We start from the raw sequence: 190,257 nt of genomic DNA on the forward strand, positions 1-190,257 counted from the left end.
CAGCGTGTCCACCCGCTCTTCAAAAACGCAGGCCGCATCACCGTATCTGTATTTTAATAATGAAAAATCCGTTCCGTCAAGCATTCTAAGGCCGAAAACAAGCTCCTGCGCCGCCGCATGAACACCTTCGGTTCTGTCGGTCTCTGCGAAGGCCTCAGGATTTGCGATATATTCGTGCAGGTCTCTGGTCTTTCCGCTGAGCACCCTGCCGCCCTCGAAGTTTTTAAGCGACCAAGCCGAGGCACCAAGCCCGTCGTAGTCCTTAAGCCGCCAGTAGGCCATGTTGTGCCTGCTCTCGTGCCCTGCCTTTGCAAAATTGGATATCTCATATTTGTGATATCCCGCCGCCTGCAAAGCCTTCTTAACGTCTAAGAAAGCCGAATCGCCGCAAGGTTCGGTGTTTTTCAGATATTCCGTGTCGAAACTGTATGAATAGGCCGAAACATGTTCCGGCGCAAGGGAAATCATCTCTTCCAGAGTTTTCATCTGCACGGAGTTGTCAACTGATGGTATGTCGAAAATCATGTCCAGATTCAGCGCCGTATCGGGACACATGCTTCTGATAAGCTCCGCCGCACCGAATATCTCCGCCCTGCCGTGCACCCTGCCCAGCAGTTTCAGAACCTTTTCATCGGTGCTCTGACATCCCATCGAAATCCTTGAGAACCCGAACTCACGCACAACGGACAGAAAATCCGGTGTTACGCTTTCGGGATTTGCCTCTATGGTTGATTCCTCAAAACTGAATGGGATCTTTGCCGAGAGCTTCTCCAGAAAGGCGGAGAGCAGAACGGGGGAAACCGACGACGGCGTTCCCCCTCCGATATATAACGTATCATATTCAGCAGACTGCCTCGCCGAAAGGTCTTTCAGCAGGGCATCAAAGTATTTTTCAGTCAGCCCGTAGGCATCCGGTTCCGAGTAGAATCCGCAGTAGCCGCATTTGCTCTTGCAGAAGGGCAGGTGGATATACAGCCCGCTCACTTACCGATGGCCGCCCTGATGTCGATTATGGTTTTAAGTATCTCTTTCAGCTTATCCGGAGTCACCATATTGGGGCCGTCTGAAAGCGCCTCTTCGGGGTTTTCATGTGTCTCGAAAAAGAAACCGTCAACGCCCACAGCCGCCGCAGCCTGCGCCAGATAAGGCACATAGCCCCTGTCGCCGCCACTCTTTCCGCCCAGTCCGCCGGGTTTCTGAACCGCATGGGTAACGTCCATGACAACGGGAAATCCGAACTGCGTCATGTCCACAAGGTTTCTGTAGTCAACCACAAGGTTGCCGTAGCCCAGCATTGTGCCACGCTCGGTGAGTATCACCTGATCGTTGCCGCTGTCGGTGACTTTTTTGCAGGGGTGTCCCATGTCGTTTCCGGGGAGGAACTGAGCCTTTTTAATGTTCACTATCTTTCCGGTCTTCGCCGCCGCAACCAGAAGATCGGTCTGGCGGCAGAGGAACGCAGGTATCTGGAGGATATCGGCAACTTCCGCAACGGGCGCCGCCTGATATGCCTCGTGGATGTCTGTCAGGATGGGAAGTCCTGTCTCGGCCTTCACCTTCGCAAGCATCTTAAGTCCTTCTTCAAGTCCGGGGCCTCTGTAGCTTGTGACAGAGGTTCTGTTAGCCTTGTCAAAGGATGCCTTAAAAATATATTTTATACCCAGCTCGTCAGTTATCTTCTGAACTTTGCCCGCAATTCGCAGCAGCATGTCCTGATCTTCGATAACGCAGGGGCCGGATATAAGGAACAGTCCGTTTTTTATTTCACTGTAAAGGTTTGTCATCTTCTTCCTTTTTCTCTTTTTCTTCTTTTATTTTCTTGTATCGATCCTCGATACTGCAGCTTTCGCTATATGCGCCTCAACCTGCGCCGGGTTTAAGCCTGAAAACAAAAACCGCCAGAGCGATGAACACTGCCAGCCCTATAAAATCTTCCATCATTTCTCCTGTTCGGCAAATCCCTCATAGGGTGTGCCGTCAACAATATATCTGTAGATAATCCGCTCGTTCTTTTCCGGTTTATAGGTTCCGTTGACGCAGATATCGAACTTCTCAGCCGGATTTTCCAGAAGCAGGTCAATGCTTCCGTCCGGTCTGTTCAGCATCTTTCCGTCTCTTAAGATACCCGCAAGGGGATAAATGTCAACGGGGTTGGTGTTGAACACCTTTTTGATCGCTCCGCTTATCTCTATTTCAAAAGAGCTGAGTCTGCCGCCGGGAAACGCAAAGGTTCCTTCAAAACAGACGTCGTCTATGCCGTCTTTCTGGGGCTTGTTTCTATCGCCCAGATTGTCGCCGCCCGCTTTAAGGGTTTTGGCGAATATAAAGGGTTTAACTGCGGATTTTTTGCCGCTGTCGGAATATTCGGTTATCAGGAAATAGGGTTTAAGCGTGTCATACTGCTCGCCTGCACCGGAGAACACATGGAACCCGTTGGATTTAGCCTCCTGAACAGTGCCCAGAGCAAAGGCCTTTCCGGCCTTGAGCATGTCATAGACCTCGAACTCGGCCTTATACGGTTCTTCGGATGTCACCGCCTGCCCTGCATAGCTTCCTCTGCCCAGCCTCAGTTTTTTATCCAGCCCCATGTCCGCATCAAAGAGGAACACAGAGAGACTGCCCGACTGATTTTTGGGAATGTGGGTGAGCACCAGCTTGACCTCTGCCGTCGTCACATCGTCCAGCCCCAGTCTGTTCATGTCTGGACTTACATATATAACAGCGTTGTTGTTGGGGTTCGAAGAGACCACCAGCGAAGGGGTGTCCGCCTGAGTGTAAACACCGCTGTTGGGAGATATCATGGTTCTGATGTCCGCAACATCCTTTGTTATCATAACCTTGCGGGTCACAGGCGTATACTTTCCGAGTTCGGCTGAGAAGGTTCCGCCGCCGCCCGTTCCGCTCCATTTGCCCTGTATTTTTCCGTTCTTCACCTGTCCGGTGAAAACCTGCTGACATTTGAAATCTATTCCGGTGTTGGAACAGTCAAGGGTCAGGTTAAGCAGACCGTTCTTCATTATCTTTCCGGTGAGGGGGTATCCGGCAGTGCCCTTGGATGTCTTTATGTATGCCGTGCCGAAATAGCTTTCGGTGACGCTGTCCAGCTTCCAGAGCTGAGTGCGCCTGTCGCCGTCGGATGATGAAAGCACCGCCTCCACCAGACCGCTGCCGAACGATGCCGCTTTCGATGCTTCGTCCTGCTCCATATAGAAATTGGCAGACAGCTCAACGTCCTTTATTCCGTCCAGAAGCAGAGTCTTGCTGAAACTGCCGTCTGCAGAAGTTATCATGCTGTCGCCGGTTTCAAGGATCATCACCCTCGCACCCTGAAGCGCTCCGGCTTTCCTGTCGAAAACCTTTCCGCTGACCTTTATGCTGGCGGGATAGTCCGTGGTGAAATCCAGTTTTTTTGTCTGGGTCTCAAGCCCTTCGGCGGATGCCTGAAGGTGGATTGATTTTGTCATGTATATCTTGGGGTTGTTCACTATGAACCTGTTTATAGCCTCGTTGACAGGATTCGCAACGTCCATGATGGCAAAGCCGTCGTCCGCCTGCATCCAGACCACAAAGGTTCTGTTGATGAATACCAGATAGAAGTCCGCATCGTTTATGTAGCCTGAGCGGGGATAGATGAAAAACAGTCCCCTCTCGCCGAACCGCACCATCTGGGAACGGTTCTTGGGTGCGTCGTTGGTAAGCTGTTTAAAGAGTTTTTCCGCATCGACAAAGTTGTTGAACGAATATACCGCAACGTTGGTTCTGTATTGCTTTTTGCGGATAATGTCCATCAGCTTGTCGGATTTGCCTGAGTAATACGAATAGGTTGCGCTGTAGGCAGTATGGTTTTTGCCCGGAGTGGAGCGCACACCCGTGGCCAGCCAGAGTTCAGACCCGCCCGGCAGTTCGTCCGCCTTGGGGAAAAATCCCCTGATGTCCCCATCGCTTATTCCGGCGGCGAAGCAGACGGCGGATGTCATTAACAGCATGACAAATAAAATATATCTCACCTTTTTCTCCCCAAAAAAATATAAGAGAATCCACCCCGCCCCTCCTTTAGAAAAGGAGGGAGTTAAAGCTCCCTTTGGCTAGTGGGACTGAGGGGGATTTACATTCATTTTTTACAAAAGTTATGAGACTGCTGCGGACAAAGCCCTCGCAGTGACGTCTATTCACAGTCACCCTGAGCAACGGCGAAGGGTCTCATAAAAAAGAGATTCTTCGGCAAAAGCCTCAGAATGACGTCAACAAGCTCCCGTCAGTTTAAATTGAACATGACGGTCTTTATCTCCGTCATCTCCTCAACGGCAAACTTGGGGCCTTCCCTGCCTGTGCCGGAAAGCTTCAGACCGCCGTAGGGCATCTGATCGACCCTGAAAGTGGGCATATCGTTTATCATAACGCCGCCCACCTCGAACCTGTCGATGGCTTTGAAGGCGTTGTGGATGTTATTCGTGAAAATTCCCGCCTGAAGTCCGAACTGGGAATCGTTAACCCGCTCAATGACCTCGTCCAGCGTTTTGTATTTCATCAGACAGACCACAGGCGCAAACAGTTCCTCACGCACAACGGTCATTTTTTCGTTGGTCTCCTCAAGAACGGTGGCCTCAAGCAGTGTGCCTTTGCGTCCGCCGCCCACTGTCAGCTTTGCGCCCTGAGCAACGGCATCCTTAACCCACTGTTCGGCTCTGGCGGCCTCTTTTTCGTCTATCATAGGTCCTACGAGGGTCTTTTCGTCCTTCGGGTCGCCGCATCTGCTGGATTTCACAGCATCTATGAACAGCGTGCGGAACTCATCGTATCTGCTCTCGTGGACATATATTCTCTGGATGGAGATGCACACCTGACCGCTGTTTGCAAAAGCTCCCGTGACGCATTTCGGCACGGCATAGCGAACGTCCGCATCCTCGTGGATCACCGCCGCAGAGTTTGAACCCAGTTCCAGAGTGACCTTCTTGATGCCAGCCTTGGCTTTGATATCAAGCCCCACTGCGGGTGAACCGGTGAAGGTTATCATGGCTATCTTGTCCGATTCCACCATAACGTTGCCCACAACTGAACCCGAACCCACCACCAGGTTGATTCCGTTTGCGGGAAGTCCCGCCTCCAGAAGCAGTTCCACCAGTTTATGAGCTGTCAGGGGTGTTGACGATGCGGGTTTGAGAACAATGGGACAGCCCGCCGCAATTGCTGGGCCGACCTTGTGCGCAACCAGGTTCAGAGGAAAGTTGAAGGGTGTAATTGCGCCGATAACACCGATGGGGTAGCGTTTATAGTAGCCGAAACGGTTCGTTCCGGATTCGGATGCATCATAGGGAACAAGCTCGCCGCTGAGTCTGCGTGCTTCGTCTGCGGCAAATTTGAAGTTCTCGACAGTTCGGCTGGCCTCTCCTCTGGAGAAAACAAGCCCCTTGCCCGCCTCGGCGGTGATAAGTGCGGCTATCTCCTCTTTGTCCCGTTCGATAAGCGCCGCAACGTTGTCAAGTATCTTGCCCCGTCTGGCGGCTGAAAGGTGCTTCATTGTGTCTCTGGCTTCAAATGCAGAATCTATGGCCTCACGGGTGAGGTCGGCTGATGCCGTGCAGATGGTTTCCACATGGGTGCCGTCATAGGGACTCTGAACGTCCATATATTTTCCGGTGTCCACCCAATGTCCGCCGATGAAGAGCTTTTTCATATGAGCCTCCGTGAACCAATGTTATTTTATAATATTAAATAATATACAATCTTTAGACCACGGAGGCAAACATAATCTATTCGTGTCTGAGAGCCTCGATGGGGTCGAGCCGTGCCGCTTTCAATGCTGGGAAATATCCGAAGATGATGCCCACCGCAACGGAAAAAAGGAACGAAAGCAGAACCACTCCGCCGTCAAAAACGTAAGGGACGTTTATCACACTGGAAATGCCGAAAGAGGCCGCAATGGCTATTATTATTCCGATTATGCCGCCCAGAGACGACAGAACCACCGCCTCCACCAGAAACTGGAGCAGAACCTCCCGCTCCATGGCTCCTATTGCAAGCCTGATGCCTATCTCTCTGGTTCGTTCGGTGACGGACACCAGCATTATGTTCATGATGCCTATGCCGCCCACAAGAAGACTCACCGCCGCAACAGCACCCAGAAGAGCCGTCAGCACCTTTGTTGTGCTGGTGAGCATCTTGGTTATCTCCTTCATGTCCATTACGTTGAAGTTGTTGTCCTCGTTGAACGCAAGATGTCTGCGCTCCCGCATGAGGGACTCTATCTCGGTGATGGCGTCGTCTGTGGATACACCGTCTTTCACCGATATCTGAATCATATTAACATCTTTGCTTCCTGTCAGCCTGCGTTGAACGGTTTTGAGCGGCATTATGACGATATCGTCCTGATCGCTGCCCATGCTGGACTGACCTTTTGCCTCCATAACGCCGATTATGGAGCAGGTGAAGTTCTTAACCCTCATGGACTGCCCAACCGGATCCTGTCCGCCGAAAAGGTTTTTGCTCACAGTTGCACCGACCACACAAACCGAACGGCCGCCGGAAAGCTCCGCATCCTCGAACATACGGCCGTTTGAGATGCTTCTGTTTCTGATGGTGAAAAATTCGTTGTCGGTTCCGGTTATGTTCGTCTGCCAGTTTGAGTTTCCGTTAACCACCGTTTCAGATGTTGAAGCTGTGGGGGTCACAGCCGCAACAGAATCTATCTCTTTGTGGATGGCCTTCGCATCGGCAATGCTGAAAGCAGGGGCCACAGTTCTGTCGGGTCCGCCCATCCTCTTTCCGGTGGTGAGTATCAGCATGTTGTTTCCCATGCTGGCTATCTGGTTCGTAACCTGCGCCGTGGTTCCGTTGCCCACAGTGACAAGGGTGATAACCGCCGCAACGCCTATAACTATACCGAGCACCGTAAGGAACGAACGCAGTACGTTTCTGCGTATCTCCCTGAGTGCAAGAAGAATTGTATTAAAAAGCATTATCCGCATGTCACACCACCAGTCCGTCTTTAAAATGGATGCACCGTTTGGCGTATGCCGCCATTTCCGGCTCGTGGGTCACCATTACGATTGTTATGCCCTGTTCGCTGTTCAGCCTTGTCAGAAGCTCCATGATCTCCACACTGCGGGCGGAGTCAAGGTTTCCGGTGGGTTCGTCTGCAAACAGAACCGAAGGGCTGGTGACTATCGCCCTTGCTATCGCCACCCTCTGCTGCTGACCGCCTGAAAGCTCGTTGGGGTTGTGCTTCTCCCAGCCGTTCAGCCCCACCATACCCAAAGCTCTCGCCGCCTCCTTCTTCCTTTCGGAGGCCGAAACCCCTCTGTAAAGGAGCGGAAGTTCCACGTTCTCTATTGCGCTGGTGCGGCTAAGCAGGTTGAATCCCTGAAAAACGAAGCCTATGTAATTACGGCGCAGTCTCGCCAGCTGATCTCTGTCCAGTCCGCCCACCTCCACACCGCCGAAACGGTACGATCCGCCTGAGGGTGTGTCCAGACATCCCAGAATGTTCATACAGGTGGATTTGCCGGAGCCGCTCGGCCCCATGACCGCAACAAAATCACCCGATTCGATGGTTATGTCGATGCCACGTAGAGCGTGCATCTCCGACTGCCCCATCCCGTATATCTTTGTCACGCCCTTAAGCTCTATGAGCGGCGTGTTTCCCGTTTCCATCACTTACCCTTTGCGTTTACTGTGCCGATGACCAGTTCGTCACCCGCTTTTATATCCCCCTGAATAAGCTCTCTGCCGTTTCCGTTGCTCTCTCCTGTGGCAACCTCAACAGGCTGGGGCATTCCGTTCACCAGTTTGTAGACTGTCTGCGCTCCCTCTTTTTTCTGTCGGGGAGCGGTTTTTGCCGCTCTGAGGGGACGGGGCATCAGCTTGCTGACGAAAGAACCGCCGGAAGCATCCATTGCGGGGGGCGCATATCTGAACGCTTCGTTGGGGATTATCACTGCGTTCTTCTGCTCTTTGACTATTATGTCGGATGTGGCGGTCATTCCGGGGCGAAGGAGCATATTGCTGTTGTCCACCCTGATGACGGTTGCATAGGTGACCACGTTGTCAACGGTCTCAGAGCCGTATCTGGCCTGAGTTATGTCACCTTTGAAGACCTTGTCGGGATATGCGTCCACAGTGAACTCCGCACGCATCCCCTCTTTCACCTGACCTATGTCCGCCTCATCAACGTTCACTATAAGCTCCATCTCTTTCAGATCCTCCGCAAGGGTGAAGAGCACCGGAGCCTGATATGAAGCCGCAACGGTCTGACCGGGTTCAACGCTTCTGGTGAGCACAACCCCGTTCACAGGCGACAGAATCTTGGCCTTTGAAAGGTCTGTCTTTGCGGATTTCAGGTTCGCTTCGGCCTGTGCGGACTGAGCCTGCGCCGAAGCTGTGTTTGCCACCGCACGGTCATAGTCGGCCTGTGCCGCATCCATATCCGATTTTGAAGGGGACTTCCCCTGAGTTATGTCATACAGATTTTTAAGTCTGTTCAGTTTTGCCAGTGTCTCCCTTTCGGTGGCCTGCGACTGAAGAACGGTTGCCTGAGCAGCCTTAACGGCCGCCGCATACTGGGTCAGCTGACTCTCCAGCTTCTCCGTGTCCAGTTCCGCAAGGATCTGACCTTTGGTCACTTTGCTGTTGTAGTCCGCATAAACGGCCTTAACCGTTCCCGAAAGCTCACTGCCCACCTCAACCTGATTTGTGGGCTGAAGGGTTCCCGTTGCGGATATCTTTACGGTGAAATCACCCTGCTCCGCCTTAACCGTTTTATACTGCGGAATGTCGTTCTTTCCGCTCACACAGGTCTTTATGCCCAGTGCGATGACTATCACTGCGATAACGCCCAGCCAGATGAATTTTTTCCGGCCGCCGCCGCTTCTTTTTCCGCCTATTTTTCCCGCAATCTCAGCGGTGTTTACTTTGCTCATTCGCTCTTCTCCCCTGTTTCGATTGATTCCCAGCCGCCGCCGAGTGCTTTATATAAACTGACAAGGTTTGTACCCGCCGAACCTTTGCTTGTCTGGAGCTGATTGTTGTAGCTGATGTATGACTGTTCTGCGGATTTCACATCCGTATATTCCGCCAGTCCCGCCTGATATTTCTGCCTTGCAAGCAGATAGGCCGCCTCGGCGGATTCTGCCGCCTTTGCAAGCTGCAGAGCCTTGGAATACTGCTCCGAATAGCCTTTAAGGGCGTTTTCAGTCTCTTCCAGAGCGTTCAGCACAGCCGACTCATATGCCGCCAGATACTGCTTTCTGGTTTCGTCCTGAACCTTTATGTTGTTCTTTATTGCGCCGAAATCGAACAGTTTCCATGTCAGACTCGGGCCAATTGATGCGCTGGCACTCTCCTGCTTGAAGAGACTGCCGAAATCGGACGAGGAAAGCCCCAATGTACCCGAAAGGGTCAGTTTGGGATATCTGTCCGCCTCCGCAACTCCCACTCTGGCCGTCTGAGCCGCCAGTTCCCTTTCCGCCTGACGGATGTCCGGTCTGCGGCGGAGCATGTCCGCAGGGATCCCCGCTGCGGCTGAAACCGGCACAACAGGAACCACACCGCTCTGGCCGAGCATACTGTCCAGACTGCCCGGCGTCTGACCCGTCAGCACAGCAAGTCTGTTCATATACTGGGCTATGGAAAGCCGCTGATCGTGAAGGTTCGTTTTCGCATATTCAAGGGTATACTGAGCCGTGCGCACATCGGTTTCGTCCCCGGTACCCGCCCGATATTTCTTTTTCGCAATCTCATAAAGTTCAGTCTTTATGGCGATATCCTTTTCATAGTAGCTCAGGTTGCTCTGTGCGGCACGCAGAGAGATATAATTTTTCGCCGTTTCCGCAGTCAGAGAGACCAGAACGTCGTGCAGAGCCTCCTTTGAAGCCTCCGCATCGGCCGAGGCAGCCTCGATGCCCTTTCTCACTCCGCCGAACAGGTCAATCTCCCACGAGGCATCAAACCCTGCTGAATAGCTGTCCTGAGTCTGATCAACGGAAGTGTCGCCATAGTAGGTTCCCTTTGCTGATGCCGATGCCGAAAGGCTCGGTTTGCCCTCGGCCTCGGTCATTCCCAGTTTTGCACGGGATGCCGCAAGGGATGCGTAGGCCTTCTTAAGGTCGAGGTTGCCGTCAACGGTCATACCCACAAGTCTGTTCAGTGTGTCGTCGTTAAAGACCTTCCACCACTCTTTGATTATCTGCGGGTTGTCCGCCTCCGCTTTAACAGGGTTGTTCAGCGCAGTGTGCCAGCCGGCAGGAAGCTTGGCTTCCGGCCTGACATAATCACGCCCCACGGATGCACACCCGAAAACAGAAAGAACAACAGACAGATACAAAAAAATCTTTGTCAGTTTCATTGATTTAAGTCCCAATAATTTATCATTTGTTAGGTCTATGACAGTATATAGTACATTTTGTTTCGTTTGAACTGTGTTTTTCCTGTGGAATCAGCGAATAGGCAAATTGTAATAAAGCATCCGCCCGTAATTTTTGTAAAAAATTCTCAAAAACAGTTTCTATTAACTTTATTTTGTGGTACTTTACCTGCTTATAAACACCGTTTGTTTCCAGTGCTCAAAATCGCTGAAACCCTCCACAGGCAGGGTGTTCAGATTTTGAGAAGTCGTTTTATTTTAACTCAACAGAACAGACCCTGACAGGCAGAGGCTTTCACGCTTGTGAAGGCAAAGTTATATATGAGGTAGTTATGCAAGTCATAGCATGTATCAAACAAGTACCTGACACTACGCAGGTTCAGATCGACCCGAAGACGAACACTCTGGTGAGGGACGGTATACCCTTTATCGTCAACCCCTACGACACCCATGCACTGGAGGAATGTCTGAGACTCAAGGACAGATACGGATTTAAAGTCACCGCTGTTTCCATGGGACCGCCCAATGCGGAAGCGGCTCTGCGCAAAGCTCTGTCTTTGGGTGCGGACAGAGCGGTTCTTCTTTCGGACAGGGTTTTCGGAGGTGCGGACACGCTGGCAACCAGCAACGTTCTCACTGCCGCAATCCGCAAACTGGCCGAAGAGGAGGATGTTGCCATTGTTTTCTGCGGAAAGCAGACCATCGACGGCGACACGGCGCAGGTGGGTCCCGGAATCGCAACCCGTATGGAGCTGGAACAGCTCACACTTGTTGACAGGATTCTGGAGCTTGACACAGATTCGAAAAAACTGGTTGTCCGCAGAAAGCTTGAAGGCAGATACGAGACCGTGCAGACGGTTCTGCCCGCCATGATAACTGTTGTGCGGGAGATAAACCGCCCCAGATATCCCACAGTTCCCATGCGTCTGCGCTCCAAAAATGCTCAGGTTGAGGTATGGAATAACGAAGTGCTTCAGCTGGATGTCAACAAAATAGGTCTGAAAGGCTCACCTACATGGGTAAGCAAGATATTTTCGCCCCAGCGTGACAAAGGCGAAATGATCGGCGCAGGCATCAGCGATCCCAAAGACGTGGCTTCGCTGCTTCTGGACAAAATGATTGCCAAAGATATTATTACGGTCTGATAAGAGGGATTAACCAAAATGGCTGAAAAGATTAAAAAACCGAGAGGAAAGGCGAGGCTTAAGCCCGACACCTGCATATCCTGCGGTGCAAGGTGCGAAAGCGCCTGCCCCGTTGACGCCATCAGCATGGACGGCGAAGGCTCACCGTTAATAAATGACGAGAAATGTATCGGCTGCGACAAATGTGTTAAGGTCTGTCCCGCCGAAGCACTCTATATCTTCCTGACCGACGAGCAGAAAACACAGCTTGAGGCATGGGAAAAACAGAAGGCCAGAGGCTCGGCGGAAGAGGAGCTTTCCGATGAGGACAGAGCACTCAAAGACTATCTGGCTAAGTTCAGAGATGTCTGGGTGTTCATCGAGCAGACGGAAGGTGTCGCCGCTGAGGTTTCATGGGAGCTTCTGGGCGAGGGAAGAAAACTGGCCGACAAGCTCGGCGTTGAACTCTGCGCAGTGGTTATGGGCGACGGTGTCGATCACATAGCCGACGAAGCAGGCCGATACGGCGCGGAAAAGATATATCTGGCAGATATGCCGGTGTTTAAGAACTACAGAACCCAGAGCTACCACAAAGCTATGTGCTGGCTCATAGAAAAATACAAACCCGAAGTTATCCTGATGGGTGCAACCGGAATGGGGCGTGACCTCGCCGGAGCAGTGGCCACTGAGGTTGCAACGGGACTCACCGCAGACTGCACAGGGCTTGACATCGACGACAAGCGCAACCTGATGCAGACCCGCCCCGCTTTCGGCGGAAACATCATGGCAACCATCATGTGCGACAAATACCGTCCCCAGATGGCAACCGTCCGCCCCAGAGTCATGGGCATGCCCAAAAAAGCTGACACTTCCAAAGCGGTTATCATCAAAGAACAGCCCCCCGTTGCCGAGGAGGACATCCTCAGCAAGGTTTTAAGCATCATTTCCGATAAAAAGGCCGACGACGTGGACATCTCAGGTTCTGAGATTCTGGTTTCCGGCGGCAGAGGGATGATGGCTCCCCAGAACTTCAAGATACTTCAGGAGCTTGCAGACGAACTGGGCGGAACCGTTTCCGCTTCACGCTCGGCTGTGGACGCAGGCTGGATGGCACATTCCAGACAGGTGGGTCAGACAGGCAAGACCGTCCGCCCCAAAATATACGTTGCCTGCGGAATCTCCGGCGCAATTCAGCACCTTGTGGGAATGCAGGATTCCGATGTCATCATCGCCATTAACAAGGACAAGGATGCGCCCATTTTTGAAGTGGCCACCTACGGAATCGTGGGCGACCTTTTCGAGATAGTTCCCGCTCTCACAGAGGAGATCAGAAGAAGAAGGGCTGAAAAAGGTGGAAGAAATGGTTAATATCCCTTTTACTATATTGTTTGCAGTTTCAATGCTGGCGTTTGCCTTCAGCGTTTACAAAAAAGTTGCGCTGATAAGACAGGGCAGACCCACCGAAAGAACCGACAGAGGCGGACTGAGAACAGCCGCAATGCTTATAAACGCAGTATTTCAGAAGAGCGTTATCAGGGGCAGCTTCGGCTTTAACCACGCTCTGCTTTTCTGGTCGTTCCTTGTGCTTCTGGTTGCCAACGGCGAGTTTATCGTCAACGGCGTATTCCCCAGAGTTTCACTGGACAGACTGCCCGAAGCCTTTCACCACTGGCTCCTTCTGGCGTTCGACATTGTTTCTGTGCTCGTGCTCATAGCCGTTGTTGCGGCCATTCTGCGCAAGCTGTTCCACCCGCTCTATAAAGAATCACGCACCGCCGAGGCGTTCATAATCCTCGGGGTTATCGGTGCTCTTATGCTCGCATACATGGGTATAGTGGCCTTTCAGGTCATGATAGGCTGGGTTCCCTGGCAGTATGCCCCCTTCTCGGCTCTTTTCTCCGTGGTTTATGCAGGCCGCACGACACCTGTCGAGGTGCATCAGCTCGCCGTTTTCTTCTGGTGGGCGCATGCGGTACTTCTGCTGGGCTTCATAAACTTCCTGCCCTACAGCAAGCACATGCACATACTCACGGCTATTCCCAACGTTTACTTCAAACTGCTGGACAAACCCGCAGTTCCTCAGCGTGAGAACTTTGAGGAAGTGACCAATCTGGGCGCTGAATCATTCAAAGACCTTACATGGAAAGACCTTCTGGACAGCCTTACCTGCACCGAGTGCGGAAGATGTCAGGTGAACTGCCCCGCAACACTCACGGGCAAACCCCTGAACCCCAGAACGCTCATCCATAAGATAAAAGAAAATATGAACGAAAACGAGGCGGCTCTGGTGGGCGAAGGGGAACATCAGATATCCAAGGACGCAGTATGGTCATGCGTGACCTGCGGAGCCTGCATGGAGGTCTGCCCAGTTTTCATCGAGCATGCACCCAAGATAGTCAAAATGCGCAGAAACATGGTGCAGATGAACTCCGATTTCCCCGAAGAACTGCTGAACCTGTTCGAAAACATGGAACAGAGAAGCAACCCCTGGGGTATCGCTCCTTCCGAGCGCACGAAGGTTTTCACCAGCATAAAGGCTCAGGACTTCAACCCCGAAGAGACGGAATATCTCTTCTTTGTGGGCTGTGCGGGAGCGTTCGACTCACGCAGCAAACAGATATCCCTCGCCGTTGCCATGCTTATGGACGAGGCGAAGGTCACATGGGGAACTCTGGGCAAGGACGAACTCTGCTGCGGCGACAGCGTGCGCAGACTGGGCAACGAATACCTTTTTGAGCAGATGGCTCTTAAAAACGTTGAGATGTTCAAGGCCAGAGGGGTCAAAAAGATCGTGACACAGTGCCCCCACTGCTTCACAACCCTTAAGAACGACTACAAACAGTACGGACTTGAAATAGAGGTTATCCACCACACAGAACTGCTGGACACACTTGTGCGTGACGGAAAACTGAAGGTCAACGACAACCACAAGAAAACCGTAATAACCTACCACGACTCATGCTATCTGGGCAGACACAACGGAATCTACGAACAGCCCAGAAACATCATAAAGGCCATCACGGGCAAAGAACCTGTGGAGATGGAACGCTCCAAAGACACGGCATTCTGCTGCGGAGCGGGCGGCGGCCGTATGTGGATGGAGGAGAATCTGGGTACACGCATCAACGTGAACAGAGCTCAGCAGGCCATCGACACCAACGCAGGCACACTCTGCACCGCATGCCCCTACTGCATGACGATGATGTCCGACGGAATGAAGGATCTGAACACCAAGAGCATATATGTTAAAGATATAGCGGAAGTGCTGGCGGAATCGGTACTTCTGTAGGAAAAAATAAAGGGCACTTTCGGGTGCCCTTTTTTTATGTCATCATTCTGAATGGAATGAAGAATCTCTAGCCCTCACAGCCGCATCCGCAGCCGCAGCCGCCTTTGGCCGCTTTCTGTTTCAGCAGTATTTTGACCTCATGAACTGACGGCAGAGGTTTGCCCTCGTGAACCACAACCTCATCGACCACCACTCCGGGAGTGGTTTTGATATAGTTTGATATCTCTATCATATCGTTCACATATTCAACTTCGGCATGTATCCCCAGTTCATCAACGGCCTGAAGAACCGTCTGGTGCATCTTTTCGCAGTTTGAACATCCGGGGCCTAATACTTTTATTTTCATGAAACACCTCACAGGGTTTAACATAAACCTTTATCCGAAAAAAGAAAGACGGAAATAACAGAAGAATCTCTGCTTCCTCAGGTTATTGACAAAGTCTAAGCGTTATGAGATTGCCACGTCACTTTATTCGGCAACCATATTAAATGTGGACTCATACAGCCTGCGGCTGGCGTTCCTCGCAATGACGTAAATATTTGTCACTGCGAGCGTAGCGCGGCAGTCTCATCAAAGTGATGTGCCTGAAACTTTAGAATCTCTGATTCCTCAGATCATCTCTTTCAGTTTGCCTATTATCCCCTCCGGCCTCAGCACCATCAGCATCTCACCGTTTGGCTGTCCGGGGTCGGGCTTGACGATGCACTCCGTATATTTGCTGTTGTCAAGGATATGGTCGGAACACTCTACCCTGTCCAGAGGTATCTGCGGAATTTCGCCCAGAGCATCGGCTATCAGGCCGAAAAGCTGATCGCCCCTGAACCTGAGCACAATTATCTGACTGTCGTTGTCCACCTCTTTTTCGGGAAGACCAAGAATACTGCGGATATCCACCACCAGAAGCGGCAGGTCTTTGTATATCCGTCTGCCTTTCACAAACCTGTGGCTGCCGGGCACTGTGGTAAGCCCTTCGGGATTTATGGCCTCCACAACGTTTTCGGTCTTTATCCCAAGCCATTTGGTTCCGATAAAGAACGTTGCGACCTCAATGCAGTCTTTGCTGTCAGCCGTACCTTTTACCCGCACGCTGTCGCTTCTACGGCGCACAGGATGTGCGGATTCGGTATTAACCTTTGCCAGCGGTGTGAACATGAGCGCAATTACATCGTTTATGTAGCCGTCTCCCTGCTTATATTCCCTGTAGCCGCTGCTGGCATGACCGCCCACGGCATAGTAATATCCGTTGTGTTCCACAACCTTCGAAGTTCCCTGTCCGTTCTTCATATTAAAGAACTCCCTGTCGATGCTCAGGGTATCGCCGGCTTTCATCTCCGGATCGGTGGAGCTTATCACAACCCCTTTCCTGTCGGCGAATACACCGAACACGCCCTCTTCGACCTCGCCCCGCTCGTTTCTGGGCAGAGCATCCTGAAGCATGGCCAAAAACTGCGGCTCACTGTCGAAAACCACACCTATTCCGCCAATAACGCTTTTGCCCTGCCTGAAAGATGTGATGGAGGCTCCGTAGATATAAGTGTGTCTGTTGTCGTAAAGCTCGCTCGGCTCAAACTTCGAAACGCAGTACTGACTGCTCTCCTTAAGAGCCAGCGTCCCCCGAACATACTCTTTGCTGAGAACGGTACCCACCATATGCTCCTCGGTGGGGTTTGAAACGGCGATGATGCGCCCGAAGGAATCGTATACGAAAAGGTTGGTGTATACGGTGTAAAGTCCGTTTATGTACTGGAGGATTCCGGTTATCTTTTCCCTGTCCTCCTCCTCTATCTTCTGCTTGTCCAGAATCCGCTTGAAAGCGGATGTCAGCGCCCACCAGCGGCAGTCGTTCGCCCGCTCGTAGAGGTTTCTGTCCATGATGTCCACAGCCAGAGCCGCCCAGAACCAGACGTTGCTGAGAATTGAATCTATGACCGTCCTGTGCAGGTTGCCGATGGACTGCTCAAATATCTTTTTTGTCTTTGCGCCCGTGCCGGAGATGCTCCAGAGGAGCACTTTAGATGCGGGGTCGCTCTCCTTAACGTTGCCGTTCCAGACCGTTCGCTCAAGGTCGCTCTGTATCTTTTCAGCCTGAACGGGGATGCTCCTCAGTTCGCCCGAAAAGAGTCTGGGGTCGCTCATGACCGCTTCCAGAATTTTTTCGTTAATGCTCTTTTTGGCCGCACTCTCCTCGGATATCTCGAATGCACTCTCAATGGGTATCATGACGTGGCCATACCAGCCGAGGCCGAAGAACCCCTGATAGCCCTTTGTGGGTGAGGTTTTTGCGATGTATTTCTTTCCGGCGAATTTTATCATGCCGTAGTCTTTGTTCAGCACCATATCCATCTTAGCGCCGATGGGAACGTGGTGTCTGTCGGAACTGGCGATGACCATGCCGTCGGCATCCAGAATCAGCTTCACAGACCAGTCGTCTTTTGAGGTCATGTTGCGGAAGATACCCTCCATCTCGTTCGTAAAACGGAAACAGAGGCAGAGCACGCCCAGAACGTCCTCCTTCTCCTCGTTGCTTCTGGTCACCCTGTAGGCATAGATAAGGGATCTTTCATTCTGCGGCAGGAGGTCGCAATATCTGTAGACCTCCAGATACTCACCCTCAACGTTCACGGCATCTTTTATAAGGGGATCGGCGGTTTTTGTAACCCTTCCGGACTGATCCAGCTGAACCAGAACGCTGCCTTCGGTGTCCAGAAGGATGATGTTGTAGTAAACAGAATATTTTGCGACGTATTCCCTGAACCGCTCAATGAGAGCCAGCTTCATCTCCTCACGAAGCTGAGTGCGGTTCAGCGTGTCGCAGACCTCGCCGCCCTGTCCGCTTTTGCAGAGTTCGTCCAGTTCGGCGTTTTTTATTATAAAATCACGGATGTCGTCGTCCGTTGCAAGAAAGCCTATGTCGGCTGTCCTTTCGAACAGGTTGCGGATAAGGATATCCACAGCCACCTGCGCCTTTGCGCCTATCTCCTGAACGGTTTTGCGGATGTTCTCCAGCGCAAGCTGACAGAGGAGCTTGTTCGTCAGGTCGAGAAATCCCTTACGGGTTCCGGTCATATCGGTTCCCGTTCCCACCATCTGCCCCAGAATGGTCAGCAGATCCCACTGGGCGCCAAGCCGCAGCAGTTCCTCTCTGTATTCGTCCACACTGTCCATGTGGTTGATTACACCTAAAAGCGATTTCGGTATCTCAATATCTTTATAAGTGACCATTTCTTCGGCAGACATACTGTCACCCCCATCAGGTTAAATTTAGCTAAAACCGTGCCACATCATAAAAACAAATAGCATCATTAGATTATCTGAAACTTGTTAAACAAATTTAAATGGTCTGTAAGTAAAAATTAAAGATAGCTTAAATTGAAACTGCACGAAGGCGGGATTTTTTATACTGAAAACAGATTTTTCGCCAAAATAAAAAAGAGTTAGGAAATGGTGTTATTTTTCACAAAATTTCGGTGTTTAGTCCCATAGCGAAATTTGAATATTTTGTGTAATTGGAATTTTCAATAACAGAAAAGCGCAACGAATGAATAATGAATTTAAAAACGGTCAAAAAAGAATCGACCGACTAAAAAATAATCACCTGCGGGATGCAAGAATCACATTTCTGATGAAGGTAAGTTTCTCGTAAACCTCATTAGACAACACGAACGGGTAGGCATCCGCCTTTCCGACACTGCGGTTGAGGGAGTTCATAATTATAGTGAGTTCGACCCACTTTCCGATGACATCCCTGAAATTACCATTTTCAATATCAACATTAACAACACCGAAAGAAACGGCTGTTTCCAGTGTGTCCATCATGTGCAGATAGTGCGCCCACGTCTCCGCCCAGTCTTCCAGAGGGTGCATGGACGAATATGCGCTGATGTGGTGTTCAACCCAGTCCTCTGCGGGTCCGTTGGCGTAATACTCTTTAAGTGCGGCATCGTAGTCTCTTCTGTGGTCGCCGAAAAGCACATCGAAAGGTCTCTCCCACTTTGTCCCCTGAATAAGGGTCATCCAGAAATAGTGCCCCAGTTCATGGCGGAAATGCCCCAGAGTTGTACGGTATCTCTCGTTCATCTCCTCCTGCATGGAGGCTCGGTATTCCGGATCCGCCTCGGCGGCGTTCACCGTTATAACCCCGCTGCTGTGCCCTGTGTACACTATCTCCTCGAAAACGTTCGGGTTTGACCGCCTGTCCTCCAGAAAATCGAAACACAGCCCCGAAACAGGGTTCTCCGTCCTTGTCTGATAGGGCAGTCTGTTGCGGTGCATATTAAAGACCATGCGTCTTTTAGCCTCTTCCAGAGTGCGCCATCTTTTCACATTTCTGGGTATGGACTGATCAGGAATAATTCGTGTCAGGCGGCAGGATACACACTGCTCCTCGGGGTCGTTCTCACGCACAAGGATATTGCACCCCAGAGTGTCGGGGGAACGATGTTTGCAGAATCTGTAATGGCGGGTGTTCATGCCCATTGTGGCCGAAAGGAGACCGTTGCCCTTTGTTTTCAGGGTAAACATCTCCGAACCCACAATGTCTATTCCGACCAGTTTTCCGCAGTTGAAACAGATGGTGTTCTCAAAAAAGATCTCCGCTCCGCAGGAGCAGTAAAAACGTTTCATCAGTTTATTGCCGCGTTAAACCATGTATCTGAAATTGCGTTGTCGATATCATAAAGGGCTATCTGTACCTTATCCATAAAATCGTGCAGGTGCGCTATGTCTCCCTGTTTCGCTGTGAAGCTGTTCAGAAGTGTTATCACCGCCTGGGCTTTTTCCGCTACGGGAGCGCAGTTCGGAAGGCGGTTTGCGAGGATGGAGATGCTCTCTGCGCAGTATGCCACTGCTCTGGGGAACATAGCATCTTTGAGAAGAAAGTCAATAACGTCCTTGCTGGCCACCTGTCTGCGGACTGCCTGACGGTACATCTGATAAGCGTTCATCGCTTTCAGCAGGTTCATCCAGACTATCCCTTCAGTTCCTTTCAGCTTGTTTCCGCTTAGGATAAGTGAGCCGGCATCAAGAATACGGGTGGTGGTGTCCGCACGCTCCAGCAGTCTGCCCATCTGGAGAAAGGTATATGTGTGGTTTCGGGAGAGTCCGCTGGTGAGCATCCCCTCCAGCCTCTGTCCGCCCCTGATTATCTGGGTGAGAAGCTGATAGCGTCTGCTTCTGGTGGACACATAATCCTTCTCTTTTTTCGCCAGCAGATACAGTTCGTTCACAACCTCCCAGGCTTCCGTGGGCAGAATGTCCCTTGCGGTTCTGGTGTTCTCTCTGGCAAATGCCAGAGAACAGTAAAGGGAGAAGGGGTTGCGTTCGTCGCTTATCAGATAGCTCATTACGCTGTTTTCCGATCTGTCCTCATAAAGCTCGGCAAAAGATTCCTCGGCATCCATGATGGTTATCATGTTGTACCAAACGATATCCGTGCCTTTTGGCATATCCAGCATCAGGTTGGCGTAAACGTTTGCCAGTTTCGCCATATCCTCTGCCCTTTCCATATATCTTGCGAGCCAGTAGACTCTGTTTGCAACTCTTGACAGCATCTTACACCTCCTCCGGATCGATTATCCAAGTGTCCTTACTGCCGCCGCCCTGTGATGAGTTAACCACCAGAGAGCCTTCACGCAGGGCAACACGGGTCAGCCCGCCCGCCGTGCAGTATGAGCTTTCGCCCTGAAGGATGAAGGGGCGCAGATCCACATGGCGTCCGGCAAGGTTGCCGTCGTCGGTGAGGGTCGGTGTCACCGAAAGCGCCAGAGTGGGCTGTGCTATATAATTTCTGGGATTTTCCAGTATAAGTTCCCTGAACTGTTCTATCTGTTCCTGTTTTGCATGGGGGCCTACGAGCATTCCGTAGCCGCCGGATTCGTTGGCGGGTTTCACCACCAGCTTTTCCAGATTCGCCAGAACGTATTCCCGCTGGTCGGCCTCACGGCACAGATAGGTCTCAACGTTCGGTATCAAAGGTTTTTCACCCAGATAAAACTCTATCATCGCAGGCACATAGGCATAGACAACCTTGTCGTCGGCAACCCCCGTTCCCGGTGCGTTGGCTATCCCTACGTTGCCCTTTTTCCATGCACGCATAAGCCCCGGAACGCCCAGTGCCGAATCAGGCCTGAACACCTCTGGGTCGATGAAATCATCGTCTATCCTGCGGTATATGACATCCACCTTCGTCAGCCCCTCTATGGTCTTCATGTAAACCATGTCGTCGGAATCCACGAACAGGTCTGCACCCTCAACAAGCTCCGCACCCATCTGCTGGGCGAGGAAAGCATGCTCGAAGTAGGCCGAGTTGAACACTCCAGGAGTGAGAACAACTATCTCCGGTTCCTTGTCGCATTTGGGGGCTATTGAGGTCAGCATGTCGAACAGCTTCGCAGGGTAGTCGTCCACGGGTATGATGTTGATATCCTTGAACAGTTCCGGAAATACCCGCTTGGTTATCTTGCGGTTCTCCAGCATGTAGGAAACGCCGGAGGGTACACGCAGGTTGTCCTCCAGAACATACAGCGTTCCGTCGCCGTCACGCACTATGTCGCTTCCGCAGATGTTCGCCCATGCTCCGTGGGCAGGGGTCATGCCGATGCACTCCTTACGGAAGTTTTTGGATGTGGTAATGACATCCGCAGGTACGATTCCGCTCTTTATTATGTCCTGATTGTTGTAAAGATCGTTTATGAACAGGTTCAGAACCTTAAGCCTCTGCTTAAGCCCCTCTTCCGCCCTTTTCCATTCCATTCCGCAGATAACTCTGGGGATAATGTCGAACGGCCACGCACGGTCGATGTTCGTTCCGTCGCTGTAGACTGTGAACGTTATCCCAAGCTCGACTATTGCGGCATCGGCGGTCTTTTTTCTCCGGTAGATATCCTGCGTTGAAAGCGTTTGCAGGTGGCGGAAGACATCGCGGCTCGCCTCTCTGGGTTTACCCTTCGATTCGAAAAGCTCGTCGTAAAATCTCCCGGGGTCGTAATCGTTCCAATTAATGGACATATCGTGCCTCCAGACATTTACAGAGATATTCTTTTAATCTCAGTGAAAATTTATGTCAACTGACTGTGTTTCTGAATTATTGTACACCAGCCGGATTAAACTTGTTGAGTTAAATGCATAATGTGCTAATTTAATTTTTTGGAGGAAGTATGGCACAGTCAAAATCCTACCGTCTGCTGGACAGCGGACAGGGCAGAAAACTTGAGGACGTCGGCGGTTTCATCATCGACAGACCCTGCGGTCAGGCAGTCTGGGAAAAAACCCTTAAAGACGGCAGATGGCAGGAGGTTCACGCCATATTCTCCAGAGAGGGCGGCAGCAGCTGGTCATACAGAAAAAACATGCCCGCTGAATGGATAATCGACCTTGACGGGCTTAAATTCCACATCTCACCCACCGATTTCGGACATCTGGGCGTGTTCCCCGAACACCGCTACTCTTGGGGCTGGGTGCGTGAACGCATAGTAAATGCCAACCGCCCCCTGAAAGTCCTGAACCTCTTCTCCTATTCCGGTGCGGCAACAATAGCTGCCGCAAAAGAGGGGGCGGAGGTGACCCATGTTGACGCATCACAGAAGATAAACGATCTGGCCAAGCGCAACCTGAAACTGAACGGACTTGAAAGCTCAAAAGTGCGCTTTATCACTGACGACGTAATCAAATATCTCAGACGTGAAGAGAAGCGTGGAACGAAATACGACGGGGTGATACTCGACCCGCCCAGCTTCGGCAGGGGAAGCAGGGGCGAGGTGTTCAAGATCGACACCCACCTTCCTGAAATTCTGAAACTCATAAAAAAAATACTGCATCAGAACGCATCCTTTGTGGTTCTGACATGCCATACACCCGGCTATACACCAATGACGCTGAAAAATCTGCTGGTGCAGATGATGGCGGGAACAAAAGGCGAAATTGAGACATCGGAGCTGACTCTCGACAGGGGAGAAACCGAAATTCCGGTTCCCGCTGGATTCTTCGCCGCATGGAAGAGACAGGGACTTTGATGGAAATACTCTTTGCCGACAACCATGTGATAGCCGCAACAAAACCCGCAGGCATACCCACACAGCCATCTGACGGTCACAGGGACAGCTTTGAGGAAAGTGTCAAACTGTGGCTGAAAGAGCGTGACGGCAAGACGGGCAACGTCTTCCTCCATGCCCTGCACAGGCTGGACACGCCGGTCAGCGGTGCGGTTCTGTTCGCAAAGACCGACAAGGCACTCTCCAGACTAAATGCGTCCATGCGTGACAAAAAGCATAAAAAGGTCTATATGGCCGTTGTTGAAGGTGTTTTTAAGAATACTTCGGGCACTCTGAAGCATTACCACTCACATATGAGGTTCATGGCGAAAGTTACCGACAAGCCACACGAAGGCTCGAAAGAGGCTGTTTTAACCTATGAAGTGAAGGCTGTGGACGGCGGCAGGTCTCTTGTGGAAATTACGCTGGATACCGGAAGGTATCATCAGATACGAAGTCAGTTCGCCCATATCGGGCATCCCATATTCGGCGATGAGAAATACGGAAGCAAAAACAGGATGGACAGCGGAGCAATCGCCCTGCACCATTACAGAATGGGGTTCGTGCATCCGGTTTCAAAGGAATTTGTCACCGTGGTGTCCCCTTTGCCGGACGTTTTCCCTTTCAGCCGTTTTTCTGATCTTTAAGATGCTCTTTTATCTCGTCCATGTGCTCAGCAACGTATGCGTTTGCGGGTTCGTGTCCGCATTTGCGGCATTTCAGGTCATAAGCCGAGTTCGGGTATCCGCAGGCGGGGCAGGCATATCTCTGGCGCATCTCTGCCACCCAAGCATGAACACCGACCTCTGAAATCCGTTTAAAATCCTTCCGGATGTCTTTTCTGTCCGGTTTTGCCTTCTGAAAGGTCACAAGAAGCTCGCAGGTTGAGTTCTCATCGCACTCGCCGCAGCTCTGATATCCTTTTTCAGACGCGCATTTAATCAGCCCGCAGTCGCCGCAGTATGACGAAACCCTGCCGGAACGGCATCCGTCACACTTAAGATTTTCAACGGCAGTGCCGTAGGTTTCCGCAAGCTGCGCCAGCGTTTTTATATCGTTGCGCTGAGTGGCTATATACAGCGCACATCCGCCGCAGTAAAGTCCGCAAACCGCCGCAAGTACAGGCGTTCCTTTGTCACTCATTTCCGTTTCCCCTTATCAAGTTCTGCAAGATGCTTTTCAAGCCTTTCGACTACCTCTTTATGCAAACAAACCTGTCCTTCAAGAATACATTTTTCGCTTCTGCCGATAATCAGCAGGAGCTTTTCCGCATCTGTCAATTCTTCAAGTTCTTCCCTGGTTAGCATATACCGCCTCACTCTCCATATTATACAGCAAATTATGCACACGGACAGAATTAATCAGCGTAATTATTACACAGCAAACTGTTTCATAGACCTGCGCAGGCGTTGGTAATCTGGAATATACCTTCCCACAAGAGCCCAGAATTGCGCTCCGTGGTTATGATGGGCAAGGTGGGCAAGTTCGTGAACTACAACGTATTCGATGCATTCAGGAGGAAGCTTCGCCAGATAGATATTGAACGACAGACCGCCCTTCGACGAACAGCTGCCCCAGCGGCTTCTTGCCTTGCGAAACGTTACGCTTTTCTGTTTTAAACCCATGGCAGCAGACCATTTTTCCACCAGAGGCGGCACAATTTTCTTCGCCTCCTTCCGATAGAATCCGTCCAGCTTTTCAAGCAGTATCTCATCACGCATCATCTGCGGGTTATACTCAAAGACACATTTTCCGGCCTGAAATCCGATTTTTACGGAGCCTATTCCCATTTTTTCATTGAAGATCCACTGATTTTCATACTGCACCCCCAGATAATGCATATTCTGAAGGGGGTCAAAAACGGCATTCGTCCGTTTTTCAGCCAATTTTGCCTGAATCCAGCCGGATTTTGACAGAATTATGCCCCTTGCCTCATTAATGGACATTCGTGCAGAACGAAGCATGACTTTTCCGTCATTATTTATACGGATATATACACGCTTCAGGCCGTGTTTTATCTCGTGGGTAAAGAGAATTTCCCCGTGGGGAGTGTTTACGGAAAGCTCTTTGAACTCAGCGGCTGTTGTTGATGATCTTGGCAAGAGTCTCACAGGATTCCTTAACGGATTCGTCCATTTTTTTCATAAAATCAACGCTTGCGGGCTGTATTCCGCAGATAACTATCTCTGCGCCCGTTTCCTCACGGATAAGCTTTGTGATGAGCGGCAGAGGTACTTTATGGGTGCTCATGGCTTTTATGGACAGAGTATCTTCATATACTATCTGAACGGTTCCCGCCGGAAGCCCCATGTCCGCCGCATCGAAAAAAACGGCCTTTACGGGTTTCACTTCCAGTGCTTTGTCGTATGCGTTTTCTGGTTTTTCGCCAGCATCGAATTTTTCTATTCTGTCCCGACCTTCAATCAGCGTCACTATATACGAGCCGGCAAAATCGTCACCTCTGAGGCTGTTGCCCAGACCGACATAGAGGGTGAGACCTTTTGCGGAAGGGAGTATCTCCCTGATGGTATCAGACAAAATCCACCTCCAGAACGTGTGTTGAGCAGGAGATGCAGGGGTCATATGCCCGCACCATCATCTCGAAAAGAAGGGTCGCCTCCTCCTGAGTTTTGTCGCAGACCATAGAAGCCAGCTGACGCATATCAAGCTCTATGTTCGCAAGATTCTGCCCCGTGGGGATAACACAATCGGCGGAGAGTATCGTTCCCCTCTCGTCCACCTCGTAGCAGTGGTACAGAAGTCCTCTGGGAACTTCAACAGCCCCGACGCCACGTCCGGCCTTAACCTTGATGACCTCGTTCTCATTCAGCCCCACAATCACCGCTTCTGACTTGTCCGTTCCTTTTTCAAGGAGCCTGTCGATGATATGGATTGAATCCTCAACAAAGTGGAAGCACTCGACGATCTGCGCCGCAGTGTTCAGATAGGGATTTGAGCATACAGGCTTCATTTTAAGCTCGTCTGCGGCATATTTTGCCAGCGGATGGAGCTTTTCATAGTTAATGTTGAATCTTGCCAGTGCGCCCACCATATAGGAGTCGCCCGTCAGCCTTGCGTGTTTGGCTGTGGAGTGGGGCACAAGATATTCATTGGTGATGGACTTATATTCGGATTTATCTTTCAGAACGCCCCTGCTTGAGGACACTTTTCCGCTTAAAAGGGCGTATTCGCTGTCGTTTTTCAGTGCAACGTACTCGGTTTCACGGTGAAATTCGGGAAAAACAAAGGTTTTTGCCAGTTCCAGCGTGGGCAGAAGATCCTGCTTCATGGCGGAAAACTGTTTACGCATCTCAAGCAGATCTGCCTCAGACGGTATCTTTGTGAACCCGCCGACGGTGGACGATATGGGATGGACGTGCCTACCCACAAGCACCGCACAGGCATCGTTACAGCATTTTTTCATCCTCAACGCTCTGCGGACTGCATCGCCGTGGGTTGCTGTGAGTGCCAGAGCACTCTTTTTCCCGAGCATATCGGGTGCGGCAAGCATGTATATATGAAGAATGTGACTGTCGAGATTTTCAAGATGGAGCAGGAGTTTGCGAAGCTGAAGAGTCTGCTCGGAGGGTGTGAACCCTATGGCATCCTCGGCCGCCTGAATACTGGCCAGACTGTGACCGCACGAGCATATTCCGCAGATCCGGCAGGTTATGTGCTGGAGTTCGAAAATACTTCTGCCCCGCACCATGGCCTCGAAAAAGCGTGGAGCTTCAACTATCTGCAGTTCACACTTATTCAGTACCCCGTTCTTCATATCCACAACGATGTGGCCGTGCCCTTCCACACGGGTGAGAAACTCAACGTTCACAGAGAGGTTCTTACTCATCGGCGGCTCCTGCGGCGGCGTTGTACATATCTATGGATTTCAGCAGTGCGTCAGGGTCGAGGTCATATTTTTTCATAACGTCCCTCGCACCGTGTATGTTCGGGTTGCTGAGCAGTCCTCTGCATCCGTAGCATCTGTTTCCGTTGTTCAGACACCAGCTGTTGCAGCCCGCCCTTGTGATCGGCCCCATGCAGTTTATGCCCTTTTCATACATGCATTCGTTCTCGTTGAAACGGCACTCAACGCACACAGCATGGTCAGGAATGATGTATTCCAGCCCTGCCAGTGCACTTTTCAGCACCTTGAGAAACTCCGGCGGATATATGGGACAGCCAGGCACTATATAGTCCACCTCAACGATGTCCCCGACAGCCCTTGTGGGCATGGACGGATAATCTTTGAACCTGTCGCCGTAAACTATTCTGCCGTTCTCCTCCATGGGAGTCTTGTTCTTTATTCCGTTTATGCCGCCGTTGACTGCGCATGCGCCGTATGACATCAGCATTTTTGATCTGCGGCGGATCTCTCTGACCTTCTCCTCCGCCTCTTCGTTGGTGACACTGCCCTCTATGATGGCCAGATCGTATTCACCGTCCCATTTTTCGCTCATTATCTCACGAAACTCAACCACCTCTATGTGGCCGAGCAGATCCAGAAGCTCCTCGCCGAGGTTTGCAACCTGAAGCTGACAGCCCTCGCAACAGGCCAGATCAAAAAACGCAACTTTGGGGGTCTGTTTCATATGGCCCCCTCAAGGTCTTTCACCTTGTCATAAGGGAACACGGGACCGTCCATACAGCAGTAATACTGGTGTATCTGACAGTGACCGCATCTGCCCATTCCGCATTTCATATGCCGTTCCAGAGAAACATATATCCTGTTGTCCGGCATACCTTTTTTCAGCAGTTCCTGAATGACGTATATATACATTTCCGGAGGACCGCACACCACCGCAAAAGTATTGTCAGGGTTAAAATTAACCCCCGGAATAAGTGTCGTTATAAGTCCTATATTACCCTTCCAATCGGGGTCGGCCTTGTCCACCGTGCAGCAGAAATTCACGTCCATCCGCTCCGCCCAGTCGGCAACCTCGTTTCCGAAAAGCATGTTCTGAGGGGATTTGCATCCCAGCAGAATATCGACCTTGCCGAAATCCCGCCGCTCGTCCAGAACGTAGTTTATAACGGAACGCATGGGGGCTATGCCAAGCCCGCCCGCAATGAATATCGTATCCCGCCCCTTAAGCAGGTTAACGGGGAATCCGACACCAAACGGCCCTCTTATGCCCACTTCGTCGCCCACTTTCAGGTTGTGCAGAACCGAGGTCATACGCCCCACCTTGCGGATGCAAAGCTCGAAAGTGTCCTGATTTGTGGGAGAGGAGCACACTGATATGGGTGCTTCGCCCGCTCCGAATATGGAAACCTCAACAAACTGACCGGGGTCGTGGTCGAGGCTCTCGCCATTTTTCAGGCGTATTTCGTAAAGCTTTTCGGTGGCGGTCATAGGGGTTATCTTAACCACCTCCGCCTTGTTTATCTCGTAACCCGATTTTTTCAAGGGTATTCTCATATCTCACCCCACGATTTTTTCAGGTTGGAGATTGTCTCTTTAAGGTTTATGGATGCCATGCACTGGCGGCTGCATCTGCCGCAGCCTGTGCAGAAGAATTTTCCGTATCGCTGTACCGGATATTTGAATTTCCGGAAGAATCTGTGCCTTGTGCGCTGCGCACGCTTGGCACGGAAGTTTTCGCCCCCCGCTATGATGGCGAAGGTCTCGTTCTGGCAGGAATCCCACACCCGAACCCTGCGCCCCTTGGAAAGGTTAAGTTCCGGCTCATCCTTAACATCGAAGCAGTAGCAGGTGGGGCACACGTTGGTGCAGTTGCCGCAGGATAGGCATTTTTCCGCCGTTCTGTCCCAGACATGGCTGTCAAATCCCCACTCAAAAATGGACGGAATCTCCGCCAGACTCACATCGGTCTCGTTTTTGAACAGCTTTTTCTTGTCGGAGCGTATCTTTTTAAGGATCTTCTCAGCTTCTGCGTCGGCCAGACTGAAACCGTCGAAAAGTCCTATCATCCCTTTGCCGGCAAAGGTGTTTATGCTGAAATAGTAATAATCGCCGATGTCGGTCATGAACAGGTCATAGCCTCCGGTGGGCATGTGGGTCTGCATCAGCCCGCAGGATGCGTACTGGTCGCATTTGCGCAGGCACTCATAGCCAATCAGCAGAATTTTATCGTGCCGTGCCTGATAGTGGTAGTCCTTAGGTCTGTCCATGAAAACGTGATTCAGACACTGGATTCCGGCTATGTCGCAGGAGTGGACGCCGATTATCACCATCGGTTCCATCTCAACGAATGCCTGCATGTCCTGACCGTTTGTGGTGTCGTATTCCAGAAGGGTCTCGTGCTGCGGCAGAAAATATTTTTTAGGCGGCAGAATGGTAGGGATATGGTTCAGACAGATATCTTCGGCTTCTGTGATATAGTTGAACGCAAAACTTTTTTCACCCCTGCGCACAGGGGCGGCCACCTTATATGAACTCATCAGGCTTTCAACAAAGCCGTTAAAGTGCTCTTTTTTCAACAGAACGTCTTTCATTAAAATCAGCCTCAAACAATGTTACACCACATTATACACCAGCGTGACATTAAAGGAAACCGCTGAAATGACCATTTTTCTTAATTATCAGAACACAAAAAAAGAGCCGAAACGGGGATGAGTCCGCCTCAGCTCTTTTTTGCTTTTATAAGGAGGTTGTCGTATCCGGCTGCGGCTTCTTCCCTCTTTTCCTGTGCCGTTCTCCCCTTCGGCCGCCGCCTGCGATACTCTTTAACCCCGCCGCATCTCTGCGTCAGGGGGCTATTCTTGCTTATCAGGCGTTAAGCGCCTGTTCGAGATCAGCTATTATGTCGTTCACATCCTCAAGACCTATGGACAGACGGATGAAATCGTCCGTAACACCGGTTGTCAGCCTCTGCTCGGGTGTGAGCTGGCTGTGGGTGGTGCTTGCGGGGTGGATTATCAGTGAGCGTGCGTCGCCGATGTTCGCAAGGTTCGAGAAGAGCTTAACGTTGTTTATCAGTTTGCCGCCCGCTTCCAGACCGCCCTTAACTCCGAAACCGATGATGGCTCCGAATCCTCTGGGCAGATATTCCTTTGCTCTGGCGTTGTCCTTGTGGCTTGCAAGTCCGGGGTAGTTAACCCATGCCACTTTGGGGTGGCTTTCAAGATACTGAGCTACTTTCAGTGCATTTTCGCTGTGCTTCTGAATGCGGAGTGTAAGGGTTTCAAGCCCCAGAATGATCTGGTGAGAGTTAAAGGGGCTGATGCAAGAACCGAGGTCACGAAGAAGCTGAACACGGGCTTTGATTGCATAGGCTATGCCCTTTACCACTGCTCCGTCGTGGTTTCCGAACGCCGCCCAGTAGCTGAGTCCATGGTAGCTGGGGTCGGGATCGGTCAGTTCGGGGAACTTGCCGTTTGCCCAGTTGAAATCGCCCTTCTCAACGATTGCGCCGCCGATGGAGGTTCCGTTTCCGCTGATGAACTTTGTGAGCGAGAACACGATGATGTCCGCTCCGTGGCCGAACGCATCGAACAGATAGGGAGCAACTGTGTTGTCCACTATCAGAGGAACGTTGATGCTGTGCGCCAGTTCCGCAATTTTGTCTATGTTGTCAACATTGTTTTTGGGGTTGCCGATTGATTCTGTGTAGAAGGCTCTGGTGTTCTCGTCCGCCGCTTTGATGAAGTTTTCAGGATCGGATGAATCCACGAAGCGCACTTCGATTCCCAGTCTTTTCAGGGTGTATTTAAAGAGATTATATGTTCCGCCGTAAAGGTTTGTCGTACTTACAATGTTCTGTCCGGCCTGTGCAATGTTCAGGATTGAGTAGGTTATCGCCGCCTGACCGGAGGAGAGAACCAGTGCCGCTGTTCCGCCTGTGAGAGCGGCCAGACGTGCCTCAAGCACTGCTGTTGTGGGGTTTGTTATTCTGGTGTAAATGTTTCCGAACTCTTTCAGTCCGAAAAGGTTTGCGGCGTGTTCGTTGGATTTGAACACATAGCTTGTGGTCTGGTAGAGGGGAACCGCTCTGGAACCATCCTCGCCGGGGGTGTATCCGAAATGAAGAAGCTGCGTATCGATCTGGCTCATATAAAACTCCTTAAAAAATCATAGATCATATGATAAATTATATAAAAAATTTTTAAATGACGTAGTTCAGTCCGTTTCCGCCATTTCTGCAGGATTCTGCAAGTTCCGCCAGTGTTGTGTTGTGGAGGTAGTCATATATTACTGCACGGAGGCCGTGCATGTATTCCTTGAGCATGCACTCGCCAGCGGAGACCTTTTCACAGTCTATCATAATGAGTTCGCCGTCGATGGCTTTGAAGATATCATAAACCCTTATTTCTGCAGGAAGTGACTTCAGAGAGAAACCTCCGTCGACGCCCCTTTTGGATTCCACTATCTCAGCACTTTTAAGGTCGTTGAGTATCAGCTCCAGAAAGCGCACGGGTATTCCGTGGATTTCCGCTATTTTGGCGGCTCGCACAGGTCCTTTGCCGTAGCTGCCTGCCAGTTCAACCGATGCTATAAGTGCGTAGTAGCATTTTGCCGTAATCTTCATTCATCACCTTTATCATGATAATAGTGATGTTTTATCCGATGTCAAGGGTGAATTTTGAGATAATGATATTATTTTTTCAGAGCGTTTTCTGTGTTTGAGGGTTCCGAAGCTGATGCTGAGTTCATAAGTGACTTTGCTATATCGCTTATCTGAACGGCATCTGAGTGTTTTGCGGCGGATTTGTTGTTGAGACCGACGGACAGAGCGGCATTGTAAAAGGTTTTTTTATATACGGCAGTGTCTGTAAGGCTGACTGCGGTTATCCCCTTCACTTTTCGCCCTCTCAATGGAACTTATGCCTATAATATCGGCATTTTGAGGGTTTTGATTACATAAATATGGATTTCGGGCTGTGTCCGTGGCAGTCGCATGCAGTTGTAAGGCAGGAATGTTTATTTCAGCCGACGAAATATGATGGGATTGCCGCACCTGCTTACGCAGGTTCGCAATGACGCTTTTCCCACATCACAGTAAAGACCAAACGTCATCCTGAGGCAAAGCCGAAGGATCTCGTATTGAGACTCTTCACTACGTTCAGAGTGACTAAAACAGAAACCTATTTCTGTTTAGATGCTAGCAGAACAAGGATGATGCGATGAGAGGGCTGCGAGCATACTCAAATGTATGTGAGCAGTTCCGAAGAGCATCAGACGCCGTAATGCGACGCATATAAACAGAAATCAGCGGGAAGTTCCGGCAATAACAAGCACAAACGGCTTCTTAACCTTCTCCGGAATTGCCGCCGCAATCTCCTTTGCCGTACCTCTGTAGGTTATTTCATCGGGCATACCCAGATTGAACGACATGCTCATGGGGCGGCTGATGAATGAAACCTCTTCGATAAGCTGATTTGCGTGGTAGGGTCTTTCGAAAACCACAACCGTGTCTTTGTTGTTCATCACCCTGTCCATGAATTTCTTACGCAGAACAACGTCCTTGGGCGGGAAGCCTGCGAAGTAGAATCTTTCCGAGAAGTATCCGGAAACGGACAGAGCCGCTGTTATTGATGAAGGGCCTGGAACGGAGATAACATTGAAACCCGCTTCCCATGCCTTGTTTACAAAATCATATCCGGGATCGGCAACACAGGGCGTACCGGAATCGCTCATCAGCAGCACGTTTTCGTGCCCCATGGCTATTTCCAGCAGAAAATCCTTGTCCCTGTCCAGAGAGTGTTCGTTCAGAAGCATCTGCTCCCTGTCACGAAAACCTGACGCCGCGAGCATTCTGCCCAGATTTTTTTTATCCTCGCCTATGACGAGGGTACATTTTTCAACCACTTCGAAAAGGTACGCAGGCGAACCTGAGTAGTCGCCGCTGATGCTGGTTCCAGCTATGTAAAGTGTTTTCATGCTTTTATCACTTCCAGACCATTCAGATAGGGTCTGAGGACTTCGGGAACTGTAATGGAACCGTCCTCGTTCTGATAGTTTTCGAGTACGGCGACAAGGGTTCTGCCCACTGCGAGGCCTGAACCGTTTATTGTATGGGCAAATTCAACCTTTTTGCCGTCCTTTCTGCGCAGGCGTATGGACGCACGGCGTGCCTGATAGTCGGTGAAGGTTGAACAGGATGATATCTCTCTGTAGGTGCTGACCGAAGGCAGCCATACCTCTATGTCGAAGGTTTTTGCGGATGAAAATCCTATGTCGCCGGAACAGAGCGTCATGACCCTGTAGGGGAGTTTCAGCAGGCGCAGGATGTTCTCTGCGGAATCGAGCAGTTCAGCCAGTTCAGCTTCGGAATCCTCCGGAGCGGTTATCTTCACCAGTTCCACCTTGTTGAACTGGTGCTGACGGATAAGCCCTCTGACATCCTTTCCGTGTGAACCTGCTTCCCTGCGGAAGCATGCGGAATAGGAGCAGTGGCGGATGGGCAGTTCGTTTTCGGAGAGAATTTCGCCGGAATACAGGTTTGTGACGGAAACTTCTGCCGTGGGAATGAGATACAAACCGTCACGCTCGCATTTGAAAAGCTCCTCTTCAAACTTCGGCAGCTGACCTGTGCCCCTCATTGAATCGGCGTTCACCAGATAGGGTGCGAGCACCTCTCTGTAGCCCCTCTCTGTGTGGGTGTCCAGCATGAAGTTGATGAGCGCTCTTTCCAGTTTTGCGCCCATGCCCATGTATGCGGTGAATCTTGATTTAGCTATCTTGGTTCCACGCTCGAAATCCAGCATTTTCAGGTTTTCGGCTATGTCCCAGTGTGCTTTGGGCTCAAAGGATAACTGCCTGGGTTCGCCCCATGTCCTGAAAATAACGTTCTCGGTTTCGTCTTTGCCAACAGGCACTTCATCTTTAACGAGGTTGGGAAGGTTGAGGAGCATCTCCTCCATCTTCGCCTGAATTTCACCCAGTGTCCTGTCGTTTGCGTCTATTTCGTCACCCGCAAGGCGCATCTTCTCCTGAATGGCGGATATGTCGCCGCCCTCCTTTCTGATTCTGCCTATCTCCTTGCTCACGGTGTTGCGTTCGTTCTTCAGTTCGTCGTTCTTTGCCTGAAGTTTTTTGCGTTCCGAATCCAGCGCCAAAAGAGCATCGAAATCGAACTGCGCCCCCCTGTCCGCCGTTTTTTTGCGGGCTGTTTCCAGATTCGCTATGATATATTTAACGTCAAGCATCTACTTCGCTCCTTTCTTGTCCAGCCTCTTCTGCACCCTGTCAAGCAGTGCCACAAGCTGTTTCGCCACATCTTTGGCATATTTTGTTTCGGGATTTTCTTTCATCAGCTGGTTAAAATATCTGAGGGCATCGTTCTCTTTTCCCTCAATGTCCGCATAGTATTTTCCGTAGTCATACAGTGCGTCTTCGTATGATTCTGTGTCCTTATATCTCTCGATGATGAAATCCAGTCGCTTAAGCCCCGCCTGAGGTTCTTTAATGCGGATGTAGAACTCGGCCACCATAAGCTCCCTTTTTGCGAGCATGTTGCGCAGTTCCACTATTTTTTTGGTCAGATCATGTTCTTTCGCAAAGGCAGGATCCTTCTCACGCAGGGTTGTAAAGCTTCTGAGAGCACCTTCCGCCGCTCCCATATCCCTGTCCACCTTATCCATCAGAGCATAGTGGGACAGTCCCATTCTGAGCATGGCCAGATTGGCATCTTCCGACGAGCCGTATATATCAAGATATTGCTGATACGCAGGAATAGCTTCCGGATATTTTTTACTGAGGAAATATGAGTCGGCAAGGAAAAGCTGAGCTTTCGATGCTATATCGGGTGTCTGCGCCTCCATTATGGAGTTTTCAAACAGCGGGATAGCTTCGTCATAGTTCTTTTTCTGGAAGAGCGCCAGACCCTTCTGCATGCTCTCTTCGGCGTTAAGCCTTACTTCGGGCTTAGCGCATGAGACGATTGAGGCCGCAGCCAGCAGTATCACTAAAAGTTTTTTCATCCGTATCACCATGTATTATCAGTTATTTCACAATATATATCGGGATATGCTATCTTCTTTATTCTGCATCTGTAGGGGCCGTAGCCTCTGTCGGCCAGACCGCCTATTATGAACGCTTTTCCATCAATTTCCGGAGCCTGAAAGGTCGCTCTGCCCTGCAGGATGAACTCCGACTCCTCGCTCTCGCCTTCGACGTAGCAGATTATGTCGTTTTTCTTCAGCGATTTCAAGCGGGTATTGGTGTTCTCCTTCTGGAGTTTCTGCAATACCTTTATGCGCCTGTTGACCTCACGCTTGCCCACGGGCTGCCCCATGGTGTATGCGGCTGTTCCCTTCTCCCTGTAATAGGGGAAGAAGCCCGCAAAGTCGGGTCTGTGTTTTTTCAGAAAAGCGATAAGCTCGTCAAAGTCAGCCTCGGTCTCACCGGGAAAGCCCACGATCATCGTTGTGCGCAGGAAGCTCTCGGGGTCTTTTTTGCGGATGGCAGTGAAGACCTCGTCGATAATCTCAGGCGTTGATCTGCGTTTCATAGCTTTCAGCATTTTTGCTGAATAATGCTGAACGGGTATATCAAAATAGCTGAGTATCTTTTTTGACGAACAGATGGTGTCTATCAGTTCATCATCCACGCCGTCGGGATTCATGTACATAATCCTGACAGTGAAATCGCCCTCAATGTTCTCTATTTTTTTAAGAAGAGGGACTATCTCTTTGCGGCCGTAGATGTCTGTGCCGTATTTTGTGTTGTCCTGAGATATGATGATTATCTCTTTAACACCCTGAGCGACGAGGTTTTCGGCCTCGGCAATGATATCTTCGGAAGGGCGGCTGACAAGCTGTCCTCTGATGCCGGGGATTGCGCAGTATGAGCACTTGTTGTTGCATCCTTCGGATATCTTGAGATATGCGAAATAGGGCGTGTTTGCGATGAGCCTTGATGTGCCGTAGTTTTTAGGGCGCTCGCCTGTTCCGTTCAGAAAGCCGATGACCTTGTCCAGCTCACCTACTCCGGTGAAATAGTCTATCTCCGGCATCTCCTTCAGAAGCTCCAGCTTATAGCGTTCGCTCATGCACCCTGTAACGATGAGCTTCGCATCCTTCTGCTTGCGCCTGCTCATCTCCAGAATGTTTTCAATTGCCTCCGCCACAGCAGGTTCGATGAACCCGCAGGTGTTGACCACTATTGCGTCTGAATCCTCCGGAACATGGGTTATTTCGTAACCTTCGTCCTTTATGGAACCCATCAGGTATTCAAGATCCACCTGATTTTTTGAACAGCCGAGGCTGATGAATGATATTTTCTTATTTTTGTCCTTCAAAAAACACCTTTATGTTATCACAGTCGGTCTTTATCTGAGCCTTCAGCTCGTCCACCGACCCGAATTTTCTGTCGCTGCGCATGAACTGAACCAGTTCAGCTTCAATATATTTTCCGTAAAGGTTGCCGCTGAACCCGAAAAGATTCACCTCAACCCGTTTTTTAAGTCCCGAACCCACTGTCGGGCGTTCGCCGATATAGAGTGCGCCTTCGTATGACGCATTGTCAACGTGAACTCTGGCGGCGTATATTCCGTTCATGGGGATAAGTTCGTTCTCAGGTTCGATGTTGGCCGTGGGAAAGCCTATTCCGGTGGCTATTCCGTCCCCTTTGACAACTTTTCCGCCTATGCGGTAGCATCTGCCCAGAAGCGTTGCCGCACTGCGCACATCGCCCTCCAGAAGGTATCTTCTGATGTTTGTGCTGGATGCAGTTATGCCGTTCACGACGACCTTCGGAACCTGAATTGCGGTGTAGCCCAGTCTGGAGCTCATCTGCACCAGAAAATCGAACGAACCCGCCCGGCCTCTGCCGAAGCGGTAGTCATAGCCGACCACTATAAAGCTGGCACGCATCTTTTTTACCAGAAACTCGCTGACGAATATCTCAGGGTTTATTCCCGCAAGATGCTCGTCAAACTTTATCAGAAAAAGCACGTCGGCTCCGAGCTCTTCAAACTCCCGGATCTTCATATCCAGAGTGGAGAGCAGGCTGACATCCGCACCGAAAAACTTCAGGGGATGGGGTTCGAAGGTTACAAAACCGCTGCGCAGACCTTTCTCTCTGGCCAGCCGCACCGAGCGGCTTATCAGCTCTCTGTGCCCCGCATGTACACCGTCGAAGTTGCCGAGGCTCACAACCATATTCCTGTCTGACTGAAAGGAAGATATATCCCTTATTATTTCCATTTATGTAATATGCCAGACACGGTAATTAAATCAATCGGAATTTAATTAATTTCATAATATCAGATGATTTAGATTAAAAAGGCGTAAAAAAAGCGGCTTCGGGAGCCGCCTTTTGGTCTATTCGTCCGCTTTAGGCGTGTTTTCCGTGTTCTCTGCGGGCAATGGAACTGGTCTTGCCGCTATTCTGTCTGCGGCAAAGGATTCCGTCATGTGGTTTGCGATGCTGAAGATAACGTCTCTGATCACCGAATCGAGCACGAGGGACTTGGAGATGCTCCATCCGCCGCCGCCAACCGCTCCGTTGACACCGCCTGCGCCGAATCCCCATGATGATTTAGAACTGTCGGCCTGAAATGATTTCGAATCCACCACTTCCGCCGTCATAGGGTTCAGTATGCTGAGATCGAACGCCATCTGCGCCTGCTCCTTGGTCTTGCTGACCAGAGCTATCACAGGAATATATCCGCCAGCCAGTGCACCGCCTGAGCGTGTTACGTCTATTGAGGTTATTGAGCCGTCAACAAACAGGTCTATCTTGGGGATCTTGATCTCCTGACCTGTGACAGACGCTATCTTTTTCAGTTTTTCAATCTGCTCAGTGTCCACAATATTGAAGCATTTTGTCTCTTTCAGAGCGTTTGAGAGCATGTTGCGGACACCGCCGCCAACGTTCTGCACGCCGCCGGAACCGGAGAACACTTTCGCAAGTTCACTTATTCCGCCCTTCATGTTAGCTCCGGCATTTGTGCCGTTCTGACAGGAGGCCGCTGTGCATGAGATGTCGTTGATAACAACGTTCAGCATCGGGTGCTGTGCGTCTGCGGGGGCGCACTTGGGTACGGGAACCTCTATCTTAGTTACGACCGTGTCTGCTGCAAACACCGGAACAGCTATAAGAAAACAGGATAAAACAATAATCAGTTTATTCATAAAAACCTCATTTCGGGTCATTAGCTGATTATTAGCATATCGGCGGACAGGTGTAAATTTGATTTAACTGCGGCAGGTAATTGTGACAAGTTGAGGGAAGATGGGATTCTTCGTTTCGCTCACTATCATAGAGTGACAGGAACTTCTTTACCTTTTAGAACCGAGCAGTTCAAGGCGGAGGATAAAAAATATTTTGAGCGTACAAATAAGTACGTGATAAATATTTTTTACTCCGACAACGAAGAAATGCGAAGTGTTATAAAAGGTAAAAAAAGGGGAGCCGAAGCTCCCCTTTTTCTTAGTTCTTGGATTTATCCACGATCTTGCTTTTGCCAAGCCAGCTCATCATGCCTCTCAGCTTGCCGCCGACCTCTTCGATCTGGTGCTCTGCGCCCATTCTGGTGAGTGCGTGGAAAGTGGGGCAGTTTGCTTTGTTCTCAAGCATCCACTCTTTCGCAAACTGGCCGGACTGGATTTCATAGAGAACCTCTTTCATGCGCTCCTTAACATCGGGAGTGATGATTCTGGGGCCTCTTGTCAGGTCACCGTACTGAGCGGTGTTGCTGATTGAATAGCGCATGTTGCTGATTCCGCCTTCATAGATAAGGTCGACGATCAGTTTTACTTCGTGCAGACACTCGAAGTATGCCATTTCGGGAGCATAGCCTGCTTCCACCAGTGTTTCGAATCCGTACTGGATAAGCTGAGCCAGTGAGCCGCAAAGAACTGCCTGCTCGCCGAAAAGGTCTGTTTCTGTCTCTTCTTTGAAAGATGTTTCAAGAACGCCCGCTCTTGCTCCGCCGATTGCGTTTGCATAAGACAGTGCAACCTCACGGCTGTCGCCTGTGAAGTCCTGATGGATGGCGATGAGACAGGGAACGCCTGCGCCTTTCTGATATTCCGCACGAACGAGGTGACCGGGGCCTTTGGGGGCTACCATTACCACGTTAACGTTTGCGGGGGGTACGATCTGGTTGAAAAGGATGTTGAAACCGTGTGCGAACGCAAGGTAGTTACCCTCTTCCAGACCGGGAAGGATGTCGTTTTTGTAGATGTCGCCCTGAATTTCATCGGGAGCGAGAACCATTATGAAGTCAGCCCATTTGCATGCATCCTTCACTTCCATAACCTTAAGGCCTGCGCCCTCTGCTTTTGCCCATGAGGGGCTGCCTTTGCGAAGTGCAACGCATACGTCAACGCCGCTGTCCTTCATGTTGTTCGTGTGACCGTAGCCCTGGCTTCCGTAGCCGATTACAGCTACTTTTTTCGATTTGATCAGCTCAAGGTTCGTGTCTTTTTCGTAGTAAGCCTTCATTATATTGTTTCCTCCGGAAATTATTTCAAAAAATGCAAATCGCCCTTAATCCCCCTTTATTAAAGGGGGAAAAAGGGAAGAAAATCTTATTGAACAGCCCAACACCCAAGCAGTTTAAAGGATGCCGAAGCCAAAAATCACTTCATCTCGCTGGTCATCTTGCTGCCGCGTCCGATGGCTATTGCTCCGGTGCGGACAACTTCGATGATGCCGTAGGGTTCCATCACGCTCAGAAAAGCCAGAATCTTGTCGTTTGCGCCTGTAAGCTCAATAACGACTGATTCATTGGTGATGTCAACCGTTTTGCCCCGGAAGGTGTTCACGATGTTGAACACGTCGGGTCTTGTTCTCTGGGTGGCATGCACTTTAACGAGAACCATCTCCCTTTCGATGTGCTCCATCTCTGAAACGTTTCTGACACGGATAACGTTCACCAGCTTTCTCAGCTGTTTTATGATCTGCTCCACCACTCTGTCGTCGCCAAAGGTGACTATGGTCATGATGGAGATGGATTCGTCCATGGTTCTGTTAACGGACAGGGACTCAATGTTGTATCCTCTGCCGCTGAAAAGCCCCGAAATACGGGAAAGAACGCCGAATTTGTTCTCAACAAGAACTGAAATAGTATGTCTCATCGTATCCCTCCCTTACTTCTTCATCAACAGCATTTCGCTTACGGACGCACCGGCGGGTATCATGGGGAACACGTTCTCGTTCCTGTCCACGGTGAAATCCATAAAGACGGGTCTGTCTTTAACTTTGAGGGATTCTCTGATTGCCGCTTCGACATCCTCTTTTCTGTCGATGCGCATGCCCACTGCGCCGAAAGCTTCGGCCAGTTTAACGAAGTCGGGCTGACATTCGAGGTTGCAGTGGCTGAATCTGTCGTTGAAGAACATGTTCTGCCACTGGCGGATCATGCCGAGGTATCTGTTGTTCAGGATGGCAACTTTGACCGCTACCTTGTTCTGAACTGCTGTGGTCAGCTCCTGAATGTTCATCAGGATTGAGCCGTCGCCTGCGATGTCGAAAACCTCTTTGTCGGGGCAGCCAAGCTTTGCGCCGATTGCGGCGGGGAAGCCGTAGCCCATTGTGCCAAGACCGCCGGAGGAGATGAACTGATGGGGACGCTTGAACTTGTAGAACTGTCCCGCCCACATCTGGTTCTGACCGACCTCTGTACAGATGATGGCATCGCCTTCGGTAACTTTATAAATTGATTCAACGACATACTGGGGCTTGATGACATCCGCCGTGCGGTCGTAGTCGAAGGGGTGTTCCTTGTCCCATGCACGGATGACCTCACGCCATTCTTTTCTGGCGGCAAGGTTCTTGTCCCAGTTGAATTTGTCTATTTCGCCCAGAGCCTGTTTCAGAACGGCCTTGCAGTCGCCCACGATGGGCACTTCGATCTGCACGTTCTTACTGATGCTCGCAGGGTCAACGTCGATATGAGCTATTTTCGCATTGGGCGCAAAACCGTCCAGACGGCCTGTTGAGCGGTCGGAGAAGCGTGTGCCTATTGCGAGGATGAAGTCGGGGTCGGAAACAGCCATGTTGGATGCATAGTTTCCGTGCATTCCCAGCCAGCCGATGAAGTTGTCATGGGTTCCGGGGAAACCGCCCAGACCGAGGAAAGAGGACACAACGGGAACGTTAGTGATCTCGCTGAACTTGACCAGTTCCTCGCTGGCTTCGGAGAGAACCACGCCGCCGCCCATGTAGATAACGGGTTTTTTGGCTGATTCCAGCATTCTAAGCATCTTTTTGATCTGGCCGAGGTGACCTTTTACCGTGGGGTTGTAACCTGTCAGACTGACCTTTTCAGGCCATTCGAACTTGGTTTTTGCCGCCATGATATCTTTAGGCAGGTCGATTACAACGGGACCGGGTCTGCCCGTTCTTGCTATGTGAAAGGCTTCCTTTATGACCCCTGCCGTCTCGTTGACGTCAGTCAGCATGTAGCTGTGTTTAACGATGGGTCTTGTTATGCCTATGATATCCGCTTCCTGAAATGCATCACCGCCGATGAGGCTTGTTGCCACCTGACCTGTGAACACTACCATGGGGATGGAGTCCATATGAGCGTTAGCGATACCTGTTACGAGGTTCGTTGCGCCGGGACCTGATGTTCCGAAGCAAACGCCGACCTTGCCTGTTGCTCTGGCATAGCCTTCCGCTGCGTGGATGCCGCCCTGTTCGCGTCTGGGGAGAATGTGGGTGATGTCTGAATCATAAATGGTGTCGTAGACGCCGAGCAGAACGCCGCCCGGATAACCGAAGATGAGATCGACACCTTCTCTCTTCAGTGATTCGATGAGAATCTGAGCACCTGTCATCATAATGTAACTCCGTAGAAGATATTTGACTGCCGACTTGTGCAAACAGAGGGTCAAATCCCCCTGCCCACCTACTCCGGTACGGCAGCCTTTTTATATCCAAAAGAAACGCCTTCCCCTTCGTCACGGACGTCGGAATCGGCACCGGAATTGTGCTCCGGCATATTTCTTTTAAATGTCGCTGTAAAGGAAAAGATAATGTAAATCCGAAACTTCGCTGTCATCCTGAGCTTATGCGAAGGATCTTTTAATGAGATTCTTCGGCTGATGCCTCAGAATGACGGGAGCTCCAGGCCTCCTTTGGGAACTTCGCTGTCATCCTGAGCATATGCGAAGGATCTTCTAATGAGATTCTTCGGCTGAAGCCTCAGAATGACGGCTAGCTTATTGTCATCCAAAGAAAGGGGATTTTCTTATCTTCCCTATAAATTGTGTAACATCGGTAAAAACAATAACCGAAGAATGAGATTGCTTCAGGCTGGAGCCTTCGCAAAGACAAAACCACATCACAGCGAGGAAGCCCCCGGGCTGACGCAGCAGTCTCATACGGTATCGTTTTTACAGGTCTTCGACCCTGCAGATTGCTCCCTGAGCCGCATTGGAAACCCTTGAAGCGTATTTTGCAAGATAGCCTTTGGTTATCTTAGGTGCGGGTTTGACCCACGCAGCCCTGCGCTTTTCAAGCTCCTCAGCGGGAACATCAAGATTAATCGTACGGCCGGGAATGTCAATAACTATTTTGTCGCCGTCACAGATGAGGCCGATATCGCCGCCCTCCGCCGCTTCGGGGGATATGTGACCTATGCAGGGGCCTCTTGTGCCGCCGGAAAAACGTCCGTCGGTGATGAGAGCAACCTTGTTCAGTCCCTGTCCCATTATCTCCGCTGTGGGAGCCAGCATCTCACGCATGCCGGGGCCGCCTTTGGGGCCTTCATAGCGGATGACGACCACCTGTCCGTTAACGATCTGACGGTTTTTGATGGCGTCCATAGCCGCTTCCTCGCTGTCGAAGCATACGGCTGTGCCTGTGAACTGAAGCATGTCGGCGTTTACAGCGGATTGTTTAACAACCGCTCCGCCCTGAGCTATGTTTCCACGCAGAACGGCGATGCCGCCCTCTTTGTGGTAGGGGTTGTCGAGAGGTCTGACTATGTCGTCGTCATATACGATAGCTGAGTTCGCTATCTCTTTGATTGTTCTTCCGCACACCGTTGGGTTGTCAAACAGCCTGTCACGCAGTCTGTACTGGAATGCGGGGATACCGCCCGCAGCGTCAACGTCCTCCATAAAGAACTCACCGCCGGGGTTTATGCTTGTGATGTGGGGAGTATTTTTGCTGTATTCGTCAAACAGATCAAGGGTGAAGGGAACCTTCGCCTCATATGCAATGGCGGGAAGATGCAGAGCGGTGTTTGTTGAGCCGCCGAGCGCCATGTCCAGCATCACTGCGTTTCTGAATGCGTTCTCGTTAAGGATGTCACGGGCTTTGATGTCCTTTTCCACCAGTTCGCAGATGGCAACGCCGGAATCGAAAGCTATGCGGCGTTTTTTACCTGAACCGGCAAGCGCCATTCCGCATCCGGGAAGGGACATTCCCATGGCTTCCGTAAGGCAGGCCATGGTGTTCGCCGTGAACAGACCCTGACATGCGCCCTGTCCGGGGCATGCGCACTGTTCGATGTTCTTCATTTCGTCTTCGCTTATCTCGCCCGTGCGGCATTTTGCCATGTTCTCAAAGGTGTCTTTGATGAACGAGCGTTTCTGCATGCGGTAGCTTCCCGTGGCCATGGGGCCGGCGGTAACCACTATTGAGGGGATGTTCAGGCGTGCAGCCGCCATGAGCATTCCGGGGGTTATCTTGTCGCAGTTGGTGAGAAACACCACACCGTCAAGTGCGTGGGCTTCCACAACGCATTCTATCATATCGGCGATGGCATCTCTGGAGGGCAGGGAATAGTGCATGCCTATGTGTCCCATTGCTATCCCGTCGCAGATGCCGGGCACGCAGAAGATGGACGAGTGTCCGCCGCCTGTGTGAACGCCTTTTTCAATGTATCTTTCAAGGTCTCTCATGCCCACGTGTCCGGGGATGAGATCGGTGAAACTGGAACAGATACCTATGTGCGCTCTGCCCATGCTGCTTTCAGGCATACCCGTGCCGTACATCAGTGCTCTGGCGGGTGCCCTGTCTATGCCGACTTTTGTTCTGTCGCTACGCATACCTTTCACCTCGGTTCTGAATACGCCGCTGAAAAAGTTCAGGGCGGCTTAAAAAATTTAAGTCATATAATCTAGCATACAGCAAACCGTATATCAAATACTAATTTCCTCTTTTTTTGCTTTTTAATAATATTGTCACGGCTGTTAGTGCATGCTATAAAGAGATATCAACGGGGGAAATATGACATTTGAAAATTATTTTGATATGGCAGTAAAAACATTCAGATCCATGGCGGTGGGAATTTTCCTTTATCCGCTGTTTGTTGCGCTTACAGAATCATTTGATTTAAATCTCCACTACTTCCTTGCCAGACCCACTGTGGAAACAATGGGCATCGTTTTCATCGTCATTTCAGTGGTATTTTTCCCGCTGTCAAACGCTCTTCTGCCCCTTTTAAGCAGAAAATGCGGACACTCCTGCGACCTCGGAAAAAAACTTATGATCGCTTCCGTCATAACGGCGGGAATGGCTGAAACCATAGCCCTGTTCGGACTCGTCATATATATAGTGTCTGCCGACGTCCGCTTTTTCTATCTGTTCTTTGTGCTCAGTCTGGTACATCTTTTCATGCACAGACCCAAGATGGAGTTCTGGCAGAGACACCTCGACATCATGAGCAGAGATTAACTTCTTTTAAAATTTGTCTTTTTTTGTTAAAATACAGTATGGCATATAGAAGCTACATTAAAAAAGTCCCCGGATTCACTTTTCTGGGACCAACTCTTATATTTGCCGGAATGCTGACCGCTTCGGACACGGGACTGACCTATGCCCTGAATCCGGACATGGTGCTTGACGGCTTAAGCAGAAACCTTGCCGTGTTCTATTTCATAGTCACGGCCTTTTTCAGCTTCCTTCTGATGCATGCCGGATATCTTCTTTACAGCGGAATGGTTTACAGCAGATACTATGCCAGTATCGTCTTATATTCGTGCCTGACTGCGCTCATGGCCAGAGTATTTCTGCTGGGTTTTCAGCCCGCTCCCTGGAAAATATTCATCGAGGGTGCGTTCCTCATTGCCGCCCTCTTATACATAGGCCAGAGACAGTTCAGACTCCGCTTCGACTACAAGCGGAGCGTTGTCGGGGTCACCGTCTTTTTCATATGGGTGATGACCTTCATGACCGCAGGATATTTCTATAAGCGTGTGAAGGACATGAACAGCACTCCGCCCATAAATACCGTCACACTTGAGGCGGCTCCCGTCAGCACAGAGGTGACACCGCTCCCCTTCGGCTACGGGCTTAAAATTCCCCCGAACTTCCATCTCTCGTCCATAGAGAACGATTCCGGAACCCTGTATGTAACTTTCCATAATCCTGATTACGGATACATCATATTAAGCAACTTCTCATCAATGACCCCCGTTTTCAAGCGCATGCGAGTGCTTGGCTACAAAAACGAAATGGATTTCATAAGCCGGTTTTTCACAGAATCGGTGGGGCTTCTCCAGCTTTATGTCCGCAGAAACATGACCAGCCTGCACGTTCGGGAGTTTGACAAGGTTGAGGTGGGCGATATGTCCATTTTTATGGAAAAGTCCAACGGCGACAACTCAATAGCTCACATCTTCAAAGGAAGCGAGCTGCTGGGCGAGGTGAGCATCCTGTCCATCTCCATGAACGACACGGGAATGTATAACGAGATTTTTTCAACAATAATAAGCGACGAACCGGAAAAAGATGCCCACAAACTGTTCGAAAACGGACTGAAACTTCAGCAGGAAGGCAAAATAGAGGAAGCAAAACGCCTCTTTGCATGGGCAATGGTAATAAATCCGGACGATCCGGAGTACAGATACGTTCTGGCAGAGACCTTCGCCATGACGGGCTATGTTTCAAGCGCAAAGAAACAGCTTGAGGCATGCCTTAAACTGTCCAGAGGACACCAGCGGGCACTCAAGCTTGCGGGCGCTCTCAGCAAACTCAAATAGAGGGCAACATCATGCCTGTAACAACCCTCAAAACCCTGACTCCCCACAACGAACATGAACTTAGAAAACTTCTGGAGCATGTATACGGAATTGAGCCTAACTGGATCAGAATACAGCTTGATGAGGAGCATCTGGCCACAATCGAGATCGAAACCGAAATGGACATCGACTCACGCATCGCAGTGGTCATAAACGACGGCGGAATGAAGGCCGAGTTTTCGCTCTTTCCCGCCATAAACAAAGGCAAGACACTGGACAACGACGCCATCGAAAACTATCTGATAAAAGAGAAAAGACTCTATAAGGAACTTCTGAACTGGGACAGCATTAAACACGCAATCCAGTACTATCTGGCAGGGTTCATCGTTGAAAAGGTTCTGGCCGCAGAGGGCATGCCCGCCGAAAACGGTCAGGATGCATGGATGAAGCTCCACTTCGATCTGGACGACAGACGCCCGAGAGAGCTTGAGGACGGCAGCGTTGACTTTAAGGATATTAACCACATTGTCACCGTTGAGGAGAATCAGCTTCTAATCTCTTTCCATCCTGAAACAGCCGGAAGAGAGGGGACGAAGGTCACGGGAGAAAAAATTCCGGCGGTGAAGGGTAAAAAACTCGTAATCCACAAAGGCCGAGGCGTCTATTTTGATGAAGAGCGTCAGGGATATGCCGCAAAGGACGGCGGATATGTGATATTCGAGAGCAACAGACTGAGCGTTAACCCTATCTACTCGGTCTACGGCGACGTGGACTACTCGGTGGGCAATATAAAATTTGACGGAACCGTATCCGTCTCAGGCGACGTTTTAAGCGGTTTCAGCATTGAAGCCAAAAATATCATCGTCTGGGGAATAGTGCGGGACGCTATGCTCATCGCAAAGGACGACATAACTGTGAAAACAGGTATAAAATCCACCGGCAAGTGCGTTCTGAAAGCCGGAAGACACGTCACCGCAGGTTTTATCGAAAACTCAGTTGTCGAAGCCGGACAGACCATAAATATCAAAAGCTACTGCCTTAACTCAAAACTCTACAGCGAGGGCGAAATAATCGCCACATCCGGCGACGGAATTGTCAGCGGCGGTGAGATAAGGGCTTTTGCCGGAATACATGTAAGAAAACTGGGACTTGATCAGGGGCCGCAGTTCAAAGTATGTGTCGGTGTCAAGCACAACCTTGAGGACAAGCTGGAAGGTTCCATGGCCGAAAAGGACAAACTGGAACAGACCATAAAGGCCGCAGACGAAAAGATACGCAAGCTGGCAAAAATGAATCCGGATATCACAAAGAATCCGAAGCTGAAAGCAATAATCGCATCCAGAAGTCTTCTGGTCAAAAAGTTTCAGACCATGGACGAAAGGGTGGATCAGATTATAAAATCCTCCATGCACCCTATGCCGTTCATCCGTGTGGACGACACGGTGCACGACGGGGTGATCCTTGTTTTCTACGGCACTGAGAAGAACATAACCCAGTCCGAAGGAAAGGGTAAATTTGTTTTCGACAAGGCATCCGGAAAAATAAACAAGCTGAAGGCGGACGCTCCGCTTGAAAATCTGGTTTCAGAAGTTAAGCTGAATTAAGTGAAAAGATACATCGATAGACTTAAAAGCAGACTGCAGGGCGACGGAGCGGCGGGGGTTTTCCGCAATATGCTCATTCTGGCCACGGGAACCACAGCATCCAAGGCTATCGGGTTTCTGGCATCGCTTGTGGTCACAAGGCTGTTCACCCCAGAGGACTTCGGCGCAATGTCGCTCTTCATAGCCTTCACATCGCTGATTGCTCCCCTTGCAACTCTCTGTTATTCATACGCAATCCCCCTGCCCAAAAGCCGCTGTCTGGCGGCGAACATCATTGTTATGAATTTTGCAATAACTGCGTTCATGACCATGGTAACGGGTCTTGTTTTCATATTCGCAGGAGATATAATCTTTAAAGCCGCCAACGCCGACGGTCTTCAGCCTTATATCTGGCTGATACTGATGACGCAGTTCTTCGGCGGGATATACGAGACTCTGAGCAGTTTCGCCACCCGTGAGCGTGCTTTCAAACCCATCGCCAAAACAAAGATGATCCAGTCGTTCTTCGGTGCGTTGGCAAAGATAGTCTCCGGATTCTCCCATTTCGGGGTTACGGGACTTCTGATAGGTCAGGCATATTCTCAGGCGGGCGGAAGTTTTATATATTTCAAAGCCTTCCGGGAATCGCTTTCTAAATCAATCCGCAGCATAAACCTTAAAAGGGTGCTGAAAACCGCCCTGCTCTACCGTGATTTCCCCATGTACCGTCTGCCTTCGCAGTTTCTTCTGACCTTTTCCATCCAGATCCCCCTGCTTATGACGGGCAAACTGTTCGGAATGGGCACTGTGGGTCAGCTTGGCCTTGCAACATCCGTTCTGTCGCTTCCGGTGATACTCTTCGGGGTGTCCGCCGGACAGGCATATTACGCCGAAGCCGCAAGGATAGGCGCCCACAACCCAAAGGAGCTTTACAGCCTTTCGAAAAAAGTAGCCGGAAAACTTTTTCTGGTGAGCCTGCTCCCCTTCGCCGTGCTCCAGCTGGCGGGTGAACCGCTCTTTGTTCTGGTGTTCGGCAAGGCATGGCACCAGTCGGGAACTTTTGCCTCAATGCTCTCCGTTTCACTCCTCGCCCAGTTCGTTGTTGTGCCCATTGTCAACGTACTGACAGTTCTGGGCAAACAGAAGATGTTCCTCATGTTCAACATAATGCGCACGCTGACCATTGTGGGGCTTTTCTCCGCCTGCGGATATCTGAAACTCACAGCCAACGAATCCATTCTGGCTTACAGCATCCTGCTGGCGGCAAACTATGGGGTAATGTCGCTGGTTATTTTCAGAATAATAAGGAGCAGGTTTTAAGATGGGCCAGATGCTGAAACACACGGGAGTGGTTATTCATGTTGACGAGCAGAAAAACGCCACCGTGGAGGTTATGCGAGAACACGCCTGCACAGGCTGCGGAGAGAAATCCGCCTGCACCATGTCCGACGGAAACAACGTCCGGATAACATTCAAAAACGCCCGTGACCTTTCGAAGGGCGACCACGTGGAAATAGCCATCGATACCGGAAATTTCATGCGCTCACTGCTGACAGTATACGCCGCCCCGCTGGCTCTGATGCTCATTGCCGGGGTCACTGCGGATTCGGTTCAGAACAATCAGCTTATAACAGCCGCCGCAACCCTTACCGCTCCGGCCGTATATTTTCTACTTCTGCGCCTGCGAAACAGAGGCAGAGCCGTTCAGACCTACCGGAAGATAAACTAATAAGCCTTCACAACCTCTTTCCTGGCATGCAGATTTTTCGGCATTTCCGAGCCGATGTCAGCGGCATTGCCCCTGTATGACGGGTCGAGCATTATGCATGACATATTGTCGTAGCGGTACTGCCTGACATTGGGCATCCGCACCGAATCAACCCGCATGGAGACCACTACAGGCTCGCTGCCGGAAACCATCAGCACTGCATTATCCCTTGAAAAAAGGCATTCTTTGCTGAAATTCATTACGCCCTTTGCGGAGCAGTCCGGATAATAGTTGGCCTGTTTTTTGTCTCTGTACCTTTCATATTCGAATCTGGACGGAAAAACAGTGATATCAAACGGCGATGAGCCGTCCGCCTCTATCTGAACGTGATCCAGCTTTTTCAGTTCCATCATAAAGGCTTTGTTGCCGCCCGTCTGTGTGGTCTGGTTAAATACGTTTATGAGCGTCGGCTGAAACACCTGTCCGCCGTTCAGCCCGCAGGCCATGACGTACATGTGCTCCGGAACCACCACCAGATAGGGTCGAAGCCCTATGGTGTTCAGCATGGAAGCCAGCAGAATGGACAGATCCTCGCAGTCGCCCCCCTTCGCAAGGGTTTCATAGGGAGCAAGGATGTTCTCAACCCCGTCAGGTTCACCCACATATGGAACCTTCCCCCTGATATGCTCGAATATATTCTGCACCTGACAGTACACGTCGCCGTAGCACCCTGCGGTTATGCTTGCGGTGAGTTCCGCCAGTGCAGGGTCGTTATGCAGAACCTTTGAGCTGTATCTGTAAAATGGTGACTGTTCCGCCAGAGGGTTAAGCACCGAGCCGATGGTAACTTTCTCAGCTTCCTTTTCCGGCAGGGGTTCCGTCTGAGCGGTAATCTGTACGGGTTCCTCCACAGGCTGAACCATCTGCGTTTTCGGAGAGGCCTGAACTGACAGCCGCAGAATGTCATCAAAAAAGTAGACCCCCGCACCGATAAGCAGAACAATCAGAAGTGCAAATATTCTGAATTTCATAAGGGAGTATAACAGGAGATTTTGAAGATGAAAAAGAAAAAAAGCGGGGCAAACACCCCGCACGGATTATTTGGTTATCTTCTGTTTCCAGACGTAGCCCCACTGGTGGCATTTCGCACAGTAATCTCTGAAATCACCGTGCATACTGTGACACTTGGTACATGTGAGCGTAGGAAAATGATTTGTATGAGGATTAGCCTTGTATCCGCTGTTTTTGGTCTTTTCCTTCATCTCTGTAAAAGAACCGTGACATTTGATGCATTTGTCGCCCATTGTGTCCGCTTCATCATCGTCATATGCCTGATGGCAATCACGGCATGTCAGCCCTGCATTTTTATGTGAGTTGCCCAGCGATCCCTTCTTATAGAGACTTTGAAACTTCTCCGAACCGTATTCGGCTGAAATATAAAGCTCCTTCGTACCGCTTATTCTGATGTTGCTGTCCTTGTCGGCTGTATGGCAGGACTTGCAGGTATCCGCATCCTGATTGTCCGCCAGATGCTGTGCATGCACTTTGATGCTAAGTGCCCGGGATTTCTGTCCGTGGCATGTGAAACAGTCATCAAATTTCATCTTTTTAGCATGATCTTTCGGGAGAATATTTGCAGGACTTTCGTGACATTCAGCGCACTTGAAAGAGATTTTAGCCGCCGATGCCGAAAAAGGCGCAAGGATAGCCGCAAATATAATAATAAGAATGTATCCGTAAATTTTTTTCATTGTTTTCACCTTATTAAAAAGGCGGGCGCAGGAAAACGCCCGCCGCCTACAGGAACCTTCAATTGCTATCAGAAGGCGTATACGAATTTGAACCAGTATTTATCGCCTTCAGGTCTGTTCTCGACCATCGTCTCTTTCTGATACTTCACATGGAAGCTCATGTTTTTGTAGTCGTATTTAATTGTCGGACCGACGGCAAGAACCTGTCCGTCGTTGTTTTCGACTGTCTTGCCGTATTGTTTGTCATCGGTCACCTGTTTGTAGTAGTAACCGCCGAGACCTACCGTCCACGGACCGATATGTTTTCCGGTGAAATAGTCGAAGTGGAATTCCTGACCTGATCTGTAATCCGTGTCATTGTTCTCCGTGTTTATGTCGTACATGAACTTTGAAGACACTTCATAACCGCTGTCGGAAACGTATGATATGCCGTATGCAGGTTCGAACGTATAATAGTTCCTGCCGATGTTGGCTATGTCATTTTTATCATACGCACCTGTGGGAGTGATGATATCCAGCGCAACAGCCTGATGCAGGTTTTTTGAATGCCATGAGAGGTTCACGCCGAAGTCGATATCGCCCACTCCGAAAGCATTGTCGCTTCCGCCCGGTGTTTTGGCATCCATATAGACCACGGGAATAAGTGTCTGAACGCCGATATTACCGCCGAAAAGCTGTTTTTTGGTCACATAGACAAACCTGTGCACATCGGCAACCACTTTCAGTTTGAAATCCACAGGCAGCTTATCCCCGTCTTTATCACGCAGACTGTCCGCAGTGTAATAGTTAAGGTAGTTCAGGTAATAGAATCCTGACGGGGGGATAGCTCCCGCCATTGTATCTTCGGCACCGTTGGGATACGCACCGCCTCCGCCTTCAGTGGCATGCGCCGCCATAGCTGAGAACGCAAATACCGACGCAAGAAGAGCTGTTATAAGTTTTCTGCATTTCATATCAGCACTCCTTATTTAACTGTTTTAATGTATTTCGCAGCGTCGGCACCTGCAATCCTGCCGGATGTTGCAGCAAATGAGAAAGCAGAACCGGATGCCCACAGGGTGTATGTGTCACCGTAAAGCCCGCCCACGTCGCATCCTGCAACATAAAGACCGTTGATGGGTTCGTCTTTGTCATTGATGGCCTGCATTTTCTCGTTAACACGGGCTCCGCCCAGAGATACGAAGAAATAGGGGTAAACTTTTATAGCATAGAAGTTTCCTGTTTTAACGGGAGTCATCTTTCTGGTGTCTCTGTCAAACTCAGGGTCAACGTTATTAACTATATAGGAGTTATAGTTTTTCACTGTTGTAGCAAGTGTTTTGGGGTCAACACCCATCTGTTTTGCCAGATCTTCGATGCTGGAAGCTATGGCAACGTCTTTATTGCCTTTCGCTTTCTCGCCCTTCATCTCGTCCACAAGGTTGGGAAGTTTTGTGCCGAGGGGGATAAGAACGCCGAGTCCATTGTCGATACCCTGTTCGGCTATGTATTTAACTGTGGCATCATCAAACACAGTCCAGATTGCGTGGTCTCTTTCACGTTCGATGGCGTTGCCTGCCATTGCGAAGCTGTAAACAACGTCTTCATCAACGAAGCGTTTGCCATACTTGTTTACCCAGAGAGAGGGCTGCCATGTCATAGCGAACATGGGGCCAAGGGGTCTTTTTGTTCCGGGGTGGAGCATAAGTCCCCAGCCTTCGCTGTCTGCGCCTGCCGCAAGAGCCATGTTGATGCCGTCGCCTGTCTTATCAAGGGGAGCAGTGGCGAACACTGAATCAGCATTGAATCTTGTATGTTTAGCAATCATCTCTTTGCTGTTGGGGAAACCGCCTGTAGCAAGGATCACTGCTTTGGCGTAGACAAGAACTCTGTCGCCTTTATCGTTTGTACCTTCAACACCGGAAACTTTTCCGTCCTTCATGATGAGGTTTTTTCCGGGAGTTGAGTAGAGAATTTTAACGCCGAGTTCGTTGGCTTTGCCCACCATTGTAGCAATGAGTGATGCGCCGTGGTGGATGCCGTTCTTATCTTTCACAAGGTGCCATACGGGAGCTTCGGTGGGGGATATTTTGATAGGATCAAATTCCACACCCTGCTCTTTCAGCCAGTTGATTGTGTTTTTCCCTTCGTTAAGATAGAGGTGAACCAGTTTGGAATCTGCCCTGTAGTGGTTGAACTCCATGGAGTGTTTGAATGCCTCCATAGGTGTAAGGGTTACAGATTTTTTGCGGAGTTCGTCAGTCTCCACAGCAAAAAGACCTTCGGCAAGGTTTGAACTGCCGCCCGCCATGTCCTGTTTCTCTAGAACAATGACCTTCGCACCGGAGTACGCTGCCGAAACCGCAGCGGAAAGACCGGATGAACCGGCACCCACAACCACCACGTCGGCTTCATAAACTTTGTCTTTGGCGTATGCCGTGGCGGCTGCCAAAGCGGAAACGGCAACTGCCGTTAACAGAATAAATTGCTTAATAAATCTCTGCATTGCAATCCTCCTTTAAGATTACACGGGTTCGTGACCCATACCCGCATAATATTTGAGGATCGTTATGCAATCTATCAGGCTGATTACCTTTTATACCGGAAGATTTCACTTAACGGATGTCTGACTTCCCTGATACATAAAAGAGTGTATAACCTATGGTCTTACGGTAGATTTCCCTATGTTCTCAGGAGATGATATCCTGATAATGCGCCCACTTGATGGCGAACTGTGTGAGTTCTGCGGAACTTTTCAGCCCCAGCTTGTGTTTCATGCTCTCCCTGAATGCATCAATGGTCTTCACGCTCAGGTTCAGATTTTCGGCTATCTGCTTCGACGCAAATCCGTTGCCTATGAGCTGAAACACCTGAAACTCTCTGTCGCTCAACGTTTCAACCACATCTCTGTCATGGCAGTTCTTCAGATTCATTGCCTTGTTCAGAACATGCTCAGTCATCCTGTCGCTGAAATATATCTTGCCTTTGATTATCTTTCTCATGGCATCGATTATTGCCGTGGGCTTCTCGCTTTTCATGATATATCCCGACGCTCCCGCGCGGACGCATCTTTCGGCAAAAACAAGCTCCTCCCGCATGGAGAGAACCAGAATGTGGACGTTCGGATAGCGGGCCTTTATGCTCTTTATGAGATCAAGTCCATCGGATGATGCCAGCGAAAGATCCACGATAGCTATATCCGGTTCAATATTGAACAGCATGTTCAGCGCAACCGGAGCATCATCCGCAGATCCGCATATTTCCATATCCTCTTCCTGATTTATGAGTTTTGCAAGCCCTTCTCTCACAATGGCATGATCATCAACCAGAAAGACCTTGTACTTTTTTTCACTGCTCATCAGATTCCTCACCATGCGGCACCTTCATGGTGGCTATCACCGAAGTCCCGCCGCTTATATTGTTTATGATATCTATATCCGCCCCGATTATGGACGCCCGGTATTTCATTATACGAAGACCCTGCCCGTTCAGACTTTTCCTGCAGTCCGCCATTCCGACTCCGTTGTCGCTGATTTCGAGCCTGAGCTGATCAAAATTTTTGGTTATAAAGATGTTTATCTGCGAACAGCCGCTGTGCTTCACAGCATTCGTCATTGCCTCATGGGCGATGAAATAGAGGTGGTTGCAAACTTCATAATCCGCAATTATGACCGGTTTTCTGCATACATAGCCGCACTTTATTCCGTAGATTTTCTCAACGCCCGATGCCATGTTCTCCAGTGCGGACATCAGTCCCTGTTCATCCTCACTCACAGGGCATAAACCGTTTATCACGCTGCGCATCATGTTCAGAGCTTTCTTGGTGTATTCCACTATATCCGATGCAGATGAAGATTCTGAGGGCAGTTTATGCTTCAGCTCCTGCTGAAGCGCAGTGGCAAGAAACGAAATCCCCGTGAGCACCTGTCCAAGCCCATCGTGCAGATCGTTGCCTATCTTCTTGCGTTCATTGCTCAGCATCTCCAGAATCTGCCGTTCAAGCATCTTCTGTTCGGTGATATCTCTGATGACCTGCACCAGCCCTACGAAATCACCCTTCTCACTGAGCACAGGGTGGGTGAGAATATGGAACACCATCCCAGCCGCGCGCACTTCGCCCGACTGAGGCTCTTTTGACATCATGGGATGCCCCACAGGACAGCCCCTGCAGAAGCCCTTTTCTTTATGGCATATTTCGTAGCAGTATTTTCCGGCTATATTTTCAACAGGTATCCCCGAAAGCTTTGAAGCCACCCTGTTGGCCCATATCACTCTCATATCGGTATCGTAATATATTATGCAGTCGGACATAACGTCCAGAATCAGTGCCTTTTCCTGCTCAGATTTCTTGAGTGCTTCATCAGCGTTCACCCTGTCCGTGATGTTGAGAATTATTCCCCTCGCCTGTGCAAAATTTCCGTCGGCATCATAAACCGCCCTTCCGTAAAGCAGAACCGTTATAACGTCCCCGTTCTTCTTCTTCATCTTCCATGTGATGTTTTTGACAATTCCCGTTCTCTTAAAAACGGGAAAAATGGATTCGTGGATATCGACACCCTCTGCCAGCAGATCGTGAAAGCGCATGGAGAGAAACTCCTCTCGGGAGTAACCGAGAAACTCCTCAAATCCCTTGTTAACACCTATCATTCTGCTGTCGGGATCAAGTACTATCTCCCCCAGTGGCACGTCATCCAACATCAGCATCTTTCTCCGTTCATCGTTCAGCAGCTCATTGTATGCCGCTTTGACCATGGATATCTCCTGCCTTAATCCCTCAATAATCTCCGCATCGGTCATGGTGTATCTCCTATAGAACGGTAATAAAAACTAAAAAATCATGTTTATTTCCACTATAGTATACTTTAGGAGGGATTATTTTCAATAGCGCCGCCGATTGGCGCAAAAACGATGAAACCCATTTTAATGTTCATTACCAATCATTAAAAAAACCATAGGGAATTAATCGCCGAACAATAGGGGAATTTACCTATTCGACAGAGCTATAACGGCAATCCTCACCAAGACCGCCAAGACAGAAAAGAGCGGACGATGCCGCACCGAGAAGCCCGGAAACCAGAAATACTGAAGAGACTCCCCAGAGAGTGTAACAGAGTGAGCTGACAAGCGGTCCGGCGGCAAACCCTGCATTCATGCTTGCATTGAACCTGCCGAGGGTAACGCCGAGAACGGCACGTTCCGTTCTGCTGATAAGCAGAACCGAGCAGGCAGGCTGTGACACTGCGCTGAAGAAACCTCCCGCAAGGGAGAGTACAAACAAGCCCTGATATGAAGGGACAAGCGGAAAAAGCATCAGAATGAACGAACTTGCGGCTCCTCCCACAATAACCAGCGTCTCCTTGCGGAAGCTGTCCGCCATAGAACCCGTGAACGGCAGCATAAAGGCCGTCACTGCGGAAGCCGCACAGAGTATGGCTCCCGTCTGGGACACGGATGCACCTATGCCGCTCAGATACACAGGCAGAAACGCCGCCGCAGACGCTATCCCCCACCCCCGGCAGAAAATGTATGCCAAGAGGACAGAATGTCTGCGGCCGCTTTTTTGAGGTGTCTGCTTGAAACAGAATTTTGGAACTGAACTATGAAGCCCTGAAAAGAGGAAAAAGAGGAAAAGTGCTGTCAGACAGCAAAAGGAAACCAATATGTAAACACCGCTCATGCCCCAGTGCTCGGCTATCAGCCCTCCGGCAAGAGGAGCTGTTGCAAGAGCAGCGTAAAATGCAAGATCGAAACGTCCGAAGAGTTTACCGTCTGTATTCTCCCCGATACCGTTGAGAAGATACACCATCACAGGGCGGAACATGCCGCAGGCTGCCCCCTGAAGTATGCGCATGACCACAATGAGGTTTCTGTCCTGAACAAAAACATAAGAAACTGCTATCAGAGCATAAACAGCCAGCGCAAAAAACATTATGAAGTCAGCTCGGAATCTGTCCGCCAGCTTGCCTATGAGTGGACCGGTACCTATCTTTGAGAGGGAATACAGAGTGAACGCCAACCCGAGAATCATTCCTCCAGCCCCTTTTTCCTGAAAATAGATCGAAAAGAGACTGTCTCCGGCTGCAAAACCGAAAGTAATCAGGAAATTAACGGCAAAAAGATAAATAAAACCGTCACCATGTCTTTTCATGCGTCATTCTCCGTCCGGACAAGAGCAGGGGCGGTATGCCGCCCCGTGATCTATGGAGGCCAGCTCCTCCCCCGGAGCTGATGAGATAACTGTTTTAACAGCTGCGACTTTACCACAGGCATATAAACCTGAAAATCAGGCGCATTACCGTTTGGGTTCAGAAAAATATCTTAACGGCTCATAGGTATTTTTACTCTTCTGCTGAAAATTGCAGTTGATACATTTATTTCAGAATTACAAATTACATGGTAACATTAGAGTCATAAGGGGTGCGGAATGACAAAATTCGAGAGATTTCTTCAGTTTTTCAACATAGACAGCGATCCTTCGTTTTTTGAAGAGATTTATGCCCAGTCCGAGATGACAAAAAGCTACACGGTTCTTCTGCTGTTGGCAAACTTCATAGCCCTTTTCGGACTTATCACCAACAGCGTTGCGGTGATAATCGGTGCAATGCTTATCTCCCCTCTTATGGGGCCGATAATCAGCTTCGGATTCGCATACATAACATCGGAAACAAAACTCATAAGACAGTCGCTGACAACCATAGGCAAAAGCCTTGTGTATGTCATACTCTCCGCCGCTGTGCTCTCTTTCATATCACCCCTGAACGAGTTGAACGAACAGATTCTGGCCAGAACAAAACCTAACCTCTATGACCTCTTCATAGCGGTTTTCTCCGGTCTGGCTGTCTCGGTCAGCTACCTGTCGAAGCGTGCCAACGCAGTTTCCATACTCACCGGGGTTGCCATAGCAACTTCCATCATTCCCCCTTTAAGCGTTGTGGGTTTCGGCATAGGCACGGGCAACTGGGCGGTTTCCGTGGGTTCGTTCCTGCTGTTTGCAACCAACTTTGCGGCAATAGTCGCCACAACGGCACTCAGCGGCATCCTGTTCGGAAACCAGTATTTTCAGCACCTCAAGGACTTCAACTACATAAAGAAACGTCTCACAATGATAGTCGCACTCATCCTGCTCATCTGCCTTCCTCTCTCCTTCACACTTAAGCAGTCGGTGGAGAACCTGAAAATCCGCAGAATAGTTAATCAGGCAGTGGGCAACATAAAAAATGCCACGGTGTTCAACGTCAGCTACAGTATGAACAAGGATACGCTGAACCTCAACCTTGCTCTGGCCGCCAGCAAGCCTCTGACACATGACGAAACCCTTGTGCTGAAAGCAGAGATTGAAAACAGACTGGGCAAAAAGAGCGACATCCACATCACTCAGGTGGCTCTGAAAGAGGATCTGGTTAGCAACACCCGCACTGTGGTAAAGGCTCAGCCGGAACCTGTTGAGCTGAATATAGCCGAGGTTTCGGATAAGTTCAGGGAAAAAACAAGGGATATCAGGGCTGAGATAGCCAAACTGCTGGCTCCCGCCGAGATAACCGACTATGCGGTACTGCTCAGCTCCGACAACACTGCAACCCTCAGGCTGAAGGTTATCAGAGAGACACCTGTTTCAGCGGAAGAGATGAATATGCTGACGAAGTTTGTTTCGGCAAATTTTAAATATAATATGAAAGTGAACGTGGAAACCGTAATTCCTGAAGCTGCTATCGCAGAGGAAGATGCAATAAAGCCTGAAAACTAGGCTTTTTCCGCCAGATTGTTGTAGTAGACCCGCATTTTATCGGTGAGGAACTCACAGGGATAATAGATTCCGGCGATGGCTCCGGTCTGGAAATCACCCTCATCGGTATGGAGTATCTGGTTTGCTGGAATGAATGTCTTGTGAAGCCCGGCATAGGCACATTCCTTGTCGCATATGAGCCTGACCGGCATTCCGTCACCCGTTATCCCCCACACAAGGGGTCTTTTGGGGCATGCCTGTCTCAGCTTAAACGCATATTCCAGAAGCTGCTGTTTCATCGCCGGCAGAAACAGTCTGCCCAGAAGCTTCACTATCTCTATGTCGGCATATCCTGAGTACGCCAGCTCATACATAACCTTGTGCACTTCAATGCTTCCGGTTGTGTATCTGTTCTTTTTGACTATATCAACAAACAGGTTCACCGTCATGAGTATCCGCATGAACGGGTTTCCGGAGTTGTCCTGAATGTTGAAGACGGCCGTTCCGTCTGCATCTCTGTAGCTGTATCTATGGAGTATCGCTTTATAAACCTGCGGGTCACGGCAAAGTTCGGCCGCAATCTGCGCCGACTGATGACATTTCAGCGCAGGTTCGGAATCTTCAAGGGCGTAGCCGGAAAAAATCCCTGAATACTGCATGAAGGTGGTGAAGGTCATATTATGCAGAAAATAATCCTTCTCGGCCAGATTCTCAGCCCTGCTCATATACATTGATGCTACAATCATCCCCAGAAAGGTCGTGTGCACTGTGTTTGAGAACATCTCCATGTGACTGTCCAGATTTTTCACCATCCTGAGCATAACAGATATACCCTTTGCATTGTCCAGAAGCCTGTCCACAAAACCGCTGAAATTTCTGCTGATTCCGGTCTTTAAATCCACATACTCGTGAAAGCTTTTAAACTTCCCTCCGCTGCTCTTCACCCTCTCAAGGGAGCGTTCAATACGTGAGTTCACCCTGAGCCTGTAAAGCTCCAGAACATCATCAGACGCCTGAACTGAAACGGAAGTGGTCATGAAACCTGGATTGACAACGTATCTCTCCAGAAGGGACTCGATGTATTTGTCGATGGGAATGTCTTTGTTTATAAGGATGTTGCCGCCCATATCCCTCAGCTCGGAGGCCATGGGCATTGAGTGGGTGAACATGCAGACGCCATTCAGCCTGAGATATTTAACGAACTCCGGGGCTCCCTGTGCCATGAGCTTATCACGCAGGGTATTTTCGGATATGTCCAGATCTGCGGCCAGCATTTCAAATATGTTTGCGTGTACTATCGTCTGCAAAAAACCACCCCTTTTTTTTGCTGATAGTTATACTATGTAAAATTTAATCAATTAGTCAATACATATTGGGTGGTTAAAAAATATGCAAAAGAGAAAGGGCGGTTGCCCGCCCTCTCAGAATCAGCCTTTAATAGGCCAGCTGCGCTGCTGACGGAGAATATTGCCTGCGGTATTTGTCTGTGTACATGAGTCTGAAAGAATATACACCGCCGGACTGGAAGAGTGACGCATTGAATGTGTATGAAGTGCTTGCAAACGGCAGATTCTCTTTTTCAAGAATGATTTCGCTTGCAGATGTCTGAGGTGATCTTTCGACCATCAGGTTAACTTCACTGATATCTTCATCATTGGGAGCCGAATAGGTGGCCGTAACGGAACCGTCGTTGTTTTTAACAACTGAAATGCTCACTGCCTTACTGACACATGTAGGCAGTGTCATGGTTTTCGTAACGGTTGAGCTGTCGGCCATGGCCAGAGAGTATGTAACGGTCTTGCCGCAGAGATTTCCACCGTTCAGGCTGACTGTTCCCGTTCTGGTGAACTGACTGCCGTTCCATGTCCAGACCTCTCCGTTTTCAAATACCTGAACGCTCTTGCACTCGGTGTCATATGGGTTGACAGCCAGAGCAGCCGTTCCGGTGAATCCGTTGGATGTTACGGTTCCGGATGTGATGTTGGTGGTTCCTTCGCAGGCGGAAATATATGCGTATCTTGAGCTCCAGCCTGCGTCAGTGTTTAAGGTTGCCCAGAAATCAGCTCTTTCCTGATTTCCTCTGATATACCACGTGCCGTTTATCTTCTGCAGGATCATTCCGGCATCTCCCGCCTTCTGGTCGTCGTATGCCTCTTCATAAACAACCTGTCCGCCCAGCGTGGCTCTGACATGGTTGTTCATAAGTATGCGGTACATCAGACTGCCCTGCTCTTTCAGAGTGTTATAGGCCGGATCGTCTGAGGTCATCTTGACTGCAAGGGCTTCCGCTTTCACCACGGAAACAGTCACTCCGGCAGGGATCTCCTCTTCACCGGCCGTCATGTCGGCTATGAAATCCGTTGCGTTATAGCCGTAGTCCATGAAATTCTGGGAATATATCATTCCTGTGAGAACAGAAATGTTGCCTGAGTAGAAACTGCTGACGATATTGTTCGCCATTGCTTCAATTGCTGCCTTCTCGTTCTCTGTTACGGGTATTTCTATGCCGCCTGCCTCAACGACAGCTATGACCTGATTCATGGCGGCTTCATATGCCTGTGCGTTTCCTGCGCTGTCCCAACTTATTGCCGCAGTGTACGCCTGCTGAAGTGTGGCATACTGAGTATTGCCGGTGTCGGTTACCTCCTCTTTAACAGAGATAACGTCGATGGCAAGTGTTGCCTCTTTAACTCCCTCAAGCAGATAGCTGATAATATTCGACGGGGTCACCGTACTGTCAACCGCCTCGACCATCGACTCAAGAACGTCGACATAGAGAGTGGTCAAAGGGTTTGTTGCACCCAGATCGGCCGTTGCGCCCGATACGTCTATGGACTCGAAGAAGTTTTTAAGCACGAGATCGCCATACACAGCCTTTATGAACACAGGATCTCCCTCCTGATAAGCAACTGAGCAGGAATATTCATTTCCGTTGCCAGTGCTGGTCATCCGTACCTCTGTTCCGTCGGGCAGTGTAAGGGTCACTATTATGTCCGTTGCCGCTCTTACTACGGCAGATGATACTCCGCTCATTTCAATAGTGGTTTTGACAGTCACTTCGGATGTCGGAGCAGGGCTGTCGCTGCCGCCGCCTCCTCCGCCGCAGCCGTAAAGTGCTGTCAGAAACAGTGTAAGAAGGCCGAAAATTAAAATTTTCCTGAACATATGAACCTCCTTTTGGGTTTCACATATTATACCATTATAAACATTAGCTCACAAACGAGATTCTCAGATTTTTACAATCATGGAAATATATTATTAAATTATAATTATTCTGATTAACCAATAAACGATTGAAAACATTCTATTGTTTGTCATAAACGGGCAGATGTGATATCCTTTAAAAAACAGATGCGGATGTGAAAATGCACAATGCAACCCCCGAACAGCTGCTCCACGTTGCCACCCAGTACCACAAAGAAGGCAAACTGGATGCGGCGGAAAAACTGTATAAAACCGTTATCGAGGTTAAACCCCACGATGCGCAGGCATGGTTTTATCTCGGAATGATAAAATATTCTCAAGGCACACATTTTGAGGCAATCGAACACCTGAGGCGTGCTCTTGAGCTTGACCCGAAAAATGCCGACTTCAGCAACAATCTGGGCGAAATATACCGTCAGCACGGGATGCTGGACGAGGCGGAATATTTCATCCGCAATGCAATAGTCATAAACCCCAATCAGGCTGACGCCTATTCAAACCTTGCACTCATCTGCAAAGCAAAGGGCGACTATGACTCCGCAAAGCTCTATTTCTCCCGATCCCTCGACCTGAACCCGAAAAATGCCAACACCATAATAAACGTCGGAAACCTTTTCCTGACGATTAACGAATATGACGATGCCGCAGAATGCTTTCTGGCGGCTCTGGGATTAGCTCCCGAAAATCCTCATGCTCTTAGGGGATGCGCAATAGCACTCTATGAAAAAGGTGAATACAACGCCGCCGCCGCAATGCTGAGCAGACTGACAGCGGGCAAACCCGACTTTCACAGAGAAAAAGTGGATCTGGCGCTTATAACCCTCAGAAACAAAGACTTCAGAAAAGGTTTTCAACTTCTGGAATCCAGACTGAAACACCTGCCCCACATAATGCAGGGAGAAGAAAAGAACCTCTGGAGAGGCGCTGACCTGAAAGGCAAAACCATTTATATTTATGATGAAAAGGACGGTCTGGGCGGCTTCGGCGACACCCTGATGTTTGTCCGTTTTGTCCTTGATATGCAGAAATACAGCCCTGAGCGGGTAATTCTCCGTGTTCAGCCGGAACTGCACACGCTGATCAGTGCAAACATGCCCGACTTTGTTACAGTGGTAACAGAAAATTTCGAAAAATTCGACTGTCACTCACCGCTTCTCAGCCTGCCTCTGGTGCAGAACGTAAGAGCCAAAACAATGCCCCGTGCCGCAGGATATCTTAAGGCAGATGCAGACAAAACTGCTCATCTTTTTGACAGGTCGGTGAAAAACGTGGGGATCGCTTTCGCCACGGATAAGTCACACATAAAGCACGAAACCAGAACCATCCCCCAAGAGGCCTTCGATCCCCTGTTTGATAAAAGCATAAAACTCCACTACATCTCAAAACAGGAACCGGATGCACCGCTTCATCCCTCAATAAATGATCTCAGACCACATATAAACGATTTTGCCGACACTGCATCCGTCATAGCCAATCTTGATATGGTGATAACAGCCGACACGTCCGTTGTACATCTGGCAGGAGCTATGGGCAAAGAAACGGCACTGCTTCTGAACAGGCTCCACGACTGGCGCTGGTTCAGCATCAAGAGCGGACAAAAGACAGTATGGTATGAAAGTGTTACCGGATATGTTAAAGAGGATTCGGCGGGCTGGGAAGAACTGGTCAGCTCTGTCCGTATATAAAAAAAGGGCGGAGGTTTCAGGGCCTCCGCCTTCTGCTTTGCCCATAATCGGGCGAAATCTCCTGTGATCACAAGCACCCTAGCCGCTTAACAATCACATTTGCTTCCTCCCATGTCTCTGATAATAAGACAGCAAATCACAACTTAAGGGTGTCTATAGGATGAAAAAGTCTTAGGCTGCAGGCTTACGCCTGTTTTTCTGTTTGGCTTCATAATCGGACTTTTTCTATCCTCTGGTGTTAAACATATTACAGTCCGTTATTGCCGCAATATGTAAATATCGTTTACATAATTTTCTGTCTTTGAGTTAAGGAACTGGTTTAAAAGCATTTTTAATGTTAGGCAAATTTAACAGGCATTTAGTTTATTATTAATATAGCAGGAAATGTGAATATTCACTTTGCGGCTGTTCACTTCGGCATTGCGAACCTCGTAATAGGGAGTTTCATATTTCCCCCTTTAATAAAGGGGGATTAAGGGGGATTTACATTCCGGTTTTCTACTCTTGGAAGACTGCTTCACTTCGTTCGCAGTGACGAATCTCATGGCGAGACTCTTCGGCGATGCCTCAGAGTGACTTAAGCAGTCTACCACCCCTAGACTAACTAACCATCACGCACACCAGACTTGGAAGCTCACTTCACCCTTGCAGGGTTCGTGAAGACGTTTAGTTTCTCGGTCATTCTATTCGACAATTAATTAGAAGTAGACTCATACAGCCTTCGGCTAGTGAGTGAAACGAAGAATCTCTGCGTTTGAGATCCTTCGGCATACGCCTCAGGATGACAGGGATCTGATGTCTTTGTGACGGATGAAACGGACAAAATAGCATCAACTTCCACATCAGGAGTACTTAAGCGGCGGGATATCTGAACTTGGAAAACTCCGCTGCTTTTGGTAGATTCTGCACTAGGGAGTTTCATATTTCCCCCTTTGATAAAGGGGGATTAAGGGGGATTTACATTCCGGCTTTCTACACTTGGAAGACTGCTTCACTTCGTTCGCAGTAACAAATCTCATGGCGAGACTCTTCGGCATACGCCTCAGGAGTGCTCATACGGCAAAAAAAGGGAGGCCGAAGCCCCCCTTTTCATTAAAGTCCTAATACATCAAACATATTATAAAACCCGACAGGCTTACCCGCAAGCCACGCCGCAGCGGAAATCGCTCCGCTGGCGAATGTGTCTCTGGTGTGCGCCCTGTGAGTTATTTCGATGCGTTCGCCCTGTCCGCAGAACATCACAGTATGCTCGCCGACAATATCGCCCGCACGCAGAGTCTGCATGCCGATCTCTCTGTCGGTTCTTGCGCCTATGAGTCCGTGGCGGCTGTATGCGCCGTCCTTCTCAATATCACGGCCGAGGACGTTTGCGATAACCTCGCCCATCTTCATTGCCGTGCCGCTGGGTGCGTCTTTTTTAAGTCTGTGGTGGGCTTCCACTATCTCAATGTCGTATCTTTCGCCGATGGCCTTGGACACCATCTCCAGAACCTTGAACGTAAGGTTTACGCCGAGGCTCATGTTGGGCGAAAAGAGCACGGGGATCTTCTGCGCAAGCTCTTTGACCTTTTCGGTCTGAGCGGCGCTGAGTCCTGTGCTGCCTATCACCACAGGCTTTCCTATCTTCGCATAGGCATCCAGATTGTGCATTGTGGGCTCTGCGCCTGTGAAGTCGATGAAAACGTCACATCCGCCCAGCGCCTCCTGCATATCCGAAGTGATGGTCACGCCTATTTTGCCTATGCCGGCCACCTCGCCCGCATCGTGTCCCAGAAAGGAGGATGATGCGTGCTCCAGCGCACCCGAAACGGTGCATCTGTCGTCTTCGTTTATAAGAGCTATGATGCGGCGGCCCATTTTTCCAGCCGCACCTACCATTGCAACTTTGATCATATGATTCCGACCTGTTTCATAACAGCTGTCAGTTTCGCCGTCCCTGCCTCTGTCATGGGGATGAGGGGCAGACGGATCTCGGGGCCGATGAGTCCCATCAGCTCAAGAGCCTTTTTAACGGGGATGGGGTTTGTTTCAAGGAACAGCGCATTGAACAGGGGAAGCAGTTTGAAATGCAGTTCCCTTGCGGTTTTCATGTCGCCTGCAACGTATGCATCGTAAAGTGCCGCCGCTTCTGCGGGGCAAACGTTCACTGATGCGGAGATAACGCCGCTTGCTCCGATGCACATAAGGGGGAAGTAAAGCGAGTCTTCGCCCGCCAGCAGACCGAAGCCTTTTTCTGCGCCGGAAAGGATTGCTCCCGCCTGATCCATAGAACCGCTGGCCTCTTTAATGGCTACGATGTTAGGGATCTTTGAAAGGCGGTTGACCGTATCGGGAAGCATGTTAACGGATGTTCTGCCGGGAACGTTATACATTACTATCGGGATGTCCACACGCTCAGCAACATGTTTAAAGTGCTGATAGAGACCTTCCTGAGTAGGTTTGTTGTAGTAAGGTGTGATGATGAGCGCACCGTCTGCACCGGCTTTTTTAGCATGTTCAGTGAGATACACTGTTTCATGTGTGGAATTTGAGCCGGAGCCTGCGATAACGGGCACACGTTTCTTTGTCTGGTCGATAACTATATCTATAACTCTGCAATGCTCGTCGTGGGTCAGGGTTGCGGATTCGCCTGTGGTTCCACAGGGAACGATACCGTCAGTTCCTTTTGCGATCTGGTATTCAACCAGATTCCTCAGAGCTTCCTCGTCAACTTTGTCATTTTTAAAAGGTGTGGCAATGGCAACAATACTGCCTTCAAACATTGGATATCCTCCGGTTTATTCTATAAATAATTTAATAGTTAACAGCTTCTTCGTTCAGCTCGCCGGTGTAGATGATTCTGGCTTCACCCTCCAGATACACCTTTCCGTCTTCCAGATATACCTTCAGCAGTTTCCCGCTGGTTGTCTTCACGGTGACGGGGCTTTTCAGAAGTCCTTTAGAAACGGCGAACATGGCGCATGCGACAGAACCTGTTCCGCAAGCCATTGTTTCGCCTTCAACCCCTCTCTCATAGGTTCTCACCCTGAGATATCCGTTCTCGTCGACACCGCAGAAGTTCACGTTCGTGCCTCTGGGTTTGTAGTATTCGTGGTAGCGCAGTGCGGGGCCGAATTTTTTAAGGTCGGCGTTCTCCACATCATCGCTGAAGATGACGCAGTGGGGCACTCCCGTGTTCACACTGTTCACCTCTATCTTTTCACCCTCAACATCGAGGGTGTATGATTCCTTGTAGTCTTTAGGCTCGGTCATGCGCACTTTAACATCCGGCTCGTCTTTTATCTCGGCCTCTATTATGCCTGCCAGCGTTTCGAAAGACATTTTTTTGCCTGCGATACCGTTCAGATATGCAAAGCGGGCGGCACAGCGTGAACCGTTTCCGCACATCTCTGCCACAGAACCGTCGGAGTTATAGAACTGCCATGAAAAATCCGTCCCCTGCTTCGGAGCCTCTATCAGAAAAAGTCCGTCCGCACCCACAGACACGCATCTGGCACACGTTTTTACAACGAAATCAACAAGGTTGATGCCGTCCATCCTGCCGTCACGGTTGTCGATGATGATAAAGTCGTTTCCTGAACCGCTCATTTTGTAGAAGGGGATTTTTCTCATATATTTTTACCTGTTCTAAGGAAAGCCGGAACTGATTCCGGTCCTGTTAAGTCTGCGTAAGTTTCTCTTCGCCTTATTATAAAGTAATTTCCGCCGGACACAAGCACTTCCGCCGCTCTGGGGCGTGAGTTATAGTTGCTGGACATGCTCATTCCGTAAGCACCTGCGCTCATAACGGCATAAAGCCCGTCAACTGGTACGTCTGCGGCCTCTCTGTCACGAGCCAGAAAGTCTCCTGTCTCGCATATGGGCCCAACCACATCGCATTTTATCTTCGCATCCGTCTCACGAACGGGAAGGATAGAGTGGTATGCGTCATAAAGTGACGGTCTGGCCAGATCGTTCATGGCGGCATCAACCACCTTGAAATGCTTGGCTTCTGTGTCCTTTGTGTAAAGCACACGGGTCACCAGCGCCCCTGCGTTGCCGGAAATGTTCCTGCCCGGCTCAAATATCAGGGTAACGTCCAGATCACGGACGGCCTCAAGAACCGCTGCGGCATATTCGCTGTGGTTCGGCGGCGTTTCGCCGTTATATGTTATGCCGAGACCTCCGCCCATGTCCAGATATTTTATATCAATTCCGTCAGCCCGCAAGTCTTTAATAAGGCTTGCCATAATCTTTGCGGCCTCCCCAAAGGGGGAAACCTCGGTGAGCTGGGAGCCGATATGGCAGTGAACGCCTTCAACATCAAGCCATTCAAGGGTTGCGGCGTATCTGAACTGCTCTTTAACGGTGTCGGCGGAGATGCCGAATTTATTCTTTTTAAGTCCTGTGGAGATATAGGGGTGGGTCTTGGGGTCTACGTTCGGGTTGACACGGATGGCAACTCTCGCACGTTTTCCCGTGCTTCCGGCAACCTCGTTCAGAACGTCAAGTTCCTGAGCCGATTCCGCATTGAACATCAGTATTCCGGCTTCCAGAGCCTCTTTTATCTCCTGACGGGTCTTGCCCACTCCCGCATAAACTATCTTTTCAGGGTCAATTCCTGCACGCAAAGCCCTGTAAAGCTCGCCGCCGGAAACTATGTCCGCACCTGCGCCAAGAGAGCCGAGAAGCCCCAGCACACCGATATTGGAACAGGACTTTACAGCGAAGCAGATTATATTTTTCCTGCTCTGGAAAGCGTTTGCGAAGTTATTGTAGCTGTCTGTAAAAGATTTTGCGCTGTAGACGTAAAAAGGAGTGCCGATCTCTGATGCGATCTGCTCAAGGGCTGTTTCTTCGCAGTGCATCGTTCCGTTTTGATAAGAAAAATAATTCATTATAGCTCCCCGAAAATTATCACGCAAAGAGCCGAATCTGCAAAAGTCTATAGAACGCTACCACCGCAAAACACTTTTGTCAAAGTGATTAATCCCTTTCCGTGCCGAACTGGAGACGGCATAAGTTCGAATATATATCGCAGGTTTCAATAAGCTCCGAGTGCCTGCCAGTTGCCATGACACGGCCCTTGTCCAGAACCACTATCATGTCGGCATTTACAATGGTCGAAAGCCTGTGGGCAATAACGAAGCTGGTTCTGCCCTTCATAAGGTTTGAAAGTGCCTGCTGAACTATCCTTTCGGATTCCGTATCCAGAGCACTGGTGGCCTCGTCAAGGATGAGTATCGGAGGGTTCAGAAGCAGTGCACGGGCTATGGTGAGCCTCTGTTTCTGGCCGCCTGAGAGCCTGTCGCCCCTCTCGCCGATAACGGTGTCGAAGCCTTCGGTCAGCTCGTTTATAAATCCCGTGGCATATGCGCTGTCAGCGGCTTTCTTTATCTTTTCCATATCGGCGTCCTGAACGCCGTAGGCTATGTTGTTCTTAACGGATTCGTTGAACAGGAAAGGCTCCTGAGAAACTATGCCTATGTTTGTTCTGAGGGAGTTCAGGCTGAACTCACGGATGTCCGTTCCGCCGATGGTTATGCGGCCTCCGGTAACATCGTAAAATCTGGGGATCAGCGCCGCAATGGTACTTTTTCCCGCACCGCTGGAGCCCACCAGAGCAACTGTCATTCCGGGCTTAACGTCCAGATTGACGCCGTTGAGAACTATGTCCTCTCCGGTTTGATACTTAAAGGTGACATCCTCGAAACGGATCTCCTTGCCCTCGGCTTTGCAGATCAGAGTGCCGTCGTTGTCCAGCATCTCGTTCTGCTCGTCCATCAGCTCAAAAATCCTGTCGGCGGACGCAAGAGCCGTCTGCACGGTGGTGTTGTCGGAGATTATCTTTTTAAAGGGTTCGAACATAAGTCCGAATGCCGTTACGAACGAAAAGAATGTTCCGGGTGTCGTGTTGCCCTTTATAACTTCATATCCGCCGTAGAAAATTATTCCTGCGATGGCAAATCCTGCTATGGTCTCCATCAGAGGGGAGCTGAGGGCGGACACCGCAAGCTTTTTCAGCTTGAAGTGCACCTCTCTGTCGTTGAGACGGGTGAATTTTTCAATCTCCCTGTCCTCGGACGCAAAGGCTTTGACAACCTTTACCCCTGTGAAGCTCTCCTGAAGAGCTGAGGAGACTATGCCCACCTGCTCCTGCTCCTTGCGGCTGTACTTTTTAATCATCTTTCCGGATTTTTTTATAAGTATCAGCATAAAAGGCAGGGCAATGAATATCGTGGAACCGAGTTTGAAGTCCTGATAGAGCACTACGCCTATGAGGAAGAAGACAGAAAGTGAGTCACGGAATATCTTTACTGAAGCGGGGATGGCGTTCTGCATGTTGTTTGCATCACTGATAATTCTGGCCATCATTGTTCCGGTTTCGTTTGAATCGTAATAGCGCATGGGCAGATAGATCATCTTGGCATAAAGCTCTTCCCGCAGCTTTTTAATGGCCATCTGGGCGGCATACTGCATCTGATGAACCTGAACGTACCTTGCGCCCAGCCTTATGGTATATATCACCAGAATGATCATAGGTATAAGCCGGAGCATATTCTCGTTTTTACCTATAAAGATATCATCCAGAACGTGTTTTACGATGTATGCGGTTGCGCCGTCCGTTGCGGAAACGATAGCCGACGCTATCAGCGCAAAAATGATCTTGTTTCTGTTGGGTTTGAAATATTGGTATATGCGTTTCAGTCTGCTCATTGAATCATTGTTACAGCAGTGGTAAAGGTTTTTCAACCGATTTTAGATATTTTTGTAAAATTACACAACCTAGCCGTATTTCTTCGCCGCTTCACGAAACCATTTAAGGGCGGCCTTGTTGTCCCTTTTGGTTCCCCTGCCACCGCTCAGCATGCATCCCAGATTATACATTGCCTCACCGTGTCCCTGCTCTGCGGCCTTTGTGTACCAGTAGACAGCATCCTCATCGCTCTGTATGGTTCCTCTGCCCCCGGCAAAAAGCAGACCCAGCCTGTTCTGTGCAGGAGGATAGCCCTGTTCCGCCGCCTTCTCAAAATATTCGAACGCCTTTTCGGGGTTCTTTTTGCCCACATGACCGTGGAGATGATACAGTCCGGCCTTATACTGCGCCTCGGGCATTCCCGTTGCCGCCGCCGCTTCAAACATGGCCAGCGCACCCTCCGGCCGCTTCTCCATATATACTCCCTGACGCATGTAGTTTCCCAGAGTCAGCATTGCATGGGGCGAGCCGAGTCTGGCACTGAGAAAATACAGGTGCAGAGCCGCCTTTACGTTCCTGCGGACACCCTGTCCGTTCTCATACATTGTGGCGAGGGTAAAGCATGCATTGGGATTGCCTGCATGTTTGCGGAGTATCTTTGCCGCCTTCAGGAAATGTCCGGAGGCGTAAAGCTCACCCGCATATTCCATTGTGGGTTTAAAGAAATTTCTGATTCTTCGAAACAGTCTCATTGTATCCGCATACCTCATATGCGCCCTTAGGGGGCTTTGCGGTGCATCTGTCTCTGAACGCATGATCTATGAACCTGAAAGGCAGGTGCGCATCCCGTCCATCGGGTATGCCCAGCCGCACAGTCTGAATTATCTTTTCAGGCCTGTAGCCCTCGTCGATCACACGAAGATCAGTATCAGCCATCTGCTTTGCGTCATAGTCAGGAACATCCATCCCCAGACTGCGGCAGACCAGCGTCTGTCCTGATGCCAGCCTTTCGGGTTTTCTGAAACGACCGTCAGGCATGGGGTTCAGCTTCAGCATCCGCTGAAGAGCCTTTTCGTCGGCACAGTCGGCGGAAGCGGACTTTATCAGCACTGCGTTCCCCTCTCCCTCTGCGGAGAAGTTAAGCGAGGGCTTCCCTCTGGCGTAGTACATGTATATCGTGCCGCCGTCCATGAAAAGTGCTTTGCGTTTTTCGGTGTATCCCAGTGAGGCATGACTGCCCTTGTCGGTGAGAAAATAGCATTCGGTCTCGATTATCCTCAGTTTCAGCCCGTCTCTGACCAGAAATTTCCCCAGAAGCTCAATGGCCACCAGCATTGCGTTGCGGTGAAAGAACTCCGGCGGAAGCATCATCTCAGGTTGCTCCGCACAGGTTCGCCGTTCATAGGCATCGGCTGAGCCTGCATTGGCTGTGTCTGTGGTCTGCCTGCCTGCTGAGGCATCGGCTGTGTGCCGTCCGGAGGCAGAGGAGCGTTGGCCGGGGGAAGAGGGACTATGGGATTTCCGGCAGGGTCGACACCCTCCGGCATCGGCTCGCCCACCACACCCTGATTCATATTGTCGCCCGCAAGTATCGCTGCCACCTCTTCGTGGCCGAAACGAAATGCATAGTCCTGTGCCGTCTGGCCGGAATTGTCTCTGGCGGTTTTGTCCGCACCAAGACTGAGCAGAGAGAGAACTATCTTTGAATAACCGTTGGCGGAGGCTTCCATGAGAGCCGTGCGCCCCAGTCTGTCTTTTGCGTTCACATTGGCCTTATTGCGCATCAGCAGGTCGGCCAGATCGTCGTGGCCGTACTTAGCCGCTATGATAAGCGGTGTCTGGCCTTCGTTATTGGGTTTGTTAGGGTTAGCACCCCTTTCCAGCAGTATCTCGGCAAGTTTGATCCTCTGCTGTCTTGCGGCATGTGCTGTGGGGGTCATTCCGTCGCTGTCGGCTATATTCGGGTTCGCTCCGCCCACCAGAAGGGTCTTCACCGCCGAATCCCTGCCCATGTAAACGGCGAGGTTAAGAGCTGTGAAACCCAGGCTGTCCTGCCTGTTCAGATCCTCTCCGCTGGTTATGAGCTTTCTGAGCTTCGATTCGTCAGCTTTCAGAACCGCATCCATAACCTGCGTCCGGCTCTCGGCCAGCCCCAGCGGCATAGGTTCGGAGTTCATGACATCAGGTGTCGGAGGCAGAATGTCCCCTGTATCCTGTACAGGCTCAGATTCGGCATCGGCCTCACCCTTCTTTTTTTCGGGGTTCCAGTCGGGATATATTGCTTTGATTATTTTATTTGTAACCAGAGGGCGTTCCAGCGTTGAATCGACTATCAGAAGAACTATCAAAACAGCAAGCAGAACTGCTGAGACGCTCAGAATTTTATTGTTCATTGATGCTCCATGATTGTGATTATAATGATTAGACATTGATGAGGCAATAAAAATCAAAGTTATTCGGAGGGATTCTTCACCCTGCGGGTTCAGAATGACGGGAAAAAACCCTACAATGATGAAACCTTTCGGAGTGAAGCAAAGTTATATTGTCACTCTGAACGCAGTGAAGGGATGAGATTCTTCGCTTCGCTCAGAATGACAGGCACTTAAAAGTTGAGCTCGCCGGATGTATAAACAAAAAGAAGCCCTGCCGAAGCAGGGCTCTTATCAGAATTCTTTTGTGACGTACAGAACGCCTTTTGCGATATCCGAACATTCAGCCGAGGTCAGCTTTTCAGCCGCCACCGGGAAGTGGTATTCCCTGTGGTTCTCGGTTGCGGGGAGATAGGATTTTGCGGTTCTGATGTCAGTATGATATCTGGGGTTAACGGGGATAACACATTCCTTCTCTGCGGGTTTCGCATAGGTGTATTCCGTCTTGTCCCACTTGTTTGTCTTAACTTTGGCTATATGGCCGTCAACCTCGCCCATTTCCATGTCCTGTGCGCCAAAGATGGGAGCCACGTCACATCTGAAAGTGTCGTATGCACAAGAGCATACCTCAGCCCCGATTATGTCGCCCAGCCAGGCCGCTGTCTGAACGTGGGTCTTCTGTGAGCCTTTCGCCGCAACTATGCGGTTAACGCCGACGAGTCTTCCGTCCAGAGTTGTGAACGTGCCCACTGTCTCAAGGCTGTCTTTGACACCCAGAACAACGGGAGCATCCTTTTTGAACAGGTCAACTGCGATGTAAGTGCCGGCCTTGCTGAACGAAGCCTCAAGCTCCTGTGCGGCAGGGCAGTTTTTAACACCGTTGAAACCTGCGTTTATGAGCAGTTTTATCTTTCCTGAGTCAAGGTCGCCTTTAAGCTGTTTTGTGGTGTAGCCGCCCATGAAGCCGCCTACTATCGCACCCATGTAGTTCACCTGATCGTTAAGAACTATCACGGATTTCAGCTTGTCCTGACCGATGAAGTCGCAGAACGCCAGCACAGCCTCTGCGGGTGTGCCGGACATCATATATTCGCTGCCGATCACAACTGTAACCTTTTCAGCCTTTGCAAGGTGAGCGGGGATATACACGTTGGGATCGTTCTCAACCTCAATAACTTTGGGGTTTGAAGAGGGCTTGGGTGCGGGTGCATCCTGTTTAACCTTCTCCAGAGCGGTTGCGAAGTCGCCGTATTCCGCCATGAAAGATTTTGCCACAAACGTGTCGTATTCGTACTTTCTGACGCCCACAGTGTAGAGCTTCGCACCGTTTTTAACCACGGCGTTCATTACCTTGTGCTTCACGCCAACGCAGTCTCTGCGGAAGTCCGCACCGATAACGAATACCATATCGCTTGATGCCACGTCGTCCAGCGTGCCTATGTTCTCCATAGTGCCGAATTTGGCGGCATATTTTCTGTAGAAATCGCCGTAGTAAAGGTCTGTTTCAGCCACAAAATTTGTTGAACCCACGGATGTCATGAGTTTTTTGTATGCGGCGTAGGCCTCGTTTGTGAGTGATGAGGAGGCGATAAGCGCAACCTCAGAACCTTTAAGGCCTGCTATTTTGCCTTTCAGAAGAGCTGTGACCTCGTCCCAGTTAGTCTCCTTTCCGTTCACAAGGGGGTTAAGCGCTCTTGATTCGTGGTCAAGGTATTTGTAGGCGAATCTGTCGTTGGATGATATCTGGCCGCTGCCCACGTTGATCGCACGCATTATTCTGCCTTCCAGTGTGCCGTATTCCACCTGTTCGCCGCAGGGTGAGAACACTGAGGAGGTCACTGTGTTTTCCAGATCCCACACTCTGGCAGAGTGGTGGAACTGGGAATCCAGAAGTGCGCCTACGGGGCATCTGTCGATGCATGATCCGCAGAAGTCACATTTCAGAGTGTCGCCTCTGGAGGGTGTAACGTGGTTAAAGAATCCTCTGTCCTCCATTTTAAGTGCGGAACAGCCTGTCATTTCGTGGCAGGTTTTGATGCACTTTTCGCAGAGAACGCAGAGGTTCTGGTTATAAACTATCTTATTCCACTTAACTATCGGGTCCTTGGGTTTGTCGGAAGAGACTATCTCGTCCATCATTCCGAAGTCATATGCTGTGTTCTGAAGCTCGCACTCGCCCGCTTTGTCGCAAACGGGGCAGTCCAGCGGGTGCTTGATGAGGATGAAGTCCAGCATCTGCTTTCTGTTCTTCCAGACCCTTTCGTTTTCGGTGTCTATCTTCATTCCGTCCATTGCGTAGGTAACGCAGGCGGCCTGAAGTCTGTCCAGTCCCTCAACCTCAACAAGGCAGAGTCTGCATGCGCCTGTGGGCGTTATGTCCTTAAGCCAGCAGAGGGTGGGGATCTTTATCCCGTTTCTGTTTGCGACATCGAGAATGGACTCTCCCTCGCTGAAAGAATAGGGTTTATTGTTGATGATTATTTCAGCCATTTGTCCGCTCCGCCTTACTTCGTTCCGAGACCGACCATAGCCATACGCACGCAGCGTAAGCATCTGGTGGCTTCGTCATAAGCCTGCTGAAGTGTGAAGGGTTTCTCCACCTCTTCATAGTTGTTGCGTCTGTCCTCGCCCGACATCTTCTCCTGATGAACCCTGTGGATGGTGGGTGTCTCCATTGAGCAGACCTTTTCGGCCTTGTCGAACACCTTGTTCTTATAAAGGGAAACTTCAAGGGTCTCCTGCTCTGTGAGATAGGGCTGTCCGGACTCAAGGAAGCGGTCTATCATGATCGCCGACCAGCGGGCTGCGCCGATGGCCTTAACAACCGTCATGGGACCCCATTCGCAGTCGCCTGCGGAGAATACTTTCGGGTCTGTGGTATCGTAAAGGTCGTCTCTGACCTTGAATGTGTTCCATTTTGTAACGGCGATGCCGTCTTTTTCCGTCAGGAAGGTCAGGTCTGTGAACTGACCGATGGCGGGAATGATAACGTCGCAGGGGATTATCTTTTCAGAACCTGCTTTGGGTTCGGGTTTGCGTCTGCCGGATTCGTCCGGTTCGCCCAGAACCATCTCGACAACCTCAACGCCCACAACCTTGCCGTTTTCGGCGATGATTTTCGTGGGGTTCCAGAGGAAGTGGAAATTTACTCCCTCTTCAATAGCATCGTCGATCTCCCACTGCTCGGCGGGCATTTCCGCACGGGAACGTCTGTAGACAAGGTTAACGTCTGTGGAGCCTTCACGCATGGCAACACGGACGCAGTCGATGGCAGTGTTACCGCCGCCCACGACGATTACTTTCTTGCCCTTGACTCCTGTGTCCTTGCCCTCTGCCTGCTCACGCAGGAAACCGATACCGCTGGGGAAAACGCCTTCGTATCCGTCCTTCTCGCCTTCGATGCCCATGTCTCTGGACTTCCATGCACCGATGGTGATAAGCACCGCATCATAATTCTTTTTAAGATAATCGAGGGTGATGTCGTCCTTATCACCGCCGAGTTTTTTACCGTATTCAATCTCAACGCCGAGTGACTGGATAACCTCCACCTCACGGCGCAGCAGGTGTCGGGGCTGTCTGTAGTCCGGAATACCCAGAGCCACCATTCCGCCCGGTTCCTGCATCCATTCGTATATCTTCACCGAATAGCCCATGAGCGCAAGATAGAAAGCCGCAGTGAGACCTGCGGGACCCGCACCCACGATTCCCACTTTTTTGCCCTTTGCGGGGGCTTTTGCGGGGAGTTTCGGAGCTTTGTTGTTGTAATATTCAAAATCCCAGGGGGCACGCTTGAGCACCATGATGCTGACAGGTGTGTCGTCAACAAGTCCACGGCGGCAGTTTGCCTCGCAGGGGTGGGGGCAGACACGTCCGCAGACGCCGGGAAGCGGCATGGTCTCTCTGATGATAGCCAGCGCATCCTCATATCTGTGGTCTTTTATCTGCTCAATGAACTCGGGGATCTGAACGTTGGCAGGACATCCGGCCGTGCAGGGTGCTGTCACCTTGCGGAAAAACTCCATTCCGTCCTTGCTGGCCTGTTTTGATATCTGATCCTTGAAGTGTGTCAGGAAAAGCCTGACAGGGATGGTGGATGTGGGTGCCACTGTACATTTGGCAGAATTGAATATGGAGTCCGACATCTCCACCGCTTTTTCAATATCGGAGCTTTCGCAGGCGCCTGCCCGCATTTTCATAAGCTGTTCGGCCAGAAGGCGTGTACCTACTCTGCCGGGGAAACAGCGTCCGCAGCAGCCGAAACCGCTTATCTCAAGCATGTAGTTGGCAAGAGCCGCCAGAATGTCGGCATTTTCGTCAAACACCAGAAAGCCGTCCCAGTCAATAAATACTTTAAGGGGTTTGTCTCTGTACTCATCAGGCGTCTTAAAAGGCGATTCTGTCCACTCCGCCTTCTCTTTGCCTCTGTTGTCTATTTTGGTATCCTTATAGTACCCGTAGCAAACTTGTGCCATTACACACTCCACGGAATTTTATCCTGATGCACGGATATGCACCAATACGCAATGGTATACTGTATACAATTTCGTATAACACAATTATAATTCCGTGTCTAGAATTTTGTTAGTTTTCCGATGCCCCTTAAGAGGTGGCGAAAAATCAGCATAAAATGCGTAAAACACGCTATTTACAGGGTTTCGGAGACCAACTTAAACATGAACTTATGCTCTGGTGGAATAGTGCTGTTTTTTTTGGTATATTTAAAACGGTTGCAATGTTCTATAATTTCCGGGGTTTAATATCATGAAAAATATAATATTTATGTTCATTATTCTGTGGTCGGTTCAGGTTTTCGCTTCGGCCGAGGTGGATATCAACATAATACACGAACGCTCATCCTTTGAAGTTAAAGAGACGATTTGCGGCTGGACACCCGATCCGGAAAAAGGATTTCTGGAAGACGACAACGGATGTTTCTACACAACATATAAAATGGATGCCCCTGTGTACGGGTTCGATTTCAAACCCAGAATGGAGGATGTTCTCCAGCCCGCCAGAGTGGCCTACTACGTCCAGTTCCTCGGACCGAACATTCCCGCCGAACAGAAGCTCCACGCCGAAGTAACCTCCGGCGGCAAAAAAAACAGAGAGATAGTCTCAATCTTCCACGACAATACCCTTCAGGGCGTGGGAATGCTTAAAACCGGAGAGAATATCCGCATATACAGCGACAAAGAGCCGTCATATATATACATATACGTCATAGCTGTTGTTGTTATTATAACCGGACTGACGCTCATTGTGAGACGCAGAAAGTGACGGACATAACTCTTTTCACGGCGAACGTGACCGGAATGATGCTTCTTGAAGACCTGCGGGCGGCGGGGATATTCCCCCGTGTGGTGACCTATGCCAAAGGGTTCCAGCGTACAGGGCTTGCCTGCGATTTCAGCAGATTTGAAAGGGATTTTATAATAACCTACCTCAGCACAAACAATTATGATGAATGCAGGGACGTTCTCGGCGAGACGGGACTGCCTGTCTGCGTTGATTTCACAAAGGATTTTTTCGAGACGGCAGACTTTCCAGTTGTCTATGCCCACCCTTCACTTCTGCCGCTCTACAGAGGCTACAGCGCCGTTACAGAGCAGTTTGAGCGTGGTGCGGCCATAGGCGGAGCTACCTTTTATATACGCAGCGAGCGGGTGGACGGCGGCGACATCATTTATCAAACGCCGTTACGCATCGACTTCGAAGACTATCCGGAAGACTATCTGGCAAAGTACGCCATAGCCTGCGCGGATTTCATAAAGGAACTTACCGGAAAACCTCTGGACGCTTTCGATAAAAGACCTCAGGACGAAGCGGCGGCGGTCTATCTGCAAAGAAAGCGCACTAGGGATGCACTAATAGACTTCAACAGGGACGCATTCAGTCTCTATAACCATATCAGGGCATACAGCAAACCCTATTTCGGGGCATATTTCCTCTGCAAAGGCGAAAAATATACTGTCTGGCGAGCAAAACCCGAGAAATGGCAGGGGGATTACGGCGATGCGGGCAGTGTTCTGTCCGTTTCAGATGACGGTGTGGAGATAGCCTGCGGCAGCGGAACCATACTGCTCACAGAGATAGAAGGCTTCCGCAACGAGGATTTTCCATATGCCGTCGGAGAGAATATCGGGCTATTCAGATTGTCATTCTGAATGAAATGAAGAATCTCTAATCATTAATGAGACTCTTCGCTTGATCGTCAATAAACCAAAATGGACTCATACAGCCAAATGCTGACGCTCAGAGTGACGAAATCCCATTATTTAACGAACAGGTCGGCGGGATAGGGAACAAAGCCGATGTTGTCCGAGCTGTCGGCAAGTCTGCGGATTGCGGAGAGGTCGGCGAGCTTTTTAAAGCCCATCCTCTCGCAGTCATATTCAGAAAAATCCGAATACAGAAACACTTCGTAGCGTTCCAGATTCGATTTCAGGTTGAAAGCCGTCTGGCGGTTTATCTTATAGTCGTGTATCAGCCCGTTCAGCATATCCGAGCTGAGCTTAACATCGAAAAAGTCCTCAAAAAACTTGTTGCCGTATCCGTCCGGACACTGGGCGAAAAAGACAATCCGTCCGCCCTCCGAAACCAGCGGAAGAACCCTGTCCAGATATTTTTGTGACTGTATCATATTGATATCTTTCGGGTAGCCGCCTGCGCTCACCAGAAGCAGATCAAATTTTTTCTCAGGTTCATAAAGGCAGTAGGAATCCAGTCTGCTGCACGCCTCCAGATGTGAAAGGAAAAGGTCGCCGCAGACCATGTCCGCAATTTCCCCCTCCTCTGTCAGGATGGTGTTCACCGCATAAAAGTTATGTCCGGCTCTGGCTATCATAACAGATTCCACCAGATCATCGTGGACGGGATTGTTTTTCAGATTGCCTGTGACGGCATATTCGTGTCTCTGCTTTTTTACCGGATCAATGGCCAGCTTATGGTTGGCCGTTATTGCCTTGTGACCGCCTATCCCCGGAAAAATGAGCTTTCTTCCGCCGCCGTAGCCTGCGAAATAGTGATAGCTGACGGAACCGATGGTTATTATTGTGTCGTGCTCCCTGTATGCCTTGTTCAGAAGCACGGTGGTCTTGCGCTTGGTTATGCCGTAAAAGTCCATGTCGGCATAATTTTCGCTGTCGTGGCGAAGGATATTGCCTGAATACTCTTCGTATATCTCAGAGGTCATTATCTTTCTGAGTTCAGCCTCAGTGGGCTGTCTGTGGGTTCCCACAGCGATTATGAAATTAAGGGTTTTGCCCTTCTGTTTTGCGTACGCAGTGATATTGGGCAGGAATTTCTCCGCACCGGACTTGCGGGTGGCATCCGGAAGGATCACCAGAATCTTCTGTGCTTCGTCGATGACATCGTAAAGGCAGGGGCTCATCACCCCTTCGGATACGAGAACTTCCTCGATCTGGGCATCCGTCATGGGAAACATCCGTTTCTCAGGTTTAACGACGGCGGCAGGTTTGCCGAGGAAGACATCTATATGAGAGTTTCCGCAGGGGATGCGGAAATTATCCTCCGATCTTTGACATTGTCCGTTTAAATCCCTCATCACGCTTCTCCGAAAGCAGATGGTGCTCCTTCTCTTTCAGGTTCAGACCTTTGATAATCTCCTGAATCACAGCCTCTTTGTTTCCGCTGCGGATGACGGGAAGAAGGTCTATCTCGGCATCAGAAAGCAGGCAGGGGCGGAGTTTTCCGTCCGCTGTGATGCGCAGTTTGTCGCAGTCGGAGCAAAAGTGGTTCGAGATGGGCGTTATGATGCCTATCTTTGCGCCGTTTGACAGTCTGTAGTTAACAGCAGGACCTGAAAGTTTCTCTTTTTGTATCTGCTCGTATGTATATTTGGTTCCGATAATATCCAGAATCTCTTTTCCGGTGATGGTTCCTGTGTCCTTCCACTCCTCAAAGTTACCCACGGGCATGAACTCGATGAAGCGGACGTTTATGTCGTTTTCAACTGCGAACTCGCAGAAGTCCAGAATCTCATCATGGTTAAAGTTGCGGATGGCCACCGTGTTGGTCTTAACACCAAGCCCTATGCTTTTCGCATATTTGATGCCGGCCAGGATCTGCGCCATGCCGAATCCGCCTGTGATGGAGGAGTAACGCTCCTCTTTCAGCGAATCCAGACTGACGTTTATACGTTTTATCCCGGCGGCTTTGATGCTGTCGGCATGCTTCTTCAGCAGAGAGCCGTTTGTGGTGAGGGTAACCTCTTCGATGCCGGGGAGTTTGCCCACCTTTTCCAGAAAAATATCGACTCCCCGCCTCACCAGCGGTTCGCCTCCGGTCACCCGCACCTTGCGGACACCCAGAGCAACAAAAGCCTCCACCGCAAGCATCATCTCTTCATAAGACAGGATGTCGGGATGGGGAATAACATTAAAATCGTGTATCGGCATGCAGTATTTGCAGCGGAAGTTGCACCTGTCGGTGATGGATATCCGCAGATATCTTATCTCCCTGCCGAATTTATCTTTTATATCAGGCGTAGACATCTTCTTCTTTTATAACCCTTTTGCGTCCGAAGAGTTTTGCAACCCTGACGCTTACTTCGTACAGTATTATCATGGGGCAGGCCATCATCATCTGCGAGAAAACATCAGGCGGAGTCAGAATGGCGGCGATAATAAATATTCCCAGATAAGAGTACTTTCTGTATTTATTCATCATATGCGAAGTGACAAATCCCATCTTTGCAAGGAAAAAGGTGAACACGGGCATTTCGAAAACCAGTCCGAACGCCAGCACCATCTTAACAAAGAAATCAAGATATTCCTGAAGCGAAAGAGTGGCAGTTATGTTGCCGCCCTGCGCATAGGTCAGGAAGAATTTGAAACCGAAGGGGAAAGCACCGTAATATGCGAATGCCGCACCGCCCACAAAGAGCAGAGAAGCAAAAACCACGAATGACACCACATATTTTTTCTCCTGAGCATAAAGCCCGGGAGCAATGAATTTCCAGAGTTCATAAAAAACGAACGGCATACCGAAGAACAGAGCAACCATCGCACAGAGTTTAAGCTCAACGAAGAATCCCTCGGTAAGCTTAATCATTGAGAGTGTTGCATGCTCCGGCAGAGCCTTGATAAGCGGAGCCGTGACAAAATCCATAAAAAACTGACTCTGGTTATAGACCACGCAGAAGATCAACAGCAGAATAATGGCGACCCGGATGAGCCTTTTTCTCAGCTCCTCCAGATGGGTCATAAGCGGCAGTTTGGCTTCAACACCTGTTTCTTTCTCGTTAGGCATCCTGCTTCTTCTCCTGTGTTTTCACTGGTTCGGCATCAACCGTAACGGACTGCGCTTTAACCTCTGAGGGTTCGTCTTTAACTGTATCCTTGTAGTGCTCTTCATAAACTTTCTGAGCTGCGGTGGGTTTGGGCTTGTCCACCTCGTCGATACCGACGTTTACAGCGTCTTTAAACTCATTCATATACTTACGGAATTCTCCGTAACCCTTGCCCAGTCCCTTGGCTATCTCGGGCAATTTTTTAGGACCGACCACCACTAAAGCGATGGCAAGAATCAATATAATTTCACCAAATCCAAGTCCAAACATTGTCCTCACCTCCCAAATGATAATATTAAATTGACGGCAAAATGCAAGAAAGGTTTTCCTTCATTTACACATTTAACCTGATTATGATATATTTACATTATGAAAGAGCACTATACCGGACACAGAAAGAGGCTTAAAGACAGGTTTGCAAAAGAGCCTGAATCCCTCTATGATTATGAAATTGTCGAACTCCTTCTGGGATACGTCATCAGGGGAAGGGATGTTAAGCCGCAGGCCAAGGCGCTCATTGAAAAGGCCGGAGGCATAAGCGGCGTTGCCGGATACGGTATGGCAGACGTTGACGGGCTGGGTGATGAGGCGAAACTCTTTTTCTCCGTTCTGAAGGAACTCTATGCCAGAATAGGCTACGAGGATATGGAACAGGAGGCCATCACCATCGACAAGCCGGAAAAAGCGGCGTCTTTCCTCCGTTTCCGAATAGGCTATGAGCAGAAGGAGCAGTTCTTCGCACTGTTCATGGACGTTAACAAAAAACTGCTTGGTTATAAAAACTTTTTCAAAGGCACAATAGACAGGCTTTCGGTCTATCCCAGAGAGATAGCCGAAGAAGCCCTGAAAAAGAAGGCCAGTTTCGTTGTAGTTGCACATAACCATCCCTCGGGCAACCTGAACCCGTCCGAGGATGATATAATACTTACTGACAAGCTCATAAAGGCTCTGGGAGCCCTTGATATTGTTATGGCGGATCATATTATTGTCAGCAGGACCGGATTTTTCAGCTTTAAAAAGGAGCATGTGATATGAAAAAGGTTCTTATAACGGGTGCAACCGGATTTGTCGGAAATGCGGTCATAGAATCGCTGAACAGACACGGATACGTTCCTTATGCGCTGGTCCGCAGAGGCAGCGAAGGCAAACTGAAACATCCGGCTGTAGAGCTTTACGGCGACGTGCTGAAACCTGACACACTGAAAAAAGCCATGCACGGAATGGACGCCGTCATCCACCTCGTGGGTATAATCCGTGAGCAGCCTTCAAAATGGATAACATTTGAGAATATGCACACCAGGGCATCGGAGAACGTTGCCTCTGCCGCTGCGGAATGCGGAGTAAAAAGGTTCATCCATATGTCGGCGAACGGAACCCGTGAGAATGCCGTCAGCATGTATCACATCACAAAATGCAGGGGCGAATCCGCCGTTATGACAAAAAATCTGGACTATACCATCTTCCGTCCGTCACTCATATTCGGACAGAGGGACGCATTCATAAACATGCTGGCGGATTACATGAAAAAAACTCCGGTCTTCAGCTACTTCGGCGATGGTTCATACCCAATGCAGCCTGTGTATGTGCGGGATGTTGCGGACTGCTTCGTAAAAGCCATCGACAATTCAGAAACCGTCGGCAAAACTTTCGGACTTTGCGGGCCGGAAGTTTTCACATATAAACAGCTTCTTCAGGTGATAAGCAGAGCGCTGGGCAAGCACCATATCCTGCTCCCTGTTCCTGAAATTTTCATAAAAACGGCCATAGGCATGTTCGGAAAGGCCGAATGGTTCCCCATCACAAAAGATCAGTTCATAATGCTGAAAGAGGGGAACGTCTGCTCCGACGACAGCGCATTCAGAATTCTGGGGGTCGAAAGACACAGGCTGGAAGAGACTGTGCGCAGCTATCTGAAATAAGATCGCTTTTTTGCAGGTCGCCCAAAAAAAATTGCATATATCCTTAACTTGTGATAGAGCATACATGCACAATTAAAACAAACGAACAAGAGGATCAATGATGGAAAGAACATTCGCAATCATCAAACCCGATGCAACTGCAAAAGGCTTTGCCGGAGCAATCATCAGCAGAATTGAAAAAGAGGGCTTCAAAATAGTAGGTCTCAAGAAAATGCACATGACAAAGGCTGAGGCTGAAGGCTTCTACGCTGTTCATGCCGCACGTCCCTTCTTCAACGACCTGACAAACTTTATGTGCAGCGCCCCCTGCATCGTTATGGTTCTTGAGAAAGACGGCGCTATCAAAGCATGGCGTGACCTTATGGGATCTACAAACCCCAAAGACGCCGCTGAAGGCACACTGAGAAAAGAGTTCGGCGAAAGCATCGACAACAACGCAACTCACGGCTCAGACGCTCCCGAAACAGCTGCACAGGAGATAGCTTACTTCTTCTCTCAGCTTGAACTTGTTTAATAACTGAATCCAAAACGAATATAAACGGGGGCTGATTGCCCGCCTTGCAGGAAATTTAATGTAAATCCCTCCAAACCTCCCTTTATTTAAGGGAGGCTTAAAACTCCCTCCTTTAACAAAGGAGGGTCGGGGTGGATTTTCATTCCTTCTTCGGGCGGGTACACTGCCCCCTGTTTTTTCAGAAAGAGGCTACGGATGAAATATATCAGCACAAGAGGAAAAACTGCACCGGTCGGTTTCAAGGATGCCGTGATGATGGGTCTGGCGGAGGACGGAGGGCTTCTGCTCCCCGAATCCATCCCTGCCCTGACAAAAGACGAACTGGCGGCGATGGCAAAAATGACGTACCCCGAACTTGCCTATGCCGTGCTCAGCAAATTTGCTGACGACATCCCTGAAAATGACCTTAAAGAGCTGATAAACAAAAGCTATGCCTCGTTTGAAACTCCGGAGGTGGCTCCCGTTGTCAAAAAGGGCGAAGTCTTCATTCAGGAGCTGTTCCACGGCCCCACTTTCGCCTTTAAAGACGTTGCACTTCAGCTTCTCGGCAATCTTTTCGAGTACATTCTGAAAGAGCGCAACGAAAAGCTGAACATCATCGGCGCAACCAGCGGCGACACAGGATCTGCGGCTATCTACGGCGTACGTGGAAAAGACAATATAAATATTTTCATCCTCCATCCCGAAGGCAGGGTCAGCCGTGTGCAGAAGATGCAGATGACCTCCGTCACCGACGACAACGTTTTCAACATCGCAGTGAACGGCACTTTCGACGACTGTCAGGACATAGTTAAAGAGATTTTCGCCGACGTTGAGTTCAAAAAGCAGAACAAGCTCGGCGCAGTGAACTCCATCAACTGGGCAAGGGTTCTGGCGCAGGTGGTCTACTACTTTTACGGATACTTCCGTGCGGTGGAGAAAGGTGCGGAAAAAGTCCGCTTCGTTGTGCCCACAGGAAACTTCGGCAACATCTTCGCAGGCTATTTCGCAACCAGAATGGGACTTAAAATAGACAAGCTCATCCTCGCCACCAACGAGAACAACATCCTGTCACGCTTCATAAACAGCGGCGACTACAGCATAAAAGAGGTTGTGATAACACACAGCCCCAGCATGGACATCCAGATAGCATCCAACTTCGAAAGGTTTTTATATTACCTTTATAATGAGAACAGCTCCAAAGTTGTCGAAAAGATGGCCGAGCTGAAATCCACAGGTAAAATAACTTTCACAGACAAAGAGATAGAGGACACCCAGAAACTGTTCGGAACGTTCAGCACGTCCAACATGCTCACTGAAACCGTAATTCAGTATTTCTACAACACATTCAAATATATCCTCGACCCCCACACTGCGTGCGGCGTTGCGGCAGCGCTTGAGTTTCATGATGCGAACTACGTCTGCCTGTCCACAGCACATCCGGCAAAGTTCCCTGAGGTGGCAAAGAAGGCGGCAGGAGTTTCACCTGTAGTACCTGCCGGAATATCGAAGCTGGAGAATCTGGAGAAAAAGTGCATCCTGATGGACTGCGACACCGCAAAGGTAAAAAAGTATCTTGCAGACAACATCTAAGACTCCGGTCTCCGCATACGACTTTCATCTGCCAGAAGAGCTGATAGCTCAGTCTCCGGCGGCGGACAGAGGAACATCCAGACTTCTGCGCATTACCCGGTCGGATGGCGGCATAAAAGACGGCACGTTCACGGATATTGTTGGTCTGATAGATGATTCCTGCTTTCTGGTGGTCAACTCCACCAGAGTTATGAAGGCTCGTCTTTATGGCCGGAAGCCCACGGGCGGCATGGTTGAGATTCTTGTTCTGGAGAAACTTGAGGACAATTTCTGTCTCTGCCTGACAAAAGGCAATGTAAAAACCGGAACAATACTGAATTTTCCTGACGCTTCGGCTGTCATTGAACAGATGCGGGAGGACGGAACACGTCTCATCCGTTTCAGCGAAGAGCCGTCGGATGTTATGAACCGCCACGGTCACATCCCCCTGCCACCCTATATCCGCAGGGAGGACACTCAGGACGACGCATCCAGATATCAGACTGTATACTCGGCCGACGAGGCATCGGTTGCGGCTCCCACAGCGGGACTGCACTTCACTCAGGAGATTCTGGACAGGCTGAAAGCCAAAGGGGTTCAGATTCTTGAGCTGTCGCTGAACATAGGCATAGGGACTTTCAGACCCGTCAAGGCGGACTATCTGGAAGACCACGACATGCACACCGAGAAGTATTTCATATCGGCGGACACCGCCGCAGAGATAAACAGACTGAAAGCCGGAGGCAAAAAGCTGGTTGCCGTGGGAACCACCGCAGTAAGAGCTTTGGAATCGGCATCAGCGGGCGGACAGGTCAGAGCCGGATACGGCGAGACCGACCTTTTTATAAAGCCAGGCTACAGTTTCAGGGTGATCGACAGGCTGATAACCAACTTTCACCTGCCGAAATCCACACTTCTGGTGCTGGTGACCATGTTTGCCGGCTACGACCTTACCATGCAGGCTTACGCACACGCCGTTGAGAACGGATACCGCTTCTTCTCCTACGGCGATGCGATGTTTATTGAATAGATTATTTGTTGTCATCCTGAGGCTTACGCCGAAGGATCTCACCTCAGAGATTCTTCACTGCGTTCAGAATGACCTTTTTGTTGAATAGAATAGATTTGGAAGACTGCTTCGTCATGTCATTCCTCGCAGTGACGTTTGCTGTTCGTCATATTAGAATAGAATGTTGCTGTCATCCTGAGGCCTAAGCCTCAGAATGACAAAATATATAAAGGACACAGATGTTTTCATTCAGACTTGAAGAGACGGATAACAGAGCCAGAACAGGCACAATAACTACCCCCCACGGGATAATCGAAACACCCATCTTCATGCCCGTCGGCACGGTGGGTTCGGTAAAGACAATCAGCCCGCAGGAACTGGACGACATGGGCGCCCAGATAATCCTCGGCAACACCTATCACCTGCACCTGCGCCCCGGAGACGAAGTGGTCGCTAAATTCGGCGGACTGGCGAAGTTCAATTCGTGGCATAAACCCACGCTCACCGACAGCGGCGGATTTCAGGTGTTCAGCCTTGCCGAAATGAACAAGATAACCGATGAGGGGGTTCATTTCCGCAGTCACCTTGACGGAAGCAAGCTGTTTCTTAACCCTGAGCGTTCAATAGAGATCCAGCAGAATATCGGTGCGGATATTATGATGGCGTTCGACGAGTGCGTTTCTCTGCCCGCAGAGAAAGAATACGTAAGAAAATCCATAGAGCGCACCTACCGCTGGGCTGTCAGAAGCCGTGCGGCAAAAACAAACGGACATCAGGCACTTTTCGGCATCATTCAGGGCGGAACCGACCTTGACCTGCGCCGGATAAGCGCCGAGCAGATAACATCAATAGACTTTGAAGGGTTCGCCATAGGCGGGCTTTCAGTTGGCGAGGAGATTCCCCTCATGTATGAGACCACCTCCTTCACCACGGAATATATGCCCAAGGACAAACCCAGATATCTCATGGGTGTGGGCACGCCGCAGGATCTTCTGCACGGCATAAAGTACGGGGTCGATATGTTCGACTGCGTAATGCCCACCAGAAACGCAAGAAACGCAATGCTCTTCACCTCCGCAGGCAAACTGCACATAAAGAACAAGCAGTGGGAGCTTTCCGACGAGCCTGTGGATGCCGAGTGCAGCTGCTACACTTGCCGTAATTTCAGCAGGGGATATCTGCGCCATCTTCACAAGGCGGGAGAATATCTTGGACTTCGTCTTAACAGTATTCACAACCTACATTTCTATCTTTCACTTGTAAAACGTGCCAGAAATGCTATAAAGTTAGGGATTTACGATAAATTCATGAATGAAACGCTCGAAAAAATGAGCACAGGAGGACTATAAATGTTCAATAGTATCGCTTACGCAGCAGATGCAGCAGCACCCGCACAGGGAAGCCCTTTTGCCCCCATGCTGATGATGGTTGTCATCTTCGGTATCTTCTATTTTCTGCTTATCAGACCCCAGCAGAAAAAACAGAAAGAGCATATTAACATGCTCAACGCCATTAAAGCTGGTGACGAGATAATCACCGGCGGCGGTATCTATTGCAAGGTGACAAAAGTTCTCGACAACAACACATTCCTCGTTGAAATTGCTGACGGTGTTACCGTTAAAATGAGCAAAAACGGAATCGCACAGAAAGTTACCGAACAGGAGAATAAATAAGTATGAACCTGAAAGTCCGCTGGGCAGTAATTATAATTGTTCTCGGCTGGTCGCTTTTCTCAATGTTTCCGCTGGACAAAAAGATCAACCTTGGTCTTGACCTTCAGGGGGGTATGCACGTTGTTCTCGGTGTTGACACAGAAAAGGCGGTTGACGCCAAGATCGACAGCACCGTTGTTCAGCTTCGAAAAGAGCTTGCAGCTGAAAAGATAAACTTTAATTTCGTACAGAAAGCAAGCGGCGGGAAGATAAACATAGCTCTGAAAGCCCCCGCCGATTACAAAAAAGCACAGGATATCATTAAAAAGAACTATCCTAACCTTCAGAACGTGACCATCTCCGATGCGAACACCCTCTCTTTCATCTTCGATGCGAAGTATGTTAAAGAGATCAAGGATTCCGCAGTGGAGCAGTCGCTTGAAGTTGTGCGCAACAGGGTTGACCAGTTCGGCGTTTCCGAACCCATCATCCAGAGACAGGGCATCAATCAGGTAGTTGTTCAGCTCCCCGGAATCACTGATCCCGAAAGAGCTATCAACCTCATCGGAAAGACAGCTCAGCTCAGATTCCACATAGTGGACGACACCGTTTCCCAGAAAGATGCGGACAGCGGCAACATCCCCTTTGATGACGTCATCCTCTATCAGAAACATGAAGACCCCGCCACAGGCGCAGTCAGCAGAGTTCCCTATGTGCTCAAGCAGGAAGTTGTGCTCACCGGAGACTATCTGACAGACGCTCAGGTCAGCCTTTCAAACACATACGGCCAGCCCGTTGTCGAGTTTAAACTCGATGCCGCAGGCAGCAAGCTGTTTGAAGAGCTCACAGGCGAAAACATCGGCAAGCGCATGGCCATCGTCCTTGACGACAACGTATACAGCGCTCCCGTTATCAAATCAAAAATCCCCGGCGGTTCAGCATACATCGACGGTATGTCGAACATGCAGGAGGCAAAGGATCTGGCCATCGTTCTTCGTGCCGGTTCTCTGCCCGCCCCCGTTAAGATCGAAGAGAACAGAACAGTCGGACCCTCTCTGGGTCAGGACTCCATCAAAGCCGGCATCAACGCATGCATCATAGGCTTTGTTCTCATCGTTGCTTTCATGGGCGTATATTACAGACTCAGCGGCTGGGTTGCAAACCTTGCACTGTTCACCAACTTCGTAATAATTCTCGGAGTAATGGCGCAGTTCGGCGCAACGCTCACCATGCCCGGTATTGCAGGTATCATCCTGACAGTGGGTATGGCCATCGATGCGAACGTGCTTATCTTCGAGCGTGTGCGAGAGGAACTGAGACAGGGCAGAACACCCATGAACGCTATGGAGCGCGGATACGATAAGGCATTCTCTTCCATCATAGATGCCCACGTCACCAACATCGTATCAGCAGTGGTGCTTTACCAGTTCGGTACGGGACCAATCAAAGGCTTCGCAGTGACACTGGCCATCGGTATCATAGCGTCCCTTTTCACGGCTATCTTTGTAACCCGTGTGATCTTCTGGTCATACATGGGCAGAAAAGAAGTCAAATCACTTAGCATATAGTGGAGGGGCGAAATGTTTGAACTGATTAAACAGGGTACAAAAATTGACTTCATGGGAAAGGCGTATATTTTCTTCGCCATTTCCGGATTTTTTATACTCATAAGCCTCGGTCTCATTTTTACAAAGGGATTTACATACGGCATCGACTTCGCAGGCGGTACTGTTTTTCAGGTTGAGTTTGAAAAAACCCCCAATCTGGATACAATCCGCAATGTTATGAACAAGGCGAACGTCGGCGAGGCCGTAATTCAGAACTTCGGTTCCGACAGGGATGTTCTCATCCGTGTTGAAAAGAACGACGAGGATCTTAAAAGGGTCAGCGAATCCATCGAAAACGGTCTTACTCAGGAAATGAAAGACAATAAGTTTCAGGTGGTGCGTGTTGAGCAGGTGGGCCCGCAGGTGGGTAAGGATCTGAAGAAAATGGCGTTCAACGCCGTTATCTACTCCATAATCGCCGTTCTTATATACGTCGCTGTCAGGTTCCAGTTTGTTTTCGCTTCTGCGGCGATAATAGCCCTTGTACACGACGTTATCATCACTCTCGGATTCTTCAGCCTTCTGGGCAAAGAGATAAGCATTTCGGTCATTGCTGCGGTTCTCACTCTGGTGGGTTATTCGCTTAACGACACCATCGTTATCTTCGACCGTATCAGAGAGAAGATGCGTGAGGACAAAGAGGGCAAGATATCGCTCAGAGACCTTATGAACAACAGTATCAACGAAACACTGAGCCGTACGATAATAACGTCTTTCCTGACGTTCCTTTCTGTTATAGCTCTGTATTTCTTCGGCGGAGAGGTTATCAACGGCTTCTCATTCGCACTCATGGTGGGTATCATCGTCGGATCATACTCCTCTATCGCCTGTGCGAGCGCACTCATTTACGTTATCAAGAAAAAATAACTCTTTACGGGGCTTGTGATCTATTCACACGCCCCGTTTCTTTTCTCTCCATTTTCATTTGATTAGTCAAAGTTTAAAGGGCTATACTGTGTAATGATAAACAATCAGGGCGTCCAGCACCGCATCTTCATATATGTCAGTGTGGTTCTTATTACACTATGCGTCATTTTCGCATTCATCAATATTACTGTAAGATATTTCGAATACAGAAACGACATCACCCGCCAGAGCTATCTGGTTGAAAACAACCACAGGCTTCTGGCGTCACGTCTTTCGGGGGTTTTGAAATCAAACCTGACCCGTGCGGCGGCCGACCATGAGCTTCTGGAGGCCGTTGAAACCGGAAATATGCCGCTGTTGTCAGGCAGAATGTCTGTCCATTCAAACGCCATGGACATAGAGTTTCCGGATGATGTCTTCGTTTACAGGGTGATATCCTCCGACGGCAAGACGCTGTTTTCCGGAGGCAAGCTCGACCGATGCCAGAGCAGATATTCAAAGGCCGTAACAAACGCTCTGAACAGCATCTCCGCCAGCACCTCATACGAGCTTTGCGGCAGACAGATGATGCAGTTCTCCGCTATACCCATATACTCTGACGGAGGCATCATAGCCGCTGTGGAACTGGGAACCTCACTGTCTTTCTACGGAAGGGGCATGGAGCAGTCCACCGGCTACAGCATGGCTGTTCTTTTGGAAAAGGACAACCTGAAACCCGAAGGGATGCAGTCATACGGAAGATACTATCTTATGCCAGAGGGGAACATGTCCATGTTCCGCAGGATATTCGATTCTGCCAGGGGCAGCATAGACAAACTGCCGGAGACGATGCATGTGGGCGACGTTCACTACAGGGTTCTGGACGATATCCGCTTTTACAGCGGCACAGGACAGGAACTGGGCAGGTTTGTGTATGCAAAGGACGTGACCTCCTCCGTATCATCCATCCTGACCTACACGCTCAACACAATCTTCATAACGCTCTTCTTCTGCGTGGCCTCGCTGGTTATCATCGGCATAGGTTTCAGCAGAACGGTCGGCACTCTGGAAAAATCCCACACCGACACCATAAACAGGCTGGCCGTCAACGAACGGAAGTATCGTGAATATATCGACAACTCACCCATGTCCATCTTTACGGCCAACGATTCGAAGATGTTCATTGAGACCAACAAGCGTTTCTGCGAAGTTCTGGGTGCGGAAAAGAGAGACGTAACAGGTCACACCTTCTACGACTTCATGACCGAAGACAACAGAGCGGAAATAAACAAATTCTATTCAATAGCCATGCACGAGGGGAGCAATTCCGGAATACTGCACATAGTCACCCGCAGGGGCAAGGAGATAGCCCTGATGGCGAAGGCTGTCAAAATTGACGAGTCCTCCCTGCTGTTCAACTGCCTTAACATAACCGACAACATAGCTATGGAAAAACGGCTCAGAGAGCTTAATCTGGAGCTTGAGAACGTCAACAGGAACCTGCAGATACGCATTGAGGATGAGGTTGAGAAGAACCGGAGACAGTCTCACGTTCTGGCAGAGCAGAAAAAATTCGCCGACATGGCCATGATGATGAGCGCAATCGCCCATCAGTGGCGTCAGCCTCTGAACGCTCTGGGGCTTATGATACAGACCATGCCCGACACCCTCGGCATTGACGAAAACTCAGAAGGCTACGTCAGATTTGAAGAGACCGCCATGGAACTGGTCGGAAACATGTCAAACACCATCGACAACTTCCGCCTTTTCTTCGAAACCGGAGCGAACAAGGAACCTTTCAACGTGATAGAGGAGCTTAAGAACACCTACTCCGTGATGGCTGTCAGACTGGCATCACACAACATAAAGACCCGTTTCATGTGCCGCAGGGAGGAGGATATGCACTTCTCGCCCTGTCAGAACTGCGGGTTATGCCACGAGATAAATCTGTTCGGTTCCGCCGGAGAGTTCCGCCAGATGGTGGTGAACATCTTCAACAACAGCTTTGAGGCAATAAACGACAGGATGGGAAAAATTCCAGGCATGGAGGGGAGCATTACGGTTAACATCGTCTGTTCCGACACAAGGGTGACCGTAAGTATTGAAGACAACGGAACAGGAATAGCCCCCGAGCTTATCGGCCGGATATTCGAGCCGTATTTCAGTACAAAAAACGATGCGAACTCCTCCGGAATAGGCCTTTACATGGTAAAAGTGCTCACCGAGCAGAGCATGGGCGGAAAAGTGGCGGCATTTAACAACCATCTGGGCGGACTTACCGTCGTGATGGATTTTACACTCTACAAAGGTGATTCTAAGCAGGCTTAACAGGCAGACTTATAAAAAAGCATACCCCGTTCTCGGTATTCTCGAAGAAGATCCTGCCGTTCATATAGTTTTCCACAATATTCTTGGTAAGATACAGACCTATCCCCGTCCCCTTGCCTTCGCCCTTTGTGGTGAAATAGGGATGGAAGATGCGCTCGGCAACGTATGCAGGAATAGGCTTTCCGTTGTTGAATATGCCTATCTCGATCCTGTCCTCTTTCATGCCGATGCTGACGCTGATTATCTTCTCAAGGCATTCGTTGCTCTCAAACTCTTCCTGAACTGCGTCCACCGCATTCTGAAGTATGTTTATGAAGCCCTGCTTGAACTCGTCCCTGTATCCCTCCACTCTCGCTTCATTATAGCGGCAGCGAAGCTGGTCGACATATTCGCCGCAGTCCATAAAGTTGTCTCCGCAGACGCAGGAGGCTCTGAAGGTTATGCCCAGATAGGCCATTTTCGCTTCATATATTTTCAGGATATCCCTTACCTCAAGCATTACGTTGAATGTTATCAGCTTACTCTCAGGTTTGAAGAAATCTCCGAAGTTATCGATTGTGGACGAAAGCCCGCATATAATGTTCATGCAGGTAGTCTCGAATCCGTTTATGTATTCGCTGTCCAGAAGACCGTCCCTGTGGGTCTGGCTGACATCCTGAACATACAGCCCCAAAGCGTTCAGCGGCTGACGCCAGTGGTGGGCAATGGCGCTCACCATGTTTCCGAGATCCGCCAGTTTTTTCTGGTTGAATATCATCTGTTCATACTTTCTGTTCTTCTCCGTCTCCTTCTGAATGGTTTCGTGGAGGGTGGAGTTTATGTTCTGAAGCTCCAGAGTCTTTTTGTGCAGTTCGGTTATGTCCCGGCAGATGCCCATGACTCCCTTCAACTCGCCGTCGGCTCCGCAGAAGGGGAATTTAACTGTGAGCATCAGTCTTTTTCTGCCGTCCTTGAACTGAACCCACTCCTCGTTCTGCCGCTTCTGCATCATGGCAAGGGTGACTCTGTCGTTGGCGATATACTCATCGGCAACGCTCTTTTCAAATATTTCGTGGTCGGTTTTGCCCATCAGCTCGCTTTGAGACATACCCGCAAGCTCTTCAAAGGCCTTGTTGCATCCCATGTACCGACCGTCGGTCCCCTTGAAGAACACCAGATCGTCAATGGCGTTGAAAAGGGAGTTTATAAGCCCCGACTGCCTGTTTATCTCATCCTGAATTAACTTCTGTTCGGTTATATCTCTGCCCAGAACAACGATGCCTTTGCGCTTTGTCTTCTCCTCATCGTAATAAAGAGGAACCTTGATAACATCAAAAATTCTCGGCGTACCGTCAGGTTTGGGGATAAGTTCCTCCTCTCTGCTCATGACACCGCTCTGCCATGTCCTCTCGTCGGAATCCGCACACCAGAGGAAAGATTCCCTGTATACCGGAAGGGTGCTCTCGGCCAGTTCCAGTTCATCCTTGCCGACAAAATCCACATCCTGAAGGGAGAATATCTCCAGATTGCTCCTGTTGGCCTCAAGCCATCTGCCCTTGCTGTCCTTAAAACAGATAAGGTCGGGTGTTGCGTTTATAAGTGTTTTAAGCTGTTCCTGCTTCTGTTTCAGAGTTTCATAGGCTGTCCGCATGGAAGTGTCGTCACGGACTATTATGGCAAGCTCTGTGCCCGAAGCCACAGCCTCCACATGGAACCCCCTGCCGAAAGACGGCACGAAGTGATATACCTTTGTGGTGAGTGCATCTTTTACAAGAATGGGAAAATCTGACGTGAAAAAAGGGCAGCTGAGGTCTCCCAGACGTTTGTTGAGCATCTGATCTTTAATGCAGCCTGTAATTTTGAGAAATGAGTCATTGACATCGGCGACAACAGCAGATTCAAAATCGGGCGAACCGTCTGTGTTGAAGAAGACACAGCCGAAATATGCCTTCTGAATTATTTGCCCAAGGAGACTTTTTAGCATTAGGCAGACCCCGAAAATAATAAGATGTTACATAATCTAATTATACACACACAAATAGGGTCTGAGCAAATCTTTGTTAAGAAAGATTAAAAAAATCTAATTATTTTTATTTAGTATACTTTAAGTGTTCCAGAACAGGCTGTCCTGATTATCGATAAGTGTTCCGAGGATCTTGTTGTCGTCCTCGTTTATGTGTGTCCTGTCGACACAGCAGGCGGGGCAGAGGATGTCGTCCTCAACATACACCGGAACGCCCATTCTGAGCGCAAGGGTTATGCCGTCTGAGGGGCGGCAGTCGATACGCTTTTCAGATTTATTGCATATAACGTATATGCTGGCTTTGTAATTTCCGTTCTCATATCTGTCAACAACCACACGGTCGATGTTCGCATCGTCGATGCTGTCGAGTATGCGGGCGATGAATTCATATGTCATGGGTCTGGGGGTGTTTATTCTGTTCAGAACGCAGTAGATGGATTCAGCTTCGAAATCCCCCACGTTGACGGGGATAAGATAATGTCCGCAAAGTGTTTCGAGAAGAAGCACATATCTGGAAGTGAGGGGTTCTCTGATAACGCACTTGACCGTTGTCTCTATCATTTAGGGAGCCTCCGCAATCTGTTCATCTTTCGCAAAAATAAAATTGGTTCATGTTTAACTAATTCCTGCACGGGTCAATCCGTGTATCGTTCACTCACCCGCCCTATTTAAACGGCGGTTCTTCATTGATAAAAATAGATTGGCCGATAATAAAATCAATGGCAAATCTGCGTTTTATTTCAATTTAGTGGCGATATATTCCAGCTGTGTCGGGGAAAGGGGGCCTTCGACCCTTTCGAACAGTTGTCCGTCCGGTTTGAAGATGAAAGAGGCCGGAATGGTGTATATGTTCATTTCCATGCCGAGGTTTGAATCCGCATGGAAAACGGGATAGGTTATCTTGTGTTCGTCCACAAACTTCTGGGCATCCTCAAGGGTTTTGTCGACAGATATGCCCACGATAACAAAGTCATCGCCTTTATATTTTTCGTATGCCTCAATAAAATCCGGAGTCTCCTTTATGCAGGGGGGGCACCATGAGCCGAAAAAGTTAACGATTATCGCTTTGCCCGCATACTGCTTCTTAAGCTCGTCCACAAATCCCTTTGAAACGGTGGTGACCTTGTTTGCGGAACCTTCCGATTCCTTTTTGCTGCCGAAACAGCCGGACATGAGAACAACGGTGAGAAGCAGAAGTATCAGTTTTTTCATTTCATCCTCCAGATGCGCAGGCATGGCCTTTTCCCCATGCCTCTACGAATATGCATTTTGCGATATATTCCGTCAAGGATTTTCGCTGTACCTTTGTTTTTTTGATTGACATATCCTATCCTACAGGATAGGATACTCGCATGGAACAGAAGGCTAACGAAGAAATTGTTAAAAGACTTCAAAGAGCTAACGGTCATTTGTCTAAAGTTATCGAAATGATAATGGAGGGGGATGCCGATATTGACGTTGCCCAGCAGATGCAGGCCGTATCAAAGGCGGTTATAAACGCCAAGAACCTCTACATCCGCAACAGCATCGATTCAAGACTGGAAGGTTCCGCAGCCAGAGATCTGGCTGAGCTTTCTAAATTTTTATAAAGTTTTTCAAAGGTCTGTGGATGCTGCGAACTCCACAGACATGTGCTCATATCATACCTCGATAAAAAAAGCGGGCTTTCACACCCGCTTTTTTCAATCAGCCCCAAGGGCAAAGTTGTATCATCAGGGAATTTTTACTCCGCTGACGTTATAGGGTATTCCGTATACCAGATATCCGCTTATCGATATTACTCCGGTTATGCTTCCGGAAAATCTGAGATATTCACCGCTGCTTGAACCGTAGGCATCCATTGTCGCTGAATCGAACACAAAGTAGCCCGCCGCAGCTGTTGAATATATTATCGGCGTGCCTGAGTCTGTCTGCCAGATCCTTATTACGGCTGTCATGCCTGTGGCATCGGGGTTGGATTCGGGATTGGCAACACTCATGGTCACGTTGTAATAGCCCAGTATGTCTCCTATGGTCAAAGGTACGTCGCTGTCATTTTCACCGGGATCCGTGCTCGGGTCTTCATCGACCTCACCGTCGTCGTCACCGCCTGTGTCTCCTCCCGAATCATCTCCTCCGGTGTCACCCCCGGTGTCGCCTCCGGTATCCCCCTCTCCGGGATCTTCGCCGCCGGTATCTCCGCCTTCATCATCAGTGTCGTCGGCAGGAACCACTCCCGCAAGAAGGTCGTCCATTATTGCGCTGATCTCATCAAAACTGATGTCAAAGCCTTCCTCTATAAGCTCCGCAAGGCTTTCCGCAGTGGTTTCCAGAGTCTCCTCATCGACTTCGAACCCCTGCTGTTTCAGCTCGTTCACAACAGTTTGCAGTGTTCTTCCGTCCAGAGGTATCTCTGTTATATCTATTGCCGAAGGAGCGCCGTTCTCCCACTTTATAAGTCCGCCCAGGATCTTGCCGTCATTAACAAAATCCAGAATGGTATCACCGAGATATGAAAGCTGTTCGCCTGTCTCCGCAGGGTTGAAGGTCATGAGTCCCACAACGGAAGAGAGCGGCCCCAGTTTCTCTTTTATGTCGTTAAAACCTATCGTGACCCTGTTGTTCTCTCCCAGAATTATGGTGCTTGAAGTTGCGCCGATATCCACCAGAGTATCAGCTCCGCCTACTATTATGCCCCCTGCTGTCATAAGGGATGTTGATCCCCCTGCAAGAGCACCAAGACTGCCGCCTGTGGATATCACTCCCGCAACGAACAGTCCTGTTTTGCAGACTGTTTTGGTTGCCATTGCCGCCTTCATCAGATTGTCATACATCTCCGCATCGGCTTCGGCATCGGAATTTATTATCTGTTTCGCAAGTTCAAGCTGTTCGTTGGCCTGCTGTGCGTCCACACCCAGCTGTGCCGCCAGACCTCTTATCTTCTTGCCCGCCGGATATGCATCGAAACTGCCTATAAGCTCCTCTGCCCAGTCCTGAGGCGACTGCTCAGCCCTTGAGGCTATCCGCTTTTTCTCTTTCGCCTCAACTGCGGCGGCTATGGCTTCGGCTTTCCCTGCCGTTGCTTCGGCCTGCGCCCATGCGGCCAGTGCATCGTCTATCAGGGTTTTAAGCTCTTCCCTGTCCGCATTTGAAAAGTCGTATGTTATGAATTTCTCTGTTTTCAGTCTCGCCAGAACGTACTGACGAACGGCTATCGCTCCGGCCTTTTCCGCCGCCGCTCTGTCTCCGCTCACCTGAGGAAGGGAGACACTCTGCTTTGTTGCAGGCTCGGCTGTGCCGGAGCCCCCTCCGCATCCCGAAAGGATGAAAACGGAGATAAGACCGCTTAATGCCAATATCAAAACCCTTCTCATGTCGGCCACCTCTTTTCTTCAAGTGTAGAAGATTAAAGCCGCAAAAGCATCATCCGGAAGGCTGAAATTGAGTAGTACTAAAGTATGAAACGGTTATTTCTGACGGTTTGACAGGAGGATACTGATCAGCTCCGCACGGGTTGCCACACCGAACTTTGAAAAGATATTCCGGACATGAGACTTCACCGTGCTCTCGCTTATGAAGAGGGAATCCGCAATGGCCTTGTTTGATTTTCCTGAGAGAATGAGAGGAAGCACCTCCTGCTCCCTTGCTGTGAGGGGTTCCGGAGGGGTTATCACAGGTGTTTCGTCTGCTGTTTCATCCATAAGATATGCGTGGTTTCTAAGCCTGCGAACAAGCACCGTGTTCACAAGAGGGAGCATTGCCAGAGTAACGCACACAACAGACAGGGCTATCACCGCCACCTCCGAATCGGGAAATTCCGCCGAGGTTATCGCCATCCCCGCCGCACCTCCTGTCAGAATGCCCAGAACGTTTGCGGACAGGTTTATCCCGAAAGTTTTCGCAGGGTTTTCAGTATGCTCCATCATCTCGCCTATGATGCTCCACCAGAACAGATCGAATATGCCGCAGGCTCCCAGCATAAGAGTGTTCACCGCCAGATAGTCGGCAACTCCCCTGCCCAGAACCATAAACAGTATGAACGACAGAATTATAAGCCCCATGCCGATATAGAGCACCACAAACCTTTTAACCCTGTCGGGCAGGTTGCGCATTATAAGCAGTGCACCGATGTAGGGAACCGACCAGTACCAGCTTGTAAGGGAGGAAAGATGCCCGAATGCGGGGTTCATCACCTGATACATAAGACCTGAGTTGATGGTGATTATGAAGACGAAAAGAAAAAGAACTACCATAGGTTTTCTCGTATCCCACACAGGCGCAGGTCTTTTTTCAGAGAGAACCTGCTCAGCCGGAAGCCGCCTGATAAGCAGCATACCCGACCCCACAAAAATCAGCGACAGAACCAGTCCGGCATAGTGTGAAACCTGGACGGCAGTGATATTTATTATTATCATCAGCAAATTTGAAAATATGAGCACATCTGCACATGTTTTTATGCGTCTGTTTGCAGGTGTGAACGCTTTAAGAAAATAGCCCCATGCGGCAACTGCACATCCGGAGGCGTATCCCCCTGCGGCCAGTGCGGCGATCCAGAGAAAATTCGGCGGAAAGAAAAAGGGAACGGTTATGATGAAACAGACGGCCATTCCCGCAAGAACGGTGCGCTTTGCCTGATTAAGACTGCGGACGAAAAAACCGCAGGAGACCAGTCCTGCGAAATGCGCAATTATTGCAATAATTACATACCGGCCTTCATATGCGCCGTGATATTCCATGACGCTGTAAAGCACCCTCCCCTCAAAGAGAAAGGACAGCAGATATGAAAAAACAAGGGAAAAACCGGCCACAGAAACCACTCTGCTGTTGAACATTTAACCCTCTTTTCAGATTCGCAGAAATATACAACAGTAGTTTAGCGGCTATATGAACCTTAGTCAAAACAAAATGAAACCAGTGTTCGCAGTGACGTTATTTCAGTCACTCTGAGGTTTCAGCCGAAGAGTCTCTGCATTTGAAACTTTCTCCAGAGTCTGCGAAGCATATAAGCCTCAATTATTTATCTATGGCGACTTCGACTTCAACAGGTTTCAAAATTCTTATAACTTCGCTCACCGCAATATTCACCAGAAAGCCCCTCTTGCCGCCGTTTATAAATATTCTGGGCAGATCGGCTATGGTCTTTTCCATATAAACCTTCATCGCCCTTTTTGTGCCGAAGGGGGATGTTCCGCCCACCAGATATCCGGTGTGTCTGTTAGCCGTGTCAGGCTCGCAGGGTTTTAAGGTTTTAACGTTTATATCTCTGGCAAGCTTCTTTAGGGATATCTCCTTGTCACCGTGCATAAGCACCACAATGGGGGTCTTGGTATCATCCTCAAGGATGATCGTCTTTATTACGGTGTGTATGTCCGCACCCAGAGACTCGCTTGAGTGTTTTGTGCCGCCTTTTTCAACATAGTCGTAAAGGTGCGGCTCAAACTCCGCCTTGTTGTCCCTCAGAACCCTTACGGCCTGTGTTACCGGATATTTCTCCTTAGACATGATCAGAGCACCGAAGGCGCAGGGGATATTTTCCCTGAGCACTCTTTAACAGTGAGTTTCAGAACACAGGTAACGTCCATCATCTCGTCGGGATAGCTGTTGTCGAACTTGCCGTAATGCTCCATCAGAACGTTGAGTGCGGCTCTTTTTCCTTCAGCGTCGGTCACAAACTCCACATTTCCTGAGCCGGAAACGCTCTCGAAGTTAAATGTCCAGCCGCAGGATGTATCCTTTTTTATCAGCTCACAGGAGGGAACAATGCTGAACGCCGCTTCGGCATTCTTTTTAAGCATATCAAGCTTACGGCCTTCGTTTGCGCAGTGCATGTATATCACTCCGTCCCTGTAGCCGTAGCTCATGGGCACAACATAGGGAATGTTTCCGTCGGCCAGTGCCAGATAGAGCACCTTGCCGCTTCTGAGCATCATTTCCGTCTGTTCTGCGCTTGCACGCTTCTTACTTCTTCTCATCGTAACCTGCCATTCTGAGTATTGTTTTATATTCGTTCTCCGAAACGGGCTGAACGGAGAGCCTTGAGCCCTTCCGCACCAGTTCCATGCCGGACAGTCTGTCGTCCGCTTTTATCTCTTTCAGGGTCACGACCCTGTCGAACTTGTCCACCAGTTTAACATCCACCATCATCCAGACGGGCTTTTCCGGAACGGATTTCGGGTCGTAGTGCTTCTCGGCGGGGTTGAACGCCGTATAGTCCGCATAGGCTTCGCAGGCTATCTCCGCCAGTCCCGCAACGCCCGGCTCCTCGCAGTTTGAGTGATAAAAAAGCACCCTGTCGCCCGCCTTCATATCATCCCGCATAAAGTTGCGTGCCTGATAGTTTCTCACGCCGTCCCATGGAGTTGTGCTGTCGGGTCTTTCCGCCAGATCGTCAACGGAGAAACAGCCGGGTTCGGATTTCATAAGCCAGTAGCGCATGTCAGCCTCACATTTATCTGGATTTTTGCTTCCGTTCGGAATATATTCCGCCTTTATACATCAAAAAGAGGAAAAAATGAACGACAGAAGTCTTGCCATCTTAACGGCAGTATTCATTTCTTCGCTGACCATAGCCTCCGTGCTTGCCAGCAAGATCATTACAATTGCGGGAGTGGTTGTCCCTGCGGGCATCCTTGCATATTCGGTCACATTCGTAATCTCCGATACCATTACGGAGATATGGGGCAGAAAAACGGCTAATAACGTTGTTATCGGCGGTTTTTTCAGCCTTGTCATTGTTGCTGTTCTCATCCAGATATCAATAGCTCTGCCCTCGGCACCCTTCTGGCAGAATCAGGACGCATATTCGTCAGTTCTTTCCACATCCGCCAGAATAATTTTCGCATCTCTGGTGGCATATCTCATCAGCCAGTATAATGACGTGTGGCTGTTCCATCTGATAAAAACGAAAACAGGCCAGAAACACCTCTGGCTGCGCAATAACCTTTCCACAGCCATGTCGCAGCTTCTGGATTCGGTTATCTTCATATTAATAGCTTTCTACGGAACAATGCCCGTTGTGCCGCTTATTCTCGGCCAATGGCTCATCAAACTGGTGATAGCGCTTGTCGACACACCGATAGTCTACCTTATGGTGCACCTTCTGCGCCACAAAAGACAGCCCGAAGCATCTGCTCAGGCTGAAACGGTATAAACAAAAAAAGGCGGCCTTCAGGCCGCCTTATTATTATCATCCTGAGGCAAAAGCCGAAGGATCTCTCTCAGACTCCCAGAAGGAGCTTATCGTCGTCGATTCCGCTTCCCTTCACCTGCTCGAACATCTGCAACAGGTCTTTAACCGTCAGCCCCTTCTTGTCAGCACCCTTAACATCCACAACAATCTCGCCGCCGTGCATCATTATGATGCGTGAGCCGAACTCGATTGCCTGTTTCATGTTGTGGGTAACCATCAGACAGGTAAGGTTCATTTCATCCGCCAGACGCTTGGTCAGGTTCATGACCAGTTCGGCTGTCTTCGGGTCAAGCGCCGCAGTGTGCTCGTCCAGAAGCAGAATCTCCGGATTCGCCATTACAGCCATCAGCAGGGTGAGGCACTGTCTCTGTCCGCCGGAGAGAAGACCTGCGTTGGTCTTGAGCCTGTTTTCAAGCCCCAGCCCCAGATCCGCCAGTTTCTCTGCGAAATAATGCCTGTTCTTTCTGTTGACCCCTTTGGCAAACCACCTGCCCTGTCCTCTTTTATGGGCAATGGCCATGTTCTCCTCAATGGTGAGGGATTTTGCAGTGCCGCTCAGCGGATCCTGAAAAACGGAACCGATGAACTTTGCTCTTTTATAATCAGGCATCTTTGTGATGTCCCTGCCGTTTACGACAACGTTTCCGCCATCGGGGGTAAGTATTCCTGCGATAAGGTTGAGCATGGTTGATTTTCCCGCACCGTTGCTGCCGATGACGGTCACGAACTCACCTTTTTCTATGTTGAGACTAAGGTCGCCGATGGCGACGTTCTCGTTAACTGTTCCTGCGTTGAAAACCTTGCGCACGTTCATAAGATCGATCATTTGGCCACCCCTATGTTCTTGCGAAGTTTGGGGAATGTCAGAGCCAGAACCACTATCACCGCTGTGATGAGGTTAAGGTCGCCGGGGGAGAACCGGAACTCGCCTATCTGGAACGACAGGGCATAGGCTATCGCCATGCGGTACAGCATGGAGCCTAAAATTACTCCGACAACCGCACGCAGAACGCTCCGGCTGGAGAGCAGAGCTTCGCCCACTATTACCGATGCCAGACCCGCAACCACGGTTCCTATTCCCATGTTAACGTCCGCAAAACCCAGAAACTGGGCCGCCAAAGCTCCGCAGAGAGCAACAAGACCGTTGCTGAAGGATACTCCGATGAATATCATTCTGTCTGTGCTTATCCCCTGCGCACGAACCATCTTCATGTTGTCGCCTGTGGCTCTGAGCGCAAGCCCCATGTCTGTGTGAAAAAACCAGATGAGAAACAGCGCCGCCAGAAAAGCCGCCGCCGCAAACACCAGTATTCCAGCCGTCTGAGGCGAAAAACCCATGTTTTCGATGGGCGTGAAGATAGTGTCATAACCCAGAAGGGGCATGTTCGGCATCCCCATTATCCTCAGGATAATGGAATATGACGCTATCATGGTCAGGATCCCCGCCAGCAGGTTCAGAATCTTAAGCCTTGTGTTCAGAAACGCAGTGACAAATCCGGCGCACGCACCAGCAAGCCCCGCCGCAGCGACGGCATACCACGGGTTAACGCCCTTTGTTATCAGAACTGCGCACACAGCAGCGCCCAGAGGAAACGAACCGTCCACCGAAAGATCGGGGAAATCCAGTGCTCTGAATGTAAGAAAAACACCGAGAGCCATCAGGCTGAACACAAGCCCGTGCTCGATGGCTCCCAAAAATGCATATTGTGTCATTATTTTATAACTTCATCCGCTTTTTTGAGCAGCGCCGAAGGGATCTTTGCCCCTATCTTTGCGGCTGCTTTCTCGTTTATAACCAGTTCCAGATCTTTCTGGAACTCAACAGGGGTAACGGCGGGTTTAGCACCTTTCAGCACTCTGCACACCATGTTTCCTGTCTGGAGTCCGTGTTTGTAATAGTCGAACCCGTATGCCGCCAGTGCGCCCCTTTTAACGGAGTCGGTGTCGGACATTACAACGGGAATCTTGTTGGCTTCGGCAACCTTAAGCACGGATTCCATAGCGGAAACCACTGTGTTGTCGGTTGTTATGAATATTGCGCCGACCAGACCCACAAGTCCGTTTGCGGCGGCGGAGATATCCGCTGTGCTGGCTATGGCACGCTCAACCAGCTTAACCTTTCTGGCGGCGGCAGCCTTTCTGGTCAGCTCAAGCTGGGAGCGGCTGTTCTGCTCGCCTGCGTTATAGATTATACCCACTGCCTTGGGCTTGTAGCCAAGGTCGAAGATAAGCTGAAACTGTGTGTCAATGGGGAGCATATCGCTGACACCCGTGATGTTTCCGCCGGGCTTTTTGATATCCTTAACCAGTTTTGCACCCACAGGGTCTGTGACCGCTGAGAAGATGACGGGAGTTTTGGGTGATGATTTAGTGAAAGTGCTTGCCAGAGCAAGAGCTGTGGGGGTTGCGATTCCAACCACCAGATCCTTTTTGTCGCCCACAAACTTGTCGGCTATCTGTCCCGCAGTGACCATGTTTCCGTTGGCAAGCTGAACGTCGAAGACAACGTCTTTTCCGTTCTTCATGCCGCATTTTTCAACAGCGTCGATTATCCCCTTCTGAACCGCATCCAGTGCAGGGTGCGCAACTATCTGGGAAATACCCACCTTTTTCGGCGCATCGGCCGCAAAAGCGGAAAAACATGCAAATGTAAGCAAAACTGCCATTATTTTTTTCATATTTATCACCTTTTAAACATTTGGAGATAACGATTGTAAACTCTTGGGCATAAATTTCAAGTGTTATGTCGGAATGCCCGAAAAGTAGCTTCTCATTGTACAAATGTACATTTTAGCTAAACAGCGGGCACTCTTTTTTCGTATTTTCAAATCTGAGTTTTTGTGCAAAACTATTAAAATAAATGGGATGATTTACTAATTGTTTAAATATATTATTGGAGGTTCAGTTTATGAAGGCAGTTCTGCTCAAAGAGTTCGGCCCCGCAGAGAACATGTATGTGGGCGAAGCCGAAAAACCCGTTCCGGCGGCAGATCAGGTTCTGATAAAGGTTGCGGCTTCGTCAATCAACAGACCCGATCTGGTTCAGAGAGAAGGGAAGTATCCGCCCCCTCCCGGTGATTCCGAAATACTGGGACTTGAGGTTGCGGGAATAATCGAAGAACTGGGCAGCGAAGTGACCGGATGGAAGGTCGGCGACAGGGTCATGACCCTTGTTGGCGGCGGCGGATATGCCGAATATGCGGTGGCATACGGATGTCATCTTATGGCTATTCCCGAATCCATGTCTTTCGAAGAGGCGGCGTGCGTGTGCGAATCATACATAACGGCCTTCTCTAACGTCTTCATGATAGGCGGATTTAAAAACGGCGAAACGGCCATCTTCCACGGCGGAGGCGGCGGGGTTAACACTGCGGCCATCCAGCTGACGAACGCTCTGGCTCCCGACAGCAAATACATCATAACTGCGGCTCCCTCAAAGATTGAGGATGTGAAAAAGCTGGGTGCGGCTCTGGTAATAGACTACACCACAACTCCGGATTTCTCCGAAGCCGTTAAAGAATTTACGAAAAAGAAGGGCGTGGACGTGATCCTAGACCATGTGGGCGCAAAATATCTCAAGCCCAACATGGACTCTCTGGGCTATGCGGGCAGACTGGTGATAATCGGCGTTATCAGCGGAATCAAGGCCGAGCTTAACCTTGCGCTGATGATGGTTAAACGTCAGCAGATAATCGGCTCGGTGCTCAGAAGCAGACCTGTGCCCATGAAGGGCGAGATAGTGGCCGAGTTTACAAAGACGGCACTGCCCAAATTCGCCGACAGAAGCATAGTACCCATCGTTTCAGCGGTCTTCCCCATCGAGCAGGTGGTAGAGGCGCACAAAATGATGGAAGCCGATGCCCATTTCGGCAAGATAGTGCTTAAGATTCAGGATATATAAACACTACGGCAGGCGTGGAGCCATGAACTTCACGCCTGCCCGCTAAATAACGGAAAGAGGTATTTTCATGACGGATATCAGGTTTTATCAGGTTGACGCATTCACAGGCAATGTTTTCGGAGGCAACCCCGCAGGCGTTTGTCCGCTGGCAGAGGAACTGCCCGACGAGCTGATGCAGAAGATAGCCGCAGAGAACAACCTTTCCGAAACAGCTTTCATCTTCTCCCGTGAGGGAAGGCTCCACATCCGCTGGTTCACCCCCGAAACCGAGGTCGACCTCTGCGGACACGCAACCCTCGCCTCCGCCCACGTCATGTTCCACCACGAGGGCTTCACAGGGCAGATTCTGGAGTTCCAGTCGAAAAGCGGCGCTTTGAGAGTTAAGAACAAAGGGGATATTCTGGAACTGGATTTTCCCGTGGCAAAATATGAAAAATGCGAGGAGCCTGCGGGGCTGGCCGAAGCTCTTGGCTGTAAACCTGCCGAAGTTTACGCATCCGCAGACTACTTGGCAGTGTTTGAAAGCGATCAGGACATCATAAATATGAAGCCCGATTTCCGTGCACTGAAAAACATTCCCCTGCGAGGCGTGATAGTCACCGCCAAAGGATCGAACTGTGACTTTGTCAGCAGATTTTTCGGTCCCAACGTCGGCATCGACGAAGATCCGGTGACAGGTTCCGCCCACACACTTCTCACACCCTACTGGACAGAGAGACTGAACAAAAAACTCCTCACCGCCAGACAGGTCTCCAAAAGGGGCGGACTGCTTTTCTGCACACTGGACTACGACAGAGTGCTCATCGCAGGACGCTGTGCGGACTATCTTAAAGGAACAATAAGCATCGGCTGAAAATTTCCTGACAAATTAAGATAAAAACCGTGATTTTTACCGAAAAGCGGACTTTTGGCTATTTATTTCCATTTTAATATATTGTATCATATGGTTGGTTAACAACGCTTGTGCATATGGAGCATTACAACTATGAAGACAATTTTGGTAACGGTATTAACATTTTTCACAATGTATGCTTTTGCCGATGTCACCCTGACAGAGAAAACCGACGGCATAGTTTCCGTCAGCTATTTCTCCAAGAACAGGGTAGCTGTTCAGGAGAACGGCCAGATTCTTAACATAACCGATCTGAAAACCCAGACCATCTATGGTTTTAATCCTGAAAATAAAACATATTTCAAGGCCACTTTCAAAGAACTGGCCGATATGAACAAGGCCGCAATGGCCGAGATGGATCCGGAAATGATGGCTCAGTTCAACAGCGAAGCCGGACTGAAACAGCCCATCACCATCAAGAAGACAGGCAAGGGAGAATACGGCGGCTATCAGTGCGACAAATACGAAGTGGGATTTCAGGGCATGCCCGCAGCATCACAGATATGCGTTTCTCCGCAGGTTCGTCAGCTGATTCTGAACGAAATCGACACGAAAGCACTTAAAAGCTGGCTCAAAGTGATGGATTTCGAAGGGAACATTGACCCCATCCGCACCAAACTGGACGAAATATCCGAAAAGGTCGGCTACATCATCTATGAAAAAACAGTCCACAGCATCCCCGGCGTACCTATGGCCGCAGGAGCTGTCGATTCTTACACCACTGTGCTCCAGTCGGTGAACACCAAGCCCATCGACAACGGAAAATTCTCCGTGCCCGCAGGCTACAAAAAGGTGAGCATCGCCGAGGCTATGGGCGGCGAAGAACAGTAAGTCTTTTTTATGACGACATACAAAAGCCCCTTAGCTAATAGCTAAAGGGCTTTTTTTATTTGTATATTTACTTGTTACGCTGACCTGACATGTGAGACTGCCACGCCGATTGCATCGGCTCGCAGTGACGCAATTCACGTCACCCTATTCGGCAATTACTATAAGTTGACTCATACAGCCTTCAGCCAGTGTTCAGAATGACCGCTGACTACAAAGAAACAGTCACTCTGAGTGCAACGAAGAGTCTCATTAAAAACTGAGACCCTTCGGCATAAGCCTCAGGGTGACGATAATTCTACCAGTCTTCGCAAAAAGCAAAGCCACGAAGCAAGCTGCACATAGAAGACTCCGCACCGTCTTTTGAATTGCTGTTTAGAATCAAGCAATTCAAGGCTCACAAACTTCAGGATGAAGTTCGTGAAGCATTTACATTCTGCATTTAAGCAGAATGTAAATGCGAAACGTGAGCGCAGGAAGGCTTTGCCGACCGGAGCGTTAGCGTCATTTTTCCATGGATGGAAAAAATGACGTTATTCATTTGACTCGGCGGTGAGGCTCGAAATGGGGATTATCTTGCAAAACCCGCTGAACACACTGTTAGGCTCGGCTTCATACTTCGCCCTGAACGCTTTCAGGCTTTCGTTGTATTCATTGTCGATATCAACGCCGCTGAACGCATCCAGAAATGCATCTATCTGGTTTTTCAGAAACTCTATGTCTGCCGTTGTGAGATAATCTATCTTGCGGACACCCACGCCCAGCTGTTCTTCGGCGACGTTTCCACGAATATAGGCCGCTCCGGCGGTCATGCCGCTGCATACATAATAGCCGATGGGGTTCTCACGGTTCACTATGTTCAGGATAACGCCGATTCCGCCCTGCGCATACTCCATGAAATAGTCGCCCATCCCCTTTTCGTGTCCGAGGCCGTAAACCGCAACGGGAGGTTTTCTGTTGTGGAGTTTCTGTTCGAAATCCTTCAGGAAATCCTGCCATGTTGTGCGTGCACGTCTGGCTCTGCGTTTCTGATATCTGCGGGTCAGCTCGCTGAGAATAACGTTTTTATCCTCGCCGATAAACTTTTCCGCATCGGTCTTCTTCCATTCTTCGGGCAGTCCGGCCTTCATAAGCAGAAGGTTCCGCACGCCGCCGCTCTTTGCCACCCGGAAGGTTCCGCTGATGGCATATGCGGCGAAAAGGTCACTGACATCTCCGGCAATGTTTATCTCGGACGGGTTTGAAGTGTTGGCAACGCCCACCTGAGCGTTTGCGGGCACTGTTGTTATTGTGCTGTGATTGGGGATAACGTTAATCTTTACGTCACGCACAAATGCAAACGAGTGGTTGCCCACCAGACCACGGACGGTTATCTCATCACATCTGATGCCCGTGCCTATGGTTCTCTGTCCCATGACGTTGTCGAGGAAGAATTTTTTAACGCCTCTGTCAGCCGCCTCCTTCATCAGGTGGTTCAGCTGCATGGACTCTATCTGGTCGAAGCCTATGTCGATTTTAAGGCTGTCGCCTTCTATATTTTTCAGTATTTTCTCAAACCGCTCAGTATTTTCTGCGTATGATACCTCACGGGATTTGAATATCTTTTTGGTGCGCTCCCTCACATCCACATGGGGAACCTGCTTGGGTGTTTCGCCCCTGCCGAAGGTCTCGAAAAGGAGCGGGTCGCTTCCGTGATATCTGAAACGGCGTGCGCCTATGACATCCGCATGGTTCGACATGCCCAGTCCTGCCGCCATTCCCTCCATATCCTCGTGGAAGCTCTTTATCATCCGCACGATGCTGTCGCTGGCTGTTGCGGGGTCTATGCGGTGGCCGTATTTTCTGGAGGTGATGCCCCATGCGCACTGGCCTGTGTGGCATCTCTGGCAGAGGGTACAGCCCAGAACGTGGAGCGTACGCATGCCAAGCCCCACAAAGTCCGCACCCGCAAGCATGGCGAGCATTGCGCCGAATGAATCCATAATGCCGCCTTCGGCTATGATGGAAACATGCTCACGAAGGCCTTCCGAGCGGAGTGCGAGGTCTGCCTTGTGAGTGAGATAGATTATATTGAGGCCTCTGTTCTGGAGATCCACAAGGTGCGCCGCACCTGTGGAGCCGTCCCCGGCCTTGATTGTGATATAGTCGAAACCTGCCTTTGCTATGGCAACGCATATTTCGGGGAAGTTCCATGCCGTGCCGTAAACGTCGGCACCGATGAGTTTTTTATCGCCCAGAAGCGCACGGAGGGATTCCACACGCATGGGCAGTTCTTCGATGGAATATTGAAGATGCTGGGGGTTCGGAGAACTTAAATGTCTGAGTGCTTCCACACAGCGCAGAAGTGCTATCTCATAGTCGTTCTTCTTGTCCTGCAGTCTGCCGCCCTTACCCTTTTTGGCATCCTGACCGTATTTCATGGAAAACCCTGCGAACTTGTCCAACTCAACCCAGGGGCCGAAACCGCCGGAACCGAACTGGAGAATACAGTGGCTGGCGGCTGGCATCATATCGGGGTGGATGTAGCCTTCGCCTGTGAAAAAGGGTCTGCCGAGTTTGACGCAGGCCATCATTCTGGCGAGCACCGCCTCATGGCTGTTCGAGCCGTAAGACTGGTGAACGTCCATTATTGGAACATCGCATTTGAAGCGTGCAAGTCTTTTGCCCAGCTCCATGCTGCGCATCTGTCCTGCGTATTCGTTCATGTGGTCACGGGTGGGCGAAAGTATCTCTGCGGCGTCTATCATCCAGTCGGTGTAGAGCTTTGACTTGCCCCTGCCCAGATGTGCGGATGAAATGCTGGATTTCCCCGCCGCACGGCTGATTATGTTGTTTATCTCTTCGTGGCCTGTCAGGGTCACGCCTATGTCGTGGTAGTCAGGGTTCTCATAAACCTTGATTGCCCGCTGGGGACACATTTTCACGCATCTTTTGCAGTTGCAGCACTCATCGGGGTTGATCCAGAGTATCTTTTCGATGAGCCGCACACTGTCCGCATCCTCCGAACGGACACGGTTGCCCTCCGCATCGTAGCAGACCTCCTCCATGGTGAAAACACCTGTGGCTGAGGCGGGGTTTGCGAGGTTGTGGGTGCAGGATTCAACGCAGGTTGAGCAATGGACGCACCCCCTGCCCGGCTCTTCAATCTCGTCCGTGACCTTCACCCAGTATTTTGCGCCCTGAGCAAAAATGCCCCTTGATTTCGGCTCGGTATATTTTATCTGTCTTTTAAAGACAACGTCTTTTCTTATCTCAGTCATTTTTCTTCCACCCATAGTCCAGTTTGGAAACAGCTTTGTTCTTCACGGTGAAGCCAACTATCCGTCCCGCTTCGGGGTCGAACATCTTAAGCTCCTCGTGCATGAAGTATGCGGCGGAGATAACCGCCCTCTGTTCCGAGCCCAGCAGGGCAATCTTGTCGTTCACACCGACGGAGAACGACCTCAGGTGGTCTCTGTCGGTGAAGCCCACCAGAACATCATCCACAAGGGTGATAGCCGTTGCGGGGCCGCTCATCTTCATGCGGAAAAGGAGCGGATCGGACATCAGCTTCGCATACTGCTCCTGTTTCTCCTGAGCCATCAGACGGACTTCCTGCGGGAATTTGCGGCAGATTATCCACTCTATCTCCTCAAGGCTGTAGCCGCTTCTCAGCAGATATTCCACCGCAAGGAATATCGCCTCGGAGTCTGTGCCCACGGTGAGCATTATCTCAAGCTGTTCCAGAGCCCTTGCGTTTGCCATGTCGCTTGAGAGGTGGCCGTTGTGCACACCCGCAACCTCGCCCAGCGAAATGGGCTGAGGCCCCCACCAGAGTCCGCGGCCCTGACTTGTCGGCCAGCGGAGGTGGATGAGGCAGGCGTCATAGAACCTGTCCTCATACTGGGGCATGTCGTATATTGCGATTGTGTCCACAAGCTCGAAAGCGGTCAGAAAAGTTCCGTTGTATCTGGAACTTGAAAATATGCGTGCGTCATCCATGAACTGCTTATTGAATCTGGCAACGACAGTTTTGATATAAAGGCTCTCGTCCTTTATCTTCTCACGGAACATCATCTCCTCCGGCGAAGGGGGAATGATGCTGTAATGCATTATGACGGGCAGGTCATATTCGTAATAATATTTTCTCTGCACCATGTCCTTTTTCTCAAGGATCCGAAGCCCCATGGTGGTGAGCACCTGTTCCAGTTCGGCTATTTTGTCGGAACTGCGGAACATGATGTGAAAATTGAAGAAATTCGTATCTTTATAAATACTTTTCAGGGTGACTCCGGCTCCGGTTCTCCCTCTGTACTGGAGGCATCTGGCAGCCTTGAGCACTGCGCTGAGCTTGAAATCTCCCGCAACGGCAAGAAGTCCGCATGCGCCCTTGGGCAGTCCCAGTTCCCCGCCGGAGAAATCGTTCACGCTCAGATTTCGGGAGGTTGAATATTGATCAGTCATTGCTGTCCCCCTTTGCTATCTTTGCCGCCGAAATGTACTGACACTTCCGGAACTCATCCAGTCTGGAGCCTTCCGGAGTAACGGTCAGAGCGGAACGGGGGCAGGCCTCGACACTTTTATATGTGGCACTGCACAGATTCTCTTCTATAAATTCGTAATAATGTTCGTCTTTGGCAGGTTTCCACTCCTTGTCCAGCTTAACCAGCGAACCGTCGGAATAGAACCAGCACCAGTCGCACTTTATGCAGATCCCGCAGTTGAAGCATCTGGATGACATCAGCATCGCCATGTCGCTGTCAACCGTCTTTACTATCTCTTTGAAGTTGCCCACACGCTCGGACTGGGGAAGCTCCTCCTCAACCAGCCGGCCTGCGGTCTCGAAATATTTCAGGTTCAGCGTTTTGTAGAATGCTGTCTCCCGCTTTGTCTCCTGCGGAACGTTCTCGCCGAGAAATTCACGGACGGCTCTGACCGTGTCCTGAGCCAGCCCCACCACACGGACGACCATTCCTGTACTCTCCACCGAACCCATGGCCGCATCGCCTGTTATGAATATCTTGCTGCTCTCGTCATGCTGAAGATCTGGGCAGACCATTCTGGGGAAATCCACCGAGAACCTCTCGCCCACGAAATGCAGGTCGGGTCGGTCGCCGATGGCAAGCACTATGCGATCGAAAATAAGCTCTTCCAGTGCGCCTGAAACAGCAAATGGTTTCGCCCTGCCGCTCTCGTCCACAGGCCCCAGCTTCATCACCTGAACAATCAGCTTCAGCTTGTCGCCGTGTTTTTCTATACGTATGGGCTGACGGAGAAATCTGTACTCCACGCCCTCTTTTTTAGTATCCTCCACCTCGCCGGAATGAGCTGTCATTTCGCCCACTGTGCGGCGGTATACAACTGTCGGGTTTGCCCCCAGACGCACACTGCATCTGGCAACGTCGATGGCGGAATAGCCGCCGCCGATAACCCCTATCTTTTCGCCCTTTTTGATTTTCAGTTCTTCCGCTCTGCCGAAGTTAACCCTCCGCAGGAATGGAATGGCAGATTCCACGCCGAGGGTCTTCTCTCCCTCAATGTTCAATTCCACAGGCTTATGTGCTCCGGTGGCAACTATCACGGCGTCGTAGTCACGGGCGATGTTCAGAAATCTGTTCTTGTCGATGGCCTCGCCGCATTTTATGTTCACACCCGCATCCTTTATGAATGCAAGCTCCTTCTCAAAAACGTCTCTGGGATAGCGGAATGCAGGGATACCCTGAGTCAGAAGTCCTCCGGCAACCGGCTGTTTTTCGTATACGTCGGTGCGGTAGCCGTGGCGCGCCAAAAAGTATGCCGCCGCAAGCCCCGCAGGTCCTGAGCCTATCACGGCCACTTTTTTTGTTTTGCTCTCCGAAAGCATCTTCGGCTTAAGCCCGTTGGCATATCCATAGTCCGATACGAACCGTTCCATGGCCTTTATATCCACAGGCTGATCGAACTTTGTTCTGTTGCAGGCTGTTTCGCAGGGGTGGTCGCAAAATCTTCCGCAGCCGGAGCTGAAAGGGTTGGTCTCTTTTAAAACATAAAAGGCTTCCTCAAAACGCCCCTCGGAGGCGAGAAAGAGGAATCTGGGGATGTCGTTTCTGGCGTAGCACCCGTGGTTTCCCAGATGGTCTCTGGCGTAGCACGGGCTTACCTTGTTGTAGTACAACGGAAAAAGTTTTTTCACTATTCCCTCCGTTTCGTTCAGAAAATTCTATTGGGTAATTATAAGTATACTCCAAAAAAACGGGAGAATCACCACCAGACCTCATTAAATGATAACTTTTACAGGTTTATGACTGTATGTTCTTTTCCAGAATAAGCAGTTTTTCTATGGCTTTGCGTATTGCTTTCAGCTTCACCTGACCGTCGGTATCTTTGAGAGCGTTCGAAACAGCCTCTGCACCGGCGGAGAGCACTTCGGCGGCGGCTTCGGCAGTGTTTTGTCCCGTATTGTGAACTTCCGGCAGTCTATACACGCTGTAGCCCATATCTTTTGCTATAAAGTCTAAAACCGTTTCACACCTGTAGGTTATGAGAACATGAAGAAAATTTTCCAGAGTGGCTGACTTTGTGCTGTCGTATGCATAGTTTTTTATCTGGTTTTCAGAGATGTTAAGCTCTTTTGCCAGCTTGTCTCTCCTGATTCCCTTTTTGTTCACATCCTTGAATAGTTTACCGCTTATTTCACATGCATATTTTCTGTAGTCTGCCATATGACACCTTGAGTGGATATAAATAGATTTTATGTATCTGTGAATTTGCTAGCCATAGCGTATAATTATGATTTATAACGCAAACCGGATATTTTGGCAACTTAATTTTCAGTTAGTGTATTATTTGGAGGTTCCCATGAGATTATTTATAGTGAGCTGCGATTTCAAAAACGATCTCAACATCGAATCGAAGATAACCGGAGAGCTGAACAAACACGATGGGGTTCGCTTTAAGAAGGATGCCTGGCTTCTGCGCACAGAGGCGACATCGGAGGATATCTATCTCTCGGTGCTCTCATATCTCAGACCGGAGACCTGCATAATCATTGCGGAGGTTCTCCCTGAACCGCACTATCACATGCCGCAGGGGATAACATCGTGGATCAAAAGAAATCCGGCTGTATGATAATTTTTCCTATTGCGGAAAAAATGCGTCATCATATATTAGAAGTATCAGCCAAGGCGGGCAAAAAAAGTGGGAGACGCTTACAAAGTCTCGTGTGAAAGAAAGGCCTCGCACGGTTGTTAAAATAAATCAGGAGGTACGACGATTAATACCTCAGCTCAAAAAGGCCCCCGTTAAAACGGTCTTGATTACAAGGCGGTACGGGGGCTTTTTCATGTCCGTTTTTATCTCATATCCAGTATCTGAAAAAATCTGTCACGGTTGCGCAGTTCAATATCTATCTTGGTATATATCGTATCCTTCTTCATGTCGTCCGTAAGTTTGATGTAGTCCTTTTCCGTGGTCACCAGATAGTCAAGTTCCATCTCTGCGGCCTTTTTCTGCATGCTGTAGCCTTCACGATCCAGGTATATATGGTGGTCGCCGAATATCTTTCTGCGGGCGACCTTGAGTCCAAGTTTCTTCAGAAACTCAAAGAACTTATAGGGTGATGCTATTCCTGCAAAAGCCAGAACGCTCTTCCCTTTCAGATCTTCTTCTATACATCCGCCCTCGTTAAAAAACCCTTTGAACTCTATATTGCTGAAAAATACGGGTTTATCTTTGACATACTCCGCCGTTTTTTCAGGAATAGTGTCGTCCTCCGCACGGGTGAAGACAACAATGTCCGCCCTCTTTATGGCAGATGCGGGTTCACGCAGATAGCCGAAAGGGAACATCCATCCTGTGGAAACAGGTCTCTTGTGGTCAAGCAGGCAGATGTCGATATCCCTGCGCATTTTTTTATGCTGAAATCCGTCATCTAATATATATATGTCGGGCGCAAACTCTTCTTCCGCAAATTTGAAGGATTTGACCCGTTCCTTTCCGGTGATCACGATGGCCTCCGGGCAGTTCACCGCTATCATATAGGGTTCATCCGCCGCCTTGTCGGGACCGATGAGAATATTTTTGCCGTCGCTTATCACATGGGTGTCGTAGCCGATTCGCCCTCTGTATCCTCTTGAAAGGATGCAGACCTTTTTTCCCTGCTCTATAAAATGTTTCGCTATCATAATGGTGAACGGTGTCTTGCCCGTTCCTCCCAGCGAAATGTTACCTACGGATATTATCTTTGCCATTTTTCTCATCCTCATCAAGGAGTTCTTTCAGAAACAGATATTTCAGATACACATATATAAATGAGCTGCACGCCACCGCAAAACCTGCATAGCCGTCCAGAAATCCGGCTTTCAGAATATATTTTTTGATAAAAGCGAATGCAGGCTTTATAACCAGATCGCAGTAGCAGAAGTCCTCGCCGTTTTTGTGATATGACTGGGCGGCGATCTTGGCGTATTTCACCAGACGCTGATAGTGGTCGTATATATCCTTATATGAGTAGTGCAGAAGATGTCCGCCCCTTAGCTTCCCGGTTTTGCCATTGATCTTCAGAACATCATGGGGATCATAGCCGCCCCATTCGGGCTTGCTGTCACGCTTCACCAGACGCAGTTTCCAGTCAGGCTGCCATGAATGCTTCAGAAACTTTCCCATATAGAAAGTGCGCCTGTTCACAGAATAGCCGTCCAGCTCCCCGCTGTTTACAGCCCTCTCAATATCCGCCCGCAGGCCTTCGTCCACAACCTCGTCACAGTCAAGACAAAGTATCCACGGCATAGTGCACTTTGCCAGTGCGGAATTTTTCTGGGCAATATGCCCCTTCCAGTCCTCATCATATACCTTTGCGCCAAGCATCCTTGCTATTTCGGGGGTGCCGTCAGTGGAGTGTGAATCCACAATGATGACCTCTGAAACAAAAGGGAGCACCGCTTTCAAAGTCCTTTCTATATTTTGCTCTTCGTTGAACGATATTATCGCCACAGAAATCGGCAGTTTTTTTTCCATAATTTTCACCCTCGCAACTGGTGATTATATCAATATGGACAGAAGTTGAACAGACAATTGTTTCAAAGCCGTATTTTTCACACGTTTTTTTATAAATTTCACTTTCTTAATTTACAAAACTGTGGTTTACTCTTGCTAAAGATATAGGCAAATATTATAACGACTTTCTAATTTATTCACTAGTATGGCAAAGGAGTGATTGCTATGGGATATAAGCCAGATGTTAAACCGGTTCAGTCAGTTTATCATGCGCTGCAGCTTTTCGAAGTTTTCCGCAACGCTGAAAATAAAGACGAATTTGGCGTGACCGAACTCAGCAAATCGCTGGGACTTCATAAAAACAATGTTTTCAGACTCCTCGCAACTCTCGCCTCAAGAGGGTATATCGAGCAGAATCTGAACACCGAGAACTACCGCCTCGGAATAGGCATCTTTAATCTTGGTCAGAAGTTTGTGAACAAACTCGGAATTTTAAAACTTGCACGTCCGTTTATGGAAAAAATTGTTTCCGATGTCAACGAGTCCGTTTATATCGGAATCCTGCGTGAAGGAAACGTTATCTACCTCGACATCGCCGAAACAAACCTCCCGGTTCGTGTCGTCTCCAGAGTGGGTAAGGACGTTCCCGCCTACTGCACCGCCATCGGCAAGGTTCAGCTGGCGTTCTCTTCCGAAGAGGAGATAAACAAGATATATATGGGCGCAAGGCTCAAAAGATACACCGACAACACAATAACCTCTCTTCCGGTTCTCAAGAAAGAGCTGAAAAGAGTGGCTGTTGACAACTATGCATTCGACAACGAGGAGTTTGAGCACAGAGTACGCTGTATAGCAGTTCCGGTTAAGGACTACCTCGGCGTGCCCGTTGCGGCTCTGTCTGTTACAGGCCCCGCATACCGGATGACCGACCACAGGATGGAAAAGGAGATACTGCCCATCGCAAGGAAATATGCGAGGGAGATCTCAAAACGCCTCGGCTACCACGAACTGTAAGATACAAGCCCCGCTTCGGCGGGGCTTTTTTTATCTTGCTGATCATAGCCGGCGCATTTCTGCGTTGTCATTCAAAAAATCTTTATCATGTACCCGATATGTACACTCAAAAGATTTTCCGAATTCCGCCTTAAACTGCTTGGCTCTCATCAGCAAACAACCTTTAACACATAATAACCCCTCTTAAAATTGCCGCTTAGATACGAGCAGTACAAGGAAACTCAACGAGCTGACTGCGAACATACATAAAAAGTATGTGAGCTGTTCCGAGGCAGAGCTGACGAAGTAATGCGAAGTATATAAACAGCAACTATACCTTGACGTTAAGGGCAACATAATTTACCTTCTACTTATGTCATACATCGCACTAGCCAGAAAATTACGCCCGCAAAATTTTGACGAGCTTTCAGGTCAGGGGTTTGTTGTAACCACCCTGAAAAACTCCATCGAGATGGGGCGCATCGTTCACGCATATCTTTTCACAGGCCCCAGAGGCGTGGGAAAGACCAGTGCCGCCCGTATTCTGGCAAAGGCTGTCAACTGTCTCGACCCTGACGGATGCAACCCCTGCAACAAATGCGAAAACTGCCTTGAGATAACAAGCGGAACCTCCATGGACGTTGCCGAGATCGACGGTGCATCAAACAGAGGTATCGACGAGATAAGAGATCTGCGGGAGGCCGTCCGCTTCCTGCCGATGAAGTGCAAATACAAAGTATACATAATAGACGAAGTGCACATGCTCACCGAGCACGCCTTCAACGCACTGCTCAAGACCCTTGAGGAGCCGCCGGAATACGTCATCTTCATTCTGGCAACAACCGATCCCCACCGTATTCCTGCAACGATAATATCCCGCTGCCAGAAATACGATTTTAACAAAATACCCTTTGATATCATGTATAAAAGCCTTGCGAACGCTCTGGACAGCGAGGGCATAACCTATGAACCTGATGCCCTGAGCCTTGTCGTGCGAAACTCCGACGGGTGCATGAGGGACTCACTCTCGCTTCTGGATCAGATAATCGCATTCACCGGAGGCAGTCTGGACGAACAAAACACCTCGTTTCTGCTGGGCTACTCCGACAAGAGCATAATGAACAGACTGTTCGAAGCGGTCATAAAAGAGAATACACAGGACATTCCCCAGATATGCGCAGAGCTCACCGCCAAAGGCATAAACCATACCTTTGCGGCCGAAACCCTCATTGAGCATACGAGAAATCTGATGCTCCGCATAATCACAAAAAAGGACAATCCGGAGCTTACTTCCAAGGAGAACGAGTTCTATGCCTCTCTGGCACAGGCTTCCAGCGAACAGAGGCTTTTCGCTCTGTTTCAGGTTTTCCAGAAGCTTCTGAACGACATAAAGTTTTTCAGCTTCAGCCAGTATGTTTTCGAATTCGGAATGTATAAGGCCGCAAGCCTTTCAGGGCTTATATCCACAACGGGAATGGTTCCCGCAGGTTCGGCGAAGGCTCCTTCGGTTCCGCTTCAGTCTGCTGCGGCATCAGCACCCACAATGATACAGAAACCTCAGGCGGAGGTTTCCGCAAAGCCCACGCTCAACTCCACCGACATTCAGCTCCAGAACATAATGAACGCACTGGAGGAGCAGAAGCAGCCCCTCGTAGCGTCAAACCTCAGCCACGGTTATATAATTCAGCTTGCTGGCGGGGTTCTATCCATCGGTTTCAGCACCGACAAAAAATTCCACTACGACTATATAGTCAGAAAACAGAACATCGACCTGCTCAACACCATAATACCGCAGGCCTTCCCCAACATTAAGGAAGTCGCAGTCACCCTTGAGCAGGATTCCAAAAAAAAAAGCATAATTGAAAAAAAGGAGCGTATTGAGACGTTCCACGACATGCAGATCAAGAAGGAAGCCGAGCAGGACAGCATCGTAAAGCTTCTTCTGAATGAGTTTGACGGCAAGCTCCGTGACATAGACGTTCTCGCACGACCCAGTTTCGACAGCGAGGACGAAGAGCCTGATCCTGACGACATCTGATTTGACAATAATGTGAATTTTCTATGACCTTCCTGAGGTAAAATCGCCCTAAAAAATATTTTTCAGGGCGTATTTAATGTCCAAATCTAAGTTAATACTGACTTTTTTCTTTATTTTCCTCTTTTTAGACGCCAATGCCGCACAAAACCGTATAAATTTTTACGTGCCCTCTGAACTATTGTCAGACACCTCTGTCAATATAGCACTGGCAGACGCCGGAATGCTTCTGAAACAGAGCTTTCCTCATACAGCGGTTTCAATCAACGAAGTATCCGGCAATGTGAATATTCGGCTCAACGTCAGAGCCGTTAGACATAAATTGCTTCATAAACCTCCTTTTAAAGTTCTTACCAAGCTACATGGCTACCATGTAACATCCGCCTCTATAGCCGAAGGGGCGGGTGTTACGGTGACCATCACCGCAGAAACACCTCAGGGCATTGTAAACGGAATCTACGGACTGCTTCAGCACAAGCTGGGGTTCAGGTTTTATCACCCCAAAGATACCTACGTTCCCATATACGAAAAATGGCCGCTTCCCTCACGGTTTGATTTCAGCGGGGAGCCTGTTTTTGCCAAACGGGGCTTTCACATGCACACCATGCATCCTGTGGAGCTTACCGAACCGCTTTTCGATCCGGACGTGCCTTTCGGAACCGATGAGGTGAAGCAGTATATCGACTGGCTGGTTCGCAACGGTCAGAACGTTTTCCAGTTCTGGGTTCTGCGCACTGCCGACCGCACAATCTGGCCGGAATACGCATCGCAGTACATCCGCTATGCAAAGGCGAGAGGGCTTGAGACGGGGGCGGTGATAAGCCTCTCCACTCTACAGCAAAAAGCGTTTCAGGCCATGGAGGTTCTGAGGCCGGAAAGTTATGAAAAGCAGATAGACAGGAACATAGGCTGGCTGATGCAGGTTCCTTTCGACTATGTATGCATAGATTTCACCATGGGCGAGTTTCTGCCCGATCTGGCTGTGCTGATGCCCGATAAGAAACGGTACATAATGGAGCTTATTTCAAAAAAATATCACCGTAAAGTGTTCGAAAACACCCATGTCATAAAACGAAGACACTCTGAAACACCATCATATGCCGGCATGCTCATACATTCAGTAATGTTTTACGGACTGGCGGACAGCAAAGCTCCGGTATACGGCAACGAAAATATACGGTTCATGTATGACCTGCTCCTTGAGAACAAGGACATAAGAGAGACATGGTACTGGCCGGAATCATCCTACTGGGTGACGTTCGACACATCCGTGCCCCTTTTTCTTCTGCCGTATCTGAAAAGCAGATATGAGGACATAGAGCTGTTGAAAGATGACGGAGCGGCAGGCCATGTCACCTTCACCAGCGGCTGGGAGTGGGGTTACTGGCTCATAGACTACAGCATCGCACGGTTCACATGGCACTTGTATGAGAACGGACGGGAACTGAAGGTGCGGGAGGATTTCGCCCTTACTGAGCTTTTCGGCAAGGATTCGGTCGGTCTCTGGCACAAGGCTGTCCTGATTCAGGAAAAATATCTGAAAAACGGAAATCTGATAGCTCTCATGGCCGCTAAGACGCCTTTCGAAGAGATGCCTTACCCTTTCAACCGGACATTTCAGCCGACTTCCGGAAGCTTTTCCGTTGTCAAGGCCGCCCTGCCCGTCATCGGGGACAGACACAGGGAGCGCATGAAAAAACAGGCGGCTCTTCTGGATGAGTTCTGGCAGCGGTTCTCCGCCGTCACGGATAAACTTGAAAATATGCACGGCGACACAGAGTTCATGAAAGATACTCTGCGCGCCGAGATAATAAACGGCATGCGTGTCACAGCTCTCAGGGCAAAGCACCGTGAACTCACCCTTCTTGCCGCCGCCCACCGCAACACCAACCTCAGGGATTCATCGGAATATTATGTAGACAGCCTGCTGTCCCAAGCCGCAGACATACGAAAAAAGGCCGAGACCATTGTCAGACAGCAGGAACTGATCTACCGATATCCCCTCTCTCTCATCGCCAGAAAAACATCAACCCACACATCCTACACTTTCGGGTATTTATACCCTGTCAGCGACCTGTACTTCTGGAAAAGGGAAGAGGAGCAGGTAAAGGTTTCCAGATTCGACGCTTTTTTTATGAACATATGGAATTTCACAAAAACTCTGGGGCTGGACGGACTTTTTTAGTCGATAATCCGTTCAATCTTTGTTGCAATGTGTACTTTCATAATCTACTATTAAACTATTATATAATGCAGGCTCAGGATGAACCCGAAACAGGACAGCACCGACTTACTGCGCACTGAAAACACAGCCCTAAGAGAACTGATCAGACGTTCATCAATAGGATACCATTCAATTGACGATTCAGGCATTATCCTCGACATAAATCAGGTCTGGCTGGACACTCTGGGATATTCTCAGGATGAGGTTGTCGGCAGATGGTTCGGGGATTTCATACACGAAACCTATCTGGAAAAATTCAAGGCCGGATTCTCCCGTCTGAAAGAGAAGGGAATAATCGAAAATTTCACTTTTGTTCTGAAACATAAGGACGGCAGTCCCGTTGAGCTTGTTTTCAACGGAACGGTGGAACGGGACGAGAACAGGCGCTTTATCAGAAGCCATTCGGCATTCCACAGACCCGAATCCGCCAGAATGTCCGCAGAAAACCGCATATACATGAACCTTGAAGAAAAAATACTCAGCAAGAGCCGTCTGGAGCTTATGGGCGACATGCTCTGCGCAGTTGCGCACCAGTGGCGCCAACCCCTGAACGCCCTTGCGCTTCTGGTTCAGGACACGCAGGAAATGGCCGATCTGGCAGGAATAGGCGCAGGGGAGATTAAGGACAACACGGTTCTTTCCATGGAACTGATAATGAAAATGTCCTCCACCATCGATGATTTCAGAAGTTTTTTCAGCAACAGACACGACGAAGAGCACATTCAGATAACCGATCTGCTGATGGAGTGCATCTCTCTGGTGTTCAGCCAGCTACAGCAGTCCGGGATAGATTTCTCGGTGATATGTGAATGCGAAAAGGACTATTTCTCATGCCGCAACGAACTGACCAGACCTGACTGCAAACAGACAGGCAGATATGTTCTGTGCAGCCGGATGGAGATGAAGCAGATAATCCTGAACATCATATCAAATGCACGTTCCGCCATAATATCCTCAATTGAAAAGGGTCTGAAAAACAGGGGCGAAATGGAGTTCCATGTTAAATTTCTGAACGACAGCGTTGTGCTTTCAGTCAGGAACAACGGCGAACAGATAAAGGATGACGTTCTCAGCAGGATGTTCGAACCCTATTTCACAACAAGGGACGAGGGCGAAGGGATCGGGCTGGGGCTTTTTGTCTCAAAAACCATAATCGAAAAATACATGAAAGGCTCAATAGACATTCTTAACACCGATGCAGGGGTCATTGTGCGTATAGTTCTGCCCGTCCACAACATGGAAACACAAACGGATAACATAATCACAAACTCATAAAATCTTAATATTCTTCATAAATCTTACAATTTTTACCTCCACTTTTAATATACAAAACTGTTTCAGACAGTTACTATCTTATTATGTATCAATGTGGGGGTTCCAAATGAGTATTAAGAAAAAGATCACTCTGGCAGTGATTTTTCCGGTTGCTGCATTGCTTTTTTATTCTTTTTCGTCAATGTACAGCAACTATGCCAGCTACAAAGGAATGCAGCAGGTAAAAGCTCTGGTGGACACATCGTCAGTCATCAGCAGACTGGTTCATGAGCTTCAGAAAGAGCGTGGAATGACATCGGGATTCATCGCAAGCGGAGGAAACAAGTTCGCAGGCGAGCTTCCGGTTCAGCGTCAGGCCACCGACAAGGCCGCAGAGGAGCTTTCTGTTTTCCTTGAGGAAGCGGACGTTCCTGTGGAGCTTAAAGCTGAAATATCATCAGTGCTTAACAAGGCATCAGGACGGAACGACATACGCCGCAAAGCAGATTCGGCTGATATTCCCGTTGCGGAAGCGGCCGGATTTTATACCGGCATAAACAACTCACTGCTTTCAGTGGTTTACGGCGTTTCCGGAATAACCGACAACGCAGAGGTCTCACGCTCGATTCTCTCCTATGCGGGATTTCTTTATGCAAAAGAGAAAGCGGGGCTTGAGAGAGCGTTTCTCACAACCGTGCTCAGCAAGGGAAATTTCGGTTCAGGGGATTTCGGCAGATACAGCGGCATAAACGCCGAGCAGAACACATATATCTCTCTGTTTCTCAGTACGGCATCAAAAGAACTGAAAGAGATCTACGCCCAGACGGCGGGAAGCGAGGAGTTCCGCAGGGTGGATGAGCTGAGAAAGTCTGTTGCGTCAAAGTCTGACGGACAGGCCATCGGCATCGACCCGGAGGAATGGTTCAGCGCATCCACAGCCAGAATAAATCAGCTGAAAGCGGCCGACGACAAAATAGCACTCAGCATTGAAGACAAGACCAATTCACTGGTGAAAATGTCTCTTGCGGCACTCATCACAAACATTGTGATAGCCGTCGCCTCGATGGCGGCTCTTCTGGTTCTGGTATACATCATACACTTCTCAATTGTTTCGAGCATCGCAAGGCTCACAAAACTGACAGCGGCTCTGAACAGTTCAGACGCCGACCTGACCAGCAGACTGAACATTACCACCAAAGACGAGCTTCAGGAACTTGCGGAGAACGTTAACACCTTCATCGCAGGCATAGGAAATATCGTTTCCGAGGTCAAACACACCGCCGCAGTTCTGGCATCCAGCAGTTCCGAGCTAGCCGCAACGGCAGAACAGCTTACAGCCACCGTGGCCGACCAGTCCGGACAGGTTTCCGACATCGCCTCGGCAATGGAGGAGATGAACGTCACCTCCCACACCATAAACAGCCACATAGGCGAGGCGCAGCAGCTCACCGACGAAGCGTTCGACTCCACCGACAAAGGCTCAAGACAGCTTCAGACAGCTGTAAACATGGTCGACGGAATAAGGGTCAGCACCGACAACCTATCAAAAGCCATAAACAGGCTGAACGTTTCATCAGGCAAGATAGGCGACATAGTGTTCGCCATTTCAGACATCGCAGACCAGACAAACCTTCTGGCTCTGAACGCCGCCATCGAAGCGGCAAGAGCGGGGGATGCGGGCAGAGGATTTGCCGTTGTTGCCGATGAGGTGCGCAAACTGGCAGAAAAAACACAGACAGCCACGCAGGAGATAGTCTCTATCATAAAGCAGCTCTCCGATGATGCGAAATCCGCAGACAGCGTTATGACGGATGCCAAGCGCAACGTTGAGAACGGCGTTAGAGCTATCATGGATACAGATGTTATCTTCGGTCAGATACAGACCGCCGTCGGCAGCGTGAAGGAATCAAACGATTTTGTAAGCGTATCCATAGGCGAACAGAGCTGTGCCATCGAAAACTCCACCGAAAATACGGCAAAATTTTCTAAGGGTATTCAGGAGAGTGCGGCGGCCGTCACCCAGATAAGCATGACAGTTGCGGATCTGGAAAGGCAGGCAGTGGAGCTTAACTCCCTTATGGAGAGGTTCAAGACAGCTTAATACCCAATATTAAACTACAGGCTAAACAATAGCCGTTGAAATATTTTCTAAACGTGATTTAATTCAGCATGAGGTTAATACAGATATTACTCATGCTGTTTTTTTGCGTACCGGTTTTCGCCGCCACCTATGGAGATGCGGACTGCTCTCTGGTGGAGGTTATCGACGGCGATACCATCAGGTGCGATATAAAAGGCTATCCGGATATCATCGGAAAAGGGATATCCGTGCGTTTTCGTGACATTAACACTCCGGAGATAAAAGGGGAACAGAGACCTCTAGGGCTTATCTCGAAAAAGAAACTGGAGGCTCTTCTGGCGGGAGCGGAAACCGTTACGCTGAAAGATATTTCCAGGGATAAATATTTCAGGATAGATGCGGATATCTACCATAACGGACGAAAGATAAACACAAACGAGCTGCTACAACCTTAATTACAAAAGCCGCCCTTTGAGGCGGCTTTTTATTGTTAGTCCTCTCTGATTATCACAGAGTTTCTGTGGGCTATCAGCTCTTCTGATTCAGCCAGAACACGGATATCGTCCATGTCGGCCATGAGCTGTTCCTTCGAGTAATAGATTATGCTGGACTTCTTCTGGAAGTCGTATGTTCCCAGAGGGCTGAAAAACTTTGCAGTGCCGCCTGTGGGCAGAACGTGGTTGGGACCTGCGAAATAATCGCCGACGGGTTCCGGTGTGTTCTGACCGAGGAAGATGGCTCCTGCGTTGCGTATTTTCAGCATGAACTCCATGGGGTGTTCCACGCAAAGCTCAAGGTGCTCAACGGCTATATCGTTAACAATGTCCGCCGCTTCCTCAAGGTTATCCGTTACGATTATCGCACCGAAACGCTCAAGGGATTTCGCGGCTATCTCTTTTTTAGGAAGCTCCGCAAGCTGTGCATACACGCTGTTTTCAATCTCTTTCGCAAGCTCCATGCTGTCGGTTACTACAATTGCGCTGGCAAGCTCGTCGTGTTCCGCCTGAGACAGCATGTCCGCCGCAACGTAGTCGGGGTCGGCTGTGCTGTCGGCAACAATCAGAACCTCGCTGGGGCCTGCTATCATATCTATATCAACCTTGCCGAACACCATCTTTTTGGCCAGAGCCACATAGATGTTTCCAGGACCGGTTATCTTGCAGACTTTAGGGATGCTCGCAGTTCCGTAGGCAAGGGCCGCAACAGCCTGTGCGCCGCCGACCTTGAATCCTCTGTCCACTCCCGCCAGATAGGCCGCCGCAAGCACCACAGGGTTCACCTGTCCGCCTGTTGCGGGGGTAACCATCACAATCTCATCCACGCCCGCCACCTTGGCAGGCAGAACGTTCATAAGCACGCTGGAGGGATAAACAGCCTTTCCGCCCGGCACATACACACCAACGCTCTCAAGAGCGGTGACCTTCTGTCCCAGAAAAGTTCCTTTGGATTTTTCATACATCCAGGTGGCTTCAAGCTGTTTCTCATGGAACTGAACAACGTTCTTTTTTGCATTCTCAAGAGCGGTTTTCAGTCTTTCGGGCAGATTGTCCCATGCGGCCTTCATCTCGTCCTTAGATATCTCTATTCCGCTCTTCTTAATGTCGTATCGGTCAAACTTAAGGGTGTATTCCGCCAGAGCCTCGTCACCGTTTTTGCGGACGTTTGCGATTATATCCAGAACCGTCTGGAGGTATTCACCCTCCATAATGTCGCCTCTGTCCAGAATCTCCTGAAGTTTTTTATCTGTCTTTTTAATTATCATTTAAACACCTGTAAAGAATCCCTTTCCGTTCTTTTTGCTGTAATACAGCCTGCCGTCGGCTATCCGCACAACATCCTCCGGCGAATCCTCAGGCTTGATATCCCCCGGAACAGCGACAACGCCGCCCGACATGCTGGCAAAATCGAATCCGTAAGTATTGAACACTTTTTTGCCTATATCCTGAAGCCTCTCCACCAGAGTGAACATGTCCGATGTCTCGTGGTTTGGCAGGATTAGGAAATATTCGTCACCGCCGAACCTGCCGAGAACGTCGCTGGTGCGAAGCCCCGCCTTTATCTCCTCTGCGATCTCACGGATAACGTTGTCACCCGTCAGGTGGCCGCAGGAATCGTTTATCTGCTTAAAGTTGTCTATATCCAGCAGGACAAAATAGAATCCCCTGCCGTATCGTCTGTATTCTGCCATGAGCTTTTCCAGAAACTCAGCCATGGCAAGCTTGTTGTAAGTCCCTGTCATGAAGTCCGTGCGGGTCTGGCGGAAGATAAGCTCTGTGTTGTACATCTTCTGCAGAGAGACAGAAACGATTGCCGACAGATCCTTCATGAAATCAGTGGAAACCTCGCCGCCGTATTTTGAGGCCTCTTTGCTGTAAAGGTTGATGCTGCCGATGATGTCCTCCCCGTGGAAAAGGGGTGCGATGAGGTATGACTCCATATCCTCATACACATCGAACTCACTCACAAGATTCAGCCTGCTTTCCCCTGTGTAGGGGCGTCTTTCCAGAAAGAAAGCCTTGAAAGCGGAGGAATCCATGAAATATACCCTGTGGCCTATGTTGTCCGTTTCACGGTCAAAGTTCATGATGTCCTTGTTGACACACAGCACTGCTCTGTCCACATCGAATATATCTTCAAGATAATGAAGGGGCTTTTCAATTATCTCCCTGAGGCTCTCCGCCAGAAGAAAAGAGAACTCAACGGTGCGGAAGCCTTCATGCTTCACCTGATTCCGCTTAACAAGCTCCATCAGCCTGTTCATCTCCTCTTTCAGCTCGGCGTTCTCACGGATAATATTGTTCAGCTTATTCATTATTTCAACTCTCCAAGATTATTTCCCGCCGCTCCGTTCACCACCAGAGGAACCTCAAGAGTGACAACACTCTCCATTATCCTCTGCATGACGGGCGCAAACTCTTCGGCCTGTTCGGCTTTCACCTCAAAGACCAGTTCATCGTGCACCTGAAGCACCATTCGGGCATCGTATTTATTATCGGCAATAACCCGCCCGCACTCAACCATGGCCAGCTTTATTATGTCTGCGGCGGAACCCTGCATGGGTACGTTGACCGCTATCCGCTCGCCCCGCATGGCAATGGTCTTGTTTCTGCTGTTTATCTCTTTAATATATCTTCTGCGCCCTGCTATGGTCTCCGCATAGCCTTTCGTGCGGGTCTCCTTCACGGTTTTATCGATGAAGGTGCGCACCTCGGGATAAGCCGCAAAATATCTTTCTATGAAGGTTTTCGCCTCTTTCTGGGCTATGCCTGTGTCTCTGGACAGACCGAACGCCGAAAGTCCGTAGAGGATTCCGAAGTTGACGGCCTTTGCCAGACGGCGCATGTGGGATGTCACCTGATCATGGGCAACATGGAAAATTCCCGCCGCAGTCTTTGTGTGGATATCCTCATTGTTCCTGTATGCCTCTCTGAGGTTTGCGTCCCCTGTCAGGTGGGCAAGGATCCGAAGCTCTATCTGTGAATAGTCGAACGACACGAATTTATATCCCTCCGCAGGCACGAAGGCACTGCGCAGAAGCACGCCGTAGTCCCCTTTCATGGGGATGTTCTGCATGTTCGGGTTAACGGACGAAAGCCTGCCCGTTGCTGTCCCCGTCTGCTTGAACGATGTATGTATCCTGCCGTCCGCTCCCGCATAGTCGCAAAGGGGCAGAGCATAGGTAGAGAGCAGTTTCGTCAGCTCTCTGTATTTCAGTATATTTTCCAGAACCGACGTGTACATGGGGTTCAGCGAAATAAGAGCTTTCAGCGCCTCCTCATCCGTCGAGTTACCCGTTTTGGTTTTTTTCAGCGGAACCAGCGACAGCTCATCAAACAGAAAACTCTGGAGCTGTTTGGGGGAGTTGAGGTTAATGTCGTGTCCGATGAAGTTTTTGATATCATCGCTGACCTTTCCCACCTCGTCACGAAGTCTGTCGGCAACAGCCTCCATAACGCTCTTGTCGAGAGCTATTCCCGCAATCTCCATGTCCGCCAGAACGTAGGCGCAGGGGAGCTCCATATCAAAATAGATGCTCTCCAGCCTGTTGTCGGCCAGAGCCTGAACCTCTTTCTCCGCCATTGACAGGAGCCTCGCTATGAACGCCGGAAGCTCTTCCGTCTTCGCCCGCTCAAGACCGCCTGTGTCGGCATCGTTCAGCCAGCTCACAAGCATCAGGTCGTAAATCTTTTCCGACCTGAAACCCGTCAGCTTGTATATATGCTTTATGTCATAGAAGTATTTAACGTTTTCAAGGGGCTGATCCGTATATTCGCAGTAACAGCCGTCTCCCGCCGCATAGAGTTTTCCGTTGTCATAAGCCACAAGACTGACCTTGGAAGGCGTGCACTCCTTTATCTCTATGATCTCCGGCTGAATTTCCTCATCCTCCTGAACCTCTTCGGAGCTTCTGGACACCTTGTCATAAATGCTTTTCAGTTCGTACTCCTGAAGTTTTTCCAGAAGCTTTGCCCTGTCTTCGCCGTCAGCAGGTTCGGGATCTTTCGGGAGAATATCAAGCTCAACCAGTCTGCGGCTGAGATATGCATTGTCTTTATTGTTCTCCAGATTCTCTTTCAGCTTGCCTTTGAGCTTGTCCAGATTGGCATAGATGCCGTCCAGATCGCCGTAGTCCGCCAGCAGTTTTGCCGCAGTCTTAGGCCCCACTCCCGCAACACCGGGAATATTGTCCGAAGTGTCTCCCGCCAGAGCAAGCAGGTCGCCCATGTGCTCCGGATATACGCCGTATTTCTCGAAAACAAGCTCCCTGCCGCCGAATTCGTTGGTCTGGGAGTCATATATCTTTATTCTGCCGTCAACAAGCTGAAAGACGTCCTTGTCCTTTGTGAGGAGCCCCACCTCGCCCTCTGCGTTCACCGCCAAAGTGGCCATGATGTCGTCGCCCTCGTAGCCTTCAACACGGTAATAGGCTATTCCCATCAGCGGGATAAGCTCATCCATTATCTGAAACTGGATATTGAGGTCTTCGGGCGTTGCGTCCCTTGTGGCCTTATATTCGGGGAAAATGTCGTGACGTCTGTTCTTGCCTTTGTGGTCGAAAACTATTGCCACGTTCTCCTTGCCGAATCTGCCCGATAGTGTCAGCAGAACGTTCAGCACTCCGTGCACAACGGATGTGGGCACGCCCTTCGAGTTTGTCAGAGGGGGTGATTTGTGGAATGTGCGGAATGCAATGTAACTGCCGTCTATGATTATTTTCATATTCTTTCGCTCGTGAGCCTGCGGCTCATAAGGTCTTTTACCGAATCCAGCGGTTTTTTATTGTTGTAGAGGATCTCGTAGACCTCGTTTATGATGGGAGTGTCAACTCCCAGCCTTTTTGCCAGAAGATATGCCGCCTTGGTTGTGTATACCCCTTCGGCAACGTTGTTCGTTGAAGCAGTGACTTCGGCCAGTGTCATTCCGGAGGCTATCTTAAGCCCTGCCTGCCTGTTTCTGGAGAGATCACCCGTACAGGTGAGCACAAGGTCGCCCATGCCCGAAAGTCCCATGAAAGTCTCAGCCTTGCCTCCGAGAGCTATGCCAAGCCTTGCCATCTCTGTCAGACCTCTTGTGATGAGTCCCGCTCTGGCATTATGACCGAACCCAAGCCCGTCGGATATCCCTGTGGCAATGGCCATTACGTTCTTGATTGCTCCGCCCACCTCAACCCCGATCATGTCATCGCAGTAATAGCAGCGGAAATAGTTGTTCGAAAGGAGGTTCTGCCACCATTTGGCTTCCTCTTCGTCTGCGGCGGCGATGCTCACCGCTGTGGGCATTCTGCCAGCCACCTCTTTTGCGAATGAGGGGCCAGAGAGAACGGAAAACTTTCCGTCGAACTCACGCTCCAGAATATGCACAACAAGGTCGCCGGTGTCTATCTCGATACCCTTTGTGGCAATAAGGATGCTCTTGCCGCTGAAAGCGGATGCATACTGCTTTGCAACCCTGCCGGAAAACTGTGTGGGCACCGTCCAGATTATATGGTCGCAGTCTATATTCGCTATCTCTGAAAAATGCTTTGAACCGATATTTTCAGGAAGCTTTATCCCCTTCATGTAAAGGGTGTTTTCGTTACTTTCGTTGATACTTTTGACGACCTCGTCCTCCAGAGCGTAAATAACCACCCTCTCTGAAGATTCCGCCGCCAGAGCCGCCAGAGCCGTGCCCCAGTTGCCGGCGCCGATGACAGCCGTTTTTCCTTGCATAGAGTCCCCCGCAATGTTATATTTCAATGCATATACAAAGAAAATTGTAGGTGCTTTTATGCTTAAAATCAATCAATATGACATAGAGCTTCTGAAAAACGTCAACGAACAGAGAGCATGGGAGATTTTCCCTGTGTTCCTTGAGCACAACCCCGAAGTCTGCACCTGCTCCAGCTGTATACTTGATATTATGGCCATCACCCTGAACAGCCTGCCCCCCTGCTATCAGACAAACGAGCACAATGTGAACGCCGCACGCAACAAGGTTTCCGATGAAGAGATTTACAGAAAGATGAAGGAAGCCTCAATAGTGGTTAAACAGAGACCCAGACACAACAGATAGGCTATTGCTTCTCGAAGTAGTAGTAGATATCCTGACCGATTATCCTTTTCAGCATAACGGCTCTGGCCGAACGGTTCACGGGTTTTGCGAACTGATAGATTATTTTTCCGTCAGAAGACTTTACAGCACCCTCTTTCAGCATGAAAACATGGTCGCATGATGCGGGCTTTTCCTCCGGAACACCTTCCGTGCCGGCCGCAGTGAAATATTTTATCTTAAGATCAAGATCCAGAAAATATCCCTTTCCTTCCTTCACACAGACCTGATTCAAAGCGGGAGAACCAAGCATAACATTCTGTCTGTAGACCTCCTGAAGATCCACAAACGATAGCACACCCTCTTTTTTCAGGAACAGCATGCTCTCGGAATACAAGCCGGAATCAGCCTGAGCGGGGGATTTCTTCGCCGTGTCAACATCGGTTATGTAGCCGTCACAGAACATTTTTCCGCTTCGTTTCAGAAAGAAACAGCCGTCCTTGCCCTGCATCTGCCCGACCTTTTTAAGCACTCCCGTGCCTGTTTCCGGCTGAAGCTGGATGAGTTTGTTATCCACTGTATAAACGAATATATTATCTGCCGAATACTGAATTGCTTTTATCCTGTAGGCTTCGGAAGAGATAGCACTGAACTTGCCGTCACGCATGTTCAGCAGAGCCAGTTTTCCGCTGTCCGTTGCAAACAGAAGGTGGGTCGATCCTACAGCACCGTATACCACATATCCCATGAAGTCGCCCTCATGGTAGATAGTTGCCTTGAATTTATCGCTGAACACATAGTGTCTGGGTGTGAACTCCAGAAGTCCCGCACTGCCGAGATAAAATCCTTTGCCCTCGGCGGGGAACTTTTTAATTGTCCCGCACCTGCCGATATCCGCTATCAGAGCCTCTTTTTTACCTGTCAGAAGTACGGAGTCTCCGCTCAGCTGGATGCCTGTAAAGTCACCTTCGACATATATCTCGGGACATTTAGTATAGTTGCTTTCAATTTTATCTTTTTTCAGGATAACAAGGCGGCCGTTCTCATAGTCCATATCGATTGCGTCCTGAGATACGGTGAGCACGGTGGGTTCTTTGGAATATTTATAGATGGAGGCAAGGGAAACGTCGGATTCCGGCATTTCCAGTTCAAAAAGAGCAGGTTCATCCGGCTTGGTTATGCCGTTCTTTATTGTCATCGAGATGAGATTCTGCTGATCATCCGATGGCGCAGAGGTATCAGGAACAGCCTTCCGAGGCGCATCCACAGTGGCACAGGCAACACAGAGCAGCAGCATCACAGCGGATGCCGACAGCCTGAAGAACCTGACCAGAGGATGCTTTTTGCGGTTTTTGAGGGCGGGGAAAACTTTGGAGCTTAGCTCCTGTTTCTCCTGATCCGTAATTTCCGCCGATTTCAGCTTAGAAGCCAATGAATCTAACCTCTCTTTCAAGTCTGATCCCTGTTTCCTTCTCCACAGTGTCCTGCACATGGAGTATAAGTGAATATATATCGTCCGATGCGGCATTGTCCACATTCAGAATGAAATTCGCATGTTTTTCCGAAACAACAGCCCCGCCGATCCGGAATCCTTTCAGCCCACATTTCTCAATGAGGGTTCCTGCATAGTTCCCCTCAGGTCTCTTAAAAACCGACCCGCACGAGGGAAAATCCAGCGGCTGCTTTTCGTCCCTCTTGGCCAGTATCTCAGCTCTTCTGACCTTGATAGCCTCCGGTTCGCCCTGTTTCAGCCGGAACATAGCTCCGGTGACAACCCCTTTCAGTCCGTCAGCCCTGCGGTAGCCGAATCCGGCGTCCGCATTCTGAACCCTGTATCTTCTGCCGTCCCAGTCCATCATGTCGACGCAGACAGCTATATCTTTTATCTCGGTTGCAAAGGCTCCGGCATTCATGCGCACAGCCCCGCCGACAGTTCCCGGAATGCCCGACATATCCTCCATGCCGCAAAGTCCTGCCTGAGCGGTCATTTCCGCCAGATCGTCTATCATTATCCCCGCTCCGGCATATACCTCGGTTCCGTTCACAGTGGTGTGGCAGTTAAGCCCCGCAGTGTTTATCACAATACCGCTGACACCCTTATCACTTATCAGCACGTTGTAGCCGCCGCCAAGAATGGTTATTTCAAGGCCTTTCTCTGCGGCAAATGCCAGCGCCTCAGCCAGTTCATCGTCGGTCTGAACTGCGGCATAAAACTCAGCCGCACCGCCCGTTCTGTAACTGCAGAGGTCTTTGAGTATTCTGTTCTGTTCTATCATCATTTGCTGATCTTTGTGCCTTCAAGTGCTGTCACACAGCCGCAGTTCCTGTCGCTGTGATATACGGCAGGCAGGTTTCTCATCAGCCTCTTCAGCTTCTCGCCCGCCCTGTGCATCTCGGCAACCACTTCATCCGATGTGAGTTTCTCTGTTGTGGTGCCCGCCGCAAAGTTGGTGATGACGCTGATGTTCGTATAGCATATCTCCTTCTCTCTGGCCAGTGCGCACTCGGGGAATAGGGTCATGCCCACGAGGTCTGCACCCCAGCGGTCAAACGCCCGTATTTCAGCCGCTGTCTCCAGTCGGGGGCCGTTTGTGCAAAGATAGGTTCCACCCCTGTAAGCAGGAACGTTAGCCCTTTCAGCTGCCTCAGCCATTATGCCTCTGAGGACGGGACAGAAAGGCTCTGTGAAGTCTATATGGTGAACGTTGTTCTCTTCAAAATAGGTGTGTCTGCGCCCGTTTGTAAAATCTATTCCGTTGCCGGGGATTACTATGTCTCCCGGTCGGTAGCTCCTGTTTATGCCGCCTGTGGCTGTAAAGCTGAAAATATTCTTTATACCCAGCTGGCTGAATCCGTCGATATTCGCTCTGTAGTTGACCAGATGGGGCGGAAACGAATGGTTTCTGCCGTGTCTGTTAAGGAAGTACAGCTCCAGATCCCCGAAATGGAAACAGCGGTAGCTGTCGGATGGGTCTCCGTATTCAGTGGAAACTTTTATCTCATTGATAAATTCAAAACCTTCAATCTCATATAATCCGCTTCCGCCGATTATGCCGACCTTCGTCATGCTTTCTCCATTTTGATAACCCTGTCGCAGGACTCAGCTATCTCATCATCATGGGTAACTATTAATACAGTAATACCATCATTTTTCAGAGAATCAAACATTGATAACACTTCTGCGCTGTTTTTTTTATCCAGACTGCCTGTGGGTTCATCAGCAAGTATCATGGAAGGCCTGTTCATGAGTGCTCTGGCAAGTGCTGTCCTCTGCTGTTCGCCGCCTGAAAGCTGTGCGGGAAAATGCGATGTTCTGTCTGCCAGACCGAATCTTGTCAGCAGTTCTTCCGCTCTCTCCCTTGCTTCCTTTTCATTTGAACCTGTTATTATGGCAGGCATCATAACGTTTTCAAGAGCTGTAAAGTCTTCCAGCAGATAATGAAACTGAAAAATAAACCCGACCTCTCTGTTGCGGTACTGGTCTATCTCTTTTCCTTTCTTGTCCAGAACGTTTTCGCCCTTAAAACTGACTATTCCGTTGTCGGCACTGTCCAAACCGCCGATTATCTGCAAAAGTGTGGACTTTCCTGCTCCAGACTGCCCCACAATTGCCACTCGCTCCCCTGCCGCAACCGACATAGAAAAATTATTCAGCACATGGATAGCCGACTCACCCGCCCCGAAAGTTTTATTAAGATTGATTACTTCAAGCATTTTCCACCTGTTGTTATGAGGCCGCTGCGATACTGCTGTAACAATAAGTCTTTGCGAGCGTAGCGAAGCAATCTCACTTTATAATATCAGGATACAGATCAATCCAGTCTTTATTAACTGATTCAACTAAATCTATCTTCTTTTTTCTGCTCCCGCCTTTAATTTGTTTTTCTCTCACAATGGCGGTTTCAATATCGTTATAACATTCGTAATATACCAGTTTTGTAACATTATATCTGCTGGTAAATCCGTCTGTGACTTTATTTTTATGCTCCCAAATTCTTTTTACAATATCTGAAGTAACACCGACATAAAGAACATCATTATTTTTATTTGAAAGGATATAAACATAACCTTCTCTCATATTCGCCCCGAGACTGCTTCGTCACTACGTTCCTCGCAGAGACGGTTACCGAATTATAAAGATTTGCTGAATAGATGCAAGCAGTACAAGGAAGATTCCACATTTGTCGACCAAAATTGAGAAGTGCAAGGCATAGGCTGTGAGACGAGCAAAAGCATACATTAAAGTATGTGTTGCGTGCGAACAGACTATAACGATGCAGAGCGATGCACATAAACGATAATACTAAAAAAAAAGGCTCGTCGCATTGACGAGCCTTTATATCTAAATCACCGTAAAGTGATTAGAAGTTAAGAACCAGACCGTGTTTAACGAGCACGATGGGATCGGGGTCAGAAGCGTCAAGGTCAACTTTAGCATAACCGAAGTTTACATAGTATGTAAGTTCTTTAGTTATAGCGTAAGTTGCTGAAGCATCAAGTTCCCATGCAGAAGCGTCTTCATAAGCGCCGGCATCCCAGTTAGAAGTTACGTAAGCGAGTTTACCCATAAGGCTGAGTTTGTCGTTTACATCATAAGTAGCGTACAGAGCGTTTGCCCAGAAGCCTGTAAGGTCATCGCCGCCGCCAAGACCCATATCATCACCAAGGATGAAAGTTGAGTCGAAGTCGTCATCGAAGTCGAAACCTTTGTTCATGTCTTTGTCAGTTGAACCGTAAGCAGTCAGGAAACCGACAACGCCAGCACCATAGTTGTAGTTAACGTTAGCGTAGATACCGTACAGATCGAAGTCTTTACGGCCAGTAGCTTCGTCAGCGTAAGAAGTAGTGTTGTACTTGAACTCTGTTTCAACAGTTACAGCGCCGAATTTACCGCCAGCAGCAAGGTTGAAGTCGATAACTTTAGTGTCAGCGCCTTCATTTGTTTCCTGGTTGATAGTTCCGTTGCCGTTGATGTCGTAGTCAAGTTTGGGAGCGATCATGATACCGCCGAAAGTGCCTTTGTAGCCGATGGAGTATTTGTCTGCATCGTCATTCTCAGCATCTTTAGTAGCGTCGCTGCCTCTTTCGTCTTTCTTCTGAGTCAGAACAGTAAGTTTACCGCCAGCTACGTCGAAAGTAGCTTTAACTCTGTAAGAACCTTCAGCGTCATCAGCGAAAGCATAACCCCAAGAATCGGAGTTCATCAGACCAGCTTCAACAAGAACGCCACCGAAGTTATGACCAAGCCATGCTCTCTGTACAGAGAACTGTGTAGTTCCTGCATAGCCAGAGTCAGAACCGGGATAAACAACTTTGTTGTTGCCATCATGAGTTGCGCCGATAGTGCTGTCAAGCAGTTCAAGTTTTGTCTTGAAGAAAGTGTCTTTGTCTGTCTGAACGTTCATCCACAGATCAAAGTCGTGCTCATAGTAAGAGTTAGTTGCTACGTCAGAATCAGCAAGACCGTAGTTTCTCTGATACTTACCGTCAACTTCGTAAGAACCGCTGAATTTAACATCAGCTGCGAAAGCTGTAGCTGCGAAAGCTACCATCATGAGAGCCACTAAAAGTTTCCTCATATCATTTCCTCCTGTAGGTTTTACTTTAAGGTCGTTTGTAACCTTGTTTTGCTTATTTTTAGCCCGCGGGGTTACCGCTACTATCATAATCGTTTAGATGCTACCACGCAAATTTCAGCATGTCAACATCAAAACAACTTTTTTTTTACTATTAACAGCACGGACTTATAAAATATCTCGCCCCAAAACCAGCCCTTTTCAGCGGGCGAATATTTAGTTTATACCATTTCCAAAATAACTCAAGTCAAAAAAATGTGCTTTTTTTGTCAGTAACTTCAGAGATTATGTGTTTCTGACTGTTAAAATGATTATCGCATGAACTTCCGGCTATGTATCTGTCAAACATCCGTATTGTTCTTAAACAATCGCCTGGGATGCAATAAACTTTAGATAATTTGAGATTTTGTGAATTAACGGATAAAAAACGGAATGGAAACCCTGCCGGAAATTGAACAGGGTTTCCGTTGAAAAAAGCTTATTTTGTCTCGATATAGATCAGTTCGGATCTGTCGCTGCTGAACATGCCCTCACTGAAGTTACGGAGCATGAAAAGATAAGTTCTGCCGAACTCCTCGTACATGAAATAGTCAACAATCACAGGCTGGAACACATCGGACGACCACACCTGACGAAGTCTTCTGCTGTCCCATCCGAACACTGTAAAATATGATGAGCCGTATACCTTCATCTTGTTGAGCATTTTAAACTTCTCGGAGTTCTTGACAACATAGATGTTGCCGTCTGAGTTTACAAATATTCTGCCCTTAAGATATTTCTTACGCTTTTCAGTGGTGAAGGGGTCGTCGTTTTCAGTTGTTTTGAACTGCTCAACCTTCTCCTGAGCCATTGTGAAGAAATAGGGGGTCTGGCCGAATTCCTCCACAGAGGTATATCTGACAGAATTTCCGTTGTAGACATCTATCTTATAATCATCATTAATATTTAATATTTCGTTTGTTCCGTCGCCGTCAATGTCTGCATAGCCGAAACCGTATATGTTCACGCCTTTCGCAGATGAAATAACCGATCCTCTTTCATATCTGCCGTCACGGTAGATAAGCTCCTGAACACCTCCGAGGTATACGCCGTCGTTGCCGATCCGCTGAGCGACGATCTTTTTAACGCCTTTAACATAGACCGTACGCAGGATAAAAGGGATGTTTTCAGCTTTTGTCACAAACTTTTTGCCGTCAAACTCATATGCGCTCGTTTTGACGAAAGAGTCGTTAACTACCGTCACAACAAAAATCTCTTCCGTTCCGTTTCCGTCGAGGTCTGCAACCTCAACATGCTGAACATCTTTGAGTTTCAGCCCCAGTGAGCCGGCAGAAGCAAAACCCTTGCCGTCGAAGATATAGAAATCGACCTCTTTCTCTGTTGCAAGAACGAGATATATTTTATCATCCTTCTTGATGTGTCCCACAGCAATGGACTTATATGCCTTGCCGATGGGCTGTCCGGTGACGATATCCTTGGCTGCGTTCAGAATCTGTCCTTCCTGAGTGTCCACATCGGAGAAATATCTGGAAAAGATGACAGATTTTGCAACTGTATCCGTAAGGGAATACTGAATGCCGCCTTCTGCTTTCTGTGTGAAAGCGAGTGCCAGCCTTGCCTTGTCTTTAACGACTATGTTGTTTGCCTTGCCGAGATCCTCACGCAGAAGAACCTCAAGACGCTTGGGCATTTCGTTCACACTTACAGACACTTCCACAGGAGGGTTAACAAGTGCGAGATCGCCCTTCTGAATGTCTCTCTGCTTGTTGACAAGTGTTCCCGAAGATATTTTATCCTGAACGTCGCTTATTTTAAGGTCGCCTATATAAACCTTTTTATTCCCGAGCACTTCGCCTGTGATGGGGTGCTTTATGGCTTCGCTCTCCCTGTACACTTTGATTACCATACCGGGATAAACGCCCTTGTCCCTGCCGAGGTCGGTGTACACCGTGTCCCCTTCAAGGCTTACGACATAGCCGGAAAGTTTTCCGAAAACCACGTCTATATCGCTGACAAGTTTCTCAAATCTGGCAAACGCCGCCAAAGGGATCAGCATCACCAGCAAAAATACAAGTTTCTTCATATATACCTCTAAAGCACGTATCTGCTTAAATCTCTGTCTTTAACGATAGCCGCCAGATTGGCGTCCACATAGGATCTGTCCACCAGAACCTTTTTCGACTCCACTTCCGGAGCTTCATAGGATATCTCCTCCAGAAGCTTTTCCACGATGGTGTGGAGTCTTCTTGCGCCGATGTTCTCCAGCGAGCGGTTAAGCTCGTCCGCCATTTCGGCTATGCGGTCGATACCGTCGTCGGTGAACTCCAGCTCAACCCCGTCTGCTCCCAGAAGTGCGCTGTACTGCCTTGTGAGGCTATTCTGAGGCTCTTTCAGAATCCGGATGAAGTCCGCTGCCGTCAGCGGCTCAAGCTCCACCCTGATGGGAAAGCGCCCCTGAAGTTCGGGGATAAGGTCGGTGGGTTTCGCCGTGTGGAAAGCTCCTGCGGCGATGAAAAGGATATGGTCGGTGCGAACCATGCCGTATTTTGTGTTAACGTTTGAACCCTCAACGATGGGCAGAAGGTCACGCTGGACACCCTCACGGGAGATGTCGCCGCCCTTTGCTCCGGCGGAACCGGATGCGCATATCTTATCTATCTCGTCCAGAAAGATTATTCCGCTCTGCTGAACCCTCTGTCTGGCAACGTCCTTAACATCGTCCATATCTATCAGGCGGGCTGACTCCTGCATCTCAAGGATACTTCTGGCCTCGCTTATCTTCATCTTGCGCTTGCGCTTTTTGGCAGGGAAGATGTTCTTCATCATGTCCGAAAGACCGGATGTCATATCCTCCATGCCGATATTGGTGAACACCTCGACGTTAGGCCCTGCGTCCTCAACGTCAACCTCTACAATACGCTCCTCTAGCTCGCCGTCACGCAGTTTCGTGCGGAATTTCTCACGGGTTCCCGTCTCCTGCTCGGCAAAGCCTGTGGTAGGCGGGATGAGCAGGTCGAGCAGACGCTCTTCGGCGTTGGCTCTGGCCTTGTCCATAACGGATGCCTTGCGCTCCTCACGAACCATGCCCACAGCTATCTCCATCAGGTCCCGAACCATGCTCTCAACATCGCGGCCGACATAGCCGACCTCTGTATATTTGCTGGCTTCGACCTTTATGAAGGGGGATTTCGCAAGCTTGGCAAGTCTGCGGGCAACCTCGGTCTTTCCCACTCCGGTGGGGCCGATGAGGATTATGTTTTTGGGTGCTATCTCTTCCTGAATTGCTTTGGGAAGCTGCATTCTTCTGTATCTGTTTCGGAGGGCAACCGCAACCGCCTTTTTGGCGTTGTGCTGTCCCACCACATATTTATCAAGCTCTTCAACTATCTTCTTAGGGGTGTAGTCTTCCACTATATCTCCTCAATGGTAAGGCTGTCGTTTGTGTATATGCAGATATCCGCAGCTATACGCAGTGATTTTTCGACAATCTCCGCTGCGGAAAGTTCGGTATTTTCGCTGAGCGCTATGGCTGAGGCCTGAGCATAGGGGCCGCCGGAGCCGATGGCCGCAACGCCTTTCTGGGGTTCCACAACGTCCCCGTTTCCTGTGATGATATAAAGCTCTTTGCCGTCGGCAACAACCATCATGGCCTCAAGTCTGCGCAGATATCTGTCCGTGCGCCAGTCCTTCGCCAGTTCAACAGCCGCCCTAAGGAGCTGTCCGCCGTGCTGTTCCAGCTTCGCCTCAAACCTTTCCATAAGGGTGAAGGCATCCGCAGTTGAACCTGCGAATCCGCAGAGAACTTTGTTGTTATAGACCTTTCTGACCTTTTTGGCGTTGTGCTTAAGCACCGTGTGTCCGAAAGTAACCTGTCCGTCCGCACCAATGGCGGTCTTTCCGTCTTTTTTTACCGCTACAACGGTTGTTCCTCTTATTTCCATAACGGGTTTTTACCATTTACCAAAGAACGGGCGCAACAGAAAAATTATGTTTGCATCGCCGCATGCATTAATATATTGTTCGGATATGATAAAAATGGCGCTTATCAAATTCGTAATAAAGCTGTATCTGTTCACCTTCCGCTACAGACTGAAAGGCTATGAACAGTTCAACGAACTGGCATCTCAGAAGAAGCGCATCGTCTTTTTGCTGTGGCACAACCAGCTCATGGGAATTGTGGGCTTCCGCAACAAAAACCACAGGTTTGTCACCATGATATCACGAAGCAAGGACGGCGACATGTTCACCCCTATCGTTGAATCCATGGGCAACAACAAGGTTGTGCGTGCATCATCGTCCAGAGGGGCGGCGGCGGGCACACTGGAGATGCTGGAGTTCATGAACAGCGGCTGGCACGGAGCCATGGCGGCGGACGGCCCCAAAGGCCCCAAATATCAGGTGAAGTCCGGCGGTCTCTATCTGGCCAAAAAAGCCGACTGCATCCTTGTTCCCCTTCTGATGGACTGCACAAGGTTCTGGCGCACCCGCAGCTGGGATAATTTTATCATACCCAAGCCTTTTTCAAAGATAACCATGGTCTTCGGTGAACCGATATACGTCTCCGGCTCTCTTGACAAAGAGACCATGGCGGCGGAACTGGCCGATGTGCAGAATAAAATGATGGAATCCACAAGTGCTAATTGTAAAAATATTTTATAACCTTTTATTGTTCATCCTTATCCCCTTTCTGATGCCTATAGGCTATCTTGTCGCCCTGAAACGCAAAGAGGACGGGGATTTCTTCGAACGTCTGGGATTCGTACAGTTTCCTGAGCCGCCGGAAAAGAGCATCTGGTTCCACTGCGCCAGCGTGGGCGAGGTGAGAAGCCTTCACCTCATCACAGATATGATGCAGGCGGAGTTTCCGGACACAAAAATAATCGTAAGCACCACAACCGCCACTGGCAAGGCCGAGGCACTGCGCCTGATAAAGCCCTTTCATGCGTTCCTGCTGCCCCTTGAGAACTCTCTGGCAACGGCGCACATAATCCACTACATGAACGTTAAGGCACTGATAATCATAGACACCGAGCTGTGGCACAACCTGATAACCTCCGCCGCTAAGCACACAAAGCTATATATGCTCAACGGCAGGATGTCCGACAGGAGCGTTAAAAGCTATGTAAAATTCCGCTTCCTGTTCGCCCCCCTTCTCAGTAAGTTTGAGACCATCTACACCAAAAGCGAAGAGGATTCCGAAAGATTCGCATCCGTAACAGGTTCAAGAAGCAACATAAGAACACTGGGCAACATAAAGTTTCAGATACGCAAACCTAAGCCCGAACCGAAAGAATACGCTTATCTGGCAGGCACTAAGATCTTCGCCGCCGCCAGCACCCACAAAGGCGAAGAGGAGATCATCCTCGATGCCTTTAAAAACAGCGGATATGAAGGTAAACTGGTAATAGCACCCCGCCATATGAACAGGGTTGACGAGGTTTATCTGCTGGCCGCCAGAAAGGGCTTTTCGGTGAGCACCCTTTCAAATCCCAATCCGTCCACACAGGTCGTGGTATCCGACAAATTCGGCACACTGGACGAACTATACACCATGTCGGACAGGATATTCGTCGGCGGTTCGCTGAACGGAACGGGCGGGCACAATATCTATGAGGCCATCATGTTTGAAAAGCAGGTCTGCGTGGGTACGAACATGGCAAATTTCAGGGAGATATCCGAATCGGCGGAAAGGTTCGGGGCGGCAGTGACAGTGCGCAATGCGGACGAACTGGCGCAGTATCTTACTGACAAACTGCCGGAAGCCGATTTCACCGGTTTTTTTGCCGAAATGGACGCACAGCAGAAATGCATTCTCACAGAGATCAGACAGGTTATAAGAAATGTATCTGATTGTTAGAGCACTGTATGCAATTTCGGGATTGTTCTCATTTCAGACCCTGCGCCGCACGGGAATGGTTCTGGGTACTCTCTATTACCACGCAAGCCCGTCAAGAAGGCGTGTGGCGGAGAAAAACGCTGAACTGATAGGCGTTTCAGACCCGAAATCCGTTGCGAAAAACTCATTCAGACACAGCTTTGCAACCTTTGCCGAAGCCCTTTACAGCCACAGGCTGGACAGGGAATTTGCGAAAAACATCGAAATTGAAAATCTGGCGGGCGATTCCCTGAGCGATGCGAAAGGGGATTTCCTGATAACCGCACACATTGGATGCTGGGAACTGGCCGCAGTTGCCTTCACGGAGATTTTTGACAGAAAGGTTGCCGTTATCGGCCGCAAGATGAAGGATGCGAAGGTGAACGAATTTCTGGTGGCTCAGAGGGAGACCGACAAGGTTCTCCACATAAGCCACAGAAGCGTTGCGGAAAAAGTGCCGGAGTGTCTGGACAGCGGTATCAGCGTCGGCGCACTGCTCGACCATTCTGCTGTGCAGAAGGACAGCATTTTTGTCCCGTTCTTCGGACATAATACCACCTTCATAAAAGGAATACCCATGCTGACGGTACGCAAAGAGGTTCGGATCATCCCCGCTTTTCTGATACGCACCGAAAAAACCTATAAACTGGTGGTCTATCCGGCCATCGAACCCGATAAATCCCTTAAACCCAAAGAGCGGATATACGACATCGCCCGCAGGGTCAACGTGGTTTACGAGGACATCATCCGCAGATATCCCGACCAGTGGTATCTGCTCCACAAAAGATTCAAAAAGATAATGCACCCGGACGGCACAGTCACAGATACTTTTTACAAATAGGCGGTGGAGTGACGGCGATTCGTCACAGCGAAGCAACGCAGAATCAAGCTTTAGTAAAATGAGACCCTTCGGCTTCTCAGTAATTCGTCTTTGCGAGGAATATCATGACACTAGCCGAAGGCTGAACGAAGCAGCTTGCTGCGAGCTAAAGCAATCTTCCATGTACAGAACATGCTAAATCGGCAGGTTCCCAAAGTTGGAAGACTGCCGCACCTGCTGCGCAGGTTCGCAGTGACGGGAATTCTGTGTCATTGCGCGCGAAGCGTGGCAATCTCACATCTTTAAACTGCAAGACTTGCTCAGCATCATCGTATTCCAATGGCATGAGACTGCCGCACCTGCTGCGCAGGTTCGCAGTGACGAAAATTTTGTGTCATTCTGAACCCGCAGGGTGAAGAATCTCTCTTCAATGAGACTCTTCACTACGTTCAGAGTGACGGAGATTAAAAGTTAAAGTAACTGTTCTGATTATATAGTGTCATTGCGAGCGAAGCGTGGCAATCTCACATCTTTAAACTGCAAGACCTGCTCAGCCTCATCGTATACCAATGGCATGAGACTGCCGCACCTGCTGCGCAGGTTCGCAGTGACGAAAATTTTGTGTCATTCTGAACCCGCAGGGTGAAGAATCTCTCTTCAATGAGACTCTTCACTACGTTCAGAGTGACGGAGACTAAAAGTTAAAGTAACTGTTCTGATTATATAGTGTCATTGCGAGCGAAGCGTGGCAATCTCACATCTTTAAACTGCAAGACCTGCTCAGCATCATCGTATACCAATGGTATGAGACTGCAGCACCTGCTGCACAGGTTCGCAGTGACGGGAATTTTGCTTCATTCTGAATGTTACGAAGAATCTCTGCATCAGCTTGACGGAAGCAACTTGGAAAAATACCCCACCACAGAGGCGCAGACACGATAGTAAAGCCCCCAGCATGCAAGAAGGGTGATCAGGAAAACTGCGCTGATGAATATGTACATAGCCGGATACGGAGCGATAAGCGACAGAAAGCCGTTCCCGTTTTTAAAGAACCATGCGCTCTGATTTCCGAAAATGCTTCCGTGAAAAAACAGATAGAGCCTGTCGAAACCAAGAAAATAAAAGAGTGCGGCAAGCACACAAAAGGTATAGGAAAGACCACGGGTTATCTGCCGCCATGTATATGGCGACACTCCCGAAACTGTCATATATGAACACGCCAGAACAAGAAGCACCAGCATCAGCCGGAAAACTCCCTTGGCAAGATCGAGCATAACTCCTATTCCGGCCAGTTTTTCACGCTCCGCCGGATTAAGAAAAGGATAGGTTCCGCCGTCGGTTTCTAAAACCAGCTTATCGAGCCCCTCTCCGCCGTCCTCAACGGATTTGAGAACGCCGCGGAACAGCCCCATATGCTGTCCCGGACCCGCAGCGGCGAGCACCTTATATGCTTGCTGCGAGTCTGCCCGCTTCTGTATTGTTCCGGCCATATCTGCGGAAACGTATACCAGCGGATAGTAGAAGTCGTTCGAGTAACAAATGTACCACGACGAAAGAAACGCAAAATAGAATAAGATACTGACCAGAAACAGATTCGCCGTGGTTTTCTTCATTTACTACCTTTTTTTTCTTCCGAAAGTGAAATGCACTGCGAAACATACGCCGGCCGAAATGCAGGCCAGTGCGAGCACTGTTAAGGGTGACATAGTCGAGATCATGCATAGCTCCTCGCCGCCGGGGTATCAGTGCCGGACGGCTCTGAAATTAAATAAATCCGTGAAAATATTTCTATGCTTAATTATACCACCAAAATTCAAATATTGTTATTTTTTGTGTCAACAACCTTAATAACTGGTAAAAACCCTTGAATTAGCACTACAAGTGTGCTTTTAATATAGTTTTCCCGCCCGGCGGGACAGACACTTTTTCAGTAAGAAGGTAACAAAATGTCCGCAATCTTTCAGAACTATGCGCGGTATCCCCTCACCTTTGTAAAGGGTGAAGGCGCAAGACTCACCGATGAAAACGGCAGAGTATTTCTGGACTTCGGGTGCGGCATCTCCGTGGTAAACCTCGGACACAGCCATCCCCACGTCACAAAAGCCATTCAGGAACAGGCAGCGACACTCATCCACACATCGAACCTGTACCGAAATCCTCTTCAGGAGCAGTTGGCGGACAGGCTTAGCCGATGCGGTTTCGGAGGTGATGTTTTCTTCTGCAACTCAGGAGCGGAGGCCAACGAGGCTGCTCTGAAGCTGGCAAGAATATATACCAACAAAAAATATGACGGAAAAAGGAGCAGAGTGCTCACCCTGCAGAACTCTTTCCACGGCAGAACATATATGACCCTCTCCGCCACAGGGCAGGACAAGGTCAAAAAAGGCTTCGAGCCGATCATGGAGTGCTTCACCCACATCAGGGGGGGCGACTTCGGCTCATTCCTTAATGAAGTCAAAAAGGGCGACGTAGGAGCTATCATTCTGGAGATCGTTCAGGGCGAAGGCGGACTGGAGATGCTCCCCAGAGACTATCTGGTGGAAGTTTCCGAATACTGCGCAAAATACGATATCCTGCTGATTCTGGACGAGATACAGACAGGGTTCGGACGAACAGGCGACATCTTCGCATATAAGCACTACGGCATCACGCCGGACATAATGACCCTGGCCAAGGGCATCGCAAACGGAGTGCCCATGGGCGCTGTTATGGCGAAACACGAAGTGGCGGAATACCTCTCCGCAGGAACCCACGGCAGCACCTTCGGCGGAAACTATCTGGCATGTGCGGCTGCTCACGCCGTTCTGGATGTCATGACCGAAAAGGGCTTTATGCTTCAGGTGCGTGAGAAGGGCGACTGGTTCCTCGGCAAGCTGGCGGAGATATTCCACCAGACAGAGGTCACAGTCCACGGAACAGCCCTTATGTCGGGAGTAAAGGTTCCCGGCAGACAGAAGGAGTTCATCGAGAACTGCATGAAGAACGGACTGATCGTCATTCCTGCGGGAAATGACGTCGTAAGGATATATCCGCCCCTGACGGTAACCTATGAGGAGCTTGAGGAAGGTCTGGCGCTCATCAGGAAATCCGCATCGGAAATGGGCATAGGTGACTGATATGAAAAAAGACTTTTTAACACTCAGAGACTGGAGCGCAGACGACCTTAAACAGATGATAGAGACAGCCATAAGGCTGAAAGCGGAGAACAAGAACAACGTCCGCCACCACCATCTGGAAGGCAAAAAACTCGCAATGATCTTCGAAAAGCCCTCCACAAGAACCCGTGTTTCTTTTGAAGTGGGCATGTATGAGCTGGGCGGCTATCCTCTGAACCTCAGCGGAAACGACATTCAGCTCGGCAGAGGCGAAACCGTTAAGGATACGGCACGCACCCTCTCAAGATACGTTGACGGGATCATGATCCGCACCAAAGGACACGAGATAATCGAAGAACTGGCAAAATATGCCACAGTGCCCGTAATAAACGGTCTCACGGACGACTTTCACCCCTGTCAGGTGATGGCGGACGTTATGACCATTTTCGAATACAAAAAAACATATAAGGTCAAGGTTGCTTTCATCGGCGACGGAAACAATATGGCTCAGTCATGGATGTACGGAGCGGCGAAATTCGGCATGGACATCAGCGTTGCATCACCCGAAGGCTACGAGTGCAAACAGCGTGTTTATGACGAGGCGAGGAAGACAGCCGAAACCACCGGTGCTAAAATAGAGATGGTTCGTGATCCCTACGAAGCAGTTCAGAACGCCGACATAATCTATACGGACGTATGGGCAAGCATGGGGCAGGAAGCAGAGAAAGAGGCACGCAAAGCTATCTTCAAAGACTATCAGGTAAATGCAAAACTCATGGCGGCAACGGGAAAGGATACTCTTTTCATGCACTGTCTGCCCGCATACATGGGGCTTGAGGTCACAGAGGACGTATTTGAAAGCAAGAACTCGATAGTCTGGGACGAAGCGGAGAACAGACTCCACGTTCAGAAGGCTATCATGCTCGCAGTTATGGGGAATAAATAGGGAATCCCTCCAAACTTCCTTTAGTAAAGGAGGGTCGGGGTGGATTTTCTTAATACATATTTTCGGAGGAACAAAATGGCAAAAGATAAAGTTGTTCTCGCCTATTCCGGCGGTCTGGACACATCAGTTATCCTGAAATGGCTCCAGCTTAAAGGCTATGATGTCGTGGCATACGTCGCCGACCTCGGCCAGCTTCCCGATGTTGACGCTATCAGGGAAAAAGCGATGAAATCCGGCGCAGTGGACTTTTATGCGCTTGACCTTAAAGAGGAATTTGTTAATGACTTCGTTTTCGAAGCTGTCAAATTCAACGCTGTTTACGAAGGACGCTACCTGCTGGGTACGTCTCTGGCAAGACCCATCATTGCAAAAGGCATGGTTGAGGTTGCAAAGAAAGTGGGCGCAAAATACCTTGCCCACGGCGCAACAGGCAAAGGCAACGATCAGGTTCGTTTCGAGCTGACAGCCGCCGCCCTTAACCCCGACCTTAAAACAATCGTTCCGTGGAGAATGCCTGAGTTCTTCAACGTTATCAAAGGCCGCAAAGAGGCTATGGATTTCGCAAAGGAACACGGCATCCCCGTTAAGGCGACAGCCGAACAGCCCTGGAGCTCCGACGACAACCTGCTCCACATCAGCTTTGAGGCCGGCATACTTGAAGACCCCGCTCTTCGTCCGCCCGCTGAAATGTTCGAATACACCACAGACCCCAAAAAAGCTCCGGACGAAGCCGAGATAATCGAGCTGAAATTCGAGAAGGGCGTGGCTGTAAAACTGAACGGAAAAAAATATTCCCCCGCAGAGCTTCTTAAAGAGCTTAACAAGATAGGCGGAAAACACGGCATCGGCCGTATAGACATGGTTGAGAGCAGATATGTGGGCATGAAGTCCAGAGGCGTGTACGAAACACCCGGCGGAACAATTCTCTATGCCGCACACCGTGACCTTGAGGCTCTTACCCTCGACGGTGCAACCATCAACCTGAAAGAAACCCTTATGCCCAGATTCGCAACTCTGGTCTACAACGGCTACTGGTACAGCCCCGAGATGGACTGTCTGCGTGCGCTGCTTGAAGAGAGCCAGAAGTTCGTCACCGGAAAGGTACGTCTGGAGCTTTACAAAGGCAACATCACATGCATCGGCCGTGAGTCCAAATACTCACTTTACAACAAACTGGTGGTCTCAATGGAAGACGACGAGGGCGCATACAACCAGACAGACGCCGTGGGCTTCATAAAGCTCCACGCTCTGCCCCTGAAAGCCCACGCCGCCAGAGCAAAGAAATAACGGAGTAACCTATGTATTTTCAGGATGTAATACTGAAACTTCAGAGATTCTGGGCTGATCAGGGATGTATCGTTTATCAGCCTTACGACATAGAGGTGGGCGCAGGAACCTTTAACCCTGCAACTTTCCTCCGCTGTCTTGGTCCCGAGCCGTGGAACGTCTGCTATGTCGAACCCAGCCGCAGACCCACCGACGGCAGATACGGCGAGAACCCCAACAGACTCCAGCACTACTACCAGTTTCAGGTTATCCTGAAACCTTCGCCCGACAACATTCAGGAGCTCTACCTTGAGTCACTGAAACAGCTGGGCATTGACAAGACCGAACACGACATCCGTTTCGTTGAGGACGACTGGGAATCCCCCACCCTCGGCGCATGGGGTCTGGGCTGGGAAGTCTGGCTGGACGGAATGGAGATCACCCAGTTCACCTACTTCCAGCAGGCGGGCGGTATCGACCTGAAACCCGTTTCAGGCGAGATAACCTACGGTCTTGAGCGCATCACCATGTATCTGCAGGGTGTCGAATCCGTTTACGACCTTAAATGGAACGACAAGATAACCTACAGAGACGTTTACCACGCAAACGAGGTTCAGTTCTCCGCACACAACTTCGAACATGCCGACACGGACATGCTGTTCAAACTGTTCGACATGTACGAGAACGAATGCAAAAGGCTGAACGGTGTGAACCTGCCCCTTCCGGCATATGACTACTGCCTGAAATGCAGCCACACATTCAACCTTCTGGATGCAAGAAGCGCAATATCCGTCACCGAGCGCACAGGCTACATTGCCCGTGTTCGATATCTGGCAAAAATATGCGCAGAGAACTACCTGAAACACAGAGAGGAGCTCGGCTTCCCTCTGCTGAAAAAATAATGTAACACGCCGCACCTTCGGGTGCGGCTTTTTTTATCTATGAGAATACTTTTTATACTTCTGCTCTTCTCTTTTACCGCACAGGCATTTGAAATTCAGGAATCTGAGATCCTTAGAAAACTGGCCGCATCGGCTCCGGATGCAGTTATCGCAGTATATCCTTCTCAGGAAGGCGTTGTCTTCGTTTCGGACACTGAAAAGGCGAACAAAAGAACCCTTCCCGCCAGCACATTCAAGATTCCACATGCACTCGCCGCCATCGACAGCGGGATCGTGCATCCCGACACCGTGTTTAAATGGGACGGTGTCAGGCGTGACACCGAATCATGGAACAGGGATATGACCCTTGCGCAGGCGATAAAGGTCAGCGCAGTGTGGGTTTTTGAAGAGGTGGGCCGCAGACTGGGGCAGGATGTTCTGAACGTCTATGTGTCGGCGTTCGACTACGGAAACAGGGACATCTCCGGCGAATATCCCTTCTGGCTGAGGGGAAATCTGAAAATAAGCCCCGTCGAGCAGATAAGATTCATGGAGAAATTCAACACGAATTATTTCCGTCTGAACAAAACTGCAAACGACTACGTTAAAGACGCAATGCTGTCGGGCAGTTTCAAAGGCTGTACGGTATATGCGAAATCGGGCTGGGCAGGAAAAGACAGGTCAGGCTGGTATGCAGGATTTTATGACTGTCCGGATGAAGTCTATTACTTTGCGGTGCGCATCGCAATAGATTCACCCGAACAGCTTATTCTGAGACAACAGCTCACCGAAAGGGCGATGAGCCTTATTATCGATTAATGTATGTCCTCTCCCGTTGTTGCGGCGGAGAGGGTGCAGTGTTTAAGCCCCTTAACGGATTTCAGGGCAACGTGGAAATCCCTTATTCTGGAGGCAAGCCCCTTTACGATGAGAACCTCCATACAGTTGTGATGGTCGAGGTGGACGTGCTGTGTGCAGACCACCAGCTCGCCGAAATCATGCTGTATGTCCACCAGTTTCTGCATAACACCGGACTTATGATGGTCGTACACCAGACTCACCGTTGCGGCGACCTCTGTTCCCGACTGCCACTCGTTCTCTATGAGCGCCTTACGCATTATGCTTTTGACCCCTTCCGAACGGGTGGGATATCCGTTGTCCACCAGAAACTTTTCAAACTGTTCCAGAAGCGGTTCATCTATTGAAACTGTAATCCTTGTTACATTTGACATCTTTTCACCTCACACAGAGAACATATCATATTTTTTTCATTCTAACAGCCTGTTTGACGAGCTTTGAGAGTTTTTTATCCTTCTTCTTCCGCTCTGTGTCGTTCCTTGCGGCGGCCTCACGCCTTAGCCTGTGGAGACTGTTCAGCCTTTCCCCGTCCAGACGCCCCCCGGCAACAGCACGCAGAACGGCGCAGTCAGGCTCGTCGGTGTGGGAGCAGTCGGAAAATCTGCATCCCTCTGCCAATTCGGATATATCCGGAAAAACATCCTCAACCGCCTCCGTGTCGCCGCCTATTCCGACCTCACGCAACCCCGGAGTATCTATGAAAGAAAAACCTCCGGACGACCTTATGAAGTGTCTGGCTGTGGTGGTGTGTTTCCCTTTGCCGTCATGCTCACGGACGGACGAGGTTTTCAGCTCTGCTCCGCACAAAGCGTTCAGCAGACTGGATTTACCCGCACCAGAAAGTCCCGAAAGGCAGATAATATCATCCGGTGAAAAGTATGCCGCCAGTTCCGCTATCCCCTCTCCGGTGAATGCACTGGTGACGAAAACCGGAGCATCCGAAATCTCTCTCAGTTCGCTCTCCGCCACAGCAGCATCAACGGGATTCGCCAGATCGCACTTGGTGAGCACTATCACAGGTTTTATTCCGGCAGATCTTGCCAGCACCATGAACCTTTCTACCCTGCGCAGGCTGAAACCGACTCCCAGAGCCATGACTATCATCAGGTGAGTGGCGTTTGCCGCCAGAATCTGCATCCCGGCTCCGACCGCCCGCTTAAGCTCGGTTCTCCTCGGCTCTATGCTCTCGATAACAAACCCTTCCGAACACCGGACCATATCGCCCACCGCAGGGAGGCTTTCTGCCTCCATGCGCAGTTTTCCCGACAGAACGGCACGCTCGCCGTTTTCAAGTGTATATATTTCTCTGGATGCAAAGATAATTCTGAAAATTTCTGACATTTCCTATACTCCGTATTTTTTAAACTTATGATAATTAAAAGATTTGAAATGGCGAGCATATGCGCAGAGAACCACTGTCAGGTTCAAAGCCCTAAGCCCGCATCAGACAATCGGAGTTTCAGAAACAGTTTTGAACAAAAAACACCTTTTTAATGTCATTATTCCTATAAAACAGTGTATAATCGAGTATATCCAAATTCAAGGAGAATCTTATGGAAAGAACCGGAATCGTAACCATGAAAGGCAACCCCATGACACTGGTCGGCAATGAAATAAAAGTCGGCGACAAGGCTCCCGATTTCACAGTGTCCGCCCAGACCCTCGCCCCCGTTACACTGAAAGATTATGCAGGCAAAATAAAGGTCATCAGCGTGACCCCTTCGCTGGATACACCCGTATGCGATTTTCAGCTGCGCAGACTGAACACCGAAGTGGCATCCATGGGCGACGACATCGTAATGTTGAACATCAGCATGGATCTTCCCTTTGCCATCAAGCGTTTCTGCACAGTGGCAGAAATCGACAAAGCCATAGCACTCAGCGACTATAAGGAAGCGTCATTCGGCACTGCTTTCGGCGTTCTCATCAAAGAACTCCGCCTGCTTGCCCGTGCTGTGTTTGTTGTGGATAAGAATGATGTGGTTACTTACGTTGAGATAGTGCCCGAAGCCACAAACGCTCCCGACTACGAAAAACTGATAGCCTTCATAAAGAAATAAGTCCCTTCTGAAAATGTCATTCTGAGTGAAACGAAGAATCTCATTCAGACCCTTCGCCAAAGCTCAGGGTGACTCTGATAATTAAAAAAAGGGCGGCACTGCCGCCCTTCACTAAGCCGTAAATTTTGTATCAATATCCATCTGCCCGCTGTCGTAGGAAAATTCCGTGCTGTAGTGCTCCTCTCCGTCGAAAAGGTCGGCATACTCTTTCAGCAAGGCATCGATCTCCCTTTTGCTGTCGGCATTCTCATATTTTATCTGAAACTCAAGGGCTCTCTCAAAATGTGGCATCTGGGAAGCCAGCGCCATGAAATTTGACATTTCCTGCGAAAGCTCCGGATTGTTGTCGAAAAGCTCCTGAATCTCACCGATATCGTCCCTGTCGCCTCTGACGTTCAGACTGCCATCCGAACCGACGCTGAAAGTTACTGCGGGTTCGCTTGCTATCCCCGCTCTTTTAAAGGCTTCGCTGAGTCTCTCCTCCATATAGGCGGAAATTTGTTCCACATTGTCCCTTGTGGGCAGGATGAGCGGATCTGCGGAAAGTAGACTTCCGTTCCCCATGGACTTGAACGTATCAACAACATTTCCTGCGTCCATGCTCATCATCATGTGTGCAAATTCGATTTGCTGAGAGACAGTTGACGGCTTTTTAAATTTGGCTTCGCCGTTCTTCTCCGCCTCGCTTACGCTCCATATACTGTTCATAATGCACCTCGTATACGGTTTATAAGCAAATTGTGTGCTAATTATGCGTACAGCATCCCTTCACGCAGTCTCCGGGCAGTCTCTTCATCTTTAAGGAGTTCCACAAGGGTGAAAGCGAACTCTGCCGCCGTCGCAGGACCACGGCTGGTGATGAGGTTTTCGTCCACAACCACTTCCGCAAGCTGATAATCGCAGTATTTGGCAAAAGCTTCCGCCATTGAAGGATAGCAGGTGGCCATTACATCCTTTATGACACCCTTTTCCGCCAGAACAAACGGAGTTGCGCAGATGGCCGCAACAAACTTTTCAGGGGCTGCCAGATACTGTTTCACAATATTCAACACCGCTTCGCTGTCGCCGATGTTTTTCGCACCGACACCGCCGCCAGGCAAAACTATCATCTCATAATCTTCCGGCTTCACATCTGAAATAAGCCTGTCCGCTTCGATCCGGATATTGCGTGCACTGGTCACCAGTCCGGCCTTCAGAGCCACGGTATCAGTATCTATCTCAGCTCTGCGCAAAATATCCACCACAGCCAGAGCCTCTATCTCTTCAAATCCGTCCGCAAGGACAACCATAACTTTGCTCATACAGCACCTCTTTCTTAAACTCTATTGAATTAAACTCATAAATCAATTAAAATTTTCGGGTAAATTGCAAACGGAGGTTCGCGTGAAAAAAGTATATCTCAATCCCGCCGACATGCCCACAAAGTGGTATAACATCCTTTCGGAACTGCCGGACATGGCGCCGCCAATAAGCCCCGCCACAGGAAAACCCGTCACCCCTCAGGAGATGACGGCCATCTTCCCCGAGCCGATCCTTGAGCAGGAGATGAGCCCGCAGGCATGGTTTGACATTCCCGAAAAGGTTCTGGATATACTCTCACTCTGGCGCCCCACTCCCCTGATCCGTGCGGAGAGACTGGAGCAGGCTCTGGGCACTCCCTGCAAAATATATTATAAATACGAAGGGACTTCCCCCGCAGGCAGCCACAAGACCAACACTGCCGTTCCGCAGGCCTATTTCAACAAGATATGCGGCATAAACCGCATCGCCACAGAGACAGGCGCAGGCCAGTGGGGAAGCGCACTCTCTTTCGCATCGCAGATATTCGATATGCAGCTCAGGGTTTACATGGTGAAGGTGAGCTACTTCCAGAAACCCTACCGCAAATCGTTCATGAATATGTTCGGCGCAGAGGTCATCCCCTCGCCTTCAACAATGACCAACGCAGGACGTGAGGCTCTGGCGAAAGACCCGAACTCAAACGGCTCTCTGGGGCTTGCCATCAGCGAAGCTGTTGAAGAGGCGGCATCACGCAAGGATACCAACTACGCCCTTGGCTCTGTGCTCAACCACGTTATCCTCCACCAGACCCTCATAGGTCTTGAAGCTCAGAAACAGATGGAACTGGGCGGCGACTACCCCGACATGGTGTTCGCATCATGCGGCGGCGGCTCGAACTTCGGCGGCATAGCGGCTCCCTTTGTTAAGGACAAAATAGACGGCAAAAAGGTTGAGTGCATAGCTGTTGAACCCATATCCTGCCCGACACTGACCAAAGGCAAATATGCCTTCGACTACGGCGACGTGGCGAAGCTCACCCCCATTCTTAAAATGTACACTCTCGGCCACGACTTCATGCCACCTGCGATCCATGCGGGCGGTCTGCGCTACCATGGCGACAGTCCAATCGTCAGCAACCTGATGAACAAAGGACTGATAGGCGCAAGGAGCGTCGGTCAGCTGGATATATTCAAATACGGAACTCTTTTCGCCAAGACCGAAGGAATAGTTCCCGCTCCGGAATCCGCGCACGCCATTGCGGCAACGGCTCTGGAAGCTCTGAAATGCAAGGAGACGGGAGAGAAGAAATCGCTTCTGTTCTGCCTTTCCGGCCACGGTTTCTTCGACATGGCCTCCTACGACCAGTATCTGGAAGGAAAACTTGAGGACTATGCATACCCCGAAGAGGCAATTGAGGAATCTCTGAAAAATCTTCCCCAAGTGGATATGTAATGAATATACTTCTGCACCAGTGCTGCGGCCCATGCTCAATTTACCCCGTGGAGGTTTTAAGGGGCATGGGTCACAGCATAGCAGGGTACTGGTTCAACCCCAATATCCACCCGCTGACAGAATATTACCGTCGTTTTGAGACTTTGGTTAAATTCAACAGGGACGAAAAGATCCCGTTTTTTGCGGACGATAACTACGGTTTAGTCGAATTTACACGTAATGTGGCAAATGCTCATAATTCCAGATGTGCCTATTGTTACGCCGTCCGACTTGAAGCCGCCGCAAAAAAGGCATCCGAGGAAGGGTTTGACGCTTTCACCAGCACCCTTTTCTACAGCAGATACCAGAATCATGAGCTGATGAAGCAAACTGCACAAAATATATCGGCAAAATATTCTATTGATTTTTTCTATTATGATTTCAGAACAGGCTGGCAGAAAGGCATCGACTGCTCCAGGGAAAAAGACATGTACCGACAGCCATATTGCGGCTGCATATACAGCGAAGAGGACAGATACAGGGCACAAATCAGTAAAAAGATTAATAATTTGTTATCAGACAATTGAACACTGGATTTAAAACTATTGCATATTCCTATATTTTCCGTTTGACAATTTAATTACTCATATGAGATTATAATACATAACCTTTCTGCTGCTGCACACTTTAATTTATGATAAACAATGGGTGACAGCGGGAGCCTCTGGCTTTTATTTTCGAGGCGTATTTTACGCATTACCGGACACTTATACGGAGGCATTTTTATGAGCAATATCAAACGAAAATTCGGCGTAGCTTTTCAGCTCCAGCTGCCTATTACGCTGATTTCTATCCTGATTTTCACAGTCATAATCCTTATGACGCACTACTACAACAATCTCAACGCCGAACACATCGCAAAGATGCGCTCTGCGGAGATGAACAAGCTGCTTGACTATTACGTCAGCCACGTTCTTGAAAGCTCCGAAACCGAAAGCACAAAGTATTCGGAGATAAGTGCGTTCATCAAGTCCAACAAACTGGGCGAAAACGGCTATTTTTTCATTCTCAACGGCAAGGGCGATGTTCTTTTCCACATCAATCCCCAGCTGGTCGGAACAAACATCGGCGGTTATGACTTCATCAAAACCATGCTGAACGAAAAGACAGGCTCCATAACCTACGAGTTCAAAGGCACAACCAAGGTTGTGAACTACTCCACCAGGACGGACAACGGCTGGCTGATGGCCGCAGGATATGAGGTCAACGAGCTTTTCGCCTCTTTCAGAAAGGTTGAAAGGAACATTGTCTTCATAAGCATGGCAGGACTGATGGTTCTCATCATCTCCACAGCAATAACGGTCAGGGTTTTCAAAAAGAGCATAAACGAAATGCTCGGCTCATTCGTTGATGTTGCGAAGGGCGACCTGAAATATGCAGGAACACCCGGATTCTGCCACTCCTGCTCCGACCACATGCAGTGCAATGACAAAACCTGCTCCGCATACGGAGTCAGCGGCGAACCCTGCTATCTGACGGTTGGCAGCGAGGCTCCCAACTTCGGAATGGAAGTTCAGTGTATCAAAATAAAAAACAAAGAATACAAGTCATGCGACGAGTGCGATTATTATCAAAGAGAACTTAAATCATCCAACGAGTTCTCCCAGCTTTCCCAGTACAACTCGGCAATGATAATCAAACTTGCCCGCTCGCTTAAGAGCATAAAGGACACGGCAGATAAACTCAGCATCGGTTCCTCGACCCTCTCCTCCTCAACAGAGGAACTGGGTGCAAACATAACTCAGCAGAATCAGGAGGTTTCGCAGATCTCCGCCGCAATGCAGCAGATAAACTCCGGTGTCGAAGACGTTGCCCATAAGGTCACCGAAACCGAGAATCTGGCAAAACAGAGCAGGGAATATGCTGAAAACTCCGAGAACAAAACCCAGGAGGGAGAGAAGATCATCGGCGACATGGTAATATCCAGCAAATCGCTGATAGACAACATAAACACCCTCAAAAGCAATTCGGAATCCATGTATGATATTCTGGGACTGATAAACGATATCGCCGACCAGACAAACCTTCTTTCGCTGAACGCCGCCATTGAGGCCGCCAGAGCCGGAGAGGCCGGCAGAGGCTTTGCGGTGGTTGCTGATGAGGTTCGCAAACTGGCGGAGCGCACAGTTTCATCGGTCAAAGAGATATCCGACATCATCAACCAGAACAACAGACAGGTTGAAGGTGCGGTCAAAAACGTTGAACAGAACATAAAAATGATAAGCGGGGTTGCAGATTTCATGGGGCATCTGAAAGAGATGGCTCAGCTGACCAAAAACAACTCCATACTTACATCCGATAATATTTCGCAGGTGGTTTCCGCTGTGCAGGAGCAGGCGGCGGCCATTTCCCAGATGGAAAACGCCATACGGAACGTTTCTGTTGGCATTCAGGAGATAACACAGGCCACTTCTGTTCTGGCGGAGATGAGTACAGAACTCCGCACAGACGGTATCGTTCTGGAGGAAGAAACCGGACGGTACAGGTATTCATAACCTCTTTTTGGAAAGGGCGGCTGATAACCGCCCTTTTTTCATTTCAGTACCCCTTTACCCCTGTCTTTTCCCCTCTTTTTTCCTCCGCCGATTTGTGATACAATATTTTTTTATCTAACTTTCGGACGGATACATGAAAAGAATACTTGTAACCGGCGGCGCCGGATTTTTAGGCAGCCACCTTTGCGACAGACTTTTGAAAGACGGACACGAGGTTCTCTGCGTTGACAACTTCTTCACCGGAAGAAGGGACAACGTCAAACATCTTCTGGATAACAAAAACTTCGAACTTCTCCGCCACGATATAACCTTTCCCCTTTATGTGGAGGTTGACGAGGTATATAACCTCGCCTGCCCCGCAAGCCCCGTGCACTATCAGTTCGACCCTGTGCAGACCACAAAAACGTCGGTCATGGGAGCCATAAACGTTCTGGGGCTTGCAAAACGCCTCAAGATAAAAGTGCTTCAGGCATCCACATCCGAGGTCTACGGCGACCCCGAAGTGCATCCACAGCCTGAGACATACAGAGGAGCTGTCAACCCCATCGGCATCAGAGCCTGCTACGACGAAGGGAAACGATGCGCCGAAACGCTCTTTTTCGACTACCACCGTCAGCACGGAGTGAACATTAAGGTGGTCAGGATTTTCAATACCTATGGACCCCGAATGCACCCAAACGACGGGCGTGTAGTGAGCAATTTCATCGTTCAGGCGCTTAAGAACGAAGACATAAGCATTTACGGTCAGGGCAACCAGACCCGCAGTTTCTGCTTCTGCAGTGACCTCATTGAGGGTTTCGTGCGGATGATGGCCTCACGTGACGGCTTCACAGGTCCTGTGAATCTGGGCAATCCTGGCGAGTTTACAATTTTACAACTTGCGGAAAAGGTCATAGATATGATAGGGAGCAGGAGCAAGCTGATCTTCAAACCTCTGCCCCAGGACGACCCCATGCAGAGGAAACCCGACATAGCCCTTGCTAAGAAAGAACTTGACTGGGAACCCTCAATTCAGCTTGAAGAGGGTCTTAAACACACAATAGATTATTTTGAAAACCTTTTAAGAAACGAAGGAGCGATTAAATGAACATAGCGGTAATCGGAACAGGATACGTTGGACTTGTAACGGGCGCATGCTTTGCCGAGATGAGCAACCGTGTGATCTGCGTTGATATCGACCAGAAAAAAATTGAAAATCTCAAGAACGGGATAATCCCCATATACGAACCAGGACTGGACACCATAGTCCTGAACAATGTGAAGTCAGGCGACCTGTCCTTCACTACAAATATAGAGGAAGCACTGGTAAAGTCCAACATCTGCTTCATAGCAGTGGGAACCCCAATGGGCGAAGACGGCAGCGCTGATCTTCAATACGTTCTGAAAGTGGCCGACAGCATCGGCCGCCACATGGACAAGCACATGTACATCATCGACAAATCCACAGTGCCCGTGGGCACGGCGGACAAGGTTCGTGCAACCGTTGAAGGCGTTCTCAAGGAGAGAGGCTCAAACCTGACGTTCGATGTTATCTCCAACCCCGAGTTCCTTAAAGAGGGTGCGGCAGTTGCGGACTTCATGAAACCCGACAGGGTTGTTGTGGGCTGCGACAATGACAAGGCAGTCGAGGTTATGCGTGAGCTTTATGCCCCCTTCACAGTAAACCACGAAAGATTCATCTCAATGGACATCCGTTCCGCCGAGATGACCAAATATGCGGCCAACGCAATGCTTGCCACAAAGATATCCTTCATCAACGAGATATCCAACATCTGCGAAAAGGTGGGAGCGGACGTTAACAAAGTCCGTAAGGGCATCGGCAGTGACTCAAGAATAGGCTACAGCTTCATCTATCCCGGATGCGGATACGGCGGCAGCTGTTTCCCCAAAGACGTTCAGGCTCTTATCAGAACAGCTCAGCTGAACGGCTATGAGCCCAAGGTTCTCTCCGCTGTGGAAGAGGTGAACTACGCTCAGAAGAAGGTCATCGTTCAGAAGGTCATAAAACGTTTCGGAAGCGACCTGAGCGGCATGACTTTCGGCGTGTGGGGGCTTTCGTTCAAGCCTGAGACCGATGACATGCGTGAGGCGGCCTCAATCACCATTATCAACGAACTGACAGCGCTCGGCGCAAAGATAAAGGCCTACGACCCCAAAGCGGCTCACGAAGCGCAGGTATGCTACCTGAAAGGCAACGATGCCGTTGAATACGTCGACAGCAAATATGCGGCGGTGCACGGCTCAGACGCCATGATTCTCATCACCGAGTGGAAGGAGTTCCGCAGTCCCGACTTTGAAGAGATCAGAAAATCCCTTAAAAACCCCGTGGTATTCGACGGACGCAACCAGTACAAAAAAGAGAAGATGGCGGAGATGGGATTCGAATATTACCAGATAGGTGCATAACTTGCAGACAGGAGACATCGCAAGATTTCTCATTTATGCAGGATTAATAATTGCGGCGGCAGGGGCTGTTATGCTCCTGCTGTCCAAATTCGGCGGGATAAATCTTGGAAAACTTCCCGGTGACATCAGCATAAGGCGGGAAAACTTTTCGTTCCATTTTCCCATAGTCAGCTCAATTGTTATCAGCATCGTCATAACAGTCATACTGAACCTGTTTTTCAGAAAATAAACTTTAAATATTAACTGAATCCTGTTAGTTTATAGTTATGAAATCATATCGCAAAGAGCTTTGGTTTGACACGTCCGCACGGATGGAATTCATAAACATCACCCGTGATGTTGAACAGTGCCTGAAAGAGAGCGGGATACGGGAGGGTCTGTGTCTGGTGAACGCCATGCACATAACCGCCTCGGTCTTCATAAACGATAACGAATCCGGACTTCATCAGGACTATAAGGACTGGCTGGAGAAACTCGCTCCCCATGAGCCTCTCAGCCTATACAGACACAACAGAACAGGGGAGGACAACGGAGACGCACACCACAAACGCCAGATAATGGGGCGGGAGGTTGTGGTCGCCGTTACCGAGGGACGGCTGGATTTCGGCCCGTGGGAATGCATCTTCTACGGCGAGTTTGACGGCAGACGGAAAAAACGTGTCCTCGTAAAAATTATCGGAGAATAAATTGCTTTTACACATTTCACACAACGATCTGGACGGCGTCAGCTGCGGCGTCCTCACCAAGCGCTTTCTGCGTGAGGTCGACAACATCTACTGCAACTACAACGAGATAGACCATATTCTAGCCGAAATAAACACCGCCGAGTACGAGCGCATACTCATCACGGATATGTCGCCCAGCAGGCGTGCATTCGAAAGGCTTCAGGGTGAGATAGAGATAATCGTCATAGACCACCACGAGTCCTCAACATGGCTTAAAGAGATAACGGAGACCGTTCACGACATCAGCAGATGCGCCACAATGCTCACCTACGAGTGGCTGGCGGACATGGGAAAGGACGTCTCTTCATACAGAGACCTTGTGGAGTGCGTAAACGACTTCGACATGTGGCACTTAAAGCGCAAGGACAGCCTCCAGATGAATATGCTGTTCATGAAGCTGGGTGTTGAAAGATACATGGACAGATTCGTCCGAAGACCCTACAACGGCTTCAACGAGGACGAAATGCTCATTGTCGACCTTGAGACAGAGCGCAGGGATAAGTATATCCATGCCGCTTCCAAATCGGGCTTCGCAATGAAAGACGCCAACGGACTGGATTTCTTCACTGTTTTTGCCGAGGAGTACAGCTCGGAGCTTGGCAATCACATAATAAAAGACCTTGAGATGGACTACGTCATCATCATAAACATGCAGCGCAAAAAGGTCTCCCTGCGCTCACGCCCCGCTGTGGACGTCCGCAAACTGGCGGAACTGAACGGCGGCGGAGGACACAAGAACGCCGCAGGCTTCTCCTTCACCTTCGATTTCTGTGTGATGGATTTCCTGCGTGACATAGGAGTTGTTTATGAAGGCTGAGTTTGTTACATCCGCAAAGGAACCCAAGGGCTACCCGCCCACTGAATTTCCCGAAATAGCCTTCGCCGGACGAAGCAACGTCGGCAAATCCAGCATGATAAACACTCTGCTGGGTACCCGCAAGCTCGTCAAGGTGGGCAAGACCCCCGGCAAGACCAGACTGGTTAACTTTTTCCTCGTTCAGGACAGCATCATGCTCGTCGACCTGCCCGGCTACGGCTATGCAAAGGTCAGCAAAGAGGAGAAGAAGCAGTGGGGCGAGACCATTGAAAACTATCTCACCGAGCGCACACAGCTCATCGCCTGCGTTCTCATTCTCGATGTCCGCAGAGACCCCAACGAGGACGACCTCGGCATGCTCTTCTGGTTCAACCACTACGGAATCAGAACCATCGTCGCCCTGACAAAGTGCGATAAGCTCTCCAACAACCAGAACGCAAGCCGTGTTGCCGCCATCAGCAAACAGCTGAACATCTCCAGGGATATGTTTGTGCTTTTCAGCTCGCTCACAGGTAAGGGAAAAGATGATATTTGGAAGAAAATACAGGAAATTGTGGCTTAAGTTATTCTCCATTCTGGCAATCTTCGTCTCTCTGTTCGTTTATACGAACCTGAAGGCCGAGGTTACTGAGCATGAGGCTCAGGTGTCTGTGCTCACAGATGAGGAGCTTCTGCCCGTCTTTGTCAACGACATAGGAAACGCCAAAAAGAGCATCTATATGGCGATATACATGTTCAAGACATCTGACTTTAAGCCCGGCGACACCGAAATAATAAAGCAGGCTCTGCTGAAAGCCGCCAGAAGCGGCGTTAAGGTTTACGTCATGATGGATGATTCCGACAAAAAGGATATCACCGGAAAGATAAACCGTGAGACCGGAGAAGAGCTTTCAAAAGGCGGAATAAAGGTTGTCTACGATGCCAAGAGCAAGCGTATGCACTCTAAGGTGACGGTCATCGACGGCCGCATAACCTACATCGGCAGCCACAACTACACCGTAAGCGCAATGAAGTATAACAACGAGATAACAGCCCGCATCGTTTCCGACGGTGCCGCCGCTGAAACCGCCGAGTATATAAAATCCATTAAGGAGGGCAGGCCTTGAAAAAGTATACATTAACAACAACCGTGCTGTGTGTTCTGATAGGCTTGAGCGTTCCCGCCTTTGCCGCCTCAAAGAATCCCGCAGAAGATCTCTTCTATTCGAAATGCTCCAGATGCCACGGCAGCGAGCTGGCTCTGAAAAAGAAGAAAAGCCATGATCAGTGGATAGATACCATAAAAAGGATGGAAACCTTCGGACTGGATATCAGCAGAGGCGAACGCAAAGACATTGCCGACTACCTTGCAAAGAGAAAGTAGAACTATTTTATCATCAGGCCTTTAAGCACAGGTTCGCCGGATGCGCACTTTGTGCAGACAAAGCTCATAGCCTTTGCCGCCGCATCCTTTATCTTCCGCCTCACCGTCTCCATACTGTCTGACGGCAGAATACCCGCATCTTCAATCTTATGACCAATCACCGACCGCAGCATCTCTTTCCTGTCGTTCAGGTTTTTAAATGTTGCGGGGTTTGAGGCAGTTACTGAGAATGCCGCAGTTATCCGCCGGCCAGCCGCATATGCAACAACAGGGGCAAGCACAACGTAGGGGTATCGGGTGTCGGTGCGGACATAGGTTATCTTTGTGGAAGTGACCGTTGTCACCCTGTCTTTCCTTTCGGAGGTTGTCACCGGGGGCTGGTTTTTCAGTGAGTCGTCAATCTCTCTCAGTCGTTTAAGGGCGTTGTTGGCCTCTATTGAGCCGGGGGCACGCTTTATAACCGCCAGCAGTCTCTCCTTTTCTCCGCTCTCAGCCGGAGCTGTGTAGGATGAAGAGGCCGTCTGCGGCTTTCCTGCAAAAAACAGAAACTCGCCGTCGTTTCCGCTCAGTTTTCCGTATACGGGGGTCTGTACTCCGGCTGAGTAGCCTGTCACTTCGGTCTGTATGAACTGCCCAAGCTCACTTCCCGTAACGATCCCGTCACCGTTTGCATCGGCACTGCCGCCTATCCCGTCCACAAAACGCTTCCTGAAAACGCTGTCGTCCGGAACCTGCTGGCTCTCTGTGCCGGAGGCGATGAACTCTTTTGCGGGTCTGGAGAGCATCTCCGCCCTGAAATCGGGAATGGAACGCATTGCCTTGAACACTGTGCCGGAAAAACAGCTGTCGAAAACAAATAATCCGTGGCGTGATGCCATGCCTTTTGCCTTGTCCGCAAAATAATCTATGGGAACGCTTCCACGCCTGAACCCGTCTGTATCCTTTGCGGGATCCTTCGCCTCTTTCGCAACAACATATCCGGTTCCGTTGAGGGTGTGTCCGTGACCTGCGAAATATACCAGTATGCGGGCATCCGCATCCGAGCCGTATCTGGCTATGAAATCATCAATAGTGCTGATAAGTTCCTGTCTGGTAGGATTTACTGCTTTGCGGACGTTGAATCCGTGGGCTGTGAGTGCTGACGAAACCTCAGCGACGTCCTTTCTGACTCCCGCCAGAACAGGCCAGCCGCCGTAATAATCTGAAACGCCTATCACCAGTGCATGACTGGCAGAATACACGTCGGAACTGCGCTCAGGCATTTTCGACAGCGCCCTGTCCGCCGTATACCCCTTTATTGCAAAAAGAAGCAGGCAGGCCAAGACAAGGTGTTTCATGTCATTTACCTATGTAGTTGTGGAGGTTGCTGAAAAGCTGAATTGAATAGGTCATCAGCTTGTCAAGCATCCAGGGGGCGAAAAGCATCACCGCAACGATAACGCCGATTATCTTGGGGATAAACGTCAGCGTCATCTCCTGAATCTGTGTTACGGACTGGAAGATACTGATTATCAGACCGATGATGAGTCCGAAAAGAAGCATCGGCGAAGCGATGAGCAGGGAGAGCTGGAGTGCTTTTGTAAGCATGTCTACGACCATATCGGGTGTCATAGTCTATCACCAGAAACTTTTGACAAGGGAGGTGACTATCAGTCCCCAACCGTCAACAAGTATGAACAGCATTATTTTAAACGGCAGCGAGACCATTGCAGGGGGTAGCATCATCATACCCATCGCAAGCAGAACGCTGGCCACAACAAAGTCTATTATGAGGAACGGCAGGAAGATGAGAAAGCCCATCTGAAAAGCCGTGGTAAGTTCGCTCACAACGAAAGAGGCCACCAGAACCGTGTCCGGAATATCAGCGGCGGATTTCGGTCTGGGCTGATTGCTTATCTCGATGAAGGTGCGCACGTCCTTCTTTCTGGTGTTGTTCAGCATGAACTTGCGCAGAGGCTGTTTCGCCTCGTTCAGCATTTCGCCGAAGGTCAGCTGACCCGCCATATAGGGCTGATAGCCCTTGGTATAAGCTTCGCTGAACACGGGATGCATTATGTAAAACGTCAGGATGAGAGCGAGTCCCACCAGAACCTGGTTGGGGGGTACGGTTGCAGTGCCCATCGCCGTTCTGAGCAGAGAAAATACGATTATTATCCTCGTGAAAGAGGTCATAAGAATGAGTATCGAAGGAGCCAGCGATATTATGGTAAGAAAAAATACGAGCTGCAGGGTTACGGATACATCCTGAGGGGATGCCGCCTGTTCCATTCCGAAACGGAAAGCAGGAAACGGCACAGGGTCAGCAGCCAGAACCCCTGTGAACGGAATCAATAAAAGTGCCAGAAGTATCAGCGTTTTCTTAATGACTTTAACCTCTCCGAAATGGAGTTTCTGGATATCTCCACCTCGTCCTTTATTCCCGGATTCCTTTTGAAGAACTTCATGTAGTTCACAAACTCGGTCTTCTTTGCGAATCCGCTCTTTATCCGGGTCACCTCGTCCTCATCAGTAACCTTTTCGATGAGGTTCATTGAGGTGTCGGTTATGCCCATTATGTATATTTTGTCGTCAAGTTCGTAGAAATAGAGGCTTTTGCGGATGTCCAGATCCACCTTGCCCAGAAGTCTTCCGGTTCCGGGGATGTCGGTAAACACCTGTCTTTTGAAATATGTTTTGAAAACCCAGAAGATCCCCAGCATTACAGCCAGAATTATGAGCAGACCCCAGATCATTCTGGCATAAGCCTTTGTGCCCACAACAGGGTCAGCGGCTTTAGCTGCCTTCGGGAAGGTATAGGTTATCTTGAGTACCTTGGGCTGAGAGACTATCTCAGGCACAACCAGAGTCTCAGCAAAATCGGTGATAAGCCTTTTTCTGGTATCATCCGACGCAACGAACAGTTTTTCAACTGGCATATCCCAGAATTCCTGATTGAAAACTATGGGTTCGTTGGTCTCAAAGCTCACAACAAAACTCTTGTCCAGCTTAAGGGTGTTGACGTTGGAATATCCGTTGTCAAAATCCACCTGAATTCTGAGCCCTGTGTCGTCTATTTCATAGGTCAGATGCGCCGCAAAAGCGGACGTGCTGACCAGAAACATTGCGATAAGCAGAAGATATCTAACGGTACATGCCATTTTTATACATCTCAGTGAGTTTCTCTTTGTCCAGTATCTCCGTGATACGCATGGCGAATTTGTCATCAAGGACCATAATTTCGCCCAGAGCCAGAGGTTTTCCGTTAACCAGAAAATCCACAGGCTCACCGGATGTTTTATTGAACTTCAGAATTGTTCCCTTCTCCCAGCCGAGCAGATCGCGCACCTTAACCAGCTTGCGCCCCAGCTCAACCTTTATGTCGAAAAGAACCTCTCCGAACTCCTGTTTTGCTATCTGAGTATCTTTCATATTTCCTACTGGGAAACGAATTCCGTGAAATAAATGTTTGTTATGGCGCCAAACGGGAGCAGCGAGTTCAGCCTGCGCAGTATCTCCTGTTTAAGGATCAGTTTGCCCTGAGCGGAGCTTATCTCTTCATACGTCTTTGCAGACAGTATTGTGAGTATCGCATCACGCAGCTGGGGCACACGTTTGTCAAGTTCCTCTTTCAGCTTCTCTGTTTTGTCCAGTTCCAGCTGAATAGTGACCTTGAGATATCTTGAGCCGTCGTTATCGGCCATATTCACAATGAAGGTTTCGAGAGGATAGAGCATGCCCACTTCGTTTGAAGGAGCCGTAACCTCTTTTTTTTCGGTTTCTGCACCGTGTTCCCCTCCGGCTTTGGGAGCCAGAAACAGCTTATACGCCAGAAATCCGCCGCCGCCAAGAATTATCAGCGCAACGACCAGTATTATGATAAGTTTTAATTTTCCGCCTTTCTTCGGTGCCGCTTCCGCGGTCTTTTCCTCTTCAGCCATTTACTTTCCTCCTGTTGCCTGTGATTCTTCTTCGGCATCGAACAGATTTTTGTTCGACTCCGCCAGCTCGGGGCTGACAAAGTTAATTTCAACCCTTCTGTTCTTCGCTCTGCTCTCCGGACTTATGTTAGGCGCAACAGGGTGAAACTCTCCATAGCCCGCTGCCGACAGCTTCTGTGCGGAGACACCCTTACCTATAAAATACTTAACAACACTGACCGCTCTTGCGGTGGACAGTTCCCAGTTCGACGGATATTGTGCGGTGGTCAGCGGCAGGTCGTCCGTGTGACCCTCAACAACAATATTAAAAGGCGATTCGGCAATGACCGCGGCAATTTTGTCCATCAGAGGCTTGGCCTCCTCTTTAAGGTCTGCACTGCCCGGCGCAAAAAGCGACGAGTCCATGATCCTTACCGCAACGCCTTTTTTAGATTCGGAAACAGTTATATTCTGCTGGAGATTCGCCTGTTTTGCATAGCTCTGAAGATTCTGGGTGACTTTGGACTTAACGTTCTGAACGTTTTTGACCATGGACATGCGGGACATGATGTCGTCTCTGGTGTATTCGGTCTGGGAGCCTTCCTTAAGAACGCCCAGCGAACCCTGAAGCGAACCCAGAGCGACCTTTATCTTTCTCTGGTCCATGGAAGCCATACTCAGCAGCAGGATGAAGAACGTCAGCAGGAGCTGGTTCATATCCGTGAAAGTTGCCATCCACAGCGGAGAACCGGGCTTACATTCGGGACATTTTTTTTCACCCATTTATCAAGTCTCCGGATATATCAGTCAAACTGTGACTTACGCTGCTTGGGAGCAAGGTAAGCGTTCAGTTTCTGCTCTACAATACGGGGGTTGTCGCCCGCCTGTATGGCCATGATCCCTGCTATCATGATCTCTCTGATGAGGGTCTCCTGCGATGATCTGCCTTCAAGTTTCGCCTTAAGGGGACCTGCGAACATGTTCGCAATCATGGCTCCGTAGAAGGTGGTAAGCAGCGCAACCGCCATTGCAGGGCCGATTGAGCTGGGGTCGTCCATCGTCTGGAGCATCGCCACCAGACCGATCAGGGTACCGATCATACCCATAGCGGGACCGTAGTCCACCAGAAAGCCCATAAGCGTGGCTCCGGACTTGTGTCTTTCGCCCATGTAGTTCAGCTCTGTTTCCAGAATGCCTTTTATAACTTCAGGTTCTGTTCCGTCGACGGCCAGCCTGATGCCTTTTTTAAGAAATTCGTCCGTAACGTCGTCGCCTGCCGATTCCAGAGAGAGTATTCCGTCCCTTCTGGCCTTAACTGCAAACTCCACAAGAAGAGCTATCAGCTTTGATGAGTCCTCCAGCGGATATTTCACCGTTTTCATGGTGACCTTGCCGAAGTTGAGGAAGGTTCCCATGGGAACACACATCATGATGATGCCCGCACACCCGCCGATAACTATAAGAACAGAGGGGATATCTATGTAGGGAGCTATGCCGGGGCCCATAAGAAGTGCAGCGATGACAAGCGCATAACCCAGTATCATGCCGACAATAGTGGCTATATCCATAACTTCTCCGATAAATGCATAAATATCATTCCGTCTTTGCAGACAGTATTATAATTATTATAAAGATACAGGATTTGAACCAGTACAGTCAACAGAAATAATAGCAGGAATGGTTTAAGAAAAGGCCGCAGAAGGGTTCCTGCGGCCTTTGAGATTATTAACGTTTAAGGCTGAGAAGCTCCTGAAGCATCTCATCGGAAGTGGTGATAACCCTTGAGTTGGCCTGGAAGCCCCTTTGGGTTGTGATCATATTTACAAACTCCGACGAAAGGTCGACGTTGGAGTTTTCAAGAGTTCCGGAAGAGATATCCCCTCTGGCTCCTGTTCCGGGAGTACCCACCGAAGCCACGCCGGAGCTGGTTGTGGCTCTGAAAGTCGTATCGCCCACTTTCAGCAGACCCTGAGGGTTTGTGAAAGTTGCAAGGGCTATCTGACCGAGCTTAACAACTTCGCTGTTTGAATAGTAGCCGATGATCTCTCCTGCGGAGTTGAACATGACATCCTCAAGGGTACCAGTGGGGTATCCGTCCTGAATCGTCTTCTCTATTCCGCCGTCGCCGGATGAAAGGTATACTCCGTCAAAGAGTGCTGCCGTACCGAGGGAAACAGCTATATCGCTGATAACGCCTGCGCCGTTGTTAGGGTTGAAGTTAGCTGTGAGCGAGGGAATTCTTGTTCCGCCCTCTGTTGCCATGTAGCTGAACGAACCGTTGTTGTTGAAATGCAGGTAAACGCTGTCGCCCGCAGATTCGTTAAAGGCCACGCTTGCGCCCGTGTCGGGTGTTTCAAGGGTGAGTTTCCATGTGTTTTTCATAGAATCCACCATCTCGAACTTATATTTAAGAGTATGCTCGTTACCCTGTGCGTCATAGATGGTCTGCGAAGTTGTCACAACGCCGCCTGTGGCCGCCTGAGTGGAGGAATAATCAAAATAGTCGTAAAATGTGCTGTAGTTTCCGCTGCCGAGGACTTCAAAGTCAATGAAGCTGATGGCGTTAGGGATACCTGCATTTGATGTAAGAACCAGTTTCCCTGCGTTGTCGTCAAAGCTGCCGACGTGTCTTGAAAGCTCGCTCTCGGAGGATGATGTATAACCGAAATAGTCGGCAATGGAGGTTCTGAGATCCTGCAGAGTGAAGTAAACGTCGTCTGCGGGATCAAGAGGATCGATGCCTGCGGAGTATACAGGCTGAGAGCCTGTTCCGGTGAGGTTAGTACCGCCCACGCCGCCTGTGAACTGAAGTACCGAATCCTGAGTCAGCCCCATTGAGGTTCCGTTGCTGGTGAAAAGGTTTATAAGCGCATCAGAATCCTTGGCCTCTCTCAGGAAAGTATTACTGCTTCCTGTGGCTCCCTTCGCCACTGTAAGGGGATCGTTGGTGACCATGTTCAGCTCGAAGCTGGTTCCGCTGTAAGCCTTATCCAGAGTAAATCCTGTAAGGTTAGGCTCGGTTGCGTCAAGGGGGTCGCCTGTGTTGGCGTATGAAAATTTTCCGGTTGCGCTGTCGAACGTAACTGTGAAGTCGTCGCTCTTAAGAACGTTTCCGTCTATTGCCGCCTCAATCTCAGCCGCAAGCTCTGAAAGGGTTGTGAAATCTCTGCCGGCATATATTGTCTGCTCAAAATACAGCTGTTCGCTGGATTTTGTATCCGATGCATCGTCATAGGTGCTTGCAAGGTTCTGCATTGCCACTGCCAGTCTGGCCGAACCGCTGAAAGAGTTGATGGTGACATCCGCTCCGGCATCAGCTGTTTTTGCGATGGTGAATTTTCCGTTTGTAACGCTTACGTCAAAGTCGGCCGCTCCCGCAACAGTGTTCAGCTGGGTTTCAAGGGCATCCGCCAGTCCCTGCATTGTTGTGAAGCCGTTGGGACCGGCACCGCCGTAAACAAAGGTGTAGGCTGTGTTGTTGATGTATACCAGAAGGCTGTTGTTGCTGCTGTTGGTAATACCGAGGCTCACGTCAGTGTCGTTGTATATCTTGCTCATGTCGGTGAGACCTGTGGCGTGTGCTTTTATCTTGATGGGTTCGTCAGCCGCCACATCCATCTTAACGCCTTTTGCAGAATAGACAGAAAATATGCTTGCGCCGCCTTCGGCACTGTGGAGAAGGGTAGGATACTCAAGAACGTTGGGATCAGCATCCGTGCTGAGGATACCCGCCACGCTTGTCTTAGTCGTGGCTTTGGCTTCAACCGCCTGATAATCAGTCCCGACAATAATTGCATCCGTGTTGGTGTCTGTCTGCAATTCTCCCGTTTCAGGATCAACCATCCATCCCTGAACACCGAAACCGGAAGAGGAGACAAGGTGTCCGGTGGAATCGAAGTTAAAATCTCCCGCTCTGGTGTAGAGGAACTCATTCTGGGACTGACCGGAAAGAACGAAGAAACCGTCACCCTGAATTGAGAGGTCGGTATCCACATCCGTTGTTTTGCTTGTTCCGTCTGTAAAAACATTGGTGACTGTTGCCAGCACCGAACCGAGACCTATCTGCGAGGGGTTTCTGCTGCCAACAGAGCCTGTGGCCGATGTTCCGCCGGAGATTGTCTGGCTGAGCATATCCTGAAATACGGTTCTGCCCGCTTTGAAACCTATTGTATTGACGTTTGATATGTTGTTACCAAGAACGTCCATTGCTCTCTGATTTACACCCAGACCGCTGATGGCCGAGTAAAGTGAACGCATCATATCTGCACCTCGCCTTAGTTAGTAAGATCTCTGACGGAAATGACCTTGTCGGCTGCCACCGTATATTTTCCGTCGACTTCATATGTAAGTTTGCCTGAATCCGTTGTGATACCCGTAACCTGTCCGTTGGAATAGGTTTTAACGTCTATTTCCTTGCCGTCGGCATTGGTCGCTTTTACGCTGAACTTGTATGAGCCGGTCGCAAGTTTGTTGCCCGAAGCGTCGGTTCCGTCCCAAACAAGGAACATCTTATCTGTGTCGGTTACGGTGGGTGTGAGTGTACGGATATATTTTCCGCTCGCATCACGGATTATCACCGATGTTTTTGTGGGAACCTGAGATGCCTGGAAGGAGATCGCCGCACCGGAGGTTGTAAGGGTTGTGTCGTTGCCCTCATATTCCATCGCCTTGCCTATGAAGTTAGAGGCGGATGCCATCTGGCTCTGGCTTGAGGTGTTGCTCAGCACTTCCAGAATCTTCTCCATGTTGGTGTTCATGTTCGCCATGCTCTCAACCTGACTGAAAGTGGATGTCTGCTGAAGCATCTGTGAGCTGTCCATAGGCTCTGTGGGATCCTGATTCTGAAGCTGTGTTATGAACAGGTTCAGGAAATCCGACTGGTTAAGTTTACCGTGGTCGTTGTCCACTTTCAGCTTGGACTTGTCGTATGTGTCCGTGTTTACCGATGCGCTAGAGACTATCATGTCCTATCTCCTGCCCTAAGCGTATATAACTGAGCTGCTGTCCTCTCTGGAAGCAGCCTCTTCATCTGTAACATCGTCAACGGTCTGACCTGACTGGCCGCCGTTTCCGCCTTTGTTCTGCCTGTTGTCCCAGCCTGCGAACTCATGGTGCTCGAAGTCTTTGAAAAGAAATTCGAGGTTCTCAACAACAACCCCCTTGTCGGCGAGCTGCTGTTTAAGAGATTCCATGTTGTTTGCGAAATAGTTTCTGGCTGTTTCGGACTCAAAGGTTATCTTTCCGGTAACCTTGCCTGAATGTTCGGAAAGCTCAATATTGACCTTGCCGAGCTCATGGGGATTGAGCTGAACGTTTATCTTGCTTACGTTCTGGCCTTTGGCTATCTCCACCAGCTCCGCAAACTTCAATATATCCTGAGGTTTCTCAATTTTTATTTCGTTGACCATGACCTTTTCCGTAATGTGCGGTTTGGTCATGAAATCGCTGTTCTGATTTCCTGTGTCGGCCTTTGCCTCAACACGCTTTGCCGCAAGGTCGATCACAGCCTCGTCAACATCCGCTGTGTCAGCCTGAGCTGTCTGAACAGTTTTGACCTCAGCTTCCGGCTCGGCCGCTACTTCGGGTTTTACAGGCTCTGCTGTCAGAGATTCCGGCTTAACCGCCTGAGCTTCCTTCACGCCTGTTTCGGCTGCAGGTTTCTGCTGTGCTGTGTTCTGAGTGTCTGTGTGTGGAGTTGCAGGTTTCTGCTCTTTCGCTGTGTGGTCGGCTATGGTGAGAGTTTTCTCCTCTTTCTTCTCCGGCATCACAAACTGAGCTTTGGGGTCTGACATTCCGTCCTGAATCTCAACTATGGCATCCAGAACCGATTCCAGAACCACTGCGGGTGTGGGCTGTGCTCCTGCGGCTGGGTTGATAATCGATGCGGCGAGGTCTGTCATAACATCCTCAACCTGCTCAAATGTCATTCCGGCTTTCTGGAGCATTGTGAGAAGCTGCTGAACGAAAGCGTCAGCACCCTCCTGAGTATCGGCTTCGGCGAGCATCTGTTTCAGCTCCGCCTTGGCCTCATCGCTTATATCGAGTCTGTCTATCACCTGCTCGGGTGTTTCCGTTTCCTGCGTCTGAGCGCTGTCTGCGCCTGTCACTGTTTTCTGTGTGTCCGTTTTGTCCGTTCTGACCACCGTGGGCTTCTGCGAAGCTCCGGTCTTGTCCAGATATGACCTGAAAACATCTTCAAATTCGGACTTCCCGCCGCCGGAAGATGATGATGCTCCGCCAGCCGAGGACGAGGAGGAACCCTGTGAAGAGTTCGTCTTCAACGCCGAACTGAAAAGTTTTAATATCGATAGATTCTCCATATGGACACCTCCGCCCATATTGATAGAAAATATCGTGCCAATTAGAATTTTACTGATAAATAAGAATTTTCTGAAAAGTTACGGAATTAATTTCCCTCTGAAGGGTTTTTGAGAAAGGAATAAATTTCCTTTGCGGCCTCGGCCGAAGCGTCGGTGTCGGGGAAATAATCGCCCACGGTTTTAAGGTCGGCCTTAACGGTTTCGTAGCTGTCCTCTATTTTTTTGGTGAAATTAGCCAGATTGCGGGCGTTGGCATCCCCCTGAATCAGTTCGGGGATCACCGCTTTTTTCATTATGATGTTGGGCATTCCGATGTATTTGGTGCGGACGATGAACTGCCCCAGAGCATAGGTCAGCGCGCCCGTTCTGTACATCAGCACCATGGGAGTGCCTATTATTGCCGCTTCAAGGGTTGCAGTGCCTGAACATATCCAGAGCAGATGAGAATATTTCATTATGTCGTGGGTGAGGCCCGTTGCAAGCCTTATCTGCGTGCCTTTGATCAGCTCACGCACCCTGCCTTCGTCTATGGTGTCGGCAACGCCTATTACATAGTCATACATAGGCAGAGCTTTCGCCGTCTCCACCATCACAGGCAGAAGGGACTCAACCTCTCTGCGGCGGCTGCCAGGCAGAAGACCTATCACAGGCTTTTCTCCTGAGAAATTTCCCTTGGCAAGAAATTCGGACATGTCGGCACATTTTATGTTTATCTGCTTCTTGAGAGGGTTGCCGACGTATACGGCGTTTACGCCCTCTTTTTTAAGCATCTCCGGCTCGAAAGGATAGATGCAGAGCACAAGGTCACAGAACTGTTTCAGCTTTTTCACACGGCTGTAGTGCCATGCCCAGAAGGTGGGTGAAATATAGAAAATCACCGGAATACCAAGCTCTTTGGCATATCTTGCAAACCGCAGGTTAAACCCCGGATAGTCCACAAGAATGACGGCATCTGGACGGTTCTGTTTTATCTCAGCCACCAGCCTGTCACGAACCTTAAGCAGGAAGGGAAGTTTTCTGATGGCTTCGTCAATGCCGATGGCGTTCATTTCGTTTATGTCATAGAACTGCTTCTGTCCCAGAGCTTTAAGCCCTGCTCCGCCTGTTCCGGACACTTCCGTTTCAGCATATTTCTGAATTTCCGAAAGGAGTGCGGATGCGTGGTTGTCGCCTGATTTTTCACCTGCGATGATGAACAGTTTCAGTTTTTCCATGTTATCCCTTGAAAAAGACAACGTTCAGGACGTCGTCGGATGAAAAGAATCTTCTGAATTTATAAGCGGGGTCATGAAGGAAGACTATCCATGTCAGCCCGCCGCTCCGGCGAACCTCGACCTTTGTTACGGCATCGTCGTCGAACCTGAGCATTCCCTCGCCGAAAAGTTTTACGTTTTTAATTCCGAAGGCTGTTATCCCGTTCTGGGTCTTAACGGTTATCTCCGGCCTTCCGGTGAGCATTATCCGGAATCTTTCAGTGCCGCTCTGTTTGTTCTTGGCAAATCCGAACAGCGAAAGATATCTGCCGCCGCAGGAGGTGCCAAGGGTCAGAATGTTGTCCTGAATGCAGAACTGTCCGCCGTTCTTAAAAGTTATGCGGCTCTTGCCGTCCAGAATCTCAACAGACGATACGTTCTTCTGCTTAACGTTGCCCGCAGGGATCCGCACGCCGTATATGTCCAGATAGTTCGCATTTCCGTTACTGCCTGATGAGAAAACGGGAATGTTGTCCATGGTGAGCACTGTCAGCAGGGGGGTGTTTTTAACGCCTGTCAGCCTTGTTGCCGCCGCAAAGCCCTTCTGCCATCCGCCGAAAACCTGCATGGCGGTAAGTTCTCTGTCCTCTTCCTGAAGCTGAAGGATGATTCTGAATCCTTTGTCGGTGTCCACCTTCGCCATACTGCATTTCAGAGCCAGCTTCATTTTTATGGTAAGCTCGCCCTGCTCCGAGTTAAAAAGACTGACGGCGGTCAGCGGACGCTGGAGATCGTAATTTAGTTTATAATATCCGAATGTGGTTGATTTAAGGGTGACGGTTTTGCCGGCCTCGTCGATTTCAGCGGAGAATTTCGCATGGTCGGTGTTTATTAAGAAGTCAAGGGTGAGCACGTCCCCGTTTCGCACAGGAACCATACGCATATCTATGACGGTGAATATTTCTGAAACATCTGCCAGAGGATCCGCCTTTGGCAGTGCGCAGGAACCCAGAAGAAGAGCAAGGGCAAGACAGAAAAATATCCGTCTCATGCCTTTCTCATTGCAAGTCCCACCGCAACGGCAAACGCACAGGCTCCGGCCTGCATGGCAATGGGTTTAAGCTGTTCCGGAAGCTCCACAGCCGCAAAAGGATCCACCTTCGGCAGTGACATCCGCATGGCTATCTCCATCTGGTCGGTGAGAACACTCAGGTTCGCCCCCGCCCCGCAAAGTCTGATATCCACAGGTTCCTTTCTGCGCTCGGCAATGTAGCTCTCCACAGCGGTCTCTATCTCCGCCCCGAGGGTGCTGCCGAAGGACATTGCCGCCGCCTGAGCGTCAACGTCGTTGGTCATTACCTCTCTGTCACGGATAACCTCTGCGGCCTTTTCTATATCCATGTCCATATCCTGCGCAAGCTCCTCCATAAGGAACTTACAGCCTTTGGGGATGGATTTCACATAGTCCACAAAACCTTTATCATAAAAAATTATATTCGTGCAGTCATGCCCGAGGTCAATGACGGCATCGGGATGTTTCTTCTTTCCGTATATCATTGTAAGCAGGTTCACCAGAGCCAGAGCCTCAATATCCACCACAACGGGGTTCAGTCCGGCCAGCTCCGCCATTGCGATGCAGTCGGCCACCTTGTCCCGCCCGGCGGCGGCAACAACAGCCTCCGCAACACCCCTCTCCTCGTCATATGACAGAAGCTGGGCATCAAAAGTCGCTTTGGAAGCGGGTATGCCTATATACTGATCTGCGCTCCAGATGAATGTTTCCTGAAAGTTTCCCTTGCCGTTCCAGGGTATCTCCATGTGCTTCACAATGGAGTCACGCCCCCGCATTCCCAGAGCCGCATCTTTTGTAAGCCCTTTGGCAAGAGCCAGAGCCTCTTTAATGGCGAACGACGCCGCACCGTGGTCTATGACGGTTCCGTCAACGATCACGTTTGAGGGCATCTGGCGAAGAAACAGGTTTTTAACCGTAAAATCGCCTTTCTTCTCTTTCAGTTCAATAATCTTAAGGTTGGAAGCTCCCGCATCCACCCCCAGCAGATAACCCGCCATCGATCATTCTCCTTTCGCACTGTCCAGCAGGGTGAAAAAACAGGATTTCTCTCCCGTGTGGCAGGCAGGACCTGTCTGATGTACTATATAAAGCAGTGTGTCGCCATCGCAGTCTAGCCTGACCTGCTCAATCCTTTGCAGGTGGCCGGAGGTTTCGCCCTTTTTCCAGAGCTGGTTTCTGCTTCTGGACCAGTAGTGGGCGTAGCCCGTTTCGAGGGTAAGCCTCAGCGCCTCCTCGTTGACGTATGCCAGCATCAGAACTTCATCTGATTTATAATCCTGAACCACGGCAGGCAGAAGCCCGCCCTGTTTCTCCCAGTCTATTTTTATCATATTCGCTTCCATATCAGCAGATTCGGGGCAGAAGTTCGCCTCTGGGCATCTCTATGAATCTTTTGCCGCCGATGGTGGTTTTAAGTACAACCTTTCCGTCGGCCGTAACGGTTCCGGCTATGGCCGCATCCGCTCCGTTTGCCGTCTTTCTTATGTCCGCCAGAGCCTTTTCTGCGTCCTGCTCCTTGACTATTATAACAGCTAAACCCTCATTGGCAACCGACAATGGGTCAAAGCCCAGCATGTCGCAGAGGTAGCGGACGTTGTCTCGCACCTTTATGTGCTCGTCCTCCATGAGGAAGCCCACGCCGCACATAGCCGCTATCTCGTTAAGCACGGCGGCTATTCCGCCTCTGGTGGCGTCCCTTGCAAATGTGACGGCATACTGACGGGCCGCATCGAAAACATCGTTCAGCGGTGCGCAGTCGGATTCTATCTGTCCGTCGAAGCCCAGTTCGCCTCTGGCCAGAAGAACGCTCATTCCGTGGCGGGCGGCATCGGATGTGATGATCACCTTGTCGCCTGCGGAGATATTGGCATAGTCCGTCCAGTCACGAACGGTTCTGCCTATGCCGCTGGTATTTATTATAAGTCCGTCCAGAGCACCCCTTTCAACAACCTTTGTGTCGCCGCAGACAACCTGAACACCCGCTTTTTCACAGGTGGCCGCCATGCTGTCGATCACTCTTTCGAGGTCGGTTAAAAGATAGCCCTCGGGAATTATGAGACCGAATGAAATGTATTCCGGAATTGCGCCGGAGACCAGAAGGTCGTTGACGGTTCCGCATATGGCAATTTTACCGATGTCCCCGCCGGGAAAAAACTCGGGGCGTACAACGAAGCTGTCCGTTGTGAACGCTGTTCTGAGGGAGGTGTCGATAAGTGCCGCATCCGCAGCTTTTCTGAGCAGGGGATTTCCGAGTCTTGAAAAGATGATATCTGAAATGAACGACTGAGTGGATGCGCCTCCGCCGCCAACAGCCAGGGTTACTCTGTCCATATTTTCCTCTTTGCCTTTTGAATGAAAGGCATTATAGCAAGTCGGCAGTTTTTGAACAGCATAATTTTTAAAACACCAATTCTATTTCAGTTAAAAAACTCTTTCACATTTCAGGCATAAATTTTACTTGCATATTTTATCCCGTTTTATTAATTTATCTAAGTTTCACAATGTCAAAGATATGAATACCGTTTTGGTACCTATCTGAGGCCATCTGACTTTAGCCTTGTTGTTTTAACTTATGGTTTAAAGCCACCCGACCCCACGATTTCTACCACAAACGATGAAATTATCAGGATACGGAGGTTTTTATCTGATGAGTTCTCGTTTAGTCCCTCAAATTTATGATTGTTTCAAAGAGGGTTACAACAAAAAACGCCTCATGCAGGACACACTTTCCGGCGTCACTGTCGGCATAGTCGCCCTGCCCCTCGCCATCGCATTCGCCATCGCTTCCGGCGTTAAACCGGAACAAGGTCTGTTCACAGCCATCATAGCCGGACTTCTCATCAGTCTTCTCAGCGGAAGCCGTGTGCAGATAGGCGGCCCCACCGGTGCTTTCATTGTCGTGGTCTACGACATAGTTGTCAAATTCGGCTACAACGGGCTTGCAGTTGCAACCATGATAGCCGGAATCATGCTGGTTGCCATGGGAGCCGTCAGGCTAGGCGGCGTTATCAAGTTCATCCCCTATCCCATGACGGTGGGCTTCACATCGGGCATCGCCCTCATCATCGGCACAACCCAGATAAAGGACATCTTCGGACTGCAAACACAGGCCGCATCGGCAGGTTTCATCCACAGGATAGAGAGCTACGTTCAGTCCGCATCCACATTCAATCCATATTCCATAGCGGTTGCGGCGGCGGCACTGGCGATAATTCTCATCATGCCGAAATTCACCAAAAAGATACCCGGCTCAATAATAGCAATACTGATAACCACTGCGGCGGTGACCGCATTCAATATTCCAGTGGCAACCATTCAGACCGAGTTCGGCGAAGTGCCCTCAACACTTCCACTGCCGTCTTTCCCTGACATCAACCTCGACCTGGTAACGGCGGTGTTCCCCTCCGCAATAACAATAGCCCTGCTTGCGGCAATAGAATCCCTTCTGTCCGCAGTGGTGGCCGACGGTATGACTTCCACCCGCCACAGAAGCAACATGGAGCTTGTGGGTCAGGGCGTGGCGAATTTCTTTTCGCCCCTTTTCGGCGGGATACCCGCCACAGGAGCCATAGCCCGTACCGCAACGAACATTAAGAACGGAGCAACATCACCCGTTTCGGGAATAGTGCACGCAATAACCCTTCTGCTGATCCTCATGTTCTTCGGCAAATGGGCAAAACTGATACCCATGCCCACACTGGCGGCGGTGCTCATCGTTGTTGCTTATCACATGAGCGAATGGCGGCACTTTCTTAAACTGCTGAAAAGTCCGGCCGCAGACATACTCATCATGGTTGTTACTTTCCTTCTGACGGTGTTCATCGACCTTACGGTGGCGATTGAAACAGGAGTTGTGCTCTCCGCACTGCTCTTTATGAACCGCATGGCCGAAACAACCGAGGTCAAGAACTTCGGCAGGGAGGTCAACGAGGATTTTGAAACACACGACGTTCTCAGCAAAGACAGGATACCCGACGGAGTGGACGTTTTCGAGATATTCGGTTCGTTCTTCTTCGGTGCGGTTAACCAGTTCAAGGACACACTGCGCATCGTTAAGAAAAAGCCGAAGGTAATTATCCTGCGGATGCGCACAGTTCCATACATAGATGCAACTGCCATCATGGCTCTGGAAGAGGTGCTGAAAAAATCCGAAAGCGAAGGGATACAGCTAATCCTGTCCGGTATTTCACCGAATCTGCTGCATACGCTGGAGAAGGTGGAGTTTGATAAAAAGATAGGCAGAGAGAACATCTGCCCCCACATAGACAACGCACTGGAACAGGCGAAAAAGTTTGTATAAAAGTCAGTCTTAAGTCACCCTGAGGCTCAGCCCGAAGAGTCTCTTTTTATGAGAGATTCTTCGCCGAGCCTGGGATGACTGTTATTTCATATATCTGCTGATGCTCTCGAACACGCCCTTCATGCGGCCTGTGTCAAGCTTCTGATCCTTCGGTCTGTAGCTTCTGTCAAAAACCTCGTAGCCGCCCATGGAGTTCATCACCTCTATGGTGTCTTTTGAAACAACGGCATAGCCGCTGTATTTTGACGATATCACCCAGTCACGCTGAACAAAATCACCGTAAAGATCGAATCCTGTGGAATAATCCGCCGTATTATTTGTTACACCCAGATAGTTTTTCATGAGCGTGGGCACAACGTCCTCGTGTGATGTGTAGGCTGATGTGTATTTCTTATTTACCCCTGCCGCCGCATCGGGAGCTATTATGACGAACGGAACCTTTATCTGGGCATCGGTGAAGTTTCCGTTGTGTCCCCAGAAGTTCAGCTTGTTGTCGTTCATCTCCTGCCCGTGGTCGCCCGTTACAATTATGACCGTTCTGTCCAGCCTGCCCGATGCCTTCAGGGTATCGGCAACCTCTTTAACAAGGCTGTCAACATAGTGGACGCTGGTCTTGTAGGTGTTGAAAATCGGCGTGGGATCAGTGTCGTTATCTATTGAAAGATAGTTCAGGTCGCCCTCTATCACAGGCTTATAGCCCGCATCGTAGCCAACGGGGAAATCATACGCATGGGGAGCGTCATAAAACAGGAAAGTGAATGACGGCTTGCTCCTGTCGGTTTTTACGTACCACTGCTTCCAGTCGTCGGTTATGTCTCTGTCCTTCGCCGCCGCAGAGTCCCCCTCAGATTTCATCCGGAGGTTCATGACGTTGCGGAATATCGTCCGGTTGAACTCCGGACGGGTCAGCTGTGCGGATGCGAAGATGCCCAGCTGATAGTCAAGCTGCTGCATCCTGTCGATTATGGCAGCAGAACGCTGGTTGGCAAGAAACGAGTGCCAGTAGGTTCCGGGAAGTCCGTAGAACAGCCCGAATATCCCCGCACGGGTGGAGTTGCCTGTGGAAAGATGATTATTGAAAACCACACCATTCTTCGACATCTCCCAGATGTTCGGTGTCACTTCTTTTGAAAGAGTGTCATAACGCCATGAATCCACAGTTATTAAAACGATATCGAAAGGTTTTTCAGGAGCGGCTCCCTCTATGGGTTTCAGAGGGTAGTTCAGGTCTCCGCCCTCGTCGTTTATGTTCAGCTTTTTCTGGGTCTCAAGCTCGTGGGGGTCAACAAGCCCCAGCTTAACCATAAGCCCCCCTGCCGCCGCAGGGTGATAAAGAGGAAGATATTTTTTTATGATGGTCACCGACTGCATTGCATTGGCCGAGCCCCATATGTTTATGAGGTTTGCACAGACCAGCAGAACCAGAAATCCCAGAGCTATCTTTCGCCCCAGTTTCGGCCTGATGGTTCTCTGCCTGTTCTCAATGTACGATATCAGCGCATATTCCGCCGCAAAAGCACCGGCCAGACTGCCGATCACTATCGCCCACGTCACAAGGGGAAAGGAGACGATGTCGTCTGAAAAAACCAGTGTCAGAACTGCCATGTTGATGTGGAAGCGGTACTGCGCAAAAACCACCGTGTCGATGAAAAGAAAGATAAGCCCGCCGCTGCCTACAAGGGCGAATACCGTCCGGCGGATCACCCTGTTCGGGATATATGATGCCGCTATCAGAGGAAGCCCCATAACAAACGCCATGAAAAACATATGCCCCAGAGTTGATGTCAGCGCATATGTGAAAGAGAGCGCAGTGAAAGACTCTGCGGGGAAAAATTCATAAAATTTCAGAGAGATGATAATTGCCAAAGCTGAGTTGGCTATAACAAACCAAATGAAAGTCCGGAGTTTTGATGTCATAAATGCCTGTTAAAAGTTTTTTAACTGCACTAAACAATTGTATAATGCACCAACATATATACATCATTGCAGGAATAAATCAACTGTTTCGGATTTTTTAGAAATTTAAAAAGGGAATGGTTAAACCATCCCCTTCTCTTTCAATATCGCCAGAACTTTTGTGCTCTCCGCCAGTGCCATTGTTCCGCCCAGCATGACCGCAACGTGGCAGGCCTCGATTATCTCGTCCGCCGTAGCCCCGTTGTCGATGGCTCTTATGGTCTGGGACAGGATGCACCCCTCGCACCTGCTCACCAGCGCACCTACCATCGCCATCATCCTTTTCACCTTCGCAGGCAGTGCGCCGTCGCCGTATACGAAGGCATCGTTCTCCACGAACCTTTTCTCAAACTCCGGATACTGCCCCCGCATCTCTTTGGCCAGCGAAAATATCTGCTCTCTTCTCTCCAGAATGGACTGCATATCACACCTCCTGTTGCATTCTGCTTTTTTTTACTGTATAACCATCCATCAGTCCAACGAATGTATTTTATATTTTCAATCAAATTTGGTGATAGATGGAACTTTCGATAGATCTGCTCAGAACATTTGTTACGATAGCCAAGGTGAACAGCTACACCAAAGCATCATGCCTTCTGAACATGACCCAGTCAGCTGTCAGCATGCAGATGAAAAGGCTTGAGGAGCAGACGGGCACTCTGTTCATAAAACAGGGCAAGAGATTCAGCATCAGCCCCACCGGAGAAAGACTTCTGGAGCATGCGGTGCGGATTCTGAAAGCCCACGACGATGCGCTCACAGTCATAGCAAATCCCGACATCCACGACTACATCCGTGTCTGCTCTCCGGAGCTTTACGCATCCTCCATTCTGCCCAACGCACTCAGAAAATTTTATGCGAAGTTCCCCAACTCAAGGATAGATTTCTCAACCAACACCAAGGAGAACATGCTCCGGAAGGTTGAGAACGGAGATCTGGACATAGCCATTGTTGCCGACATGCCCGAACCCCACGAAAAGATATACAGCGAAAAGGTGGTCTGGGTGACATCCCCCTGCAAAGGTGCGGCAATGACACGCCCCCTGCCGCTGGCTGTCTATCCGGAAGGATGCCACATCAGAAGATGGTGCATAGAGTCACTGGAAAAGGCGGGAATACCCTACAGGGTCTCATTCGTCGCATCCAGCGCATTTGCGATACTGTCCGCCGTCCGTGCGGGTATCGCAGTTGCTCCCGTGGGCTATTCCAGAGTGAACGGCGAAGAGGAGCTTTACACGGTTCTGAACAACCTGCCCGCTCTGCCGGACAACACCCTGTCCATAGTCACCGCACAGAATCTGCGCTCACTTTCGGCGCAGACGCTTATCTCATACGTAAGGGAAGAGTTCGTGAACCGTTCTAAAATGATGTAAGGAGGACACATGGAAGGATACAGATTTTCTCTGGACTTCAAGGTCAGGGACTACGAATGCGATATGGAAGGCATTGTGAACAACGCCGTCTACATGAACTATCTGGAGCACGCCCGCCATGAGTTTCTGCACAGCATCGGCATAAACTTCGCCGAGATGACCGCCAAAGGCATCATCATGATAGTAACCCGTGCGGAGCTTGACTACAAAAGTTCCCTGAGAAGCGGCGACACCTTCACCGTGTGCATCAATGTCGAGAGGGAGTCGAAACTGCGCTTCACATTTGTTCAGGATATTTTTAACAGTGACGGAAAACTTGTTCTGAAGGCAAAGATAACCGGCACTGCCATTAATGAAAAAGGAAGACCCGATATGCCCGCAGAACTTCTGCAGGCGTTCGGATTATAAGAGGTGGATATATGATTGACTTCATCGTAAACGAATCCAAATGTATCTCATGCAAAGAATGCGTGGCGGACTGCCCCGCTGTAATCATCGAGCTTGAAGACAAAATTCCCTTCATAAAGCCCGAGAACGAGAAAAAATGCTACAGATGTCAGCACTGTCTGGCGATCTGCCCCACAGCGGCAATCTCCATTCTGGGAGTTGATCCCGAAACCTGCGTAAACCCTGACAAAGCGGCGGGCTTTGAGCAGGTCGACGCTCTCATCCGCACCAGACGCTCTGTCCGCAGATTTAAAGACAAAGACGTTGCACCCGAAACCTTCGACAAAATAGCCAAAGCTGCCGCAAACGCACCCACAGGCAAAAACGACCATCAGGTTCAGTTCGTGGTTGTGGACACCAGAGAGCAGATGGCTAAGTTCAAGGAACTGGTCATTTCCACAATCGAAAAAGCAGAACAGGAAGGCAGACTGGACGAACACAGCGCAATCTTCGCAGTTTTCGCCAAGCATTTCAGAAACGGAAAAGACATTATTTTCAGAGGCGCACCCCACATAATGTTCTCCGTCACTCCTAAATCAGCCCCCACTCCCGTTGCCGACGGCTTCATAGCACTCAGCTATGCAGAGCTCGCAGCCGCTTCCGCAGGTCTGGGCACAGTATGGGCAGGATTTGTGATGTGGCTTGTTGCGGCCTTCCCCGAAATTCTCACTGAAATCGGCATCGGCGAGGACATGAACGTTGCATATGCACTGCTTTACGGTGAGCCTTCAATAAAATATCACAGAGGCGTGAAAAGGGACGAAATTACTGTCAGAAAAGTGAAACTGGCGTAAGCCACACTTTTCACAAATACTTTAAGTTCAAATAAACTTGCGAACGGTAAATTTCTCTGTTACTTTTTCCGTATGAACGGCAATATGCCCAAACTGCCTCTGGCAGGGGGATTCAGACCGTTAACGGGAAACTCGCCCCGAATGGGGCGGCAGAAATCGGACACCGCTCTTCATTCGCCATGATCGGTTTTCGATTGGTAAGTCATGGCGAAATAAGTTTATAGGACTAGCAGAAGTATTATGAACATTTATGTAGGCAACCTTCCTTACAAAGCCACTGAAGACGAACTGCGCAATATGTTCGAGTCTTTCGGCGAGGTAAGCTCTGTGAGAATCATCACAGACCACGAAAGCGGACGCTCTAAAGGATTCGCTTTTGTTGAAATGGCAAACAATGAGCAGGGCGCAGCAGCCATTGAGGAACTGAACGGTGTTGACTTTATCGGACGCCCCCTTACTGTTAACGAGGCTCGTCCCAGACAGGAACGCAGCAGCGGAGACAGAGACAGATCCAGAGGCGGCGGACGCCCCAACCCCCGCGAAGGACGCGGCGGATACGGCGGCGGCAATCGCTACTAATTAAGAAAATGCCGGAACGGTTTTCCGTTCCGGCTTTATTTTTTCATGACCTCCTCAGCCACATAACCCCTTATTCCGTCAGGAGTCTTTGCCGAGGCAAATCTTACTGTTCTTTTTCTGTCCCTGCTCACCAGAAACTTTGTGAAATTCCATTTTATGGCCTTCGTTCCCATTGTTCCCGGCGCAAGCTCTTTCAGCTCTTTAAACAGCGGGTGGGCATCCTCGCCGTTGACCTCCACCTTTGCAAATACCGGAAAGGTCACAGTGTAGTTGCAGGACAGAAAATCTTCGATATCCTTCTCAGTGCCCGGTTCCTGTTCGCCGAACTGGTTGCAGGGGAACCCAAGCACCTCGAAACCTTCATCCTTAAACTGACGGTAAAGCTCCTCCAGCCCCTCATACTGCGGGGTGAAGCCGCAGCGGCTGGCAGTGTTCACTATAAGGAGCACCTTGCCGTCATAGTCCCTGAGATTCTTCATCTCTCCGCTCAAGAGCGGGAGTTTATAGTCCATTTTAAGCATATGGATCACCTATACTTTTAATATCAATCATTTTTCACTCTGCGCAACCTGTATTTTCCGCCGAACATTCTTGACATAAGGGCAATCATGACGAATATAGATATATGCCGGAGGAAACATTGAGGCGCATATTTCTGTTTCTCGTTATTATAGCATGGGCAGCCCCGCTTTTCGCTGCAGAAAGAAAAACTCTTTCGCTGTACAGTGTGATCGATGCCGCCCTTGTTCAGGACGAGGAATATAACATCGTAAAGCAGGACAGGGACTCAGCCGTCAATAAAATTGAAGAGGCTCTGGATACCTTCATACCCACCGTTCGGGCATCAGCAACCCTCAACTCAGTGGACAAGACCCGTGACGGATACAAGGAACTTCCGCTGTACAACGTTCCCAGCGCAAAGATTCGCCTGCATCAGGTGCTCTTCTCCGATTCAAAGTTCGCCGCAATGTCCACAAACGAGAACAGAGCTAAAGCCCAGAGACTGGTTGCGGAGGTTCTGAGGTCAGATATTATCTCCGCCGCATCAGGCAGCTACTGCGATGTTATCCGCTATGCCCGCCTTCTGCGCAACGCCGAGGCCGCCAATAAAAAGATTAAAGAGAATGCTGTCAGGTTTAAAATAAAGAATCCCGTCTATTACGACACAAAGCCGGCTCTGCGCAACCTTGCGGAATCATACACGAACCTTGCGGACATGACCGCAGTTAAGGATATAACCTCATACACTCTTCTGCCCTATGTCAGCGTGTTCGGAACTGATATGACAGCTTCCCTTGAGCAGATCTTCCTTACTGACAAGGTCGATCTGAAACTGCTGGCCGACAGGTTCGCCGAAAAGGCACTGGCCGAATCACCGGAACTTCTGGCTCTGGACGAATTTATAAAGATAAGCAGGCGGGATATCGTTGCGGCAAAAAGAAGATTCACGATTCCCGATATCAGCGTATCAGGTGAATACACAAGATATTTTGAGAACAGTAACGTGGATCCGGATTTCTTCAAGAATTTTGACGAAAACCAGTGGAACATGAGCCTGAAACTCACCATCCCGATCTATGACGGCAGCAAAAACCAGAGCGAACTGGCGGAGAAGCAGACGGAGCTTATGGCATATTTCAAAAGGAAACATCAGGTCAGGGAATATGTTCGTGACAGAATTGCCGACTCTATCGATAAAGCCGCAGCAGCCGCACAGAGCTACAAACAGGCGGACGCTGAAATGATCGTGCTTGAACAGAAATATAAAAAACTGCCGGAAACAAGGAATTATCAGGAAGCATATAACCTGATAAATATTTATAAAACCTCGCAGGACAGACTGATAACCGCCGAACACCTGATGATGTCCGCACTGGTGGACGTTCAGAGGGCATACGGGCGTTTCTTTTTCTATAACGCAAACGAATCCGACAGACGGTTTATGGATAAACTCATGGACGAGCTGAAGATCAGCCGCTGATATCCAGAGTTCCTATTATCGCCGCCGCAACCGTGCGCACGTCCTCATCGGTCATTGTTGAGCATGAAGGCAGGCAAAGTCCTTTGCTGAAAAGCTTTTCTGATGTGCCGTTCACAACCCTTTCCGCATCTTTGAAAACAGGCTGCATATGCATCGGCTTCCAGAGGGGTCTGGTCTCGATACCCTGATTGGCAAGCTTTTTCATCAATACCATTGGGTCGATACCTTCAAACAATGCAGTGGTCAGCCAGCGGTTGCCATCAGCCTTCTCATGTTGGGGCATCAGCTTTATCCGGCTGTCATTTGCAAATTCTTTTTCGTAAGTTTTGAAGATACGCCTGCGGGCGGCTATCCGCTCATTCAGAATTTCCATCTGCGCAAGCCCCACTGCTGCGTGGAGGTTACTGAGGCGGTAGTTATAACCAACGTTCAGGTGCTCGTAATGCATCACAGGCTCACGAGCCTGAGTGGAATAATAGGACGCTTTTTCGATGTATTCTTTGTTCTCAGACAGAAGCATCCCGCCTCCGCCCGTTGTTATCAGTTTATTGCCGTTGAACGACAGAATACCCATCGTGCCGAAGGTTCCGCACTGCCTGTCATCGTATGATGCTCCTATGGCCTCCGCCGCATCTTCAATAAGAGTAACGTTGTACCTGTCGCACACCATACAGATGTCGTCCATGCTTGCTGGCTGACCGTAAAGATGCGTCAGAATCAGTGCCTTGGGGGTCTTCGCAGTTTTTTTCAGATAATCTTCCAACAGGTTTGGGTCAAGGTTCCACGTCCCCTCTTCGCTGTCGATGAATATCGGATTCGCCCCGATATAGCTGACAGGAGCAACGGATCCTATGAAAGTGAACGTGGACGCAAGAACATCGTCATATTTGGTTATGCCCATAGCCAGAAGCGCAAGATGTATTGCCGACGTACCGTTGACAACTCCCAGCACATATTTTGAGCTTGTCAGCTTTTTGACTGCATACTCAAATTCAGGCATGAACCGCCCCACAGGCCCGATGTTGTTGTTCTCTATCGCTTCGGAAATGTATTTCAGCTCTCTGTTATCATCGCTCAGGTGTGGTATGGAAAGATTATATTTCATAGGTAATGTCCTTTGTTAGAGTATATAGATAATATCGGCAGAAATTAATTTGATTATAACATTATTAATTAGCCACAATCATATGCTAGTTAAATGCTAACAATTAATTATTCAATCCATTTGTGCGGTATAATATATTAAATTAATTACTAAGCTTAAAAAGGTGGTTTAGATGAGTAGTTCCTTTTGCACATTAATTTCAAACATCGAGCCTGAGTGGGTAATGATCCTAGTTACTATTGTTTATGTATACTTCTCATATCAGCTGACAAAAGAAACAAAACAATTACGAATACTTGGTACATCACCAGAATTATCCATTCATATGCAATCATTTAAAAGATCTACTCATCTGGAGATAGTGATACAAAATATTGGAAAAGGTATCGCATATAATACAGAAGTCAGTTTTGATAAAACTTTTATTAATACAATACATGAATATGCAAAACATCTACCAGAAGTCATAAAAATTAGTCATTTCGCGCCTGGACAACAAATTGCATATTTAGTGTGTGCCTATCAGAATCTTCCTGACGGAGATAATTCATTCTTTGACATGACCATTCAGTACGAGAAAGAAGATAAAAAAATGATTACTAAAAAGATCAGATACAACTACTCCTTTTTAAAAGGAAGCGACGTATCAATTCCCTACGAATTGGAAAAGCAAAAGCAAATGTTTGAAAACCTAGGTAAAACTATTAATAACGGTATCAAAGTACTATCTAAGGATATAGTTAAAGAATTACAAAGCATGAAAGATAATTATAAGTGAGCTACACATGGATGCGTCTATTTATGATATTTTAAATTTAACTGTTGCATGTACTTTCGCTATACTGAGGTTTTAGCCGAAGGATCTCGAACGCTGAGACTCTTCGGCAATCCCTCACAACAACACTGAATGTCTTCGCGAGGAATAGAGTGACAGATTACTTCAGATTGATAAAAAGGAATGTAAATCCCTCCCAGCCTCCCTTTGCTAAAGGGAGGAGTAAGACAGAGATAATCGATATGTTTGAGCTTTCAGGTGTGATGTACGTGGAAGACTGCCGCACCTGCGTTGCAGGTTCGCAGTGACGCATCTTGTATTTATAGTTTGCGATAATCTGGTTTAAAGAATAATCGATTAGAGATTGCTTCGGGCTATGCCCTCGCAAAGACGAGTATTATTTTTCTCAAAAGCGAACAGTACAAGGAAGATTTCGAATGACGAAGGGAGTGTATACAGATATACATGACCGAGGAATGAGAAAGATGACGAAGTAATGTGAAGGTTTTCAGAAAAATGGACGTAAAAAATCCCTGGCGGCGACCTACTCTCCCATGTGTTAATCTTCACACAGTATCCTCGGCGCTGGAGAGCTTAACTTCCGTGTTCGAAATG

Annotated in this window: 176 protein-coding genes and 1 rRNA gene (1 of these 177 running past the window's edge); 64 read left to right on the top strand and 113 right to left on the bottom strand. The window is 49.6% G+C overall.

The window, feature by feature from the left end; translation table 11 throughout:
• The 8 genes from hemW to C8D98_RS11620 all read right to left on the bottom strand — a co-directional run.
• Window positions 1-984, bottom strand: partial view of a radical SAM family heme chaperone HemW gene (hemW, locus tag C8D98_RS11585; protein ID WP_132874322.1) — the 5' portion only. It extends 108 nt beyond the left edge of the window; 984 of the gene's 1,092 nt are visible here — the first part of the coding sequence; its start codon is at window positions 982-984; the stop codon falls past the left edge of the window.
• Window positions 981-1,784 carry a 3-deoxy-8-phosphooctulonate synthase gene (gene kdsA, locus C8D98_RS11590; protein ID WP_132874323.1) on the bottom strand — a complete coding sequence of 268 codons (804 nt, stop codon included), beginning with the start codon at window positions 1,782-1,784 and terminating at the stop codon, window positions 981-983. Before kdsA ends, hemW begins: the two co-directional genes overlap by 4 nt.
• Before the next feature lie 153 nt (window positions 1,785-1,937).
• Window positions 1,938-4,007 (bottom strand): hypothetical protein, encoded by a 2,070-nt coding sequence (locus C8D98_RS11595; protein ID WP_132874324.1) that lies wholly within the window; start codon window positions 4,005-4,007, stop codon window positions 1,938-1,940.
• Between the two features lie 248 nt (window positions 4,008-4,255).
• On the bottom strand, window positions 4,256-5,674 hold the full coding sequence (locus tag C8D98_RS11600; protein WP_132874325.1) for an aldehyde dehydrogenase family protein: 1,419 nt from the start codon (window positions 5,672-5,674) through the stop codon (window positions 4,256-4,258).
• Between the two features lie 76 nt (window positions 5,675-5,750).
• On the bottom strand, window positions 5,751-6,956 hold the full coding sequence (locus C8D98_RS11605) for an ABC transporter permease (RefSeq protein WP_132874495.1): 1,206 nt from the start codon (window positions 6,954-6,956) through the stop codon (window positions 5,751-5,753).
• Window positions 6,957-6,966: 10 nt separating this feature from the next.
• Window positions 6,967-7,650 (bottom strand): ABC transporter ATP-binding protein, encoded by a 684-nt coding sequence (locus tag C8D98_RS11610; RefSeq protein ID WP_132874326.1) that lies wholly within the window; start codon window positions 7,648-7,650, stop codon window positions 6,967-6,969.
• A complete protein-coding gene (locus tag C8D98_RS11615) occupies window positions 7,650-8,915 on the bottom strand; it encodes an efflux RND transporter periplasmic adaptor subunit (protein ID WP_132874327.1) in 1,266 nt (421 codons plus the stop codon). Before C8D98_RS11615 ends, C8D98_RS11610 begins: the two co-directional genes overlap by 1 nt.
• On the bottom strand, window positions 8,912-10,354 hold the full coding sequence (locus C8D98_RS11620; protein WP_165871309.1) for an efflux transporter outer membrane subunit: 1,443 nt from the start codon (window positions 10,352-10,354) through the stop codon (window positions 8,912-8,914). Before C8D98_RS11620 ends, C8D98_RS11615 begins: the two co-directional genes overlap by 4 nt.
• Before the next feature lie 335 nt (window positions 10,355-10,689).
• On the opposite strand from C8D98_RS11620, the gene C8D98_RS11625 reads away from it, so the two are divergent.
• The 3 genes from C8D98_RS11625 to C8D98_RS11635 are packed head-to-tail and all read left to right on the top strand — an operon-like array spanning window position 10,690 to window position 14,770.
• A complete protein-coding gene (locus tag C8D98_RS11625) occupies window positions 10,690-11,502 on the top strand; it encodes an electron transfer flavoprotein subunit beta/FixA family protein (RefSeq protein ID WP_132874329.1) in 813 nt (270 codons plus the stop codon).
• An 18-nt stretch (window positions 11,503-11,520) separates the two neighbouring features.
• A complete protein-coding gene (locus C8D98_RS11630) occupies window positions 11,521-12,849 on the top strand; it encodes an electron transfer flavoprotein subunit alpha (protein WP_132874330.1) in 1,329 nt (442 codons plus the stop codon).
• Window positions 12,842-14,770, top strand: a complete 1,929-nt coding sequence (locus tag C8D98_RS11635) for a heterodisulfide reductase-related iron-sulfur binding cluster (RefSeq protein ID WP_132874331.1) — start codon at window positions 12,842-12,844, stop codon at window positions 14,768-14,770. Before C8D98_RS11630 ends, C8D98_RS11635 begins: the two co-directional genes overlap by 8 nt.
• 67 nt (window positions 14,771-14,837) lie before the next feature.
• Here the strand turns inward: C8D98_RS11635 and C8D98_RS11640 are convergent, their stop codons facing one another.
• The 5 genes from C8D98_RS11640 to C8D98_RS11660 form a co-directional block, all read right to left on the bottom strand.
• Entirely contained in the window at window positions 14,838-15,116 is a 279-nt protein-coding gene (locus C8D98_RS11640) for an MTH895/ArsE family thioredoxin-like protein (protein ID WP_132874332.1), read from the bottom strand.
• Window positions 15,117-15,380: 264 nt separating this feature from the next.
• Window positions 15,381-18,008 carry a chemotaxis protein CheW gene (locus C8D98_RS11645; protein ID WP_132874333.1) on the bottom strand — a complete coding sequence of 876 codons (2,628 nt, stop codon included), beginning with the start codon at window positions 18,006-18,008 and terminating at the stop codon, window positions 15,381-15,383.
• 354 nt (window positions 18,009-18,362) lie between these two features.
• Window positions 18,363-19,394 carry a zinc-binding metallopeptidase family protein gene (locus C8D98_RS11650; RefSeq protein WP_132874334.1) on the bottom strand — a complete coding sequence of 344 codons (1,032 nt, stop codon included), beginning with the start codon at window positions 19,392-19,394 and terminating at the stop codon, window positions 18,363-18,365.
• Window positions 19,394-20,320, bottom strand: coding sequence for an alpha-E domain-containing protein (locus C8D98_RS11655; protein WP_132874335.1), 927 nt, complete (start codon window positions 20,318-20,320; stop codon window positions 19,394-19,396). Before C8D98_RS11655 ends, C8D98_RS11650 begins: the two co-directional genes overlap by 1 nt.
• Window position 20,321: 1 nt before the next feature.
• Entirely contained in the window at window positions 20,322-21,776 is a 1,455-nt protein-coding gene (locus C8D98_RS11660) for a circularly permuted type 2 ATP-grasp protein (RefSeq protein WP_132874336.1), read from the bottom strand.
• A gap of 149 nt (window positions 21,777-21,925) precedes the next feature.
• Here C8D98_RS11660 and C8D98_RS11665 point away from each other — a divergent pair, with 149 nt between their 5' ends.
• Together C8D98_RS11665 and C8D98_RS11670 are read left to right on the top strand one after the other, a co-directional pair.
• On the top strand, window positions 21,926-22,780 hold the full coding sequence (locus C8D98_RS11665) for a class I SAM-dependent methyltransferase (protein ID WP_132874337.1): 855 nt from the start codon (window positions 21,926-21,928) through the stop codon (window positions 22,778-22,780).
• Entirely contained in the window at window positions 22,780-23,445 is a 666-nt protein-coding gene (locus C8D98_RS11670; protein ID WP_165871310.1) for an RluA family pseudouridine synthase, read from the top strand. Before C8D98_RS11665 ends, C8D98_RS11670 begins: the two co-directional genes overlap by 1 nt.
• On the opposite strand, the gene C8D98_RS11675 is transcribed toward C8D98_RS11670, so the two are convergent.
• The 21 genes from C8D98_RS11675 to ilvD all read right to left on the bottom strand — a co-directional run bounded on the left by C8D98_RS11675 (window position 23,423) and on the right by ilvD (window position 43,711).
• Window positions 23,423-23,941 carry a DUF3795 domain-containing protein gene (locus tag C8D98_RS11675; RefSeq protein WP_132874339.1) on the bottom strand — a complete coding sequence of 173 codons (519 nt, stop codon included), beginning with the start codon at window positions 23,939-23,941 and terminating at the stop codon, window positions 23,423-23,425. The genes C8D98_RS11670 and C8D98_RS11675 overlap by 23 nt on opposite strands.
• A complete protein-coding gene (locus tag C8D98_RS13775) occupies window positions 23,938-24,105 on the bottom strand; it encodes a hypothetical protein (protein WP_165871311.1) in 168 nt (55 codons plus the stop codon). Before C8D98_RS13775 ends, C8D98_RS11675 begins: the two co-directional genes overlap by 4 nt.
• Before the next feature lie 66 nt (window positions 24,106-24,171).
• A complete protein-coding gene (locus tag C8D98_RS11680) occupies window positions 24,172-24,900 on the bottom strand; it encodes a M48 family metallopeptidase (protein ID WP_165871312.1) in 729 nt (242 codons plus the stop codon).
• Window positions 24,872-25,336 (bottom strand): hydrogenase 3 maturation endopeptidase HyCI, encoded by a 465-nt coding sequence (locus tag C8D98_RS11685; protein WP_165871313.1) that lies wholly within the window; start codon window positions 25,334-25,336, stop codon window positions 24,872-24,874. The genes C8D98_RS11680 and C8D98_RS11685 overlap by 29 nt, the downstream gene beginning before the upstream one ends.
• Window positions 25,329-26,645, bottom strand: a complete 1,317-nt coding sequence (locus tag C8D98_RS11690) for a Ni/Fe hydrogenase subunit alpha (protein ID WP_132874342.1) — start codon at window positions 26,643-26,645, stop codon at window positions 25,329-25,331. The genes C8D98_RS11685 and C8D98_RS11690 overlap by 8 nt, the downstream gene beginning before the upstream one ends.
• Entirely contained in the window at window positions 26,638-27,387 is a 750-nt protein-coding gene (locus C8D98_RS11695) for an NADH-quinone oxidoreductase subunit B family protein (RefSeq protein WP_132874343.1), read from the bottom strand. The genes C8D98_RS11690 and C8D98_RS11695 overlap by 8 nt, the downstream gene beginning before the upstream one ends.
• Window positions 27,384-28,217, bottom strand: coding sequence for an FAD/NAD(P)-binding protein (locus tag C8D98_RS11700; RefSeq protein ID WP_132874344.1), 834 nt, complete (start codon window positions 28,215-28,217; stop codon window positions 27,384-27,386). Before C8D98_RS11700 ends, C8D98_RS11695 begins: the two co-directional genes overlap by 4 nt.
• Window positions 28,214-29,254: a 4Fe-4S dicluster domain-containing protein gene (locus tag C8D98_RS11705; RefSeq protein WP_132874345.1), complete on the bottom strand. Its 1,041-nt coding sequence runs from the start codon at window positions 29,252-29,254 to the stop codon at window positions 28,214-28,216. Before C8D98_RS11705 ends, C8D98_RS11700 begins: the two co-directional genes overlap by 4 nt.
• A gap of 274 nt (window positions 29,255-29,528) precedes the next feature.
• On the bottom strand, window positions 29,529-30,812 hold the full coding sequence (locus C8D98_RS11710; RefSeq protein ID WP_132874346.1) for an O-acetylhomoserine aminocarboxypropyltransferase/cysteine synthase family protein: 1,284 nt from the start codon (window positions 30,810-30,812) through the stop codon (window positions 29,529-29,531).
• A gap of 52 nt (window positions 30,813-30,864) precedes the next feature.
• On the bottom strand, window positions 30,865-31,287 hold the full coding sequence (locus C8D98_RS11715) for an RrF2 family transcriptional regulator (RefSeq protein ID WP_132874347.1): 423 nt from the start codon (window positions 31,285-31,287) through the stop codon (window positions 30,865-30,867).
• Window positions 31,288-31,355: 68 nt separating this feature from the next.
• Window positions 31,356-31,559 carry a hypothetical protein gene (locus C8D98_RS11720; RefSeq protein WP_132874348.1) on the bottom strand — a complete coding sequence of 68 codons (204 nt, stop codon included), beginning with the start codon at window positions 31,557-31,559 and terminating at the stop codon, window positions 31,356-31,358.
• Window positions 31,560-31,967: 408 nt separating this feature from the next.
• A complete protein-coding gene (rsmI, locus tag C8D98_RS11725) occupies window positions 31,968-32,639 on the bottom strand; it encodes a 16S rRNA (cytidine(1402)-2'-O)-methyltransferase (protein ID WP_132874349.1) in 672 nt (223 codons plus the stop codon).
• A complete protein-coding gene (gene serS / locus C8D98_RS11730) occupies window positions 32,636-33,907 on the bottom strand; it encodes a serine--tRNA ligase (protein WP_132874350.1) in 1,272 nt (423 codons plus the stop codon). The genes rsmI and serS overlap by 4 nt, the downstream gene beginning before the upstream one ends.
• Complete coding sequence (locus C8D98_RS11735; RefSeq protein ID WP_165871314.1) at window positions 33,908-34,681, bottom strand: outer membrane protein assembly factor BamD; 774 nt, start codon at window positions 34,679-34,681, stop codon at window positions 33,908-33,910.
• 5 nt (window positions 34,682-34,686) lie between these two features.
• A complete protein-coding gene (gene rimO, locus C8D98_RS11740; protein ID WP_132874352.1) occupies window positions 34,687-36,000 on the bottom strand; it encodes a 30S ribosomal protein S12 methylthiotransferase RimO in 1,314 nt (437 codons plus the stop codon).
• On the bottom strand, window positions 35,984-36,907 hold the full coding sequence (gene ribF / locus C8D98_RS11745; RefSeq protein ID WP_132874353.1) for a riboflavin biosynthesis protein RibF: 924 nt from the start codon (window positions 36,905-36,907) through the stop codon (window positions 35,984-35,986). Before ribF ends, rimO begins: the two co-directional genes overlap by 17 nt.
• Before the next feature lie 117 nt (window positions 36,908-37,024).
• Window positions 37,025-37,837 (bottom strand): CsgG/HfaB family protein, encoded by an 813-nt coding sequence (locus tag C8D98_RS11750; RefSeq protein ID WP_132874354.1) that lies wholly within the window; start codon window positions 37,835-37,837, stop codon window positions 37,025-37,027.
• A gap of 298 nt (window positions 37,838-38,135) precedes the next feature.
• Window positions 38,136-39,152, bottom strand: a complete 1,017-nt coding sequence (gene ilvC / locus C8D98_RS11755) for a ketol-acid reductoisomerase (RefSeq protein WP_132874355.1) — start codon at window positions 39,150-39,152, stop codon at window positions 38,136-38,138.
• A 137-nt stretch (window positions 39,153-39,289) separates the two neighbouring features.
• Window positions 39,290-39,787: an acetolactate synthase small subunit gene (gene ilvN / locus C8D98_RS11760; RefSeq protein ID WP_132874356.1), complete on the bottom strand. Its 498-nt coding sequence runs from the start codon at window positions 39,785-39,787 to the stop codon at window positions 39,290-39,292.
• 12 nt (window positions 39,788-39,799) lie between these two features.
• The gene (gene ilvB, locus C8D98_RS11765) at window positions 39,800-41,497 is read right to left on the bottom strand and encodes a biosynthetic-type acetolactate synthase large subunit (protein WP_132874496.1); all 1,698 of its coding nucleotides are present in this window, start codon (window positions 41,495-41,497) and stop codon (window positions 39,800-39,802) included.
• A 552-nt stretch (window positions 41,498-42,049) separates the two neighbouring features.
• On the bottom strand, window positions 42,050-43,711 hold the full coding sequence (gene ilvD / locus C8D98_RS11770) for a dihydroxy-acid dehydratase (RefSeq protein WP_132874357.1): 1,662 nt from the start codon (window positions 43,709-43,711) through the stop codon (window positions 42,050-42,052).
• 181 nt (window positions 43,712-43,892) lie between these two features.
• Here ilvD and C8D98_RS11775 point away from each other — a divergent pair, with 181 nt between their 5' ends.
• The 5 genes from C8D98_RS11775 to C8D98_RS11795 are packed head-to-tail and all read left to right on the top strand — an operon-like array spanning window position 43,893 to window position 48,937.
• Window positions 43,893-44,339 (top strand): hypothetical protein, encoded by a 447-nt coding sequence (locus C8D98_RS11775; protein ID WP_132874358.1) that lies wholly within the window; start codon window positions 43,893-43,895, stop codon window positions 44,337-44,339.
• A gap of 38 nt (window positions 44,340-44,377) precedes the next feature.
• Window positions 44,378-45,646, top strand: coding sequence for a tetratricopeptide repeat protein (locus C8D98_RS11780; RefSeq protein WP_132874359.1), 1,269 nt, complete (start codon window positions 44,378-44,380; stop codon window positions 45,644-45,646).
• Window positions 45,647-45,657: 11 nt separating this feature from the next.
• On the top strand, window positions 45,658-47,229 hold the full coding sequence (locus C8D98_RS11785; RefSeq protein ID WP_132874360.1) for a flagellar assembly protein A: 1,572 nt from the start codon (window positions 45,658-45,660) through the stop codon (window positions 47,227-47,229).
• Window positions 47,230-48,528 (top strand): lipopolysaccharide biosynthesis protein, encoded by a 1,299-nt coding sequence (locus tag C8D98_RS11790; protein ID WP_132874361.1) that lies wholly within the window; start codon window positions 47,230-47,232, stop codon window positions 48,526-48,528.
• A gap of 1 nt (window position 48,529) precedes the next feature.
• Window positions 48,530-48,937, top strand: coding sequence for a SoxR reducing system RseC family protein (locus C8D98_RS11795; RefSeq protein WP_132874362.1), 408 nt, complete (start codon window positions 48,530-48,532; stop codon window positions 48,935-48,937).
• Here C8D98_RS11795 and C8D98_RS11800 read toward each other — a convergent pair.
• From C8D98_RS11800 to C8D98_RS11830, 7 genes are all read right to left on the bottom strand, one after another.
• Complete coding sequence (locus tag C8D98_RS11800) at window positions 48,934-49,947, bottom strand: transglutaminase domain-containing protein (protein ID WP_132874363.1); 1,014 nt, start codon at window positions 49,945-49,947, stop codon at window positions 48,934-48,936. The two genes, C8D98_RS11795 and C8D98_RS11800, sit on opposite strands and share 4 nt — an antisense overlap.
• Window positions 49,948-50,013: 66 nt before the next feature.
• Window positions 50,014-50,667 (bottom strand): cytochrome c3 family protein, encoded by a 654-nt coding sequence (locus tag C8D98_RS11805; RefSeq protein WP_132874364.1) that lies wholly within the window; start codon window positions 50,665-50,667, stop codon window positions 50,014-50,016.
• Window positions 50,668-50,735: 68 nt separating this feature from the next.
• The gene (locus C8D98_RS11810) at window positions 50,736-51,620 is read right to left on the bottom strand and encodes a SphA family protein (protein ID WP_132874365.1); all 885 of its coding nucleotides are present in this window, start codon (window positions 51,618-51,620) and stop codon (window positions 50,736-50,738) included.
• Window positions 51,621-51,631: 11 nt separating this feature from the next.
• Window positions 51,632-53,152 carry an FAD-dependent oxidoreductase gene (locus tag C8D98_RS11815; protein WP_132874366.1) on the bottom strand — a complete coding sequence of 507 codons (1,521 nt, stop codon included), beginning with the start codon at window positions 53,150-53,152 and terminating at the stop codon, window positions 51,632-51,634.
• A 184-nt stretch (window positions 53,153-53,336) separates the two neighbouring features.
• Complete coding sequence (locus C8D98_RS11820; protein ID WP_132874367.1) at window positions 53,337-54,005, bottom strand: response regulator transcription factor; 669 nt, start codon at window positions 54,003-54,005, stop codon at window positions 53,337-53,339.
• Window positions 53,995-55,443: a PAS domain-containing sensor histidine kinase gene (locus C8D98_RS11825; protein WP_132874368.1), complete on the bottom strand. Its 1,449-nt coding sequence runs from the start codon at window positions 55,441-55,443 to the stop codon at window positions 53,995-53,997. The genes C8D98_RS11820 and C8D98_RS11825 overlap by 11 nt, the downstream gene beginning before the upstream one ends.
• Before the next feature lie 190 nt (window positions 55,444-55,633).
• On the bottom strand, window positions 55,634-56,794 hold the full coding sequence (locus C8D98_RS11830; protein WP_132874369.1) for an MFS transporter: 1,161 nt from the start codon (window positions 56,792-56,794) through the stop codon (window positions 55,634-55,636).
• Between the two features lie 276 nt (window positions 56,795-57,070).
• Between C8D98_RS11830 and C8D98_RS11835 the strand changes: the two genes are divergently transcribed.
• Complete coding sequence (locus C8D98_RS11835) at window positions 57,071-58,390, top strand: TIGR00341 family protein (RefSeq protein ID WP_132874370.1); 1,320 nt, start codon at window positions 57,071-57,073, stop codon at window positions 58,388-58,390.
• On the opposite strand, the gene C8D98_RS11840 is transcribed toward C8D98_RS11835, so the two are convergent.
• Window positions 58,387-59,676 carry a hypothetical protein gene (locus tag C8D98_RS11840; protein ID WP_132874371.1) on the bottom strand — a complete coding sequence of 430 codons (1,290 nt, stop codon included), beginning with the start codon at window positions 59,674-59,676 and terminating at the stop codon, window positions 58,387-58,389. The two genes, C8D98_RS11835 and C8D98_RS11840, sit on opposite strands and share 4 nt — an antisense overlap.
• A gap of 127 nt (window positions 59,677-59,803) precedes the next feature.
• On the bottom strand, window positions 59,804-61,534 hold the full coding sequence (locus C8D98_RS11845; protein WP_132874372.1) for a hypothetical protein: 1,731 nt from the start codon (window positions 61,532-61,534) through the stop codon (window positions 59,804-59,806).
• Window positions 61,535-61,734: 200 nt separating this feature from the next.
• Between C8D98_RS11845 and C8D98_RS11850 the strand changes: the two genes are divergently transcribed.
• Entirely contained in the window at window positions 61,735-63,258 is a 1,524-nt protein-coding gene (locus C8D98_RS11850) for a tetratricopeptide repeat protein (RefSeq protein WP_132874373.1), read from the top strand.
• Window positions 63,259-64,350: 1,092 nt separating this feature from the next.
• Here the strand turns inward: C8D98_RS11850 and dapB are convergent.
• The 10 genes from dapB to C8D98_RS11900 all read right to left on the bottom strand — a co-directional run bounded on the left by dapB (window position 64,351) and on the right by C8D98_RS11900 (window position 76,775).
• The gene (dapB, locus tag C8D98_RS11855) at window positions 64,351-65,151 is read right to left on the bottom strand and encodes a 4-hydroxy-tetrahydrodipicolinate reductase (protein ID WP_132874374.1); all 801 of its coding nucleotides are present in this window, start codon (window positions 65,149-65,151) and stop codon (window positions 64,351-64,353) included.
• A complete protein-coding gene (gene dapA / locus C8D98_RS11860; protein WP_132874375.1) occupies window positions 65,148-66,020 on the bottom strand; it encodes a 4-hydroxy-tetrahydrodipicolinate synthase in 873 nt (290 codons plus the stop codon). The genes dapB and dapA overlap by 4 nt, the downstream gene beginning before the upstream one ends.
• Window positions 66,021-66,051: 31 nt before the next feature.
• A complete protein-coding gene (gene dapF, locus C8D98_RS11865) occupies window positions 66,052-66,870 on the bottom strand; it encodes a diaminopimelate epimerase (RefSeq protein ID WP_132874376.1) in 819 nt (272 codons plus the stop codon).
• Window positions 66,867-68,135 (bottom strand): diaminopimelate decarboxylase, encoded by a 1,269-nt coding sequence (lysA, locus tag C8D98_RS11870; RefSeq protein ID WP_132874377.1) that lies wholly within the window; start codon window positions 68,133-68,135, stop codon window positions 66,867-66,869. Before lysA ends, dapF begins: the two co-directional genes overlap by 4 nt.
• An 88-nt stretch (window positions 68,136-68,223) precedes the next feature.
• Window positions 68,224-69,954 (bottom strand): ABC transporter ATP-binding protein, encoded by a 1,731-nt coding sequence (locus C8D98_RS11875; protein ID WP_132874378.1) that lies wholly within the window; start codon window positions 69,952-69,954, stop codon window positions 68,224-68,226.
• Window positions 69,955-70,023: 69 nt separating this feature from the next.
• The gene (locus C8D98_RS11880) at window positions 70,024-70,686 is read right to left on the bottom strand and encodes a tetratricopeptide repeat protein (RefSeq protein ID WP_165871315.1); all 663 of its coding nucleotides are present in this window, start codon (window positions 70,684-70,686) and stop codon (window positions 70,024-70,026) included.
• Window positions 70,652-71,302, bottom strand: a complete 651-nt coding sequence (locus tag C8D98_RS11885; RefSeq protein WP_430717332.1) for a DNA-3-methyladenine glycosylase — start codon at window positions 71,300-71,302, stop codon at window positions 70,652-70,654. Before C8D98_RS11885 ends, C8D98_RS11880 begins: the two co-directional genes overlap by 35 nt.
• Window positions 71,302-72,327 (bottom strand): ankyrin repeat domain-containing protein, encoded by a 1,026-nt coding sequence (locus C8D98_RS11890; RefSeq protein ID WP_165871316.1) that lies wholly within the window; start codon window positions 72,325-72,327, stop codon window positions 71,302-71,304. The genes C8D98_RS11885 and C8D98_RS11890 overlap by 1 nt, the downstream gene beginning before the upstream one ends.
• A gap of 270 nt (window positions 72,328-72,597) precedes the next feature.
• Window positions 72,598-74,793 carry a 2Fe-2S iron-sulfur cluster-binding protein gene (locus tag C8D98_RS11895; RefSeq protein ID WP_165871317.1) on the bottom strand — a complete coding sequence of 732 codons (2,196 nt, stop codon included), beginning with the start codon at window positions 74,791-74,793 and terminating at the stop codon, window positions 72,598-72,600.
• 14 nt (window positions 74,794-74,807) lie between these two features.
• Window positions 74,808-76,775, bottom strand: a complete 1,968-nt coding sequence (locus C8D98_RS11900) for an FAD-dependent oxidoreductase (protein ID WP_132874383.1) — start codon at window positions 76,773-76,775, stop codon at window positions 74,808-74,810.
• 289 nt (window positions 76,776-77,064) lie between these two features.
• Between C8D98_RS11900 and C8D98_RS11905 the strand changes: the two genes are divergently transcribed.
• Window positions 77,065-77,580 carry a hypothetical protein gene (locus C8D98_RS11905; protein ID WP_132874384.1) on the top strand — a complete coding sequence of 172 codons (516 nt, stop codon included), beginning with the start codon at window positions 77,065-77,067 and terminating at the stop codon, window positions 77,578-77,580.
• Window positions 77,577-78,467 carry a methionyl-tRNA formyltransferase gene (locus tag C8D98_RS11910; protein ID WP_243640969.1) on the top strand — a complete coding sequence of 297 codons (891 nt, stop codon included), beginning with the start codon at window positions 77,577-77,579 and terminating at the stop codon, window positions 78,465-78,467. Before C8D98_RS11905 ends, C8D98_RS11910 begins: the two co-directional genes overlap by 4 nt.
• Window positions 78,468-78,574: 107 nt before the next feature.
• On the opposite strand, the gene C8D98_RS11915 is transcribed toward C8D98_RS11910, so the two are convergent.
• From C8D98_RS11915 to C8D98_RS14015, 4 genes are read right to left on the bottom strand one after another with little or no spacing between them, the layout of a single operon-like run.
• On the bottom strand, window positions 78,575-79,867 hold the full coding sequence (locus C8D98_RS11915; protein WP_132874385.1) for a nickel-dependent lactate racemase family protein: 1,293 nt from the start codon (window positions 79,865-79,867) through the stop codon (window positions 78,575-78,577).
• On the bottom strand, window positions 79,827-80,816 hold the full coding sequence (moaA, locus tag C8D98_RS11920) for a GTP 3',8-cyclase MoaA (RefSeq protein WP_132874386.1): 990 nt from the start codon (window positions 80,814-80,816) through the stop codon (window positions 79,827-79,829). Before moaA ends, C8D98_RS11915 begins: the two co-directional genes overlap by 41 nt.
• The gene (gene tatC / locus C8D98_RS11925; RefSeq protein ID WP_132874387.1) at window positions 80,803-81,573 is read right to left on the bottom strand and encodes a twin-arginine translocase subunit TatC; all 771 of its coding nucleotides are present in this window, start codon (window positions 81,571-81,573) and stop codon (window positions 80,803-80,805) included. The genes moaA and tatC overlap by 14 nt, the downstream gene beginning before the upstream one ends.
• Entirely contained in the window at window positions 81,566-81,883 is a 318-nt protein-coding gene (locus tag C8D98_RS14015) for a Sec-independent protein translocase subunit TatA/TatB (RefSeq protein WP_132874388.1), read from the bottom strand. Before C8D98_RS14015 ends, tatC begins: the two co-directional genes overlap by 8 nt.
• A 99-nt stretch (window positions 81,884-81,982) precedes the next feature.
• Here C8D98_RS14015 and C8D98_RS11935 point away from each other — a divergent pair, with 99 nt between their 5' ends.
• From C8D98_RS11935 to C8D98_RS11980, 10 genes are all read left to right on the top strand, one after another.
• Window positions 81,983-82,648, top strand: coding sequence for a JAB domain-containing protein (locus C8D98_RS11935; protein WP_132874389.1), 666 nt, complete (start codon window positions 81,983-81,985; stop codon window positions 82,646-82,648).
• Window positions 82,645-83,532 (top strand): complex I NDUFA9 subunit family protein, encoded by an 888-nt coding sequence (locus C8D98_RS11940; RefSeq protein WP_132874390.1) that lies wholly within the window; start codon window positions 82,645-82,647, stop codon window positions 83,530-83,532. The genes C8D98_RS11935 and C8D98_RS11940 overlap by 4 nt, the downstream gene beginning before the upstream one ends.
• 100 nt (window positions 83,533-83,632) lie before the next feature.
• The gene (gene ndk, locus C8D98_RS11945) at window positions 83,633-84,046 is read left to right on the top strand and encodes a nucleoside-diphosphate kinase (protein WP_132874498.1); all 414 of its coding nucleotides are present in this window, start codon (window positions 83,633-83,635) and stop codon (window positions 84,044-84,046) included.
• Window positions 84,047-84,241: 195 nt separating this feature from the next.
• Window positions 84,242-85,618, top strand: a complete 1,377-nt coding sequence (thrC, locus tag C8D98_RS11950) for a threonine synthase (RefSeq protein ID WP_132874391.1) — start codon at window positions 84,242-84,244, stop codon at window positions 85,616-85,618.
• Window positions 85,602-86,627 carry a tRNA preQ1(34) S-adenosylmethionine ribosyltransferase-isomerase QueA gene (gene queA, locus C8D98_RS11955; protein ID WP_132874392.1) on the top strand — a complete coding sequence of 342 codons (1,026 nt, stop codon included), beginning with the start codon at window positions 85,602-85,604 and terminating at the stop codon, window positions 86,625-86,627. Before thrC ends, queA begins: the two co-directional genes overlap by 17 nt.
• 218 nt (window positions 86,628-86,845) lie before the next feature.
• Window positions 86,846-87,955, top strand: coding sequence for a tRNA guanosine(34) transglycosylase Tgt (tgt, locus tag C8D98_RS11960; RefSeq protein WP_132874393.1), 1,110 nt, complete (start codon window positions 86,846-86,848; stop codon window positions 87,953-87,955).
• A complete protein-coding gene (gene yajC / locus C8D98_RS11965) occupies window positions 87,956-88,279 on the top strand; it encodes a preprotein translocase subunit YajC (protein WP_132874394.1) in 324 nt (107 codons plus the stop codon). It abuts the gene before it with no gap.
• Window positions 88,280-88,281: 2 nt separating this feature from the next.
• Window positions 88,282-89,826: a protein translocase subunit SecD gene (gene secD / locus C8D98_RS11970; protein WP_132874395.1), complete on the top strand. Its 1,545-nt coding sequence runs from the start codon at window positions 88,282-88,284 to the stop codon at window positions 89,824-89,826.
• Between the two features lie 12 nt (window positions 89,827-89,838).
• Window positions 89,839-90,732 (top strand): protein translocase subunit SecF, encoded by an 894-nt coding sequence (gene secF, locus C8D98_RS11975; protein WP_132874396.1) that lies wholly within the window; start codon window positions 89,839-89,841, stop codon window positions 90,730-90,732.
• A gap of 93 nt (window positions 90,733-90,825) precedes the next feature.
• Window positions 90,826-93,039, top strand: coding sequence for an ATP-binding protein (locus tag C8D98_RS11980; RefSeq protein WP_132874397.1), 2,214 nt, complete (start codon window positions 90,826-90,828; stop codon window positions 93,037-93,039).
• Here the strand turns inward: C8D98_RS11980 and C8D98_RS11985 are convergent.
• The 3 genes from C8D98_RS11985 to C8D98_RS11995 form a co-directional block, all read right to left on the bottom strand.
• Entirely contained in the window at window positions 93,026-95,002 is a 1,977-nt protein-coding gene (locus tag C8D98_RS11985) for a PAS domain-containing sensor histidine kinase (RefSeq protein WP_132874398.1), read from the bottom strand. The genes C8D98_RS11980 and C8D98_RS11985 overlap by 14 nt on opposite strands.
• 120 nt (window positions 95,003-95,122) lie before the next feature.
• Window positions 95,123-95,602, bottom strand: coding sequence for a bifunctional nuclease family protein (locus C8D98_RS11990; protein WP_132874399.1), 480 nt, complete (start codon window positions 95,600-95,602; stop codon window positions 95,123-95,125).
• Between the two features lie 174 nt (window positions 95,603-95,776).
• Window positions 95,777-96,253 (bottom strand): TlpA family protein disulfide reductase, encoded by a 477-nt coding sequence (locus tag C8D98_RS11995; RefSeq protein ID WP_165871318.1) that lies wholly within the window; start codon window positions 96,251-96,253, stop codon window positions 95,777-95,779.
• Window positions 96,254-96,393: 140 nt separating this feature from the next.
• Here C8D98_RS11995 and C8D98_RS12000 point away from each other — a divergent pair, with 140 nt between their 5' ends.
• A complete protein-coding gene (locus C8D98_RS12000; RefSeq protein ID WP_132874401.1) occupies window positions 96,394-96,630 on the top strand; it encodes a metal-sensing transcriptional repressor in 237 nt (78 codons plus the stop codon).
• Window positions 96,631-96,753: 123 nt separating this feature from the next.
• Here the strand turns inward: C8D98_RS12000 and C8D98_RS12005 are convergent, their stop codons facing one another.
• The 5 genes from C8D98_RS12005 to C8D98_RS12025 form a co-directional block, all read right to left on the bottom strand.
• A complete protein-coding gene (locus tag C8D98_RS12005; protein ID WP_132874402.1) occupies window positions 96,754-98,394 on the bottom strand; it encodes a hypothetical protein in 1,641 nt (546 codons plus the stop codon).
• Between the two features lie 93 nt (window positions 98,395-98,487).
• The gene (locus tag C8D98_RS14020; protein ID WP_132874403.1) at window positions 98,488-99,852 is read right to left on the bottom strand and encodes a helix-turn-helix domain-containing protein; all 1,365 of its coding nucleotides are present in this window, start codon (window positions 99,850-99,852) and stop codon (window positions 98,488-98,490) included.
• 181 nt (window positions 99,853-100,033) lie between these two features.
• Window positions 100,034-100,522: a Cys-tRNA(Pro) deacylase gene (ybaK, locus tag C8D98_RS12015; RefSeq protein WP_132874404.1), complete on the bottom strand. Its 489-nt coding sequence runs from the start codon at window positions 100,520-100,522 to the stop codon at window positions 100,034-100,036.
• Between the two features lie 2 nt (window positions 100,523-100,524).
• Entirely contained in the window at window positions 100,525-100,992 is a 468-nt protein-coding gene (locus C8D98_RS12020) for a pyridoxamine 5'-phosphate oxidase family protein (RefSeq protein ID WP_132874405.1), read from the bottom strand.
• Window positions 100,979-101,455, bottom strand: coding sequence for an EVE domain-containing protein (locus C8D98_RS12025; protein WP_132874406.1), 477 nt, complete (start codon window positions 101,453-101,455; stop codon window positions 100,979-100,981). The genes C8D98_RS12020 and C8D98_RS12025 overlap by 14 nt, the downstream gene beginning before the upstream one ends.
• Before the next feature lie 76 nt (window positions 101,456-101,531).
• Between C8D98_RS12025 and C8D98_RS12030 the strand changes: the two genes are divergently transcribed.
• Window positions 101,532-102,170, top strand: a complete 639-nt coding sequence (locus tag C8D98_RS12030) for a queuosine precursor transporter (protein WP_132874407.1) — start codon at window positions 101,532-101,534, stop codon at window positions 102,168-102,170.
• A gap of 67 nt (window positions 102,171-102,237) precedes the next feature.
• On the opposite strand, the gene C8D98_RS12035 is transcribed toward C8D98_RS12030, so the two are convergent.
• The 3 genes from C8D98_RS12035 to C8D98_RS12045 are packed head-to-tail and all read right to left on the bottom strand — an operon-like array spanning window position 102,238 to window position 104,887.
• Entirely contained in the window at window positions 102,238-103,035 is a 798-nt protein-coding gene (locus C8D98_RS12035) for an ABC transporter ATP-binding protein (RefSeq protein ID WP_132874408.1), read from the bottom strand.
• Window positions 103,032-103,922: an ABC transporter permease gene (locus C8D98_RS12040; protein WP_132874409.1), complete on the bottom strand. Its 891-nt coding sequence runs from the start codon at window positions 103,920-103,922 to the stop codon at window positions 103,032-103,034. Before C8D98_RS12040 ends, C8D98_RS12035 begins: the two co-directional genes overlap by 4 nt.
• Window positions 103,922-104,887, bottom strand: coding sequence for an ABC transporter substrate-binding protein (locus C8D98_RS12045; protein WP_132874410.1), 966 nt, complete (start codon window positions 104,885-104,887; stop codon window positions 103,922-103,924). The genes C8D98_RS12040 and C8D98_RS12045 overlap by 1 nt, the downstream gene beginning before the upstream one ends.
• 230 nt (window positions 104,888-105,117) lie before the next feature.
• On the opposite strand from C8D98_RS12045, the gene C8D98_RS12050 reads away from it, so the two are divergent.
• From C8D98_RS12050 to C8D98_RS12060, 3 genes are all read left to right on the top strand, one after another.
• The gene (locus tag C8D98_RS12050; RefSeq protein ID WP_132874411.1) at window positions 105,118-106,110 is read left to right on the top strand and encodes an NAD(P)H-quinone oxidoreductase; all 993 of its coding nucleotides are present in this window, start codon (window positions 105,118-105,120) and stop codon (window positions 106,108-106,110) included.
• A 67-nt stretch (window positions 106,111-106,177) separates the two neighbouring features.
• Window positions 106,178-106,963 carry a PhzF family phenazine biosynthesis protein gene (locus C8D98_RS12055; RefSeq protein ID WP_132874412.1) on the top strand — a complete coding sequence of 262 codons (786 nt, stop codon included), beginning with the start codon at window positions 106,178-106,180 and terminating at the stop codon, window positions 106,961-106,963.
• Window positions 106,964-107,095: 132 nt separating this feature from the next.
• Entirely contained in the window at window positions 107,096-107,833 is a 738-nt protein-coding gene (locus tag C8D98_RS12060; protein WP_132874413.1) for a hypothetical protein, read from the top strand.
• A gap of 530 nt (window positions 107,834-108,363) precedes the next feature.
• Here the strand turns inward: C8D98_RS12060 and C8D98_RS12065 are convergent.
• From C8D98_RS12065 to C8D98_RS12080, 4 genes are all read right to left on the bottom strand, one after another.
• Entirely contained in the window at window positions 108,364-111,090 is a 2,727-nt protein-coding gene (locus C8D98_RS12065; protein WP_132874414.1) for a glutamate synthase-related protein, read from the bottom strand.
• Complete coding sequence (locus C8D98_RS12070; protein WP_132874415.1) at window positions 111,083-112,273, bottom strand: class II glutamine amidotransferase domain-containing protein; 1,191 nt, start codon at window positions 112,271-112,273, stop codon at window positions 111,083-111,085. The genes C8D98_RS12065 and C8D98_RS12070 overlap by 8 nt, the downstream gene beginning before the upstream one ends.
• Window positions 112,266-113,981: an FAD-dependent oxidoreductase gene (locus tag C8D98_RS12075; RefSeq protein WP_132874416.1), complete on the bottom strand. Its 1,716-nt coding sequence runs from the start codon at window positions 113,979-113,981 to the stop codon at window positions 112,266-112,268. Before C8D98_RS12075 ends, C8D98_RS12070 begins: the two co-directional genes overlap by 8 nt.
• Window positions 113,982-114,087: 106 nt before the next feature.
• Entirely contained in the window at window positions 114,088-114,510 is a 423-nt protein-coding gene (locus tag C8D98_RS12080; protein ID WP_132874417.1) for a hypothetical protein, read from the bottom strand.
• Between the two features lie 136 nt (window positions 114,511-114,646).
• On the opposite strand from C8D98_RS12080, the gene C8D98_RS12085 reads away from it, so the two are divergent.
• Window positions 114,647-114,916 carry a hypothetical protein gene (locus tag C8D98_RS12085; RefSeq protein WP_132874418.1) on the top strand — a complete coding sequence of 90 codons (270 nt, stop codon included), beginning with the start codon at window positions 114,647-114,649 and terminating at the stop codon, window positions 114,914-114,916.
• Between the two features lie 224 nt (window positions 114,917-115,140).
• Here the strand turns inward: C8D98_RS12085 and lpxK are convergent, their stop codons facing one another.
• Window positions 115,141-116,037, bottom strand: a complete 897-nt coding sequence (lpxK, locus tag C8D98_RS12090) for a tetraacyldisaccharide 4'-kinase (RefSeq protein ID WP_132874419.1) — start codon at window positions 116,035-116,037, stop codon at window positions 115,141-115,143.
• Window positions 116,012-116,803 (bottom strand): glycosyltransferase family 2 protein, encoded by a 792-nt coding sequence (locus C8D98_RS12095; RefSeq protein WP_132874420.1) that lies wholly within the window; start codon window positions 116,801-116,803, stop codon window positions 116,012-116,014. The genes lpxK and C8D98_RS12095 overlap by 26 nt, the downstream gene beginning before the upstream one ends.
• 204 nt (window positions 116,804-117,007) lie before the next feature.
• On the opposite strand from C8D98_RS12095, the gene C8D98_RS12100 reads away from it, so the two are divergent.
• The 6 genes from C8D98_RS12100 (at window position 117,008) to C8D98_RS12125 (ending at window position 125,823) form a co-directional block, all read left to right on the top strand.
• Window positions 117,008-117,796: an IclR family transcriptional regulator gene (locus C8D98_RS12100; RefSeq protein WP_132874421.1), complete on the top strand. Its 789-nt coding sequence runs from the start codon at window positions 117,008-117,010 to the stop codon at window positions 117,794-117,796.
• 352 nt (window positions 117,797-118,148) lie between these two features.
• Complete coding sequence (gene dnaX, locus C8D98_RS12105; protein ID WP_132874422.1) at window positions 118,149-119,813, top strand: DNA polymerase III subunit gamma/tau; 1,665 nt, start codon at window positions 118,149-118,151, stop codon at window positions 119,811-119,813.
• A gap of 319 nt (window positions 119,814-120,132) precedes the next feature.
• The gene (locus C8D98_RS12110; protein WP_165871319.1) at window positions 120,133-121,995 is read left to right on the top strand and encodes a hypothetical protein; all 1,863 of its coding nucleotides are present in this window, start codon (window positions 120,133-120,135) and stop codon (window positions 121,993-121,995) included.
• Window positions 121,996-122,073: 78 nt separating this feature from the next.
• Window positions 122,074-123,309 carry a sensor histidine kinase gene (locus tag C8D98_RS12115; RefSeq protein ID WP_132874424.1) on the top strand — a complete coding sequence of 412 codons (1,236 nt, stop codon included), beginning with the start codon at window positions 122,074-122,076 and terminating at the stop codon, window positions 123,307-123,309.
• 106 nt (window positions 123,310-123,415) lie between these two features.
• Window positions 123,416-125,389, top strand: coding sequence for a methyl-accepting chemotaxis protein (locus C8D98_RS12120; RefSeq protein ID WP_165871320.1), 1,974 nt, complete (start codon window positions 123,416-123,418; stop codon window positions 125,387-125,389).
• A gap of 92 nt (window positions 125,390-125,481) precedes the next feature.
• The gene (locus C8D98_RS12125) at window positions 125,482-125,823 is read left to right on the top strand and encodes a thermonuclease family protein (protein WP_165871321.1); all 342 of its coding nucleotides are present in this window, start codon (window positions 125,482-125,484) and stop codon (window positions 125,821-125,823) included.
• 35 nt (window positions 125,824-125,858) lie between these two features.
• Here C8D98_RS12125 and hisD read toward each other — a convergent pair whose 3' ends face one another.
• Genes hisD through C8D98_RS12145 form a run of 4 tightly spaced genes read right to left on the bottom strand, consistent with a single transcriptional unit; the run spans window position 125,859 to window position 131,577 of the window.
• Entirely contained in the window at window positions 125,859-127,130 is a 1,272-nt protein-coding gene (hisD, locus tag C8D98_RS12130; RefSeq protein ID WP_132874427.1) for a histidinol dehydrogenase, read from the bottom strand.
• On the bottom strand, window positions 127,131-128,180 hold the full coding sequence (locus C8D98_RS12135) for a GGDEF domain-containing protein (RefSeq protein ID WP_132874428.1): 1,050 nt from the start codon (window positions 128,178-128,180) through the stop codon (window positions 127,131-127,133).
• Complete coding sequence (locus C8D98_RS12140; protein ID WP_132874429.1) at window positions 128,180-130,588, bottom strand: DNA polymerase I; 2,409 nt, start codon at window positions 130,586-130,588, stop codon at window positions 128,180-128,182. Before C8D98_RS12140 ends, C8D98_RS12135 begins: the two co-directional genes overlap by 1 nt.
• The gene (locus C8D98_RS12145; RefSeq protein ID WP_132874430.1) at window positions 130,585-131,577 is read right to left on the bottom strand and encodes an NAD(P)H-dependent glycerol-3-phosphate dehydrogenase; all 993 of its coding nucleotides are present in this window, start codon (window positions 131,575-131,577) and stop codon (window positions 130,585-130,587) included. Before C8D98_RS12145 ends, C8D98_RS12140 begins: the two co-directional genes overlap by 4 nt.
• 58 nt (window positions 131,578-131,635) lie before the next feature.
• On the opposite strand from C8D98_RS12145, the gene C8D98_RS12150 reads away from it, so the two are divergent.
• Window positions 131,636-131,920, top strand: coding sequence for a late competence development ComFB family protein (locus C8D98_RS12150; RefSeq protein ID WP_132874431.1), 285 nt, complete (start codon window positions 131,636-131,638; stop codon window positions 131,918-131,920).
• Between the two features lies 1 nt (window position 131,921).
• Here C8D98_RS12150 and C8D98_RS12155 read toward each other — a convergent pair whose 3' ends face one another.
• From C8D98_RS12155 to hslV, 9 genes are all read right to left on the bottom strand, one after another.
• A complete protein-coding gene (locus tag C8D98_RS12155) occupies window positions 131,922-133,328 on the bottom strand; it encodes a hypothetical protein (protein ID WP_132874432.1) in 1,407 nt (468 codons plus the stop codon).
• Complete coding sequence (gene murB / locus C8D98_RS12160; RefSeq protein ID WP_132874433.1) at window positions 133,318-134,175, bottom strand: UDP-N-acetylmuramate dehydrogenase; 858 nt, start codon at window positions 134,173-134,175, stop codon at window positions 133,318-133,320. The genes C8D98_RS12155 and murB overlap by 11 nt, the downstream gene beginning before the upstream one ends.
• On the bottom strand, window positions 134,172-134,963 hold the full coding sequence (locus C8D98_RS12165; protein ID WP_132874434.1) for an S-methyl-5'-thioinosine phosphorylase: 792 nt from the start codon (window positions 134,961-134,963) through the stop codon (window positions 134,172-134,174). Before C8D98_RS12165 ends, murB begins: the two co-directional genes overlap by 4 nt.
• Window positions 134,960-135,610, bottom strand: coding sequence for an ABC transporter ATP-binding protein (locus C8D98_RS12170; protein WP_132874435.1), 651 nt, complete (start codon window positions 135,608-135,610; stop codon window positions 134,960-134,962). Before C8D98_RS12170 ends, C8D98_RS12165 begins: the two co-directional genes overlap by 4 nt.
• A 73-nt stretch (window positions 135,611-135,683) precedes the next feature.
• Entirely contained in the window at window positions 135,684-135,974 is a 291-nt protein-coding gene (locus C8D98_RS12175; RefSeq protein ID WP_132874436.1) for a GIY-YIG nuclease family protein, read from the bottom strand.
• A 283-nt stretch (window positions 135,975-136,257) separates the two neighbouring features.
• Window positions 136,258-137,475: a hypothetical protein gene (locus C8D98_RS12180; protein ID WP_132874437.1), complete on the bottom strand. Its 1,218-nt coding sequence runs from the start codon at window positions 137,473-137,475 to the stop codon at window positions 136,258-136,260.
• A gap of 475 nt (window positions 137,476-137,950) precedes the next feature.
• Window positions 137,951-139,555 carry a hypothetical protein gene (locus C8D98_RS12185; RefSeq protein WP_132874438.1) on the bottom strand — a complete coding sequence of 535 codons (1,605 nt, stop codon included), beginning with the start codon at window positions 139,553-139,555 and terminating at the stop codon, window positions 137,951-137,953.
• A gap of 8 nt (window positions 139,556-139,563) precedes the next feature.
• Window positions 139,564-140,883, bottom strand: coding sequence for an ATP-dependent protease ATPase subunit HslU (hslU, locus tag C8D98_RS12190; protein WP_132874439.1), 1,320 nt, complete (start codon window positions 140,881-140,883; stop codon window positions 139,564-139,566).
• Window positions 140,883-141,413: an ATP-dependent protease subunit HslV gene (gene hslV / locus C8D98_RS12195; RefSeq protein WP_132874440.1), complete on the bottom strand. Its 531-nt coding sequence runs from the start codon at window positions 141,411-141,413 to the stop codon at window positions 140,883-140,885. Before hslV ends, hslU begins: the two co-directional genes overlap by 1 nt.
• A gap of 94 nt (window positions 141,414-141,507) precedes the next feature.
• Here hslV and C8D98_RS12200 point away from each other — a divergent pair, with 94 nt between their 5' ends.
• From C8D98_RS12200 to C8D98_RS12210, 3 genes are read left to right on the top strand one after another with little or no spacing between them, the layout of a single operon-like run.
• Window positions 141,508-142,131, top strand: coding sequence for a lysophospholipid acyltransferase family protein (locus C8D98_RS12200; protein ID WP_165871322.1), 624 nt, complete (start codon window positions 141,508-141,510; stop codon window positions 142,129-142,131).
• Entirely contained in the window at window positions 142,106-143,329 is a 1,224-nt protein-coding gene (locus tag C8D98_RS12205) for a 3-deoxy-D-manno-octulosonic acid transferase (protein ID WP_165871323.1), read from the top strand. Before C8D98_RS12200 ends, C8D98_RS12205 begins: the two co-directional genes overlap by 26 nt.
• Complete coding sequence (locus C8D98_RS12210) at window positions 143,313-144,188, top strand: lysophospholipid acyltransferase family protein (protein ID WP_132874443.1); 876 nt, start codon at window positions 143,313-143,315, stop codon at window positions 144,186-144,188. Before C8D98_RS12205 ends, C8D98_RS12210 begins: the two co-directional genes overlap by 17 nt.
• An 863-nt stretch (window positions 144,189-145,051) precedes the next feature.
• On the opposite strand, the gene C8D98_RS12215 is transcribed toward C8D98_RS12210, so the two are convergent.
• On the bottom strand, window positions 145,052-145,780 hold the full coding sequence (locus C8D98_RS12215) for a lipoprotein intramolecular transacylase Lit (RefSeq protein WP_132874444.1): 729 nt from the start codon (window positions 145,778-145,780) through the stop codon (window positions 145,052-145,054).
• Between the two features lie 333 nt (window positions 145,781-146,113).
• Here C8D98_RS12215 and C8D98_RS12220 point away from each other — a divergent pair, with 333 nt between their 5' ends.
• The 5 genes from C8D98_RS12220 to C8D98_RS12240 all read left to right on the top strand — a co-directional run bounded on the left by C8D98_RS12220 (window position 146,114) and on the right by C8D98_RS12240 (window position 151,174).
• On the top strand, window positions 146,114-147,283 hold the full coding sequence (locus tag C8D98_RS12220; protein WP_132874445.1) for an aspartate aminotransferase family protein: 1,170 nt from the start codon (window positions 146,114-146,116) through the stop codon (window positions 147,281-147,283).
• Window position 147,284: 1 nt separating this feature from the next.
• Window positions 147,285-148,208, top strand: a complete 924-nt coding sequence (argF, locus tag C8D98_RS12225) for an ornithine carbamoyltransferase (protein ID WP_132874446.1) — start codon at window positions 147,285-147,287, stop codon at window positions 148,206-148,208.
• A gap of 75 nt (window positions 148,209-148,283) precedes the next feature.
• On the top strand, window positions 148,284-149,495 hold the full coding sequence (locus tag C8D98_RS12230; protein ID WP_132874447.1) for an argininosuccinate synthase: 1,212 nt from the start codon (window positions 148,284-148,286) through the stop codon (window positions 149,493-149,495).
• 11 nt (window positions 149,496-149,506) lie between these two features.
• Window positions 149,507-150,376 (top strand): glycine--tRNA ligase subunit alpha, encoded by an 870-nt coding sequence (glyQ, locus tag C8D98_RS12235; RefSeq protein ID WP_132874448.1) that lies wholly within the window; start codon window positions 149,507-149,509, stop codon window positions 150,374-150,376.
• Between the two features lie 39 nt (window positions 150,377-150,415).
• On the top strand, window positions 150,416-151,174 hold the full coding sequence (locus C8D98_RS12240) for a class D beta-lactamase (protein WP_132874449.1): 759 nt from the start codon (window positions 150,416-150,418) through the stop codon (window positions 151,172-151,174).
• On the opposite strand, the gene nikR is transcribed toward C8D98_RS12240, so the two are convergent.
• Together nikR and rsgA are read right to left on the bottom strand one after the other, a co-directional pair.
• On the bottom strand, window positions 151,171-151,587 hold the full coding sequence (gene nikR / locus C8D98_RS12245) for a nickel-responsive transcriptional regulator NikR (RefSeq protein WP_132874450.1): 417 nt from the start codon (window positions 151,585-151,587) through the stop codon (window positions 151,171-151,173). The two genes, C8D98_RS12240 and nikR, sit on opposite strands and share 4 nt — an antisense overlap.
• Before the next feature lie 25 nt (window positions 151,588-151,612).
• Window positions 151,613-152,554: a ribosome small subunit-dependent GTPase A gene (gene rsgA, locus C8D98_RS12250; protein WP_132874451.1), complete on the bottom strand. Its 942-nt coding sequence runs from the start codon at window positions 152,552-152,554 to the stop codon at window positions 151,613-151,615.
• Window positions 152,555-152,766: 212 nt separating this feature from the next.
• On the opposite strand from rsgA, the gene tpx reads away from it, so the two are divergent.
• Complete coding sequence (tpx, locus tag C8D98_RS12255) at window positions 152,767-153,273, top strand: thiol peroxidase (protein WP_132874452.1); 507 nt, start codon at window positions 152,767-152,769, stop codon at window positions 153,271-153,273.
• 111 nt (window positions 153,274-153,384) lie between these two features.
• Here the strand turns inward: tpx and C8D98_RS12260 are convergent, their stop codons facing one another.
• Together C8D98_RS12260 and C8D98_RS12265 are read right to left on the bottom strand one after the other, a co-directional pair.
• The gene (locus C8D98_RS12260) at window positions 153,385-153,981 is read right to left on the bottom strand and encodes a hypothetical protein (protein ID WP_132874453.1); all 597 of its coding nucleotides are present in this window, start codon (window positions 153,979-153,981) and stop codon (window positions 153,385-153,387) included.
• A gap of 41 nt (window positions 153,982-154,022) precedes the next feature.
• On the bottom strand, window positions 154,023-154,574 hold the full coding sequence (locus tag C8D98_RS12265) for a DJ-1 family glyoxalase III (protein WP_132874454.1): 552 nt from the start codon (window positions 154,572-154,574) through the stop codon (window positions 154,023-154,025).
• Between the two features lie 82 nt (window positions 154,575-154,656).
• Between C8D98_RS12265 and C8D98_RS12270 the strand changes: the two genes are divergently transcribed.
• From C8D98_RS12270 to C8D98_RS12320, 11 genes are all read left to right on the top strand, one after another.
• Entirely contained in the window at window positions 154,657-156,006 is a 1,350-nt protein-coding gene (locus C8D98_RS12270; RefSeq protein ID WP_132874455.1) for a TrpB-like pyridoxal phosphate-dependent enzyme, read from the top strand.
• The gene (locus C8D98_RS12275) at window positions 156,006-156,572 is read left to right on the top strand and encodes an epoxyqueuosine reductase QueH (protein WP_132874456.1); all 567 of its coding nucleotides are present in this window, start codon (window positions 156,006-156,008) and stop codon (window positions 156,570-156,572) included. The genes C8D98_RS12270 and C8D98_RS12275 overlap by 1 nt, the downstream gene beginning before the upstream one ends.
• 198 nt (window positions 156,573-156,770) lie before the next feature.
• Window positions 156,771-158,540: a methyl-accepting chemotaxis protein gene (locus C8D98_RS12280; protein WP_165871324.1), complete on the top strand. Its 1,770-nt coding sequence runs from the start codon at window positions 156,771-156,773 to the stop codon at window positions 158,538-158,540.
• A 133-nt stretch (window positions 158,541-158,673) separates the two neighbouring features.
• Entirely contained in the window at window positions 158,674-159,627 is a 954-nt protein-coding gene (locus C8D98_RS12285; RefSeq protein ID WP_132874458.1) for a UDP-glucuronic acid decarboxylase family protein, read from the top strand.
• Complete coding sequence (locus tag C8D98_RS12290; RefSeq protein WP_132874459.1) at window positions 159,624-160,946, top strand: UDP-glucose dehydrogenase family protein; 1,323 nt, start codon at window positions 159,624-159,626, stop codon at window positions 160,944-160,946. Before C8D98_RS12285 ends, C8D98_RS12290 begins: the two co-directional genes overlap by 4 nt.
• 1 nt (window position 160,947) lies before the next feature.
• Window positions 160,948-161,175, top strand: a complete 228-nt coding sequence (locus C8D98_RS12295; RefSeq protein ID WP_132874460.1) for a DUF2905 domain-containing protein — start codon at window positions 160,948-160,950, stop codon at window positions 161,173-161,175.
• Between the two features lie 37 nt (window positions 161,176-161,212).
• Entirely contained in the window at window positions 161,213-161,632 is a 420-nt protein-coding gene (locus C8D98_RS12300; protein ID WP_132874461.1) for a secondary thiamine-phosphate synthase enzyme YjbQ, read from the top strand.
• A gap of 1 nt (window position 161,633) precedes the next feature.
• Entirely contained in the window at window positions 161,634-162,488 is an 855-nt protein-coding gene (locus C8D98_RS12305; protein WP_132874462.1) for a DHH family phosphoesterase, read from the top strand.
• Window positions 162,478-163,050 carry a ribosome biogenesis GTP-binding protein YihA/YsxC gene (gene yihA, locus C8D98_RS12310; protein WP_132874463.1) on the top strand — a complete coding sequence of 191 codons (573 nt, stop codon included), beginning with the start codon at window positions 162,478-162,480 and terminating at the stop codon, window positions 163,048-163,050. The genes C8D98_RS12305 and yihA overlap by 11 nt, the downstream gene beginning before the upstream one ends.
• Window positions 163,040-163,594, top strand: coding sequence for a phospholipase D-like domain-containing protein (locus C8D98_RS12315; RefSeq protein WP_165871325.1), 555 nt, complete (start codon window positions 163,040-163,042; stop codon window positions 163,592-163,594). The genes yihA and C8D98_RS12315 overlap by 11 nt, the downstream gene beginning before the upstream one ends.
• Complete coding sequence (locus C8D98_RS12320) at window positions 163,591-163,851, top strand: c-type cytochrome (RefSeq protein ID WP_132874465.1); 261 nt, start codon at window positions 163,591-163,593, stop codon at window positions 163,849-163,851. Before C8D98_RS12315 ends, C8D98_RS12320 begins: the two co-directional genes overlap by 4 nt.
• A 2-nt stretch (window positions 163,852-163,853) precedes the next feature.
• On the opposite strand, the gene C8D98_RS12325 is transcribed toward C8D98_RS12320, so the two are convergent.
• From C8D98_RS12325 to hypE, 16 genes are all read right to left on the bottom strand, one after another.
• Entirely contained in the window at window positions 163,854-165,188 is a 1,335-nt protein-coding gene (locus tag C8D98_RS12325) for a caspase family protein (RefSeq protein WP_132874466.1), read from the bottom strand.
• A gap of 1 nt (window position 165,189) precedes the next feature.
• The gene (gene fliQ, locus C8D98_RS12330; protein ID WP_132874467.1) at window positions 165,190-165,462 is read right to left on the bottom strand and encodes a flagellar biosynthesis protein FliQ; all 273 of its coding nucleotides are present in this window, start codon (window positions 165,460-165,462) and stop codon (window positions 165,190-165,192) included.
• Between the two features lie 6 nt (window positions 165,463-165,468).
• Complete coding sequence (gene fliP, locus C8D98_RS12335) at window positions 165,469-166,182, bottom strand: flagellar type III secretion system pore protein FliP (RefSeq protein WP_243640971.1); 714 nt, start codon at window positions 166,180-166,182, stop codon at window positions 165,469-165,471.
• A 17-nt stretch (window positions 166,183-166,199) separates the two neighbouring features.
• Entirely contained in the window at window positions 166,200-166,988 is a 789-nt protein-coding gene (locus tag C8D98_RS12340; protein ID WP_132874469.1) for a FliO/MopB family protein, read from the bottom strand.
• Complete coding sequence (locus tag C8D98_RS12345; RefSeq protein WP_132874470.1) at window positions 166,972-167,259, bottom strand: FliM/FliN family flagellar motor switch protein; 288 nt, start codon at window positions 167,257-167,259, stop codon at window positions 166,972-166,974. Before C8D98_RS12345 ends, C8D98_RS12340 begins: the two co-directional genes overlap by 17 nt.
• Window positions 167,260-167,264: 5 nt before the next feature.
• Entirely contained in the window at window positions 167,265-167,768 is a 504-nt protein-coding gene (locus C8D98_RS12350) for a flagellar basal body-associated FliL family protein (protein ID WP_132874471.1), read from the bottom strand.
• Complete coding sequence (locus tag C8D98_RS12355) at window positions 167,769-168,530, bottom strand: OmpA/MotB family protein (RefSeq protein ID WP_132874472.1); 762 nt, start codon at window positions 168,528-168,530, stop codon at window positions 167,769-167,771.
• A gap of 20 nt (window positions 168,531-168,550) precedes the next feature.
• A complete protein-coding gene (locus C8D98_RS12360) occupies window positions 168,551-169,315 on the bottom strand; it encodes a motility protein A (RefSeq protein ID WP_132874473.1) in 765 nt (254 codons plus the stop codon).
• 157 nt (window positions 169,316-169,472) lie between these two features.
• A complete protein-coding gene (locus C8D98_RS12365) occupies window positions 169,473-172,007 on the bottom strand; it encodes a flagellar hook-basal body complex protein (RefSeq protein ID WP_132874474.1) in 2,535 nt (844 codons plus the stop codon).
• A gap of 14 nt (window positions 172,008-172,021) precedes the next feature.
• Window positions 172,022-172,711, bottom strand: coding sequence for a flagellar hook assembly protein FlgD (locus C8D98_RS12370; protein WP_132874475.1), 690 nt, complete (start codon window positions 172,709-172,711; stop codon window positions 172,022-172,024).
• Between the two features lie 15 nt (window positions 172,712-172,726).
• Entirely contained in the window at window positions 172,727-174,067 is a 1,341-nt protein-coding gene (locus C8D98_RS12375; protein WP_165871326.1) for a flagellar hook-length control protein FliK, read from the bottom strand.
• Between the two features lie 86 nt (window positions 174,068-174,153).
• Complete coding sequence (lpxB, locus tag C8D98_RS12380; protein WP_132874477.1) at window positions 174,154-175,281, bottom strand: lipid-A-disaccharide synthase; 1,128 nt, start codon at window positions 175,279-175,281, stop codon at window positions 174,154-174,156.
• A gap of 1 nt (window position 175,282) precedes the next feature.
• Complete coding sequence (locus tag C8D98_RS12385; protein WP_132874478.1) at window positions 175,283-176,311, bottom strand: hypothetical protein; 1,029 nt, start codon at window positions 176,309-176,311, stop codon at window positions 175,283-175,285.
• Window positions 176,308-177,330: a type IV pilus assembly protein PilM gene (gene pilM, locus C8D98_RS12390; protein WP_132874479.1), complete on the bottom strand. Its 1,023-nt coding sequence runs from the start codon at window positions 177,328-177,330 to the stop codon at window positions 176,308-176,310. The genes C8D98_RS12385 and pilM overlap by 4 nt, the downstream gene beginning before the upstream one ends.
• Window positions 177,331-177,333: 3 nt before the next feature.
• The gene (gene hisI / locus C8D98_RS12395) at window positions 177,334-177,663 is read right to left on the bottom strand and encodes a phosphoribosyl-AMP cyclohydrolase (protein ID WP_207891278.1); all 330 of its coding nucleotides are present in this window, start codon (window positions 177,661-177,663) and stop codon (window positions 177,334-177,336) included.
• Window positions 177,664-177,676: 13 nt separating this feature from the next.
• Complete coding sequence (gene hypE / locus C8D98_RS12400; RefSeq protein WP_165871327.1) at window positions 177,677-178,663, bottom strand: hydrogenase expression/formation protein HypE; 987 nt, start codon at window positions 178,661-178,663, stop codon at window positions 177,677-177,679.
• A 316-nt stretch (window positions 178,664-178,979) separates the two neighbouring features.
• On the opposite strand from hypE, the gene C8D98_RS12405 reads away from it, so the two are divergent.
• Complete coding sequence (locus C8D98_RS12405) at window positions 178,980-180,632, top strand: SulP family inorganic anion transporter (protein ID WP_132874481.1); 1,653 nt, start codon at window positions 178,980-178,982, stop codon at window positions 180,630-180,632.
• An 81-nt stretch (window positions 180,633-180,713) separates the two neighbouring features.
• Here C8D98_RS12405 and C8D98_RS12410 read toward each other — a convergent pair whose 3' ends face one another.
• Both C8D98_RS12410 and C8D98_RS12415 read right to left on the bottom strand, forming a co-directional pair.
• Window positions 180,714-182,549, bottom strand: a complete 1,836-nt coding sequence (locus tag C8D98_RS12410) for a DUF3413 domain-containing protein (RefSeq protein WP_132874482.1) — start codon at window positions 182,547-182,549, stop codon at window positions 180,714-180,716.
• Window positions 182,550-182,669: 120 nt separating this feature from the next.
• A complete protein-coding gene (locus tag C8D98_RS12415) occupies window positions 182,670-183,011 on the bottom strand; it encodes a carboxymuconolactone decarboxylase family protein (RefSeq protein ID WP_132874483.1) in 342 nt (113 codons plus the stop codon).
• A gap of 95 nt (window positions 183,012-183,106) precedes the next feature.
• On the opposite strand from C8D98_RS12415, the gene C8D98_RS12420 reads away from it, so the two are divergent.
• From C8D98_RS12420 to rbp, 4 genes are all read left to right on the top strand, one after another.
• Window positions 183,107-183,961: a LysR family transcriptional regulator gene (locus C8D98_RS12420; protein WP_132874484.1), complete on the top strand. Its 855-nt coding sequence runs from the start codon at window positions 183,107-183,109 to the stop codon at window positions 183,959-183,961.
• 9 nt (window positions 183,962-183,970) lie between these two features.
• On the top strand, window positions 183,971-184,369 hold the full coding sequence (locus C8D98_RS12425) for an acyl-CoA thioesterase (RefSeq protein WP_132874485.1): 399 nt from the start codon (window positions 183,971-183,973) through the stop codon (window positions 184,367-184,369).
• 11 nt (window positions 184,370-184,380) lie between these two features.
• Complete coding sequence (locus C8D98_RS12430; protein WP_132874486.1) at window positions 184,381-185,202, top strand: nitroreductase family protein; 822 nt, start codon at window positions 184,381-184,383, stop codon at window positions 185,200-185,202.
• A 240-nt stretch (window positions 185,203-185,442) separates the two neighbouring features.
• Window positions 185,443-185,781: an RNA-binding regulator gene (gene rbp / locus C8D98_RS12435; protein ID WP_132874487.1), complete on the top strand. Its 339-nt coding sequence runs from the start codon at window positions 185,443-185,445 to the stop codon at window positions 185,779-185,781.
• A 35-nt stretch (window positions 185,782-185,816) separates the two neighbouring features.
• Here rbp and C8D98_RS12440 read toward each other — a convergent pair whose 3' ends face one another.
• Window positions 185,817-186,302: a glutathione peroxidase gene (locus C8D98_RS12440; protein ID WP_132874488.1), complete on the bottom strand. Its 486-nt coding sequence runs from the start codon at window positions 186,300-186,302 to the stop codon at window positions 185,817-185,819.
• A 119-nt stretch (window positions 186,303-186,421) separates the two neighbouring features.
• Between C8D98_RS12440 and C8D98_RS12445 the strand changes: the two genes are divergently transcribed.
• On the top strand, window positions 186,422-187,762 hold the full coding sequence (locus C8D98_RS12445; RefSeq protein WP_165871328.1) for a TolC family protein: 1,341 nt from the start codon (window positions 186,422-186,424) through the stop codon (window positions 187,760-187,762).
• Here C8D98_RS12445 and C8D98_RS12450 read toward each other — a convergent pair.
• Complete coding sequence (locus tag C8D98_RS12450; protein ID WP_132874490.1) at window positions 187,752-188,867, bottom strand: DegT/DnrJ/EryC1/StrS family aminotransferase; 1,116 nt, start codon at window positions 188,865-188,867, stop codon at window positions 187,752-187,754. The two genes, C8D98_RS12445 and C8D98_RS12450, sit on opposite strands and share 11 nt — an antisense overlap.
• 172 nt (window positions 188,868-189,039) lie before the next feature.
• Here C8D98_RS12450 and C8D98_RS12455 point away from each other — a divergent pair, with 172 nt between their 5' ends.
• Window positions 189,040-189,645 carry a hypothetical protein gene (locus C8D98_RS12455; protein WP_132874491.1) on the top strand — a complete coding sequence of 202 codons (606 nt, stop codon included), beginning with the start codon at window positions 189,040-189,042 and terminating at the stop codon, window positions 189,643-189,645.
• A gap of 528 nt (window positions 189,646-190,173) precedes the next feature.
• Here C8D98_RS12455 and rrf read toward each other — a convergent pair.
• Window positions 190,174-190,257 (bottom strand): 5S ribosomal RNA (gene rrf, locus C8D98_RS14065); the annotation flags it as partial.

This window comes from Seleniivibrio woodruffii (genome assembly GCF_004339245.1).
In the GTDB taxonomy this organism is placed as follows: Bacteria; Chrysiogenota; Deferribacteres; order Deferribacterales; family Geovibrionaceae; genus Seleniivibrio; species Seleniivibrio woodruffii.

What these genes read in the sequence shown, in the direction of transcription:
- kdsA (WP_132874323.1), bottom strand. Translation starts at nt 1,784, where the DNA reads ATGACAAACCTTTACAGTGAAATAAAAAACGGACTGTTCCTTATATCC.
- C8D98_RS11600 (WP_132874325.1), bottom strand. Translation starts at nt 5,674, where the DNA reads ATGAAAAAGCTCTTCATCGGCGGACATTGGGTGGACACCGGAAAATAT.
- C8D98_RS11605 (WP_132874495.1), bottom strand. Translation starts at nt 6,956, where the DNA reads ATGCTTTTTAATACAATTCTTCTTGCACTCAGGGAGATACGCAGAAAC.
- C8D98_RS11610 (WP_132874326.1), bottom strand. Translation starts at nt 7,650, where the DNA reads ATGGAAACGGGAAACACGCCGCTCATAGAGCTTAAGGGCGTGACAAAG.
- C8D98_RS11615 (WP_132874327.1), bottom strand. Translation starts at nt 8,915, where the DNA reads ATGAGCAAAGTAAACACCGCTGAGATTGCGGGAAAAATAGGCGGAAAA.
- C8D98_RS11625 (WP_132874329.1), top strand. Translation starts at nt 10,690, where the DNA reads ATGCAAGTCATAGCATGTATCAAACAAGTACCTGACACTACGCAGGTT.
- C8D98_RS11630 (WP_132874330.1), top strand. Translation starts at nt 11,521, where the DNA reads ATGGCTGAAAAGATTAAAAAACCGAGAGGAAAGGCGAGGCTTAAGCCC.
- C8D98_RS11635 (WP_132874331.1), top strand. Translation starts at nt 12,842, where the DNA reads ATGGTTAATATCCCTTTTACTATATTGTTTGCAGTTTCAATGCTGGCG.
- C8D98_RS11640 (WP_132874332.1), bottom strand. Translation starts at nt 15,116, where the DNA reads ATGAAAATAAAAGTATTAGGCCCCGGATGTTCAAACTGCGAAAAGATG.
- C8D98_RS11645 (WP_132874333.1), bottom strand. Translation starts at nt 18,008, where the DNA reads ATGTCTGCCGAAGAAATGGTCACTTATAAAGATATTGAGATACCGAAA.
- C8D98_RS11650 (WP_132874334.1), bottom strand. Translation starts at nt 19,394, where the DNA reads ATGAAACGTTTTTACTGCTCCTGCGGAGCGGAGATCTTTTTTGAGAAC.
- C8D98_RS11655 (WP_132874335.1), bottom strand. Translation starts at nt 20,320, where the DNA reads ATGCTGTCAAGAGTTGCAAACAGAGTCTACTGGCTCGCAAGATATATG.
- C8D98_RS11660 (WP_132874336.1), bottom strand. Translation starts at nt 21,776, where the DNA reads ATGTCCATTAATTGGAACGATTACGACCCCGGGAGATTTTACGACGAG.
- C8D98_RS11665 (WP_132874337.1), top strand. Translation starts at nt 21,926, where the DNA reads ATGGCACAGTCAAAATCCTACCGTCTGCTGGACAGCGGACAGGGCAGA.
- C8D98_RS11670 (WP_165871310.1), top strand. Translation starts at nt 22,780, where the DNA reads ATGGAAATACTCTTTGCCGACAACCATGTGATAGCCGCAACAAAACCC.
- C8D98_RS11675 (WP_132874339.1), bottom strand. Translation starts at nt 23,941, where the DNA reads ATGAGTGACAAAGGAACGCCTGTACTTGCGGCGGTTTGCGGACTTTAC.
- C8D98_RS13775 (WP_165871311.1), bottom strand. Translation starts at nt 24,105, where the DNA reads ATGCTAACCAGGGAAGAACTTGAAGAATTGACAGATGCGGAAAAGCTC.
- C8D98_RS11690 (WP_132874342.1), bottom strand. Translation starts at nt 26,645, where the DNA reads ATGAGTAAGAACCTCTCTGTGAACGTTGAGTTTCTCACCCGTGTGGAA.
- C8D98_RS11695 (WP_132874343.1), bottom strand. Translation starts at nt 27,387, where the DNA reads ATGAAACAGACCCCCAAAGTTGCGTTTTTTGATCTGGCCTGTTGCGAG.
- C8D98_RS11700 (WP_132874344.1), bottom strand. Translation starts at nt 28,217, where the DNA reads ATGAGAATACCCTTGAAAAAATCGGGTTACGAGATAAACAAGGCGGAG.
- C8D98_RS11705 (WP_132874345.1), bottom strand. Translation starts at nt 29,254, where the DNA reads ATGAAAGACGTTCTGTTGAAAAAAGAGCACTTTAACGGCTTTGTTGAA.
- C8D98_RS11710 (WP_132874346.1), bottom strand. Translation starts at nt 30,812, where the DNA reads ATGAGCCAGATCGATACGCAGCTTCTTCATTTCGGATACACCCCCGGC.
- C8D98_RS11715 (WP_132874347.1), bottom strand. Translation starts at nt 31,287, where the DNA reads ATGAAGATTACGGCAAAATGCTACTACGCACTTATAGCATCGGTTGAA.
- rsmI (WP_132874349.1), bottom strand. Translation starts at nt 32,639, where the DNA reads ATGAAAACACTTTACATAGCTGGAACCAGCATCAGCGGCGACTACTCA.
- serS (WP_132874350.1), bottom strand. Translation starts at nt 33,907, where the DNA reads ATGCTTGACGTTAAATATATCATAGCGAATCTGGAAACAGCCCGCAAA.
- C8D98_RS11735 (WP_165871314.1), bottom strand. Translation starts at nt 34,681, where the DNA reads ATGAAAAAACTTTTAGTGATACTGCTGGCTGCGGCCTCAATCGTCTCA.
- ribF (WP_132874353.1), bottom strand. Translation starts at nt 36,907, where the DNA reads ATGGAAATAATAAGGGATATATCTTCCTTTCAGTCAGACAGGAATATG.
- C8D98_RS11750 (WP_132874354.1), bottom strand. Translation starts at nt 37,837, where the DNA reads ATGAATAAACTGATTATTGTTTTATCCTGTTTTCTTATAGCTGTTCCG.
- ilvC (WP_132874355.1), bottom strand. Translation starts at nt 39,152, where the DNA reads ATGAAGGCTTACTACGAAAAAGACACGAACCTTGAGCTGATCAAATCG.
- ilvN (WP_132874356.1), bottom strand. Translation starts at nt 39,787, where the DNA reads ATGAGACATACTATTTCAGTTCTTGTTGAGAACAAATTCGGCGTTCTT.
- ilvD (WP_132874357.1), bottom strand. Translation starts at nt 43,711, where the DNA reads ATGCGTAGCGACAGAACAAAAGTCGGCATAGACAGGGCACCCGCCAGA.
- C8D98_RS11775 (WP_132874358.1), top strand. Translation starts at nt 43,893, where the DNA reads ATGACATTTGAAAATTATTTTGATATGGCAGTAAAAACATTCAGATCC.
- C8D98_RS11780 (WP_132874359.1), top strand. Translation starts at nt 44,378, where the DNA reads ATGGCATATAGAAGCTACATTAAAAAAGTCCCCGGATTCACTTTTCTG.
- C8D98_RS11785 (WP_132874360.1), top strand. Translation starts at nt 45,658, where the DNA reads ATGCCTGTAACAACCCTCAAAACCCTGACTCCCCACAACGAACATGAA.
- C8D98_RS11795 (WP_132874362.1), top strand. Translation starts at nt 48,530, where the DNA reads ATGGGCCAGATGCTGAAACACACGGGAGTGGTTATTCATGTTGACGAG.
- C8D98_RS11800 (WP_132874363.1), bottom strand. Translation starts at nt 49,947, where the DNA reads ATGAAATTCAGAATATTTGCACTTCTGATTGTTCTGCTTATCGGTGCG.
- C8D98_RS11805 (WP_132874364.1), bottom strand. Translation starts at nt 50,667, where the DNA reads ATGAAAAAAATTTACGGATACATTCTTATTATTATATTTGCGGCTATC.
- C8D98_RS11810 (WP_132874365.1), bottom strand. Translation starts at nt 51,620, where the DNA reads ATGAAATGCAGAAAACTTATAACAGCTCTTCTTGCGTCGGTATTTGCG.
- C8D98_RS11815 (WP_132874366.1), bottom strand. Translation starts at nt 53,152, where the DNA reads ATGCAGAGATTTATTAAGCAATTTATTCTGTTAACGGCAGTTGCCGTT.
- C8D98_RS11820 (WP_132874367.1), bottom strand. Translation starts at nt 54,005, where the DNA reads ATGAGCAGTGAAAAAAAGTACAAGGTCTTTCTGGTTGATGATCATGCC.
- C8D98_RS11825 (WP_132874368.1), bottom strand. Translation starts at nt 55,443, where the DNA reads ATGACCGATGCGGAGATTATTGAGGGATTAAGGCAGGAGATATCCATG.
- C8D98_RS11830 (WP_132874369.1), bottom strand. Translation starts at nt 56,794, where the DNA reads ATGAAAAGACATGGTGACGGTTTTATTTATCTTTTTGCCGTTAATTTC.
- C8D98_RS11835 (WP_132874370.1), top strand. Translation starts at nt 57,071, where the DNA reads ATGACAAAATTCGAGAGATTTCTTCAGTTTTTCAACATAGACAGCGAT.
- C8D98_RS11845 (WP_132874372.1), bottom strand. Translation starts at nt 61,534, where the DNA reads ATGTTCAGGAAAATTTTAATTTTCGGCCTTCTTACACTGTTTCTGACA.
- C8D98_RS11850 (WP_132874373.1), top strand. Translation starts at nt 61,735, where the DNA reads ATGCACAATGCAACCCCCGAACAGCTGCTCCACGTTGCCACCCAGTAC.
- dapB (WP_132874374.1), bottom strand. Translation starts at nt 65,151, where the DNA reads ATGATCAAAGTTGCAATGGTAGGTGCGGCTGGAAAAATGGGCCGCCGC.
- dapA (WP_132874375.1), bottom strand. Translation starts at nt 66,020, where the DNA reads ATGTTTGAAGGCAGTATTGTTGCCATTGCCACACCTTTTAAAAATGAC.
- dapF (WP_132874376.1), bottom strand. Translation starts at nt 66,870, where the DNA reads ATGAGAAAAATCCCCTTCTACAAAATGAGCGGTTCAGGAAACGACTTT.
- lysA (WP_132874377.1), bottom strand. Translation starts at nt 68,135, where the DNA reads ATGAATTATTTTTCTTATCAAAACGGAACGATGCACTGCGAAGAAACA.
- C8D98_RS11875 (WP_132874378.1), bottom strand. Translation starts at nt 69,954, where the DNA reads ATGAGCAGACTGAAACGCATATACCAATATTTCAAACCCAACAGAAAC.
- C8D98_RS11880 (WP_165871315.1), bottom strand. Translation starts at nt 70,686, where the DNA reads ATGAGACTGTTTCGAAGAATCAGAAATTTCTTTAAACCCACAATGGAA.
- C8D98_RS11885 (WP_430717332.1), bottom strand. Translation starts at nt 71,302, where the DNA reads ATGCTTCCGCCGGAGTTCTTTCACCGCAACGCAATGCTGGTGGCCATT.
- C8D98_RS11890 (WP_165871316.1), bottom strand. Translation starts at nt 72,327, where the DNA reads ATGAACAATAAAATTCTGAGCGTCTCAGCAGTTCTGCTTGCTGTTTTG.
- C8D98_RS11895 (WP_165871317.1), bottom strand. Translation starts at nt 74,793, where the DNA reads ATGGCTGAAATAATCATCAACAATAAACCCTATTCTTTCAGCGAGGGA.
- C8D98_RS11900 (WP_132874383.1), bottom strand. Translation starts at nt 76,775, where the DNA reads ATGGCACAAGTTTGCTACGGGTACTATAAGGATACCAAAATAGACAAC.
- C8D98_RS11905 (WP_132874384.1), top strand. Translation starts at nt 77,065, where the DNA reads ATGAAAAATATAATATTTATGTTCATTATTCTGTGGTCGGTTCAGGTT.
- C8D98_RS11915 (WP_132874385.1), bottom strand. Translation starts at nt 79,867, where the DNA reads ATGAGGGATTTAAACGGACAATGTCAAAGATCGGAGGATAATTTCCGC.
- moaA (WP_132874386.1), bottom strand. Translation starts at nt 80,816, where the DNA reads ATGTCTACGCCTGATATAAAAGATAAATTCGGCAGGGAGATAAGATAT.
- tatC (WP_132874387.1), bottom strand. Translation starts at nt 81,573, where the DNA reads ATGCCTAACGAGAAAGAAACAGGTGTTGAAGCCAAACTGCCGCTTATG.
- C8D98_RS14015 (WP_132874388.1), bottom strand. Translation starts at nt 81,883, where the DNA reads ATGTTTGGACTTGGATTTGGTGAAATTATATTGATTCTTGCCATCGCT.
- C8D98_RS11935 (WP_132874389.1), top strand. Translation starts at nt 81,983, where the DNA reads ATGAAAGAGCACTATACCGGACACAGAAAGAGGCTTAAAGACAGGTTT.
- C8D98_RS11940 (WP_132874390.1), top strand. Translation starts at nt 82,645, where the DNA reads ATGAAAAAGGTTCTTATAACGGGTGCAACCGGATTTGTCGGAAATGCG.
- ndk (WP_132874498.1), top strand. Translation starts at nt 83,633, where the DNA reads ATGGAAAGAACATTCGCAATCATCAAACCCGATGCAACTGCAAAAGGC.
- thrC (WP_132874391.1), top strand. Translation starts at nt 84,242, where the DNA reads ATGAAATATATCAGCACAAGAGGAAAAACTGCACCGGTCGGTTTCAAG.
- tgt (WP_132874393.1), top strand. Translation starts at nt 86,846, where the DNA reads ATGTTTTCATTCAGACTTGAAGAGACGGATAACAGAGCCAGAACAGGC.
- yajC (WP_132874394.1), top strand. Translation starts at nt 87,956, where the DNA reads ATGTTCAATAGTATCGCTTACGCAGCAGATGCAGCAGCACCCGCACAG.
- secD (WP_132874395.1), top strand. Translation starts at nt 88,282, where the DNA reads ATGAACCTGAAAGTCCGCTGGGCAGTAATTATAATTGTTCTCGGCTGG.
- secF (WP_132874396.1), top strand. Translation starts at nt 89,839, where the DNA reads ATGTTTGAACTGATTAAACAGGGTACAAAAATTGACTTCATGGGAAAG.
- C8D98_RS11980 (WP_132874397.1), top strand. Translation starts at nt 90,826, where the DNA reads ATGATAAACAATCAGGGCGTCCAGCACCGCATCTTCATATATGTCAGT.
- C8D98_RS11985 (WP_132874398.1), bottom strand. Translation starts at nt 95,002, where the DNA reads ATGCTAAAAAGTCTCCTTGGGCAAATAATTCAGAAGGCATATTTCGGC.
- C8D98_RS11990 (WP_132874399.1), bottom strand. Translation starts at nt 95,602, where the DNA reads ATGATAGAGACAACGGTCAAGTGCGTTATCAGAGAACCCCTCACTTCC.
- C8D98_RS11995 (WP_165871318.1), bottom strand. Translation starts at nt 96,253, where the DNA reads ATGAAAAAACTGATACTTCTGCTTCTCACCGTTGTTCTCATGTCCGGC.
- C8D98_RS12000 (WP_132874401.1), top strand. Translation starts at nt 96,394, where the DNA reads ATGGAACAGAAGGCTAACGAAGAAATTGTTAAAAGACTTCAAAGAGCT.
- C8D98_RS12005 (WP_132874402.1), bottom strand. Translation starts at nt 98,394, where the DNA reads ATGAGAAGGGTTTTGATATTGGCATTAAGCGGTCTTATCTCCGTTTTC.
- C8D98_RS14020 (WP_132874403.1), bottom strand. Translation starts at nt 99,852, where the DNA reads ATGTTCAACAGCAGAGTGGTTTCTGTGGCCGGTTTTTCCCTTGTTTTT.
- ybaK (WP_132874404.1), bottom strand. Translation starts at nt 100,522, where the DNA reads ATGTCTAAGGAGAAATATCCGGTAACACAGGCCGTAAGGGTTCTGAGG.
- C8D98_RS12020 (WP_132874405.1), bottom strand. Translation starts at nt 100,992, where the DNA reads ATGAGAAGAAGTAAGAAGCGTGCAAGCGCAGAACAGACGGAAATGATG.
- C8D98_RS12025 (WP_132874406.1), bottom strand. Translation starts at nt 101,455, where the DNA reads ATGCGCTACTGGCTTATGAAATCCGAACCCGGCTGTTTCTCCGTTGAC.
- C8D98_RS12030 (WP_132874407.1), top strand. Translation starts at nt 101,532, where the DNA reads ATGAACGACAGAAGTCTTGCCATCTTAACGGCAGTATTCATTTCTTCG.
- C8D98_RS12035 (WP_132874408.1), bottom strand. Translation starts at nt 103,035, where the DNA reads ATGATCGATCTTATGAACGTGCGCAAGGTTTTCAACGCAGGAACAGTT.
- C8D98_RS12040 (WP_132874409.1), bottom strand. Translation starts at nt 103,922, where the DNA reads ATGACACAATATGCATTTTTGGGAGCCATCGAGCACGGGCTTGTGTTC.
- C8D98_RS12045 (WP_132874410.1), bottom strand. Translation starts at nt 104,887, where the DNA reads ATGAAAAAAATAATGGCAGTTTTGCTTACATTTGCATGTTTTTCCGCT.
- C8D98_RS12050 (WP_132874411.1), top strand. Translation starts at nt 105,118, where the DNA reads ATGAAGGCAGTTCTGCTCAAAGAGTTCGGCCCCGCAGAGAACATGTAT.
- C8D98_RS12055 (WP_132874412.1), top strand. Translation starts at nt 106,178, where the DNA reads ATGACGGATATCAGGTTTTATCAGGTTGACGCATTCACAGGCAATGTT.
- C8D98_RS12060 (WP_132874413.1), top strand. Translation starts at nt 107,096, where the DNA reads ATGAAGACAATTTTGGTAACGGTATTAACATTTTTCACAATGTATGCT.
- C8D98_RS12065 (WP_132874414.1), bottom strand. Translation starts at nt 111,090, where the DNA reads ATGACTGAGATAAGAAAAGACGTTGTCTTTAAAAGACAGATAAAATAT.
- C8D98_RS12070 (WP_132874415.1), bottom strand. Translation starts at nt 112,273, where the DNA reads ATGACTGATCAATATTCAACCTCCCGAAATCTGAGCGTGAACGATTTC.
- C8D98_RS12080 (WP_132874417.1), bottom strand. Translation starts at nt 114,510, where the DNA reads ATGGCAGACTACAGAAAATATGCATGTGAAATAAGCGGTAAACTATTC.
- C8D98_RS12085 (WP_132874418.1), top strand. Translation starts at nt 114,647, where the DNA reads ATGAGATTATTTATAGTGAGCTGCGATTTCAAAAACGATCTCAACATC.
- lpxK (WP_132874419.1), bottom strand. Translation starts at nt 116,037, where the DNA reads ATGGCAAAGATAATATCCGTAGGTAACATTTCGCTGGGAGGAACGGGC.
- C8D98_RS12095 (WP_132874420.1), bottom strand. Translation starts at nt 116,803, where the DNA reads ATGGAAAAAAAACTGCCGATTTCTGTGGCGATAATATCGTTCAACGAA.
- C8D98_RS12100 (WP_132874421.1), top strand. Translation starts at nt 117,008, where the DNA reads ATGGGATATAAGCCAGATGTTAAACCGGTTCAGTCAGTTTATCATGCG.
- dnaX (WP_132874422.1), top strand. Translation starts at nt 118,149, where the DNA reads ATGTCATACATCGCACTAGCCAGAAAATTACGCCCGCAAAATTTTGAC.
- C8D98_RS12115 (WP_132874424.1), top strand. Translation starts at nt 122,074, where the DNA reads ATGAACCCGAAACAGGACAGCACCGACTTACTGCGCACTGAAAACACA.
- C8D98_RS12120 (WP_165871320.1), top strand. Translation starts at nt 123,416, where the DNA reads ATGAGTATTAAGAAAAAGATCACTCTGGCAGTGATTTTTCCGGTTGCT.
- C8D98_RS12125 (WP_165871321.1), top strand. Translation starts at nt 125,482, where the DNA reads ATGCTGTTTTTTTGCGTACCGGTTTTCGCCGCCACCTATGGAGATGCG.
- hisD (WP_132874427.1), bottom strand. Translation starts at nt 127,130, where the DNA reads ATGATAATTAAAAAGACAGATAAAAAACTTCAGGAGATTCTGGACAGA.
- C8D98_RS12135 (WP_132874428.1), bottom strand. Translation starts at nt 128,180, where the DNA reads ATGAATAAGCTGAACAATATTATCCGTGAGAACGCCGAGCTGAAAGAG.
- C8D98_RS12140 (WP_132874429.1), bottom strand. Translation starts at nt 130,588, where the DNA reads ATGAAAATAATCATAGACGGCAGTTACATTGCATTCCGCACATTCCAC.
- C8D98_RS12145 (WP_132874430.1), bottom strand. Translation starts at nt 131,577, where the DNA reads ATGCAAGGAAAAACGGCTGTCATCGGCGCCGGCAACTGGGGCACGGCT.
- C8D98_RS12150 (WP_132874431.1), top strand. Translation starts at nt 131,636, where the DNA reads ATGCTTAAAATCAATCAATATGACATAGAGCTTCTGAAAAACGTCAAC.
- murB (WP_132874433.1), bottom strand. Translation starts at nt 134,175, where the DNA reads ATGATGATAGAACAGAACAGAATACTCAAAGACCTCTGCAGTTACAGA.
- C8D98_RS12165 (WP_132874434.1), bottom strand. Translation starts at nt 134,963, where the DNA reads ATGACGAAGGTCGGCATAATCGGCGGAAGCGGATTATATGAGATTGAA.
- C8D98_RS12170 (WP_132874435.1), bottom strand. Translation starts at nt 135,610, where the DNA reads ATGCTTGAAGTAATCAATCTTAATAAAACTTTCGGGGCGGGTGAGTCG.
- C8D98_RS12175 (WP_132874436.1), bottom strand. Translation starts at nt 135,974, where the DNA reads ATGAGAGAAGGTTATGTTTATATCCTTTCAAATAAAAATAATGATGTT.
- C8D98_RS12180 (WP_132874437.1), bottom strand. Translation starts at nt 137,475, where the DNA reads ATGAGGAAACTTTTAGTGGCTCTCATGATGGTAGCTTTCGCAGCTACA.
- C8D98_RS12185 (WP_132874438.1), bottom strand. Translation starts at nt 139,555, where the DNA reads ATGAAGAAACTTGTATTTTTGCTGGTGATGCTGATCCCTTTGGCGGCG.
- hslV (WP_132874440.1), bottom strand. Translation starts at nt 141,413, where the DNA reads ATGGAAATAAGAGGAACAACCGTTGTAGCGGTAAAAAAAGACGGAAAG.
- C8D98_RS12200 (WP_165871322.1), top strand. Translation starts at nt 141,508, where the DNA reads ATGGCGCTTATCAAATTCGTAATAAAGCTGTATCTGTTCACCTTCCGC.
- C8D98_RS12210 (WP_132874443.1), top strand. Translation starts at nt 143,313, where the DNA reads ATGTATCTGATTGTTAGAGCACTGTATGCAATTTCGGGATTGTTCTCA.
- C8D98_RS12215 (WP_132874444.1), bottom strand. Translation starts at nt 145,780, where the DNA reads ATGAAGAAAACCACGGCGAATCTGTTTCTGGTCAGTATCTTATTCTAT.
- C8D98_RS12220 (WP_132874445.1), top strand. Translation starts at nt 146,114, where the DNA reads ATGTCCGCAATCTTTCAGAACTATGCGCGGTATCCCCTCACCTTTGTA.
- argF (WP_132874446.1), top strand. Translation starts at nt 147,285, where the DNA reads ATGAAAAAAGACTTTTTAACACTCAGAGACTGGAGCGCAGACGACCTT.
- C8D98_RS12230 (WP_132874447.1), top strand. Translation starts at nt 148,284, where the DNA reads ATGGCAAAAGATAAAGTTGTTCTCGCCTATTCCGGCGGTCTGGACACA.
- glyQ (WP_132874448.1), top strand. Translation starts at nt 149,507, where the DNA reads ATGTATTTTCAGGATGTAATACTGAAACTTCAGAGATTCTGGGCTGAT.
- C8D98_RS12240 (WP_132874449.1), top strand. Translation starts at nt 150,416, where the DNA reads ATGAGAATACTTTTTATACTTCTGCTCTTCTCTTTTACCGCACAGGCA.
- nikR (WP_132874450.1), bottom strand. Translation starts at nt 151,587, where the DNA reads ATGTCAAATGTAACAAGGATTACAGTTTCAATAGATGAACCGCTTCTG.
- rsgA (WP_132874451.1), bottom strand. Translation starts at nt 152,554, where the DNA reads ATGTCAGAAATTTTCAGAATTATCTTTGCATCCAGAGAAATATATACA.
- tpx (WP_132874452.1), top strand. Translation starts at nt 152,767, where the DNA reads ATGGAAAGAACCGGAATCGTAACCATGAAAGGCAACCCCATGACACTG.
- C8D98_RS12260 (WP_132874453.1), bottom strand. Translation starts at nt 153,981, where the DNA reads ATGAACAGTATATGGAGCGTAAGCGAGGCGGAGAAGAACGGCGAAGCC.
- C8D98_RS12265 (WP_132874454.1), bottom strand. Translation starts at nt 154,574, where the DNA reads ATGAGCAAAGTTATGGTTGTCCTTGCGGACGGATTTGAAGAGATAGAG.
- C8D98_RS12275 (WP_132874456.1), top strand. Translation starts at nt 156,006, where the DNA reads ATGAATATACTTCTGCACCAGTGCTGCGGCCCATGCTCAATTTACCCC.
- C8D98_RS12280 (WP_165871324.1), top strand. Translation starts at nt 156,771, where the DNA reads ATGAGCAATATCAAACGAAAATTCGGCGTAGCTTTTCAGCTCCAGCTG.
- C8D98_RS12285 (WP_132874458.1), top strand. Translation starts at nt 158,674, where the DNA reads ATGAAAAGAATACTTGTAACCGGCGGCGCCGGATTTTTAGGCAGCCAC.
- C8D98_RS12290 (WP_132874459.1), top strand. Translation starts at nt 159,624, where the DNA reads ATGAACATAGCGGTAATCGGAACAGGATACGTTGGACTTGTAACGGGC.
- C8D98_RS12300 (WP_132874461.1), top strand. Translation starts at nt 161,213, where the DNA reads ATGAAATCATATCGCAAAGAGCTTTGGTTTGACACGTCCGCACGGATG.
- yihA (WP_132874463.1), top strand. Translation starts at nt 162,478, where the DNA reads ATGAAGGCTGAGTTTGTTACATCCGCAAAGGAACCCAAGGGCTACCCG.
- C8D98_RS12325 (WP_132874466.1), bottom strand. Translation starts at nt 165,188, where the DNA reads ATGAAACACCTTGTCTTGGCCTGCCTGCTTCTTTTTGCAATAAAGGGG.
- fliQ (WP_132874467.1), bottom strand. Translation starts at nt 165,462, where the DNA reads ATGACACCCGATATGGTCGTAGACATGCTTACAAAAGCACTCCAGCTC.
- C8D98_RS12340 (WP_132874469.1), bottom strand. Translation starts at nt 166,988, where the DNA reads ATGGCATGTACCGTTAGATATCTTCTGCTTATCGCAATGTTTCTGGTC.
- C8D98_RS12345 (WP_132874470.1), bottom strand. Translation starts at nt 167,259, where the DNA reads ATGAAAGATACTCAGATAGCAAAACAGGAGTTCGGAGAGGTTCTTTTC.
- C8D98_RS12350 (WP_132874471.1), bottom strand. Translation starts at nt 167,768, where the DNA reads ATGGCTGAAGAGGAAAAGACCGCGGAAGCGGCACCGAAGAAAGGCGGA.
- C8D98_RS12355 (WP_132874472.1), bottom strand. Translation starts at nt 168,530, where the DNA reads ATGGGTGAAAAAAAATGTCCCGAATGTAAGCCCGGTTCTCCGCTGTGG.
- C8D98_RS12360 (WP_132874473.1), bottom strand. Translation starts at nt 169,315, where the DNA reads ATGGATATAGCCACTATTGTCGGCATGATACTGGGTTATGCGCTTGTC.
- C8D98_RS12365 (WP_132874474.1), bottom strand. Translation starts at nt 172,007, where the DNA reads ATGATGCGTTCACTTTACTCGGCCATCAGCGGTCTGGGTGTAAATCAG.
- C8D98_RS12370 (WP_132874475.1), bottom strand. Translation starts at nt 172,711, where the DNA reads ATGATAGTCTCTAGCGCATCGGTAAACACGGACACATACGACAAGTCC.
- C8D98_RS12375 (WP_165871326.1), bottom strand. Translation starts at nt 174,067, where the DNA reads ATGGAGAATCTATCGATATTAAAACTTTTCAGTTCGGCGTTGAAGACG.
- lpxB (WP_132874477.1), bottom strand. Translation starts at nt 175,281, where the DNA reads ATGGAAAAACTGAAACTGTTCATCATCGCAGGTGAAAAATCAGGCGAC.
- C8D98_RS12385 (WP_132874478.1), bottom strand. Translation starts at nt 176,311, where the DNA reads ATGAGACGGATATTTTTCTGTCTTGCCCTTGCTCTTCTTCTGGGTTCC.
- pilM (WP_132874479.1), bottom strand. Translation starts at nt 177,330, where the DNA reads ATGGCGGGTTATCTGCTGGGGGTGGATGCGGGAGCTTCCAACCTTAAG.
- hisI (WP_207891278.1), bottom strand. Translation starts at nt 177,663, where the DNA reads ATGATAAAAATAGACTGGGAGAAACAGGGCGGGCTTCTGCCTGCCGTG.
- hypE (WP_165871327.1), bottom strand. Translation starts at nt 178,663, where the DNA reads ATGGACAGAGTAACCCTGGCTGTTGGCGGCGGAGGCGCATCCACTCAG.
- C8D98_RS12405 (WP_132874481.1), top strand. Translation starts at nt 178,980, where the DNA reads ATGAGTTCTCGTTTAGTCCCTCAAATTTATGATTGTTTCAAAGAGGGT.
- C8D98_RS12410 (WP_132874482.1), bottom strand. Translation starts at nt 182,549, where the DNA reads ATGACATCAAAACTCCGGACTTTCATTTGGTTTGTTATAGCCAACTCA.
- C8D98_RS12415 (WP_132874483.1), bottom strand. Translation starts at nt 183,011, where the DNA reads ATGCAGTCCATTCTGGAGAGAAGAGAGCAGATATTTTCGCTGGCCAAA.
- C8D98_RS12420 (WP_132874484.1), top strand. Translation starts at nt 183,107, where the DNA reads ATGGAACTTTCGATAGATCTGCTCAGAACATTTGTTACGATAGCCAAG.
- C8D98_RS12425 (WP_132874485.1), top strand. Translation starts at nt 183,971, where the DNA reads ATGGAAGGATACAGATTTTCTCTGGACTTCAAGGTCAGGGACTACGAA.
- C8D98_RS12430 (WP_132874486.1), top strand. Translation starts at nt 184,381, where the DNA reads ATGATTGACTTCATCGTAAACGAATCCAAATGTATCTCATGCAAAGAA.
- rbp (WP_132874487.1), top strand. Translation starts at nt 185,443, where the DNA reads ATGAACATTTATGTAGGCAACCTTCCTTACAAAGCCACTGAAGACGAA.
- C8D98_RS12440 (WP_132874488.1), bottom strand. Translation starts at nt 186,302, where the DNA reads ATGCTTAAAATGGACTATAAACTCCCGCTCTTGAGCGGAGAGATGAAG.
- C8D98_RS12450 (WP_132874490.1), bottom strand. Translation starts at nt 188,867, where the DNA reads ATGAAATATAATCTTTCCATACCACACCTGAGCGATGATAACAGAGAG.
- C8D98_RS12455 (WP_132874491.1), top strand. Translation starts at nt 189,040, where the DNA reads ATGAGTAGTTCCTTTTGCACATTAATTTCAAACATCGAGCCTGAGTGG.